This window comes from Lancefieldella parvula, assembly GCF_963547875.1.
Taxonomy (GTDB): Bacteria; Actinomycetota; Coriobacteriia; order Coriobacteriales; family Atopobiaceae; genus Lancefieldella; species Lancefieldella parvula_D.
Map to the genome: position 1 here is coordinate 1 of NZ_CAUUSI010000001.1, position 230686 is coordinate 230686.

General features: G+C 47.0%; 222 protein-coding genes and 11 tRNA genes (1 of these 233 cut by a window edge). 51 read left to right on the plus strand and 182 right to left on the minus strand.

All coding sequences use genetic code 11. From position 1 onward, the window contains the following. The coding region (locus RWJ96_RS00005; protein ID WP_314018229.1) for an FAD-dependent oxidoreductase at positions 1-540 on the plus strand (540 nt) is incomplete at its 5' end. A gap of 105 nt (positions 541-645) precedes the next feature. Here the strand turns inward: RWJ96_RS00005 and RWJ96_RS00010 are convergent. The 16 genes from RWJ96_RS00010 to RWJ96_RS00090 all read right to left on the minus strand — a co-directional run bounded on the left by RWJ96_RS00010 (position 646) and on the right by RWJ96_RS00090 (position 15335). Beyond that, positions 646-1230, minus strand: a complete 585-nt coding sequence (locus RWJ96_RS00010) for a DNA alkylation repair protein (RefSeq protein WP_314018568.1) — start codon at positions 1228-1230, stop codon at positions 646-648. Between the two features lie 174 nt (positions 1231-1404). Next, positions 1405-1932 (minus strand): GNAT family N-acetyltransferase, encoded by a 528-nt coding sequence (locus tag RWJ96_RS00020; protein ID WP_314018230.1) that lies wholly within the window; start codon positions 1930-1932, stop codon positions 1405-1407. A gap of 35 nt (positions 1933-1967) precedes the next feature. Continuing rightward, positions 1968-2810, minus strand: coding sequence for a class I SAM-dependent methyltransferase (locus tag RWJ96_RS00025; protein WP_314018231.1), 843 nt, complete (start codon positions 2808-2810; stop codon positions 1968-1970). A 77-nt stretch (positions 2811-2887) separates the two neighbouring features. Continuing rightward, a complete protein-coding gene (locus RWJ96_RS00030) occupies positions 2888-3484 on the minus strand; it encodes a class I SAM-dependent methyltransferase (RefSeq protein ID WP_314018232.1) in 597 nt (198 codons plus the stop codon). 28 nt (positions 3485-3512) lie between these two features. Continuing rightward, the gene (locus tag RWJ96_RS00035; protein WP_314018233.1) at positions 3513-3896 is read right to left on the minus strand and encodes a VOC family protein; all 384 of its coding nucleotides are present in this window, start codon (positions 3894-3896) and stop codon (positions 3513-3515) included. Positions 3897-4017: 121 nt separating this feature from the next. Then, the gene (locus RWJ96_RS00040; protein ID WP_314018234.1) at positions 4018-4779 is read right to left on the minus strand and encodes a class I SAM-dependent methyltransferase; all 762 of its coding nucleotides are present in this window, start codon (positions 4777-4779) and stop codon (positions 4018-4020) included. Positions 4780-5447: 668 nt separating this feature from the next. Then, positions 5448-7034 carry a ClC family H(+)/Cl(-) exchange transporter gene (locus tag RWJ96_RS00045; protein ID WP_314018235.1) on the minus strand — a complete coding sequence of 529 codons (1587 nt, stop codon included), beginning with the start codon at positions 7032-7034 and terminating at the stop codon, positions 5448-5450. Between the two features lie 136 nt (positions 7035-7170). Further along, complete coding sequence (locus RWJ96_RS00050) at positions 7171-8358, minus strand: NlpC/P60 family protein (protein WP_314018236.1); 1188 nt, start codon at positions 8356-8358, stop codon at positions 7171-7173. A 405-nt stretch (positions 8359-8763) separates the two neighbouring features. Next, the gene (locus tag RWJ96_RS00055) at positions 8764-9297 is read right to left on the minus strand and encodes an adenine phosphoribosyltransferase (RefSeq protein ID WP_035427597.1); all 534 of its coding nucleotides are present in this window, start codon (positions 9295-9297) and stop codon (positions 8764-8766) included. A gap of 51 nt (positions 9298-9348) precedes the next feature. After that, positions 9349-10212, minus strand: coding sequence for a MerR family transcriptional regulator (locus RWJ96_RS00060; protein WP_314018238.1), 864 nt, complete (start codon positions 10210-10212; stop codon positions 9349-9351). A 17-nt stretch (positions 10213-10229) separates the two neighbouring features. After that, a complete protein-coding gene (locus RWJ96_RS00065) occupies positions 10230-10646 on the minus strand; it encodes an FHA domain-containing protein (protein WP_035427594.1) in 417 nt (138 codons plus the stop codon). Positions 10647-10684: 38 nt separating this feature from the next. Further along, on the minus strand, positions 10685-11065 hold the full coding sequence (locus RWJ96_RS00070; RefSeq protein WP_035427592.1) for a Rid family detoxifying hydrolase: 381 nt from the start codon (positions 11063-11065) through the stop codon (positions 10685-10687). Continuing rightward, the gene (locus RWJ96_RS00075; protein ID WP_314018239.1) at positions 11062-11904 is read right to left on the minus strand and encodes an aminomethyl transferase family protein; all 843 of its coding nucleotides are present in this window, start codon (positions 11902-11904) and stop codon (positions 11062-11064) included. The genes RWJ96_RS00070 and RWJ96_RS00075 overlap by 4 nt, the downstream gene beginning before the upstream one ends. Further along, positions 11904-13127, minus strand: a complete 1224-nt coding sequence (locus RWJ96_RS00080; protein WP_314018241.1) for a D-alanyl-D-alanine carboxypeptidase family protein — start codon at positions 13125-13127, stop codon at positions 11904-11906. The genes RWJ96_RS00075 and RWJ96_RS00080 overlap by 1 nt, the downstream gene beginning before the upstream one ends. 12 nt (positions 13128-13139) lie before the next feature. Beyond that, positions 13140-13871: a CDP-alcohol phosphatidyltransferase family protein gene (locus RWJ96_RS00085; RefSeq protein ID WP_314018243.1), complete on the minus strand. Its 732-nt coding sequence runs from the start codon at positions 13869-13871 to the stop codon at positions 13140-13142. Positions 13872-13937: 66 nt separating this feature from the next. Next, positions 13938-15335: a M20/M25/M40 family metallo-hydrolase gene (locus RWJ96_RS00090; RefSeq protein ID WP_314018245.1), complete on the minus strand. Its 1398-nt coding sequence runs from the start codon at positions 15333-15335 to the stop codon at positions 13938-13940. A gap of 127 nt (positions 15336-15462) precedes the next feature. Here RWJ96_RS00090 and RWJ96_RS00095 point away from each other — a divergent pair, with 127 nt between their 5' ends. Then, on the plus strand, positions 15463-16353 hold the full coding sequence (locus tag RWJ96_RS00095; RefSeq protein WP_035427585.1) for an HAD family hydrolase: 891 nt from the start codon (positions 15463-15465) through the stop codon (positions 16351-16353). A gap of 2 nt (positions 16354-16355) precedes the next feature. On the opposite strand, the gene RWJ96_RS00100 is transcribed toward RWJ96_RS00095, so the two are convergent. Continuing rightward, complete coding sequence (locus RWJ96_RS00100; protein ID WP_314018247.1) at positions 16356-17120, minus strand: class I SAM-dependent methyltransferase; 765 nt, start codon at positions 17118-17120, stop codon at positions 16356-16358. Positions 17121-17444: 324 nt separating this feature from the next. After that, on the minus strand, positions 17445-19238 hold the full coding sequence (locus RWJ96_RS00105) for an oleate hydratase (RefSeq protein WP_314018249.1): 1794 nt from the start codon (positions 19236-19238) through the stop codon (positions 17445-17447). 268 nt (positions 19239-19506) lie between these two features. Between RWJ96_RS00105 and RWJ96_RS00110 the strand changes: the two genes are divergently transcribed. Beyond that, complete coding sequence (locus RWJ96_RS00110) at positions 19507-20253, plus strand: class I SAM-dependent methyltransferase (protein ID WP_314018251.1); 747 nt, start codon at positions 19507-19509, stop codon at positions 20251-20253. A 140-nt stretch (positions 20254-20393) separates the two neighbouring features. On the opposite strand, the gene RWJ96_RS00115 is transcribed toward RWJ96_RS00110, so the two are convergent. Beyond that, positions 20394-21737: an FAD-dependent oxidoreductase gene (locus RWJ96_RS00115; protein ID WP_314018252.1), complete on the minus strand. Its 1344-nt coding sequence runs from the start codon at positions 21735-21737 to the stop codon at positions 20394-20396. Positions 21738-21950: 213 nt separating this feature from the next. On the opposite strand from RWJ96_RS00115, the gene RWJ96_RS00120 reads away from it, so the two are divergent. After that, positions 21951-22982: an HNH endonuclease gene (locus tag RWJ96_RS00120; protein WP_051485226.1), complete on the plus strand. Its 1032-nt coding sequence runs from the start codon at positions 21951-21953 to the stop codon at positions 22980-22982. A 7-nt stretch (positions 22983-22989) separates the two neighbouring features. On the opposite strand, the gene RWJ96_RS00125 is transcribed toward RWJ96_RS00120, so the two are convergent. Together RWJ96_RS00125 and hcp are read right to left on the minus strand one after the other, a co-directional pair. Then, on the minus strand, positions 22990-23361 hold the full coding sequence (locus tag RWJ96_RS00125; RefSeq protein WP_035427579.1) for a hypothetical protein: 372 nt from the start codon (positions 23359-23361) through the stop codon (positions 22990-22992). 149 nt (positions 23362-23510) lie between these two features. Beyond that, entirely contained in the window at positions 23511-25103 is a 1593-nt protein-coding gene (gene hcp / locus RWJ96_RS00130) for a hydroxylamine reductase (RefSeq protein ID WP_314018256.1), read from the minus strand. Positions 25104-25236: 133 nt separating this feature from the next. Between hcp and RWJ96_RS00135 the strand changes: the two genes are divergently transcribed. The 3 genes from RWJ96_RS00135 to RWJ96_RS00145 are packed head-to-tail and all read left to right on the plus strand — an operon-like array spanning position 25237 to position 26869. Beyond that, positions 25237-25905 carry a Crp/Fnr family transcriptional regulator gene (locus RWJ96_RS00135; protein WP_314018258.1) on the plus strand — a complete coding sequence of 223 codons (669 nt, stop codon included), beginning with the start codon at positions 25237-25239 and terminating at the stop codon, positions 25903-25905. A gap of 26 nt (positions 25906-25931) precedes the next feature. After that, a complete protein-coding gene (gene msrA, locus RWJ96_RS00140; RefSeq protein WP_314018260.1) occupies positions 25932-26420 on the plus strand; it encodes a peptide-methionine (S)-S-oxide reductase MsrA in 489 nt (162 codons plus the stop codon). An 11-nt stretch (positions 26421-26431) separates the two neighbouring features. Then, positions 26432-26869, plus strand: coding sequence for a hypothetical protein (locus tag RWJ96_RS00145; RefSeq protein WP_314018261.1), 438 nt, complete (start codon positions 26432-26434; stop codon positions 26867-26869). A gap of 121 nt (positions 26870-26990) precedes the next feature. Here the strand turns inward: RWJ96_RS00145 and RWJ96_RS00150 are convergent, their stop codons facing one another. Beyond that, positions 26991-27563, minus strand: coding sequence for a hypothetical protein (locus RWJ96_RS00150; RefSeq protein WP_314018263.1), 573 nt, complete (start codon positions 27561-27563; stop codon positions 26991-26993). A 116-nt stretch (positions 27564-27679) separates the two neighbouring features. Next, complete coding sequence (locus tag RWJ96_RS00155; RefSeq protein WP_314018264.1) at positions 27680-27991, minus strand: MGMT family protein; 312 nt, start codon at positions 27989-27991, stop codon at positions 27680-27682. A gap of 79 nt (positions 27992-28070) precedes the next feature. Between RWJ96_RS00155 and RWJ96_RS00160 the strand changes: the two genes are divergently transcribed. Then, positions 28071-28147, plus strand: a tRNA-Pro gene (locus tag RWJ96_RS00160). Positions 28148-28301: 154 nt separating this feature from the next. Here the strand turns inward: RWJ96_RS00160 and RWJ96_RS00165 are convergent. The 55 genes from RWJ96_RS00165 to rpsP all read right to left on the minus strand — a co-directional run bounded on the left by RWJ96_RS00165 (position 28302) and on the right by rpsP (position 83769). After that, complete coding sequence (locus RWJ96_RS00165) at positions 28302-30146, minus strand: ABC transporter ATP-binding protein (protein ID WP_314018266.1); 1845 nt, start codon at positions 30144-30146, stop codon at positions 28302-28304. Next, positions 30146-31891, minus strand: a complete 1746-nt coding sequence (locus RWJ96_RS00170) for an ABC transporter ATP-binding protein (protein ID WP_314018268.1) — start codon at positions 31889-31891, stop codon at positions 30146-30148. Before RWJ96_RS00170 ends, RWJ96_RS00165 begins: the two co-directional genes overlap by 1 nt. Then, positions 31892-33784, minus strand: coding sequence for an ABC-F family ATP-binding cassette domain-containing protein (locus RWJ96_RS00175; protein WP_314018269.1), 1893 nt, complete (start codon positions 33782-33784; stop codon positions 31892-31894). After that, the gene (locus RWJ96_RS00180; RefSeq protein ID WP_314018270.1) at positions 33784-34635 is read right to left on the minus strand and encodes a deoxyribonuclease IV; all 852 of its coding nucleotides are present in this window, start codon (positions 34633-34635) and stop codon (positions 33784-33786) included. The genes RWJ96_RS00175 and RWJ96_RS00180 overlap by 1 nt, the downstream gene beginning before the upstream one ends. A gap of 1 nt (position 34636) precedes the next feature. Next, the gene (coaBC, locus tag RWJ96_RS00185; protein WP_314018271.1) at positions 34637-35863 is read right to left on the minus strand and encodes a bifunctional phosphopantothenoylcysteine decarboxylase/phosphopantothenate--cysteine ligase CoaBC; all 1227 of its coding nucleotides are present in this window, start codon (positions 35861-35863) and stop codon (positions 34637-34639) included. A gap of 14 nt (positions 35864-35877) precedes the next feature. Beyond that, positions 35878-36597 (minus strand): C4-type zinc ribbon domain-containing protein, encoded by a 720-nt coding sequence (locus RWJ96_RS00190; protein ID WP_314018273.1) that lies wholly within the window; start codon positions 36595-36597, stop codon positions 35878-35880. 97 nt (positions 36598-36694) lie between these two features. Then, positions 36695-37843 (minus strand): cysteine desulfurase family protein, encoded by a 1149-nt coding sequence (locus RWJ96_RS00195; protein ID WP_314018275.1) that lies wholly within the window; start codon positions 37841-37843, stop codon positions 36695-36697. A 61-nt stretch (positions 37844-37904) separates the two neighbouring features. Continuing rightward, positions 37905-38579, minus strand: coding sequence for a ribulose-phosphate 3-epimerase (rpe, locus tag RWJ96_RS00200; RefSeq protein WP_314018276.1), 675 nt, complete (start codon positions 38577-38579; stop codon positions 37905-37907). A gap of 9 nt (positions 38580-38588) precedes the next feature. Continuing rightward, positions 38589-39599: an NAD(P)H-dependent glycerol-3-phosphate dehydrogenase gene (locus tag RWJ96_RS00205; protein WP_314018277.1), complete on the minus strand. Its 1011-nt coding sequence runs from the start codon at positions 39597-39599 to the stop codon at positions 38589-38591. Between the two features lie 2 nt (positions 39600-39601). Further along, a complete protein-coding gene (gene plsY, locus RWJ96_RS00210; RefSeq protein ID WP_314018279.1) occupies positions 39602-40264 on the minus strand; it encodes a glycerol-3-phosphate 1-O-acyltransferase PlsY in 663 nt (220 codons plus the stop codon). Beyond that, on the minus strand, positions 40264-41589 hold the full coding sequence (der, locus tag RWJ96_RS00215; protein WP_314018280.1) for a ribosome biogenesis GTPase Der: 1326 nt from the start codon (positions 41587-41589) through the stop codon (positions 40264-40266). The genes plsY and der overlap by 1 nt, the downstream gene beginning before the upstream one ends. A 46-nt stretch (positions 41590-41635) precedes the next feature. Continuing rightward, complete coding sequence (locus tag RWJ96_RS00220) at positions 41636-43018, minus strand: DUF512 domain-containing protein (RefSeq protein ID WP_314018281.1); 1383 nt, start codon at positions 43016-43018, stop codon at positions 41636-41638. 1 nt (position 43019) lies between these two features. Further along, positions 43020-43874, minus strand: coding sequence for a 4-hydroxy-3-methylbut-2-enyl diphosphate reductase (ispH, locus tag RWJ96_RS00225; protein ID WP_314018282.1), 855 nt, complete (start codon positions 43872-43874; stop codon positions 43020-43022). A 3-nt stretch (positions 43875-43877) separates the two neighbouring features. Next, entirely contained in the window at positions 43878-45422 is a 1545-nt protein-coding gene (gene cmk, locus RWJ96_RS00230; protein WP_314018283.1) for a (d)CMP kinase, read from the minus strand. Next, on the minus strand, positions 45422-46132 hold the full coding sequence (locus RWJ96_RS00235) for a histidine phosphatase family protein (RefSeq protein ID WP_314018284.1): 711 nt from the start codon (positions 46130-46132) through the stop codon (positions 45422-45424). Before RWJ96_RS00235 ends, cmk begins: the two co-directional genes overlap by 1 nt. A gap of 64 nt (positions 46133-46196) precedes the next feature. Then, positions 46197-47036 (minus strand): pseudouridine synthase, encoded by an 840-nt coding sequence (locus RWJ96_RS00240; protein WP_314018285.1) that lies wholly within the window; start codon positions 47034-47036, stop codon positions 46197-46199. Between the two features lie 3 nt (positions 47037-47039). Then, on the minus strand, positions 47040-47714 hold the full coding sequence (gene scpB, locus RWJ96_RS00245) for an SMC-Scp complex subunit ScpB (protein ID WP_314018286.1): 675 nt from the start codon (positions 47712-47714) through the stop codon (positions 47040-47042). Positions 47715-47717: 3 nt separating this feature from the next. Further along, complete coding sequence (locus RWJ96_RS00250) at positions 47718-48647, minus strand: segregation/condensation protein A (RefSeq protein WP_314018287.1); 930 nt, start codon at positions 48645-48647, stop codon at positions 47718-47720. Continuing rightward, the gene (locus RWJ96_RS00255) at positions 48647-49327 is read right to left on the minus strand and encodes a site-2 protease family protein (protein WP_314018288.1); all 681 of its coding nucleotides are present in this window, start codon (positions 49325-49327) and stop codon (positions 48647-48649) included. Before RWJ96_RS00255 ends, RWJ96_RS00250 begins: the two co-directional genes overlap by 1 nt. A gap of 129 nt (positions 49328-49456) precedes the next feature. After that, the gene (locus RWJ96_RS00260; RefSeq protein ID WP_314018289.1) at positions 49457-51475 is read right to left on the minus strand and encodes an ABC-F family ATP-binding cassette domain-containing protein; all 2019 of its coding nucleotides are present in this window, start codon (positions 51473-51475) and stop codon (positions 49457-49459) included. Between the two features lie 94 nt (positions 51476-51569). Next, positions 51570-52508, minus strand: a complete 939-nt coding sequence (locus RWJ96_RS00265) for an LPXTG cell wall anchor domain-containing protein (RefSeq protein ID WP_314018290.1) — start codon at positions 52506-52508, stop codon at positions 51570-51572. Positions 52509-52762: 254 nt separating this feature from the next. Next, positions 52763-54193: a SpaA isopeptide-forming pilin-related protein gene (locus RWJ96_RS00270; RefSeq protein WP_314018291.1), complete on the minus strand. Its 1431-nt coding sequence runs from the start codon at positions 54191-54193 to the stop codon at positions 52763-52765. 240 nt (positions 54194-54433) lie between these two features. Further along, the gene (locus tag RWJ96_RS00275; RefSeq protein ID WP_314018292.1) at positions 54434-54826 is read right to left on the minus strand and encodes a VOC family protein; all 393 of its coding nucleotides are present in this window, start codon (positions 54824-54826) and stop codon (positions 54434-54436) included. Positions 54827-54957: 131 nt separating this feature from the next. After that, positions 54958-55032: transfer RNA gene (locus RWJ96_RS00280), tRNA-Val, on the minus strand. Positions 55033-55063: 31 nt separating this feature from the next. After that, the gene (locus RWJ96_RS00285) at positions 55064-55471 is read right to left on the minus strand and encodes a hypothetical protein (RefSeq protein ID WP_035427503.1); all 408 of its coding nucleotides are present in this window, start codon (positions 55469-55471) and stop codon (positions 55064-55066) included. Positions 55472-55553: 82 nt separating this feature from the next. Then, positions 55554-55931, minus strand: coding sequence for a hypothetical protein (locus tag RWJ96_RS00290; RefSeq protein ID WP_035427501.1), 378 nt, complete (start codon positions 55929-55931; stop codon positions 55554-55556). A 140-nt stretch (positions 55932-56071) separates the two neighbouring features. Beyond that, positions 56072-56147 (minus strand) — tRNA-Ile (locus RWJ96_RS00295). Between the two features lie 40 nt (positions 56148-56187). Next, positions 56188-56263 (minus strand) — tRNA-Ala (locus RWJ96_RS00300). 74 nt (positions 56264-56337) lie between these two features. Beyond that, positions 56338-58053: a proline--tRNA ligase gene (locus RWJ96_RS00305; protein WP_396427204.1), complete on the minus strand. Its 1716-nt coding sequence runs from the start codon at positions 58051-58053 to the stop codon at positions 56338-56340. 40 nt (positions 58054-58093) lie between these two features. After that, positions 58094-59167, minus strand: a complete 1074-nt coding sequence (gene ispG, locus RWJ96_RS00310; protein WP_314018293.1) for a flavodoxin-dependent (E)-4-hydroxy-3-methylbut-2-enyl-diphosphate synthase — start codon at positions 59165-59167, stop codon at positions 58094-58096. A gap of 8 nt (positions 59168-59175) precedes the next feature. Next, the gene (locus RWJ96_RS00315; RefSeq protein ID WP_314018294.1) at positions 59176-60540 is read right to left on the minus strand and encodes a site-2 protease family protein; all 1365 of its coding nucleotides are present in this window, start codon (positions 60538-60540) and stop codon (positions 59176-59178) included. Between the two features lie 7 nt (positions 60541-60547). Further along, positions 60548-61735, minus strand: a complete 1188-nt coding sequence (gene dxr, locus RWJ96_RS00320) for a 1-deoxy-D-xylulose-5-phosphate reductoisomerase (protein WP_314018295.1) — start codon at positions 61733-61735, stop codon at positions 60548-60550. Positions 61736-61738: 3 nt separating this feature from the next. After that, entirely contained in the window at positions 61739-62767 is a 1029-nt protein-coding gene (locus tag RWJ96_RS00325; protein WP_314018296.1) for a phosphatidate cytidylyltransferase, read from the minus strand. After that, positions 62767-63546 carry an isoprenyl transferase gene (locus RWJ96_RS00330; protein WP_314018297.1) on the minus strand — a complete coding sequence of 260 codons (780 nt, stop codon included), beginning with the start codon at positions 63544-63546 and terminating at the stop codon, positions 62767-62769. The genes RWJ96_RS00325 and RWJ96_RS00330 overlap by 1 nt, the downstream gene beginning before the upstream one ends. Beyond that, positions 63547-64092: a ribosome recycling factor gene (gene frr / locus RWJ96_RS00335; protein WP_035427490.1), complete on the minus strand. Its 546-nt coding sequence runs from the start codon at positions 64090-64092 to the stop codon at positions 63547-63549. After that, the gene (pyrH, locus tag RWJ96_RS00340) at positions 64092-64814 is read right to left on the minus strand and encodes a UMP kinase (RefSeq protein ID WP_035427712.1); all 723 of its coding nucleotides are present in this window, start codon (positions 64812-64814) and stop codon (positions 64092-64094) included. Before pyrH ends, frr begins: the two co-directional genes overlap by 1 nt. Before the next feature lie 131 nt (positions 64815-64945). Then, positions 64946-65818, minus strand: coding sequence for a translation elongation factor Ts (tsf, locus tag RWJ96_RS00345; protein WP_313995184.1), 873 nt, complete (start codon positions 65816-65818; stop codon positions 64946-64948). A gap of 55 nt (positions 65819-65873) precedes the next feature. Next, positions 65874-66614 (minus strand): 30S ribosomal protein S2, encoded by a 741-nt coding sequence (rpsB, locus tag RWJ96_RS00350; protein WP_314018298.1) that lies wholly within the window; start codon positions 66612-66614, stop codon positions 65874-65876. Positions 66615-66886: 272 nt separating this feature from the next. Beyond that, positions 66887-67804, minus strand: coding sequence for a site-specific tyrosine recombinase/integron integrase (xerA, locus tag RWJ96_RS00355; protein WP_314018299.1), 918 nt, complete (start codon positions 67802-67804; stop codon positions 66887-66889). Position 67805: 1 nt separating this feature from the next. Continuing rightward, positions 67806-69140, minus strand: coding sequence for a methylenetetrahydrofolate--tRNA-(uracil(54)-C(5))-methyltransferase (FADH(2)-oxidizing) TrmFO (gene trmFO / locus RWJ96_RS00360; protein ID WP_314018300.1), 1335 nt, complete (start codon positions 69138-69140; stop codon positions 67806-67808). 17 nt (positions 69141-69157) lie between these two features. Then, on the minus strand, positions 69158-70033 hold the full coding sequence (locus tag RWJ96_RS00365; RefSeq protein WP_314018301.1) for a DNA-processing protein DprA: 876 nt from the start codon (positions 70031-70033) through the stop codon (positions 69158-69160). Positions 70034-70035: 2 nt separating this feature from the next. Next, on the minus strand, positions 70036-71532 hold the full coding sequence (locus RWJ96_RS00370; RefSeq protein WP_314018302.1) for a YifB family Mg chelatase-like AAA ATPase: 1497 nt from the start codon (positions 71530-71532) through the stop codon (positions 70036-70038). Then, positions 71529-72047: a YraN family protein gene (locus RWJ96_RS00375; protein WP_314018303.1), complete on the minus strand. Its 519-nt coding sequence runs from the start codon at positions 72045-72047 to the stop codon at positions 71529-71531. The genes RWJ96_RS00370 and RWJ96_RS00375 overlap by 4 nt, the downstream gene beginning before the upstream one ends. Before the next feature lie 212 nt (positions 72048-72259). Further along, entirely contained in the window at positions 72260-73033 is a 774-nt protein-coding gene (locus tag RWJ96_RS00380; RefSeq protein WP_314018304.1) for a ribonuclease HII, read from the minus strand. A 74-nt stretch (positions 73034-73107) separates the two neighbouring features. Beyond that, on the minus strand, positions 73108-73449 hold the full coding sequence (gene rplS / locus RWJ96_RS00385) for a 50S ribosomal protein L19 (protein WP_314018305.1): 342 nt from the start codon (positions 73447-73449) through the stop codon (positions 73108-73110). 113 nt (positions 73450-73562) lie between these two features. After that, on the minus strand, positions 73563-74621 hold the full coding sequence (locus tag RWJ96_RS00390) for a deoxyguanosinetriphosphate triphosphohydrolase (protein WP_314018306.1): 1059 nt from the start codon (positions 74619-74621) through the stop codon (positions 73563-73565). 114 nt (positions 74622-74735) lie between these two features. Next, entirely contained in the window at positions 74736-77498 is a 2763-nt protein-coding gene (gene ppdK, locus RWJ96_RS00395) for a pyruvate, phosphate dikinase (protein WP_035436141.1), read from the minus strand. 281 nt (positions 77499-77779) lie between these two features. Continuing rightward, the gene (locus RWJ96_RS00400) at positions 77780-78175 is read right to left on the minus strand and encodes a kinase/pyrophosphorylase (protein ID WP_314007562.1); all 396 of its coding nucleotides are present in this window, start codon (positions 78173-78175) and stop codon (positions 77780-77782) included. 61 nt (positions 78176-78236) lie between these two features. After that, positions 78237-80324: a glycine--tRNA ligase subunit beta gene (gene glyS, locus RWJ96_RS00405; protein ID WP_314018307.1), complete on the minus strand. Its 2088-nt coding sequence runs from the start codon at positions 80322-80324 to the stop codon at positions 78237-78239. Next, the gene (locus RWJ96_RS00410; protein ID WP_313995218.1) at positions 80325-81239 is read right to left on the minus strand and encodes a glycine--tRNA ligase subunit alpha; all 915 of its coding nucleotides are present in this window, start codon (positions 81237-81239) and stop codon (positions 80325-80327) included. It abuts the gene before it with no gap. A gap of 33 nt (positions 81240-81272) precedes the next feature. After that, entirely contained in the window at positions 81273-81827 is a 555-nt protein-coding gene (gene lepB, locus RWJ96_RS00415) for a signal peptidase I (RefSeq protein WP_314007556.1), read from the minus strand. Next, positions 81820-82569 (minus strand): tRNA (guanosine(37)-N1)-methyltransferase TrmD, encoded by a 750-nt coding sequence (gene trmD / locus RWJ96_RS00420; RefSeq protein ID WP_314018308.1) that lies wholly within the window; start codon positions 82567-82569, stop codon positions 81820-81822. Before trmD ends, lepB begins: the two co-directional genes overlap by 8 nt. 1 nt (position 82570) lies before the next feature. Continuing rightward, the gene (locus tag RWJ96_RS00425) at positions 82571-83092 is read right to left on the minus strand and encodes a 16S rRNA-processing protein (RefSeq protein WP_313995226.1); all 522 of its coding nucleotides are present in this window, start codon (positions 83090-83092) and stop codon (positions 82571-82573) included. Positions 83093-83094: 2 nt separating this feature from the next. Continuing rightward, positions 83095-83340 carry a KH domain-containing protein gene (locus RWJ96_RS00430; RefSeq protein WP_081433531.1) on the minus strand — a complete coding sequence of 82 codons (246 nt, stop codon included), beginning with the start codon at positions 83338-83340 and terminating at the stop codon, positions 83095-83097. 60 nt (positions 83341-83400) lie between these two features. Continuing rightward, complete coding sequence (gene rpsP, locus RWJ96_RS00435) at positions 83401-83769, minus strand: 30S ribosomal protein S16 (protein ID WP_035427446.1); 369 nt, start codon at positions 83767-83769, stop codon at positions 83401-83403. A gap of 187 nt (positions 83770-83956) precedes the next feature. On the opposite strand from rpsP, the gene dinB reads away from it, so the two are divergent. Continuing rightward, positions 83957-85291 (plus strand): DNA polymerase IV, encoded by a 1335-nt coding sequence (dinB, locus tag RWJ96_RS00440; protein WP_314018309.1) that lies wholly within the window; start codon positions 83957-83959, stop codon positions 85289-85291. 10 nt (positions 85292-85301) lie between these two features. On the opposite strand, the gene rsfS is transcribed toward dinB, so the two are convergent. From rsfS to RWJ96_RS00550, 22 genes are all read right to left on the minus strand, one after another. Beyond that, complete coding sequence (gene rsfS, locus RWJ96_RS00445; protein ID WP_035436123.1) at positions 85302-85778, minus strand: ribosome silencing factor; 477 nt, start codon at positions 85776-85778, stop codon at positions 85302-85304. 29 nt (positions 85779-85807) lie between these two features. Next, a complete protein-coding gene (gene yqeK, locus RWJ96_RS00450) occupies positions 85808-86446 on the minus strand; it encodes a bis(5'-nucleosyl)-tetraphosphatase (symmetrical) YqeK (RefSeq protein WP_314018310.1) in 639 nt (212 codons plus the stop codon). A 104-nt stretch (positions 86447-86550) separates the two neighbouring features. Beyond that, positions 86551-87237 carry a nicotinate-nucleotide adenylyltransferase gene (gene nadD, locus RWJ96_RS00455; RefSeq protein ID WP_314018311.1) on the minus strand — a complete coding sequence of 229 codons (687 nt, stop codon included), beginning with the start codon at positions 87235-87237 and terminating at the stop codon, positions 86551-86553. Between the two features lie 3 nt (positions 87238-87240). Beyond that, the gene (obgE, locus tag RWJ96_RS00460) at positions 87241-88689 is read right to left on the minus strand and encodes a GTPase ObgE (RefSeq protein WP_314018312.1); all 1449 of its coding nucleotides are present in this window, start codon (positions 88687-88689) and stop codon (positions 87241-87243) included. 69 nt (positions 88690-88758) lie between these two features. Continuing rightward, positions 88759-89508, minus strand: coding sequence for an energy-coupling factor transporter transmembrane component T (locus RWJ96_RS00465; RefSeq protein WP_314018313.1), 750 nt, complete (start codon positions 89506-89508; stop codon positions 88759-88761). Then, positions 89501-91426, minus strand: coding sequence for an energy-coupling factor transporter ATPase (locus RWJ96_RS00470; protein WP_314018314.1), 1926 nt, complete (start codon positions 91424-91426; stop codon positions 89501-89503). The genes RWJ96_RS00465 and RWJ96_RS00470 overlap by 8 nt, the downstream gene beginning before the upstream one ends. Before the next feature lie 35 nt (positions 91427-91461). Continuing rightward, the gene (locus RWJ96_RS00475; protein WP_314018315.1) at positions 91462-92055 is read right to left on the minus strand and encodes a hypothetical protein; all 594 of its coding nucleotides are present in this window, start codon (positions 92053-92055) and stop codon (positions 91462-91464) included. A 394-nt stretch (positions 92056-92449) separates the two neighbouring features. Further along, on the minus strand, positions 92450-92704 hold the full coding sequence (rpmA, locus tag RWJ96_RS00480) for a 50S ribosomal protein L27 (protein WP_012808765.1): 255 nt from the start codon (positions 92702-92704) through the stop codon (positions 92450-92452). A gap of 38 nt (positions 92705-92742) precedes the next feature. Beyond that, entirely contained in the window at positions 92743-93093 is a 351-nt protein-coding gene (rplU, locus tag RWJ96_RS00485; protein ID WP_035427428.1) for a 50S ribosomal protein L21, read from the minus strand. 195 nt (positions 93094-93288) lie between these two features. Next, a complete protein-coding gene (locus RWJ96_RS00490; protein ID WP_314018316.1) occupies positions 93289-94110 on the minus strand; it encodes a TIGR03936 family radical SAM-associated protein in 822 nt (273 codons plus the stop codon). Then, positions 94107-95972 carry a TIGR03960 family B12-binding radical SAM protein gene (locus RWJ96_RS00495; RefSeq protein ID WP_314018317.1) on the minus strand — a complete coding sequence of 622 codons (1866 nt, stop codon included), beginning with the start codon at positions 95970-95972 and terminating at the stop codon, positions 94107-94109. Before RWJ96_RS00495 ends, RWJ96_RS00490 begins: the two co-directional genes overlap by 4 nt. 13 nt (positions 95973-95985) lie before the next feature. Continuing rightward, positions 95986-96978 (minus strand): hypothetical protein, encoded by a 993-nt coding sequence (locus tag RWJ96_RS00500; RefSeq protein ID WP_314018318.1) that lies wholly within the window; start codon positions 96976-96978, stop codon positions 95986-95988. Positions 96979-96981: 3 nt separating this feature from the next. Then, the gene (locus tag RWJ96_RS00505; protein ID WP_035427423.1) at positions 96982-98208 is read right to left on the minus strand and encodes an FtsW/RodA/SpoVE family cell cycle protein; all 1227 of its coding nucleotides are present in this window, start codon (positions 98206-98208) and stop codon (positions 96982-96984) included. A gap of 15 nt (positions 98209-98223) precedes the next feature. Next, positions 98224-100233 carry a penicillin-binding protein 2 gene (gene mrdA, locus RWJ96_RS00510; RefSeq protein WP_314018319.1) on the minus strand — a complete coding sequence of 670 codons (2010 nt, stop codon included), beginning with the start codon at positions 100231-100233 and terminating at the stop codon, positions 98224-98226. A 9-nt stretch (positions 100234-100242) separates the two neighbouring features. Beyond that, positions 100243-100803 carry a rod shape-determining protein MreD gene (mreD, locus tag RWJ96_RS00515; protein WP_314018320.1) on the minus strand — a complete coding sequence of 187 codons (561 nt, stop codon included), beginning with the start codon at positions 100801-100803 and terminating at the stop codon, positions 100243-100245. 9 nt (positions 100804-100812) lie between these two features. After that, the gene (mreC, locus tag RWJ96_RS00520; protein WP_314018321.1) at positions 100813-101904 is read right to left on the minus strand and encodes a rod shape-determining protein MreC; all 1092 of its coding nucleotides are present in this window, start codon (positions 101902-101904) and stop codon (positions 100813-100815) included. A 2-nt stretch (positions 101905-101906) separates the two neighbouring features. Then, the gene (locus RWJ96_RS00525; RefSeq protein WP_012808756.1) at positions 101907-102950 is read right to left on the minus strand and encodes a rod shape-determining protein; all 1044 of its coding nucleotides are present in this window, start codon (positions 102948-102950) and stop codon (positions 101907-101909) included. Between the two features lie 70 nt (positions 102951-103020). Further along, the gene (locus RWJ96_RS00530; protein ID WP_314018322.1) at positions 103021-104424 is read right to left on the minus strand and encodes a tetratricopeptide repeat protein; all 1404 of its coding nucleotides are present in this window, start codon (positions 104422-104424) and stop codon (positions 103021-103023) included. A gap of 31 nt (positions 104425-104455) precedes the next feature. Further along, entirely contained in the window at positions 104456-104995 is a 540-nt protein-coding gene (locus tag RWJ96_RS00535; protein ID WP_314018323.1) for a peptidylprolyl isomerase, read from the minus strand. Between the two features lie 137 nt (positions 104996-105132). Next, positions 105133-106254: a zinc ribbon domain-containing protein gene (locus RWJ96_RS00540; protein WP_314018324.1), complete on the minus strand. Its 1122-nt coding sequence runs from the start codon at positions 106252-106254 to the stop codon at positions 105133-105135. A 33-nt stretch (positions 106255-106287) separates the two neighbouring features. Further along, complete coding sequence (locus RWJ96_RS00545; protein ID WP_314018325.1) at positions 106288-108732, minus strand: HAD-IC family P-type ATPase; 2445 nt, start codon at positions 108730-108732, stop codon at positions 106288-106290. Positions 108733-108772: 40 nt separating this feature from the next. Further along, positions 108773-108849: transfer RNA gene (locus tag RWJ96_RS00550), tRNA-Arg, on the minus strand. Positions 108850-108960: 111 nt separating this feature from the next. Here RWJ96_RS00550 and aroB point away from each other — a divergent pair. Beyond that, complete coding sequence (aroB, locus tag RWJ96_RS00555) at positions 108961-110040, plus strand: 3-dehydroquinate synthase (protein ID WP_314018327.1); 1080 nt, start codon at positions 108961-108963, stop codon at positions 110038-110040. Here aroB and RWJ96_RS00560 read toward each other — a convergent pair. Next, positions 110037-110663 carry a bifunctional 4-hydroxy-2-oxoglutarate aldolase/2-dehydro-3-deoxy-phosphogluconate aldolase gene (locus RWJ96_RS00560; RefSeq protein ID WP_314007743.1) on the minus strand — a complete coding sequence of 209 codons (627 nt, stop codon included), beginning with the start codon at positions 110661-110663 and terminating at the stop codon, positions 110037-110039. The two genes, aroB and RWJ96_RS00560, sit on opposite strands and share 4 nt — an antisense overlap. A 101-nt stretch (positions 110664-110764) precedes the next feature. Here RWJ96_RS00560 and aroA point away from each other — a divergent pair, with 101 nt between their 5' ends. From aroA to RWJ96_RS00585, 5 genes are all read left to right on the plus strand, one after another. Beyond that, entirely contained in the window at positions 110765-112045 is a 1281-nt protein-coding gene (gene aroA / locus RWJ96_RS00565) for a 3-phosphoshikimate 1-carboxyvinyltransferase (protein ID WP_314018328.1), read from the plus strand. Next, positions 112046-113188: a chorismate synthase gene (gene aroC / locus RWJ96_RS00570; RefSeq protein ID WP_314018329.1), complete on the plus strand. Its 1143-nt coding sequence runs from the start codon at positions 112046-112048 to the stop codon at positions 113186-113188. After that, positions 113181-113453, plus strand: a complete 273-nt coding sequence (locus RWJ96_RS00575; RefSeq protein ID WP_314018330.1) for a chorismate mutase — start codon at positions 113181-113183, stop codon at positions 113451-113453. Before aroC ends, RWJ96_RS00575 begins: the two co-directional genes overlap by 8 nt. Beyond that, positions 113443-114753: a shikimate kinase gene (locus tag RWJ96_RS00580; protein WP_314018332.1), complete on the plus strand. Its 1311-nt coding sequence runs from the start codon at positions 113443-113445 to the stop codon at positions 114751-114753. Before RWJ96_RS00575 ends, RWJ96_RS00580 begins: the two co-directional genes overlap by 11 nt. 179 nt (positions 114754-114932) lie before the next feature. Further along, the gene (locus RWJ96_RS00585) at positions 114933-115823 is read left to right on the plus strand and encodes a type II 3-dehydroquinate dehydratase (RefSeq protein WP_314018334.1); all 891 of its coding nucleotides are present in this window, start codon (positions 114933-114935) and stop codon (positions 115821-115823) included. A 66-nt stretch (positions 115824-115889) separates the two neighbouring features. Here RWJ96_RS00585 and RWJ96_RS00590 read toward each other — a convergent pair whose 3' ends face one another. Continuing rightward, positions 115890-116471 (minus strand): 5-formyltetrahydrofolate cyclo-ligase, encoded by a 582-nt coding sequence (locus RWJ96_RS00590; protein ID WP_314018336.1) that lies wholly within the window; start codon positions 116469-116471, stop codon positions 115890-115892. Positions 116472-116844: 373 nt separating this feature from the next. On the opposite strand from RWJ96_RS00590, the gene pflB reads away from it, so the two are divergent. From pflB to RWJ96_RS00650, 12 genes are all read left to right on the plus strand, one after another. Continuing rightward, positions 116845-119001: a formate C-acetyltransferase gene (gene pflB / locus RWJ96_RS00595; protein WP_314018337.1), complete on the plus strand. Its 2157-nt coding sequence runs from the start codon at positions 116845-116847 to the stop codon at positions 118999-119001. Positions 119002-119066: 65 nt separating this feature from the next. Further along, positions 119067-119318, plus strand: a complete 252-nt coding sequence (gene grcA3 / locus RWJ96_RS00600; protein ID WP_035427399.1) for an autonomous glycyl radical cofactor GrcA3 — start codon at positions 119067-119069, stop codon at positions 119316-119318. Between the two features lie 13 nt (positions 119319-119331). Continuing rightward, positions 119332-120135, plus strand: a complete 804-nt coding sequence (gene pflA, locus RWJ96_RS00605; protein WP_314018338.1) for a pyruvate formate-lyase-activating protein — start codon at positions 119332-119334, stop codon at positions 120133-120135. A 119-nt stretch (positions 120136-120254) separates the two neighbouring features. After that, entirely contained in the window at positions 120255-121430 is a 1176-nt protein-coding gene (locus RWJ96_RS00610) for a hypothetical protein (RefSeq protein ID WP_314018339.1), read from the plus strand. Further along, positions 121403-122089: an ATP-binding cassette domain-containing protein gene (locus RWJ96_RS00615; RefSeq protein WP_314018340.1), complete on the plus strand. Its 687-nt coding sequence runs from the start codon at positions 121403-121405 to the stop codon at positions 122087-122089. The genes RWJ96_RS00610 and RWJ96_RS00615 overlap by 28 nt, the downstream gene beginning before the upstream one ends. Before the next feature lie 9 nt (positions 122090-122098). Beyond that, on the plus strand, positions 122099-123283 hold the full coding sequence (locus RWJ96_RS00620) for a hypothetical protein (protein WP_314018341.1): 1185 nt from the start codon (positions 122099-122101) through the stop codon (positions 123281-123283). A gap of 163 nt (positions 123284-123446) precedes the next feature. Continuing rightward, the gene (trpS, locus tag RWJ96_RS00625) at positions 123447-124496 is read left to right on the plus strand and encodes a tryptophan--tRNA ligase (RefSeq protein ID WP_314018342.1); all 1050 of its coding nucleotides are present in this window, start codon (positions 123447-123449) and stop codon (positions 124494-124496) included. Further along, positions 124497-125822 carry a 23S rRNA (uracil(1939)-C(5))-methyltransferase RlmD gene (gene rlmD / locus RWJ96_RS00630; protein ID WP_314018343.1) on the plus strand — a complete coding sequence of 442 codons (1326 nt, stop codon included), beginning with the start codon at positions 124497-124499 and terminating at the stop codon, positions 125820-125822. It begins immediately after the preceding gene. A gap of 22 nt (positions 125823-125844) precedes the next feature. Further along, a complete protein-coding gene (locus RWJ96_RS00635; protein WP_314018344.1) occupies positions 125845-126984 on the plus strand; it encodes a VanZ family protein in 1140 nt (379 codons plus the stop codon). Between the two features lie 9 nt (positions 126985-126993). Then, on the plus strand, positions 126994-127524 hold the full coding sequence (locus RWJ96_RS00640; RefSeq protein ID WP_314018345.1) for a GNAT family N-acetyltransferase: 531 nt from the start codon (positions 126994-126996) through the stop codon (positions 127522-127524). 238 nt (positions 127525-127762) lie between these two features. Next, positions 127763-127948 carry a ferredoxin gene (locus tag RWJ96_RS00645; protein WP_035433296.1) on the plus strand — a complete coding sequence of 62 codons (186 nt, stop codon included), beginning with the start codon at positions 127763-127765 and terminating at the stop codon, positions 127946-127948. A 109-nt stretch (positions 127949-128057) separates the two neighbouring features. Continuing rightward, a complete protein-coding gene (locus RWJ96_RS00650) occupies positions 128058-128720 on the plus strand; it encodes a Maf family protein (RefSeq protein WP_314018346.1) in 663 nt (220 codons plus the stop codon). A gap of 75 nt (positions 128721-128795) precedes the next feature. On the opposite strand, the gene RWJ96_RS00655 is transcribed toward RWJ96_RS00650, so the two are convergent. After that, a complete protein-coding gene (locus RWJ96_RS00655; protein ID WP_314007725.1) occupies positions 128796-129830 on the minus strand; it encodes a glycosyltransferase family 2 protein in 1035 nt (344 codons plus the stop codon). A gap of 9 nt (positions 129831-129839) precedes the next feature. Next, entirely contained in the window at positions 129840-131042 is a 1203-nt protein-coding gene (gene glf, locus RWJ96_RS00660; RefSeq protein ID WP_314007727.1) for a UDP-galactopyranose mutase, read from the minus strand. 238 nt (positions 131043-131280) lie between these two features. Between glf and pta the strand changes: the two genes are divergently transcribed. After that, positions 131281-132261 carry a phosphate acetyltransferase gene (gene pta, locus RWJ96_RS00665; protein ID WP_314018347.1) on the plus strand — a complete coding sequence of 327 codons (981 nt, stop codon included), beginning with the start codon at positions 131281-131283 and terminating at the stop codon, positions 132259-132261. 75 nt (positions 132262-132336) lie between these two features. Continuing rightward, positions 132337-133236 (plus strand): aldose 1-epimerase family protein, encoded by a 900-nt coding sequence (locus RWJ96_RS00670; RefSeq protein ID WP_314018348.1) that lies wholly within the window; start codon positions 132337-132339, stop codon positions 133234-133236. Positions 133237-133381: 145 nt separating this feature from the next. Here the strand turns inward: RWJ96_RS00670 and RWJ96_RS00675 are convergent, their stop codons facing one another. The 7 genes from RWJ96_RS00675 to rnd all read right to left on the minus strand — a co-directional run bounded on the left by RWJ96_RS00675 (position 133382) and on the right by rnd (position 140360). Then, on the minus strand, positions 133382-134932 hold the full coding sequence (locus tag RWJ96_RS00675) for a Cna B-type domain-containing protein (RefSeq protein ID WP_314018349.1): 1551 nt from the start codon (positions 134930-134932) through the stop codon (positions 133382-133384). A 204-nt stretch (positions 134933-135136) separates the two neighbouring features. After that, positions 135137-136306 (minus strand): acetate kinase, encoded by a 1170-nt coding sequence (locus tag RWJ96_RS00680; RefSeq protein ID WP_314018350.1) that lies wholly within the window; start codon positions 136304-136306, stop codon positions 135137-135139. 133 nt (positions 136307-136439) lie between these two features. Next, positions 136440-136784, minus strand: a complete 345-nt coding sequence (locus RWJ96_RS00685) for a histidine triad nucleotide-binding protein (RefSeq protein WP_035428759.1) — start codon at positions 136782-136784, stop codon at positions 136440-136442. A gap of 10 nt (positions 136785-136794) precedes the next feature. After that, a complete protein-coding gene (gene xseB / locus RWJ96_RS00690; RefSeq protein WP_035428758.1) occupies positions 136795-137058 on the minus strand; it encodes an exodeoxyribonuclease VII small subunit in 264 nt (87 codons plus the stop codon). 14 nt (positions 137059-137072) lie between these two features. Further along, complete coding sequence (gene xseA, locus RWJ96_RS00695; RefSeq protein ID WP_314018351.1) at positions 137073-138422, minus strand: exodeoxyribonuclease VII large subunit; 1350 nt, start codon at positions 138420-138422, stop codon at positions 137073-137075. 2 nt (positions 138423-138424) lie between these two features. Next, positions 138425-139111: a zinc metallopeptidase gene (locus RWJ96_RS00700; RefSeq protein WP_314007281.1), complete on the minus strand. Its 687-nt coding sequence runs from the start codon at positions 139109-139111 to the stop codon at positions 138425-138427. 109 nt (positions 139112-139220) lie between these two features. Beyond that, positions 139221-140360 carry a ribonuclease D gene (gene rnd / locus RWJ96_RS00705; RefSeq protein ID WP_314018352.1) on the minus strand — a complete coding sequence of 380 codons (1140 nt, stop codon included), beginning with the start codon at positions 140358-140360 and terminating at the stop codon, positions 139221-139223. An 89-nt stretch (positions 140361-140449) separates the two neighbouring features. On the opposite strand from rnd, the gene RWJ96_RS00710 reads away from it, so the two are divergent. From RWJ96_RS00710 to RWJ96_RS00745, 8 genes are all read left to right on the plus strand, one after another. Then, entirely contained in the window at positions 140450-141379 is a 930-nt protein-coding gene (locus RWJ96_RS00710) for a diacylglycerol kinase family protein (protein ID WP_035435013.1), read from the plus strand. Between the two features lie 177 nt (positions 141380-141556). Next, a complete protein-coding gene (locus RWJ96_RS00715; RefSeq protein WP_314018353.1) occupies positions 141557-142138 on the plus strand; it encodes an HD domain-containing protein in 582 nt (193 codons plus the stop codon). Positions 142139-142143: 5 nt separating this feature from the next. Next, positions 142144-142983, plus strand: a complete 840-nt coding sequence (locus tag RWJ96_RS00720) for a putative ABC transporter permease (protein ID WP_314018572.1) — start codon at positions 142144-142146, stop codon at positions 142981-142983. A 59-nt stretch (positions 142984-143042) separates the two neighbouring features. Then, entirely contained in the window at positions 143043-143759 is a 717-nt protein-coding gene (locus tag RWJ96_RS00725) for an acyl-ACP thioesterase domain-containing protein (RefSeq protein ID WP_314018354.1), read from the plus strand. A 1-nt stretch (position 143760) separates the two neighbouring features. Further along, positions 143761-144192, plus strand: a complete 432-nt coding sequence (locus RWJ96_RS00730; RefSeq protein WP_314007294.1) for a (deoxy)nucleoside triphosphate pyrophosphohydrolase — start codon at positions 143761-143763, stop codon at positions 144190-144192. Between the two features lie 185 nt (positions 144193-144377). Beyond that, complete coding sequence (locus RWJ96_RS00735; RefSeq protein WP_035431649.1) at positions 144378-144626, plus strand: hypothetical protein; 249 nt, start codon at positions 144378-144380, stop codon at positions 144624-144626. A 78-nt stretch (positions 144627-144704) separates the two neighbouring features. Next, positions 144705-145553 (plus strand): thymidylate synthase, encoded by an 849-nt coding sequence (gene thyA, locus RWJ96_RS00740; RefSeq protein ID WP_035431651.1) that lies wholly within the window; start codon positions 144705-144707, stop codon positions 145551-145553. Between the two features lie 196 nt (positions 145554-145749). Beyond that, the gene (locus RWJ96_RS00745) at positions 145750-146238 is read left to right on the plus strand and encodes a dihydrofolate reductase (RefSeq protein WP_314018355.1); all 489 of its coding nucleotides are present in this window, start codon (positions 145750-145752) and stop codon (positions 146236-146238) included. Positions 146239-146557: 319 nt separating this feature from the next. Here the strand turns inward: RWJ96_RS00745 and adhE are convergent, their stop codons facing one another. The 10 genes from adhE to RWJ96_RS00795 all read right to left on the minus strand — a co-directional run bounded on the left by adhE (position 146558) and on the right by RWJ96_RS00795 (position 160483). Continuing rightward, a complete protein-coding gene (adhE, locus tag RWJ96_RS00750) occupies positions 146558-149176 on the minus strand; it encodes a bifunctional acetaldehyde-CoA/alcohol dehydrogenase (protein WP_314018357.1) in 2619 nt (872 codons plus the stop codon). 67 nt (positions 149177-149243) lie between these two features. Then, entirely contained in the window at positions 149244-150026 is a 783-nt protein-coding gene (locus RWJ96_RS00755) for a PLP-dependent transferase (RefSeq protein ID WP_314018358.1), read from the minus strand. Between the two features lie 25 nt (positions 150027-150051). Next, a complete protein-coding gene (gene thrS / locus RWJ96_RS00760) occupies positions 150052-151818 on the minus strand; it encodes a threonine--tRNA ligase (RefSeq protein WP_314018359.1) in 1767 nt (588 codons plus the stop codon). A gap of 137 nt (positions 151819-151955) precedes the next feature. Next, positions 151956-152387: a zinc ribbon domain-containing protein gene (locus RWJ96_RS00765; protein WP_012808713.1), complete on the minus strand. Its 432-nt coding sequence runs from the start codon at positions 152385-152387 to the stop codon at positions 151956-151958. Positions 152388-152473: 86 nt separating this feature from the next. Next, the gene (locus RWJ96_RS00770; protein ID WP_314018360.1) at positions 152474-153898 is read right to left on the minus strand and encodes a glutamate ligase domain-containing protein; all 1425 of its coding nucleotides are present in this window, start codon (positions 153896-153898) and stop codon (positions 152474-152476) included. A gap of 14 nt (positions 153899-153912) precedes the next feature. Further along, positions 153913-154500: a GTP cyclohydrolase I FolE gene (gene folE / locus RWJ96_RS00775; protein ID WP_314018361.1), complete on the minus strand. Its 588-nt coding sequence runs from the start codon at positions 154498-154500 to the stop codon at positions 153913-153915. A 21-nt stretch (positions 154501-154521) separates the two neighbouring features. Then, entirely contained in the window at positions 154522-155391 is an 870-nt protein-coding gene (locus tag RWJ96_RS00780; RefSeq protein ID WP_314018363.1) for a bifunctional 5,10-methylenetetrahydrofolate dehydrogenase/5,10-methenyltetrahydrofolate cyclohydrolase, read from the minus strand. A 1-nt stretch (position 155392) separates the two neighbouring features. Next, positions 155393-156046 (minus strand): cyclodeaminase/cyclohydrolase family protein, encoded by a 654-nt coding sequence (locus RWJ96_RS00785; RefSeq protein WP_035428741.1) that lies wholly within the window; start codon positions 156044-156046, stop codon positions 155393-155395. Then, positions 156046-157719: a formate--tetrahydrofolate ligase gene (locus RWJ96_RS00790; protein WP_314018365.1), complete on the minus strand. Its 1674-nt coding sequence runs from the start codon at positions 157717-157719 to the stop codon at positions 156046-156048. Before RWJ96_RS00790 ends, RWJ96_RS00785 begins: the two co-directional genes overlap by 1 nt. A 76-nt stretch (positions 157720-157795) precedes the next feature. After that, positions 157796-160483 (minus strand): valine--tRNA ligase, encoded by a 2688-nt coding sequence (locus RWJ96_RS00795; RefSeq protein ID WP_314018367.1) that lies wholly within the window; start codon positions 160481-160483, stop codon positions 157796-157798. Positions 160484-160780: 297 nt separating this feature from the next. Between RWJ96_RS00795 and RWJ96_RS00800 the strand changes: the two genes are divergently transcribed. The 4 genes from RWJ96_RS00800 (at position 160781) to RWJ96_RS00815 (ending at position 165194) form a co-directional block, all read left to right on the plus strand. Continuing rightward, the gene (locus RWJ96_RS00800) at positions 160781-162499 is read left to right on the plus strand and encodes an ABC transporter ATP-binding protein (protein ID WP_314018368.1); all 1719 of its coding nucleotides are present in this window, start codon (positions 160781-160783) and stop codon (positions 162497-162499) included. 34 nt (positions 162500-162533) lie between these two features. Then, complete coding sequence (locus tag RWJ96_RS00805) at positions 162534-163268, plus strand: tRNA threonylcarbamoyladenosine dehydratase (protein ID WP_314018369.1); 735 nt, start codon at positions 162534-162536, stop codon at positions 163266-163268. Further along, the gene (locus RWJ96_RS00810; protein ID WP_314018370.1) at positions 163261-164031 is read left to right on the plus strand and encodes a TatD family hydrolase; all 771 of its coding nucleotides are present in this window, start codon (positions 163261-163263) and stop codon (positions 164029-164031) included. The genes RWJ96_RS00805 and RWJ96_RS00810 overlap by 8 nt, the downstream gene beginning before the upstream one ends. Before the next feature lie 86 nt (positions 164032-164117). Next, complete coding sequence (locus tag RWJ96_RS00815) at positions 164118-165194, plus strand: glycosyltransferase family 8 protein (RefSeq protein ID WP_035428735.1); 1077 nt, start codon at positions 164118-164120, stop codon at positions 165192-165194. Positions 165195-165238: 44 nt separating this feature from the next. Here RWJ96_RS00815 and clpX read toward each other — a convergent pair whose 3' ends face one another. From clpX to carA, 6 genes are all read right to left on the minus strand, one after another. Then, positions 165239-166537 (minus strand): ATP-dependent Clp protease ATP-binding subunit ClpX, encoded by a 1299-nt coding sequence (clpX, locus tag RWJ96_RS00820; RefSeq protein WP_314018372.1) that lies wholly within the window; start codon positions 166535-166537, stop codon positions 165239-165241. A 26-nt stretch (positions 166538-166563) separates the two neighbouring features. After that, positions 166564-167172, minus strand: a complete 609-nt coding sequence (locus RWJ96_RS00825; protein WP_035431672.1) for an ATP-dependent Clp protease proteolytic subunit — start codon at positions 167170-167172, stop codon at positions 166564-166566. A 131-nt stretch (positions 167173-167303) separates the two neighbouring features. Then, on the minus strand, positions 167304-168713 hold the full coding sequence (gene tig, locus RWJ96_RS00830) for a trigger factor (RefSeq protein WP_314018373.1): 1410 nt from the start codon (positions 168711-168713) through the stop codon (positions 167304-167306). 59 nt (positions 168714-168772) lie between these two features. Next, a tRNA-Leu gene (locus RWJ96_RS00835) sits at positions 168773-168858 on the minus strand. Between the two features lie 146 nt (positions 168859-169004). After that, positions 169005-172226 carry a carbamoyl-phosphate synthase large subunit gene (gene carB, locus RWJ96_RS00840; protein WP_314018374.1) on the minus strand — a complete coding sequence of 1074 codons (3222 nt, stop codon included), beginning with the start codon at positions 172224-172226 and terminating at the stop codon, positions 169005-169007. After that, a complete protein-coding gene (gene carA / locus RWJ96_RS00845) occupies positions 172226-173479 on the minus strand; it encodes a glutamine-hydrolyzing carbamoyl-phosphate synthase small subunit (protein WP_314018574.1) in 1254 nt (417 codons plus the stop codon). Before carA ends, carB begins: the two co-directional genes overlap by 1 nt. A gap of 165 nt (positions 173480-173644) precedes the next feature. On the opposite strand from carA, the gene RWJ96_RS00850 reads away from it, so the two are divergent. Then, complete coding sequence (locus tag RWJ96_RS00850; protein WP_314018375.1) at positions 173645-174331, plus strand: DNA-3-methyladenine glycosylase; 687 nt, start codon at positions 173645-173647, stop codon at positions 174329-174331. Positions 174332-174507: 176 nt separating this feature from the next. Here RWJ96_RS00850 and gdhA read toward each other — a convergent pair whose 3' ends face one another. Then, positions 174508-175839, minus strand: a complete 1332-nt coding sequence (gene gdhA, locus RWJ96_RS00855; protein ID WP_314018376.1) for an NADP-specific glutamate dehydrogenase — start codon at positions 175837-175839, stop codon at positions 174508-174510. Positions 175840-175995: 156 nt separating this feature from the next. Between gdhA and RWJ96_RS00860 the strand changes: the two genes are divergently transcribed. Together RWJ96_RS00860 and RWJ96_RS00865 are read left to right on the plus strand one after the other, a co-directional pair. Further along, a tRNA-Pro gene (locus tag RWJ96_RS00860) sits at positions 175996-176072 on the plus strand. 23 nt (positions 176073-176095) lie between these two features. Further along, positions 176096-176171, plus strand: a tRNA-Gly gene (locus RWJ96_RS00865). A gap of 563 nt (positions 176172-176734) precedes the next feature. Here the strand turns inward: RWJ96_RS00865 and RWJ96_RS00870 are convergent. The 7 genes from RWJ96_RS00870 to RWJ96_RS00900 form a co-directional block, all read right to left on the minus strand. Further along, complete coding sequence (locus RWJ96_RS00870) at positions 176735-178624, minus strand: SpaA isopeptide-forming pilin-related protein (protein ID WP_314018377.1); 1890 nt, start codon at positions 178622-178624, stop codon at positions 176735-176737. A gap of 224 nt (positions 178625-178848) precedes the next feature. Next, entirely contained in the window at positions 178849-181113 is a 2265-nt protein-coding gene (locus tag RWJ96_RS00875; RefSeq protein ID WP_314018379.1) for a glycogen/starch/alpha-glucan phosphorylase, read from the minus strand. After that, positions 181113-182606 (minus strand): 4-alpha-glucanotransferase, encoded by a 1494-nt coding sequence (malQ, locus tag RWJ96_RS00880; RefSeq protein ID WP_314018381.1) that lies wholly within the window; start codon positions 182604-182606, stop codon positions 181113-181115. Before malQ ends, RWJ96_RS00875 begins: the two co-directional genes overlap by 1 nt. Positions 182607-182667: 61 nt before the next feature. Continuing rightward, complete coding sequence (locus tag RWJ96_RS00885) at positions 182668-183861, minus strand: ABC transporter ATP-binding protein (protein ID WP_314018382.1); 1194 nt, start codon at positions 183859-183861, stop codon at positions 182668-182670. 49 nt (positions 183862-183910) lie between these two features. Further along, positions 183911-184750, minus strand: coding sequence for a carbohydrate ABC transporter permease (locus RWJ96_RS00890; protein ID WP_035431705.1), 840 nt, complete (start codon positions 184748-184750; stop codon positions 183911-183913). Further along, a complete protein-coding gene (locus RWJ96_RS00895) occupies positions 184750-185604 on the minus strand; it encodes a sugar ABC transporter permease (protein ID WP_314018383.1) in 855 nt (284 codons plus the stop codon). Before RWJ96_RS00895 ends, RWJ96_RS00890 begins: the two co-directional genes overlap by 1 nt. A gap of 83 nt (positions 185605-185687) precedes the next feature. Next, complete coding sequence (locus RWJ96_RS00900; protein ID WP_035435078.1) at positions 185688-186998, minus strand: ABC transporter substrate-binding protein; 1311 nt, start codon at positions 186996-186998, stop codon at positions 185688-185690. Between the two features lie 294 nt (positions 186999-187292). Here RWJ96_RS00900 and RWJ96_RS00905 point away from each other — a divergent pair, with 294 nt between their 5' ends. After that, positions 187293-188012, plus strand: coding sequence for a UTRA domain-containing protein (locus RWJ96_RS00905; RefSeq protein ID WP_314018384.1), 720 nt, complete (start codon positions 187293-187295; stop codon positions 188010-188012). Positions 188013-188019: 7 nt separating this feature from the next. On the opposite strand, the gene RWJ96_RS00910 is transcribed toward RWJ96_RS00905, so the two are convergent. Beyond that, positions 188020-188898, minus strand: a complete 879-nt coding sequence (locus tag RWJ96_RS00910) for an ABC transporter permease (protein ID WP_313996116.1) — start codon at positions 188896-188898, stop codon at positions 188020-188022. A 173-nt stretch (positions 188899-189071) separates the two neighbouring features. Between RWJ96_RS00910 and RWJ96_RS00915 the strand changes: the two genes are divergently transcribed. Next, entirely contained in the window at positions 189072-190001 is a 930-nt protein-coding gene (locus RWJ96_RS00915; protein ID WP_314008708.1) for a diacylglycerol kinase family lipid kinase, read from the plus strand. Between the two features lie 177 nt (positions 190002-190178). On the opposite strand, the gene ptsP is transcribed toward RWJ96_RS00915, so the two are convergent. The 5 genes from ptsP to RWJ96_RS00940 all read right to left on the minus strand — a co-directional run bounded on the left by ptsP (position 190179) and on the right by RWJ96_RS00940 (position 194937). Continuing rightward, positions 190179-191882, minus strand: coding sequence for a phosphoenolpyruvate--protein phosphotransferase (gene ptsP, locus RWJ96_RS00920; RefSeq protein ID WP_314018386.1), 1704 nt, complete (start codon positions 191880-191882; stop codon positions 190179-190181). 290 nt (positions 191883-192172) lie between these two features. After that, positions 192173-193186: a 1-phosphofructokinase family hexose kinase gene (locus tag RWJ96_RS00925; protein WP_035435088.1), complete on the minus strand. Its 1014-nt coding sequence runs from the start codon at positions 193184-193186 to the stop codon at positions 192173-192175. A gap of 130 nt (positions 193187-193316) precedes the next feature. Then, positions 193317-193392 (minus strand) — tRNA-Lys (locus tag RWJ96_RS00930). 15 nt (positions 193393-193407) lie between these two features. Then, positions 193408-193483, minus strand: a tRNA-His gene (locus RWJ96_RS00935). A 263-nt stretch (positions 193484-193746) separates the two neighbouring features. Beyond that, positions 193747-194937 (minus strand): MalY/PatB family protein, encoded by a 1191-nt coding sequence (locus RWJ96_RS00940; protein WP_314018388.1) that lies wholly within the window; start codon positions 194935-194937, stop codon positions 193747-193749. Between the two features lie 146 nt (positions 194938-195083). Between RWJ96_RS00940 and RWJ96_RS00945 the strand changes: the two genes are divergently transcribed. Next, positions 195084-195160, plus strand: a tRNA-Arg gene (locus tag RWJ96_RS00945). A 351-nt stretch (positions 195161-195511) separates the two neighbouring features. On the opposite strand, the gene RWJ96_RS00950 is transcribed toward RWJ96_RS00945, so the two are convergent. The 35 genes from RWJ96_RS00950 to RWJ96_RS01110 form a co-directional block, all read right to left on the minus strand. Then, positions 195512-196552 carry an N-acetylmuramoyl-L-alanine amidase family protein gene (locus tag RWJ96_RS00950; RefSeq protein ID WP_314018390.1) on the minus strand — a complete coding sequence of 347 codons (1041 nt, stop codon included), beginning with the start codon at positions 196550-196552 and terminating at the stop codon, positions 195512-195514. After that, positions 196552-196767: a holin gene (locus tag RWJ96_RS00955; RefSeq protein ID WP_314018392.1), complete on the minus strand. Its 216-nt coding sequence runs from the start codon at positions 196765-196767 to the stop codon at positions 196552-196554. The genes RWJ96_RS00950 and RWJ96_RS00955 overlap by 1 nt, the downstream gene beginning before the upstream one ends. 40 nt (positions 196768-196807) lie before the next feature. Then, positions 196808-197137: a hypothetical protein gene (locus RWJ96_RS00960; protein ID WP_314018393.1), complete on the minus strand. Its 330-nt coding sequence runs from the start codon at positions 197135-197137 to the stop codon at positions 196808-196810. 11 nt (positions 197138-197148) lie between these two features. After that, positions 197149-199365, minus strand: a complete 2217-nt coding sequence (locus RWJ96_RS00965) for a phage tail protein (RefSeq protein ID WP_314018394.1) — start codon at positions 199363-199365, stop codon at positions 197149-197151. After that, positions 199366-199827 carry a phage baseplate protein gene (locus RWJ96_RS00970; RefSeq protein ID WP_314018396.1) on the minus strand — a complete coding sequence of 154 codons (462 nt, stop codon included), beginning with the start codon at positions 199825-199827 and terminating at the stop codon, positions 199366-199368. Continuing rightward, on the minus strand, positions 199827-200681 hold the full coding sequence (locus RWJ96_RS00975) for a hypothetical protein (protein WP_314018398.1): 855 nt from the start codon (positions 200679-200681) through the stop codon (positions 199827-199829). The genes RWJ96_RS00970 and RWJ96_RS00975 overlap by 1 nt, the downstream gene beginning before the upstream one ends. Further along, entirely contained in the window at positions 200678-202858 is a 2181-nt protein-coding gene (locus RWJ96_RS00980; RefSeq protein WP_314018400.1) for a hypothetical protein, read from the minus strand. Before RWJ96_RS00980 ends, RWJ96_RS00975 begins: the two co-directional genes overlap by 4 nt. A 14-nt stretch (positions 202859-202872) precedes the next feature. After that, entirely contained in the window at positions 202873-203262 is a 390-nt protein-coding gene (locus RWJ96_RS00985; RefSeq protein ID WP_314018402.1) for a hypothetical protein, read from the minus strand. Between the two features lie 14 nt (positions 203263-203276). Further along, on the minus strand, positions 203277-203552 hold the full coding sequence (locus RWJ96_RS00990; protein WP_314018404.1) for a hypothetical protein: 276 nt from the start codon (positions 203550-203552) through the stop codon (positions 203277-203279). Further along, positions 203552-204133 carry a hypothetical protein gene (locus RWJ96_RS00995; RefSeq protein ID WP_314018406.1) on the minus strand — a complete coding sequence of 194 codons (582 nt, stop codon included), beginning with the start codon at positions 204131-204133 and terminating at the stop codon, positions 203552-203554. Before RWJ96_RS00995 ends, RWJ96_RS00990 begins: the two co-directional genes overlap by 1 nt. Positions 204134-204135: 2 nt before the next feature. Further along, positions 204136-204501 (minus strand): hypothetical protein, encoded by a 366-nt coding sequence (locus RWJ96_RS01000; protein WP_314018408.1) that lies wholly within the window; start codon positions 204499-204501, stop codon positions 204136-204138. Positions 204502-204503: 2 nt separating this feature from the next. Continuing rightward, positions 204504-204788 (minus strand): hypothetical protein, encoded by a 285-nt coding sequence (locus tag RWJ96_RS01005; RefSeq protein ID WP_314018410.1) that lies wholly within the window; start codon positions 204786-204788, stop codon positions 204504-204506. Then, positions 204781-205125 (minus strand): hypothetical protein, encoded by a 345-nt coding sequence (locus RWJ96_RS01010; RefSeq protein WP_314018412.1) that lies wholly within the window; start codon positions 205123-205125, stop codon positions 204781-204783. The genes RWJ96_RS01005 and RWJ96_RS01010 overlap by 8 nt, the downstream gene beginning before the upstream one ends. Further along, on the minus strand, positions 205125-205505 hold the full coding sequence (locus tag RWJ96_RS01015) for a hypothetical protein (protein ID WP_314018413.1): 381 nt from the start codon (positions 205503-205505) through the stop codon (positions 205125-205127). The genes RWJ96_RS01010 and RWJ96_RS01015 overlap by 1 nt, the downstream gene beginning before the upstream one ends. A gap of 2 nt (positions 205506-205507) precedes the next feature. Further along, positions 205508-206389, minus strand: coding sequence for a phage major capsid protein (locus RWJ96_RS01020; protein ID WP_314018415.1), 882 nt, complete (start codon positions 206387-206389; stop codon positions 205508-205510). Between the two features lie 14 nt (positions 206390-206403). Then, the gene (locus tag RWJ96_RS01025) at positions 206404-206850 is read right to left on the minus strand and encodes a hypothetical protein (RefSeq protein ID WP_314018416.1); all 447 of its coding nucleotides are present in this window, start codon (positions 206848-206850) and stop codon (positions 206404-206406) included. Between the two features lie 221 nt (positions 206851-207071). Continuing rightward, entirely contained in the window at positions 207072-208202 is a 1131-nt protein-coding gene (locus RWJ96_RS01030) for a hypothetical protein (protein WP_314018418.1), read from the minus strand. Positions 208203-208204: 2 nt separating this feature from the next. Beyond that, on the minus strand, positions 208205-209605 hold the full coding sequence (locus tag RWJ96_RS01035; RefSeq protein ID WP_314018420.1) for a phage portal protein: 1401 nt from the start codon (positions 209603-209605) through the stop codon (positions 208205-208207). After that, the gene (locus RWJ96_RS01040) at positions 209605-211020 is read right to left on the minus strand and encodes a hypothetical protein (protein ID WP_314018421.1); all 1416 of its coding nucleotides are present in this window, start codon (positions 211018-211020) and stop codon (positions 209605-209607) included. Before RWJ96_RS01040 ends, RWJ96_RS01035 begins: the two co-directional genes overlap by 1 nt. A gap of 46 nt (positions 211021-211066) precedes the next feature. Beyond that, positions 211067-211519: a hypothetical protein gene (locus RWJ96_RS01045; protein ID WP_314018423.1), complete on the minus strand. Its 453-nt coding sequence runs from the start codon at positions 211517-211519 to the stop codon at positions 211067-211069. Between the two features lie 127 nt (positions 211520-211646). Then, positions 211647-211997 carry an HNH endonuclease gene (locus RWJ96_RS01050; protein ID WP_314018425.1) on the minus strand — a complete coding sequence of 117 codons (351 nt, stop codon included), beginning with the start codon at positions 211995-211997 and terminating at the stop codon, positions 211647-211649. Between the two features lie 656 nt (positions 211998-212653). Next, positions 212654-213133 carry a hypothetical protein gene (locus RWJ96_RS01055; RefSeq protein WP_314018426.1) on the minus strand — a complete coding sequence of 160 codons (480 nt, stop codon included), beginning with the start codon at positions 213131-213133 and terminating at the stop codon, positions 212654-212656. Between the two features lie 451 nt (positions 213134-213584). Next, positions 213585-214007 carry a single-stranded DNA-binding protein gene (locus tag RWJ96_RS01060; RefSeq protein ID WP_314018427.1) on the minus strand — a complete coding sequence of 141 codons (423 nt, stop codon included), beginning with the start codon at positions 214005-214007 and terminating at the stop codon, positions 213585-213587. A 241-nt stretch (positions 214008-214248) separates the two neighbouring features. After that, positions 214249-214554 carry a hypothetical protein gene (locus RWJ96_RS01065; RefSeq protein ID WP_314018428.1) on the minus strand — a complete coding sequence of 102 codons (306 nt, stop codon included), beginning with the start codon at positions 214552-214554 and terminating at the stop codon, positions 214249-214251. 165 nt (positions 214555-214719) lie between these two features. Continuing rightward, complete coding sequence (locus RWJ96_RS01070) at positions 214720-215895, minus strand: tyrosine-type recombinase/integrase (protein ID WP_314018429.1); 1176 nt, start codon at positions 215893-215895, stop codon at positions 214720-214722. Continuing rightward, entirely contained in the window at positions 215895-216074 is a 180-nt protein-coding gene (locus tag RWJ96_RS01075) for a hypothetical protein (RefSeq protein ID WP_314018431.1), read from the minus strand. The genes RWJ96_RS01070 and RWJ96_RS01075 overlap by 1 nt, the downstream gene beginning before the upstream one ends. After that, positions 216074-217252, minus strand: coding sequence for an Ig-like domain-containing protein (locus tag RWJ96_RS01080; RefSeq protein WP_314018433.1), 1179 nt, complete (start codon positions 217250-217252; stop codon positions 216074-216076). The genes RWJ96_RS01075 and RWJ96_RS01080 overlap by 1 nt, the downstream gene beginning before the upstream one ends. A 39-nt stretch (positions 217253-217291) precedes the next feature. Then, positions 217292-217645: a hypothetical protein gene (locus RWJ96_RS01085; RefSeq protein ID WP_314018435.1), complete on the minus strand. Its 354-nt coding sequence runs from the start codon at positions 217643-217645 to the stop codon at positions 217292-217294. 125 nt (positions 217646-217770) lie between these two features. Beyond that, positions 217771-218235, minus strand: a complete 465-nt coding sequence (locus RWJ96_RS01090; protein WP_314018437.1) for a DUF4406 domain-containing protein — start codon at positions 218233-218235, stop codon at positions 217771-217773. Next, positions 218235-218525 carry a hypothetical protein gene (locus RWJ96_RS01095; protein ID WP_314018439.1) on the minus strand — a complete coding sequence of 97 codons (291 nt, stop codon included), beginning with the start codon at positions 218523-218525 and terminating at the stop codon, positions 218235-218237. Before RWJ96_RS01095 ends, RWJ96_RS01090 begins: the two co-directional genes overlap by 1 nt. Then, complete coding sequence (locus tag RWJ96_RS06855) at positions 218512-218823, minus strand: zinc-ribbon domain-containing protein (protein ID WP_396427205.1); 312 nt, start codon at positions 218821-218823, stop codon at positions 218512-218514. Before RWJ96_RS06855 ends, RWJ96_RS01095 begins: the two co-directional genes overlap by 14 nt. Further along, positions 218816-219310 carry a hypothetical protein gene (locus RWJ96_RS01100; protein WP_314018441.1) on the minus strand — a complete coding sequence of 165 codons (495 nt, stop codon included), beginning with the start codon at positions 219308-219310 and terminating at the stop codon, positions 218816-218818. The genes RWJ96_RS06855 and RWJ96_RS01100 overlap by 8 nt, the downstream gene beginning before the upstream one ends. Next, the gene (locus RWJ96_RS01105; RefSeq protein ID WP_314018443.1) at positions 219300-219494 is read right to left on the minus strand and encodes a hypothetical protein; all 195 of its coding nucleotides are present in this window, start codon (positions 219492-219494) and stop codon (positions 219300-219302) included. The genes RWJ96_RS01100 and RWJ96_RS01105 overlap by 11 nt, the downstream gene beginning before the upstream one ends. Positions 219495-219497: 3 nt before the next feature. Beyond that, positions 219498-219683, minus strand: coding sequence for a helix-turn-helix domain-containing protein (locus RWJ96_RS06860; RefSeq protein WP_081433511.1), 186 nt, complete (start codon positions 219681-219683; stop codon positions 219498-219500). Between the two features lie 5 nt (positions 219684-219688). Beyond that, a complete protein-coding gene (locus RWJ96_RS01110) occupies positions 219689-220495 on the minus strand; it encodes a BRO family protein (protein ID WP_314018445.1) in 807 nt (268 codons plus the stop codon). A 225-nt stretch (positions 220496-220720) separates the two neighbouring features. On the opposite strand from RWJ96_RS01110, the gene RWJ96_RS01115 reads away from it, so the two are divergent. Beyond that, the gene (locus RWJ96_RS01115) at positions 220721-221104 is read left to right on the plus strand and encodes a hypothetical protein (RefSeq protein ID WP_314018447.1); all 384 of its coding nucleotides are present in this window, start codon (positions 220721-220723) and stop codon (positions 221102-221104) included. Between the two features lie 13 nt (positions 221105-221117). Here the strand turns inward: RWJ96_RS01115 and RWJ96_RS01120 are convergent, their stop codons facing one another. Both RWJ96_RS01120 and RWJ96_RS06865 read right to left on the minus strand, forming a co-directional pair. Next, positions 221118-221372 (minus strand): hypothetical protein, encoded by a 255-nt coding sequence (locus tag RWJ96_RS01120; protein WP_314018449.1) that lies wholly within the window; start codon positions 221370-221372, stop codon positions 221118-221120. A 316-nt stretch (positions 221373-221688) separates the two neighbouring features. Then, positions 221689-221904 carry a helix-turn-helix domain-containing protein gene (locus RWJ96_RS06865; RefSeq protein ID WP_396427206.1) on the minus strand — a complete coding sequence of 72 codons (216 nt, stop codon included), beginning with the start codon at positions 221902-221904 and terminating at the stop codon, positions 221689-221691. A 139-nt stretch (positions 221905-222043) separates the two neighbouring features. Here RWJ96_RS06865 and RWJ96_RS01125 point away from each other — a divergent pair, with 139 nt between their 5' ends. Further along, on the plus strand, positions 222044-222676 hold the full coding sequence (locus RWJ96_RS01125; RefSeq protein WP_314018450.1) for an XRE family transcriptional regulator: 633 nt from the start codon (positions 222044-222046) through the stop codon (positions 222674-222676). Between the two features lie 108 nt (positions 222677-222784). Then, entirely contained in the window at positions 222785-223555 is a 771-nt protein-coding gene (locus tag RWJ96_RS01130) for a type I restriction enzyme HsdR N-terminal domain-containing protein (protein ID WP_314018451.1), read from the plus strand. 31 nt (positions 223556-223586) lie between these two features. Here RWJ96_RS01130 and RWJ96_RS01135 read toward each other — a convergent pair whose 3' ends face one another. From RWJ96_RS01135 to RWJ96_RS01150, 4 genes are all read right to left on the minus strand, one after another. Then, a complete protein-coding gene (locus tag RWJ96_RS01135; RefSeq protein ID WP_314018452.1) occupies positions 223587-224801 on the minus strand; it encodes a tyrosine-type recombinase/integrase in 1215 nt (404 codons plus the stop codon). Positions 224802-225543: 742 nt separating this feature from the next. Further along, positions 225544-226566 (minus strand): aspartate-semialdehyde dehydrogenase, encoded by a 1023-nt coding sequence (locus RWJ96_RS01140; RefSeq protein WP_314018453.1) that lies wholly within the window; start codon positions 226564-226566, stop codon positions 225544-225546. A gap of 2 nt (positions 226567-226568) precedes the next feature. Continuing rightward, the gene (locus tag RWJ96_RS01145) at positions 226569-227897 is read right to left on the minus strand and encodes an aspartate kinase (RefSeq protein WP_314018454.1); all 1329 of its coding nucleotides are present in this window, start codon (positions 227895-227897) and stop codon (positions 226569-226571) included. A 2-nt stretch (positions 227898-227899) separates the two neighbouring features. Further along, the gene (locus RWJ96_RS01150) at positions 227900-229039 is read right to left on the minus strand and encodes a homoserine dehydrogenase (RefSeq protein ID WP_314018455.1); all 1140 of its coding nucleotides are present in this window, start codon (positions 229037-229039) and stop codon (positions 227900-227902) included. Positions 229040-229351: 312 nt separating this feature from the next. Here RWJ96_RS01150 and thrC point away from each other — a divergent pair, with 312 nt between their 5' ends. Continuing rightward, positions 229352-230686: the 5' portion of a threonine synthase gene (gene thrC / locus RWJ96_RS01155; RefSeq protein WP_314018456.1), read on the plus strand. 210 nt of this gene lie beyond the right edge of the window; only the first 1335 of its 1545 coding nucleotides appear in the window; the start codon lies at positions 229352-229354; its stop codon lies off the right edge, out of view.

Genomic DNA, 230686 nt, shown 5'->3' on the forward strand with positions numbered 1-230686 from the left:
GCTACCTGCGATGGAATGTTCTATCGCGGTAAGCAGGTATTTGTTATCGGCGGCGGCAACACCGCTGTAGAGGAGTCTCAGTTCCTGGCTCGTTTTGCTGACAAAGTAACTCTTATTGTCCGCAAGGATCACCTAAGAGCTAACGCAACTGCAATTAAGCAGTTCGAGGAGAATCCTAAGACAGAGATTCGTTATCTGACCAGCATCACTGCAGTTGATGGCAATGATTTGCTTACCTCTATTACGTTCCGTAATAACCAGACGGGAGAAGAGCGCACAGAGACCTTTGATGAGGGCAGCTTTGGCGTCTTTGTCTTGGTAGGTCGCGTGCCTTCAACCGAGCTTCTAACAGACCTCGTAGACCTTGACGAGCAGGGATATGTCCTTGCTGACGAGCGTATGGCTACTAAGACACCTGGTCTCTTTACCGCAGGGGACCTTAATAAGAAGCCATTACGACAGATTATTACCGCAGCTGCAGACGGTGCCATTGCCGCAACTTCTGTAGCCTCATATCTTGGACAGCCTGTTGAAGGATAAATTCTTATTTCATATTTGATAGATATTTGATAGGGGATCGATCTATTCGATCCCCTAAATATTTAGATAGCCTACTAAAAAGCCATATCAGCTATTTTCAAAGTACTATTTCAAACTTCTAAGATAAGTTTTTTGTTCTTTGGTAATTCGATAACTTTCGCATGCTTTTTGAATCGTTTTATTAAATACCCACGTGTCCAGCTTTTTGGTTTCAAGATAGGGTAGTGTAGAATCCCACTGTTTGGCTAGAGCCGTTGCAAAGAACCAAGCAATCATCATGTTAACGTAGTATTCGTCTGAGTGAATTTGCGCAGGAATCTCAAGGTATTTTGAGTCAAAATCTTCATCAAGAAAATGGGTCATAAGCATCTCTATACCAAAGCGACAGGTATATACATGACTCGAAGATGCCCAGCTCGAAATTTCAGTTAAAAGGCGTGTACGATTCTTTTTGAAAACCCGCGGCGACAAGATGTCACACACGGCCCAGTTATCGACATAAGGAAGAAATGCATCAATCGCTAAGATACAGTCGTCAAAGTCTTTAATCTCGGAAACAAGTAGGCTATGCAGCATGTTTTCGTCGTAGTAGTCATGCGGGAGGGCGAGAAGAAACTCTTGAGCTTCTTTGCTTTTCCAAGTTTTTTTGCAAGCTTTCTGAGTTGAGGAACGCGCACGCCAATAATTGATTCTTTTGGAACAGTGGGCATGAGTTTACTTTGAAAAGAGGCATATTCTGTATCTTGAAGTGCAAAGAGCTCATCTTGAATCATTAGGCTATCCTTTGTTTCATATGGGAATATGAATATATAAATAAATCCATTTCAATGTATATCAAGCCTTGTAGACAAGTGAGAAGAACCTCTAAAGAGTAATCCAATATCTTTGGGTGAGAATACCATCCTCATCAAAGACTTCATTTTCTAAGATCCCACCGTTATTAATAATGGACTTTGCCGAGCCAATATTATCTTTACGGCAACACATTAAAACACGGTCAATTCCTAATTTTTTGCATTCTTTGAGCGCAAGAGCAATCATTGCCGTTGCATATCCTTTTCTTCTCTCACTTGGACGGATACCATCTCCAATGTGTCCACCACTTAAAAGAAGACCATCATTAAGATAATGACGGATATCAACTGCGCCAACAAAGATATTTCTGTCAAAGTCAAAACAAAAGAGGGTCGTACTAGGAACTCTTCCGTCTGAGGTTTTTTCTTTGGTTTCTAAGAAACCTAGATACTGTTCGAAATTATGATAGTCATACAGAAATATTCTTCGTGGAGAAGAGTTTGTATGGTTTGCCTCGATGTCTTGTGTCCATTCTTCAAGCATGTCAAAGAGCTGTGCTTTGGTTTTCTCGCTTGGTTTTATAAGGGCAATATTCATGTAACTCCCTGAGCCTGTTAAGCTTTTTAGTACTTTTAATACAGCAATTCTATCTTAACAATCTGCATGTGCATTATATTGTCTCCGATGTTTGCCAGAAGACGATGAATACCTTTGATACTTGGTAATTTCATATCGTAATAACCCAGCATGTATCCTTTGGATGAAACGGAAATCTTATCTGACCAGGAGGAGAGATCTTTTACTGAATTATTGGTGTAAAACAGATTGCCAAAATTATTCATTCCATGCTTTTTTAGGATGACTCTCATCATGAGTTTGTAGCCTAAAGTTCCAACCGTATCAAAGACGAGTCTACATCCAGGAAAAAGTTCAGTCATTTTTAAGACAATAGCTTTGACGTTTTCTTTTTTTAAATAGTGAAAGACGCCTGCTGCGTAAAAAACAGCGCCATTGCGTGCATCAACTTGATCCATCCAAGAGAGGTCCGTCAAGTCGGAGACAATGTTGGTTTCTCTTGGATTTGTGCCTGCCAGTTCTTCTCGCATGGCAATAACATCTGGAAAGTCCACATTGAATATTTTGTTTTGTTGGTTTCCACATCTCCTGCTGTCAAGATCGAGTCCACACCCAAGACATACGATTGAGGCATTTGGATGGTTTCTGAGGTAATCGTTTATTTCATACATTATGTCGAGCTGTCGCATGGCACCTTCAAGTGCGCCAAATTCATAGAACGTTGTGTCATATTTCTTATTGAGTTCTGAAAAATCATAATCTAATCTGTTACAAATTTCTGTTGCTGCAGGGTCTGCGTAGAGTTCAGGAAACTTGTCACCACATTTCTTTCGGGCATAAAGTGGGATAATAAGTGTTTCTTGTGCTGTTCCGGGCTGTATCTGTAGCTTGTCATCCACGGTGAATCCTTTTGAGAGAACATGCATTTGATTGATACAATTTATTAAAAGAATACATTATTTATAAGTGGTCTATATTATTTTTGACTGCATTCGACATAACATAGAGGGAGCCTAGCTACAATAGTTTTAGAAAATTCTATTTTCCATCCTTGTGATTCAAGATACTGAGGATAAGTATCTTCTGTCCAATGGTGCTCAAAACTAACACCGACGATTTTTAGAAAAGATTTCCAGAACGTATTAACTTCAGTATGATTGACAAAGTTTGGAGCAATTAGCATGCCTCCATTTTTTAAGACACGTCTTATCTCTTGTAAGGCTTTGTCCGAGTGTTCCATGATGTGCAGCGCATTTGCAATAACAACAACGTCAAAAGACTGATTTGCATAGGGGAGACAAGTAGCATCAGCAATTTCAAAGGTGAGGTTTTCTGGATATGTATCCTTTTGAGCCTCTTTAATCATATCAGCAGAATAATCTGTTGCAGTAATGCTCTTTGCTACAAAGGCAATATGTTTTGCTATAAGTCCTGGTCCAGTTGCAATTTCAAGAACAGTTTTGTCTTTTACAACGTGTGAGATACGATCGTACATCCATTGATATGCTTTTTTATCAGGAAGCATGGATTGGCGATAGAACGGGGCATACCAATCCCAAATTGTTTTCTTCATATCCGATATTATCCATTCAAATTTTTAGTTAAACCGTAATTTCAATTTGATTGTCTTCAAGGGCAATAATGCAACTTTCATAATAGCCATCTCCGGTTGTTCTTGGTCCGCTGATGACTTCATAGCCGTCTGCTTTCAACTCCGCAGTGAGGGTATCTACCTTTTCTTTACTTCCGATACTAAATGCAATATGAGCGTATCCCGTGCGGTTGATCGCTTTTGGTAAATCTGACATGTTAGGTTTGTTCATGATTTCAAGTCGTGCGCCTTTATCGAAGGAAAGGAAGTATGAGCGAAAATCCGTTTGAGGATTATGATAGCTGTCGTTAGATGTTGCCCCAAAGTACTTCACAAAAAACTGTTGGGCACCCTCTATATCGTTTACATACAATGCGATATGTTCAATTCTCATGGTTGTCTCCGAAAATCTATAGTTGCCTGATACTTTTTTGTAGCCCATCTTCTAAATACGTCGAGAAGAACAAATCAATACTGTCTCTAATTGGAATCATAGTGTCAATTGCGTTGATATATTACTTTTTCCTCGCCACAAAGTAGTATCGATGAATTTTTCCTTTGATTACGCCATCTTGTTCAATAATTTTCTGAGCTTTAAAGAGGTTCTCTTGGTATTTTTTGACTTCAAAGTATGGAAATTCCCAGTCAATGATTCTTGCAAACCAAACAAGAGCACCTACATCATAAAATTCTATTGGCCTATAGGCTTCAGCTTCCTCAATAATGTCAAATCCATTATTTATTAATTCTTGTCTGGCAATACTTAAATAAGCTTTAGGAAAGGGAAGTTCGATATCTCCTAGTAGAAGCTTTACAAGGTCCCTGTCATTCTCAGCGCCAACCTGTTGCGTAAGAAACATACCTCCACTTTTAAGAATTCTTCTTAGTTCTTGTATGTTGTATTTACCGTGTCTGTTGGTAACAAGATCAAAGTAATCATCTTCAAACGGAAGCTCATCTCCTCCGTCAGCTGCCTTAAAGTCTATCCCTAAAGGAAGGAGTCTCTCTTCACACAGTTTGATGTTTGGAGCATAACCTTCAATTGCTGCAGTCTGTTTAGGATTGGTGAGAAAAGACAAAAGAAATTCTCCACCACCCGTTTCCATATCTAATAGATAATCAGTATCGTGTAGATAGGATTTGATGATACTTCCAAAGTCCCATGGAAGATCATCCTCTTCTTTATATCTGTTCCTAATATGGGAGAAATCCCATCCCTTGATATGAGCAATTTCTTGTTCATGAAGCCATTGGGCGAGAAGTGCTTGTTTTTCCATAGTATGTTTCCTTAAGACCGTGATTTTCGGATGTACAATTATTATATATTGTTTGACTGTATAGAAGAATTTTTACCTAATCTACCTGCCTATTTATTATATTTATGCAGGTAGATTGCTTATTTGATATATAAAAGGGGAGTAAAAGGTCAAAAGCATACAATGAAGTATGATGCGGTGTAATTTTGTATCATCAATACATTGATTATATAAAGCTCTGTTATTAAATTATTCCAAGATGATTTATCAATATGTATAACTATAAAAACGTTCAGTTCTAAAAATTAGTTTTAGAGAGAGATACAAAGAAAGTCATTTTATAAATAAAAGATTCAGTATTGTTGCCACCTTATCAAATTGAAAAGTCATTAAATTTATTATGTCTTCAAACATAGCTTATAGAGCTATAGGTGTAATTACTCATAAGTAATTAATATCGTGGCTTAAAACGGCTCTCAGAGGCTCAAATTTTGAAGTAATGAGACGTAGGATATAAAAGCCGATGCAAGATAAAGTATTCTAGATATATAGACGTATAAGACCTCTAAATTCTGTTCTATTATATAAAAGTCTGATAATCGATATTATGTAAACTAATGAATTGAAGAATAAGGAGAAGGATTTTGAGGCCCTCTCCTTTGCTGTAATGTATGCGACAGCGATAAGTGCTATACCGATGAGTCGGTCATGACATTCAATTTAATCATGACATCGCTTTCATACATCTCATCAAAAATTACAAGAATCTTGTCGAGTGCCATCAATTCAGTTTGGCCGGTTGGAATAATCTCCAAGCCCGCACGATCGATAGTTACAACCCTCACTTTGTCAGGCCATGGGATATCTTGGAGCAATTTGCCCTCAATGGGGCTTCCTTGACCAATAGTGAACTCATGAAGGATTTTCTCGCCAGAATCAAGTGTTGGTTTAGGCTCCCCTTGCTGAGAAGCCAAAAATTCTGCAAGTAAGTGCTCGTAGAACGGGTCAACACGCAGGATATTTGCGGTTACGTAGGACACAATTGCAACTGCAGACATAGCCATAAGAGCCTCAAGAGAACCTGTGAGTTCAAATATAAGCACTACTCCGGTGACTGGCGCTCTTACTGCTCCGGCAAAAATGCCTGCAACGCCCATAGCAATAAAGTTTGGTGCATATGCCATAGGTATGCCAAAAACATGGGTTGCTACCAGGGCAAACAGTGTTCCAACAAGTGTTCCCATGACAACCATTGGAAAGAGAGTTCCGCCAGGCGTTCCAGCAGCAAAACATGTTGTGGTAAAGAAGTATTTACCCAGTAAAAGCGCTATAACCATGAGTTCAGTGAGCGTTGCTGGCTCTTTGATTTTCTCGATAATGGCATCGCCACCACAAAGAAGATCTGGCCAGGTAAAAGCCATAATTCCAGCTAGCATGAATGGAATAATGAGCCTCGAGAAAGGCGCAAACTTAGTTATCCTTTTGTACAGCCCCTGGGCAAAGAACATTCCTTTATTGTGGAGCGCTCCTAATAAACCGCAGGTAAAACCGACGATAAGAACAAATGCAAAGTCGACATGAGGTAATGGTGCCACGTATGGAAGCTGAAGGACAGGCTTCATGCCAAGGACGTTAGAAACCAGGAAGTCAGCGCCTACTGATGCGGTCATTGCCGAGATGATCAGTGGAGCATGAAACTCCTTTTGGATCTCTTCAATAGCAAAAAGTGTGCCCGTAAGAGGGGCATGAAAAGCGGCTGACATACCCGCAGCAGCGCCACAGGTTACCAGAAGACGTTCTTCTCCCCTTTTGCGTTTAAGGAATTTTGAGACCGCTTTACCAGAAACAGCGCCTAACTGGACTGCTGGGCCTTCTCGTCCCATAGAAAGGCCACCAAAGGCAACTAGAACGCCCTGGATAAACTTAACAGGAAGAACTCGATACCAAGGCATATCGGCAGATCCCATGACCTCAGCGTTGGTCTGAGGGATTCCAGAGCCAGCGGTGTAGGGTTCAAACTTCATGAGTAGACAAACGGCCGCCATAAGAATAATCAGAACACCAAACCAGAGAGCCATATACGGCCAATTACCTGCGATTGATTGAGTAATGGAGCGCATTTGAGCTTCTGCAAAAGAAAGACAAAGGCGATACAGTGTGACTACGCCACCACCCAGAAGGCCAACAAGCAGGCCTTCTCCAATAAGGGCTACCTGAAATCTACGAGAAAAGTGACGCTCAATAATGTTTGTTTTATGTTTGAGATGAAACGCCACAATCTCCCCTAGCAGTCTATGGCTAATAAAAAAGCACGTAAAGCGTACTTGGATATTGTACGACTTTACGTGCGTGAGTTAAAACTTTGTACAGAAATTGTACGTAGCGAGTGCACCTGGTGTCCCTGGCTATTGATTAGCCGGAGAATGGTCCTCCACCATAGCAAGCATAAACAGGACCCTCGATAACACCGACAGACTCGTTAGCTGCGTGAATCATGCGGCCACCGCCGATGTAGATTCCGACGTGCTCATAGCCTGCGCGGGTAAAGACAATATCGCCATAGTTGAGCTCGTCTAGGGAATCATGCCAGTTACCAGCAGCGCGAATAGCACGGCCAATGGTTCCTGCGGTACCTGCACGGTAGCCGAGGAAGCAGTAATAAATCAGGCCGCCGCAGTCAAAGCCTGTAGCAGGGGAAGCTCCTCCCCAAACGTATGGGTAGCCAATGCAAGCATAAGCTGTAGCAACGCCACCGCCTGCAGCTGGGTAGCCACCGCCACCGCCGGAGTATGATGACCCACCACCAGAATTAGAGCTGCTACTGGAGCTGCTAGAGCTGCTGGAGCTAGAAGAGCTAGAGGAGCTTGAACTTGAAGAGCTGGAGCTGGAATCGTTAGAGGAGCTGTCGTTAGACTCAGAGCTGTTAGAAGGAGTCTCACGAGTAACAGTCTCAATTGCATAAGCAACGTTGTTGTTAGCTGATGCAGCCTCTTGAGCAGCAAGCTGAGCTTTTACCTCTGCATCAAGGGAATCATAGTAAGCCTTAGCCTCTGCAACCTGGCTCTGAAGGCCATCTGCGGTGGTCTTCATCTCAGCGACCTGAGCCTGAAGGTTCTCCTGCTCAGCCTGAAGCTCAAGCTGCTGAGCCTGAAGCTGGTCACCAAGAGCCTTGACGGTATTGATGGAGTCAGCCTCCTGCTTGCTGGTGCGGTCCATATAGTAGACGCGGCTGACAAAGTCCTCTGGGCTAGATGCTCCAAGGAGGAAGTCCAAAGTCTCCTGTGGGCCTGCCTTATAAGCACTCTTCATTGCTGCAGAAAGGACAAGACGTTGCTTATTGAGCTGGTCTGTAGTCTCTGCAATCTGCTCCTGAACCTCACCAATCTTGTTGTTGGTAGCGTCAAGTGCATAGGTTTTCTCGTTAAGGTTATCCATGGCCTCTGCAAGAGCTGCACCAAGAGAGTCTAGCTGGGCAGATGCGGCCTCAAGATCGCTTTGTGGGTCTGCGAATAGCTTGGCTGGGGTAAGCAGCGTAGCAGCTACACCAAGACCTGCAAATAAGAGAGCGTCTCGTCTTGTGAAAGATCGGCGCTGTGACATATAAGCTCCTTCCGCAAAGCACGAAATCAATTGGGCAACGTGTTGCTTTGCTTTGCCATCTAGGATAGCTCATTTGATAAAAAATCAAAGTCAACTCGCCGATTTCTTAGCGAGAAACCCGTGTAAATAGGAAGCTACCCTATCGAGTATTTGAATAGTTTACCCCGAAAATGACATTTCATACAAATTTCAAAGACTATTTGTGCAGTTATATAGCATGGAGCGGGCAAATATCATTACATAAATTTATCTTTGACCTGCAATTATGGAGAAATTCTATGTATTGCAAACAAGTTTACTGTCATTAACAAAATGCTTATGTAAATAAGACAAATGGCCGACAAGCACGTAGTCTTGTCAGCCAACATTGTAAGGTTAAAGTAAGAATGATGTAAGTGATTCAGCTTATTGAACCTTAATAAGGGTGTAGACCTCTTGGTCAAAGCACTTGCCAATAATCTCCCTTGGGTGCAGATAGCAAAGCTCAAGCGCAAATGCAAAGCCAGCTACTTTTGCACCGGCCTTCTCGGCAAGTTGCGCACAAGCAACACAGGTGCCGCCAGTAGCAACCAGGTCATCAGCAATAAGAACAACGTCGTCTGGGGTAAGAGCATCGGTGTGAATCTGAAGCTCGCTGGTACCGTACTCCAGGTCATAAGCCTGTGCGTAGACCTCACGAGGCAGCTTGCCTGGCTTACGAGCAGGAACAAAGCCTGCGCCCAGTTTGTAGGCTACAGGGGTTCCAACAAGAAAACCACGAGCCTCAGCACCAATAACCTTGGTGATTCCCGCATCAGCAAAGTGCTCTGCAATGTCATCAACAACTGCGTGGAAGCACTCGGGATCTTTAAAAAGTGGAGTTACATCTTTAAAGATAACGCCAGGCTCTGGATAATCAGGAATGCTAATGATATGACTCTCATAATCATACGTAGACACAATGTCCTCACATTCAAAATCAAAATCAATGAATAGTTATATATACCTAGATTACTCGTCTAGATGCATATCCTTAAAAGATTCACGAACTAATTTAGTGATAAGTTCATTTCTAACCGCATTGGTAAGACCTAACATGCGGGTCAGAGCTGCCATAAACTTCTGACGAGTCTCGTCAGTATGGTCAACTTCAACTCCCCCACCTTTTTTAGCGTATACGACAAGCGACTTGGCAAACATGCTAGATTCTCGGTTTGCAGCCATAACGTATTGACGCAGGTTCTTGGGCTCAAAACCAAAGTGACGAAGCTCACTACACAGGCGAATCAGCGTAAGATCCTTGCCATCTACAAGGTCTCTACCATGTGGAGAGCGCTTTAACGTAATGACGCCTGCTTCGGAAAGCTGACGCACAAAGCCTACAGAACATCCCACAATCTCTGGAATGCGATCAATGGCGTGATATTTCTGAACAACCTCAGGGTCATCCACAGGTACCACAATAGCATCAGCATGCGTTGCGCCAAGAATTGCCTGAGACACTTGCTTTCCATCAAGCTGAGGTTGAGCCTGGTGAGAAGAACTTTGAGCTTCAGGTGCAGCCTGAGCCTCAGCTCCAGTTGCCTCGTCAGTCTGAGTTTTGACCTGTTGTTCAACTTCAGGGTTTTTATCTTGCCTATCAAGCTCTTCTCTAATAACTGAGAGTGGCATAAAACGGCTTTTCTGCAGATACAGAATAGTCTCAAGCCGCTTAACGTCTTTTTGGGAATACAGACGATAGCCACCAGCAGTTCTGGTAGGAGTAAGCAAACCTTCATCCTGCAGATATCTGACTTTAGAAACACTCAAGTCAGGATAGAGAGTCTGTAATTTCTTGACTACTTTACCAATGGTAAGAAAGCCTGAATCAGCCATAAAGCTATCCTTTAACCTTAAGCTGAAACTCTGCTGGTATGGAAGACCATGCGGAAGGTGCCAATCTGAATAGTTGAGCCATCACGCAGGGTAGCCTTGTTAATAATGGCACCATCAACCCAGGTACCATTGAGAGAATCAAGATCTTCAATAGTTGCATAACCAAGGGCAAGATTAGAGAGATCAATGGTGGCATGATTTCTGGAAACTGTCATGTCATTCAAGAAAACACTGCTCTTTGGGTCTCTACCAAGAGAAATCTGAGGTAAATTGAGCTCAAAAGTCTGACCAGTCTGTGGTCCCTTGACAATAGTAAGGACAGGGTGTGCTGGCTTTTGTTGAGCCATAAGGTCTGGAACCGTAGCGTCAGCTGATGGCATGCGGAAAATCTCTGTTGAGTCTGGTGACTGCTGTTTGATGTCGTCAGTTGACATGGTTTCTCCTTAATTTGGTTACAAGATAATAATAACGCTTAACGACACGCAATGCAGTCCATTTCGATGAGCGCACCAAGAGGCAACGCAGAAACCTCAACAACTGCCCTGCCAGGTGCAGGAAGAACAAAGTACTGCCTGTAAATCTCGTTTACCTTAGGCAAATCATTGATATCAGCAAGGTAGATAGTTGTCTGAGCTACATCAGAAAGGGTGCATCCTGCCTCTGCCAGAATTGACTGAGCAAGATGTATGACACGAGTAGTCTGCTCTTCAATTCCTCCGTCTATGAGCTCCTTTGGGTCTTCTGCAGAAACTGCAATTTGACCTGTGACAAATACCAATCTACCTGCAGTAGTACCCTGAGAGTATGGTCCCATAGGAGCAGGAACACCTACTGCATTAATTGCATATTTCATAGAAGATCACCCCTTGCACCAATGAAATCATCAGAGGCTCTGAGTAAACCCCAACCCTCAAGTTTATCTTTAGCTACTACTACTTTAGTGTTACTTGCAAGTTCTGAAAACCATGGAAGATAGGTCTTAAGGCCTTCAATGAGTTGCTTATGTCCAAGAGGATGGACTGTTTCAAAAGAAAGCAAGCTTCTAAAAAGAATTACCGTATGTACTGGTGGAACCATAACCAGATATGCAGGTACTTTCTTAGTTGAAACATTGGCTACAAGTACTGGGATTGTTTGGTCAAGCATAAGATTACAAAGTTTTGAGTCTTCTGGAAGCGTCTGTTCTCCCAGGTAGTCCATAAGGACCTTCTTGGTCTTTTTACCAGCAAGAAGAAGTGGAGTAAGCAGCGGAGTTGCATCTTCCAAAGACACTTCTGCATAAGGAGCTACACCGTTTTGCTCGACTGACGCAATGATAGAAAGCCACTCGTCTAGAACAAGAGAGCGCTCAGACGCATCAAGTACCACGTACTCGTTTTGACCAGAACGCGCGAGAAGACCGATTGAAGACAGAGATCCGTCTCCCGTAAGTGCACACTCAAATGAAGTCTCTCCTACCTCAAGCTGTTTACCTGCAAAGACAGCTTCCACAAAATTTTGAGCTGATGTACCACTCACCAGCGTGTAGCCGATACCACTCAGGTCAATAAGAGCACAATCTTTTAGAGCTTCCTCAAGGGGTTTCTCGCCATAGAAAGATTGGGCTAAGTTGAAGCCTTCAGTTGAGGTTGAGAATTGTGCGCCAAGATACTCAAGCTCGGTATGAAGGATAGAGCGTTTCTGCTCAGACATTAGTTTCTCCCAAAGAGATACGGAGCAACCGAATACAGGTCAAAGAGGTTATAGGCTGGAATAGTCCACAGCGTCAGATGTGCCTGCGTCATGGTAGTGCCTACCTGCGCGGAATCTTGGGACCAGTCAGTTGAAGAAATCAGCTGGTTGTTAGCTACTGGATAGTTGGGAGAAAGCATGGAGGTCTGATAGGTGAAGTCTTTAGAGCCAGGCCATGCCATATACGTGGTAGAAGTTGATGGTTTAACCACAGCAGAGAGCAAGAAATTGTCCTCGCTCGTACGAATCTGCACAATCTGGTCAGTTCGCTGGATGCTTACGCGATTGTAATTGCGATAAGCCCAGTTCATCAGAATGGCGGTATCGTCAAAACGACCTTGCGTAGTCTCGCAACCAAGCACACAGGTATAAAGCGTAATGTTCCCGCGCTTGGAAGCGCCCAAGAAGGCAGTACCAGAGTCTTCTGCACCTGTTTTAATGCCGAGAAGACCTCGGTAGGTGTCCATAAGATCATCGGTTGAGTGGAACGTGCGCTGCTCCCCTCCTACCGTAGTAGTGTATGACCTGGTATGCACAGCGCTTGCGATAAGTGGATAGTGCTCGCGCGCATAACGACCCATCAGAGCAAGATCGCGCGCGGTTGAATAGTGACCATCAGCATCGAGGCCGTGAGGATTCTGGAACTGCGTGTGAGTCATGCCAATTTCTACAGCCTTCTTGTTCATTTGATCGACAAAGGCCTGCTGAGAGCCAGATACGTTGACAGCAATGTTATAAGCTGCGTCATTAGCGGAATACACCAGCATCATCATGATCAGCTGTCTGAGTGTAGGCGTATCGTCCGAGGTCAAACCGGCAACTTGCGAACCTTCTTCAAGATCTGGAACTGTGATTTCACAAGGCTCATCAAGATTAACGCCAGAATCAAGCGCAACAATTGCAGTCATTACCTTGGTGATGGATGCCATAGGAAGCTCTTGATCTGGGTTTTTGCTCCAGAGGACGTTTCCTTGTGCATCGGTGACAATGGCAGTAGTTGCCTCAGTAAGTTTTGGCTCATCGGTTACAGAAGACTTGTTAGAAGAGGTGTTTTCTGCCAGAGCCGTAGTTGCAGGAGCAAAAGGAGCAGCTAGAACAAGTACAAGCAGCACGCTAACAAGAAAAGCCAGCGTCTTACGAGAGAGCTGGCGCAAAGATACATGGTTGTGCTGAAGGAAAGTCATAAACAACCTAACTTATGCTTGAGTGTTTTTACTATCTTTAACTATTTTAGCCGCTTCAACAGTATAAACAATGGCGGTAATTGCCGAGAAAACAATTCCTATATACACAAAGAAGATACCTAGAGCGCTGCTTTCAGAATTAAGTCCTGGAAGCCAGCTAACGTTTACCAGACCAAGCCCAGAGACTACTGGAATACCCAGAAGAAGCAAACTAAATCCAGTCATTAAAAATGCAGTTGCTGCTTTACCAACAAAGACAACATCAATAGGACGCCTGCGGAATTTACGAACTGCAAGAGCACCAAGAGTAAGGTAAACATCTCGTCCAATAACAAAGAGTGGAATCCAGAGAGGAAGCTCACCAATAATCAAGAGGCCAAGAACACCTGTGATAAGAAGCACTCGGTCCATGATAGGATCCATGATTTTGCCTAGCCAGCTGACAGTTTGCGTTCTACGAGCAACCTGACCGTCAAGAAAGTCGGTAACAGCTGCGGTTACATAACAGCCAAGCGCAACCCAACGATTTCCACCTGTTGAGAAAAGCACAAGAAAGATAATCGTAAGGATTAATCTGCAAAAGGTAATGACGTTTGCAACAGTAAAAATAGCGTTAGAAGGATTGTTGGAACTACCAACTGGATCAGTAATAGTTCCCTCTGCCTGCGCTTTTGCTGCATCGGCGTCTGCTGCTTCTTTAATTTGGGATGCTACTTGATTAGCTAGCTGCTGCCTAGTTTGCAACGTTTCACTCCCCTTTTTGTAGTACATAACATGTGTCTATTTTAACGTAAGTTGCGCAAGAGCAAATTATTGGCACATTTGTTTAACAAAGGACACAAGAACGCGAACACCCTGAGCATAGACGCGTTTCTCGATACGCTCATCAATGCCATGAACGCCATTAGCCTCATCTTCTGGTGTTGGCCTAAAAGGACAAATGCGCAGAATAGAATCGCAGATTCCCTCGTAGCGGACAGAATCGGTGCCACCACACACAAAGGACGGAACAAAGGTAACGCCTGGATGGTAGTGCTCCATAATGGCCTTGAGCTCATGATAGCCAGCACCAGTCGGAGAATCAATTCTTCCCGCAGGAGTGGAATGCAAAGCCTCAACCTTAATGGAAGGGTCAACCTGAGCTACCACCTGTGTAATGTGTTCAGCGGTTTTTTCAACACTCACACCAGGGAGCAGCCTTATGTTGATAGTTGCGCTGACATTACCAGGCATAACGTTAGCCGCACTACTTGAACCCTCAAGCATGTTGAAAGCGTACGTGGTGGTTACAAACGGATAAAGCTCTTTGATCTGAGCTGCGGCAAGAGCAATTTTATCTGCATTGGTATCTACGTCATGTACCAGCGAAGCAAAAGGCTCCTCGGTGATTTCTGACGCAAGAACCTTGAAGGTTTCTTTAACAATGTCATTAAGCTCAGGTTGAGGTTTAGCCTTAGAAAGAGCAGCAAGTGCACAGCTCAAATGCTCAAGTGAAGTTCCACCAAACGGATTAGAGGAATGTCCGCCGTGACCAGGCGCAGTAAGCTTAACGTTCAAGAAGCCCTTTTGCGAGATACAGATGTCGGCCACGGTAGCCTCTGGCGCACCGTAGGCGCTGCCATCAAAAAACGTAGTGGTGCCCTCGTCCAGAAGGCAAGCTGCACGCATTTCTCGCGAGGCCATGACTTCTGCAAGCCTAGTGGCACCGTGGCTCAAGACCTCTTCGTCTTCGCCAAATGCCAGGTAGATAGAGCGCCTTGGCGAGAAACCCTGTGAAAGCAGATACTCAAGTGCCTCAAGCTCGCCCATAAGCATGTCTTTGATATCAAGCGCACCACGTCCCCAAATGTAGGTGTCATCGACATCTCCACCAAAGGGTTCGTGCGTCCATGCGTCTTCTGTACCAGGAACAACAGGAACTACATCCTGGTGAGCAATAAGCATCAATGCAGGAAGCTTAGGGTTAGATCCCGGAATCTCAATGAGGAGCGAGTGGCCAACCACTTCAACGTTAGAGGCTGCGGTCATAACATACGGGAAGCTATCAACAATGTGCTGTTGAAGAGCATCAAACTGAGACCAATCGGTTGTCTCCGCGTCGGTATACACCGTCTTAAACGACAGCGCCTTTGCAAGTCTTTCAGACATTGCCTCTATGTTGAGCTCTGGATATTCATCCTCGTGAGCAAAGTGGTCGTAAATATTCATGGACCTCTACTAATCTCGTAGTTTTAAGTTAATAACGTAATAATAACGGCAATTTTTACGCGTTTCTCTACTCTTGCTGGTAGAATTAACAAAACACTCACTTAGCACACGTATCTTGGGAGCCCTGATGATTAAGCTTGTTCTTTCCGATATGGACCAAACGTTAAAACCCGCTGACACTCCGGCTATTTCAGAAAGAACTCATCAGGCAATTAATAATCTTAAAGCCGCAGGTATTGCGTTTGGACTTTCTACCGGAAGGCCAGTTTATGATGCACTTTCTTATCTAAAGTCTGACGTTTCCCTGACAGACACTGGCGTGTTTTCTAGTGGAAAGATTCTCTACTTTAATGGCAAGCTCATTTTCACCAAACAATTTACCTACGAGATGATGGAGAAGATCTACGAGGTTATTTCTCCAATGGATGATTGTTTGCTTACGTATTATCAAGAAGGTCCGCTTGAGCAGCCTTTAGATACGTCATTTACCTCTTGTTGGAAAATAGTTGATACCACTCAAGAGGTAGTAGATCATCTTGCAGCCTCGTTTAACACTTTTGTGCCAGGGCTTGGTCCGCAGTCCGTTCCAAAAGATATCCCTATGTATGCGGGAGGTCTTCTCTTACCCCAAGATGAAAAGCGCGCGCAAGAAATCTATGAGGCTGTTACCAGTGCAGTTCCAGAGGTTGAGTTGGTTTCTCCCTATATTGGTTGGTTTGACATCAATTATCGTGGTTGGAATAAGGCACAGGGATTCGAGAAGCTCATTGAGACTATAGGTCTTAAGCCAGAAGAAGTTATTGTGTGCGGCGATTCCGAAAACGATCTTGATCTTCTTAAGATTGCTCATCACTCATGCTGCATGGAAAACGGAACTGACGAGGCTAAGGCTGTCTCGAAGTATCTGTTGCCTAGCGTGTATGAGGAAGGCGTAGCTCAGCTCTTAGAGGCGCTTACAGAGGCTCAGGGAGACTTTGATTCTGACGTTGTCCAGGCTGTTCTGAAGAGAACTCTATAGGGTTAGAGCTTGATGCAGAGCGTGGCAATATAGTCATTCCCATACTGTGATAATCGATTCCTTTTATCACATGACTCATAAAAATCAATCATAGCAAGGCCATTTTTAAGTTGTCCTCTAATCTGAGCTTCTAAGGTATGGCTAAATTCATATCCATATGCTGGATCTATGGTTATTTTGCCTTGTTCTTCAAGCTTTCTTGAATTAAAGGGAATTGAAAACTTTAAAAGTAATTCCTCATCGGGGTGGTCCCATACAACGTCAGCATCATACATGTACGTCCAAGGATTCATGAAGCCGACCATTAATAGCCCACCCTTTTTCAATACGCGAGCTGCTTCTTTATACATGTTTTCTAAGTCTTCAATGTATACATTCGAAACTGGATTAAAAATAATATCGAAAGTTTCATCTTCAAAAGGAAATGGTTTTGTCATATCAGCTTGAACGGTATTGATTTTTAAGCCTTCTCTTTTAGCAACCATCTCATCTTTTTGTAATTGTGATGTAGAAAAATCCATTATGGTTACGTCATAGCCTTTAGCAGCAAAAACGGGACCCTGTTGTCCACCACCACAAGCCAAGCCTAATATCTTTTTTCCGCTGGTCTTTTCAAACCATTCTGTTGGAACTTTTTTCCCGACCGTTAATGCAACAGAAATTGGACTGTTTCTAGCTTCTTCTATTTCTTCATGCGTTAGTGGTTCGGTATAGTCATTTCTTACCTTATTCCATCTATCTTGATTTAATTTTAAGTAGTCATTCATCTTATAATCTCCTCAAAATAGTGTCGTATTTTGATTTAAGTCGCATGTAGAACCATTACATTTTTCTTGTCGCTACAAATTATAATTTGTTTTCTTGCTGTTCGTACCACATGCATTTTTAACTAATTGATACAGGTCTACAGAGCATGCAACCTAGTACAGATAGTCTTATCTCTAAGTGTTATATCTGAATCGTAAAAAAGTGGCTGCATTTGACGTGTCATCTGCAGCCACTTTTGTGTTTCTTGTACGTGTCTAATCGCGTGTAGTCAATCGTTTTGACTCTGCGGATTTCTCCGCGTCTCTGCGGGTTTCTCCGCGCCCCTACTTGATCAGTCCGCTGTTCCTGAGGAGTAGCTCAATATCAGTGCCCTTGACGACCTTGAGAGCTACCTTTAAGAGCATCTTCTCCTTAAACGAGAGCGGCGCCTTATCAAGCGTTTTCTTGTCCAGAGCATAATAGGTTGCCCTTAGAAGCTCTCTGATGTCGTACTGAGAACCCCAAACCTCTGGTACGCCCCTATCAACATCCATCAACGAGTAGACAGACTCCATACCAGTACGGATTGAGTATTCCGTAGTAAAGATGGTGTCGCGAGGAGTCTCGGCAAACTGTCCAATAAAGGCAAAGTTAACGGAACCCTCAGGGACAACTAGTGGCCTGTCCTCAGCCTTTCTTGGCTGGAAGAATGCGTTGATGTAAGGCATGAAGCACGTAGTGGTGTTGCAGCGGTTCTTTGCCCAGTCCTCAATCTTCTTGGTTGGAACACCAATGTGATAGAGCCACTCCTGACACACTTCCTCGCCGGTGCAGTTACGCATAGCCTTCTTAACAAAGTTACCAGGCTTGTTGGTGCTCAGCGCATAGACCCAGATAAGTACAGTGTCCTTGTCCTGTGCCCTGAACTGTGGCTGACGGTTGATGGTCCACGAGAGGTACCAGTTATCGGTACTATCCTTGACAGTTACAATACCGCCGGTTGTGACCTTACCTTCTCTTGGATCTCTCTTGCAGACGCCAATAATCTTCTTGATAATCTCTTCGTCTTTTGTCTGGATAGTAGCGCTCATCCAGTTGGTTGCCTCAAAGTCGCTGCAGAAATTATCGGGATTGCCGTACTCGCCATGCTTGGCCTGAGCGGCGATATTCTTCCACAGATCCCAGGACTCCCCTACGCCATTTCTGACGTTGCTAATGTCTGGAGCGGTATTTTGATCGCCATAGCAAGAGGTATCGGTGCAGCAGCCATTGGTGATAAACACCAAATCGTCTTCGGTTAGATCAATGGTTTGCTGTGAGCCGTTCTTCTCGTAAACAATTTGAGTGGCTACCTTTTTACCATTGGTGTCATTGATGATGACGTTCTTGACATCCATACCATAGTCAACGCTTACGCCGTGATTCTCAAGATACCTGACCAGTGGCAAAATCATGCTCTCATACTGGTTGTACTTGGTAAAACGCAGCGCAGTAAAGTCAGGAAGACCGTCAATATGGTGACAGAATCTGCAAAGATAGCGCTTCATCTCAAGAGCAGAAGACCATCTTTGGAACGCAAACATGGTCTGCCAATAAAGCCAGAAGTTAGTGTTCCAGAAAGAATCAGGAAGTACGTCACTAATCTTCTTGCCCTCAAGGTCCTTCTCGGGAGTCATAAACAGCTTGGCAAGCGCTAGTGAAGACTCTTTATCAAGCTTGAACTTCTTATCTGTGTGGGCATCTTTGCCGCACTTCTCGGAAGCTCTACAGAGCGAGTAGTTAGGATCGTGCTTGTTAAGCCAGTAGTACTCATCAAGTACGGAGACACCAGGTGTTTCAATAGATGGAATGTCTCTGAACATATCCCACATGCACTCAAAGTGGTTGTCCATCTCGCGGCCACCGCGCATGTAGAAACCCTTGCTTACATCTTTGCGGCCGTCGCAGCTTCCGCCTGCAAGCTCAAGCTTCTCGAGCAGGTGAATTCTTGTACCCTTTACTTGGCCATCGCGGACAAGATAAAACGCAGCAGCTAGACCTGCAAGTCCTGTTCCAATGATATAGGCTGATTTTTTGTCGGCATCTTTGGGCTTTTCTGGCTTAGCGAACGATTCATACGTTCCAGCAGAGTAATACATAACTTCCTCCTTAGTATTCCGCATCAATTACCTGCGAAAATTAGTAAGTCGCCCTTACCTTGCGTCCACTATAAACTTATAAACTGCTAAAGAAAATGCACAAAAAGAACGATTGGACATATAGGTTATTTTTTGTCGCAATCTACCTGCTAAATTGTTTCAAAAATAGCAATTAATTTGGCTTTTTTCGCAGGTAATGATGTGGTTAACTTGTATTAGTTAGATAAAGCTAACTTAATTTCTTTCATAGTATGAAGGGGGTCTTAGTATGGAAGTTGGTCACGAGTTTTTACTACGTATGGGTAAGACAAGACTGCGTCCTGGAGGTATTGAGGCAACCAATTGGTTGCTTAACTCAGTGGAGATTACGCCAGAAACTCAAATTCTTGAGGTGGCTTGCAATATTGGAACCACTACGGTTGAGCTAGTAAAGCGATTCCACTGCCATGTAACCGCAATTGACCTCAATACAGATGTGCTTCTTAAGACGAAAGAAAATATCGCGAGAAACAACATCGAGCAGTATGTAACAGTGGAACAAGGAGATGCTACAAATCTCTCCTACCCTGATAACAGCTTTGATGTCGTTATTAACGAGGCTATGCTCACTATGCTCTCTGACCAGCAGAAAGCGTCTGCGGTTAAAGAGTATGCACGAGTACTCAAGCCAGGCGGTGTGCTCCTTACCCATGACGTACTTTTGCTCAAAGAAGACGATGAGTTGGTCCACGAGCTCTCAAGAACTATCAACGTCAACGTAAAGCCTTTAACCCTTGCAGGTTGGAAGAATCTCTTTGAGTCAGCAGGTTTCTGCCCAGAAACAAAGAACGGCAAGATGACGCTTATGAATCCGGCAGGACTTATTGCCGATGAGGGTGCTGACGGAGCTCTGAGGGTAATTAGAAACGGTCTCAAACCCGAGAACACCAAGATGTTCACCAGCATGTTCACGTTCTTCAATGATCACGCGGATGACCTTAACTACATTGCCGTAGTGAGCAGAAAGCCAAGATAGGCACCGTATCAAGGCGACGCAGGATTAAGACGGAGCAAACACAAAACAGACATCAATCGAGCTAGACTCGGGCTCGATAGCAAAGAAGGAAGCCGGCATCTCTACCGACTTCCTTCCCTTTTGTGCATTATGTGCGGAGCTTACTTGGCCTTTGCGCAGGCAGCCATAGCAACGGAGCCAATGTAGTTGACTGGGTTGGTAAAGTTTGGCTGGAACAGAAGGTCAACTGCTGCAAGGTTGTCGATAGTCATTCCAGCGGCAATTGCAACGGACACAACGTTTGCTGCCTGAGCAACATCGTCATGTGTCGAGAAGAACTGTGCGCCCTTGATAAGGCGAGTCTCTGGATCCCAGACAAGCGTAGCGGTAACTGGCTCGGTGGTCAGCATGAACTCAGGACGGTAGTTCTCGGTGATGGAAACGGAATCATACTCATAGCCACGAACCTTGCCACCCTCAACGGTGAGACCTGCTGCAGCCATGGAGTAGTTGTAGAGCTGAACTGCGCTGGAAGCCTGAGTACCTGCGTATGCAGCAGTTGGCTCAAGCATGTTGGGACCAACGTGCAGACCCTGGCGGACAGCGTTGGTTGCCAGTGGAATGTAGTCCTCTTTACCAGTGACGTTGAAGATAATGGAAGCGGAGTCACCAGCTGCAAAAACGCCAGGCTCACTGGTGCTCATGTACTCATCAACCTTGATGGCGCCGTTAGGAAGCATATCAAGCTGGCCGTCAAAGAGGTCAGTACGAGGCAGGAAGCCAATGCCCAGAATTGCGTAATCTGCAGTGTAGGAGCCCTTATCGGTAACAACGGTGACGGAATCGCCATTGTCCTCAAAGCTCATGACCTTCTCGCCAAGTGCGAGGGTAACGCCGTGCTCTTTGTAAGCATCCTCAACCTGCTCGGTGATTGCCTTATCAAAGTTCTTTGCAAGAACGCGAGGAAGCATGTCAATGAGGGTAACAGCCTTCTGACGCTCGGAGAGCTGCTCTGCAAGCTCAGCGCCAATGTAGCCAGCACCGATGACAATAGCGGACTTGGAAGATGCCATGGTGTCATGAATGCGACGACCGTCAGCCCAGTTCTTGCACTGAAGAACACGAGGTCCGTCAATACCAGGAAGTGGAGGAACAATTGGCTTAGAGCCAGTGGTGACTACGAGGTAATCAAAGTCATCCTCAAAAGTCTCACCTGTCTTGAGGTCCTCCCAAGCAACATGCTTGGTCTTAACATCTGCGGAAGTGACGTTGGTGGTCATGTGAACGTAAGCGCCAGCCTCTGCAAGGGCTTCTGGAGAGCTGTAGAACATCTTGTTAGGATCGCTTACGTGGTCACCTACCCAAAGAGCAATACCGCAAGACAGGAAGGAAACCGTGTCATTGCGCTCAAAGACGTGAACCTCCCAATCTGGGTGTGCGCCCAGGATTGAAGAAGTGGCAAAAACGCCTGCGTGGGTACAACCGATAACTGCAACTTTAGCCATAGAAACCCCTCTGTTAAATGCTACTAATGACTAACATTAATTGTTACTTTGACAGTGGCATTATGCCACATTCTGTTATCGAGAAGAGCGTCATTCTTGAACGTTCTTTAATAAATCGAATATTTGGAGTTCGTGAAGCAATTTGATTAAAGATCTTTACACGTTGGCGAGAAAAACTTACTGTTTGTACAGGTTAATTGTGAGGAGACTGGGATGTTTGATCAGATCATTACAGAATGCACGATCTTTAATCCAACTCTTGAAAGAGCTTTTAAAGTTGCTCCAAAGGAATTTGTCTCCGCTTATCAGTGGTTTATCGATCATGAAAATAGTGAGATTGATAAACTCCCCCATCGTCTAGAAAAAGGATTTACCGTTGGTGGAATTCCTATTTCTAGGGATTCCGGAATCTATAGTCCGTCTAAAAGCAAAGTTTCTTATGGATTAAAGCAGTATGCTCTCTCGGTCCACACTTCAAATGGTAATGGTCTTTATGAAGATGGAGAGCCAATTTACTATTCTGATGGTACCTGGTCAATTGAGTACAGTGAGCATATTAAGACTCAAGGAAACCAAGTACAGTCAAAGTTGTACAACGCACTTTTAATGAATTGCCTAAATGACGGTCTCCCCATTGGTTTATTTATTAAGGATAAAAATAAGAAATATAAAGTGATGGGATTAGCGTTTGTAGAGCGTTATAACAGCGCTACTGGAATGTTTACTCTCCATGGACCGGTTAACGCCAAAACAGTTAATAATTCATCTTTTATTTCGGCAGGTTTTGATGAACTCAAGCCAGAGATTCAAAATCAGCTTGAGCAGATTGATGACACTGATGAGCGCATTAAGGAATTCAGAGAATCCGTGCGTAGGCAAGGACAAGCTCAGTTTAGAAATAATTTGCTAAAGGCCTATTCCAATAGATGTGCCATCTCTGGAAACGATGTTCCTCAGGTTTTACAAGCAGCTCATATTGGTCAATATCGTGGACCTAAAACTCAAATGGTTACCAATGGTATTCTTCTAAGGTCTGATCTACATCTTCTTTTTGATGCACATTTACTTTCAGTTGAGCCCGATAGTAAACGCATTAGATTATCGAGGCTTCTGGATAAAACCGAATATATTGACTTCAATAAAAAGCAGTTGCATATGCCTGTTTATCATGAAGCTTATCCAAATGAAAAGCAGCTAGAAAGGCATTTTGATCAATTTATGGCTGAAACGGAGATTTTGAGATAAGGCTTTATTACATGATTTCTAGTTCGATCCATGAGCAAAATTCGTGAGCAAAATATTGGTCAGATTTTAATAGATCAATATGAGCCAGAAGATCCTGCAGCGAAGGATCAAAATCATAGCCGTTTACATTTAAAAAAGAATATATAGCAATTGCGGCTAATAATTCATTTTGAGTTTTAAGAGGCCTTAGATTAACGATGTAGAAAGCATATGTAAAAGCATTCCAGCTAATAGATGGGCATTCAATTTCAGTTAAAGGCACCTTATCGTAGTTATCACAGATTTGAGCAAAACACTCAAACATAGTTTGATTATTTTGTATTTTTGGATCAATTAGTTTACTCAGATTCTTTAGGTCATTAACTGTTAGTCTTCTCATTTTTCCCTCCTTAACAAAAGGAAGAATATCGATCTTTATCTGAGTTTGGCGGTTTCCAAGTTAGATCCACAAAATCCACGATCAAAAAACGCCTCCCAGCGCGTAGCTAGGAGGCGTTTAAGGAAAGGATGAGAGGGGTTTCTCGCCAATTAGGCAAGCATCTGAGCAAGATCCTCGGAAGCATCGCCGATTGGGCCAATACCGTAGTTCTCAACAAGAATGTTAAGGACGTTAGGGCTGACAAATGCAGGAAGGGTTGGTCCAAGCTTGATGTTCTTGATGCCAAGGTGCAGCAGGGTTAGAAGGACACAAACTGCCTTCTGCTCGTACCAAGACAGGACAAAGCTCAGTGGCAGGTCGTTAACGCCGCAGTCAAATGCACTTGCAAGAGCAGTTGCAATCTGAACAGCGCCGTAAGCGTCATTGCACTGACCAACGTCAAGAATACGAGGGATGCCACCAATGGTGCCCAGGTCAAGGTCGTTGAAGCGGAACTTGCCGCAAGCAACGGTGAGGACAACAGAGTCTGCAGGAGTCTGCTCAACAAACTCGGTGTAGTAGTTACGACCAGGGCGAGCGCCGTCGCAGCCGCCAACAACAAAGAAGTGCTTGATAGCGCCCTGCTTAACAGCATCGATGATCTTATCGGCAATGCCAAGAACAGCACCGTGGCTAAAGCCGGTGGTTACCTTGTGGCCACCGTTGATGCCGGTGAGCTCCTGAGCCTCAGCGTATCCACCAAGCTCCTGAGCCTGCTTGATAACAGCGCTGAAGTCCTTCTTGCCGTTTGTGTCCTCGTCAATGTGGACGAGCTCTGGGAATGCAACAAGCTCAGTAGTGTAGACGCGGTCCTTGTAGCTAGGACGAGGTGGCATGAGGCAGTTAGTGGTAAAGACAACAGGAGCTGGGATGTCCTTGAACTCCTTCTGCTGGTTCTGCCATGCGGTGCCAAAGTTGCCCTTGAGTTGTGGATACTTCTTGAGCTCTGGATAACCGTGAGCTGGGAGCATCTCGCCGTGGGTGTAAACGTTGACGCCAGTGCCCTCGGTCTGCTCAAGGATCATCTTGAGGTCAAGAAGGTCGTGGCCGGAAACAACAATGAAGGGACCTGGCTCAATAGTCAGAGGAACCTCAGTTGGAACTGGGGTGCCATAAGCGCCGGTATTTGCGCTGTCCAGAAGAGCCATGCACTTGAGGTTGACCTCGCCTACCTCAAGGGTAAGAGGCAGCAAAACGTCAACGGAGGACTCGGTAGCAAGAGCTGCAAGAGCCTTTACAAAGAAAGCGTCAACTGCGTCATCAGTCTTGCCAAGAACGCGAGCGTGGTAAGCGTAAGCAGCCATACCACGGATACCAAACAGAATAAGGGACTTGAGGGATCTAATGTCCTCGTTGTCGGACCAAACGCCGCCAAGTGGAAGATCCTCAACAGGCTCTACGCCAGCCTCTGCAGCTAGACGGTTCTTCTCGTCACGAACCTGAGCGGTAATTGCGTCAACAGCACCCTTGTCAAAGTTGACGTTGGTGATGCAGGTAAACAGACCATCGACAATCAGCTGATCTGCGCGGTTAGAACGCTTGCCAGCAGCAAGCTCGGTGCGAGAAAGGCCAACCAGAGCGCCGGTAAGCTCGTCCTGAGCAAATGCGACGTCAAAAGGCTTGCCACAAACGCCAGCGGCGCCGGTACATGCAGTACAAGCAGCAGTCTGCTCGCATTGGAAACAGAACATCTTGTTATCCACTATTTTTCCTCTCCATAAAACCATATAGCGAGAAGAGATTTGCTCTTCTGGGTTTCATGATTACAGGAATGTGGAATAGTGTATGTTGTAATTACAACAAAACGATTTCTATCCAGGAATTTTTGGAGAGCATATGAACGTGCAAGACATCAAGCCCTCATTTTTGCTCAATACCGTGGTGTTCAAAGGGGTAAAGCCTGAGCAGCTTGAAGCTTTGCTGAAGCATCTACGTGCAGTGGTGCGTACCTATGAGCCTGGAGAGATTATCCTGTGCGCTGGTGATAAAGCCCATCAGTTTGGCATTGTTGTCTCCGGCGCTATTCATGTTGAGGGATCAGATGCTCAAGGCAACATTTCTGTGATGGGGGCCTTCCATACGGGGGAAACCTTTGGAGAGGCATATGCAGCTCTTGGAAACGTACCGCTTTTGACCTCGGTGGTTGCCACGGAGACGTCTGCGATTCTGCTGCTTGACCTGCGACAGATTACCACCAGAACGTGTGACATTTGCGGCGGCGTGGATATTATCACCAGAAACCTTATGGCTTCTATTGCGCAGAAAAACATCATGTTGAGCCGTCGTATTCAAGATGCTGCTCCAAAGAGTATACGTGGCAAATTGATGGCGTACCTGAACACTCGCTCGCAAGCTGCGGGTTCGTCGGAGTTTGATATCCCCTACAATCGCCAACAACTTGCTGATTATCTTGGTGTAGATAGAAGCGCCTTAAGCGCGGTAATATCTTCTTTGAGTAAAGAAGGCGTCTTTGAAGTAAAGCGAAGCCACTTCAAACTTTTATAACAGCATTTCAGCCTAAGGAGGCTTTTATGGCAGAGATTTATCTAGCAGGTGGATGTTTCTGGGGTCTTGAAGAGTACTTCTCTAGAATTAAGGGCGTTACTGCAACCACTGTTGGCTATGCAAATGGAAAGACCTTGGATACCAACTATCAGGAGGTCAAGGCTACAGATCATGCAGAAACAGTGCATGTAACCTATGATCAGAGCGTTGTAAGCCTCTATGACATCCTGCGCTATTACTTTAGGGTTATCGATCCCCTCTCGGTTAATAAGCAGGGCAACGATGTTGGTAGGCAGTATCGCACCGGCATCTATTACACAAACGACGCGGATTTGCCTGTTATTGAACGCATTGTGTCTGAACAGGAGTCGCTGTTTGGTCAGAAGCTTGCCGTTGAGGTGGAGCCACTGGACAATTACGTACTTGCTGAGGAATATCATCAGGACTACTTGAAGAAGAATCCTGGTGGCTATTGCCACATCAATGTTGATGACGCATATAAGCCGCTTGCGTAAGCCGCTTAGCTATGAAGATTTTATTAATTAAAAGCTACATCATTGGCATCAAAGCAACCCTCGGAAGGGTGCCTATCGCTTTAAGGCCCAGCCTGGTTTATATAATTCTTATGCTGGTGTCAACGATTCCGATGCGGGTGCTACATTTCCCTGCTAGATCGGTAGGAAGGATGATTCAGTTCGGGTTTCCTGTACTTATGTATTTCGTCCTAGCCCCGGTACTGGCAGCAATGAGCATCAGACAAGAAGAGTTATCAAGGGGGAACCTTCCTGCCTTGATTGTAGCTGGCGTGATGCTGTTTTTATGTATTCCAATCAGCCGATTAGCGTACTTCGCCTTTTGGGAGAACCAGTATTTCACTTTTTGGGCTATTTGTGTAACTGTAGTTCCTTTTGTTGTGACTGTTGTGGCGACCTTGATTAAAGTCGCCACAACAAAGGTGCAGTAGTTAGCGGCTAAAGATGAAGCTAGCTAGCGCTTTGCAGCAGGCGGTTATCACGTCTGAATCCGGAGCTTCAGATGCAAGCCAATGTTTGTTACAACAAAGCTAATAAGCAGTACAGTTCAAACTACTTTTTGACCTCGTAGTGGCTCTTGACAGTAAACGTAATAACGTAGGTCTTACGGTACGACTCTGGTGCAGAAGTGAGAATTGCGCAGTCAGTTAGGTTGTAGTTGGATGGGTGTGCAAGGGCCTGGTCTACTGTGTTGCCAATCTCTTCCGCAGACTCGAGTACCTGAGCTCTCTGAGCCGCATCGATAGTTGCTTTTCTCATCAAATCAAACTGATCTGCTGTACCCTCAATGCGAATAATGATTGGCCAGAGGCTATCCTTATCAATCTGCGTGGTGATTTGTAAGTCAGGATACAGGCTGTTATCAAAGCTAAATCCCTCAGGAATCTGATAGGTAGCATAACCAGTAGCGTTGGAATTGTTTGATGAAGAGCTAGAGGAGTTTGAAGAATCCTCTTTTTTCTGGTCCTTCTTATCTTCTTTTTGTTCTGACGTGGTGGATTTAGTCTGGTCTTGTTTGTTTTCGGTTTGTGAGCAGCCAGACAAAATGCCCACACTCAAGGCTGACGTTACCAGTAGTACAAAAATTGCAGTAAAGAACTTGCTCATGCTAGAGCTACGCGTCATTTGACCTCCATTAAACGGAACGTGCCAACTACCGGGAACTCACTGCGATTGTACCCAGCAAGCAGCGCTTCTTAGCTCGGAGAACATTTCACAAGATAAAATAATGTTTCATCTTTTTATGCTTCCCAGAGGAAGCATTTCATATCTACCTTGCCGTTTTCAAGAAACTGCACACCCTCTGCCTCAAGAAGCTCTCGCTGAGCGTCTGGTCCACCAAAAGCAAAGCCAGGAGCTAGCGAGCCGTCTTTAAAAACCACTCGGTGACATGGCACGCCTCCAGCAACGCCAGGACTTTGGTGCATAGCAAATCCTACATAGCGAGCCTTTCTTGGCTCCCCTATCATTCGAGCTATCTGCCCATACGTACTGACTCTGCCCTCGGGAATCTGCTTGACCACTAAAAATGCACGCTGAAAGAAGTTATCCATATCTAGCCCACTCTATCTTCACGGTTACCGGGAATTGCTTGCTCATTTTATGTTGGAATGCTATCGTATCAAAAGCAAACGGGTGGTGGCGCAGCTTGGTAGCGCACTTGACTGGGGGTCAAGGGGTCGCTGGTTCAAATCCAGTCCACCCGACCAGAATTTCTCGCCAGGAGTTTTCCTGGCTTTTTTATTACCTACATACCGCGAGAAACCCTATGTACAAGCGGCAAAATCAAACTGCAAAATCAAGCAGCAAAAAGTGACCAGCTGCTTTACAACAATCGACCGCGTATCTAAAGCGTGAGCCTTGCTAGGCGTTAGTGCCCTCAAATTGGCTCTCGTAGAGCTTGGCGTAGAAACCGCCTTGGGCCAAGAGCTCATCGTGGGTGCCTCGCTCAAGAATTGAGCCGTCCTTGAGGACAAGAATGCAATCGGCACCTTGGATGGTAGAGAGCCTGTGGGCAACAACCAGTGAAGTTCTACCGTTCATGATGGTGTCAAACGCCTTCTGTACCAGCTGTTCTGTTCGCGTATCAATACTTGACGTTGCCTCGTCCAGAAGCAGAATAGGTGGATTGGCAAGCATAACGCGAGCAATGCAGAGAAGCTGCTGCTGGCCCTGAGATAAAGATCCGCCAGACTCTCCTACCATGGTGTCGTAACCCTGAGAAAGCTGCTGGATAAACTCGTGTGCCTGAGCCTTTTGAGCTGCAGCAAAAATCTCTTCATCGGTGGCGTCTGGCTTTGCATAGCGGATGTTCTCTTTGATGGTTCCCTTAAAGAGCCACGTATCCTGCAGCACCATACCAAACTGCTCTCTCAGCGATGCACGGGTGAGTTTTTGCGTGTTATAACCGTCTACATAAATGGCACCAGAATCAATGCTATAGAACCTCAGCAGCAGGTTAATAAGGGTAGTCTTACCGCAGCCAGTTGGGCCGACAAGCGCAATCTTCTGGCCAGGCTCTGCCTTGAATGAAATGTGGCTAAGCAGCGGATGCTTTGCATCGTAGGAGAACGCCACGTCGTCAAATTCAATGGAGCCTTGTGGATTCTGGATGACTTCAGCGTCGGCTGGATCGGGCTTGATTTCTTTTGCGTCGAGAAGGTCAAACACGCGGCGAGCACTTGCATAGGCGGTCTGAACCTGCGTAACAACTGCAGAAATAGCGTTAAAAGGCTTCATGTACTGGTTGGCATACGAGAGGAAGCTCTGCACCTGACCAATGGTAAGCACAGAAGGAACTCCCGTTAAAACGCAAATGCAACCAAGAGCAGCCACCAGAGCGTAAATGAAGTTATTTACCAGACGCGTGGAGGGGTTAGAAAGCGATGAAGCAAACTGAGCGCGCTCTCCTACTACACGGAGTTTCTCGTTAATAGCTTCAAACTGCTCAATAATGGCATCTTTGTGGGCAAAAGCAGTAATGAGTTCCTGGTTGGAGACCATTTCTTCTGCGTATCCGCCTAGCTGGCCCTGATAGCCCTGCTGCTTGCCAAAAGACGAGCTAGCGTACTTAGTAATGGCGGAAGCAACAATAATAGAGAGCGGCGTAGCTAGAGCAACTACAAGGCCCATAGGGACCGACATATAAAACATGAAGCACAAGGTTCCAATAATGGTTACCACGCCCGTAAGGAACTGCGTGAGGCCCTGCTGAAGGCCATCACCAAGCTGATCCACATCGTTAACAACCCTAGAAAGCAAATCTCCCTGAGAATGCGTATCAATGTATGAGAGCGGCAAGTTTGCCACCTTAGCATGAGCTGCGTCTCTGAGGTCACGGGTGACCAGGTAGGTGAGCTTGTTGGTAGACCAAGAAGCAAGCCACTGCGTTGCGCTTGCAAGCAAAACTACCAGCGAGAGCTGAGCGAGCGTTGGTAGAAGTGCTGCCTCGCCACCCTGCACCAGTTTAATGAGCTGGTCAATAGCGGCGCCCACAATGATGGGTACCCAGAGCTGCAGAATAACGGTTGCAATAGATGACACAGCCGCCAGAACCAGAAAACCTCCGTGGGGAGAAATCCATGCAGTTAGGCGACGTGTCACTTCTGCTGCAGACATAGAAATGACGTCTGCTGAGCCACCCTTGCCATGCTCAGGCGCGCTTGATGCAATAGCGGAGGTGCTTCCGCCAGAATACATATCGGCCATTACTCCACCTCCTCAGGACGAAGCTGTGAGAGACAGATCTCTTTATAGAGCGGGCATGTGGCGAGAAGTTCTTTGTGTGTTCCCAGCCCAACCTGTTTACCGTGGTCAAGAACAAGGATTTTGTCTGCTTGCATTACCGCTGCTACACGCTGCGAAATAATAATGCTTGTAGTGGTTGCGCTGAGCTTGCGAAGGGCCGCGCGGAGGTGAGCATCCGTAGCAAAATCAAGAGCGGAAGCAGCGTCGTCCAAGATGACAATGCGTGGGCTTCCCACCAGCGCACGGGCGATGGTCAAGCGCTGACGCTGGCCTCCCGAGAAGTTCTTGCCGCCACGCTCGACAATGCTATAAAGCTGATCGGGTTTTTCGCGCACAAAGTCTGCTGCTTGAGCAACCTCAAGTGCTGCCCAAAGTTCCTCATCGGTAGCGTCTGGATTCTTCCAGCAGAGGTTAGTACGGATAGTACCGCTGACCAGCGAAGTGTTCTGTGGAACGTAGCCAATAAGGGCACGTAGTTGCTCAAAGGTATAGGTTTTGACGTCGTGACCAAAGACGCTTACAGAGCCAGTTTGAGTGTCAAAGAGTCGCGGGATGAGGGCGGCAAAACTAGACTTACCGGAGCCAGTACCACCGATAATTCCCAGTGTCTGACCTGCCTGAAGCGAGAGATTGATGTTAGAAAGAGCAGGCTCTCCTCCACCGTCGTAGACAAGCGAGGCGTCCTTGAACGCTACAGCAGTTCCGGTAAAGTCGGATTCAGCGAGGTTGATGTACTTGTTTCCTTTATCAGAGAGCGCTGGCCTAGTGTTGAGCACTTCCATCACGCGAGCCGCAGACGCAGCTCCTCGCGTAATAATAATAACCAGGTTAGCAACGTAGCTAATAGCTAAAAGTGCACTAGTCATATAGCTAACAAGTGCCACCACGGTACCTTGAGAGAGCGTGCCAGCAGTAATCTGGGGTGCTGCCAGCCAAAGCGTCACAGCAATTCCCAGATACATAACAAGGAAGGTTGCAGGGTTCAGAAGAGCTGAATAATTTGCAGCCTTAGTTGCTGTCTCCGTCTGAGCCAAAACTGCCTTGGAGAACTGTTCCTTCTCCTCTGCTTCATGTCTAAAAGCCCTAATAACACGAATACCAGAAAGCATTTGTCGCATATATAAAGAAACGGTATCAAGGCGCTTCTGCAGCTCAGTAAAAAGCGCGGTAGATTTACGTGCTACAAAAAAGAAAATAGCTGCAACCAGTACGGTTGCCAGCAAAAAGACCATACCAAGCTTAGCGTCAAGCATAAGAGTTGCAATAATGGAGCCAGCAGCAAGGATTGGCCATCTGATCAGCTGACGAATACCCAGAGCAACGGTCACCTGCACCTGATTAACATCGTTGATCAGGCGGGTTACCAGCGTGTCTGTTCCCAGCGCAGAAATATCAGCACTTGAGAGCTCTTGAATCTTCGTAAAAAGCTCATTGCGCAGATCGGTTCCTGTACGCTGAGACACAATTGAAGCAATTTTCTGACAGACAAGCGTAAAACTAAAGCCAACTATTGCAATAACTACCAGCAAAATTCCGTAGCGAATAATGTCGTACATGTTTGCCCCGTGAATACCCAGGTCAATCATGCGTGCAATAATCAACGGCGTAAGCAGGTCACCAACGACTTCAACTGCTTTGCAAAGTAAGGCGACAAAACTCTTGCGTCCGTATTTTGGCCATACAAACCTAGAGAGCAACTCTCCCATTTACGCTTCACCAAGTTTCTCTGCTAGCGTTAACCACTCGTCTTCCAACTCCATCAGCGCAGCTTCTGCGTCATTAAGCTGCTGCTGCAACTCCATCAAACGCTGCGCATCAGTTGCATCAGCAGAGCTCATCTGCTCCCTAATCTGCTCAGGCAGCTCCTGAGCCTTGCCCATACGGCGCTCAATCGAGTCAAAGCGCTTCTTGAGCTCGCGACGTTCAGCGTTGCTCAGTACCGTGCTCTCCTGGCTAGAAACCCCGTCTACCTGCGGCTCATTTGCACCTGAGGCTCCGCGTGCACCCGACAACTCCCCCGCTCTTCTCGCCGTCTGTTTTGCAGCATCAACAAGCTTGAGGTACTCGTCAACGCCGCCAGGGACGTGGCGAATGTGGCCGTCTATGAGGGCGTATTGGTCGTCAGTAACGCGCTCAATCAAGAAGCGATCATGACTTACAACCAAAAGCGTACCAGGCCACGAGTCCAGAAGGTCTTCTAGGACAGCCAGCATATCCGTGTCCAGATCGTTGCCAGGCTCGTCCAGTACCAGCACGTTTGGCTCTTCAAGAAGAACGCACAGAAGCGCTAGACGTCTGCGCTGGCCTCCGGAGAGGTCTTGCAAGCGATTGGTAAACTCTCGGCGATCAAAGCCCAAGCTTTCAAGCAGCTGCGTAGGACTTTGCATCTTACCGTTTACCAGGTAACTAGTCTTGTACTGGCTCAAAAGCTCAAGTACCGTCCAGGTCTCTTTAGTAGCAAACGTATCAATCTGCTGAGAAAGCCATCCAAATTTGACAGACTTTCCAACCTTAACCACGCCAGAGGTCGGCTGCAATTGCTGCGTCATCAGCTCAAGAAGTGTGGATTTACCAGCGCCATTCTCGCCCAAGATGCCATAGCGGTCGCCAGGACCAATGAGCCACTCGACGTTCTTGATGACCTCTGTCTGAGGTTTAGCAGCATCTGCCTGCGTGCTTTGATCTGCGCCTTCAGCTGTCGCGACATTCTTATAGGCAAACGAGACATCATGCATTTCAATAACTTGCTTGCCCAACCTAGAGACTGCCATGCGTTTGAGCTCAAGCGTATTTCTCAGTGGTGGATCTTCGGCTAGAAGCTCCATGGCAGCATCAATCCTAAACTTAGGCTTTGACGTGCGTGCCTTTGCACCATGAGCAAGCCAGTTGAGCTCTTTTCTCAGCGTATTCTGACGGCGCTCTTCCATCACTGCTGCCTGTCTATCACGCTCAACTCGAGCTTGAATGTAGGCAGAATAGCCGCCGTCAAACGGGTCAATTACTCCGTCATGGACTTCCCACATGTGGTCACAGACTTCGTCCAAAAACCAACGATCGTGGGTGACCAGAATGAGCGCGCCATTTCCTTCTGACCAGCGATTCTTTAGATGATTGGCAAGCCACTGAATGGCATGAAGGTCCAGGTGGTTGGTTGGCTCGTCAATAAGCATTAAGTCCCAGGTGCCTACCAGCAATCGAGCCAAATCGCAGCGTCTACGTTGACCTCCGGAGAGCTCTCCTACCAGGCCATTCCAGTCCAAGTCACCAATGAGCTCATCAATAATCTTACGAACGCGAGCATCAGATGCCCACTCGTACTCTGGCGTATCGCCTACAACAGCGCTACAAACGGTTTGTGTATCAGAAAGTGAATCACTTTGGCCCATATAGCCTACTTGGATACCACTTCTCCAAATTACGTTACCAGAATCAGGCTCAATTCTATGAGCAATAAGATCTAAGAGGGTTGATTTGCCGTCACCGTTTTTGCCGACAACACCAATACGGTCACCCTCATTAACGCCAATGGTTTGGTTGGTAAGAACCTTCTTACCAGGCCATTCCATAGAGATTTGTTCGCAACCTACCAGAATTCCCACTAGTTATCACCTAAAAAAGAACGAAGTAACGCAATTTCTTCTCCCCAACCAGAAAGCTCAGAATGAGGAGTTTCCAAAATCATAGGAAGCGTGTTGATGCGTGGATTAGTCACCACAGCACGGAAGGTTTCTAGACCAATAAAGCCCTTGCCAATCTGCTCGTGTCTATCTTTATGAGCTCCAAGAGGATTCTTTGAGTCATTAAGGTGTAAAGCTTTTAGTTTTTCTAAGCCAACTATCTGGTCAAAGGTATCTAGAACCTCATCAAGATTTTCTACAATTTCGTAACCGCCATCATGAACATGGCAGGTATCAAGACACACGCCCATAAGCTCGGGATGGTTTACCTTATCTAGAATTGCAGCAATCTCTTCAAACGTTTTGCCAACTTCAGTACCCTTACCAGCCATAGTTTCAAGAAGCACGGTTGTATGCTGACCTTCAAAAAGACAATCGTTAAGAGCTTCAGAAATCTGCTTAATTGCCACGTCAGAGCCTTGACCCACATGGCTACCGGGATGGAAGTTGTAATAATTGCCTGGTAGATACTCCATGCGCTCAAGATCTTCTGTAAGCGCACGACGAGCAAAATCCCTAGTCTCCTCTTTAGCCGAGCACAAATTCATGGTGTAAGGAGCATGTGCAACCAAAGGTCCAAAGTGATGGGTCTTCAGAAGCTCACGCAGCGTTGCAACATCAGCCTCATCTAAAGCCTTAGCGTTGCCGCCACGAGGATTTCTGGTAAAGAAAGCAAAGGTAGTTGCCCCAATAGAAAGAGCATCTTTACCCATTGCCTCCCAGCCCTTACCTGCCGAGAGATGGCATCCAATAAAAAGTTCTTCTGGTTTCACGCTATGCACGCTCCTCAAGCATCTTGGAAACACGATCCAAAAGCTCCGAAGCTACATCTGCCAGTGGCAAAGTCTCAAGCTGTTCTACACCTTGAGGAGTCACAAAAGCCACGCGGTCTGTATCTGAACCAAAGGTTGAATCTGGTCTAGAAACATCATTTGCCACAATCATGGAGCAACCTTTACGCTCAAGTTTAGCTTGAGCATGTTCCAAGACGTTATTTGTTTCGGCTGCAAAACCTACAACAACCTGGTCTTTCTTTGCCTTAGATAAGCTGGCGAGAATATCGGTGGTTTCTTTAAGTTCAATAGACTCAAGATGCTCTAATGATTTCTTGAGCTTATGATCTGCTGGATGAGCTGGTGTGTAGTCGGCAACAGCTGCCGTCAAAATAGCAGCATCAACGTTGTCAAAAGCGTCTACGCACGCCTTATACATATCCTCAGCAGATATTACCCTTTGCACGTTGACGCCTTGAGGAGCTTCCAAGTGCGTGGGTCCAGAGATTAGTGTGACGTCTGCTCCACGATGAGCGGCAACTTTGGCTACGGTATAGCCAAGTTTTCCTGTTGAACAGTTGGCAATAAAGCGAACTGGATCGATCTTCTCGTGAGTTGGTCCTGCGGTAATAAGAAGCTTTTTACCTGCAAGATCTTGCTTGGTTGACGTAGCATCTTTGCCGGAAAGGACCTTTAGTGCAGCATCAACAATCTGCTGTACCGGAGCAAGCTTTCCATCTCCGGTATAACCGCAGGCAAGGCGGCCTGACCCGGGCATAACCATCTGGATGCCGCGCTGACGCAGCAATTTCACGTTTGCCTGAGTGGCTGGATTTTCCCACATGTGCGTATTCATGGCAGGAGCCACAAGAACTGGTGTATGAGCAGCTAGAAGCGTTGTGCTTGCAGCGTCATCAGCTATACCATGAGCCATTTTTGCCATGATATTGGCAGTAGCTGGTACAACTACCATACAATCTGCCCAGTCAGCAAGGTCAACGTGAGCAACTGGAGTTTCGGCATTGTTGTAGAGCGACTGCACTACCTCATGATGCGTTAATGCTTCAAAGGTAGTCTTTCCTACAAACTGAGCTGCATCTTCTGTCATAACAACACGAACGTCGCAGTCAGCTTTCTGAAGGCCTCTGAGTACTTCGCAGGCTTTATATGCAGCAATTCCTCCGCACACCACAAGGCATACAGAGGACTGAGCGGTTTTATCCAACATAGCGATAAATTCCTTTATTCTTCAAACGCTGTAGATGTAATAAGCATCCTGTGACAATAAGGGCACTCAGCAATCTCAGAGCTATGCTGAAGATCGTGGAATGAACTTGGTTGCAGTTTAACGCGACAGACGCTTGGAACATTACCAACAAGGTGCTCAACTGCCAGGCCCTTAAAACGTTTACGTGCAGCCTCATAGCGCTCGAGCGTGTCAGAAGAAATCTGAGCTGCAAGCTCTTCTCGAGATTTAGAGAGCTCAACAATCTCTGCGCGAAGAGCCGCAGAATCAATCTCAAGGGACTGAGAAAGGCTCTCGCGCTCTTTCATAAGCTTTACCTGCAAGTCTTGAGCTGTCTGGTAAGCCTTCTTGCACTTCTCAAGCTCTTCTGTTTTTGCTGCAAGTTTAAAATCGCACTTCTCGATATTCTTTGCCAAAGAAGAAAGCTGCTGATCAAAGTCTCTAAGAGCACGATGATTAGTTGCAGTTTCTACAGCAGCAGAAACCTCATCTGTCTTAAGGACATAATGGGCGCGCTGCTCATTGAGGTCAGAAATATCAATTTCTACGTCTTTTTTAACGCCAAGCACCTGCTTAAGCTGAGAAGCAATCTTTTTCTCTGCAAGCTGGGCGTTTTTAATCTTTTGAACCTGGGGCATTGAGGCCAAGTTGGATGCGAGTTTAAGCAGCTGCAAATCAATATCCTGGAGCTGCATCAGATTAACAAACTCACTCATAGGGCCTCCTCATATACGGTTACTCATCTAGTCTACCGTAAATAAGGACGTATCAGACGCAGAACATAACTAATGCAGAGATTAGTATGTGAAAAATTTATCCAACAATCTGCAGCAAGGTTGCACAGAAGGCATCAAGATCAGCTTCAGAAACGCGCTCGTCAAAAGTAATGCGGAGGCTGCCCAGAGCCTCGTTTCTAGAGATACCCATAGCCGAGAGAACGTGGCTTGCGTCAAGAGAGCCTGAAGAACACGCAGAGCCAGCTGAGACTTCAAATCCCGCTTGATCAAGCTTTAAGATAAGCGTCTCAGAATCCATTGAGGGAACCATAATGCTTACCGTGCCAGGCATGTGATCTTTGCCAGCGTACGCCTCTGTGGTTGGCTTAATCTTAGGAGAAGCACAAAGAGTCTCATACACCTTATTAGCGCGCGCAGAAACGCTCTCTTGCGTTTGAGTAAGGTTATCCAGGCACCACTTGGCAGCTGCCGCAAAAGCGAGGGCACTACGAACGTCCTGGGTACCATGACGCCTACCAGCCTCTTGTCCCCCGCCGTAACTCTGAGCTTTAAACGGAACTTTGGAGCGCATAAGCACCGCAGCAATACCAAGAGGTCCACCAATTTTATGGGCAGCAATGGTCAGAGCATCTACGTCTGCTACCTCAAGAGGAATACGACCAAACGCCTGAACCGCGTCAGTGTGGAAAAGCGCACCCACCTTATGCGCAGCGCGCGCAAGGTCTACAACTGGTTGAATAACACCAGTCTCATTGTTGGCATACATCACAGAAACAAGAGCTACCGACTGGTCCAAAAGACCCTCAAGGGTTGAAGCCTCAATCTTTCCCTGACGGTTAGGCTGAGCAATTCGTACCTCAAAGCCCTTCTCGCGAAGAACCGGTGCTAGGTCCAAAACAGAATCATGTTCAATTGCCGAGAAAACCACCGTGTTGCGCTTGTGGTCTTTGTTGCGAATACCTTCTGCCATACCAAGAATTGAGAGGTTATTGCCCTCGGTACCGCCAGAGCAAAAGATCACGTCAGGAGCTCTAAACTTGCCGCCTACCGCACGTGCAATAACACCACGAGCACCATCAAGCTCTCGCGCTGCTTGACGACCAAGCGAGTGCAAAGAGTTTGGGTTCACCCCTGCAATAGGTGAAGCTTCATAGGTTTTCTCGGCATCAAGCGCCTCTTGGCGTATTGGCGCTGAAGCTGCATAGTCTAGGTAAACGTAATCCATAATGTGTTTCTGTTGTTTCAATCTTGGTGGTCTATGTGCAAATGACGCTAGAGAGTGCAGCCTAGCCCTGAACGGTAAGAGTGGACTCGCCAGCGTCGCGGATTGCCTGGATAGTTGCACTGCGATCTTCCTGGCCAAATACAGCGCTACCTGCAACAAGCATGTTGGCGCCGGCAGCTACAACATCAGCTGCGTTAGCTGCACTAATACCACCATCAACCTCAATCAGAGGATGAGCGTTGTGCTTACGGCAGAGCTCTTTAAGAGCCTTCAGCTTCTCAATTGAGTGAGGAATAAACTTTTGGCCACCAAAGCCAGGGTTAACGGTCATGATAAGCACCAGATCAAGGTCTTCGATAAGATCCTCAAGAACGCTTACAGGAGTTCCTGGGCAAAGTGAAATACCAGCTTTAGCACCGGAATCCTTGATAACGTGAACAAGACGATGAGCATGAACCTCGGCCTCGTAGTGGAAAGTGACAACGTCAGCACTACGGTCTAGGAATAGAGGCACGATCTCAGCTGGATTAGTAACCATCAGATGGACATCAATAGGCAGCTCAGAAGACTTTTTGCAGTACGAGAAAATATCTGGGCCAAATGAGATATTTGGAACAAAGTGACCATCCATCACGTCGTAATGGATATAGTCGGCGTTTGCAATTGAATCAAGCTCACTCTTAAGCTTGGAGAAATCTGCAGATAGAACAGATGGTGCTACCAGGACGTTATTCATCAAACTCTCCTATCGAGTCATTCCATAAAATTCTTCATTTGGAAGGCGGTTAGTAAGGCGAGAAGTAATTTCTTCTGGCGTAGCACCTTCGTAAAGTACAGCGTGAACAGCTGAAGTGATAGGCATCTCAACGCTCATCTGCTGACCAAGTTCATAAAGACCAATAACAGCCTGAGCACCCTCAACAACCATACCGGTTTCTTCTTGATAAGACTGAAGCGTCTTACCCTTGACCAAGGCTTCACCAAATGTTCTATTTCTAGAATGCTCGGAGGTACAGGTTGCTACCAGGTCTCCCATTCCTGCAAGACCCATGCAGGTGAGTGGGTCTCCGCCAATAGCGCATACTACGCGGCCAAGCTCTGCAAGACCGCGGGTCATTAGGGCTGCAAGAGCGTTATCACCGTTGCCCAGACCAACAGCAATACCACAAGCAATAGCAACAACGTTTTTAGCTGCAGCACAAGCCTCAACACCGCGTACATCAGAGCTAACGTAGGTCCTGAAGTATGGACGATAAAGTAGTGCCTGGAAGCGCTTTGCAACCTCAGCGTCCTCAGATGCTATAACGGCTGCAGAGATTCCCTGCTTAATGACCTCTTCTGCATGGTTAGGACCGGAAAGTACGGCGATTCTTGCAGGGTTTCCAAGCTCGTCAGCAGCCACCTCATGCATAAGCTTGTGAGATCCTGCCTCCATACCCTTGGATAGGATCAAAACATCAACCTCTGGATCAAGATATGGTGCGCAAGCAGCACAAACAGAGCGCAAAAACGCGGAAGGTGCTGCCATAACAACAGCATCTACACCGGTGAGAGCCTCAGCCTCACTAGTGGTAGACACAATATTGTGTGGAAGCTCAGAATCAGAAAGATGTCTGCAGTTGACGTGCTCGTTATTAATGGATTCGGTAACATCAGCCTCTCGAGACCAAATAATTACCTCATCAGAAGTTGAAGCAAGAAGTGTTGAAAGCGCGGTACCCCATGATCCCGAACCAATAACAGCAACTTTTTTCATGTTTAGTTGTCCTTTTTCTTTTCGCCGAAAGAGAATTTAGACTCACTACCAGCATTAAGACGATTGATATTCTCGCGATGAGCCCAAATAACTGCCGCTGCTACAACAAAGACAGGAATGGTTGCCACAGGATCCATACCAAATAGCAGGCAGAATAGTGGAATAGCAACGGCCGCACCGATGGAGCCAAGCGATACATACTTAGTTGGCACGGCAAGCGTAATAAACACCGCAAGAGCTACAAGAGCAGCAAGTGGATTTACTGCAAGGCCACCGCCAAATCCAACAGCGATTCCCTTACCGCCATGGAAATGAAGCCAAGGCGAGAAAATATGACCAAGAACGCAGCAAGCATACACAAAAGAAACGATAAGCTCTGCCTCTGCATGATCATTTCCCGAGACCAGAGGAGTAAATCCCTGGGCTCCCAAGAACCAACGAACCAGCATGACGCTGACAATGCCTTTGCCTGCATCGCAAAGAAGCGTAAGAATGCCTGCAGCTTTACCAGCATTTCTTGCAACATTGGTGGTGCCAATGTTTCCTGATCCAAGTTTGCGAATATCTTCATGAGCCAGAACGCTTGCAATAATCAGGCCAAATGGAATGCCACCAAGGCCAAATGCAATTAGTCCAAAAATCAGAGCAACAACAATTCCAGACATTAGTTAGATTCGACCTTCTTACGGAATTTCAATCGAATAGGTGTACCAATCAGAGAGAACTTCTCGCGAAGTCTATTCTCAATAAAGCGCTCGTAGTTGTCATCAACAAGGTCTGGAGCATTGCACCAGAACGAGATAACAGGAGGCTTAGAGCCCGTCTGAGTAGCATACTGAATCTTAAGGCGACGGCCTCGGTCAGAAACCGTGTGTCCGCCTTCTCTAATCTGGGCGAGAAGCTCGTTGAGCTCGGAAGTCTTAAGCTGAATTGCGCGGGATTCTGCAGCCGAAAGAGCAGCGGCAAGTACCTTATCAATAGCGCGGCCAGTAAGTGCAGAAACGTTGATGGAAGCAATCCAAGGCGCAAAGGCCAGGCGTTTTTCTACAGAGATTGCTACCTCATCGCGCTTTGCCTCAGAATCAATAAGATCCCACTTGTTAAGCAGGAGTACCAGCGCACATCCACGCTCTACAGCCATGTTTGCAAGCTTCTGATCCTGCTCGGTGACGCCAATGGAAGCGTCTACTACAAGGAGACAGACGTCTGCGCGGTCCATTGCCTGCAGGCCTCTGACCAGACTGTAGTACTCAACGTCCTCGTGTACCTGGCTCTTTTTGCGAATACCGGCGGTATCAACAAGACGAATGGGAGTTCCCTTCCATTCAATCATGGTGTCAATTGCATCACGTGTAGTACCAGCAACATCAGAAACAATGGAGCGTTTCTTGTTAGCCAGGCGGTTTGCCAGTGAAGATTTGCCTACATTTGGTCGGCCAATAATTGCCAAGTTCAGAATGCCGTCATCCTCTGGCTCTTCATTTACCTCTGGAAATGCGTTGACAATGTCATCCAACAAGTCACCAGTACCGTGACCATGAGAGGCAGACAGAGGCAGAGGCTCTCCACAACCAAGTGCATAGAAGTCCCAAAGACCATCCTGCTCTGTAGCAGGGTTATCTTTCTTATTGACAACCAAGAACACGGGCTTGGCGCTCTTGCGGACAATGCGTGCAACCTCTTCGTCTTCATCGGTAACGCCAGTAGATCCATCTACCACAAAAACGATGACATCTGCTTCTTCGCATGCAAGAAGAGCCTGCTCACGAATGTGTGGAGCAAAGCGATCTTGCGATTTAATTGACTCAATACCACCGGTATCAATGAGCTTAAACTCACGACCATTCCAGTCAGCATCGTGATATGAACGGTCTCGGGTTACCCCCCTAGACTCGTGCACGATTGCATCGCGTTTCTCGGCAATTCTATTTACCAGCGTGGACTTGCCAACATTTGGGCGTCCAACAATAGCAACAATGGGCTTAGCCATGTCTCACCTTTCATTCAGTTGGTTTAATAATACCAGCAATACGTGGCTAATCCCACTCTTTGAGCGCTTTAATGCACGACTTGGCAATGTTTGTGGGACCAGGAATTGACATAATGACTTTGGCGCCGCGCGCCTCTATCTGCGCGGTTAAATCTGCCAGTGACATGCCATCAAGGGTGACTTTATCAAAATTAAACATGACCTCAGGAAGCACTACCAGAACATCTGTGAGGTCTTCAGGCACCTGGGCGAGAAGATCAACGGCGCAGATAAGTCCTGTGACGTTAACGTCTCCACCAAAGAAATCGTTGCGCACGGCAAAAGTAGAAACGTTGCCGTCAGCTGACCAATCGTCACAGAAGGTCTGGATGGTTTGCTGAGCAGCTTCTCCTACAATCAGCAAAATCTTGCGAGAACGAGCAGAAAGATAGGTATCTGCCTCGTCAAGAGCGGTACGCATAGTGTTACAGACCTCTTCAGCCTCATCGAGGAAGCTTCTGAGCATACCAATGCCGTCATAAAATTGCGGATAACCGTCATAGGTATACGCAGGTGGAATAGGTAGCTGAGCATCTACGTAGAACTCGTCAGAGAGCTGGAAGCGCGTAATACCCAAAGAGGCACGCGCACGCTCCTGGTAGGGCTCAACAATTTTGACTACAGAGCGGGACAGCTCCACATCATCAGAATACGAATGCGTAAAGCGTTTGGAGTCTTTGGTATAGCCAAGCGGAACAATGGCCAGAGAGGTAATCTGCTGGTGAGCCTCCACCCAATCAAGCGTTTTATCAAGCTCTTCACCGTCATTGATGTTAGGGCACAAAACAATCTGGCCGTGGATCTCAATACCAGCGTCCATGAGTTTCTCGAGAACTTCAATACCCCTAGCAGCACGAGCACCAATCAGATTACGGCGAACATCAGGTGAGATTGCATGCAGCGAGACGTTCATAGGCTCAAGCTTGTGAGAAATAATGCGCTCAACGTCCTCATCGGTGAGGTTAGTGAGCGTAACAAAATTACCCTGCAAAAAGCTCAGGCGGTAATCGTCGTCTCTAATGGAAAGCGAGGGTCGCATGTCTTCTGGCAGCATAGCCATAAAGCAGAACTGGCACGCGTTTACGCAGGTCTTGATGCCATCAAAGAGCACATCAACAAAGTCAACGCCCCAATCTTCTCCAGACTCACGCTCAAGCACACACTCATAGAGCTCATCATCACCAGGAACAGAAACTTCAAGCTCACAGAGGGAGCCGTCGGCCTCCCAACGCCAATCAATCAGGTCTTTTGGCACTACGCCATTGACCTTCTCGATAATCATGCCGGGCTCAAGGCCAGCCTTCCACGCAGGACTACCCTCTTCAACGGACTCAATCAGTGCGCCAAGTCCACCAGATTTTGTATTTCCGTAGTCTGCGCGCTGTTCCATATTAGGCGCCTACGATTTGTTCAATAGCTGATTTAACTGCATTGATATGAGCTTCCGGCGTAGAAGCGCCGGCGGTAATACCAATATGCTCTGCTCCCTCAAACCAAGAAGCTTGCAGCTCATCAGCGCCTTCAATGTGATAGGTTGCGGGGCAATATAGCTTGGAAATCTCTGCTAAGCGAGTGGTATTTGCAGAAATTCTGCCGCCAATAATAATCATGACGTCGGACTCTTTTGCAAGTCTCATGCACGAGTCCTGATGGCCCGCAGTAGCCTCGCAGATAGTATTCATGACGCGAAGCTCGTCAACAAGCGGAAGCACCGCGTTAACTACTTCAGAGAGCTTAGCGGCGCTCATGGTGGTCTGTACTACCAGGCCAACCTTCTTTGCAGCTCTCATAGCGTCCGCCTGAGCGGCAACTTCTTCCACGGTGTCAATAGCCAAAGAACCTGGCACGTGAGCCAGCGTAGCTTCTACCTCAGGATGTCCAGACTCTCCTACCACGTACACGGCATAGCCCTGCTTGGCGAGAAGTTCTGCGGCTCCGTGAGCTTTCTTTACAAACGGACAGGTTGCATCAAGTACGTCAACACAGCCGTCTTTGGCAATCTGCTCCTCTTGAGGAGTTACACCATGTGTGCGCAACAATAGCGCACTTCCTGCAGCTTCAGAAGCGGAATCAACAACCTCTACGCCCTGGTCTTTAAGAGACGTAACAACGCGAGGATTATGAATAAGCGGACCAAGCGTGCGCACGGGCGCATGAGCATCTTTAACGGCCTGCTGGACCATCTGAAGAGCTCTTTCTACGCCGTAACAAGCACCTGCTTCATCGGCAATTTTAATAGTAGGCACGAACTAATTCCTTCCGGGATGCTCTTTGAGCATTGCATCTCTTAGCTCGTATACCCGCTCCATGGCCACTTCTTCCATCTCTTTTGCCTGATCTTTACGCTTTGTAGAGGTCAGATCATTAAAAGAAACCTTCTGACCTGCACGAAGATACACCTTTACAGGCTTAACCAGAGGAGAACCTTTTTTCTTAATATCAAGCGCACCAATAATAGCTAGTGGCTGAACATCTACCTTGGCAAGCTGGGCGATAAGCGCAAAGCCGCCGTGGGTTTCTCCACGTTCAGTGTTGCTCCTGACTCTGGTACCCTCAGGATAAATGAGAAGCATTTCTCCCCTAGAAAGTGCCGTAGTTGCACGACGAATTGCCTTCATATCGGCAGTTCCGCGATCTACTGGAATACCGCCAAGTCTAGAAAGCGCCCACTGAAGCGGTTTGAATTTGTTGAACTCACTCTTGTAGATGGTTCTCACGGGGATACCGTGAACAAGCAGGTGGACAACAGTAACAATAGGGTCCAAAAACGTTGGATGGTTCATGATAAGAACGCGAGGGGTCTTATCGCCAACAAAGAGTTGGTCATTGTCCCAACGCCATCTAAACCAGATTTTTGTAATCAGTCCCAGTACACTGACTGCCAGCCATTTAAAGAACTTGGCTGGAGCTGGAAAATCAGCAAGCGCGGTATCGTAATAATCGTCAAATGAGTTTCCGCCAAAAGGACGCAAACGCTTAGATGCCGCTGCTATAGAAGACTTTTTCTCGGAGCGCTTAGGCTCTTCCGTGTGAGACTTCCCGTCATCAGAAGAGCTGCTCTCTGATCCATTTCCCTGGTGAGGAGCCCTGTGGTTGCGGGCATCTCTTTTGCCGAGTCCTGGATGCAGGGCAATAATAGCCGCAATAACCTCTTCAACAGAAAGCGCAGAAGAGTCAATGTGATGAGCGTCTTCTGCAGCACGAAGTGGTGCTGCCTTACGCTCAGAATCAGCCTTATCGCGAGCCTTGATGTCTTCGAGGATCTTCTCCTCACTCTTGGCATCTACCTGGGCATCGTTTCCGGTGGCTGCATCTCCACCCTGGCGCTGAACGGCTCGGCGGTGAGCACGAGCAGCAGGGTCTGCGGTCAAGAAAACCTTTACATCAGCTTCGGGGAATACCACGGTGCCAATGTCACGACCCTCTGCAACTACATCGCCATTCTCGCCAGCGCGACGCTGAAGCGTGACCATAGCCTCACGGACCTCAGGGATGGCTGCAACAGTACTGACGTTTCTGTCTACCTCTGGGGTACGAATTTCTGCAGTGACATTTGCACCGTTAGCGAAGACGGTTTGACCATTAACAGAGTTTCCAAACGAGATGCTAATGCTGCGTGCTACCTGAATGATTTTCTCGGTATCAGACATATCAATGCCTTGACGCAGGCATTCTACGGTTACCGAGCGATACATTGCACCCGTATCAAGGAAAATCAAATCCAGGCGATCAGAAAGGGCGCGAGCTACCGTAGACTTTCCGGAGCCTGCTGGGCCGTCAATAGCAACAATCATTACTTATCCCCCTTGGTGACACCCCAAATGTCACGAAAATCGTAAAAACTTGGCTCAGTGGAACGACGAATAACTTCTTCTGGATCAAGATTAAATCCACCAAGCTTGAAATCAGAACTGCCTGTACTAGTAAAGAAGATTGAAGAGACATTTGCAAGATGCACATTCCAGCTTGAACTTCCTGGGATGCCAAAAATCTCTGCCATCATAGAGCGCAAATAGCCGCCGTGAGAAATACAAACAGTGCGTCCAGAAAGACTGGAAAGCTCGTTAAGAATAGTGCGACACCTGCTTCTTACCTGCTCGTATGACTCTGCTTCTGGAGCAGGTATGGAGTGGCCGTTTTTGTCTGAGGTCCAAGGAAACGTAAGGCCATAGGGCTTTAAAATCTCTTCTGCATCAGCAAAACGCTTACTCTCCAAAATGCCAAAATCCATCTCTGCAAGGTCATCTTTTACCTCACAAGGAATACCAAGCTTGGTGGCAGTCATCTGGGCCATGTCTTTGCAGCGAGATAAAGGAGAGGTCCAAATTCTATCTGGATGGAATGCAACAAGTGCACGAACAGCGTGCTCTCGCTGTTCAACGCCATGCTCGGTAAGCTCAACGTCTCTTCTGCCGCTGAAAAAGCGCTGTGTATTAGCTACACTCTCTGGGTGGCGCATAAACAAAATGCGATGAACCTGAGCTGGAACTTCAAATGGCTGCATTATGTCTCCTCTCTGGGCGTATTTAAGCTGTTTGACGTGCACTTAGTAATCGTGCGACTAGTAGTTATTTGCTGGCATGTAAAGGCATGATGGGAGAAGCGCCAGGTTCTCTGCCAATAGTGCGCTCCAGAGCGGAAACTTCCTCTTCTGTAAGTAGTCTCCACTCACCTTCTTTAACGCCGGTAAGGTGGAGCGGTCCAAACGTGTCTCTGTGGAGTGCAAGAACTCTATGGTGAATAGCAAGAAGCATCTTTTTGACCTGGTGCTTTCTGCCTTCTCTAATAGTTACGCTGACCAGGGAGTTTGGCTCTCCTCCACCAGTTTTTCCTAAACCCTGTGGGGCGAGAAGTGCCTTCATCTTGGCATCGTTGGAAACAATCTCAACTTCTGCAGGAGCTGCAGGGCCGTCTTCAAGCTCAATACCCTCGCGCAGGCGATTGAGCTGCTCTTCTGTAGGTGTACCTACTACATGAGCAACATAGTGCTTCCATACATGCTTAGAGGGATGCAAAAGCTCTTGTGCCATCTGACCATCGGTAGTAAAGAACAAAAGACCCGTGGTATCCATATCAAGACGTCCAACAGGGAAAAGTCCCGGGTATCTGTCAGTGGGAACCATGTCCACAATGGTTGGTCTACCCTGAGGGTCTTTCATAGTAGTCAGATACCCTGCAGGTTTGTTGAGCATCAAGTAGACGGGTTTCTCGGCAATTGAGCAGACAATGCCGTCAACTGCTACAACATCTACTAGCGGATCAACCTTACTGCCAAGCTCGGTGACTACCTGGCCGTTTACCGTAACGCGACCAGAGGTCATCAGGCGCTCGGAGCCACGGCGACTAGCTACTCCTGCGCGCGCCAAAAAGCGCTGCAGGCGCATGGGGACAATACGCTCTTCTGCCACGGCCTATGCATCCTCTTGCGTATCGTAGCTGTCTCCCAAAAGAGAGCGCTCATCGTCAATGTCTTCTGCGGCTTCTTCAAGCGTTGAAGTGAAGCTTCTGCCAGAGAGTCTCTCGCGAATAAACTGCTTGGACTCCTCATCAGGGGCAAAGTCTTCCAGCGGCGGCAACTCTCGCAAAGATTTGAGGCCAAAGCGCTCTAAGAAAAGGGCTGTTGTGCCATAGAGAATGGCTTGTCCCCTATCTGCCTCTTTGCCCACTTCACGCACAAGGTTTTTCTCGCGAAGTGAAGAGATAACACCATCAGAGTTAACACCACGAATAGCTCGGACGCCCTCACGAGTAACGGGCTGGTGATAAGCAATAACCGCCAGCGTCTCAAGCGCTGCCTGAGAAAGGCGGCGCGTATCCCAGGAGAGCACAAAATCGCTGACCAGCTGATGGTGAGCTGGGTGCGTAAAGAGACGCCAACCGCCGGCTACCTCTCTGAGCTGAAAACCCCTGTTGCAGCGCGTATACTCCTCTGCAAGCTCTTTGAGCGCTTGGGCAACCTCGGCAGGAGCTGCATTGGTGACCTTGGAAAAGTCGGCCGTAGTGATTGCATCTGTTGCAACCAAAAGCAGTGATTCTAGTGCGCCTTTGAGTGACCCGGAATCTAAATAGGTAAGCTCTTCTGCCATAAGTTATTCCGCCTCTTTCTGTGCTTCATCGGGCGTTTGAGTTAACGATACTAGCGTTTGCTGGACGTCTTGGAGCGCATTTTGCGACAAGTTAAATCCATCAAGGTCTGGCTCATCACCAGATAGTTCTTCTAGTTCCAAAAGAACCGACTCATCAAGCTGGTATGAATCTGCGCCCTCTATGTGCTCAATCTCAATCTCGCCAAAGATGACATCCTGCTGAACACGAACAAGACCGCGCTTAAATAGCTCAAGCACTGCCAAGAAGTTTGCAACCACAATTTCTGGCGTATCTTGACCGTCTAAGAGCTCAGAGAACGTCACTTTGCCCTTAGAGCGCGTGAGTCGGTCCACAGAAGCTACCGTCAGGGCCACTGGGAGCCTTTTTGGCGCCACATGTTCTGCTTCAAGCAAGAATGTCTCACGTTTTGAGTCAATGTCCGCACAGATGACAGCAAGGCTTCTGAGGGTAATGCCCTCAAGATAGTCTGGCATGAGATTCAAGAAATCAGGATCTGGGCCCACTGAGCGTGGGAACATGTACGATTCTGCTTCCATACGACTACCTAGCGCAGCACCCGCATTTCTGAACTGCTTATAGGCAATAAGGCGAGCAATCAGTACTTCTCGCGCCTCGTCAGGAGAAAGTCCGTCAAGCTCGTCATCATACTTGTCTTCATCGTATGAATTTTTGAGCGAAACATCTTGAGGCACCAAGGCATGAGCCTTCATGTCTAAAAGTGTTGAGGCAACTAACACGAAGTCACTGGCAACGTCTAGGTCAAGCTCTTCCATGGCGTCAACTTCTGCTAAGTACTGATCAGCAACCTCAGAGATAGAAATAGAGCCGATGGCAACTTTTTGCCTACTTACTAGCTGAAGCAGCAGGTCAAACGGACCAGAATATGTTGCAGTATTTACTTTGTACGACATTAGATGATTCTCGCAAGCAGGCTCAAAATGACGTTAGAAATGCCCCCAATAATTGACGAGAAAAAGCCAGGCGCAAAGAACATGAGTCCCACAACAGCAATCATACAGTAAGGCTCAATGGCGTAGAACTTTTGACGGTTTTTCTCGCCAAGAAAATACAACAGCAGCTTAGAGCCGTCCAAAGGTGGAATTGGCAGCATGTTAAAGACTGCCAGGCTTACGTTGATCTGAATGTAGAAGATTACCAGCGAAGAAACGTAGTACATTACCAGCGGATTATACGCCGCACCAAATGCAACAGCTAATGCGTTGAGCAAACGCAACAACAGCGCGCCGAGAAACGCCTGCAAAATGTTAGACGTTGGACCTGCGAGTGCTACAAGAATCTCGTCACGGCGACGATCTTTGAGGTAGTTGGGGTTATAGGGAACAGGCTTTGCGTAACCAAAGCTAGGACCACCCATCAATACCAACATAAATGGCAAAAGAACCGTACCAAACAGGTCAATGTGTGCCAGTGGATTTAGTGTCAAACGACCAGACATTTTAGCGGTAGGGTCTCCACACTTGTATGCCACAAAGCCATGCGCAACCTCGTGAACCACAATGGCAAAGATTACCAGTGCAAATTCAGCAAGCGTTGTCAAAAGCGATGGAACTGATGTTAAAGCAGTTGGCACAACAATCCTTATCTCAACATCTGCAAAAACCGTGCAGACAGGCACGTACAAACAAAGACTCTCAAGAACATGACGTTAGTTACAAGACAATAGGTACAAGACAATTTTACCCAAGATTGGCAAAACTACCTACTCATCAATATCTGCTTCCATCTTTTCTGAAAGCTCCAACCACTCAGCCTCAAGAGCAGGAATCTTCTTGGAGAGCGCCTGGTATTCAGCCATGCACTCATCAAACTTTTGAGGATCGTTATAAAGAGCCTCGTCAGCCATAAGCGTCATGAGCTCATCGTAACGTTTGTGTGCAGGAGTTAGCGCTGCCTCAACCTCATCTAGACGCTTTTTGGTCTCCCTAAGTGCGCGGCTTCTACGATTGCGCTCCTCCGCCTCAGCTCTTCTCTGCTCCTTAGTCTTCACATTGCGAGAAGATCCTGCAGCTTGACCTGCCTCTGGACCAGCACTCTTAACCGCTCTTGCACCCGAAGTTCCATACGAGGACACGGTCTTGCTCGACGTCTCCCCCTGAGCTGCTGCTTGAAGCTCTGCCAGCTTAAAGAGGAAGTAATCGTAGTCACCGTCATAGACTGTAACCTTGTGGTCGCGAACGTCCACAACCTTATTAGCAACAGCTCTGACCAGGTGCTCATCGTGACTGATCAAAATGATAGTTCCGGGGAAGTCAACAAGTGCTTTCTCCAGAACGTCAACAGAGTCAATGTCCAAGTGGTTAGTTGGCTCGTCTAGAAGCAACAGTGGATCTGGAGAAACCAGCATCTTAGCAAGTGCGAGACGGGCGCGCTCGCCGCCAGATAGCACATTTACGCGTTTCTCAACGTCATCGCCATGGAAAAGGAAGGCTCCAAGCAATCTACGCTCTTCAGAAGTAGTCCAGCCCGCAGCAACGGTATCAAGCTCTGCAAGTACCGTATTTGCAGGATTGAGCTCTTCAAGCTGGTGCTGTGCATAGTAAGCTTCAGTGACGTTTTGGCCCAGGCTAATCTGTCCCGCATCTGGCTTAAGCTTACCAGCAATAAGCTTCATAAGAGTAGATTTACCAGCACCGTTAGGGCCAACAAGCGCAACGTGATCTCTTCGATACAGCTTAAGGTCAACGTTATCGTAGACAAAGTTATCCTCATACGATTTAGCCACGCCCTCAAGAGAGATGACGGTATCTCCGGTACGAGGAGGTTCTGGAAACCTAAAATGCATGTGATGAGATTGCTCTGGAAGAACTACCAGCTCTTCACGGATCTTCTCGACCTTTGCCACGCGCTCTTGAACCTGTTTTGCCTTGGTAGGCTTATACCTAAATCGCTCAATGAAGGTCTCCATGTGAGCAATGTCGCGCTCTTGAGCTGCACGTTTAGCACGAAGCTGCTCAAGATTTTCTTCTCGCTGATGCAGATAACCAGAATAGTTTCCGGTATACGTGACAAGCATACGATTCTCAAGCGCCGCCACGTGCGTTACGCATGCATCCATGAACGAGCGATCGTGACTTACCAGCAAAACCGTACCGTCATATGACGATAAGAACCTCTCAAGCCACTGAACAGATTCCAAGTCCAAGTGGTTAGTAGGCTCGTCCAAGAGCAAAACATCAGGACGACGTAACAGGAGTTTTGACAAAGAGATACGCATCTGCCAGCCGCCCGAAAACTCTTTAGCTGGCTTATCGAAGTCTTCAACGGGAAAACCCAGTCCCGCAAGAATCTGGCGAGCTCTACTCTCTAGTTCATAGCCACCAAGACGCTCGAAACGCTCCATAGCATGAGCGTAGTCTTCAAGATACTTATTGAGCGTTGCACCTTCGGGAGTTTCGGCAATTTTGATTGAAAGGTCGTTAACCTTTCTTTCCCACTGTTTAATCTCATGGGCAGATTCGATAACCTCGTTGAGGGCAGTTCTATCTCCCATGAGCTCTGTCTCTTGCTCAAGGTATCCAAGAGTAGCGTCTTTTGCAAAGGTAACAGTTCCCTCATCAGCAGACTCTAGGCCCATGATGATCTTTAGAAGCGTAGTCTTACCCGCACCATTAGGACCAACTAAAGCCCAACGCTCACCTGCATTGAGCTGAAGTGTTGCGTTTGAATAAAGGACTCTGCCGCCAAATGACTTAGAAATCTTATCCGCAAGAGCAATCAAGTGAACTCCTCATACATATCTGAACTGGATAAGTATAAGTCATTCACTTGATTTACGTGGTGAATTATGTAAATGAAACCAGGCTTATGAAGATTTATTGACGCTTCTTATGAAGGAAAAGAGCAGCACCAGCAACAACAACAGTTGCACCAGCAACGCCAATAATCAAAGGTAGCGTAAGCGCATTATCACCGGTATTTGGAAGAACGGACTTCTTAACCTTCTTAGCCTTTGGGGTCTCTGGCTGAGGCTCTGGTGCTGGAGTTGGCTCAGGCTGTGGCTCTGGAGCAGGTGTTGGATCTGGTGCAGGCGTTGGAGCAGGAATACGAGGATCAACAAAAGTTACTGTGGCAGTAGTATTTGTACCAGTGATCTGACCAACACGAACCGTAGTATCAATCTGGTAACCATCAATGGTGGTGAGCTGTGTGATGGTAGTGGAAGTGTTACCCATAAGGTTAGGAATTACAACAGAGCCATCTGCACCAGTTGTAAGAGAGTAGCTTCCGTCAGCCTCCATGGTGAGAATACCGGTCTGAGTAAATGGAGGTGTTGGGATACGAGGTCCAGCAACGTTTGCGGCAGTAGCCTTAAGAGTTGCACCGGCAATAGGATTGCCATCTGTGTCAACGACTTTAACAATAATATTGCCTAAAATTGGCTGGTTCTCCAGTTCAGCAACGACCACCTCACCTAAACCATATGTAGCGTCTTGAAAAACGTAAGAAACAGAGTCGACCTGAGGAACATAGCCTTCTTTATAAGTGGTTTGTTCAACTCTATAAGCACCGTCAGGAAGAGGAAGATAAGGTCTAAAGTAACCATCAGCGTCTGTGTCTCCCTCGGCCACGATGGTAGAACCACCTTGATAAATTACAACATGTACGCCCTCAATTGGTTCACGTGTGTATTTATCAACAGCAAGAGCACTAATCTCATTAGAGTCTGCAAGAGCAATTCTTGGAGTAATAACTGACACAACAAGCGTCAACGCAACAAGAATAGCAAGAACAATGTTTTTATATCGTTTCAATTCAATTCCTTAAAACCGAACCGTACTAGTAAATACTTCTATCTATAGTAAGGGAATTAGACATTAAATTAAAGATAATATCCAAGACTAAACACAATTATTTCAAATTTTTAACTGGCAAAACTGAGGAAATCTGTACTCACCTTATAAAAATCAAGTGAACTCCCCATACATTTACAAATTACTAAATGCACAGGTTGTTCACTTGATAGACATAAACAAATTTTGAAACAGATTCAATAAATCCTGTAGTCTTAGAAACGTTTCTTGCTCAGATACATTGAGACACCAGCAAGAGAGCTTAATGTACCTGTAATTCCAACAATTAAAGAAGAGATACCAGAAATGTCAGAAGTGTCTGGAAGAACAGCCTTCTTTTTCTTTGGAGTCTTAGGCTTTTCCGGAGTCTGTGGTTGAGGCTCAGGAGTTGGCTCAGGCTGAGGTTCTGGCTGAGGTTCTGGCTGAGGTTCTGGCTGAGGTTCTGGCTGAGGTTCTGGCTGTGGCTCTGGAGCAGGTGGCTCTGGCCTACGATTTACAAACGTAACCGTAGTTGTTTCGTTAGAGCCAGTAATCTCACCAACCTGTGGATTAGGATCATCAATGGTATAGCCATCAAGGGTGGTCAACTGAGTAATGGTAGATGGTCTCTCAACAAGATAATCAGGAATAATTACAGTGCCATCAGGACCAGTTGTGAGCAGATAATTACCGTCATTATCCCTATCCAACTCACCTGTCTGTGTATAAGGGACACCAGGATTTGGTGCATCCTGAGTCATAGCACGAGGTGCACTAGTACCAGTTAAATAAGCTGGATCTGGGGTATTAAATCCACCCATAGAAGGAGGGCAAGCTGGTGATGGGATTCCAGCAGGAGGAGCATAGGAAGGAGTTGCTTTTAGAGTAGCTCCAGCAATGGGGTTTCCGTATTGGTCAACAACTCTCACGATAATGTTTCCACGTCTTATTGGTAATTTAATTGTTGCTCGAGTTGTTTCTTCAAAGAGGTAAGTATCTGAATCATAAGGGAATGTTACTGCATGAAGAGGAACCATGCCATTGATGCTACCTGGAGTGCACGCAAAGACAGAATCAATCATTACAGCATCGGAATTATAAGCGAGGTCAGTAGGATAATTTTTTGGTGTAACCGTGTAACTTCCTGTTACTGGTACGGTAACGCTTTGTCCACCTGGAACATTTGAGGCAATTCTATTTCCAAATTCATCATCAATGTCAAATTGAATATTATTAATAGTACTAGAGGTTTGGATATCTTCAGCACCAACATAAAGCTGACCCATAATATGGACATTTTCAAAGTTAATGGTCTGAGGATCGCCATCACTACCAGCAGGAGCGGAGAAAGTCACGTTTTTAGCTGTGTGATCAATAACATATCCAGCTTTAAACGTTGTCTGCTCAACCTTATAACTTCCGTTAGCAAGGCTAGTCTGGGCTCTACCGTTTTGGTTAGTAATCATAGTTGCAGCGTTGGTACCGGTAACTGTATTAGTCACTGTAATTGTTACACCATCAACAGGTTGACCATAATAGTCATCAGTAACATTAACCGTGAGCTGATTTTGACCTGCTACTGCAAGCGCAACCTTTGGAGCTCCGATAACAATTACGCAGCATAGCGCAACAAGAATTAACGCTGCTACACACTTGAACTTTTTCACTTCAAACCTTCCAAATCCATAAAGGATTACAAATATCCAAATCAAATGATAAAAGAAAATATCATTAAAATGAATATAAACTGCATTCTAAATTGCAATTTATTAAATTTTCATATCGTCAACAATAAGAATTAGCTATAAACAGCTATTCCCTATCCATTCACACACAAAATGCGAGAAGACCCCTCTACTTGAAAGATCTTCTCGCCAAAAAATCGTCAATAAGATTGATGGAATAGCCTAATTATCCATGGTGAGATGAATAGCAAAGCCAGCAATCTCGTCTTTGAAATAGACCAAAAATGTACTGCCATCTGGATTAAGCCTTCTAGATGACTCATCGATTTCAAAGCCACGACCTGTAAAGTATTTCTCGGCAGCTGGGATGTTGTTAACGTGGAAGCCAATATGACCCTTTGTGCCTCGGCCATTTTGTTTCATGACCTCTACCAGGGTCCCTGCAAAAAATGAGGGTGGCTGCTCAATAGTTGGAAGTCCCATAAGAGCGGTAAACAGGTTGGCAATCTTTTCTGCCTCGTCCGCATTGCTTGCGTTAATGCCAACGTGAGCAACATACATATCAAACTGCTCGACTGGATTAAGAGTGCTGGAATTGTTAGTTGAATCTGTCATACATCTCCCCTTTCCTAGAGCTCAAGTATATAAGGGAAGCTCTAATATGTGTGCTTGGCAATAAATATTAGTCATTACTGTAACTAAGTACTAACAAAAAAGGCCCAGTTACCTAGGCCTTTAAATTTTTATGGTGGGCGATGCTGGATTTGAACCAGCGACCCCTTCCGTGTGAAGGAAGTGCTCTACCCCTGAGCCAATCGCCCGAACGACTAGCAATAATAACAAACAATGACACTAATTTCTAGCTTTTGACTTTTTTGAAGGTGAATACGTAGACACAGCTTTATTCATCTGGACAAGAATAATTCCCAGGAAGATAAGCTGAAGAATCATTGGCGTAATTACCATAGGCTGAGATGAAAGCTGCGAGACAAAAACCCATTCAATGGTAAAGAGAATGAGCTCAATACCAGCAACAAGACGGACAATGCCGTGGGTTTTCTCAAAGTCTTTAGCCAAGCTGATGCATTTCTGAAGAATATAGCAGCAATAAACTGCCATTAAGCTGCACAGCAGAAGCACAATCATGCTTGAAGAGAAACGACCATAGCCAACTGAGAAGGCAAAGATGACAATTCCAGCAACGCCAAGCGCACCAAGCATAGAGGAAAGCGCCATCATCAACTTAGTTCCACGATCCATACAAACCCCCAACAAGTCAGTTCACAAAGAAAAACGTACACAAGAGGAGCTAGAACAAATAAAACGACGTCAACAAAATAACTTACTTGGCTTCAAGAGACTTTTTAACTTTATGAGATCCTCGGGCAATAGCGCTGGCCATTGCCAAAAGTGCAAACAGCTCAATAAACTGCAAGGTAACAGATGGTTTAAGCACCAACTGTCCAACAACAATAGCAGCTAATACAACGCATGATCCAAAAATCATGGGATAAGCAGCAACAGCTCTATTAGGTACATTAGCCTCTCTAGCTGCATAACCACCAGTTAGAAGCGAGATCATACTTGCAAGCAAAAGAAGAGCGGAATCAATTGATGGACCAGCACCAATTACAAGAACCGCAACATTAACAAGACCTAAAAGTCCGCCAATCAAAAGCGCCAGACTGAAGAGCTTCATTTTACGAGTCTCAGGAGTCATATATCCCCTATCTATCAAATATCACTTTGGCTATTGTACCCGTCTTTTATATAAATTAAGTAATCGAATCATTGAACGGTAGAGTGTTTCGGTAAAAGAAATGGCGAGAAAACCAAGGGGTTTCTCGCCACATGTGTATTTGGTGGGCCCAGAGGGATTTGAACCCCCAACCCAGGGATTATGAGTCCCCTGCGCTAACCGTTGCGCCATGAGCCCGTAAGAAAAAAGCGGCGACAGATGCCGCCGCCAGAATGCGTGGTGGAGAATAGGGGGATCGAACCCCTGACCTCATGACTGCCAGTCATGCGCTCTCCCAGCTGAGCTAATTCCCCGAACGTGGTGCGGGAAATACTATAGCAAACCAAAGCTCTGTTTTTCTCGACAATTTTGTAATTGGTTGTATATTTTAAAGCTCGCGCTCTGGAAGGATCTTCTCTGCCAACCAAGAAGCAACCTCATCAAGGGCAACCTCAAAGCGCTCACCGGTAGCACGCTCTTTGACTTCTGCGATGCCGTTTGCAACACCCTTCTTGCCCACAATGACCTGCCATGGGAAGCCAATAAGATCTGCATCTGCAAACTTAACGCCAGGACGCTCTGCGCGATCATCAACAACCGTCTCAAGACCAGCTGCAACACAGGCGTCAGCTACTGCACCTGCAGCATCCCAAATCTCTGGGTCTTTGTCAGAGAGACAAAGAACAGAAACCTCATAAGGAGCAACAGAGACTGGCCACTTGATGCCCTTCTCGTCATTGTATTGCTCAACAACAGCAGCAAGCAGCCTGGAAACACCAATGCCGTAGCAGCCCATAACCAGAGGCTTATCCTCGCCGTTTTCGTCGGTGAAAGTGGCGTTAAGGGCCGCAGAGTACTTGGTGCCAAGCTGGAAGACCTGGCCAACCTCAATACCGCGAGCAGCATGCAGAGGAAGACCACACTCAGGACAAATATCGCCCTCCTGAGAAGTGACAAGGTCTTTCCACTCGTTAATCTCAAAGTCGCGACCAAGCTCAACGTGATCAAGGTGGTAGTCTGCCTTATTGGCGCCACAGAGCCACCACTGAGTATCCTCAAGAGAGAGATCTCCAATAACGCGAATGCCCTCAGGCAGACCAACAGGTCCAATGAAGCCCTTAATGAGGCCATACTCTTCAAGCTCTTCATCGGTCATCATGTGATAGTCACCAAAGACGTGCTCAGCTTTGACCTCATTGAGCTCATGTGTGCCTGGAACAAAGCACACAACTGGCTTACCGTTTCCGTCAACAAGAGCTAGAGCCTTACGAGTTGCTGCAGGTGAAACGTGAAGGAACTCAGCTACATCATCAATGGAGCCAATACCAGGGGTGTGAATCTCACACATCTTGCCAGACTCACGCTCTTCTACGTTAATCTTTGCAGCTGCTGCCTCAGTATCTGCAGCATAGCCACAATCGCAATAGACCAGGCTTGCCTCGCCAGCCTCTGCCAGCGCCATAAACTCAACAGAGGTGTCTCCACCAATCTGACCAGAGTCTGCAACTACCTGCAGAGCCTTAAGACGCGTGCGATCACAAACGTTCTGGTAAGCAACCTTCTCCTGGTCATAGCATTCTTGCAGCGACTCTTGATTTGCCGAGAAGGAATATCCGTCTTTCATAATGAACTCACGGCCACGCATAAGACCAAAGCGTGGACGACGCTCGTCACGGAACTTATCCTGAATCTGATAGAGCGTTACAGGAAGCTGCTTATAGCTCTTGAGCTCGTTTCTTATAAGGTCTGTGAAGGTTTCCTCGTGAGTTGGGCCAAGAGCAAACTGACGATCATGACGGTCGTGCATACGCATGAGCTCATCACCATAGACATCCCAACGACCAGACTCTTCCCAGAGCTCAGCAGGGGTCATAATAGGAACAAGAATCTCCTGAGCACCAATACCGTCCATCTCATCACGAATGATGGCCTCAATCTTTAAAAGAGAGCGCCATGCAAGTGGTAGATAAGAGTAAAGACCTGCAGCGGTCTTTCTGATCATGCCAGCACGAAGGAGCAGGCGGTGACTTGCAAGTACAGCCTCAGCTGGATCTTCTTTGAGTGTTGGTGCATACAAAGAAGACATGCGCATCCAGTGCTTCAAGATAGTTTCCTTTCAATATGAAGTAATACGTATAGTTTACTTATTTTTTGCCAAAACGATTCTCTATTTCGGCGAATAGCTCATCAACAATTTTATCTTCAGGAACTTTTCTAATAGGATTGCCGTTTTCAAACAACACTGCCTGGCCTTTGCCACAGGCTACACCAAGGTCAACGCCCCTAGCCTCACCAGGACCGTTAACAACGCATCCCATGACTGCTACAGAAATTGGAGCACGAACGCCATCCAGACGTCTGGTAACTTCTTCTGCAATAGGAATCATGTCAACGCCACACCTGCCGCAGGTAGGGCAGCTCACCAGCTCCGGCTTAATACGACGCATACCAAGAGCCGCAAGAAGCTCCCATGCTACGTGGACTTCTTCTACGGGATCGGCCGTTAGAGAGAGACGCATGGTATCGCCAATACCGCTCTCAAGCAAAATGCCCACCGCAGCAGAATTCTTTACCGTTCCCTGCCTTAACGCACCGGCTTCTGTAACGCCTACATGCAGAGGAATCTGTGGAAGCTCCTTGGAAAGCGCTCGATATACCGCAAGTGTAGTGGGAACATCGTGAGCTTTTGCAGACAAGACAATGTCGTCAAAACCGCGAGAAGAAAAGTGCTCAACAAAAGACTTTGACGATGCCACGAGTTTCTCGACAAGGGTCATATCCTGTCTTGTATCAAATTCTTTAGCAAGAGAACCAGCGTTAACGCCAATTCTGATAGGAATATTCGCCTCTTTAGCTGCCTCAATAACAGCATCAACGCGCTCCATAGAGCCAATGTTACCCGGATTAATACGAAGCGCAGCAGCACCTCGCTTTGAAGCTTCAAGCGCCAGCTTATAGTCAAAGTGAATATCGGCAACAACAGGAAGTGGCGAGTATTTGCAAATCTCTTCAAAGCCATCGAGGGCCTTTGCGTCTGGAATTGCCACGCGAATAATCTCGCACCCTGCCTCGGCAAGCCCCTTGATCTGAAGGAGCGTTGCATCTGGATCATCTGTTTTAGTGGTGCACATAGACTGAACGGAAACGGGAGCGCCGCCACCAACCTGGACAGATCCAACCATGACGGGATGAGTTTTTGTGCGAGCAATCTCAGACATAAAATCAGCTACCTAAAAAGTAAATGAAGAATATCGTTTCTCAGTGCAACAACAAAGACAAACAGGAAAAACGCCAGTCCAATATAAGACAAAATGTTTTGAACCTTGATAGACAGAGGCTTTCTAATTATCACCTGAATTACCTCAATCAGAATCTTTCCACCGTCAAGAGGTGGAATAGGTAAAAGATTCATGAATCCAAGTGACATGGAAATAGCTGCTACCAGCATAATAAGAGTCGAAAAACCCTCTGCAGCAGCTTCTGATGCCATTACAGAAATTCCAACAACGGAAGACGACTGATTGAGAACTTCCATGGTCTGCGTTGGGATGAGCAGTCTGAGCGCAAACTGACCAACCTGCGCGGCATACGATACAGCTGCAGCTGATGCCTCAATAAACGAGAAGTGATAGGTGGTCATGACAGGTGTCACGCCGATGATTTTATCATCAGGGCGCAAAACCGGCTTAATGGTAGTTTCAAGCTGAATGCCATTGCGCTCATACGTGACTGGGATATCCTTGCCTCCATTGGACATTGCATCTTTGATAGCAGCAGTAAGGTCTTCCCAGGTATGTACCTCTACCTTGTTAAAGGTAAGAATAGTGTCTCCGGCAGTAAGGCCTGAAATAGCAGCAAGAGAGCCAGATTCAACGGATCCAAGCTGAGCCTTATTTTGAGCAGCAGGAATACCAACAAACATCAAAGAGCCAACAACCAGCACAAAGGCCAGCGCAATGTTGACCAAAGGTCCACCCAAGATCATGAGCAAACGTTTGGGAACATTTACACCAACATACGTATGGGCCTTTTCTTGAGCAAAGAAATCATCAGCGGACATCTGTGGAACACGAGGCTCCCCTGCTGCTGTAGAGCCTTCAAGATCAAAGTTGTGACCGCGATCATACTCACAGCGAAGTTCAGCATCTCTCGCAAGCGTCTGAAACGTGGCGTGCGCTAGCTCATCTGACTCTTTGACAAGCTCAATGGAGCCCCAATCTGCAAGGGTGTACAGCAGATTGTAGGCGCGCTCATCCTCACAGTTAAGTTTTGCTGCAAGAGAACCAACCTCAAGTGAGCCCGCCTCTTGAACGCTCATCAGAGCTTGTGGAAGCAGCTCATCAAGCTCGCCTTCCATACCGCAGATGCGCGTATAGCCGCCAAAAAGAAGTGGCGTTACACCAACCTCAGTACCGTATTTTTTGCTCTTATGAGAAAGCTTGTACTTGAACGGCATGCCCAAGAAGAACTCAGTAACACGGACGCCACACAGGCGAGCCATACCGTAATGACCAGCCTCGTGAACAAATACAAGGAGCGAGAGGACCAAGAGTCCCCAAAAAATTGGTGAAAGAATAGCTATCAAATTCACAAAATTCCTATCCCACAAAAGAACGGGCTAAAGCTCGTGCCTCTGCGTCTACAAGCGTCAATTGTTGAAGGTCTTCTACCCTTTGAACTTCAGAGGCATTCATAGTCTCAGCAACAATGCGCTCAATATCAAGAAATGAACATCTTCCTCGTCTAAATGCATGGTTAGCAACTTCATTAGCTGCATTCATAATGCAAGGAAGCGTTCCTCCAACAGTTCCTGCATGACGAGCAAGAGCTAGGCATCCAAAGGTCTTCTCGTCAGCATAATCGCCTGTGAGAGGAGTGGTTTCTTGCCACTTAACCGGCTTTGCAATTGCAGGCCAACGATGTGGATAGCTCAGCGCAAACTGGATAGGCAGCCTCATATCAGAGGCTCCGAGCTGCGCTTTAACAGAGCCGTCAACAAACTCAACCATAGAGTGAATGCGACTCTGACGATGTACCAGCACCTCTAGCTTGTCCATTGGAGTATCAAAGAGATGGTGAGCTTCAATGAGCTCAAGGCCCTTGTTCATGAGCGTGGCACAGTCGATGGTAATCTTGGCACCCATCTTCCAGGTTGGATGCGCCAAAGCGTCGTCGGCCGAGACGTGCTTAAGCTGCTCACGAGAATATCCGAAGAACGGACCGCCAGAACAGGTAAGCCAAATCCTCTGGATGTCAGCGGGATTCTCGCCAATAAGGCACTGGAAGATGGCACTGTGCTCGGAGTCAACAGGAATGAGCTGGCCAGGCTTAACCAGCGGCATCAGAAGGTCTCCACCAACAACAATGGACTCCTTGTTGGCGTATGCCAGCACCTTGCCAGCCTTTACAGCGGCAAGACCAGCGTAAATGCCAGCCTCTCCCACCACTGCGTTGACCACGCAGTCAACCTCATCCAGCACAGCGAGCGCCTGAACAGCCTCAGGACCAAAGCTTGCCTTGCAGTCTTGAGGCAGTGCGTCGAGAAGAACGTTGCCCTTGACACTTGCATCGGCAAAAGCAACATATTTGCAGTTGAACTCATTTGCTGCCTTCACGGCAAACTCAGCCGACGACCTCACCGCAAGGGCTGCAACCTCCACCTTTTGCGGGAAATGACGGCATACATCAAGCGTCTGCATACCCACAGAACCCGAAGCTCCAAGGACAGCAACACGCAGAGGCTCATGCCTTACAGCACGAGGCGCGGTATCTTCAAAAATGCTCAAAACCTATACTCCAAACGGCAGCGCAATAGGTAGCTTGACCTGGCTAAAGAGCACGGCAAGCTGGAAGAGAAGAAACGCCGCCATAGTTCCAAAAATCATCGAATCGGTTCTATCAAGTAGGCCACCATGACCAGGCATAATTGAACCAGAATCCTTGAGGCCCACTCCTCGCTTAATGCGAGACTCAAAGAGGTCTCCAACAACAGAGAAGATGCCTTCTGTTACACCAAAGAGCAGCGCAAACAGTGGATTCATATTAATTGCACCAAAAACTGCCATCAAGAACCACACAAGCATTGAACCTAAAAGACCACCGTAGAAGCCCTCCCAACTCTTATTTGGAGAAATCCTCGGCGCCAGTTTATGCTTGCCAAATTTAGATCCAAACAAATACGCAAATGAATCGTTAGCCCACACAGAGAGCATGACAGCAAGCGTAATCCAAGGAATAGAAAAGCTGGGCTCTGTGGACCTCAGAAGCACTACCGTTGAAAGTGAAAGCGAGGTATACAGTGGTCCAAAAGCTGTAACTGCCACGTCTGCAAGGTTAGCTCGTGGTGTAAAAACATACCAAAGTCCGCAAAGGATAATCAAAAGCAGGGAGAATGCCAGCGGAAAGACATGACCAAAATACGCAATTATGGGGAAAATAAGCGAGAAAACAAGGCCAAGAGGCTCGTTTGGCATACGTCCGCCCATGCGACAGATGTGGAAAAACTCAGAGCAGCACAGCCATCCCATACCAGCAATCAAAACAATGGTGGCTTCTTTGCCCACAAACAGAGCAGCAAGCACAATAGCTGCATAGACTACGCCAGACAGAGTTCTGGTCAAAAGCTTTTCGGTAACGCCACGGACTCGCTGGCCCATAAGGTTACCAGCAGATCGTTGCAGCTCTTTAAGTGAGCGACGAATCTCCAGCTTTTCTATCTGTCTATCAATTCCAACACTACCTGTTTCTTCAGGATTTAGCTGAGAGTCAGTATCAATCCTGGAAGTAGGCTTTTTGGAATCGCGCGTATTGTCCACCACTATTTCACTCCTCCGAATCGCCTCTCGCGACTCTGATAGTCCTTAATGGCGCGCAAAAAATCCCACTTAGAGAAGTCAGGCCAGTAAGTTTGCGTAACATACAGCTCCGAGTAAGCCAGCTGCCACAACAAATAGTTAGAAAGCCTCAGCTCTCCTGACGTGCGAATCAAAAGGTCTGGATCAGAAAGTCCTGCTGTATAGAGGTTCTTCTCAAGGTCTGCTGGAGTCACCGAATCAGCAGACACACTACCCTCAGCAATTTGGTTGGCGAGAAGAACAGCTGCTCTGGTTAGCTCCGCGCGGGAGCCATAATTGACCGCAAGCGCAAACGTCATACCAGTATTTTGTGCGGTCTCATCAACTCCGCGCTGGAAGGTCTTGCGGGTCTTCTCTGGCAAAGCCTCAAGGTCACCAAAGAAACGCAGCTTAACGTTTTCTTGGTGGAACAGTGGGAGCTCTTTAAGAAGCGTCTCTGCAAACAGACGCATGAGCAAGTCAACCTCACGCTGAGGACGTTTCCAGTTTTCTGTGGAGAACGCGTAAACTGACAAAACATCCAATCCAAGGCGCACACTTGTAGTAACAGCCTCACGCAAAGAAAGAACACCGGCCTTATGACCTTCGGTTCTGTCAAGTCCACGAGCCGTAGCCCATCTACCGTTTCCATCCATAATGATGGAAACGTGAGACGGAATAGTTTCTAAATTGATATCAGCAAGACTGATATCTTCTGGTGCGTCAGAGAAATACTGGACGAGCTTGTCTGTATCAAACTGCACTTAAATCTCCATGATTTCTGAAGTCTTGGTCTTAAGAAGAGACTCAATCTGTGCAATATAGGTATCGGTCAACTTCTGAATACCGTTCTTCTCGCGCTTCTGATCGTCCTCAGACAGCTCCTCATCGCGCTCAATCTTGCCATTAACGTCACGACGGACGTTACGTACAGCTACGCGAGCCTCCTCAGCAATCTGAGAGCACTCTTTAGCAAGCTCACGACGGCGCTCCTCGGTTGGCATTGGGAAAGGAAGTCTGATTGCGGAGCCATCATTAGATGGAGTAATACCAAGGTCAGAAGTCTCAATGGCCTTCTCGATGCTCTTTAGAGCAGTCTTATCCCATGGCTCAACAAGCAGCATAGATGCCTCAGGAACCTTGATAGCTGCAAGCTGAGAAATTGGGGTTGGCTGACCATAGTAGTCTACCTTGATGTGATCAAGCGCATGTGGATTTGCACGACCAGTACGAACACGACCAAAGTTATTCTTAAGTGCCTCGATGCACTTCTCCATAGACTGCTTAGCTTTATCAGAATGAACGCTCATTAGTCCTCCTCAACGACAGTAGTACCGACTTCTTCTCCGGAAATTGCTTTCATGAAAACGCCTTCAGACTGCATGTCAAATACAAGAATTGGCATCTTATTATCTTTGCACAGCGCAATTGCTGCAGCGTCCATAACCTTAAGTTCTTTGGCGAGAACATCTTTGTAGGTGACAGTGTCAAACTTAACTGCATCTGCGTGGGTAACAGGATCGCAGTCGTAAATACCATCTACCTTTGTGGCCTTCATCAGAGCCTCTGCGCCAATCTCGCAAGCGCGAAGAGCTGCAGCAGTATCAGTGGTGAAGTAAGGGTTACCGGTACCTGCAGCAAAGATGACAATACGGCCCTTCTCAAGGTGCCTAATAGCACGACGGCGAATATAAGGCTCTGCAACCTGAGCCATGGAAATTGCACTCATAACACGGCAATCCATGCCATTGCGCTCAAAACAATCTTGGAGTGAGAGAGCGTTGATTACTGTTGCAAGCATGCCCATGTTATCGCCTTGAGCACGATCCATGCCAGCAGCTGCCTGAGAAACGCCTCTAAAGATGTTTCCGCCGCCAACAACAATGGCAACCTGAACGCCAGACTCCCAGACAGGCTTAATTTCTTTAGCAAGCATTTCTGGAATTGAAGGGTCAATGCCAAAGGATTGCTCACCCATCAATGCTTCACCAGAAAGCTTTAAAAGTACTCTTTTGTATTTAGCTGAAGACAAAGCTTCCTCGCTCTCTCCGTTTGCCATAGTTGTAATAATTTTAACAAACGACACCGTAAGTTTTGCAGGAATCGCGGTAAAAAAAGAGCCGGATGAAGACAACCGGCTCAAAATAATTGAAGTAAAAAGTCTTACTCTTCACCAAAAGCAAAACGTACGAAGCTGACAATCTTAACCTCGTCGTCAACCTTTTTGGAGAGCAGCTTTGCGTACTCAGAAATGGTCATATCTGGGTCCTTAACAAATGCCTGCTCAGTAAGGACATACTCCTTGTAGTACTTCTCGAGACGACCATAAGCCATCTTCTCCTGAATAGCCTCAGGCTTGCCGGACTCAGCAGCCTGTGCCTTGTAAATGGAGAGCTCGTGATCAACGATGTCCTGTGGAACATCCTCACGGCGAGCAGCAACTGGAGCAGCTGCAGCTACCTGCATTGCAACGTCGTGTGCAAAGTTCTTGAAGTCCTGAGACTCAGCAGTCTCTGGCTTGTTGAACTCAAAGGTAACAATGTCAGCAAGCTTGCCACCAAGGTGGATATAGCTAGCAAGAGCGCCGTTTGCAGCCTCAACACGCTGGAAACGAAGAACACGCATGTTCTCGCCGATGTTGTGAATCTTATCGGTGATTGCCTCGTCGACGGTCTCGTCGCCAAGCTTAGCAGCCTTGAGTTCCTCAACGTCAGCTGGGTTGCTCTCAACGACAACTGCAGCAAGATCGCCAGCAAAGCCGGTGAACTGTGGGTTAGTACCAACAAAGTCGGTCTCGCAGGAGAGCTCGAGAATTGCGCCAGTCTTGCCGTCTGGGCTGATGAAAGTAGCAATGGTGCCCTCGTTGGTGTCACGGCCAGCACGCTTAACTGCCTTAGCAACGCCCATAGTACGAAGGATGTCTACTGCCTTTTCAATATCGCCCTCAGCCTCGACGAGTGCCTTCTTGCACTCCATCATAGGAGAGCTGGTCATATCACGAAGCTGCTTAACAAGTGCTGCGGTAATCTCTGCCATGTTTTCCTCCCAAAAATCTACTGAATAATTAAATTATTTGACCCGTTGCTAAGAGTTACTCAGCAGCTGGGGTCTCGGACTCAGCGCCCATCTCTTCAGCAGAAATCTGCTCCTTGCCGCTACCTGCAAGAATTGCGTCTGCAGCAAGCTGGCACATAAGAGAAATGGAACGAATAGCATCGTCATTTGCAGGAATGCCGTAATCAACAACATCTGGATCAGAGTTGGTGTCAAGCAGAGAGACTACTGGAATGTGAAGACGGTTTGCCTCACGAATTGCGTTCTCCTCACGCTTGGAGTCAACAACGAAGAGAGCCTGTGGAAGAGAAGTCATATCACGGACGCCACCGAGGTTAAGCTGAAGCTTCAGAAGCTCCTTGTTCTTAAGAGCCTGCTCCTTCTTAGGAAGAGCTGCCATACGGCCGTCCTCTACCATTGCCTCAAGCTCCTCAAGGCGCTTAATGCGGGAACGCATGGTGACAAAGTTGGTAAGCATACCGCCAAGCCAACGCTGGTTGATGTAAGGCATGTTTGCACGAGCTGCCTCAGTAGCGATTGGCTCCTGAGCCTGCTTCTTGGTGCCGACGAAGAGAACGCGGCCACCCTTAGATGCAACATTCTTCAGGAAAGTGTAAGCAGCGTCTGCGCCAAGCATGGTCTGCTTAAGGTCAAGAATGTAAATGCCGTTGCGCTCACCAAAGATGTATGGCTTCATCTTAGGGTTCCAACGACGAGTCTGGTGACCATAGTGGCAACCAGCATCCAGAAGAGTCTGAATAGTAATCTTTGCAGCCATTTTTTACCTCCATTGGTTGTTCCTCCGTACGAGTTCAAACCTTGTTAAAACCACCCAACACCTGGCTTAGCGTTAGGCACCACGGCAAACAAGTAGTCGTACGTGCGATTTTGTGCTGTTTGGTAACAGCATGTTGTGCTTCTACACAACTTTTGAAAGTATAACAGGAAAACAAGGGCTGCGTCTATAAAGAATTTAGACCATAACCTCTACAAATACTGCACAAATACATCCAGCTTCCAAGTGCAAGATCTTCCGTAACAAAGCACGGTTTATTTTGATCTTGGATGAGCTGCCTTTGCCGCTTCTTTAAGCCTATCAACTGACAAATGCGTATACACCTGCGTAGTTGAGAGTGACTCATGACCTAAAAGTTCCTGGACAATACGCAAGTCTGCTCCACCACCAAGAAGCTCCGTAGCGTACGTATGCCTCATTGCGTGTGGAGAAAGTGAGCTGTCAAGTCCTGCAGCCACTAAATACGACGAGAAAACCTTGCGCAAAGAATCAGCGCTCATGTCATTTCCTCTGACAGAAATAAAGAGAGCTGAGTGTGCACGCCCTGTTTTGTCTTTTAACAAGAGCGTAGGACGAGAAGACCTAAGGTACTTCTTAAGCCACTCAACTGCGGACTCATATAACGGAACAATTCTCTCTTTAGAGCCTTTACCAAAGAGGCGTACTGTTCCATTTTGCAAATCAACCTGCTCACGCTTGAGCGTTGCTACCTCAGAAATACGGGCACCTGTTGCATACAAAAACTCAAGAAATGCTCTATCTCTCAGACCTACTGCTGTTGAGGTATCACATGATTCCAAAAGCCTATTTACATCAGAGTCAGTCATGGTATGTGGAAGATTACGTGGCGCTCGAGGATTACTAAGTGCAAGAGCGGGATCAGTTGCAATCAGTTTTTCTCGCTGCATCCACTTGTAAAAACCACGTAATGCAGACAGGTGTCTGTTAAGCGTTTTAGCTGAATATTGAGCTTGTTTGAGGTAAGCCAAATACAAACGAAGGTTTCTGTGATCAACCTTAGTAACCTCAACGCCTTCCCTGCTGCACCACTGCTCAAATGCTAAAAGATCAGTTTGATATGACCTCAGAGTATTCTCGGAAAGATTCCTGACCTTACTTAGATACTCAATAAATTGTTCAACGAGACTTCCTCGCACTTTAGAAATGCCCACATTAATCACGCTTTACGCAATCAAAGAGTTCATGGCAAGAGGCAAGATACTCATCAAAATCTTTATGAGCGCGCTCCGCCATCTTCTGACGGCGATCGTCTTTTCTTTTGACATGCTCATCCAATGGCTCAAAAATTCCAAAATTAACATGCATAGGCTGGTAATCTTTGGTATTTGGATTTGTTGCATATCCCACAAGAGAGCCAAACGAGGTTGTTAAAGGAAGCCTGACTTCCTCTTTGCCTAACAGACGAGCATACATGTTGAGCGCTGCAAGCAAACCTGAAGCAATCGCCTCAACATAGCCTTCTGTACCTGTAATTTGACCTGCGAGAATAGTAGAAGTGCCAGGAATTCCAAATGATCTATCAAGCGCATGAGGGGAATCAACAAAAGAGTTTCTATGCATGACGCCGTAGCGAACAAACTCAGCATTCTCCAAGCCTGGGATGAGCGTAAATACGCGTTTTTGCTCTCCCCAGGTAAGGTTTGTCTGAAAACCTACCAGGTTAAATGCTGTTTTAGCTGTATTTTCTGCACGAAGCTGAACTGCCGCCCAGGGACGTTTACCTGTTCTAGGATCAATAAGTCCAACAGGTTTTAGCGCTCCAAACCTAATGGAATCATGTCCTGTTCTTGCCACTTCCTCAATAGGCTGACAAGCTTGGAATAAATCAGACTGCTCAAAATCATGTCCAATAACACGTTTAGCAGCCAGCAACTCCTCTACAAATGTGTCGTATTCCTCTTTATTCATAGGGCAATTAAGGTAATCGCCAATTCCCAAATCCTCATAACGAGATTGGGAGAATGCAATTGAGCGATCGATTGACTCTTCAGACACAATTGGTGCCGCAGCATCAAAAAACGACATTCTGTCAGTTCCCACACGCTTAGAAATGGCTTGATATAAGCTATCAGAGCACAGAGGACCTGCAGCGATAACTGTTGGCTCATCAGTAAGCTCTGTAACCTCTGCATGAGTCACAAAGATGTTGGGGTGATTTTTAATCTGCTCAGTTACAGCTTTTGAAAACTCTTCCCTATTTACCGCAAGTGCGCCACCTGCAGGAACAGAGTTTTCTTCTGCTATACGAAGCAGAAAACTATCCATCTTCTTAAGCTCAGACTTTAAAATTCCAGCTGCAGAGTCTTCTTTAGTAGATTTCAAAGAGTTGGAACATACCAGTTCAGCAAACATGTCTGTGTGATGTGCTGGAGAAGACACAACAGGACGCTGCTCAATGAGCTCTACATAAATACCACGAGAAGCAAGCTGTAAGGCACATTCACTTCCAGCTAAACCTGCGCCTACTACCGTAACTTTTTGCGTCATTTTTCACCTATCACACACTACGAGTCCAAATAAAAGTCTTTAGAAGGAGTATACCTTCCATCCGGTAATCTTTTTACCATTCCACGAGCTTCATAATCAGTCAGGGAATTAAGCACAGTAAGAACGTTTTCTGATAGCCTCCATGCAAGTTCTTCGGGTCTTGAAGGAGAAGCAATAAGTGCAGATAAAAGTGGTGTTAAATTCTTATCATGCTTCATTTGTTCCTGAACTAGGCAATCAAAATCTAAAGATATTGCAAGGCCCAACGAAGTCTCGTCAGGAATGATTTGGGCACCTTCAGCAATTAGTCTATTAGTGCCAGCAGAAGCTGGAGAAAAGATAGACCCAGGTATTGCATAAATAGTTTTACCAAGTGAGTTAGCAAATTCGGCAGTGCTCATGGTGCCCGAGCAAAGTCCTGCCTCCGTTACCAAAAGCACTTTTCCTAATGCTGCAATTACTGCATTTCTCCTGGGAAACGCAAAGCGTCTAGGTGGTGTTCCCCACCTATCTAAAGATATAACCGCTCCCCTTCCTTCTCGTGCCGCTTCAAAAAGATCTAGTGATGTGGTTGGATACGTCACATCAGCGCCACAACCTGCTACGACAACGGTTTTTCCGCCAGCACTAAGCGAAGCCATGCCCGCCGTATAGTCGCAGCCAAGCGCTCCCCCAGATACCACCACAATATTGTTATCGGCGGCACTTCTACCAGCCATTTCTGCAATTGCCATTCCATATGGAGTGGCTCTACGGGCCCCAATTATCGACATACAAGGTGCTTGCAAAACACTTCTATCTCCCATTCCGTATATCACTTCGGGCGGATGATTGAGCAGTAGCAACTCTTTTGGATAATCCTCATCTTCTGATGAAATCTCCCATCTCTCCATTGCTACTCCAAAGAACGAGACCTATAAGCCACAGCCTCAGATACGTCGTCTTTTGTCACTTTTTCATGGTGAGCAATATCTGCGATTGTCCGTGCAACTCTGCAAGTACGCGTTATTGCTCTACCTCCTAAATGAAGTCCTCGAGCAAATCTATGCAATAGTTGCAACGCTGCTTCATCAAAACTCTCCACGTACTTTTGGCGAGAAGTACTTTCCACTTCACGGGTTTCTCGCCAAGAGGCAAAATCTCTACCAGAGATAACAAGAGAACGCATACCTGCCGAAGTAAGTCCTAGCTCTCCTAAAATAACTCGATCAGAAGAAGGACGAGCTACATCACACACAATATCTATTCGATCCATCAAAGGACCTCCAATTTTTGACTGATAGGTAGAAATCTTTCCTGGAGAGCACTTACAAGTATGTGTTTTGTCTCCAAAGTAACCACAGGGGCAAGGATTAGCTGCAGCAATAAGCTGGAACTGAGAAGGAAACTTATAGATGCCATCAACTCTCGCAAGACGAACGTATCCATCTTCAATAGGCTGACGTAATACTTGCAACGTATTAGAAGCAAACTCAGGCAACTCATCTAGAAAGAGCACACCTTTATGAGCAAGGGAAATCTCACCTGGAATAACAGGTCTACCTCCACCAATCATGCCTGCTACAGAAGCCGAGTGATGTGGAGATCTAAAGGGCCTTACTCCTGCCTGAATAGAATCTGTCTCACAGCCTGCTACAGAATGAATTAACAGCACCTCATCTCGTTCTTCTTTAGAGAGCTCTGGGAGGATAGTTGGAATTCTTTTAGCAAGCATAGTTTTGCCTGCGCCAGGCGGACCAATCATGAGCATGCCTAGGTTTCCCGTAGCTGCAATTATGATTGCTCGTTTTACTAATTCTTGATCAATAACCTCTTCAAAATCTAAGTTATCGCTCAGAGCTGTATTGTCTACCTTGTGCTGGCGCTGAGCTAAAGGCTTGCAAAATGACGGATCCTTTAAGCTCAGATTAAGCAGCGATTGAATTCCAATAACATGATTCCAGTCAGAGCCAAACAAATTGCAGTCCGAAGAAGAAATAAGCTTCATCCCTAGTTTCTTAGCAAGCATTGCATACGCTGCCATACCTCTGACAGAAGAGATCTTTCCGTTTAATGAAAGCTCTCCAACAAACAACCTGTTGTGTACAATCTCTTGAGGGATCTGTCCAGTAGCTGCAAGAATGGCAACGGCTATAGGCAAATCAAATCCAGTGCCAGTCTTCTTTATATCTGCAGGTGTCAAATTGATTGTTACCAGCAATCGAGGAATGGTAAATCCGGCAGCTTTTAGTGAGCATCGCACACGAGAGCGAGATTCCATAATGGAGCTGTCGGGCATGCCTACGATAGTAATTCCAGGTATGCCACCTGAAATGCCCACTTCAACATCTACAGGAATTGCCTCAATCCCTCTTAGAGTTGCTGTATGAACGCAAATGGTTGCTTGGCTCATTGCTCATCCCAGCTAAAAGCCCCAATTAAATGCCTCAAGCTTGCCGTACTTGGAGCTACCAAATTGATGGCAACAACATCAAATCTAATTGAGGTGAGCGCTGGATGAAGTGCTGCATACATAAGCGCAAGCGTCCTGTATTTTTCCTGCTTTGCTTTATTTACCGCAAGTTCAGGCATGATGCTATCGTCTTTGTTCAAGATACGTCTTGTCTTTACCTCAACAAGCACAACGTTATCGCCATCTTGAGCAACAATATCAACCTCACCAATCTGACACGTCCAGTTAGTTTGGATAATTTTGTATCCTCTTTTGATGAGGTATTTTGCAGCGATCTCTTCGCCTTTCTCGCCAATTTGACGAGAAGACATCTCTTCTAGCGGAATTCTGCTCTCTTGTTCGTCATCCTCTTGAGGGCTCTTATCCTGAGTCTTTGGATCTTCCTGTGGTACAGGCTTCTCCTCCACCTCGTTAGCTGTTGCGCCTTCATGCTTACTTGCTTCTTTCTTGCTCATAACTCTCCTTTCGTTGTGGGAGAGTTCAGTTTGCAGGAGCACTTTGACACTAACTTGGCCACTGTCTGTCCAAGCAGCGTAATGATTCTGTCGGAACTAAAAAATTTGATGTAATTAATTTGCGCCTCTAGAAAAAGCCCGTTCAATCCTCTTGGAATGAACGGGCTTGAATTTATATCTGAATGTTAATCTGATTGCTCAAATTGGCTGTATTAAAACAGTCTTTGCGTCTTAACAAAGTTTCCACAAAACGAAGCTCTATGTATGGGAGAAAGTCCCCTCTCACCAATAGCTTCAATGTGTTCAGCAGAAGCATATCCTTTGCATTCTGCCAGGTGATAGCCGGGGTACTCCTCATCGTAGGCCACCATTAAAGCATCTCGTGTTACCTTTGCCACAATTGAGGCTGCAGCAATAGATGCAATGCGTGCGTCACCCTTAACAAGAGTCTTCTCTTTAGGATGGATGTGCATGGGATTTCCATCAATCAAGACGCAGTCAGGCTCAATACCTGTGTTTTTAACAGCTTGTAGCATAGCGTCTCTTAGACACTGTGCCATACCAACTTCATCAATTCTATGAGGCGCAATGTGAGCAATGCCAATTGCTGTAGCAATTTCTTGAATCTGTGCCGCTAGAATCTCTCGCTTTGTGGCGGTTAATTTTTTAGAGTCGTTTAGTCCATAGATGATCGGGTCTTCAGGTAAACACACCGCACAAACCGTTAAAGGACCAGCTACAGAACCTCTGCCCACCTCATCAACACCAACAACAAGTCCGCCCCCAGAAAGCTCCTTCTGAAAGCGATACATTTCTTCTACACGGGCCTTCTCGACGTGTTCTTTTTCAATACGCTTTTTAGCTGATTCCAACGCTTTGATAACTTGTTTACGAGGATCTTCGCTATAACGAGCTATAAGTTCGTATACCTCAGACTCTGGAGCGTCGCTTAAACGAGCAATTATGTCTTTAGCAGAATCAGCCATGTTTTCTCCAAACCACATGACTATGGTACTAAAAAAGCCGCCCGAAGGCGGCTTTAAAGAGCATATGAAGTTGATTAGCGCTTCTCGCGAAGACGAGCAGCCTTACCAACACGATCGCGCAGGAAGTAGAGCTTAGCGCGGTGAACAACACCGTGGCGAAGAACCTCAAGTTTAGCAATCTTTGGTGAGTGAAGTGGGAAAGTACGCTCAACACCAATGCCGAAACTGATCTTACGAACGGTAAAAGTCTCACGAGAACCCTCGCCGGAAAGACGAATGACGTCACCCTGGAAGACCTGCTCACGAGTACGGTCACCCTCGACAATACGATAGTGAACCTTTACGTTGTCACCAACGCGGACCTCAGGAATGTCCTCGCGGATCTGCTGACGCTCAATAGCGCGAATGTAGTCCATTGTTTCCTCATCTCTAGAGGTGCCGACGCCCTTGCGAACGACACATAGTTAACACACAGACGGAAAGTATACGTGAATACTTTCCACTGTACAAGGGTTAGTTTGGATAAAACTTACTTTACATATCTCCTTTTACCCCAGGAACGAGGCAAGCGAAGATCTTCAAACACTCTGGTTGCATATCTATCGGTCATACCAGACACGTAATCTGCTACTTGGATCTCCGGATGATCAAAATCATGACACTTATATTCTGCAGGAACCTCATCTAAATGGTTAACAAAGTAATCAAACAGCTCGATGATGAGGTCATATGCCTTGGGTTCTTCATATTTTGCGTCTCCTGATGCGTACAGATTAGCAAACAGGAATGCTCTCATGGTCATCATGGCACCCCACATAGAGTCGGTCATTTTAATGTCGCCTACGCGAGAGCTCTCAGAGACAATATCGTGAACCATGTTTTCAATGCGCTCAGGTGAGCTATTTCCAAGAACCTCACGAGCCTCAGTTGGGAGATACTCCTCCGAGAGAAGTCCTGCTCGTTTTGCGTCATCAATATCGTGTGTTACATAGGCAATACGGTCCGATATGGCAACAATTCTTCCTTCTGCTGTTTCTGCGCGTAGATTGCCTGAGTGACATCTAATACCATCAATGACCTCATGAGAAAGATTAAGACCCTGTCCGTCTTTCTCCAGATACTCAACAATACGAGCACTTTGCTGGTTATGGGCAAAAATACGCTCATTTTCTGAGGCTTCAGGATCCATTCCCCTATACAGACTAATAGCGTGCGAAAGCGCTTTCTCGCCAATATGACCAAACGGCGTATGACCTAAGTCATGTCCAAGCGCAATTGCCTCAGTAAGGTCTTCGTTTAAGCCCAAAGGCCTTGCGATTGAGCGTGCAATCTGCGAAACCTCAAGCGTATGGATAAGACGGGTTCTATAGTGATCCCCTTCTGGGGCGAGAAAAACCTGTGTCTTGTGAGCAAGTCTTCTAAAACTCTTGCTATGCAGAATGCGGTCTCTATCACACTGATAACACGTGCGGTACTGGTCAGGTTCTTCTGCTATCGCGCGACCTTTACTTTGATCAGAAAAAGCCGCCTCAGGAGATAAGATTTGATGCTCACGAGCTTCAAGATCTTCTCGTTGAATGGATAACATAGACCCTCCTTGTACCTGCATATTTACCACATAATAGCAGGATATTACTGTCTAGCAAAAGAGGGCGACCGAAGCCGCCCTCTAGAGTTTGTTGCAGTGTGTCTAGAAGAAAACCTACTTAGTAGCAATCTTCTGAGGACCACCGTTAGCCTGAATCTTAGCCTGTGCTGCAGCAAGACGTGCAATTGGTACACGGTATGGTGAGCAGGAGACATAGTCAAGACCAAGGTTGTAGTACATGTGGATGGACTCTGGATCGCCACCGGTCTCACCGCAGACACCAATGGTGAGGTTAGGATTACCCTTACGGCCACCCTCAACGCCCATGCGGACAAGCTCTGCGACACCCTTATCAAGGGTTGCAAATGGATTGGTCTTAACAATCTTGCGCTCAAGATAGAGAGGCATGAATGCGGACTCAACGTCGTCACGAGAGAAGCCAAGGCAAGTCTGGGTGAGGTCGTTAGTACCGAAGGAGAAGAAGTCTGCGTGCTTAGCAATCTCCTCAGACATGATAGCTGCACGTGGGAGCTCGATCATGGTACCAACTGGGATGTTGAGCTCAACACCGTACTCGTCAGCAACCTGCTTGATGGTCTGCTCAACCTCTTCACGGACCTGGATGAGCTCCTCTTCGAAGCCAACCAGAGGAACCATGATCTCTGGGCGAGGGTCAAGACCAACGCGCTTGAGCTCTGCAGCTGCGCTTGCAATAGCGCGAACCTGCATAACATTGAGCTCTGGATAGACAAGACCAAGGCGGCAGCCACGGAGGCCGAGCATTGGGTTTGCCTCCTGGAAGGCATCAAACTTAGCGAGAAGAGCACGCTTTGCAGCGGTGTCCTTACCCTGCTCCTCATCGCGAGCAATCTCAACGTCAAGCTCACGTGGGGAATCAAGGAACTCATGCAGTGGTGGGTCAAGAAGACGGACAACAACGTCTTTGCCGTCCATTACCTTGAACATACCAAGGAAGTCACCCTTCTGAGCACGGCCAAGCTGCTCGATAGCAAGCTGCTTAACGTCCTCAGAGTCTGCAAGGATGAAGTCCTGAATGAGGTGCTTACGCTCACCAAGGAACATGTGCTCAGTACGGTCAAGACCAATTGCCTCAGCGCCGTTATCAACGGAAGTCTGAGCATCTGCTGGGTTATCAGCGTTTGCACGTACGCCAATGACGCGACCACGGGACTCGTCAAGGCGGACCTCATCTGCCCATGCAAGGATGGTCTGGAGGTCACCAGAGAGCTCTGGCTGAACAAGCTCAACAGCACCAAGGATGACGTCACCAGTGGTACCGTCGATGGAGATAACATCGCCCTCGTTAACAACAAGGCCGGAATCAGCAACGGTGAAGCGCTTGTTAGCAGCGTCAATGCGAAGTGTATCAACACCGCAGACGCAAGGAGCGCCCATACCGCGAGCAATAACAGCTGCGTGGCTGGTCTTGCCGCCGTGAGAAGTTAGGATACCCTCTGCAGCAACCATGCCGTGGAGATCATCTGGAGTGGTCTCCCAACGGACAAGAATACAAGGCTTGCCTGCCTCTGCAAAAGCCTCGGCGTCTGCAGAAGAGAAGACTGCAGCACCAACAGCTGCACCAGGAGAAGCGTTAAGACCCTTAGCAATGGTCTCATACTCAGCGTTAGGATCAAACTGTGGGTGCAGAAGCTGATCGAGCTGCTCAGGAGCAACGCGAGAAACAGCCTGCTCCTTAGTAATACGACCCTCTTCGTACATCTGAATTGCAACCTTAAGTGCAGAGAGAGCAGTACGCTTACCAACACGAGTCTGGAGCATCCAGAGCTTACCATTCTCAATGGTGAACTCGATGTCCATCATGTCTGCGTAGTGATCCTCAAGAATCTCAAAGACGTGGAAGAGCTCCTCGCCTGCCTCCTTGAGTGCAGGAACCTTAACGAGGTCTGCAATAGGCTCAGTGTTACGAATACCAGCAACAACGTCCTCGCCCTGAGCGTTGATCAGGAAGTCGCCGTAGCGCTCGTTAGTACCATCTGCAGGGTTACGAGTAAATGCAACGCCAGTTGCAGAAGTCTCACCCTTGTTACCAAAGACCATGACCTGAACGTTAACTGCAGTACCAAGCTCATCAGGAATCTTGTTCTGCTTGCGGTAAAGGATTGCGCGGTCGTTCATCCAAGAACCAAAGACTGCCTGCTCAGCAAGGCGGAGCTGGAGGTAAGGATCAGATGGGAAGACAGCGTAGCCGTTCTTGGAGACCTCTGGGTGCTCCTTAACGTCAACGTTTGCAGCAAAGATTCCCTTGAACCAAGTTACAAGGTCACGAAGGTCATTTGCGTCCAGCTCTGTATCAAGCTTAACGCCCTTCTCGGCCTTCTTAGCAGCAATTGCATCCTCAAAGAGCTGTCCAGAGACGCCCATAACAACGCCAGAGAACATCTGAACAAAACGACGGTAAGAGTCCCAAGCAAAGCGCTCGTTACCAGTCTGCTTAATGAGGCCCTGAACGGACTCATCGTTAAGACCAAGGTTAAGAACAGTGTCCATCATGCCAGGCATGGAGAATGGTGCACCAGAACGGACGGAGACAAGCAGTGGATCTTCTGCATCGCCGAGCTTCTTGCCCATGCGCTCCTCAAGGGTAGCCATAGCTGCGTCAATCTCATCAGTGACGCCCTCAGGCCAGACGTTGCCGTTGTTGGAATAAGCAACGCAAGTTTGGCAAGTAATTGAGAATCCTGGAGGTACAGGCAGGCCAATCTTAGACATCTCTGCAAGGTTTGCGCCCTTGCCACCAACAATCCACTTTGCCTCTTCTACGGATGCGCCAGCGACCTCAGTAACATCGTTACCGGCGTGGTCCTTTCCGAAGCTGTAAACGTGCTTCTCGGACATAACACTCCAAACTCTCAAACTGTCACACGCAAAGCGTGCACCAACACGATTGAACGTAAAGACATCAAACCAAACAAAGTAGGTTCTGTCCTCACATTCATAGTATGTTACCAACCTACGCGATTCATCTGAACAAAATAACGGTGAGCGGTCAATATCGACCGTTCACAGAATTATTTGTAAACTTATGGTTGCAAATTGTGAAATTCTCCATAAAGAAAATGAGCACCCAAAATGGATGCTCATTTAACTTTTTGATATTTTGAGGCGTCAGCACTCTCTTAGCGAGTAACTCCCTCAAAGAAGGCGCCAATTGCGTGGCTTGGCTCTTCGCCAGTAAGCGTAGAAATAACGTTTACCGCTGGTCCCAGAAGATCGATTGATGGGATGAGGCGCTGATCAAGCTCACGACGAATCTCTCTTCTGAGAGAGCCATCTGCAAAGGTGTGGAAGACTGCACGAGGGCGATTCTCATCTTCATGCTCGTTGAAGTATGCACGAACATCATCAACGCTATGAATGTTTGGAACCCTTACAATCTCTACGGATTCATCGCCAAACTGAGCAGCAGCAGCCTTAACTACTGCGGCACCGGTCTCTCCACGAGAGTCTGACAAAACGTAGACGATAGGCAGACCATCACCAAGAGAGTTGTTATCAATGTCAAGTGCGCTCATGCTGTAACCCTTTCAGTCAAGTATTCAGAAAGATACAAACATTTATCAATCTAAGCGTACTCTACTTTTTGCGAGAAAGCACACTAATATCGGCGACATTACTAAATACCTGGGCAAACTTGTTCAAAAGACGCAAACGATTTCGGCGAACGGTATCATTTTCATCCATGACAAGTACTTTGTCGAAGAAAATATCAATTGGCTCACGCAGCTGAGACAGTGCAGAAACAGCAGCAGCATAATCTGCACCAGCAAGAGCAGCAGCCACTTGCTTCTGGCCCTCTTCGCAAGCAGCGAGCAATGACATCTCTGGCTCAGTGAGAAGCTCTGTATCAACTTCTACGCCAAGAGAAGCATCACTGAGGTGAGCTGCACGTGCATAAGCAGTAGCAAGATCCTCAAAGAGCTCAGGCTCGTTCTGACGCGCCTCATCAAGTGCGCGAGCACGCTGAAGGAACTCATCAGGATTGATAACGCCAATTGCACTGACAGCCTCAATAGCATCTGCAGAGATCTTCTCGTCCTTAGCAATAGATGCAAGGCGGCCAATAAAGTACTGCTCAACCTGAGACTGAACGGACTCGTCAACAGCAAGACCTTGCTGACGGTAGAGCTCCAGAGAGCTTGCAATGAGCTTCTTGAGGTCAAGGTTGGAGGTAGAACGGACCAGCGCAATGACACCAATTGCTGCACGACGAACAGCGTAAGGATCGGAAGAGCCAGTTGGTGGCTCGTTGATAGCAAAGATGCCGCAGATGGTATCAAGCTTGTCAGCAATAGCTACAAAGCGACCAATCTGGCCACTTGGGAGCTCGTCGCCGGCAAAGCGAGGACGATAGTGCTCGCGAATAGCTGCAGCTACATCGCTCTTCTCGCCAGCAGCCTCTGCGTAGTAACCACCCATGACGCCCTGCTGGCTAGTGAACTCGACAACTGCCTGGCTGACAAGGTCTGCCTTAGCAAGATGAGCGGCGCGAGCAGCAAGCTCTGCCTCTTCCGTGCTGGAAGTCTCGTCGAGCGCAATCTCTGCAGCAAGAGCCTCCATACGCTGGGTCTTCTGCAGAACGGTTCCGAGCTTCTCCTGGAAGACAACGGTCTCAAGGCGCTGAGCAAACTCATCAAGCGTGTGCTTCAAGTCCTCCTCAAAGAAAAACTTAGCGTCGTCGAGGCGAGCACGAACAACGCGCTCGTTGCCGTCAATGACGCGTTCGGCACAAGATGGATCTGCGTTAGAAACCACAATAAACTCGCGAGTCAGCTTACCCTCAGCGTCATAGATTGGGAAATAGCGCTGGTTGGAAAGCATGGACTCAGTAATAATCTCTGAAGGAACGTTAAGGAATTCTTCGTCAAAGGTACCCACAAGAACCTGAGGCCACTCAGTTAGGTTAATGACCTCCTCAAAGACCTTCTCTGGCATATCAACGTGAGAGCCCGGACGAGCAGCCTCTACCTCTTTAATGCCGGCGAGAATAACGTCTTTTCTCTGCTCCTGAAGCAGAACACCAGCATCTTTAAGTACCTGCTCATAGTTTGCAGGAGTTGCAACCTCATGGTAGCCAGGCCCAAGAACGCGGTGGCCCTGGGTGGTGTTTGAGCTAGTTACATCAGCGTACGTAACAGGAACAATCTCTGAACCAAAAAGGGCGCACAGCCAGCGAACAGGACGAACATAGCGCTCATGGAAAGAACCCCAGCGCTGACTACGAGGCCAATCAAGTGCAGAAATCCAAGAAGTTGCCAGCTCAGAGAGAATCTTTGCGGCAGGAACTGAAGGAATATTGAGCTCTGCAAAGACGTACTCGTGACCATCGGTATCCACACGACGAGTCAATGCATCAGCGCTCACGCCGCACTTACGAGCAAATCCCTCAGCAGCCTTAGTTGGGTTGCCCTCTGCATCAAAAGCAATCTCTGCCTTAGGGCCACGCTTGACCTCGGAAATCTCTTCTGTAGCCTCAGCAACGTCCTTTACATAGGCAGTTAAACGACGAGGTGTCGAGAGGATCTTAACCTCTCCAAATGACAAACCAGAGTCTTTAAGTCCGGAAACTACAAGCTTATTGAACTGAGCAATAGCTTTCTGCAATGGAGCAGAAGGCATCTCTTCAGAACCAATCTCAAAAAGGAAGTCTCTAACCTCAGCCATTTAAGCCACCTCCTCCTGAGTAGTTGCTGCAGGTGCTTTCTTAGAAGCAACCTCCTCCAAATACGATTCGCAGCATGCCTTAGCAACGGTGCGAACGCGAAGAATATAGTTAGCTCTCTCAACAGCAGAAAGAGCACCACGAGAGTCAAGTAGGTTGAATGCATGGCTGCACTTCATAACGCAGTCATACGCAGGTAGTGGAAGCTTGCGCTCAAGGCAGCTGTGGCACTCCGCCTCATACTCATCGAACTTCTCGCGCATAAGCTCAATGTTGGCTACCTCAAAGTTATAAGTTGAGAACTCACGCTCGTTCTCCAAAAATACCTGGCCGTACGTCATTGGCGTGCCATCTGGCAGGTAACTCCATACCAGGTCATAGACGGAATCTACACCCTGAGCATACATAGCAATACGCTCAAGACCATAGGTAATCTCAACAGGAACTGGGTCTACCTCAATACCGCCTACCTGCTGGAAGTACGTGAACTGAGTAACCTCCATACCGTTGAGCCAGACCTCCCAGCCAAGACCCCAAGCACCAAGCGTTGGGCTCTCCCAGTCGTCCTCAACAAAGCGAACGTCGTGATCTTTTGGATCAAGGCCAATAGCGGCAAGTGAACCAAGATAGAGATCTTGAGAGTCTGCAGGAGATGGCTTGAGCAAGACCTGGAACTGATAGTAATGCTGCAAGCGGTTGGGATTCTCGCCATAGCGTCCATCAGCAGGACGACGACAAGGCTGTGGATAGCAGGTACGCCAGGCATCGGGGCCAAGTGAGCGCAGGATAGTTGCAGTGTGGAAGGTACCGGCACCTACCTCAGAGTCATATGGCTGCATGACCGTGCAGCCTTTTTCTGCCCAATAGTGTTCAAGGGTCAAAATCATATCTTGAAACGTAAGTGGTGTTGCGCCCATGATGTTCTTTCTCTCAAATGTCCGACGTAAGTACTATAGCCCGCGAGCATGGTCAAAGGGCCAGAAAATAAACATTGCCTTAGAGGTCACGGTAGAAACCGCAACAGCTCCAAAATATCTGGAATCCAGCGAGTTTGTTCTGTTGTCCCCCATAACAAAAATATGACCTGCAGGAACAGTATACGGATAATTCTGAATTACGGCACCGTTGCGATCCGCAAGAGAATAGGTTGGCTTGCCTTCAGTGTAAGGCTCGTCCATAAGCTGACCGTCAACATACACAGCACCGTCGCGCAAATCTACCGTTTGACCTGCTGTAGCAATGACGCGCTTAACTAAAAGCGTATCGGGATTCTGAGGACTGGTGAAGGTAACCACATCACCTGCTTGCGGAGTACCGCCAAATCGATAGGTAAGTTTCTCTCCTACCAAACGATCCCCCAGCTGGATGGTATTGAGCATGGACCCTGTTGGAACCTCATATACCTCAGCGACAAACGTTCTAATAAAAAACGCCAGCGCAACAGCAACTGCAACAATTACCAGGTATTCAAAAATTTCAAGTACTTTGGAATGTCCACTACTCATCGTCATCACCAGATTGCTGATCAAGTTCTGCTAAATACGCTCTGTCCTTCTCAGTGAGCTGAGCGCTCTCTAAGAGGTCTGGGCGCCACGCACGAGTGCGAGTAAGTGCAGATTGTCGTCTCCAGACTGCTACCGCTCCGTGGTCTCCTGAAAGAAGCACAGACGGAACTTCTCGCCCCTCAAAGTTTGCTGGACGCGTGTACTGAGCATACTCAAGAAGGCCATCGTCGGAGAATGACTCATCCTGTGAGCTCATCTCATCGCCAAGCGCACCAGGAAGTAAGCGAACAACCGAGTCAATCACGGTAAGCGCAGGAAGCTCTCCACCCGTCAGCACGTAATCTCCCATAGAAATAACGTCATCTGCCAGCTCGTAGACGCGCTCGTCCATGCCCTCATAGCGACCACAAACAAACAGAATGCGCTCCTTTTGAGCAAACTCTTGGGCGATAGCTTGAGAATACGGCCTACCAACTGGCGAGAAAAACACCACGTGGGGCTTAGGTTCCGCTTGATCAGTAATCTCACGAACTGCCTCAAAGATGGGAGCTGGCTTCATAAGCATGCCTTGTCCACCACCAAAAGGAGCATCATCTACCGTACGATGCCTATCATGCGTCCAGTCACGCAAGTCATGTGCATAGAACTCAAAAATATTTGCCTTTTGAGCTCTGCCCATAATAGAAGCATTTAAATAGGGCGAGAAAACCTCAGGAAATACTGAGAGCGTTTCTAGACGCATGCTACTCACCTAACCTAAGAAGGCCCTGAGGAATTGAGACGGTAATGGAGCCCTCGGCTGGGGCCTCTTTGATAAATTCATCCACGGCAGGCATCAGCACCTGTCCAAAAGGCCCCTCAATGACCCACACATTTTGTGTAGGTCCAACAAGAACCTCTGTAATTTCACCCAGAGAACCATGTTCTGTATCACGTACTTCTCTACCCACAAGTAGAGAAACATTTACCAGACCAAAGTTTTCTGGAAGACAATCTTCTTCTACCAGAAGCGTTTTACCCACAAGCTCTTCTGCATCAGAGATGGTAGTTACATCTTCAAAAGTAACAAGACTACCTTCTCTATCATCTGACTCAACAGAGATAACTGAGAACTTCCTTGGTCCTTTAAGCGCAGGCGGAACAGGAACAACTGTCATGCCTTCAGCTATAAGAGAAGGAAGGCTGTGAACGGGAACCGTCACAACCTCCCCTCTTTTACCATGCGTTTTAACAATTTGAGCAATTGCTCGCCAGTGTTTACGCAAAATTAGCCTACAACCTCGACATCAACAGAGGTGCCAACACGCTGGCCAAGAGCACGAGCCAAAGTACGAATAGCCTTAATGGTTCTACCCTTGCGGCCGATGACACGTCCAGCGTCTTCCTCAGAGCAAGAAACCTCAATCAAGGCTCCATCCTCGCGATCGGTGACGTCGAGTGCAACAGCATCTTCATTATCGACAAGACCACAGACGATGTACTCGACAAGATCAGCAACCTTGTCAGAAGGCATCTCCTGAATGTCTTGATCGACAGCGTCTACCTCAGTGGGCTCTGTGAATTCAGACACGATTTACTCAGCCTCTGGAGCCTCGGACTCCTCAGCAGCTGCGGCAGCAGCCTCAGCAGCAGCCTCTGCAGCTGCAGCAGCCTTTGCCTGTGCCTTCTTGGAGAGCTTGGTCTTCTTCTCTGCAACTGGAGCACCAGTACGAGCGATCTCAATGAGGTGAGAAACTGCGCTTGTTGGCTGAGCGCCCTTTGCTACCCACTCGTCAACCTTCTCGAGGTTGATATCAATCGTCTTAGGGCTAGTCAGTGGGTTATAACGACCGACTTCTTCAATGTAACGACCATCGCGAGGCATACGACCATCAGCGACAACTACGCGATAGTACGGACGCTTCTTGGCACCGTGACGGGCCAGACGAATCTTAACTGCCAATGAAAACTCCTCCATACGAGCGGTGCCTCGGATGTTAGATGGGCTGCACCGCAAAGCCACAAATCGGGTTACAAGTGTACAACAACGCATTAACCTCGAAAAGTATAAATTTGCTCTCTTCAAAAAGTACTCGTAATTTATTTATGAAACACTTGTTCTATTTGTACAAAAAGTATATACTATTTCTATGGAAACATCAAAGGACATATCAGATAAAAACGCACGTAAATCGTGTGATTTTGAGTGGCATGGTAAAGCTATTGGGCTTCTTGACCTTGATGCGTTCTTTGCGTCTGTAGAACAACTTGATCATCCTGAGTGGCGTGGAAAACCAGTAATTGTAGGAGGTTCTCCTCACAAACGGGGCGTTGTTTCAACCGCCTCATATGAAGCAAGGAAGTTTGGCGTTCATTCTGCCATGCCTTCAGCTACTGCAGTAAGGCTCTGTCCGCAAGCAATTTGGACTTCAGGACGTTATGACAGATACTCAGAAATGAGTGCTCTTGTAATGGGTTTTCTTAAAGATGAGACTCCCCTTGTTGAGCAGGTTTCTATTGATGAGGCATTTTTTGACATCACTCCGGGCAGATTCTCTAAAGAAAATCCTTTGGAGATCTGTAAGCGCATACAAAAGAAAGTTGCTGCGCTAGGCGTTACCTGTTCCATTGGTCTAGGAACAAATAAAACGATTGCCAAGATTGCTTCTGAACAAGAAAAACCTCGTGGTCTTACTGCAGTCTTTCCTGGTACAGAAGGTCGCTTTCTGGCGCCACTGCCCATTGAAGCAATGAGCGGCATTGGTCCTGCGATGGCAAAGACACTTCATCAACAGGGAATCAAAACGCTTGGAGAGCTCTCAAGAGCAGATGCATCGTACCTAACTTCCCTTGTTGGCAATACAGCTTCAAAGATGATTTTGCGCGCGCAAGGAAAAGAAGTTTCAGAAGTTCATGAAGCTGCCCAGCCTCGTGACGTTAAGTCTGTTTCTAACGAGAGAACCTTTGAAACAGATTTGTTTGAGAAACAAGAAATTGAAGAAGCCATCAGACACATCTCTGGTGTTGTAGGCAGACGTCTTCGCAGAAAACAGTTACAAGGTTATACCGTAACGCTTAAGGTAAAAGCCTCTGCAACAGAGTCCCATACCGCTCAAAAAAGAATGTCTACTCCAACTGATGATGAGCATCTCTTTGCAGAGATTGCCGTTGGCCTTCTTTCAACCATTTGGAAAGAAGGCCAACCAGTAAGACTTCTTGGTGTTGGCATTAGTTCATTTACAGATGAGACACAGAGTAAGCCTGTTCAAACGTCTCTTTTTGATCAATTTGAAGACACGTTTGATGTGGCAGCCTCTGGACCCGCAACAAAAAAGAAACCTCGGAGTGACTTACGTCATCTCTCCGAGGTAACCGATAAACTCAAAGATAAATTTGGCGCAGATGCTGTGCAGTATGGTAGAGACCTACGCTTTGAGCATCGCGTTTCAGACACCATGCCTACAGGCAAAAACGAGCAGATCTAGGACGCTCAACCTACTCAGTAGGATCAGCAGATTCTGGAAGATTGTCTACCAGGTCATCCTCGGAAAGCTCAAAGGCTGGAGCCAAAGCATCCTCTGGAAGATCGGCATAAGGAATCTCAGAAGTCATAGCGCCCTCAATATCTAGCTCTACACGAGGAGCGTCCGCCCAAAGTCGCTCAAGACGATAGTAGGACCTTACCTCAGGCTGGAATACGTGAACAACAACTGAACCGTAATCAATAAGAATCCAATTGAGACCGTCGCGACCCTCAGTAGAAATTGGACGAATGCCGCAGTTTGCCGTGACCTTCTCGCGAACTTCATCAACAATAGCGTCAGCCAAACGAGCATTTCCACCAGTGCAGATAACAAAGTAATCGCAAACATCACTGAGACCAGTTAGATCTAGTACCAGAATATCTTCAGCTTTCTTTTGATCTGCTGCAATTGCAGCAGTCTTTGCAAGCTCAAGTGAAGTTACAGCCATGAATTTCTCCGTTTTCTCATGTAGCCAGGCTACTTAGATGTCTTCTCAATCATCTCATTGTATAGGGCAATTGAGTTTGGATACAAATAACTCCTTGATGAAATCACATACATCATAACGCTACAAAACGCCGTCTCATAAAGCTCATCGAGAGAACCGCCACGTAAATATACGTTTCTTGCTTCTTCGACCGATGTAAAGTTTGGACGCAGAGGCTCAATAAAATCAGCTACATACAAGATTTTGTCTAGCTTGCTCATCTGACGGTCACCCGCAGTGTGCTTCTGAATGGCGCTGAGAATCTGCTCAGAAAGCCAAGGATAGATGGCTGGTAGCGTTTTTGCGGCGAGAGGACCATGTAAGAGCCCTACGATTTTTTGATAAGGAGCTTCTGTCTGGATACGAAAGCGCTCTGCCAGTTCAATAGTTTCTGCATCAGGAAGAAGTTTCTCCCAATCATGCAAAATACCTGCAACGCGAGCGCTCAACATATCTGCACCATAAGCCTGCGCAAGCGTTTCTGCACAATGTCCCACAGAGATAGAATGCGCAAAACGCTTAGGGTTCTTGTGATACATATGACTCTTCAAATCAGACTCAAGCTGATCAATAAGCGCCTGTTGTTCTGCGGTGTAGACAATATCTTTTGCTATAAGTGTTCTTTCCATTATGTCCTACAAATTGTTGAGTCAAACCTGATCTCCACCTGTTTGACACTGCCCCGATACGAACGTATGTCACTCTGAGCAGCGGGTCGCTTTGGCTTGACCACTTAATTGAGTGGTGTTGTGTCGGCGCCATAAAGCCCATGCTTGTGAATGTAACCTGTTACAGAATCGGGAGTTAGATATCTGAGGCTCTGACCATTTTGAACTCTACTACGCAAGTAGCTTGATGAGATTGCTAGTGCGGGAACCTCAAGATAGGTTACCTTGAAGTCATAAGGTGAGTCTGCAATAACCTTTTGAGCACGACTCAGCTCATAACCAGGACGCGTTGCAGCAACAAAGTGAGCAAGCTCAGCTACGGTCTGTGCATCTTTCCAGGTGACAATATCAGCAATTGCATCTGCACCAGTAATAAAGAAAAATTCAACGTTAGAGGGATATACCTTACGCAATCTTCTGAGCGTATCAGCGGTGTAGGTGATGCCCTCATAATCCACCTCAAAACGAGAAGCAACAAAATGAGGATTATCTGAGGTTGCCAGAAGCGTCATTGAGTAACGGTCTTCTCCCCTGGTAACTCCCTTATTTTGTTTGAACGCAGGGCGTCCAGCAGGCATAAAGACAACCACATCAAGATCAAGGTCATCATATGCCTGCTCAGCGGCTACCAAGTGACCGTTATGTATGGGGTCAAAGGTTCCACCCATGATTCCCAGACGATAGGTGCGGTTTTTATCCTGTCCCAAACGAGGCAGGCCAGGGTGCATGTTATTTAAGACGTCCGCTGCCATACTCTACTCAGTTTCTGAAGAAGTCTCAGCTACATGAGACGCATCAGATGGAGCCTCTTCAAACTCAACATCTTCAAATTGCTGATCTGAGACGTCCTCATCAGGAATCTCTATACCATCTGTATTTGGTTTATTTGGATCCTCATAGGTAAAGGTGAGCTCAAGAATGCGAATCTCATCGCCGTCAACTGCACCAGCCTTTGCCAGCTGTACTTCAAGACCCATACGATCAAGACGACGCTGTAGATATGCCACAGCCTCATCATTGTCCCAATCGGTCTGAATAACCATACGCTCAATCTGACCGCCGGAGACACGCCACGCATGACGCTCTTCTCGCTCAATGCGAAGCTTGTTATCACGACGAAGTCGCTGATGCTCCCAAGCCTCACTGCGGTCAACCGTTGGCGTAGTAATGGCAATTTCTTTGCGGAGCTCTGCCACTTCTGCAGCACAGGTAGTAACAAAATCATCAAGATTTAAACCTGTTACGGTAGAGATGGCAAAGAAAGTCCTACCATCAGCTTCTGCAGCCTTTCTGAGAGCCTCAATAGCATCTTCTGTACCAGGCATATCGCATTTATTTGCTACTACAATCTGAGGGCGGTCAGCCAGCTTTGAAGCGTACGCTTTAAGCTCCTCGTTAATAGCGTGGTAGTCCTCTACAGGATCTCTACCTTCATAGCCACCGGTAACATCTACCATATGGACAATAAGCGCTGTGCGCTCAATATGGCGAAGGAACTGATGACCAAGACCCTTACCCTCAGAGGCACCCTCGATAAGACCAGGGACGTCCGCGCAGACAAACGACTGACCGTTCTGTGCACGAACAACGCCCAAGTTTGGAACAAGGGTGGTAAAAGGATAGTCAGCAATCTTTGGACGAGCTGCACTGATGCGTGCGATAAGAGAGCTCTTACCAACAGAAGGCATGCCTACTAAGGCCACGTCTGCCATGAGCTTCATCTCAAGCTCAATCCAGTGCTCTTGGGCTGGCTCGCCCTTCTCGGCAAACGCAGGCGCGCGCCTTACTGAGGTAACAAAGTGAATGTTACCGCGGCCGCCATTACCACCAGGAGCAACAACTACCTGCTCGCCTGGAGTAGTAAGATCGGCAATCTCGTAGAGTGGCTCTTGCGTTTCTGGATCAAGCTCGCGCACAACGGTTCCCAGAGGCACCTTGAGCAGCAAATCCTGTCCGTCAGAGCCATGACGACGAGCACCCTTACCGTGAGTGCCGCGCTCAGCCTTAAAGTGATGCTTGTAGCGGTAATCAATCAGGGACGAAAGCTGCGCATCTGCAACAATGACAACATTGCCGCCGTGACCACCGTCTCCACCGTCAGGACCGCCTTTTGGAACATATGCTTCTCGGCGGAAAGACATGCAGCCTGCGCCGCCGTCTCCACCTTTAACGTTGATATGACAAAGATCAGTGAAAGTTTCCACGTGTCCTCCTTCTAATACCTTAATGTTACGGCATTTACCAGCGAAGCACAGTGAAAACGCGAGAAGTTCTTATGAGAACACGAGGATAACAACAATTACTGCAACACCAAAAATCATCAAAGCAAAGTCTGATGGAGCCAAAGGATAGCGTTTAAATGCAGATGAAGCGTTCCTTAAATAGAAACCTCGCTGCTCAGCCGCAAGTGCCGAAGCATCAGCTTTTTTAACGGAACTTACCAGCAAAGGAACAATCAAAGGCATGGTGAGCTGGAGCTTCTTAATTGGATTTTTGGTATCAAACTCAACGCCACGAGCCATCTGAGCCTCCATAATATGGTTCATCTCGGAAGCAAAGACAGGCACAAAGCGCAAAACAGTTGCAATGGTAAACGCATAAGGATAAGGAACATGCGCGACTTCTACCAGCGCATTCATGAGGTCTTCTACGCGCATAAGCGAGAGCATAGAAAGCAGCGGCAGTGCCAGCGCAATTGTTTTTAGGGCAACGTTAAAGCCGCGCTCCAAACCACCTACCGTGATGAATAAAAAGAGCGTTTGACCAGCAGGGGCAACAAGCGTCTGTACAACACACAAGATAAGACCTAAGACAGCAAAGCCAAATACCAGCTTAAAAGTCTTCTGAGCATTCTGTGAGACAACTCCCACGCAAATAGTGAGCGCGAGCACTGCAAGCACCTCAAGCGTTCCTTGGGCGGCAAAGGCGGCCACAAAGAGCTCAAGCGCAAACACAAGCTTGGCCACAGGATTTGCCTTATGAAGGAAGCTTGTTCCTTCGGTGTAATCAATAACACTACCCACGAGGAGCCTCCTTACCATTAAGCGTTGCTGCAATACGAGCAATCTCAAACTGATGCTGCAATGCCCCAAGCACCTCTGAAGCACTGCTAAGCCCAGTAAATGATGAATCCACATGCGCTCCAGCAAGCTTTGACAGTTGAATCATCTGAGGGGCTTCAACGTATGCTTCCTTCAAAACCTCATCTGTCGAGAAGATCTGTGTAACTTCCCCATCATCTAACACGCTACCATGAGCCATAACGACAATTCTTGTGGCAAAGTCCAGCACAACCTCCATGTCATGACAGACCATAAGAACTGCACAGCCCTTCTCGCACAGTGATTTGACCATATTCATGACCTGCATACACTCTTTGTAATCCAGACCAGATGTGGGCTCGTCAAGCACAAGAATATCTGGCTCGCAGGCAACCACAGAAGCAAGTGCTACCATCTGACGCTGACCGCGAGAAAGCATAAACGGCGACGCATCTGCATCAAGCCCCATGCGCTCAATTACTTCAAGCGCCTTCTTGCGCGCATCCTCTGCAGACACAGCCTTGAGCTCAAGACCAAACGCAATCTCCTCAAGAACGCTCTCTTTACAGATCTGATAATCGGGATTTTGGAACAGCGTAGAGACGTGCTGAGCAATCTGCGACGTCTTCCAATCCTTGCATGAAGAACCCTTAATATGAATGTCTCCCGATCGAGGACGCAACAGGCCATTTACCAGCTTAGTTAAAGTTGTTTTACCTGCGCCGTTTTGACCGACAAGTGCCACAAGCTCGCCAGGATGCAAACTGAGGGAGACGCGCTCAACACCATCAGTACTCCCCTGATATTTAAAAGTGGCGTCGATAACGTCAAGAACAGATTGAACGCTTGGCTGCTCTGCGTCTTGAAGAACACCAATCCTGTCAAATGGTCCGCTCGATTCAGCAACCACAGGACCATCTATTTTTGGAAGATACGTCTCCCCTGCTAATTCAACTGCATCAGTAGCTGGTAATTCAGCACTCTCTGTAAGAGAAATACTACGATGCTGCAACGCCCCAACACAACACGCAAGCTGCTTGGCAGCTGACTGAACCGAGAGTGCAGTTTCATCGCAGACAGCCTGATTAGCCTCGCTGAGTAGATGAGCATACTCAGACTGATGAGAGAACTCATGGACACCCTTTGAGACACGCACGCAACGAGGGACGTCAACACCAACCTCTTGCAGCAAATCTACCTGTGAAAACACTTCCTCTCCGCTGCCAAAAGCGCAGATGGTTCCCTTGTCCATAACAGCAATCTTTGAGCAATACTTGGCGAGAAGGCCAACTTTTTGCTCAATTACCACAACCGTAATACCTTTGGTTTTGTTGAGCTCTGAAAGCGTCTGGAAGATTAACTCGGACGACGTTGGATCTAAGGCTGCTGTTGGCTCATCAAGCACCATAACTTGTGGCTGAAGCGCCAAAAGTGCTGCTATAGCAACCTTTTGCTTCTGTCCACCAGAAAGAGAAGCAATCGCTCTAAAGCGAAGGTTGGCAATGCCAACTGTTTCTAGCGCATAGGTAATGCGCTCTGGAATCTCTGCATGAGGAACTGCAAAGTTCTCAAGGCCAAAGAGAAGTTCATCCTCAACAATTGAAGCAACCATCTGCGCGTTGATATCCTGGGTTACAGAACCCACAATTTTAGAGATATCAGTCAGCGCAACTGTGCAGGTATCCATTCCAGCAACAAGAATCTTTCCAAAGAAACTTCCTCTGAAGTGATGAGGAATAGCGCCGGAAAGCGCAAGAGCAAGCGTGGACTTGCCTGCGCCAGAAGGACCAACAATACCTACAAAGTCACCCTCCTGAACGCTCAGTGACAGCTCATTCAGAGCATGCACTGAGCTATCAGGATAGCTATATGACACAGATTGAACTTCAATAATAGACACAGTGTTCTCCAGGAAATAAGTGCGTATCTAAGAACTTATCGACCCAAAACCTTCTTAAGAGGAGCCGCAAGAACCTGAACAACAATAGCATTAAAAAATGCGGTTCCCACGATGACAGGAAGCATTACGTAGAAAAGCTCAATTGTTGCACCCTTGGCTGGAATAGCGATAGCAGCAAAGATCAGGCCAGAAATTAGAGTGGTTACAAAAGAACCAATTGCAGGCATTATTGGCTTATCTGCAAGAGCGGACTTTGTGAAAGCAAACATAACAAGTGAAGCAGCGCCCTCTGCAACAAAATCAGCACCAGGGACAGAGGTGGTCAGCTGAATAACGGTAGCTGCGATAAGACCAATAACCAGACTCTGGACAGCGTTTGGCTTAAGCAAAAGAATAGCCAGGCAGAACGAAGAAATAATAAACTCTGGACCAATTCCAATAGCACTAATTGCCTTACCAACGGTCAGGTTAAGAATAAAACCAGCAGCAATAAGGACGGCAACAAGGACTAGAGAAGTAACGTCCAATACTCCTGCATTTTTTGAAACAGCAACAACACGTGGTGCCTGCTCTGCAGATCTTGTCTCTGTGCCTGCGGTGTTAACCTCATTGAGATTTTCTGTAGACATACAAACTCCTTTAACACAAAACTAAAACGTACAAACAAAACTTTTAACAACACGGGTTTCTCGCCATCCGGATTTAGCAAGAAACGTACACACAAAAAAAGCTCTCGGTCACCCGAGAGCCTCTAAATGCGTATGCAGAAGCAACTCATCGCTGACCGGAGAAAGACAAGTTGTTCCACCACCACTGCTGAGTGCATGTAGCGCGCATGATATGTCCTCCTCCCAAGAGCGTAAATTGCAATGTAAGAAGAATACCATTACTTTGCTAGATTGTGTCAAGAAATACATTAAGAAACAAATTAGAAACTGTGAACGGTACGCGTAAGATACCGCGAGAAACAAAAAAAGGGGTCCCGAAGGACCCCTTGAATGAACTGCGAATGTTCAAGAAAACTTATGCCTCAGCAGCAACGACGTTAACGACGTGCTTAGCACCCTTCTTGAACTCAACAACGCCATCGCAAAGTGCAAAGAGAGTGTCATCCTTGCCGCGACCAACGTTTACGCCAGGAGTGATGTGCGTACCACGCTGACGGATGATAATCTGGCCAGCCTTGATTGCCTGACCACCGTAAATTTTAACGCCAAGGCGCTGTGCTTGTGAGTCACGACCGTTGCGGGAAGAGCCGAGACCTTTCTTGTGTGCCATAAATGCTACCTGCCTATCTCAATATCAGAAGTGACCAATTACTCTGCAGACTCGTCGGATGCCTTAGCAGCAGCCTTACGAGCGGTAGGGAGCGCGGTAACCTTCAGCTTAGTAAGGTTCTGACGGTGACCGTTGGCGCGGTGATAGCGCTTACGCTTGTGGAACTTGAAGACGAGGACCTTCTTGTCCTTGTACTGCTCAAGAACCTCACAGGTAACCTTCTTAGAGGAAAGAGTGGCAGCGTCAGCAACAACCTTCTTGCCGTCGTTAAGCATAAGAACATCAAGCTTTACCTTATCGCCAGGCTGCGCATCAAGCTTCTCGACGCTGATTACGTCGCCCTTGGCAACCTTATACTGCTTGCCACCAGTTGCTACGATTGCGTACATGTGTGTAACCCTTCATTGCTGATTCTTGCAACGATTAATACTATCTTTGTATTTCTGAAGATCCGAGCAAAGATCTTCGCCGCCGTGACCTGTGGCATCCGCGGGAAACTGTCGGTGTCCCATGTCCCTCGGCGAGAAACACAACTCGAAATAGTCTACTGCATATTTCAGAAAATTCCAAGACAAAACTACATGTTATAGAGGCTTCACAAGGAGTCCATTTTCTGAAAGATGTGCTTGCGAGACGCGACATACCTTCAACGAGTCAATACCTTGTAAGCCATCTACTCCAGCCTGAGCTGCAATTCTTTGAGCCTCGTAAATCAAAACTGCAGGTCTAAGCGCCGCTCGAGGGTCTTGGAGCGTATCAAGCTCAAATGAAATGCACGTTTCAGATGAGCTCTCAGAAATCTTATAACCCGCAAACGTTGTCTCTAAATTGACCACTTTTTGTTTGTCTCCACGCATGTATGTCAGCTCTTTTTTGGCGAGAAGATCCTCAAACCCCCAACGCAACGCGTCTGACCTAAGACCTTCTCCCAAAATGTCACATCTCCAATGAGCGGCATTCAACCATGCTTCAAGCGCTGGCAGCGACCGATCAACGTAGCTGGCAGCAAACGGAGCAAGCGCGGGAGGCGTAGCCGACAACAACCTCTCTAACGCTTCATCCGGGTCCACGTATTCTGTGAGCTTCAAGTCAAAGTACTCCGCCTCAGACGAAGCGCCAACGGGAAGCGCCTGAGAGAACTGCACGCCCATGCGTTTTGCAAAGCCGTTACCTACCCTAAATGGCAGCTGAGCTCGGCGAACACAGCGCTCAATGGTACCAATAAGCTCAAGATGTCCCAGAAACGCAAGGCGGTCATCTTTCTTGTAAGCCACGCGAAGTCTAAAAATCTCTGCTCCACGCTCCGTCATAATCTCTGGCTGAATCTGCGGCCTACCAGCGCGCCAGTCTTTCTTCGCCGGTTCAACCACCTCAGGAGCTACGCTCTCTATCTGCGTATCCGTCATGAGCGCACCCCCATCAAAACGTTGTCAACTTTCAAGGTTTGGCATACCGCACATCCCGTACAAGAGGTAAACGTGCAGTCAGGTGTAGTAACTTCATCCAGTGCTCGACGATATTCTCGCTGTAAATAGCCCTTGGAGACGCCAGGAGACGTATGGTCCCACGGAAGTTTTGCCTGGATATCAAAGGTTTCTGTTGCAATATCAGAGAGCGAGAAACCCAGACTTTCTGCAGCTGTATTCCAAGCATCAAGGTTAAATTCGCTGGTCCATGCATCAAACTTACAACCATTTTTCCAAGCCCGGTAAATCAAATCAAAACCGTCGCGGCCCATCTTTGAAAGCGCACCTTCTACCAAGGACGTTCCAGAATCGTGGTAGGCAATCTTGAGTCCCCTATCGTGATTTGACGACAAGAGCAACTGCTGTCTACGCTGGGCTTCCTCACGAGAAATCTGGCCAACCCACTGGAATGGCGTGTAGGACTTGGGCACAAATACGGCAACAGAAGCAGAAACCGTAACGCCCTTGCCGCCAATTTCTCGACCGATATCTAAAATACGTTTTGCAACTGCGGGAATGGCTTGAATGTCTTCATCGGTTTCTGTTGGAAGGCCCATCATAAAGTAGAGCTTCATGCGGCGCCAGCCGTTTTCAAACGCATTTCTAGCTGCCGATTCAAGATCATCCTCAGTGACATTTTTGTTGATGACGTCACGCATGCGCTGAGAACCTGCTTCTGGAGCAAACGTCAGTCCGCCACGCCTTGAAGTAGAAACGGCGTCTGCCATCTCCGCGCCAAACGCGTCCATACGCTGGGAAGGAATGGAGATTCGCACGCCGCGCTTACGCAAATCAGAGTTCATACGGCGCAAAATGTAGCCGCACTGAGAGTGATCCGTTGTAGAGAGCGACGTGAGCGAAACCTCATCATAGCCGCTCTTCAAAAGGCCTTCCTCGCCTGCTTTCACAATCTGCTGAGCTGGACGCTCGCGAACAGGACGATACGTCATACCAGCCTGACAGAACCTACAGCCGCGAGCACAGCCACGCTGAATCTCTAGAGCCAGCCTGTCCTGAACAATCTCGGTATACGGAACAATGCGCTGCGCAACAGGGTCTGTTACTGAAAGATCTGGCAGGCAACGTTTATAAACCACGCTTGGTGCACTACTTCCCTCTTTAGGAACCGCATATCCCCAGCGTGTTGAGGTATTGTCGTGCACAATCTGATAAAGGGACGGCACGTAGACACCTTGTATCTCAGACAACCTCTGCAAAATCTCTTGGCGAGAAACTCCTTCAAGCTTGGAAGTTCTCACGCACTCGCACATCTCTACCAGCGCTTCTTCGCCGTCGCCTAATAGAATTGCATCTAAGAGCGGGGCCACTGGCTCTGAGTTCCAAACAGAAGGACCGCCACCAAAAATAAGTGGATCCTCATCATCACGTTCTTCGGAAAGCTTTGGAATGCCTGCTAAATCAAGCGTTTCTATAATGTTGGTAGCAATCATTTCATGTGCAAGCGTAAAGCCAACCACATCAAAAGACGCTAGGGGTGCAGCGCCCTCCAAAGAAAGCAGAGGCACGTTACGTTTACGCATAAGCGCTGCCATATCAGTCCATGGCAGATAGGCTCGCTCACAAGAAATATGAGGTGCCTTATTGAGAGCGTTGTACAAAATGGCAATACCAAGATTAGGCTGACCAACCTCGTACACATCAGCATAGACCATGCAAACGTGAAAAGGGCCTTCTTGCTCCTCTACGGCTCCCCACTCATGATTCAAGTACCTTGAGGGTTTCTCGACATGTGGAAGCATGGGCTCAATGAGATGGAAGAGATTTTCTCGTTTAACACGCACGATAGTCTACTTTCTATCTTTTGGCGAGGGACTGTATGGTTGCTATCTCCACGGTATTTGATTGTGAATTTGTATCTGCTGTTGCGCTTGCGCCTGTAGAAGCACTCGAAGTGCCGGTTTTGGTAGAAGAATCAGCTGCTACCCCATCGCGTTTCTCGGCAATTTTGCGAGCGTACGCGTGAATGACGCGAGCAGTAGTGTGAGTTCCTGCGTATCCCATGCCAGCCTTAAGCGCCCAGCCAAATCCTGGAACTGTGCCTGCGACCGTGCGTGCAACCGTACGGTATCCAAAGCCCGCGCCCACAACGCCGAGAAGTTCGGCGATGGTTTCAACACTCATATTGATGTTATAGGCGGCAGTAATATCAAGTGCCAGCCTAATCTGGCGCGCTGTCATCAGCGGCATATCAGAGCCAGGAACAATCGCCACAGCACCAATAGCAGCATTTTCTTTAGCGCAAGCAGCAGTTATCTGTTTGACCACTTGAGTTCTACAAAGAGGATACGCTGCCGCAAAAGAGACTGATTTTTCTGTTGACGTTGCAATCCATGAAGAGAGTCGATCAAAGAGCACTTCTTCAGTGGTACCCGCAACAATGCTAATAAGCCCCGTGTTGTAGAGCGTATCAGCAATTTGTTGTGCTTCAACTGCAGACTCTACAACCACCGCACAAGGAATTGAATGACTTACCAACATGGTAAGGGCGTCCTCGTACTGTGATGTTGGCGTAGGAATAATCACCGCCATATCAGGAATAGCAGCATTCTTTCCCGTGCGACCAATGCCTCCAGAAACAAACGAAACACCGTCGGCAAGCTTAGAGACGCGCACCGTTGCATCTGTTCTCTCTGGCATAAAATACGAATGTACAGCCAGGATTACCTCTTCAGAAGCAAGGGAATCAACGTAGATATGCGTATAAGTTGGCTCTAGAGATGAAAGCGACCCGCGGAATTCTTGTAATACAGAGGTGGCAAGTTTGCCCAAGCTGTTTCTTTTTGCCATGGCTTATGCCGCCTTTGTTCTATGTCTGTAAACAGACTGGACGATTCCTACAGAAACGAGCTGGGCAATCATCGATGTTGATCCAAAGCTGATAAAAGGCAATGGAATACCGGTAATAGGCATGATACCAATACACATGCCAACATTCTGTAAAACCTGGAACGACCACATGGCTGCACAACCAACAAGTACCAGCTTAGAGAAGGTATTCTCGGTCTTCATGGCAAACAGAATGGTTGCAAAAATCATCCATGCAAAAAGTGAAAGCATAACGAATGCACCAAGGAAGCCAAACTCTTCCGAGAAGAGTGCAAAAACAAAGTCTGTGTGTGCCTCTGGTAAGAATCGTCCACTTGCCTGCGTAGCGTTACCTGGTCCTTTTCCAATAAAGCCACCAGAACCTACGGCAATCTTTGCCTGTTGGAGGTTATAGCCGTCTCCCGACGGATCAACGGAAGGATCCAAGAAGACGGTAAGACGCTTCATCTGGTACTCCTTAAGAATGTGAGGAATACCAGGAATCATAGAAGTCACAACAACAAGAGCAACAACAGCAATGAGCAAAAGAACGGTCACAAGAATCCAAGAACGTTTTGCACCAGAGCAAATGATGATGGTGGCTCCGATAACCAAAATAATCAGGCCAGTTCCCAGGTCAGGCAAAAGCATAATGGAGCCGAATGGAACCATCAATGTTCCACAAAGCTTTACATAGTCTCTGAGCGTTTCTACCTTACCGTTATACTGAGCACACACCGAAGCCATAAGGAAGATTGTGACAATCTTTCCCAGCTCAGACGGCTGAAATCTAAAGCCAACAAGTGGGATATTAACCCAACCAGTCATACCCTTAACCGAAACGCCAAAGCCTGGAATCTTAGGCAAAATCATCAACACAACTACGCCGACAAGCAGTACATTTGTCATATTTGAAAGTGCTCTGTAGTCATAGCGCCACATAAGTGTGGCAAAAACAAGGCCCAAACCAATACCCAGAAGGTGCCTAGGAAAACTAGCTTCGGCAATGTTCATCGATGCGGTCCAGATAACCACAATACCGATGAGGACGAGAAGTGCCGCGGGAACAAGCTGTGCTAGATAGAGATTACTCAAGATATTCTTACCAGTAAGCTTCTCTTTCTTGGCAAGACCGCCTGAAGGAATACCTCCACGTCTCCTAAAAGGTGAGTTCATTCTCTGTTTTGTAACTGCAGATGAATCAAGTGCCATGGGTTTCTCGCCTCCTTACCTACCAACATTGTCTGGCTGATTATAAATTGCGCCAAAGACGTCTCGAACAATATACATACCAGAGCTAGCACCAGCAGGTGCACAATCAAGGTTTGCAGCAATAACATACTGAGGCTTATCTGCAGGTGCATAGCCAACAAACCAACCAACGGGCTCGCCAATAGACTGCTGCTCAGCAGTACCCGTCTTACCACAAACAGTAACATCCAGATTAGTCCAGTGGATAGTCTGAGTAGCTGACTCCTCGTAGACAACGCCATACAGGCCGCGAGCAACAATGTCTCGGTGCTCATCTTTTTCTTCTGGCGTCAGAATGACCTCGTTTTTATACTCAATAACAGAGCCATTGCCATTTCTGGCGTTAATACTCTTCAAAACATGTGGTTTATAAATTGGACCTCGATTTGCAATGCCACAATACGCATTTGCCATCTGAAGGCAGGTTACCAAAAGATCGCCCTGTCCAATTGCAAGGTTACAGTTGTCGCCACCCTGCCACTTACGAGCATCATCAGGCGAGCTGGTAAAGTAATTCCACTTCCACTCTGCATCAGGAACGCGGCCAGATGCCTCTTCTGGAAGGTCAATACCAGAAAGCGCACCAAGTCCAAAGGCACGGAATGTCTCTTGCATGCCCTCTGGATGATCGTTGTTATAGAAGAAGCCCTTACCAATCTCATAAAAAACAATGTCGCAAGAGTTGGTAATACCGGTAATCAGATTAACGGTGCCATGACCAGAAAGAAGCCAACAGTGCATGCCGTACTGCTCGCCAAATCCTGTCCAAAAACCTGTGCAATACCAGCTGGAGTTTCCATCACAAATGCCGTACTTAAGTCCAGCAAAGGTAGTAAGCGCCTTGATGGTAGAACCAGATGGATACTGGCCAGCAATAGCGCGGTTCATCAGCGGGTAGTTTGCCTCTTCAGAAGAAAGCGTATCCCAGTCAGAGCTGGCAATACCACCAACAAACATTGAAGGAGAATACGTTGGATAGCTTGCCATAGCAATAACTTCACCGTTAGTACAATCAAGCGCAACCACGCTTGCACTACGGCCCTGGAAGTCTTGGGACCTAACCGTATTGATAACACTGACAAGCGATGCTTCTGCAGCTTTTTGAATGTTAGCGTCAATGGTTAAGACAACGTCTGAGCCACTCTGGGGAGCAATGGACGTTGAGTGCGACAATACGTTACCTGCAGCGTCAACGTACACCGTCTGCTCTCCACGAACGCCCTGAAGTGCAGACTCGTACTGATACTCAACACCCGTTTGACCCACGATATCGCCGTGGGCATACACAAAGCCGCCATCTGCAGTTTTACTGCTTTCAAGCTGCTCTTGCGTAACGGTGCCGGTATAGCCAACAACATGAGCTGCAAGGGAACCGTTTGGATAGGCGCGCTGCGTACGTTCCTCAATTGAAACGCCGTCTAGCAAAGCGCCGTGAGCGTAAATGTAGGCAACTACGCGCCTGGATACGTCTACCGAAACAGTGCGAAGCGCCTGAGCGCCATCGGAAGTATCCATAATTTTTCTGCGTACCGCCAGCATGGGCATGCCCAAAAGGTTGGCAAGAATCTGCAGTTTAACGTAGTCTTCTGCAACATCTGCTCGAGCTACTACCGTTGGACTTGGCCTGTTGGTAACAATCTCCACGCCGTTTCTGTCCAGAATACGGCCACGAGGTGCTGCGGTGGTAACGGTGCGCGTACGGTTACGCTCTGCTTGCTCAGTATAGTCAGCTGACGATAAGAGCTGCATAGTCCAAAGACGACCAATAAGCACGGCAAACATACCACCGACGGCAATTGCAAAACCGATAAGTCTGGACGAGAGGGTCTTCTCGGCAGAGCCATCAGAACCGCCAGAAGCCTTAGGCGCGCCACCACCAATATCAAAGGTAAATGGCGAGTCTTTTCTACCAAAGGTTAGGTATATGATGATCAAACCAATTGCTGCGACAGCGCAACAAGCAAGGATAACAAGGGTGAAATTCATACTATCCCCTTATTTAAGGCGCTGTGGAGCTCGGTGAGATCCGCGATAGAGCGTTGTTCCACCCAAAGAAGAGTGAGATCTTTGGGAATGCGAAAGCACATAGAAAACAGGCAGAGCAGCCAAAATAGTGAACAACATGGTAGGGAAAGACTTAAACAGCAGCCCCTCAAAGAAGTTGCCACCAGAGCCAATCAAAGAGTTAATAAGCTGATACATAAAGGTAACGCCAAAGGTCTGAAGCGCCACAAAACCCATAGAGGTACCAAAATTGCCTGAAATTCTGTCTCTAACCTCTTGGCCCATGAAATAAGAGCTCACCACAAGTAAGAGTGCCATGAGGCCAATGGGATTGGCAGAAGTCAGATCATAGATTAGACCTGCAATAAAGCCGCTTACTACGCCAGTTTTGCCACCATACCTTAGGGCAATAGCTGCCGAGAAAATCAGTGCAAAATTGATAACTCCCCCACCAAAAGAAACCTGTGGTGTAAGCATAATTTGCAGAATGAAGCAAACAACAGCAAGAATGGTGATGCTGCGTGTGTTTTTATTTCTATCAGAAACCTGCATACATCCCCCTTAATCTGTTCTTCCGCTGTTATGTTGTGTATTACCCGTTGGAGCAGCAACTGTTGCATTCTGCTGGGAATTTGTTGTGCTGTTTGTAGAACCACTGCCAGAAGAGTTGCTTGAAGAAGATCCCGAAGATCCGTCTTTGGAGTCTTTATCCTTACTGTCAGAATTAGTTGCTGTTGGAGTATTTTGCTTATCTGCCTCTGCAATATCATCTGCGGTAGCCTTTTGCTCCTCAGAAAGAGACGTGATAACCATTACCTCTTCGTTAGTACTGACATTTCCAAAAGGCTCAATAACAATGGTGTAATAAAGCGATCCTGGCGCTGCTTCGACACTGGTAACCTTACCCAAAGGAAGGCCCTTAGGGAACACGCCACCAAGACCACTGGTAACTACCGTATCGCCTACAGCAACCTTCTGGTTGGTGTTGATCAGGTTAAGGGTAATCTGCCTTGAAGCGGAACCCATAAGCATGCCCTGAGCTCGGCTGCTTTGGACCATTGCAGCCACACCGCTCTTCTCGTCAGTAATAAGACGAACAGTAGAAGTTGTAGGACCGCACTCAATAATCTGGCCAATAACGCCGCCGCTATCAACAACTGGCATGCCAACAGCCAGTCCCGACGAAGTTCCCTTGTCAATCACAATGGTGTTATTGAACGAGTCAGTAGAGCCAGAGATGACACGAGCGCCTGTAGACTGCAGGTTATAAGTATTTTTAAGGTCGAGAAGACCCTGCAGGCGCTGCGTAGACTGGTTTGTCTCTTCGAGCTCTGCGTTTCTTGAGCGCAGTTGCTCGTTTTCTGCCTTAAGGTCAGAAAGCGTTTGCTGGTCTGCTGTTAAGTTACTAAAAATGTTACCAATGCCCTGGAAAGGCATAGCAATAGCAGAACCTGCCATTCTAAAAGGCATGGTAATAGTAGAGAAGCCGCCTCGAACCATCTCGAGCGGTCCCCCTGCACCCATACGAGCGCTAACCGTCAATAACACAATTGAAAGCAGCGAAAGAATAATAAAACTACGGCCGCCCGTATGCTTATTATTGTTAGATCCAAGGCCTGATGAAGCGCCCTGGATCTGATTAGACAATGGCATATTTATTGGCCTGCACTCTGAACAAATCCACCGGACAACGCGTTAGCCTCAAGAACCTTTGCACAACCGGTAACAACATTTTCTAGAGCGGTTGGGCTTACGTTAACAGGCACGCCAGTCTCTTCACGAAGTCTCTGGTCAAGACCACGAAGCATTCCGCCACCACCAGTAAGCAAAATACCGTAGTACATAAGGTCAGAAGCAAGATCTGGTGGAGTTACATCAAGCGCATCTTTAACAGCCTTGGTAACCTCATCAAGAGGACGATCAAGGGCACGACGAATCTCTTCTGATTCAATACGAACTGTCTTTGGAAGACCGCTCATGACGTCACGACCATTTACCTCAACGTCAAGCTCTTCTGCAAGAGGAGCAGCTGAGCCAACTTTGATCTTGATATCTTCTGCGGTGCGCTCACCAATAGAGAGGTTATACGCATCACGAACATGCTCAAGAATAGTCTGGTCAAACTCGTCACCTGCAGTTCTGATGGACTGCGAGACAACAATGCCGCCCATGGAAATAACGGCGACCTCAGTAGTACCGCCACCGATGTCTACAACCATGGAACCTGTAGGATCCTCAATTGGAAGGTCTGCGCCAATAGCTGCTGCCATAGGCTCTTCAATCAAGAATGCCTGACGGGCACCTGCCTGAATAGTTGCCTCAAAAACAGCGCGTTTCTCGACAGATGTAACGCCAGAAGGAACGCAAACAACTACACGTGGACGTGGTGACCAAGGATATTTACGCTCACGTGCCTTCTCGATGAAGTAACGAAGCATGACCTCAGTAACATCAAAGTCTGCAATGACGCCGTCTTTAAGAGGGCGCTCAGCAATGATGGAGCCAGGAGTACGACCGATCATGCGCTTTGCATCAGCGCCAACGGCCAAAACGCGGCTCTCACTTTTATCGATTGCAACAACCGATGGCTCATTGATGACAATACCCTGACCACGAACTGCAACAAGGGTGTTTGCAGTTCCCAAATCGATGGCTAGGTCTCCGCCATATTCTCCGAAGAGCGAATCGAAGATAGACATGATATCCAATCAAACGTGCTACGCATGTGCGTAATTATCCTGCAGAAAGAACGGTTAAAACAGTTTAGTACTAGTTACCAGACTTTGAAGAGCTGGAGGAACTATTAGAGGAATTTGAGGAGTTAGATCCATTAGTTCCAGAGGTAGTTCCCGAATTAGAGCCGTTAGTACCAGAAGTTGTGCCGGAGTTCTGGTTATTCTGGCTTACGTACGAAGTGGTAACGCTTGCAACCTTCCAGCCAATACCATCACGGACAAGCTCAATGGTGTAGTCAACGTTGCCGCCATTAGAAAGACTGACAGAAGCATTAACTGTAGAGTGAGTCATGCTCTGGTCAACACCGTTGATGGTAACAGTGGAACTTGTTGGCAGGCTGTTGGAAATCTGCTGAAGCGTTGTACTAGAGACAGAACTAGAGACATAGCGACCAATATCGGTGCCCTGTGCCTTAGCGTTGAAAATATCCTGAACAACAGACTGCTGGGTTGGCCATCCATAGCCACGATAGTAAGCATAACCAGCGCCACCAACAGCCAAGATAAGCAAAATAAGAATAGTGATGAAGACCTTAAGACCGGTATGGCGATGCTTACGCCTAATCTTCTTGTCCTTCTTATCCTGCTCAATAATCTCCTGCTCAGTAATCTGGAAGAAGCCAGTGTCTTCTGCAGAAGGGATGAGCTCGCCGGACATACCTGTAGGATCAAGTGGATCATAGGCACCATAGCCAGCTGCCTGAAGGAAGGCATCAGTCTCAGATGGCTTGCCAGAAGCCATTGCAGTAATAGCCTTACGAGCAGCATCAAAAGCAGACTGCTGCTGATTAGACAGGACAAAGCTGCCATCTGCGGTTGCGTGAGTAAAAGCGTCAACTGCCTCAGACATGCGATTTGCTGCAACGTATGCAAGACCAAGATCTGCATAAATCTTATTGGAATTATCCAGAGGATTAGCAAAATCAAGAGCGGTACGATATGCCTCAACAGCATCAACAGGCCTGTTCAGACCCATGAAGCATGCGCCTAGGCTGCAAAGTGCTGATGAAGGATTAGGGTTCTTCTCGTCAACTGCAGCGTTTCTGTAAGCAATGCCGGCGTTGCGAATATCACCGATCTTCTCGTATGCAGAACCAAGAGCAAGCTGTGCCTTATAAGGAGTTGCGTAAGAGGCGTCCTGGACAGCGTTAGTAAGGGCAGCAATAGCCTCCTGTACCCTACCAGCAGCCAGAAGAGCGCGACCCTGATTAGTAGAGAGAGCGCCAACCTTGCCGTAGGAAGCGTCAGCAAGAGCGGACTTGTAAGCAGAAGCTGCGGAATCAAACTGTCCAAGCTTCATATAAGCGTTTCCAAGAAGGTGGTCAATCTGACCGTTTACCTCGCCTGGCTCTTTAACCACATCAAACTGACTGATAGCTACAAACCAGTCGCCCTGATCATATGCAGATTTACCTAACTCAAATGCCTGATGATTCACAATATCCTCCAAGAGTCTGTGCGACTTGGCTTTAAGCGTTTTCAATTCTAATGGAATTGACGATATCGCCAACCTTTAACTGGGAAATGACATCCATTCCCTCGATAGTTGTGCCAAATACGGTGTATCCAGAATCCAAGCCATGCTGTGGACCAAGACAGAAATAGAACTGAGAACCTGCGGAGTTTGGATCTTGAGAACGAGCCATAGCAAGGGCACCGTCAACGTGGGAGTTGTTAGGATTTGTGCTGAACTCCTCTTTGATGCGATAACCAGGACCACCAGTACCAGGAATTCCGTCAGGACCAGGGTTTCCAAAGACAACATCCTCAACACTCATCTCGCGAGTGTTTGGGTCTCCGCCCTGAAGAACAAAGCCAGGAACAAGACGGTGGAACTTGGTATCGTCATAGAAGCCAGACTCTGCAAGCTCGCAGAAGTTTGCCACATGAATAGGTGCGCCCTTACCGTCAAGCTGAACCTTAATGATTCCCTTGTTGGTATCTAAGACGGCGACCTCAGTACCAGTAACCTGGCGCGCTGGTGTATACAATGGATCAAGTCCAAACATAATTCCTCCAAGCTTCTTTACATCTAAGAGAAGAAAAAACGCGAGAAACCCTTAGTAATAAAGAACTTCTTTTCTAACCTAATTATTTTACCAGTATGATGAGATTTTTGAAATTAAAGCAGCTGAACGGTAGAGATTTACTGCTTTTGTGGCTTCCAATTCACGTAATTTTCATCAAAAAGTTTCTGGTATGAGCTGGAGCCGCTGGAGTCTCTGATGTTATCAACTGGCGCCAAGATGTTGTCTTTGTCCTGAGAAGGATTGTTAGAAGCAACTGAGCGCTTCCATCCCTCACTCAAAGCATCGGAGCGATTACGAAGCCAGTTACCCAGTTTGGTGAGATTTTCAATAGTCTGACGATAGTTTCCGTTGGAGTCATCAAGACTAGATAGGTCAGAGATGACGTTACTAATATCCAGCGAAATCTGCTCTGCTTCCTGTTGAGCATCAGCGCGCTCCTGATCAGAGCCAGTAATGGAAAGCTGATCAAAGGTCTTCTCGTTATCATCAAGACGCTTTGAGAGGTCTCCAAGCTTCTGATAATCACTATCAAGTGCGTCAAAAACAGCATCCGAACTTGTATTTTGCTGAGTTGCACTGGTATCTTGACCCGTAAGGTGAGCAACAGGAGTGGTGGTAGGAGTAGATGAGACTGGCGCTTCAACCTTTGCGCGATTGTCGGTTGCCTGAGGGTCCCACGGGTGCGTGATGACAAAGATTGCAGCCACTACCAGCGAGGTAACAAGAAGTGCTGAGAGCAGAATAACGCGCGTACGAGGGATTCCTTCAGCTTCAGGGAGGTTCTCTTTTGAAGGCTCGGAAGGGATTGCAGACTCAAAGCGAGGAGCTGGCCTGCGACTTACCGAGGCAAACGCGCTGGTAGTGTCTGGGTCAGCGTTGTCGGCTGGCATTTGTTGCAAAACAGTAGAATCTGCTGCGACAGAAGAGGATGCATCATACTCTGCGTCTACGAGCGGATCGGTCTTCTCGCCAGGTGCTGAAGCGGTATCAATCTCTGGAAGCTTGATGTTACGTGTGGGCCTGATGGCTCGAGCTGGACGAGAAGCAGGCACTGCCTGTGGCAAAGGAAGGCCACACTTGGGGCAGCTTTCTGCAGCAGCGCCAACTAAGGCGCCACAATGAGGGCACCACTCAGCTTGAGTAACAGGAATCCTTTGAGTCAAACTTAGATCAATCTGACAATGAGGGCAGGTTAAAGCCCCTTCATCGACCTCAGATCCACAGTTTGGACAACGCATACACCCTCCACAACTCTTTGCTTGTGCTTCAGTTTAATCGTTTATATCAGCAGAAGAGCTATAAGTTGACTTTCCTCCCATTAATCTCACAACCAGGTCAAAGAATCGATCCTTTGTATAGTTGTGAATGTAACGCTCGGAAATTCTGTTGAAGATAATAACGGAAATCACCAAACAAATTGCCAAGTACGGCAAGATGCGTGGGGTGAGAGGTGCAATACGGAAGAAGTCCTGCGCTACCGTGCATCCGCCAACCACAATGGCAATGCATACAACAAGAAGCGCAACGCGGAGCTTGGTGAGCGGCAAAGAAATCCTTCTAAGCAGCGCAAAACTAACTGTTGCGGTGGTGATAAGCGCCATCGTAGACACCTGAGACAGGTTCAACTTAAACAGATGACCTGCGGTCATAAGAAGCGCAAGCGTGATAGTTACTGCAATAGAAGCAGGTAGTGACTTGCGCAAAATGTTGACCAGGAAGTTGCCCTTTACGCGATCGTGATTTGGCTCAAGCGCCAACACAAACGATGGCAGGCCAACGGTTGCAAATGAAAGCAGCGACATCTGAACAGGAATAAAGGGGTATGGTGGCGCAATAATGCAATAGAGCGCTAAAGCCGCAGTATAAACCGTCTTTACGAGAATGAGCGCAGCAGATCGCTGAAGGTTATTGATAGAGCGCCTACCTTCGGCAACAACTTCTGGCATGTGCGCAAAGTCGTTATCTGCCAGAACAATCTCTGCAACGTTTCTAGCTGCAGCAGAACCAGAAGCAACAGAAATAGAACAGTCCGACTGCCTCAGCGCCAAGATATCATTGACGCCGTCGCCGGTCATGGCAACGGTGTGACCATGATTCTGGAGTGCAATAACAAGCTCGCGCTTCTGTTCTGGCGTAACGCGACCAAATACGTGGTACTTCTCAACAGCTGCAGCAATATCTGCCTCTGTGTGTAGCGTAGTTGCATCTACCCAGCCGTTGGCATGAGGGACACCCGCTCGCTCAGCAATAGCCGAGACGGTACGAGGGTCATCGCCCGAAATAACGCGCAGGTCAACGCCTTGGTCGAGGAAGTATGCAATGGTTTGTGGAGCGGTCTCTCTAATCTGATCCCTAAGCACTACGTAACCTAGGAGCTGAGGAGTTCCCTGGAAAGTATCATTCTGGTCAAATCCATCAACGGTACAGGCAACCAGCACGCGTTCAATGGACGCAAATGCATCGGACGATGCGATAACGTCTGCCGCCTCGGGACCAAGCACAAACTGAGCTGCACCGATAACAAATGCCTGTCCGTCCTCAGTGACGCAGCCGGAGTACTTTCTCTTGGAAGAAAACGCCACAACGCGAGAAGGACGTTTGCTTTGAATCCCCTGCTTGGATGCGTACGCAAGGATTGCCGTAGCTGTATCGTTAGCGTCATCTTTGTTTGCGCCGACAACGTTTACAGCTGCTTGCAAAGCACCCGCAGCCTCAGTAATTGGCGTAAACGAAGCATCCAAAACACGAGCAACTTCCATGTTTCCCGTGGTGATAGTGCCCGTCTTGTCCAAACAAAGGGTATCTACGCGTGCCAGCGTTTCAATGCAGTATTGCTGCTGAACCAAAACATTTTTCTGGCCAAGTCTAATGGTTGCAATAGCAAGAACCGAGCTGGTGAGAAGAACGAGTCCTTGAGGAATCATGCCAATAACGGCAGCAATCATCGAAAGAAGCGCTTCATTTAAATCGGCGTTACCTATGAAATAGGTGCGAACAAAAAGACCTATACCCAGCGGAATCAATGCAATGGAACCTGCGCGAATAATCGACTTAATGGTGGTAAGAATCTCTGAATTGATCTCTTTTACAAACTTAGCTTCTGCGTTAATACGCGCAGCATAACCTTCCTGGCCTACACGGCATACCCTACCAACAAGACTGCCCCTCTCGACAAAACTACCAGAAAGAAGCTCGTCTCCCGTGGTCTTTTGCACGGGCTCTGCCTCACCAGTTAGAAGGCTTTCGTCAACGCTTACGTGCTCTGACACAAGAATACTGTCAGCAGGAATTTGATCGCCCGTCTTCAAGCGCACAAGATCATCGATGACAAGCTCGTCTGGTTTGATAAAGGTATCTTTTCCGTCACGAATTACACAAACACTCTGAGCTGTCATAAGAGACAGGCGGTCAACCATGCGTTTTGCACGAATCTCTTGCACAATACCAATGACCAAGTTTGCAAGAACTACGCTCATGAACAGTGCATTTCTGTACTGTCCCGTTACAACAACAAGCAGCGCCATCAAAACATTAACTATGTTAAAGAGCGTAAAGCTGTGCTCTGCAATAATCTGAGCAATAGATTTGGTTTTGACGTCTGTATTAGTATTGACTTTACCCGCAGATACTCTCTCTGCAACTTCTTTTGACGTCAGACCTTCATACGTTTCTTCAAAACGTTTGCTGCTCTTACCTGCAGTATCTTGCAATGACATATAAACAATCTCCAGTCAGTGATGGCCGGTTTTTTGCACGTGGTGACCCCGGTGGGTTTCGAACCCACGACCTTTTGCTCCGGAGGCAAACGCTCTAATCCACTGAGCTACGGAGTCATGGTGCATAAGTATACCCCAGCCTACTTACTGCCTTTTGTAACGGTTTGCGTAATTTTCTTCTGGTATTTTCCCATGCTAAAATGAATACAACCAGCAAATGAGGAGCTCATGAATACTATTTCTGTTGACCTAACATCCGACTCATATCAAATTCATGTAGGACATCACCTGCTTGCGCAGGCCGGCAACCTTATTCATTCCTGCACCTCGGGTTCAAAGATTCTTGTAGTCACTCATCCAGATTTAAACAAGCTCTTTGGCGCAGAACTTCTCGCCTCGTTAGAGTCAGCTGGCTTTTCTGTCACAACTGCCGAAGTTCCCACAGGTGAGCATGCAAAATCTTTTGAGTCATATCAAAAGCTGGTAAGCGTCCTTGCAGAAAACCGTTTTACGCGAGAAGACATTGTCGTGGCGTTTGGCGGAGGCGTTATTGGCGATCTTGCGGGATTTGCTGCAGCTACCTACATGCGCGGCTGCGCGCTCATCCACGTTCCCACCTCGCTTTTGGCAATGATTGATTCCTCGATTGGCGGAAAGACGGCCATTGACCTGCCGTTTGGAAAAAATCTGGTTGGAGCCTTCTATAACCCCAAGGCCGTTATTGTTGACCTTGAGCTGCTGAATTCTATCCCTGCACCACTTTTGCAGGATAGCTGCGGAGAGCTCATTAAATACGGTGTACTTTCGGGATATGAGCTCTTCAATAAAATCTCTTTGGCGAGAAACCCCGTGCAGGTCATCGATGTATCGTGTAGACAAGAGCTTATTCAAGCGTGCATTGAAATAAAGAAATCGGTTGTTGAAGCAGACTTCAAAGAAGCAGGATCAAGAAAACTGCTCAACCTTGGGCATACACTTGGCCATGCTATTGAGACGCTTAGCAACTTTGAGCTTGGACACGGTTCCTGTGTTGCTGCTGGAATGGCCATGATGGCAAAAGCCTGTTCCAAGCTTGGTCTTTGTTCTGTTGAAGACGCAGAGAGCATCACCATGCTCTCACAAGCTTATGAGCTTCCTACCAGCACGTCATTTGATGTAGAAGAGCTTTATTCTGCTGCACTTCATGACAAGAAAAGCCATGCGGATTCTATTGATGTGGCACTTATCTACGGTATTGGTGATGTACGCATTGAACGCAAGTCATTTGCAGAGCTTAAACAACTTATTGAGTTGGCAAAAGAAGACTAACGTCCTAGACGCTCTAGCTCTTCTGCAAGCTTGCGTACTGACTGTTTTAGAGCGGTTTTATCTTCAGCTAAGATGTCATTTTTGTTGAAGATGCCATTAGCAGTTCCTACATAGGAGTATCCACCAGCAAATACTTCAGCAATATTGTCTGTTGTAACGCCGCCAACTGCCATAAGAGGCAAGTTTCCTAGAGGCTCACATACCTTCTTAGCATACCCATAGCTAACCTCATTTGCTGGGAATACTTTGACAATGTCAGCACCAAGGGCAAATGCATGAGCAATCTCTGTTGGCGTAAACGCTCCCGGAACGCTCAAGATCTCATGCTCTTTGCAGTAGTCAAACATCTCTTCAGTGAGCAGCGTTGGTGCTAAAACAAACGTAGCGCCCGCTTTATGGGCTGTCCGCAAATCTTCAAAAGTAAGCACCGTACCAGCGCCAATATTGATATCAGAACCATATTCACTTGATAGTTTCTGAATCAACACAGCAGCTTCTGGCGTGTTCATAGTTACTTCAACGTTGTGTACAGGAGAATCAACAAGAACCTCAACTACAGCTTTAACCTGATTGTATGTATAACCACGTAAAACCTGAGTTACAGCACTAAAAGGCTTATTCACTTGTTTCCTCCTTTAATCTTCAAACATTTTAACCATATCCTTCTCTGACACTCAACTGCGGTATTCTTACATCAAGCAAGTAGATACGGAGCGTACACAGTATGGATGTTTCAATAACTCCTCATGATTTATTTGGAACGGTAGAGGCAATCCCGTCCAAATCATGCGCTCATCGCGCGCTTATCTGCGCTTCATTTGCAAACGGTATTACTAACATTACCTGTCCTTACATCTCAGAGGACATTCAAGTAACCGTTGATTGTCTTAAAGCTTTGGGTACAACCATTGCTAGAACCAAACAGGGATTTAGAGTTGTTCCTGCAAAGGGTCAGAATCGTCCCCAAAGTGTAAAGCTCAACTGTAAAGAATCTGGCACCACGCTCAGGTTTTTACTCCCCCTTCTGGGCGCGCTGAACATAAACGCCACAATTTCTGCAGAAGGAAGACTCTTCTCACGACCTCTTGATCCGCTTATATCAGAGCTTTCTGCTCATGGCATGTCTTTTACCTGGCAGGGCGAGAAGTTCCTTGAGGTTTCAGGTCAGCTTACGAGTGGTTCGTTTGAGCTACCAGGAGATATTTCTTCTCAATTTATTTCTGGACTTTTGCTGTCTTTACCTTTGTTGAGCAGCTCTTCGACTATTCAGATTACAGGACTTATCCAGTCAAAAGACTATTTGGCTATAACCGAACAAGTCATGCAAGATTTTGGCATTACCACCACGTTTGACGCCTCAAGTACCACCTATACCATTGAACCGCAACACTACGTTTGTCCAGGCGTTTATTCAATTGAGGGAGATTGGTCAAACGCCGCTCCGTGGCTTGCTGCAGGCGCCATCGGTCAAGGCATAGAGGTCACAGGACTCTCGATGCAAAGTGTCCAGGGAGACAGAGCTATCTTGGCTGCGTTATCGCTTGTGGGTGCTCGAGTTTCTCGCCAGCAAAAAGGCGCAGCATGTATGATGGATCACCTGCGTCCGTTTACTATTTCTGTATCCGAAGTGTGTGACCTTGCTCCCGTACTTGCTGCACTATCTGCGTTTATTCCTGGGACTAGCAAGCTTACCGATATTCAACGCTTACGCCTTAAAGAGTCCGACCGCGTCCAAAGCATCTGCAGCACTCTGAGAGCATTTGGTGTGGACGCAGCCCTTTCTGAAGATCAAACAGCGCTGGTCATCACCGGAGGAAAACAGCCCGCTAGCTGCATTGTAGACTCGTGCAATGATCATCGCATTGTGATGATGGCAACTATTTTGGCTTCGTATGCAACGGGTCCTGTTGTCATCACCCGCGCCGAAGCAATCAATAAGTCGTATCCGCTTTTCTTTGAGCACTTTAAGCAGCTTGGTGGCGTCTGCCACAGTATGGAGTCATAAATGATGACCTCAACTTTTGGAACAACAGTAAAAGTGTCTATTTTTGGCGAATCCCATGCTCCAAAAATCGGCTGCACCATTGAAGGCCTACCTGCTGGTTTTGTGGTTGACTTAGCAGCCCTCAAAACATTCCTTCAAAGAAGATCTCCATCGCATCCTTGGGATACCCCGCGTAAAGAGACTGACGACCCGCAGTTTATCTCCGGAATTTCAGCAGAGGGCATCCTAGATGGCTCCCCACTCACAGTGGAGCTGCCTAACACAAACGTTCGACCACAAGATTACGCAGCTACAAAGCTTGTCCCACGACCAGGACATGCTGATTTTTCTGCCTGGGCAAAATGGGGGGACTCCTACAAACAAACGGGTGGAGGACATTTTTCTGCTCGCCTAACAGCCCCTCTTTGCATTGCAGGAGGCATAGCGCTCCAGATTTTACGTGCTCAAGGTATCTCCATTGCGGCTCATGTTCTCAAAATAAAGGACATCAACGATACTCCCCTTGAGCTTGTAGACAACTCTCTTGAGGCCAATAAACAGCTTGCTCTCCAAATGGGTCAACTGCTACAAGCTGATCCTCAAGAGCTTCCTTTCCTTGATGCTCAAGCTGGCGAGAAAACCCGTGTACTCCTCACTGAATTGCGCTCTGAGAAAAATACCGTTGGCGGCATCATAGAATGCGTGGCAACGGGCGTTCCTGCAGGTATTGGATGCCCTCATTTCCATGGGCTTGAAAATACTATCTCCGCTGCAGTTTTTGGTGTTCCTGCTGTTAAAGCCATAGAATTTGGTAGCGGTATGGATGTTGCCAATTTACTTGGCTCTGAGAATAACGATGCCTACGAAGTGCGTAACGGCTTCGTAGTACCAACCACCAATCATGCTGGAGGCATTCTGGGCGGCATTTCAACTGGAGCTCCTATCTGGTTTAAATGCGCACTAAAACCTATCTCGAGCATTGGGCTTCCACAACATTCAGTTAATCTTCAGACTATGGAACCAGAGCAGCTTGTGGTTCAAGGCAGACATGATGTAACTGCAGTTTTACGCGCCGTTCCCTGCATTGAAAGCGCGTTTGCCCTAGCTCTTCTCGATACTTTGTATTCCTGGCCCTCCGAGCAGAACGGATATCACAATGACTAATCAGTTAGAGACACTACGCCAGGAAATAGATTCGATTGATGCACAGATCTTTGACCTGTTTGAGCAAAGACTTGCAGTTGCCAAACAGATTGGTGCTTACAAAAAAGAACATGGACTCTCTGTTCTAGATTCCTCACGAGAAGATGCTAAAAAAGAGCAGGTTAAAATCTCTGTTTCACCAGAACTTACACCGTATGCTTTAGAGTTACTTGAGGTTTTGATGAAGGCTGCAAAAGCAGTTCAGGAGTCATCTCATGAGCTCTAAAACTGAGCAACAAGCCTCAAGTAACCCTACAGCTCCCTTTGCTCCTTTTGGGCTTATTGGCGAGAAACTCTCTCATAGCTGGTCGGCAGAAATTCATGAAAAGTTAGGGTCGTTTCCCTACCAGCTTCATGAGCTTTCTGCTTCGGAGCTAAAAGACTTCCTCAAAAACCAATCTTGGCATGGTTTGAACGTTACCATCCCTTACAAAAAGAATGCCTGCGCTCTTGCGGACTCAGTTTCTGAGGATGCTCAAGCTATTGGAGCGGCAAATACGCTGGTAAAAGATGCAAGTGGACTCATAGCAGCAGACAATACAGATGTGTATGGCTTTGAGTATCTAGTTAAAAGTCTCAAGGTCAGCTTGAACCAAAAGAAGGCAATAGTTTTGGGAGCCTTTGGTGGTGCTGGCCAGGCAGTTTGCTATGCACTTAAAAAAAGTGGCTCGTATATTGTGGGAGTCTCCAGAAACCCTCAAGTAAGCTCTTCATTTGTTGACTGCGCAATTACGTATGACCGGCTTCAATCCCACTATGACGCTGATCTTCTTGTCAATGCAACGCCAGTAGGAATGTCTCCTCACGCTGGCATCTCCCCTCTTGCCAAAGAGGAACTAGCTTCATTTACGTCCCTGCAATGCGTGATTGATCTTATCTATAATCCGCTACGCTCTCAGCTTCTTTTAGATGCAGAAAGTCTGGGGCTGCAAAACGCAAACGGTTTAAAAATGCTGGTGGCTCAAGCGGTCAAGGCCAGCTCACTCTTTTTAAGCCAAGAAGCATCAGACGCTCAGATAGAAAATATCTCTCGTGGCCTCCATGCTTCAAAAGAAAACATTGTGCTTATTGGCATGCCTGGTGTAGGAAAAACCTCTACGGGAGAAGCTCTAGCAAAGCTTCTGAATCGTCTCTGGATAGACACAGACCTTCTCATCAAACAAAAAGCTCATTGTGACGCGGCAGCCTACCTACAAACACACGGAGAAGCAGCTTTTAGACGTCTAGAGCATGAAGTAATTCAAGAGATTTCTGGCATGAGCGGTGCAGTAATCTCTTGCGGAGGCGGCGTAGTTGTCACCCCTTCAAACTACCAACTTCTTCGTCAAAACGGAAAGTTTGTCTATCTGACTCGTCCCCTTGATCAATTGGCTCTTGCGGGAAGACCACTCTCACAAAGCATTGGCATACAAGAGCTTGCTGCAAAGCGACTACCTCTCTATGAAGCATGGGCAGACGTAACTTTTTCTTGTCTTGGCAGTCCAGAAGCTGATGCCAAAGGCCTTCTCGCCACGGCATTTAAATAACAGAAAACGTTTACAGTTATTTTTCAACCGTTCACCGGACGGACAAGAGGTGTGTTATTTTGGCACGTTGAAGCCCCTATACTTAATCCTCGTAGGTTTGTATTCAAAAACTTCAAGGATGCTACGTCCAATCAAACAGTTAAGTGTTTGATATTTGGTCGTATTTGGGGAGATATCCGATGGACAGCAATGCTATTGCTCACGAGATTCTTAATGCAATAGGCGGCTCAAAAAACTTAACTCACAACGAAGTGTGCATGACACGACTTCGTCTTTCTATCAACGATATGACGCTTATAGACCATGAACAGCTGGCCACAGCCACTGGTGTTCTTGGTATTGTAGGAAAAGGTGCCAACGGACTTGAGGTAGTCTTTGGCCCCAATCTTGTGTGTCAAGTAAACGATGCCCTTAGTCACATTTTGGGTGAGCCAGAAAAGACTTTTTGTTCGTTAGATGAGAAGCGAGTAGATCTTCCCACTCATCACAACGAAGAGGTGGATGAGCTAATCTCTTTGCTTACTCAAAAAAATACCCTTGATCAAGACGAAGAAGACTTTGACAGCCTTGCCTCTGACTTAGACGCAGAAGACTTTGAAGACAACTATGAGGATGACCTCGACGCTCCTCGCCTACTCATAATCAACGGCCCAAACATCAACATGCTGGGCATTCGTGAGCCAGAGGTTTATGGAAAAGCTGACTACAAAACTCTTATAGAGACTTGTAAGGAAGAAGCCCTCTCTCAAGGTTTCTCTGATTGTGTGTGTTATCAATCAAACCATGAGGGTGATCTAGTTGATGCGATCCAGGACGCGCTGGGCAGCTACGATGGCATTATTATCAATCCTGCCGCCTATACGCACACCTCAGTTGCTCTGCTCGACGCGGCACTTGCGGTGCAAATTCCTATGATTGAGGTGCATCTTACTGACATCTCTACCAGAGAAGACTTTAGACACATTTCTTATATAAAAGACGCATGCTTTGCTACAGTTGCTGGTAAAGGAATTGACAGCTATAGAGAAGCAATCCAACTGATGGCGGTTCATCTCAAAGATGAAGCATAACCAATTGCTTATAGCCATTTGGCGAGAAACACAAACCTGCTGTAATGCTAAATTGCAGCAGGTTTTTTATGAACACGTAAGTACATCTGACTCGGTTATCACCACATCTACGGCAACATCAGATGCTGTATGAGGAAGCATCGTCTGGCTCAAATTTTGCTGGTAAGCAAGACAAATTTTCTTGCCAGGGTACGTAGACAAGAACCGATCATAAAAACCAGCACCATAACCCAAGCGATACCCCTTTGTATCAACAAGAAGCGCTGGAACAATGCAGATTGAAGCGTCCATCTGCTCTTCTGTTAAAGCCGGTAATTCTTTTGGCGGTTCAAGTAGACCAAAAGGAGCAGCAATAAGTTGATCTAAAGAAGTAATAGCTACGAACTCTAAACAATGTCCAGGTAGACAACGAGGTACCGCCACCGTTTTCCCATCGCGTAGAGCGCTCTCAATAATCATCCTGGTAGAAACTTCAGATGAAACAGAAACATACGTTAAAACAGTAGTTGCTTCTACATATTCAGAGGTTGCAAGAAGTTTCTGAGTAATGCGATCATCAAGCACGGACCTCTCTTGCTCAGAAAGAGCTTCTCTTGCTGCTAGACGTTCTTCTCGCAAACGTTGTTTTTCTAATGCCGCAGTATCCATAAAGCCTCCCCTCTAGCTAAGAATAACAACATTTTTGTGGACATTTGGAGAAGAAACAGACACCTGTCGCAATAAATGTGACTAATTCTCAACAATTTTTATATAGCTTTCTTTTTAGCAAATTCCTGACCTGCGCAAATGTAAACCGTTTCTAACTTGTCAAAATATTGCGTATTTGTCACTTGTCTAGCACTACATATTGAGTAAAGTTAGAGGTCGCAACTAATATTTGACGTCATTTGTCCAAAGACATACCTGCTGTCAAAATTAGTCTCAAGATTGCTATTTGTAAACTGCTGAGCGGCCATGCTCCACTCAACACGCTCAGCATGAACGCGGATATATACATTGTCCGTGTAAAAAGGAGTGTGTTATGCAGGAAACACCAGCACAGGAGGCTTGGAACGGCTTTGTCGGTGGCAACTGGCAAAGAGCTGTTGATGTCCGAGACTTCATTCAGAAGAATTACACCCCTTATGACGGTGATGATTCCTTCCTCGCTGGTCCAACTGAGGCTACTACAAAGCTTTGGGCGGATGTTATGGATCTCTTTGCACAAGAGACCGCAAACGGTGGCGTACTTGATATGGACACCAAAAAGGTTTCCACTATCACCTCCCACGAGGCTGGCTACATTGACAAACCACTTGAGCAGATTGTTGGTCTCCAGACTGACAAACCCCTCAAGCGCGCTCTGATGGTAGACGGCGGCGTTCGTATGGCAATGGCTGCATGCAAGGCCTACGGTTATGAAGTTGACCCAGAGATTGTTGACTTCTACACCTATCGTCGCAAGACTCACAACGCTGGTGTTTTTGATGTCTACACCGAGGACATGCGCAAATGCCGTCACTCCCATATCATTACCGGTCTGCCTGACGCATACGGCCGTGGCCGCATCATCGGCGATTATCGTCGTGTTGCTCTCTATGGTGTTGACGCTCTTATCACTGATAAGACAAATCAGAAAAACGGCACCAGTTCCATCATGGACGAGAAGACCATTCGTCATCGCGAGGAGCTCTCCGAGCAGATTCGCGCTCTCAAAGAGCTTAAGCAGCTTGGCGAGATTTATGGTTTTGATTTGAGCCGTCCTGCAGAGAACTTCAAAGAGGCTGTTCAGTGGCTCTACCTGGGCTACCTAGCAGCTGTAAAAGAGCAGAATGGCGCTGCAATGTCCATTGGTCGTAACACCACCTTCCTGGACATCTATGCAGAGCGCGATCTTGCTCGTGGCACCTTCACTGAGTCAGAGATTCAGGAGATTGTTGACCACCTGGTTATGAAGCTTCGCATGGTCAAGTTTGCTCGCACTCCTGAGTACAACGAGCTCTTCTCCGGAGACCCTCAGTGGGTCACTGAGTCCATTGGTGGTATTGGCGTTGATGGCCGCTCCATGGTTACCAAGTCCAGCTTCCGCTGGCTCCACACCCTTGAGAACATGGGTACCAGCCCAGAGCCTAACCTGACCGTTCTGTGGTCTACCAAGCTTCCAGAGGGCTTTAAGCGCTACTGTGCAAAAATCTCTATTACCACCAGCTCCATTCAGTACGAGAACGACGATCTTATGCGTGTCTATCATGGCGATGACTACGCAATTGCTTGCTGCGTCAGCTCCATGCGCGTTGGTAAAGAGATGCAGTTCTTTGGCGCTCGTGCCAACCTTGCTAAATGCCTGCTTTACGCAATCAATGGCGGCCGTGACGAGAAGACCGGCGAGCAGATTGGTCCTAAGTACCGTGCCGTTGAAGGCGAGTACCTTGATTACGACGATGTCTTCTCCAAGTACTTGGATATGATGCGCTGGCTTGCAGGCGTTTATGTCAACGCTCTTAATGCAATCCACTACATGCACGATAAGTACAGCTACGAGCGCATCCAGATGGCTCTGCACGATGAGCATGTTCACCGTTGGTTTGCAACAGGCATCGCAGGCCTTTCTGTTGTTGCCGACTCCCTCTCTGCAATCAAGTATGCAAAGGTAAGGGTTGTCCGCGATGAGACCGGCCTTGTTACCGATTACGTCACTGAGGGCGACTTCCCTAAGTATGGTAATGATGACGACCGCGTTGACACCATTGCTCATGACATCGTTGAGATTTTCATGAACATGATTCGTCAGAACCACACCTACCGTGATTCTGTTCCAACAACTTCTATCCTGACCATTACCTCAAACGTTGTATATGGTAAGGCTACTGGCAACACCCCTGACGGCCGCCGCGCGGGCGTTCCTTTTGCTCCTGGCGCTAACCCAATGCACCACCGCGATACCCACGGTGCTGTTGCGTCTCTAGCCTCCGTTGCTAAGCTTCCATTTAACGACGCACAGGACGGTATTTCCAATACCTTCTCAATCATTCCTAATGCTCTTGGTAAGGGCTCTGACGTCTACTTCCATGGCAGTGAGCTTGACCTTGAGCACATCGACTTCTCTGATATGAATCTTGATATTCAGATTGAGAACAAGATTGATTGCGCCTGTGAGGCAAACCCATCCGCAGCTGAAGGTGCTGAGGATCGTAAATAACAAGCCCTGGCGAGAAGATCTATCTACACGTTTCTTCTCGCCAACAAACTCGTAAGGAGAAACACATGCAGTCCAACGAAGTAGCTTCCGAGCAGATTGACAACCTTGTAAACATGATTGATGGCTATGCCGAGAAGGGCGGTCATCACCTCAACGTTAACGTATTTACTAAGGACACTCTTCTTGATGCTCAGGCACACCCAGAGAAGTATCCTCAGCTGACCATTCGCGTTTCTGGTTACGCTGTTAAGTTCAACTCCCTTACCAAAGAGCAGCAGGACGACGTTATTTCTCGTACCTTCCACGACGCTCTCTAAGGATTTCTTGTCCATGTCTTGTTCTGATACTCACATGGATCTCAATGACCCGCTCACAGTTTGTGGGCGGGTCCACTCTATTGAGACCTTTGGTACTGTAGATGGTCCTGGAACTCGCCTGGTTGTATTTACCCAGGGATGTCCCATGCGCTGTGCCTATTGTCACAATCCAGATACCTGGCAATTTGGTATTGGAACAGAAAAATCGGTAAAAGAAATTCTTGCCACCTTTAACCGTAATAGAGCTTTTTATAGAAACGGCGGAATTACAGCCACTGGCGGCGAACCACTCGCTCAGCCTGAGTTTATCGGTGCTCTGTTTGAGGCGGCTCATAATGACCCGCAAGGACGCATTCATACCTGTCTTGACTCTTCTGGCGTTGCGTATAATCCAGAAACTCCAGAAAAATTTGAGCGCGTTCTAAATAACACTGATTTAGTGCTCCTTGATATCAAGCACTCTGATCCAAAGGGCCACATTAGTCTTTGCGAAGTTGGATCAGAAAGACCACTTGCGTTTGGCAATGAGCTTAACCGTAGGGGTATTAAAGTTCTTATCAGACATGTTGTAGTGCCTGGAATTACTGATTCACCAGAAGAACTTGCTGGCGTTGGTAGAATCATTGCTCACTGGGATAACGTTATTGGATTAGATCTACTTCCCTATCACGTGATGGGCGTAAAAAAGTATGAAGAGCTAGGTATCCCCTACAAACTTGCTGGCACTCCTGCCATGGATGGCAAAAAGATTCCTGAGCTGCGCAAGCAAATCCTTATTGCTCGTGCCCTTGAACGCAAACAGCTTGGAAAACAGTAGATGTTATATACATTTACTTAGATAATCTTTTACCGAAATACTATATATTGTAAAAAATTACAAATAAGAGTAAAGTTCTTACAAAGTAGCACTTATCTTTTCTCATCTGAGGAGGAGATATGTGGTATTGCAAGAGTCTTATCAAAACGGCTATAAGGCAACCTTCATTGTGGCTTGCTACCTGTGTTTTTGCGGCTCTTTTACTAATTCCGGTTTTTACAAATCTAGATACATACAGCATAAATTTTGCTCGAAATGGTGTCGTAAGTAATGAATATGACTATCTTGTCAAACAAGCGGAAAGTTATGGCTCTGATCAGCGCTCATCGGAAAGTTTTAAAGCTCTTGAAAAGCAACTAGAGCTGCTAGGAAACGTTAGGCTTGCCACAACAAGCGAGCAATTCTATCAAGCAAGCTTAACCTACTATTCATTTGTGTTATCAAACAATTTAGCTCTTAGACTCTACGATAATGACTTTTATTATTTAGCTCAGAAAGCATTTTCTCAAAAGATGCAGCAAGTTCCATTAAGTAATCAATATGAGACTGAGAGTAAATTACCAGCTATACACTCAATTTCATACTCAATAAATAGATTGCCTGTTGTTTTGAGATTTCTGCCAGCAATTGGAACCTTCATTGCTTTAGCACAAATCACTTCTCGAGAAAAACTTCTAGGAAAAGATCAAATACCTTACCTGCAGCGTCTTTCTGGATGTATTGGCGCGTCTACGATTATTGCTGCCGGCATTTGTTTCTGTTCGTATATTCCCTTGTTTACCATTGAATTGATACGTAACGGAATTGGATTAACTTCTTACCCTGTTGTTCTAGTTCAGGCAGGAACTATATACACTTCAAATGCTCTCCAGTGTGCCGTATGGTCTGTTACATATACCGCGGTAACTAACATGTTTGTCTCCTTAGTTTTAATCTGTGCTTTCTCTATTACCCGTAAGTTTCTTATATCTCTAGTGCTCTACTTTCTTGTAATTTGTTCATCTATCTTTGCAATGAGTCTTTCTTCACCTCAGCTGCTTTTAGGGTGGATAGAGTACCTCCCCATTGGTTATTTGGACATTGGCGCAATAATTGGTTTCGTTGGAGATACTCAGTTTTTCACAAACAAGATTGACTATGCACAACCTCAACCTTTATATGGACTGCTCATATTCATGCTGTGGGCTGTTTTAATTATTTTTATAACTATCGGAATCAATAAACTCAGGAAATTATTGCAAGCAGACTTAGTGGGTGTAATAAAAAAATGCTTAAGCTCAATGATGTCTCAATAGGCTATAAAGACAAGGCCGTCTTAAACAATGTTACATTCTCATTCAGTCCAGGAGGAGTCTACGGACTTATGGCTCCAAATGGCTTTGGAAAGAGCACCTTGCTGAAAACTCTAAATGGAGATATCAGTTTATTAAAATCAGGATTAATAACTTGCGATGATATCTCAATTATCGATTCGGATATTTATGCTCAAGAGGTCTATTACTCACCTGAAGATAATTCAATTTTATATACAACAATGAATGGGAAATTCCACTTGGAACTTGTCAAAAAGATATGGAGATCAGAAGCTAATATTGATACTCCTCTCAAAATGCTCGACGCATTAAATCTAAAATCTCAAAAAATTAGCAAGTTCTCACAGGGAATGAAAATGCAGCTACAGCTTGCCATGGCTTTTGTTTCGCAATCGCCTTACATTCTTTTAGATGAACCGCTCAACGCACTTGATATACAACACGCAGAGTATAGTTCGCATCTGATTAAAACACTGGCAGAACATGGTGCATGCGTCATTATCTCCTCTCATTTACCAGAAGAATTAGATAGAGTATGTACCTCTTTTATATTCATTAAAAACAAAACCCTACAGCAAGTTGATGCATGCAAAGAATCGAGGTCTTTATATCACAAGTTGTTTGACTGCTCAGCTGAATAAGGAGCTTATATGTGGCATCTAATATCTAATATAAAGCTATTGTTGAAACACCCTTTCACATGGCTAGTAATATGTGTCTTAACAGTTTATTTTTCTTCTATTCTTATTCAACCATCTGTGTCTAACTGGTTTTTAGACTGGAATTCGCGTGAGGTTTTTAATGAAACTTATTTAAATTACAAGAGAGAATACGAGAGCGGGATAGAACAACAGATTTCTGATGATGATTTAATTCAATTAACTAAAAAACTCTCAATAACCTATGCTCTGGCAAACAGTCAGGATAGTTTAGATTTTGTACAAAGATACTTAGATTTCTTAAATAACCAACTAGAAGACGCGCAAAGTGGGCGTCAAACTGCGGAATCTATCTACGACTTACAGGCCAAGCAACTATATTATGAGCATCTTTCGCGATTGGGAAATAGCGCACTCTACAAAGACGTACAACAATACCCTTTGATTGAAATGATGGCGTCTCTGTTTTTAAATAGAACACCATTAGCAATCTATGCAGCTATCGGTATATTTTCATTCATCGCCGCAAAAAATAGTCATAGAAATAAGCTATTGGGAAATAGGCAACTAACCTTTGTACGATTTCATATATCAAAATGCCTATCTATTCTTTTTACAGGAATAATCTCGTTCGCTATTTCTATTACGCCATTACTCTTATATGCACTGATCCGTAATGGTTTAGGACGACCAGATTACCCTGTAGTATTTAGAAGAGGTGGCGAAATTATCTATTCGTCTGCGCTTCAATTAATCACATCACAGCTCATACTTATTATTTTGTTTTCAATTCTAGTCATCACCTTCTATGAATTGCTATTGACTATTTCTAAAGAGCCAACTATTTCTCTTCTTATAGTCATCATCCTGTTATGCATCCCGTTTTATCCTAAATATTTCTTAACACGAGACTTTCAACAGTCAATTATCAAATGGATACCACTCACGTATTTGGATTCTAAGTCAATAGTGGGAGCCTTAGAAATCTTCCCTACCACGGATGTATTTAAGTCTGGAAGAATTTCGTATTTTGAAGTTTGTCTCGAAACGCTTCTATGGACCTTCATCTTGATACTTATGACTGTAACTATTGCTTTGATTAATAAAGCAGTTGTAAGAAGCAAATTGATAACACAAGGATGCTGTCAAACGAAAGGGGCTAGTAATGAAGGTTGATAAACAACTAAAACGTAGGCTTTTCAATTGAAGCATTCTTGTTAGATACGCCGACGAAAGTCGGCGTATCGTTTTCAGCGATTAGCAACTCATTATTTAAACCATAGCTTGGAATGCGGTAAACTTACTAAGTTCACGCATTAATTTACTTCAAGGAGTCACTATGCCAAATGAAGGCAGTTATGAAGCAGCTGTTCGCCGTTCTGATGAAATCCAGGCTGATCTAGCCGAGCATGCAGGAAAGTACAACATGCTTACAGGGGATCGTCCCACTGGAAGACTTCACCTTGGCCATTACTTTGGCACTATTGTTGAGCGCGTAAGACTCCAAAATCTTGGTGTTCATACCAATATTATTATTGCTGACTACCAAGTCATTACAGACAGAGACACCACTGAGCATATTGCAGACAATGTCTACAATATGGTTATTGATTATCTGGCCTGCGGAATTGATCCAGAGAAAACCATGATTTTCACGCATTCTGCAGTCCCAGCTCTCAATCAGCTTATGTTGCCGTTCCTCTCGCTTGTTACCGAGTCTGAGCTTCATAGAAATCCAACTGTTAAGGCGGAGCAGGAAGCATCTGGACATGCTCTCACCGGTCTTCTCCTCACCTATCCTGTCCATCAGGCATGCGACATTCTTTTCTGCAAAGGAAATATTGTTCCTGTTGGTCGCGATCAGCTACCTCACATCGAGATTACTTCTAAGATTGCCCGTCGCTTTAATGAGCGCTACGGCAAGGTGTTCCCAGAGGTTTCTGGCCTTCTCACCTCTACCCCATTGATTCCAGGTCTTGATGGACGCAAGATGAGCAAGTCTTACGGCAATGCTATCTCGCTTTCTATGACAGCCGAAGAGACTGCCAAGCTTATCAAGAAGTCCAAGACTGATTCCGAGCGCATGATTACCTTTGACCCGGAAAACCGTCCTGGCGTCTCTGCGCTGCTTACTACTGCTGGCATTTGTACTGGTCGTGATCCAAAAGAGATTGCTGATGAGATTGGCATGGGTGGTGGCGGAGCTCTCAAGGCTTACGTCATTGATGCTGTTAACACCTACTTTGAGCCAATTCGTCAGAGGCGTGCAGAGTTTGCAGCTCAGCCAGACCTTATTCGCGACATCATCCACGACGGAAACGCTCGAGCAAACGTTATTGCTAACGCCACGCTTGACGAGGTTCGCGAGGCAATGGGAATGGTCTACTAAGTGTCTGAGCTCACCTTACATGTTGAACGTATGAGCTATGGTCCAGACGCTATTGCCCATACATCAGAAGGTAAAACGGTCTTCATCTCTGGAGGCGCCGTCCCTGGAGATACCGTCAGTGTACAGATTACCGAGGACTCAGACAGGTTTTCTCGCGGTCAGCTTGTAAAGGTCTTGGAAGCATCTGCGTTCAGAGAGCCTAGCTCCAATCCCTTTGTGGCGCTCACGGGAGCTACTCCTTGGGGCAACATTATCTACGAGCAGCAACTTGTCGAGAAACGCAACGGCGTGATATCTGCTCTTGAACGCATTGGGCGTTTTTCACACGACGATGTTTCTGAACTGGTAAAAGACATTGTTTCCCCTGGCGAACCATGGGGCTATCGCAATAAAATTGAACTGGCGTTTAAACGCAATGGCAATAAAACGCTGGTAGGTATGTATGCACCTAACGGACAGGACATTGTTCGCGTTAAAGACTGTCCACTCTTAGATAAGAGCAACCAGAAGGCTGTTGGTGCCGTAAGCGGCGCCCTCTCCTACCTCTCGGGCTCTCACGAGCTTGATATAGAGCGTATTGGCATCAGAGTGTCTAGACGCACTAAAGAGCTTGAGGTGGCGCTCTGGACCGCTCCGAGCGGCTTCCCACGCACACAAGTGGCCCGCGTTTTGAGTGACGCAGTAAAAGCAACAAGTGTTGTCCGCGTTATGACCAAAGGTCCAAGTAAGGCACGCCGTGTTGTAGGCGTAGAGCGTCTAAGCGGCTCCGGCTCATGGAGCGAGCTTATCGATGGTCAGAAGATGCAGCTTTCTGCACCTTCTTTTTTCCAGGTCAACACTAAAGGTGCCGAGAAACTCGTTGAACTTGTACTTTCTGGTTTGGACGTTCAGCCAGACGATGAGGCTATGGACCTCTACTGTGGAGCAGGAACTTTTACGCTTCCTCTCGCAAAACGTGCAGGATTTGTTTCTGCTGTTGAAGCTTATGGTCCAGCAGTTAGAGATTTGCGCCGCAATCTTGAGCTAGCCAGGCTTGATAACGTTGACGCAGTAGGTGGAGACGCAGGTAGAGAATTCCCTGACACGGATGCTGATGTGATTATTGTTGATCCACCTCGTGCAGGACTTGCTCCTGAGGTTATTCAGCAGCTTTCTAAACAGCCTGCACGTGCTATTGCATACGTTTCATGTGACCCCGCAACGCTTGCCCGTGACCTTAAGCGCTTTGTTGAGATTGGCTCATATAAGCCTGTAAGTGTGACCCCGGTAGATCTATTCCCACAGACCTTCCATGTGGAAAACATTTGCCTGCTTAAGCGGATTTAAATAGGGTTATTCAGGAGATGCAATGGGATATATAAATTCCATCAAAATTGCCATGCTTGTCTTTCCTGTTTTGGCATTTTTCATTACCCTGCCCTATATGATTATCAACTATCGCAAATACGGGTCTATCAATAAGCTTAGGACTTTGATTTTATATTCCTTTGTCTTGTATTTACTTACCATGTACTTCCTGGTAATTCTGCCCCTGCCAGATCCAGATACCGTGCATACCACCTACACACAAATGCTTAATCTGGTTCCCTTTTCCTTTGTTTTTGATTTCTTAAAAGAAAGTCCTTTTGAGATTTCTGAGCCTGCAACCTGGGCTCTTTCAATTAAGGATCCAACGTTTTACGTTCCTGCTTTTAACGTTTTGATGCTCATACCTTTTGGTATGTACCTTCGATATTATTTCAAATGCAGCTTTAAAAAGACGCTTTTGCTTACTGCGCTTCTCAGTCTGTTCTTTGAACTAACTCAGCTCTCTGGTCTTTATTGCTTATATCCAGGACCGTATCGCCTTGCCGATATTGACGATATTATTCAAAACACTACAGGTGGTTGCATTGGATATGCTCTTGGAGCGTTAGCCGTGTGGCTACTTCCTTCTAGAGATAAAATTGATGAAGAAGCACTTGAGGCAGGCTTACAGGTTTCTCAAATCCGTGTTGGCCTATCATTGCTCATCGATACATTTATTGTGGCCATCCCTTACAATCTCTCAAACACCACAATCCCTTTTTCGCTCTTTATTGCTCTCTACTTTGCTGTAATCCCACTTTTTAATGGCAAAACGCTTGGTAGCGCTTTATTGCGTTTTAAGCTCTCATACGAGAAACAAAGAATTTCTCGCACTATGCTAAGAGGATTACTTATCACAATCTATTTCCATCTGATTCCTGACGGCCTATTGTTATTGACTAATGATTTTAATAAGACTCCAGACTCGATGCTATTCCTTGCGCTATTTCCCATTATGTTTGCGGCTTTAATTCTTTTATTTATCATTACCGTTGTACTGATGCTGATGAACAAACGATTCTTGTTTGATCGACTATCTAGCACCTACTACACAAGCACAGTGCAAAATGAACAGCCCACTGAAATTGATACGGTGGAAACTCAAGCGGAGACTCAAGCAGAGGCTGAAAAAGACATTTAAGAGCATCAAATGTGGTTCCAAAAACAGACAAGAAAAGGACGCGTGAACCTACTGATGAAAGAAGAAAGAGAAAGCCCCATTACCCTTTATACACCGTCATTAGAAGATCTTTGGTTTCGTCAAAAGATGATGGCAGATGAAGAAACAATGTCATATAACCATGCATGGGGAGGTACAATTCCTTTCCCAAAAGAGACTTGGCATGGCTGGTATGATTTTTGGATTGTAAAGCATGAGAATAAACGTTATTACAGGTATTTAAAGGATAGCGGCGGTCATTTTATTGGAGAGGTCGCCTATCACTTTGATAGCGATAAGAATATTTATCTTGCAGACGTCATAGTCTACGCACCATATAGAAAAATGGGCTACGGCAGTATTGGATTAAATTTGCTCTGTGATGCGGCTAAACAGAACGGTATTAAGCAGCTCTATGATGATATCGCCATAGACAATCCATCAGTCACGATGTTTTTAAAGAATGGATTTGTTGAAGAGTACAGAACTAGCGAAATTATCATGCTCAAAAAAGAGCTATAAAGGTGCTTCAACAAGACAGTTGTACTAAATGAAGCGGTTGTTCTAAAAAATTAAACCTTTTATATATGCAGGTCAGATGTACACTTACTACTTCAAGTAATGTTCTTTCAATTATCTGCGCCTTTGTTGTTGCATAACAGCAAAGAAACGTGTAAAAAATACATTGCAATCAAGTACTCTTGAATGCAAGATAAGTATTACTCGAGTAAGGGGCTCGAGATACGGAGAGGAATGTATTATGAAGGCAACAGTTAATGAGGATTGCATCGGTTGCGGTCTCTGCGAGAGCACTGCTCCTGAGGTATTCGAGATCGGCGACGACGGTCTTGCTCACGCTATTGAGGAAGAGGTTCCTGAGGCTGCAGAGGACGCAGCACAGGAGGCTTGCGACGGCTGCCCAGTCACCGCTATTGAGCTTGACTAGTTTTTAGCTTAGCTTTTCTTTCTTAGTATGTAAGCCTGATGGGTTTCTCGCCTATCAGGCTTCTTTTTTGGGTACAGTATCAGCATAAGCACAACTGATAGGAACGCATATGATTCTTGCATCACAATCCCCTAGGCGTCTTGAGCTTATGCAGTCTATGGGAATAGATCCGCAGATTATGCCTGCTGATATTGATGAAGCTCAAAAAGTTGACGAGAAACCCCTTGCGCTGGTAAAGCGCCTGGCTCAAGAAAAAGCCATTGCGGTGTGTTATAAGCTCATGGAGCAGCCTAACTTTGAGCAGCTCAACAACGAGATTGTCCTCGCGGCAGATACCATTGTTTGGACAGACGACGGCCAGGTTTTTGGCAAGCCTGTAGACGCTGAAGACGCCAAACGCATGCTTTCTAAGCTTTCAGGCCAGACTCACCACGTATCCACCGGTGTTGCTCTGCGACGCTTTAAGGCTTTCAAGTCCCCTTCTCCTGACGGAGCACCATCTGTTGTTGCCGTAACGTTTGTGGAGAATACTGACGTCACGTTTTTCGAACTCTCCGAAGACGAGATTGCTGCCTATGTTGCCTCGGGCGAGCCAATGGACAAGGCTGGCGCCTACGGCATTCAGGGAAATGGTCGCTATCTGGTTCAGAGTATTCAGGGAGATTACGAGAATGTCGTGGGACTCCCCGTCTCTTTGCTTTCTCGCGAGCTAGTTAAATTTACCGGTAATCATGACTATCTTGAGCACGCTCTTGCGGGTCGTAAGCACTAAAGCTGCTTCTATAGATAACAAAACCCTCGTATCATCATAGATACGAGGGTTTTGCTTTTAGATTTGAAAGAACGTTTAGTTGAACTTAACAACTTTCTGAGCTACGCGATAGCCACCAATAGTGACCGTCTTACCAATCTTGCCAGGAAGGTTTGTAGCAGTGCCTACAAGACCGTAGCGAGCCTTGCGGTACATCTTCTTGTCATAAGCGCGAAGCTCATCCCAGAGCTCCTCAAGCTGGTCCATAGCGTCCTCACGGTCGCTCATCTTAGAGAAAACTGAGCAGATAGCCATGATGATAGTGAAGTAACTCATCATGTACGTCTGAAGACGTGGAGAAGAGATATCGTCGTAGATGTGATATGCGTGCATCATATTGCGCGCTACGCGCCAGTAGTGATCAACGCGGCTTGTTAAGACCTTCTCGTTAACTGATTGATCGTCTCGGCCAATGAAGTAACGATACAGGTCAACGTCAACGTAGTAGATGGTCTTTACCTTAGGGAATGGAACGTAGGCGTAAACATTATCTACATAGAAAGTGTGCTCAGGCATCTGAATGTTTGCAGAGCGCAGAACCTCAACGCGGTACGTAATTGCGTGCATCAGAAGGTACTGAGACAGCTTGAAGCGGCCAATCTCTTCCCAGCCAATAATCTTGTTAGTAGGAACCGCGTCGCGATAGTCTACAAAGTTTTGGGTATTATCCTCAACGTGCTCGTAGACGTAGTTTGAGAGTACCAGGTCAACAGGGTTATCGGAGGCAATAAAAGTACGAAGTTGCTGAAGGAAGGTCTTCAGAGCATCACCATCTACCCAGTCATCTGAGTCAATGTTTTTGAAGTACACGCCATCAGCATGAGAAACAGCCTTCATAACAGCAATGCCGTGGCCGCCGTTTTCCTGATGGACTGCCTTAATGATGTTTGGATAACGCTCCTGCCATGCATCAGCCTTAGCAGCAGTGTCATCTTTTACAGAACCGTCGTCAACAATAACAATCTGCACGTCATCGGCATAATCAGAGCCCTCAAGAATAGACTCAATACAGTGATCCATGTACTCCGAAGAGTTGTAGCATGGAATACCAAAAGTGATTGTCTTTTTCATGCAAGCTCCCTATGCCTGATGAGCAATAAGCTCGTCAGAGAGTTCCAGTGCAGAAGCAACAACGCCATCCATATCGTAGTAACGATACTCAGCAAGGCGACCAACTGCGTGGAAGTTCAGAATGCCAGAGGTGCGCTCCTTGTAAGAGCGATAGAGCTCCTGATTTTCTGGCTCGAGAATAGCGTAATAAGGAGTCTGACCACTCTCTGGAACATATGCGTGTGAGTACTCACGCATGATGGTAGTTTTACCAGGAAGAACCTGACCAGTCATGTTCTTAAACTCAGTGATACGAGTAAAGTCCTCGCTGGTAGTGTAATTGACGGTACCAACAGGCTGGAACTGGTCCTGATCAAGCGTCTCAAACTGCATATCAAGCGTACGATAAGGCAGAGCACCCTGATCAAGGTTGAAGAGCTCATCCAGAGGTCCGGTGTAGATTACCTCACCTGCAAATGGTTTCTCGCAAACAGACACGTTAGAAGCGCTGAGCTTCATGATGTCACGAACATCAACATCCAAAAAGACGTCAATCAAGTCATGGTCAAGCATGTTTTCAAAGAGCTTGGTGTAGCCCTCTTTTGGCATGCCCTGATAGGTTGCACCTGGGAAGTAACGGTCATCATCGCCGACAAAAATTGGAACGCGACCTGTGATGGACTTGTCAATCTGGTCTGGAGTCTTACCCCACTGCTTCATGGTGTAGTGCAGAAAAACGTTCTCGTAAACGTAGTCAGCAATCTCTTCCAGATCTGGATCGTTCTTCTCGCGAAGCTCCATGATAGGAACTTTAACGTTCTCACCAAACGTAAGAACCAGCTTCTGATAGAGTTTCTCGCCACGCTCTTCTCCAAAGGCAAGCTTCAAAGACTGGTGGTTAAAAGGAACAGGCATCAGCTGGCCGTTAATGTTTGCTAGAACTTTGTGCTGGTAGTTAGTCCACTCAGTAAAGCGCGAGAGGAACTGGTGAACGCGGTCACTCATGGTGTGATAGATGTGTGGACCGTACTCGTGAACAAGAACGCCCGCGTCATCAAGGCGATCGTAAGCGTTGCCGGCAATGTGATTTCTGCGCTCAAAGATTGCCACCTTTGAATTGCAGTTTTCTGCCATACGACGAGCAACAACTGCGCCTGCATAGCCAGCTCCAACAACAATAACATCGTAGTTGTCGGGGTTAAAACCGGCAGGAAGACCATGATTGATAGACATGTAAACCTCCGTGTGCGCCTAAGTGCGCAGGATTTGTATGTGAAACTTCACTCATTTTAACACGCGTCTATAAAGTGAGCCACGCGGGGCGCAAAGCTCTGCCGTTAGGCGTAAAATATGCAACTGGTATGAAAATGCATTTCTTGGCTTTTTGTGTCTAGCTTTTATACAAACTACAAGCTGAGAAGTGCAAAATTCAACGAGGCACAGATGTCAAAGTATGATTGGAGCACGACACATGAGCAAGTTTCTTGACCGTATGAAAGAAACCGCTAAGTCCGACGTAAAGACTATTGTTCTTCCAGAGGGCGAGGACCAGCGTACCATCGATGCAGCTAAGAAGATTGTTGCAGAAGGTATTGCAAAGGTCATTATTCTGGGCAATCCTGAGCAGATTGATGTTCCAGGAGCAACTGTGGTAGATCCTGCTACTGACGAGCGCCATGAGGTATATGCTCAGAAGTTTGCTGAACTTCGTGCTCGCAAGGGCGTCACCATTGAGGAAGCTCGCAAGCAGATGAACGACGCCACCTACTTTGCAACCATGATGGTTAAGATGGGCGACGCTGACGGCCTGGTTTCTGGCGCTTGCCACTCTACCGCAAACACCCTAAGGCCTGCTCTGCAGATCATCAAGACTGCTCCTGGTACCAAGCTTGTTTCTGCATTCTTTATCATGAGCACCACTACTGACTTTGGTGAGGACGGCACCCTGCTCTTTGCTGACTGCGGCCTCAACATTGACCCATCTGCAGAGGAGCTCTCCGAGATTGCTCTTGCTTCCGCTGATTCTTGGCGCGCATTTATGAGCGAGGAGCCTCGCGTTGCCATGCTCTCCTACTCCACTATGGGCTCTGCTGGCGGCGCAACTGCCGAGAAGGTCCAGGAGGCCACAAAGCTTGCTCACGAGAAGAACGCTGAGCTTGCACTCGACGGCGATCTTCAGCTTGATGCAGCTCTTGTTCCTGAGGTTGGCAAGCTCAAGGCTCCATTCTCTAAGGTTGCAGGAAACGCAAACATCCTGGTCTTCCCTAACCTTGAGGCTGGCAACATTGGCTACAAGCTTGTTCAGCGCTTCAGTGGCGCTGAGGCATACGGTCCAATCCTTCAGGGCATTGCTCGTCCTGTCAACGACCTTTCCCGTGGTTGCTCCGCTGACGATATTGTTGGTGTTGTTGCAATTACTGCTGTTCAAGCTCAGATGGCAGACAACAACTAGTCTTTCTGCTCTTCTAACTTGGTATACTAAGCCAGTCTCAAAAGAGGCTGGCTTATTCTTTAGCTGGAGGCATCTATGTCTGAAATTATTTCTATTTCTAACGGCTCTCTTACCGCTTCAATTGACACCATGGGCGCGCAGCTCATGAGCTTACGCAAAGGTGAGTCCGAATACCTCTGGCAGGGAGATTCCAACTGGTGGCCAAGGCGTGCTCCCATTCTCTTCCCCATTGTTGGTGTACTTAAAGGCGGCAAGGCAGAGTCCGCGGAAGGCACCGTATCTCTTGCCCGTCACGGTCTTGCCCGACTCAACCAATTTGAGATTGTCGAGCAGAGTACCTCTTCTGTAACGCTCCAGCTAAAAAGTACCGAAGAGACTCTCAAGGCCTACCCCTATGACTTTGAACTTAAGCTGATTTTCTCGGTAGATGGCGATACGCTGACGCAAACGTATGAGGTCAACAATCCTGCAAACGTTGTACTGCCGTTTACCCTTGGCGCACACCCGGCATTCAACATTCCGATCCCTGGTGTTGAGGCAGCCTCTTTGGACCAGTATCACCTCTTATTTACGCACTCCTGGACCAGCTACGGCCCTTCTATTACCGACGATGGACTTTGTGACTACGCAACGCCACAAAGGCTTATCGTGGACTCTGACACGCTTTCCCTGTCTTGGGAACTTATTGATCGCGAGAAGACCATCACACTTGAAGACGTTCCTGATAGACGCATTACACTTGCGACTAGCACAGAAGCTCCTTCTGAGGCCCATGGTATTCAAATGGATTTTGAAGGCTTTGATTATCTGGGCATTTGGAGCGCTGCTCCTGGTTGTCCATTTGTTGCTCTTGAGCCATGGTGTGGCATTGCAGATACCGTTGATTGTGACGGCATCTTTGAGCACAAACCGGGCATCATAAGCCTTGAGCCTGGCCAAAGTATTGCTAAAACATTGAATATTAAGGTCTTCTAGCAAACTAGTTGGACACGATGCGACGCCTCGTAATGCATTTCATTTTGTAACCCTATAGACAGCGAGAATGCTTTGAACAAGAAAAGAGCCTGTGAATTAATCTCACAGGCTCTTTTACGTTTAACTTACGTTGTTGTAACGTGCGTTACTGAGCGCGCTTCTTACCAAGAACACCAGCTGCAATAAGAACAGAAGATGCAGCTGCTACGGATACTGCAGCAAAGGAAGCATCACCAGTTGAAGGAAGCTTAGGCTCCTTCTTCTTTGGCTGCTTTGGCTTCTTAGGAGTCTCTGAAGGTGGAGTGGTTGGAGTTGGAGGAATGTGAGTATTAGTAATAGTAAAGCCACTGGTAACATCACCTGTTACCTCAGCGGTATAACCTTCAACCTCGTCCTCAACAACGGTGTACGTAATAGCTGTTGTAGTGCCAGCCTGATTCTTATCGAGGTTGCTAAATGTTGCAGTCCAGCCATTTGCGTCAGAAAGAACCTCGCTCTTACCAGTGTCTACGCCGTCTGCATAAAGGTGTACGGTAACTGAAGTAGGACGAGTACCGTCAGCGTTATTTTGATCTTCCCAAACCTTGGATACAGAAACGCTTACCTGCTGCTCGCCAGTTGCAGTACCGGCACCGCGAGGGTTAATCCACCAACCTTCACGAGTGAAGTTATCGGTGTTGCCATCAAAATCAAGAGTTGCTCTATTGTCTACCTGGGTAACGTTGGCTGGAACAATGGTCTTGTACTCAAGCCAGCAATCCTGGATAAGTGGTTGGAAACCAGCAAAGTTAACCTGATTATTGAGTCGAGCAAAATCAAGAGTGTAACCATTAGGAGTAAAGGTAATTGCAGGAAGAATCTGATCTGCAGAAAGAGTCTGAACAGCACCGTTAACAAGGTGGAGAACAAAAGAGTGCTTAAGATATGGACCAGCAAGCTCATCTGAAGGATTAACGCCAGTACCAGTAAGCTTTGATGCATCAACGGTATAAGGATTTACAATCTGATCCTTAACAGTGGCATTAAGCAGACCAACCTGGGTAATATCAGATGGAGTTAGGTTAACAACCCAGCTGGTAACGTAATAATCATTTCCAGTTGTAATAGTTGCACCAGAAGGAAGCGTATAGGTTGTCTCTGCAGTTGCACCAGTTCTGTTGTACTTAGTAATTGCAGTATCCATTGCAGCAATAGAACCGCCATACGTCATGTTAAGACTGGTGTTACCAATATTGAGCGTAGTGCTGCCATTGCCTCTCTGTGCAATTGCGCTTGACCAATTGAGCGAGAAAGACATCTGGCCATGAACGTTAAGAAGACCCGCAATATTGTTATTGAAGGTAACAGTCATGGTATTAGGGTTACTGGTAGGAGTTGCCGTACCAACAGAAATACTATTTCCGTTTGCATCTACACCCATAACCTCAAAAGGAGCTGGAGTATTATTCTCTAGCTCTGGAGGAAGCATAATAGTAAAGGTATCACCTGGTTGTGCAGGGGCACCATTGTTGAGCGCATAATCAAAATTTACACGCACGTTACTACCAACTAATGTTGTATAGCTAGCATTTGAAATAGTTGGTGTGTACTCAACAGCTTGTGCCTTTGTGTTGAATACAGTGAGCGCAGCAAATACAGTGAGCACAAACATAACTGCAAAGCTCAAAGACCTGCTAACTAAACCCTTAGACTGCATGATGCTCCTCACAGCTAGTTCAAAGATTTATTTATCTGCACACAAATAGCTGTACAAAACAATAAGATTTCTTTGAAACTCTAACTTATTATTTAAAAATATAAAGTTCTAAAGTACTCATGTCAAAGAACTATCTATATCTCCATAAAAAAACTCCCACACGAAGTGCGGGAGTTAATATTTTTTTTGGATTGTAAGGAAAGCCTACTTACCCAGAAGCTCCTGAACGTCAAGAGCAATCATGTATTCCTCGTTGGTAGGTACAACCAGGACGCGTACCTTTGAATCTGGAGCAGAGATGTCACGGATTTCACCGGAGCGAACCTTGTTCTTCTCCTCATCAATCTTGACACCCATCCACTCAAGCTCTCTGACAACGCCAAGACGCATCTCGTCGGAGTTCTCACCAATACCAGCAGAGAATGCCATGGTATCAAAGCCGTGCATAGCCTGAGCCATCTCCATGATGAGCTGAGACGTACGATAATAGAACATATCAAGTGCAAGCAGGCAGTCCTTATCGCCAGCGTGAGCGCCATCCTCAATATCACGAGAATCGGAATGACCAGACAGAGCGAGAAGGCCAGACTGCTTGTTCATCATAGTGTCAATCTCATCGATGGAGTAACCACCAACGCGAGAAAGATAGAAGACAGTAGCTGGGTCAATAGTGCCGCAACGAGTGCCCATGATAAGGCCATCAAGTGGAGTAAGGCCCATGGTGGTCTCAAGATCGCGACCATCCTCAATAGCGGAAAGAGAAGCACCAGAACCAAGGTGGCAGCTAACCAGCTTGTGAGTCTGACCGTTGGTAAACTCATTGGTTGCACGCCAAATGTAGCGGTGAGAAGTACCATGAGCGCCATACTTACGGACGTGGTACTTATCAACAACATCGCGAGGAAGAGCATAGCGATGTGCCTTTTCTGGCATATTGAAGTGGAAAGAAGTATCGCAAACGATTACATTACCGACCTCTGGGAAGAGTTCGCGGCAAATCTCAATAACATCAGCCTCAGCATAGTTATGAAGAGGAGCAAGTGGAGCAACCTCACGGACCTGAGCCAAGACCTTATCGTCTACAACAGCAGACTCTGGGAAGTACCAACCACCCTGAACAACACGGTGACCAATGCCATCGATTGGCTTATCAATAGTCTTAAGGATGTCAAAGACATGCTTAATAGCAGTCTTGTGATCAGGAAGAGCAACCTCAAGCTTCTGCTTCTCTCCACCAAGCTCCTCGTGACCAACAAAAGAACCTTCGATACCGATACGCTCGCAGTTTCCTTTTGCGTAAACCTCGCGGGTGTCAACGTCAAGAAGCTGATACTTAAGAGATGAGCTACCTGCGTTGATAACCAGTACGTTCATGTGACTCCTCTTTCCGTGAAGCAGTGCAGACTATTAGGTCTTACTCTCCTACTTCAAATAAACATAACCGCATGACATCATAAACCCCAAGATACCCCGGAGTTAAATAGACGAGCAAAAAACTTGAATATTTTTATTTTCCGCCCATAGAATCATTCAACTGCTTGCCACCTAAAACGTGGAAGTGGACGTGATTGACTGACTGGCCACCATGCTTTCCGGTATTGGTAACAACGCGGAATCCAGTCTCCTTAATTCCTGTCTTTTCTACTACCGCAGCTATAGCCTTAGTAACACTCTCAAGGGTTGCAGCAGGAATACCATCAATGATGTTGTCGTAGTGGTTCTTTGGTACAACAAGAACGTGAACAGGAGTAATAGGATTTAGGTCATTAAAAGCTACAACGTTTTCATCCTCATAGAGAAACTCTGTAGGGATTTCTTTGTTAGCAAGCTTACAAAAAATACAATCAGACATAACCTCTCCTTTACTCGTCTAAATATGCAGTAGAAGGCGCTGCGGTTGTATCAGTAATTGCAGCTCCTGCCTGGGACTCATCAAGCAGAACCTTAACCTTCTGCTCTGCAGTATCAAGCCTTCCACGAAGATCCTTTACCAGCTCAACGCCACGAGCATACAGAGCCAAAGACTCCTCGAGCTCCAAATCTGTGCCCTCAAGCTTACGAACAATCTGCTCAAGCTCAATAGAAGCATCTTTGAAAGTCAGCTCTTCAGTCTTCTTAGTATCCATGTTGTTCCCCTTATCTATGAAAGCTCAATATCAGAAACAGTTGCCTTAATTGTTCCATCCGTCATTTTGACAAGCAAAGAGTCTCCAACCGAGGCATCTTTGGCCGTTTTAATGACAGACCCCTTTTCATCTTGGACATACGCATATCCCCTTGTAAGAACCTTTAGAGGAGAAAGTGCATCTAATTTTCCTGCAAGCGAAGACAGCAAAGCCTCATGTGGATGGAGCATGGCAGCACTAGCTCTGGTTAGCCTTTGTGACTCAACAGAAAGCGTCTCTTTCTTTCTTGCAAGAAGCGCTGGCAGAGCGTCCATAAGCCTTTGCTCAGTCTGATTAAGGTCTTCTGTTCTTGTTGAAATAATATAAGCAGGGTCTTTCAAACAAGGACGATCTGATAGCTTCTCTATCTGGTACTGTTTACTTGCTAGAGCATTTTTTATTGCCAAGTTAGAGCGTTGCTCAACAGTTGTAAGTCCCGTTTTATAGAACTGCAAAATCTTTCTTGTAGCATTTCCAAGGCGAGAAATTCTGTTGTTAAACGTAGTTTGTAACTCACTAATAGCGGGAGCCACAGACTCTGCAGCAGCTGTTGGCGTTGAGGTCCTTCTATCAGAAACCATATCTGCAATGGTGGTATCGGGCTCATGACCAATGCCCGTGATAACAGGAACTGGACATGCAGCAATAGCGCGAGCTACTCCCTCATCATTGAAGCACATAAGATCTTCGAATGAGCCACCACCACGCACCAGCAAGATTGCATCTGGCCGTGTAGTTGCAGCAACCTGGAGAGCTCTCATAATAGTTGCAGGTGCATGAGTACCTTGAACAGCACAGCCAGATACCTCAAGCTCTACAAGAGGGTTTCTGCGCGCAAGCGTACGCTTAACATCGTCAATGACGCTGCCAGAAAGTGAAGTAACTACACCAATGCGTGTACAAAACTCTGGAATGTAGCGCTTTCTGGAAATGTCTGTAAGGCCTTCTTTTTCTAGCTTTTTAGCAAGCTGTGCCACCTTTTGGCGAAGGTCTCCTTCTCCAGCGATCTGAATAGTACGCGCATGAAAAGAAAGCTTGCCGCTTGAAGCGTAAATATCAAACTTTCCTGTCATCTGGATTTTCATGCCGTCTTGCAACGTAATGCCACTAGCAGCATAAATCTTTGACCAAACAATGACTGCCATAGAACTAACAGGGTCTTTTACGTCAAAGTAACAATGCCCAGACTTATAGTTTGGACCCCTAAATCCAGAAACTTCACCAACCACCGTCATAGATGGCATTGAGGCAACTTCATTTTTTGCAAAGAGCACCGCATCAGATACCGAAAGAACAGAATCTTCTTTCTCTTGAATCTGATCCATTACTAGTTCCTGCTTCTGGAAGAACCAAGCAGATATAGAAGCTGGAGTGCAGAAACCATTGCAGCGGCTACGTAAGTAAGAGCAGCGGCAATCAGTACCTTTTTAGCGCCATTGTAGTCAAAGCCCGCAGGAGCATTTGCCTTCAAAAAGGCCAATCCACGCCTTGAAGCATCAATCTCTACAGGAAGCGTAACTATATGGAATAAGAAGGTAAATGCATACAGCCAAATTGCTAGCACGGTCATGCCTGAAACATTTAGCAAGACACCAGCAATAAAGACATAGATCCATGCAGCGGATGCTAAATTAACAACAGGAACAAGAGCGGAACGAACGCGAGATGGCATGTACAGCTTAGCGGTCTGAACAGCATGACCTGCTTCATGGCAAGAAACAGCAACTGAAGCTACGCTACCCTCAGAGAAGTTTGCATCAGAGAGGTGCAGGCAATTGTCACGTGGATCAAAGTTATCGGTGAGCTCACCAGAAATTCTCTTAATGCCAACATTAGCTGCTCCGTTAGTGTCCATCATGGTACGAGCAACTGAAGCGCCAGTGGCATTAAACCCAGAGGGAACTAAAGAATACTTTTTAAATTCATGCTTGATGTACCACTGAGTACCCAATCCGAGCACCAACGAGGCAACTACTAGAACAACGTATGGGATAAACGCACCTGAGTAATACATATTTTTCTCCTATCTATGTATAGAGATGAGTATACCCAACTCACCGGACAAAAAGTCAGGTTTGCAAGAGTAATCGGTAGCCACTTGTTCTTAAGCTTAGGAGCAGCTTTTACAGTAGCTCTACTCGACCGTTTTTAACTGTTAGTCCTACCTCGCCATTGAGCAGTCCAACAAGCTGCTTACCTACTAATTGATAGCGCCATCCGGTTTTAAGTCTTGCGTCAGACCTATCCAAAAGCAGATCAGTAAGATCATCTTTATTGGCAATTAACGGAGATGCAATTCCCTCTTTTTCTGAAACAATCCTGATAAGAGCATACATAAGCTCAACAACACCTTCAGAACCAGCTGAGGGATGAGCGTGATGCTCGATTTTTGGACACTGATCTGCAGGTGTCTTTTGTCCACGCTTAATTGCATCTAGTAGATGCACTACCCCACCTTGAGAGATTTGCTCAGTGCCGCGAATTTTGCGCAGTCTATCTGGTGTTGTAGGAACACGACGACAAATCTCAATAATGAGTTCGTCAGAAAGCACCCACTTGCGTGGAACATCTCTTTTAGCAGCAGTTTCTTCTCGCCAGGCGCACACCTCTCGAGCAATAGCAAGTTGTCTGCGCGTAAGCGAGCCAGAACGTTTCAAACGGAGATATGCCTGATAGGGGTCTCGGCGATACTGCTCAATATTAGTATGCTGGTCCATCTCTGGCTTTACCCAGCTCAGACGATCAAGCTTGATGAGCTTCTCGACCATTTGATTGTAGATTGCGGGAAGATATCTCACGTCATCCTCGGCATATACCAGCTGCTCTTTATCAAGAGGTCGCTTTGACCAGTCTGTTAAAGACTCAGCCTTAGCAAGCTTGACGTTAGCAAAATTTTCTACCAGACCGGCGTAGCTCACCTGCTGACGCAGGCCCAAAAATGCAGCTGCTACCTGCGTATCAAATACAGGAGCGCACGCGCAATCCATTTTTTCTAGTAAAACTTCAAGGTCTTGTGAGCACGCGTGGAAAATTTTGACAATCTGCGGATTTTCCAAGAGCTCTTTAAGCGGAGTTAGGTCATCAATAAGCAAGGGATCAAGCGCAGCAATCTCTGAACCTGTGGAAACCTGCACCAGGCAAAGCTTGGGAAAGTAGGTTTTCTCGCGAAGAAACTCCGTATCAACTGCAAGGATATGCGAAGTCTTTGCTCGCTCACAAAATGCGGAAAGTTCTTCTGAGGTTGCTATATACAATGCGTCCATCCAATTGCCGATTAAGTATCTAACGTAAAGCGATACACTCATACGTATCAAAATGATATACCAGCTTGTCGCAAATCTTCGGAGGATATATGAGAACCCTCATCATTCACAATCCTTGCTCGGGTTTTAGCTCTGACGCAATCTTTGAATTTGAGCGCGCTCTTTTGAAAAGCGGCGACGAATGCCTGGTAAAGCTAGTTGAAAGCCATTGGCGCACAGATGAGGTTCTGAGTTCTGTTCAGCCTGAAGATTTTGACGTAGTGGTGCTCTCGGGCGGAGATGGAACCGTATCTAGCCTGCTCTACGGCCTTAGAGGATGCCAGACACCTATTCTTGTCTTTCCTTCTGGAACCGCTAATCTTCTAGCTGCAAATATTGGAAACGCTCCTGAACCTAACGCACTGGCGCTGGCCTGCAGAAACCTTCAGACCGCACAGCTTGATCTGGGTGAGATTACCTGGACCACAGTGTCGGGAGAAACCCATGTAGCTGGAGTTCCTTTAATGGCCGGTACAGGCCTTGACGCAGAAATTATGCGTTCAGCTATCCCCCACAAACAAACCTTTGGAGAAGCCGCATACTTTACTGCGGCCCTAGCCAACCTTATGCCGCCAGTTCACGACTTCAAAATTACCGTTGACGGCAAAGTACATGAGCTTCAGGGCATTGGCTGCCTTATTGCAAACAGCTCCATGATGCAAGCAGGAATTGAATTAGCCCCTGGTAATCGTATGAATGACGGTTTGCTTGAGGTTATTGTCATTGAGACTCACATGACTGCAAAACTGGTACGCCCACTGCTTTCTGGTTTCTTTGATCGCACGGGAGACTCGCTTGGTAGGCCCTACCTCAATAGCTTTAGCGGCAAAGAAATTACCGTTGAATCAACAGCACCTATGCCACTGGAAGTAAATGGCGAGGTCACCTGCCACGACATCTACGCCTATTCTGCTAGGTGTCTTCCTGGCGCAGTAAACGTAGTAGTGGACTACATGAGCCCCTACAGTAAGAAAGCATAAGAGCAGTTAAACAGCACAATAAGCACCGCCAAAGCTTGCGTTTTCTTTTCTTTCGTTTTCGTAACATTCAGCCAAAAAGATTGCACGTAACCGTCAGATTAACTAATCTTTTATAGATACATTGCTAAGGTACGCTCACGATTTTCTAATGTGTGCGCACAGTTGATGGGATATTTTTTGGTTGACGTTTCTAAAATTCGCGAGAGGTTCGATGAGCTTTCGACTCCTATTCTGAAGTCTGGAAGACTCTATCAGCTTGCAACTTTTACACAACATGGAACTACCAGCACGCTCGACCACGTTATTGCGGTTGCTTATAGCAGCCTTGCATTTGCCATGAACGCTGGCATCAAAGTTGACGAGCATGCCCTTGTACGTGGCGCGCTTCTGCATGACTACTACCTCTATGATTGGCACGATCACGAGGCCGCGCCAGACAACTGGCACGGATTTACGCACCCTCGCCATGCACTTGATAATGCTCGCGAGGATTTCCCTGATTTAACCCCTGTTGAGGAAGACATCATCTTGCATCACATGTTTCCTCTAGTTCCTATTCCACCTCATACCAAAGAGGCTTGGATTGTAACAACTTGCGATAAAGCTTGTTCAACTGCAGAAACACTAACAGGCAATCCATACAAAAAAGATGGTTTCCGCCCAACGGGTTTCTCGACACCTGAAAGCGATTTTCAGGGCACAACAAACAGTGAGTCAGGTGGGTTTAACGACTACATGGATTACGGAAACCTCTCGTGAGCACCATGACTGAGACACTGCGTACACTCTTTGCACTCGATAAGAATATTGAGATCTTTGTGCAGCATCTGCCTCAAATGGTCATAATTTTTGCGCTGATTTCTTTTGGTGGTTGGGTATACGAGACCATTTATTGCTCCGTTGTTGAGGGAGAATTTACCAAGCGCGGTTTTCTTTTTGGTCCTACCTGCCCTATTTATGGCATTGGAGCGATTGCAGAATGGCTGGTACTAGGCCAGATTTCTAATCCAATTATTGTCTTTATCATTGGTGCAGTTTTAGCCACAGTTATTGAGTACTCGACCGGCCTCTTTTTGGAGCGTCGCTTTAAAAAGAAGTGGTGGGACTACTCCATGTTTAAGTTTAACTTGCATGGTCGAATTTGTCCCCAGGCCAGCGCGGTGTTTGGCGCGTTTTCTGTTACCTCAGTTTTTGTGCTCGTTCCAACAATGCTTGATGTTTTGATGATTTTCTCCAAGCACACTGTCTCGGTTGTGGCGTTTATTGTGGTTACGCTTTATTTTTTGGACACGGTTGCCAGCCTTCTTTGGAATGGACCTACTACCCATCACAAAGTTGAAGCCGCAGCTCAAGATGCATCAATGAAGGTTGAAGAAGCCGCACAGAATGCGTCACAGAAAGTAAGCGCTGCAGCGCAAAACGCATCGCAGAAAGCAAACGCAGCAGCTCAAAAGGCAAATGCGGCGGCCCAGAATGCAACTCTTATTGCTACCCAAAAGGCTCAACAGGTTTCACAAAAAGTCCAGGTAACTAAGCAGAAACTTGACGATACCACGCAAAAAGTCAGAGACCACTTGCCGGGTTCGTTCCCATGGGACAACTAGACGGGTTTCTCGACATAGTGTAATACCTCAGCAAACGCTGATTTCGAGTTTGGATGTGTATGTACACCATTGAAAGTAGAGTTAGATATAGCGAGTGTGATGAGACCGGAAAGCTTTCCCTGGTAGGCGTTATGAACTATCTGCAGGACTGCTCGACGTTCCACTCAGAAGATATTGGCCGCGGCTTTAAGCAACTGACCAGCGAGGGATACGCATGGGTTCTGGCAACGTGGCAAATCCAAGTTGACCGTCTTCCCCAGTTTGGCGAGAAGATCTACGTAGGTACCTGGTCGTATCAGATGAAGGGTCTTCAAGCATCTAGGTCGTTTGTTATTAATGATGCAGACGGCGCAACCATCGTAAAAGCGGACTCTACCTGGTATTTGATGGATATCAATGAAGGCAAGGCTGCTCGTGTTCCAGAAAGCGAAAACGTCTACATTACTGGCGAGCCTCGCGTAGATTTGCCACCAACTCCTCGAAAAATTGCACTTGATGGAAATGCTGTTGATGGTCCAGCCATTCATGTTTCTCAGCAGCACCTGGATACAAACAAGCACGTCAACAATGCTCAGTACGTGCTCATGGCTGTTGACACGCTTGTGGCCCTTGGCTATTCTCACAAGCTGCGTCGCATTGTGGTGCAGTACAGGAGCCAGGCGCACTTGGGCGACACCATTACTCCCCAGGTATACGCCGATGAGACGGGTTTCTCGGTAGTGCTCAAAGATGCCGAGAGTTCCACCGTCTTTGCAACAGTCAGGCTGGAGGGATAACATGACCGAGGCTAAAATAGTCAATGTAGCTGCAGCTATCTTCTATAAAGACAACAAAATTCTTGCCGCGTGTAGAGCTGATGCGGATAATGCTGGCTTCTGGGAGTTTCCTGGCGGAAAAGTTGAGGCTGGAGAAACCTCAGAGCAGGCGCTGCGTCGAGAAATTCAGGAAGAGCTGCACTGTAGCGTGCAGGCAGCGTTTTTCTATGACACGGTAGCTTACTCCTACCCCACCTTTGACCTGCATATGGATTGTTATATCTGCACGCTGGGTGAGTCTGAAGAGCCTGTCGCGGACCCAGAGATTCACTCTGAGCTTCGTTGGCTTTCCCAAAACGAGCTGCTCGACGTGCAGTGGCTTCCTGCGGACATTGAGCTCATCAAGCAGCTTGGCACGTTCTGGAACGACATCTTTGCGTCGCAGCACCTGTAGGAGCTACCTGCGCGTGAACCGCGGGCGCGAGCGCTGTGGGTGTAAGCGAGCCGCAGGCGCGAACAAGTCGTCGTGTACAAAATACTTTGCAGAGAATGTGGAGTGACAAAAAGAGGGGTTTCTCGCCATGAAATCCTTGGGCGACGACGGGTATCATCAAAGTGTAAGCGTTTGATTGAGGATTGATGGCAAAGAAAGACGACAACCAAGATACCAGGGACAACAGGCATGAATTTGGCGGCGAGGGCCCTGACTTTGACCCAAACGATCCGTCGCAGATGCCTGACGGCTCTCCTTTCCCTGCAGGCTTGCTATTTTTTATAGTTATTATGCTGCTCTCGGGACTGGGACGTTCTTGTGTTTCGAGCAATCAGACTTCCTCAAGTCCGCTTTTTGGAGACCCCTACAGCGCTTATACTGACAGCAACTGGTAATGTACTTGGAAAAGACTTGCTATACGTACAACTAGCAGGTGTTTATTCCATTTTGTACGATATTTTGAAGGATTGAATATGAGCAAAGCAGATCGCATTTTTATTGATATGTGCTCCGACATTATTGAAAACGGCACCACCACCGAGGGCGAGAAGGTCCGTCCTACCTGGGAAGATGGTACCTCCGCATACACAATCAAGAAGTTTGGCGTCTGTAATCGCTATGATTTGCGCGAGGAGTTTCCAGCGCTGACGCTTCGTCGCACTGCGCTCAAGAGCGCTATGGACGAGATTCTGTGGATTTACCAGAAGAAGTCCAACAACGTTAACGATCTTAACTCACACATCTGGGATTCATGGGCTGACGAGTCTGGCTCCATTGGCAAAGCCTACGGTTATCAGGTTGGACAGGTTTCTCACTACTCCGATGGCGATTATGACCAGATGGATCGTGTACTCAAGGACCTCAAAGAGAATCCGTTCAGCCGTCGTATTATGACTAACCTGTATACCTTTGCCGATCTTTCTGAGATGAACCTCTACCCTTGCGCATTCAACGCAATTTACAACGTTACTCAGGAGCCAGGTAAGGATAAACCTACGCTCAACCTGCTGCTTGTTCAGCGTAGCCAGGACATTCTTGCAGCTAACAACTGGAATGTTTGCCAGTACGCTATCTTGCTCATGATGGTTGCGCAGGTCAGCGGCATGGAGGCTGGTGAGCTGGTTCACATGATTGCCGACGCTCACATTTATGATCGCCACGTTGACATTGTTAAAGAATTGATTTCTCGCCCCACCTTTGATGCGCCAAAGGTGAGCCTGAACCCTAACATCACCAACTTCTACGACTTCACTACTGACGACCTCATTGTCGAGGATTATCAGCACGGTCCGCAGATCAAGAACATTCCGATTGCGGTTTAGGCGCAGTTGCTGCAGACGCGGCTGGCGCTGCAGGCACGCCTGAACGGACCGGCTGGCGTTGCAGGCACGCCTAAGCAGACGCGGCTGGCGCTGCAGCGCACCCGAGCGAATGCGGCTGGCGTTGCAGGCACGCACGAGCAGATGCTCAAGCTAAGATCATCATTTCATTTAAGACAATACTTGCCAGGAGAACCACATGAACGCAATTGTTTCTGTAACACGCGATTGGGGCATCGGATGCGACGGAGATCTTCTCATCCCCAACAAGGCCGACATGAAGTATTTTGTTGAGCACACGCGCGGTTGCACGGTTGTCATGGGCAGAAAGACGCTGGAGAGTTTCCCTGGTGGACCGCTTAAAGGTCGCCGCAACATTGTCATTTCTAGAAATGCCGATTACCAGGTCGAAGGCGTTGAGGTGGTGTCGTCGGCAGAGGAAGCGCTTCGTTTAGTTGAGGATGAAGCTCCCGAGAAGGTCTGGCTTCTTGGTGGAGCTTCAATTTACCGCGCTCTTCTCGACAAGTGCTCTTACGCGTACGTCACGAAGCACGACACCGTGGTTGATGCGGATACGTACTTCCCCAACCTGGACGAAGATCCTGCCTGGGAAGTTTGCAACGAGGAAGATGGCGGCGTGACTCCAGAAGGTATCGCTTTCAAGTTTGTGACCTATCGACACGTTTAGGCGTTGTGGGGGCCTACCAAGAGCGTTTTTGTTGTTGCGCGCTAAACACGCATTATTGAAGCAATGTATAGCCTTTTTTGACAGATTAAGTGACATAGATGTGTTTTGTGAATCTGTAGCAACAGTTTCAATCGAATTTGCACATCAGGCGATCAGGCAGAAAGTTCAGAAGACAAGAAAAAGAGCCGGTTACCTAGGGTTTAGGTAACCGGCTCTTGTTTTGTGCTTTACGCGCTACGAGTCGGAAGCGGTGAATGCGCGACGCAATGGATGCGCTACGTAGCGGCCGTGGCGGTTGCGACTGTGACGCACGCGAGAGTTAGTCCTCGTAGAAGCCTGGCTCGCGACCGTAGTAAGCATCCAGGTAGAGCTCGCGGAGCTCGGAGACAAGTGGGTAGCGTGGGTTTGCGCCAGTGCACTGGTCATCGAATGCCTGCTCAGACATCTCGTCAAGGGTATCGAGGAAGTACTTCTCATCTACGCCGTAGTCCTTGATGGTCTCCTTGACGCCGATGTATGCCTTGAGCTCCTCAATCTTCTTGACGAAGTTCTCAAAGACCTCGAGGTCATCCTTGCCGGTAACGCCGCAGAAACGACCTGCCTCAGCATAACGTGCGAGGGTGTGTGGGTGATCGTATTGTGGGAAGGTACCCATCTTTGTTGGACGCTCAGCTGCGTTGTAGCGCATAACGCGAGTAAGGATAACTGCGTTTGCCCAACCGTGTGGAATGTGGTGGAAAGCGCCCAGTTTGTGAGCCATAGAGTGGTTGATACCGAGGAATGCATTAGCAAATGCAAGACCACCCAGGCAGGAAGCATTTGCCATGTGATCGCGTGCCTCAACATCGTTTGGATTGTCATAAGCACGTGGCAAGTACTCAAAGACAAGTTTCATGCCGCGAAGAGCCATGCCATCTGTGTAGTCAGATGCCATCATAGAGACAAATGCCTCGAGGCAGTGAGTAAGGACGTCAATACCAGAAGCGGAGGTCAGGCCCTTAGGCTGGCTCATCATGTTGTCGGTATCAACAATTGCCATGTTAGGCAGCAACTCGTAGTCTGCAAGTGGGTACTTAACGCCGTTGTCAGCATCAGTGATGATGGCAAATGGAGTTACCTCGGAACCAGTACCAGAAGAAGTTGGAATAGCAACGAAGAATGCCTTGTTGCCCATCTTAGGATAGTTGTAGACACGCTTGCGGATATCCAAGAAGTCCGCTGCCATGTCCTCAAACTTCTCCTCTGGGTTCTCGTACATGGACCACATAATCTTACCTGCGTCCATAGCAGAACCGCCGCCGATTGCGATGATGCAGTCTGGCTCGAAGGAGCGAATGCGAGCTACACCCTCAAGAGCGCACTGAAGTGTTGGGTCTGGAGCAACATCCCAGAATGAAGAGTGGACGATGCCCAGGGAATCCAGAGTCTCCTCGATGGTCTTGGTGAAGCCACTCTTGTATAGGAACTGGTCTGTGACAATGAAGACGCGCTTCTTGTTATAGACCTCTTTGAGCTCACGGAGAGCAAGAGGCATGCAGCCCCTCTTGAAGTAGACCTTCTCAGGTACACGAAGCCAAAGCATATTCTCTTGCCTCTCTGCAACAGACTTGTAGTTAAGCAGGTGCTGTGGGCCAACGTTGCCGGAGACGGAGTTGCCGCCCCAGGTGCCGCAGCCAAGGGTTAGGGATGGAGCCATCTTGAAGTTGTAGAGGTCTCCAATACCACCCTGAGAGGAAGGAGTATTAATCAGGATACGGCAGGTCTTCATTGCCTCCTGATGCTTAGCAATCTTCTCTTTCTCGTTGATGTTGACGTAAAGAGAGCTGGTGTGACCGTAGCCACCATCAGCAACAAGACGCTCAGCCTTAGCAATAGCCTCGTCAAAAGTCTTTGCACGATACATGCCAAGAACTGGAGAAAGCTTCTCGTGAGCCATCTCTTCTGAAGGCTCAACAGAGGTTACCTCGCCGATAAGAACCTTGGTCTTCTCTGGAACATCAACACCAGCGGTCTTTGCAATGAAGTGAGCAGACTTACCAACAATACCTGCGTTAACAGCGCCGTTAACAATGACGGTCTTACGGACAGCGTCAAGCTCTTTGCCCTGGAGGAAGTAGCAGCCGCGATCAGCAAACTCCTTCTTAACCTGGTCATATACGCTGTCAAGAACGGTAACGGACTGCTCGGAAGCGCAAATCATACCGTTATCGAACGTCTTGGAGTGGATGATGGAGCTAACTGCAAGCTTGATGTCTGCAGTATCGTCGATGATAACAGGAGTGTTACCAGGACCAACGCCCAGAGCTGGCTTACCAGAAGAGTAAGCTGCGTTAACCATACCTGGACCACCAGTTGCCAGGATGATATCAGCGTTGCTCATGACTGCTGCGGTCATATCAATGGTAGGAGCTGGTACCCAGTCGATAATACCCTTGGGGCAGCCGGCCTTCTCGGCAGCATCGCGAACAATACGAGCGGCAGCAATGGTGCACTCTTTAGCGCGTGGGTGTGGGGAAATGATAATGGCGTTTCTTGTCTTCAGAGCAAGAAGTGTCTTGAAAATTGCGGTAGAAGTTGGGTTAGTAGTTGGAATAACTGCAGCTACGATACCCATTGGCTCGGCTACAACTCGATAACCTGCAGCTGGATCATCCTCTACAACGCCACAGGTCTTCATGTCCTTGTACTTGTTGTAAATGTACTCTGCTGCGTAATGGTTCTTGATAACCTTGTCTTCCATTACACCCATGCCAGTTTCTTCAACTGCCATGCGAGCAAGAGGGATACGATTTTTCTCGGCCGCAAGAGCAGCTTCATAGAAAATCTTATCGACCTGCTCCTGAGTGAATGTTGCAAACTCTGCCTGTGCCTCACGCATCTCTTCGAGGCGCTTGAGCAAAGTATCAACATCCTCAATTTGAGTAGCCTTCTTTGCCATAAAATCCCCTTCTGTTTAGGAACATTAATTCAAATTATACCAAGGTCTGCTAAACAAGTGCTTACCGTTAACCGAGTCTCTCAAAATTTATAATCTGCGTTCTGGCGTCTTCATCCGTTGCTACAAATCTATGCCATTCACCTGGCGATTCTTTCCACATGTAATCCACGTACGGGCCAAATCCGCCCACCAGCTGAGACGTTGCGCGCGCAAAGCTCGGATCCGCTTTGAGACCCGGATAGCGCACCGCCTCGACGCGCGGATGGCACGCCAGATACGCGGCAACCACCTGCGCCGCGTCGCTCGCCGCGTGGCGAGAAACCCGTGCACTCGCCTGCTCTTCCGCTCCCGTGGCAGCTACCGTCACGTCCTCTGTAGAGCTCGCCTTAGCTTCAACCGCCTCTGCTACCCACGGTATGCAGCACTTCCGCATGCACACGACAACATAACCCGGCACCCGAGCGTCCTCGGCTACTGCGATCTCTGCTCCCAGACGACATGCCGGGCTGAACTCGGCTCCAATCGTACGCACATCCGCCACAAGCAGCTCCCCTGCCGCAGCTCTGCCTTTGATGTCGCACACCTCAACGGGCACGCCAGCAAGCGGCTCCACGACGGTTACACCGCCCGAAACCAGTGTGGCGAGAAGTTCGTCTACATAGGAAACAGGGACAAGCCGCGCACGGCCTGCCCCTGTCATTTTTACGTATTCAGCTACAACATTGGTTGCGGTTTGCGTGACAACGTCGGTTACGGTTTGCGCGACAACGTCAGTTACGGTTTGCTTGACGCCGTCGATTGCACCGACACTCTTCGTGCCGCCTGCGCCATCCTGCGCGGTGCCACCCATAACCTGCACTTTGTCTGAAGCCTGTTTAACCAACGCGCTCAGCATTCTCTTTGACAACCTGAGCAATAAACTCGTCAAGCTCTGCCGTGTGAGTCTCGTTGGAGCGGTCGCGGACAGAAATGTTTCCTGCCTCAACCTCCTGCTCACCAAGGATGAGCATGTAAGGAACGCGATCAAGGGATCGAGCCTCACGAATCTTATAGCCGATCTTCTCGTCACGGTCGTCAACCTTAACGCGAATACCAGCAGCTGCGAGCTTCTCGGTAACCTCATGAGCATAAGGGCGAGACTTCTCAGAAACAGGAAGAACCTTGACCTGGCATGGGCTCAGCCAGACAGGGAACTTGCCTTCGTAGTTCTCGGTCAGAATACCAATGAAGCGCTCGAAGGAACCAAAGCCAGCGCGGTGAATCATAATTGGCTGCTTCTTGGTACCGTCGGAGTCAATGTACTCAAGCTGGAAGTTGTGAGGCAACTGGAAGTCAAGCTGGATGGTGCCGCACTGCCAAGAACGACCAAGGCAATCGGTCAGATGGAAGTCAATCTTAGGACCATAGAACGCACCGTCGCCTTCGTTGACAACGTACTCAATGCCCATAGACTCAAGTGCATCGCGCAAACCCTGCTCAGCGCGCTCCCAATCCTCATCAGAACCCATAGAATCCTCTGGGCGCGTAGAAAGCTCAACGCGGTATGGGAAGCCAAACTGTGCATAGTATGCGGTAATGAGGTGAGACGCATCCGTGACCTGCTCAGTAATCTGATCAGGGCGGATAAAGAGGTGTGCATCGTCCTGAGTAAACTCACGGACACGGAACAGACCGTGCAGAGCGCCCTTCATTTCATAACGGTGATCAAGACCAGCTTCAGCCAGCTTCATAGGAAGATCCCTATAAGAACGTGGCTTGGACTTGTAAATCAAGCATGCACCAGGGCAGTTCATAGGCTTAATTGCAAAGTCCTCTTCATCTACCGTGGTGGTATACATATTCTCTTTGTAGTGATCCCAGTGACCAGAAGTCTCCCAAAGGGAACGTGAGAGGATCAGTGGGGTCTGAACCTCCTGGTAACCAAAGCGAGCCTGCATCTCATGCCAGTAATCGGTCAGAGCGTTGCGCAGGGCCATGCCGTTTGGAAGCCAGAATGGAGAGCCTGGGCCAAAGTCGGACATCATGAAGAGCTCCATCTCGCGACCAATCTTCCTGTGGTCGCGCTTCTCGGCCTCTTCAATCATCTTGAGGTACTGAGCAAGCTCCTCTTTGGAACCAAATGCCACACCATAAATTCTGGTGAGCATTTTGTTGTTCTTATCGGCCTTCCAATAAGCGCCAGAGATGCTGGTCAGCTTGAAGGCCTTAACACCCTTGGTGTAAAGCATGTGAGGGCCAACGCACATGTCAACGTATTCGCCCTGCTTGTAGAAGGTGATGTGTGCGTCAGGAGCAAGATCGCCAATGTGCTCAACCTTGTAAGACTCGCCACGCTCCTTCATGTAGGCAATAGCCTCGTCGCGAGGAAGTTCAAACGTTTCAATCTTGAGGTTCTCTTTGGCAATCTTCTTCATCTCAGCTTCGATAGCTGGGAAATCGTCCTCGTTAACCTTGGTGTCTCCAAGATCAACGTCATAGTAGAAACCATTTTCGGTTGCTGGACCATAGGCAAACTGTGCGTGTGGATACAGACGCTTCAAAGCCTGAGCAAGCAGGTGAGCTGCATCGTGACGAATAACCTCAAGCTCTTCAGCTGGATTGTTAATCTCGCCCACATGGCCGTCGTTATATAAAACCTTCATGTAAAACCCCTCAGAGGTAGCTACTCATAGAAACAGGCACGGCGCCTACTCTGCTCACGTGGGAGCTTAGGAGCAGACGCCTACATAGTCTCTGTTGTAAAACACCTGATTGCCATCATAAAGAACAAAACCAAACGTTATTGAATGCGAGTACGGCAGTAAGGGCAAACCTTCCAGTCTGCATTCAGTGGACGATGGCATGTTGGGCAAACGTTTCTAACCTGCGTATTGCAGATTGGGCACACGATAAAATCGCGGTCAATTGGAGCGGAGCACTTAGGGCAGATGCCGTAGTGAGAAAGCTGGTGCTCACGAAGGGCAATATCAAGGTCCTGCTCCTCGCGGTCAATGAGGTAGCTGCTTGGACGCAAAATAACGTATGCAAGCAGACCAACAACAGGAACAACAGAAATGACTGCCCACATCCACCAAGGCTCTGCGCCGCGACGCTGAGCATCGCGAATAACGTAGATGATGGAAAGGATATAAAGCATTACGACGCAAATGACCATGAGGTAAATAACCATACGTACCTCAGGTGTAATAATCTGATCAAGAATCTCCTGCATCTGACAGCCCCTTCTGCTGGCTTTTTGTTCTCTCCTAAATCGTACGACAAACCGCACCAAAATGGAGCGAAATGTCGCAGATAAATTTATTTTACCAAAGCATCACTAAATTGTGCAGCAACCTCGCCAGCAAGTGAAATTGTTCCACATGCTACAAAGCCCTTCTCGCGCAATGCGTCCACTGCTTCGGGAACGCTTCTGTACACAGCTACCACGTTAGCGCCGCAGGCTTTGTACAGCTCAGCAAGCTCATCTGCATCCATGGCGCGCTCGTTATCCGTCTGGGTTACCGCCACCTCAGGGAACTCTTTGGCGAGAAGTTCTGCGATGCCCTTGACATCTTTATCTGCAAACACCGCAGTCAAAAGCATAGGACGGTTGGTAACTTCTGGCTCAATTGAGCGGATAGCAGTTAAGAATGTCTCAATTGACTGGGGGTTGTGAGCCGCGTCGATAAGCACTAAAGGCTTTGGCTGAAGCAACTGGAATCTACCTGGTGTAGGGCACCTGGTTGTGGAGAAAAACGCTTTCTCCGCATCAAGCGGACGTCCAAGAAAATCCTCGGCCAAGCAGGTTGCCAGAGCAATGTTTGCTGCCTGATAGCTTGGCTTCAGTGCGGCAAGATCTTCGTAGGTTGCACGCGGTGTTACAACCGTAAGCTCAAGAGGAAAACCAATGCTCTTAGGCTTTTTGGTAATAAAGAAATGTGCGTGAGGTAGCTCTGGATGGTCAGTAGCCTTACCAGCAGAAACCTCTCCCTCAACATCTTCAGGCTTGTCAGCTACAAGAAGAGTTGGGACAACGCCTGCAGAAGCCGCCTGGGACAAGAATACGTCCTGGACGCTCTGAGGAGTTGTCGTTCCCACGCCAAGAACGCAGGTACGACCAGGTTTGATGATGGCGGCCTTCTCGCCAGCAATAGCCTCGAGGGTATCGCCTAGGATGCGCGTGTGATCCAGGCCAACGCCCGTGATGGCAACGGAGGTGATGTTTTGAGCAGCGCTTGTTGCGTCCCACCTGCCGCCCATGCCACACTCAAGCACGCAGGCATCAACCTCTTCCTCCGCAAAGACAACCAAAGCTGCAACGGTCAAGAGATCAAACTCGGTGATGTCATAAGGACGCTCGCCCAAGGCGGTTCGCTGAGCATTGACGCGCTCCCCTGCCACCTGAGCTGCAGATACGCCGTGCGCAAAAGCTTCCTCAGAAACAGGTGTACCGTTGATCTCCATACGCTCGGTATAGCTGATGAGCTCAGGAGAGGTATAGAGAGCGGTATTGAGACCTTCCCCTTTAAGCAGAGCTGCAGTGTATCTGGAGGTAGACGTTTTGCCGTTAGTGCCTGCAATCTGGACACTCTTAAAGCAGAGATCAGGGTTGCCCAGCTCTTTGAGCATGTCTTCCACACTCTCTAGCAAGGGCTGAATGCCAAACTTTTTTGTATCGTGTAGCACCTTTAGCGACTGCTCATAGCTCAGCTCAGGTACAGAAAAGGGAACAGAATAACTCATAGCACACGTACCTCTTATAGACAAAGCAGACGCATAGCCTCTGCACGGGTTTTCTCGTTAGTTTTAAAAATGCCACGAACCGCAGACGTGGTGGTCAAAGCACCCGATGCCCTAATGCCGCGCATGCTCATGCACGTATGCTCGGCCTCCATAACCACCAAAACGCCCAGGGGATCCAACTCTTCTACCATAGCGTCTGCAATCTGGCCCGTTAAACGCTCTTGTACCTGCAGACGGCGAGAATATCCGCTGACGCAGCGAGCAATCTTGGAAAGGCCGGTAATGCGACCATTTTGTGGAATGTAGCAGACATGCGCCTTGCCCACGAATGGCAGAATGTGATGCTCGCAGGTAGACGAGAAAGGAATGTCGCGGACGATAACCATCTCTTTATTGCCCTCTTCATGGAACTGCTTACGCAGGTGAGCTGCAGGGTTTTCCTGCATGCCACCAAAGAGCTCCACACAAGCGCGCGCAACACGGTCTGGTGTATCAAGCAGACCTTCTCGCTCTGGATCCTCACCAATAGCAAGCAAAAACTCCTTGACCGCGGCTTTTACGCGCTCTTGGTCAAGCTCTTTATAGTTATTCTCTGCTGCCATGAGGCAACCTACCTTTCACTCTTATGCAAGCGTTCTTTGAGCTGCGGCAACAACATGGCGAGCAAGAATTGCGGTAGTCACGCTACCTACACCGCCAGGAACAGGAGTATAAGCACTTACCAGAGGAGCTACCTGCTCTGTGTTGACGTCGCCAACAAGTTTCTGAGCTGCTTCATCCCAGTTAATGCCCACGTCAATGATGATTTGTCCTGCTCTTACGCAGTCAGCTCCAATAAGGTGCGCACGACCTGCAGCCACAACTACAATCTCTGTCTGCTTAAGCGTAGCAGCAAGGTCCTTGGTCTTGCTGTGACACACCGTCACTGTAGCGTTTCTTGCACTTAAAAGCGCAGCCACCGGACGACCAATAACATTTGAGCGACCAACAACTGCAACAGACGCTCCCTCAAGGGGTACCTGGTAAAAATCGAGAAGCGCCAGAACTGCCTCTGCAGTACAAGGTCCCAGAGCACCAGGAGTTCCACAAAGTGTTGCCAGCAGCATGGAATCAGTTGCGCAATCAACATCTTTTTCTGGGACTAGATGCTGAAGCGCTTCATGCTCGTCAATTCCAGCAGGAAAAGGACGCATGGGCAGACAACCATGCACCAATACATCGGCGGAAACCTGATCAAACGTAGTATTTACCTGCTCTTGTGTGACGTCTTCTGGAAGCTCAATGGTCTCAACTTCAAAGCCTACCTTCTCTGCACGCGTATAAGCCGCGCGCTCATAGGTAAGGTCATCACTTTTCTGTCCAATGCGAACAATAACCAGCTTAGGAGTTACGCCTTGTGCGCGAAGTTCCTTGACCTGAGCGGCAAGTTTTTCAGTTATTGCTTTAGCAACAGGAGCGCCACGAAGCTCCTGCGACAGAGTCTCTGAGCTCATGTTATGCCTCCTGTCTCAGCTGTGCGCTCACCGCATCACTTACGGCGTCAGCTCGTGATACATAGGTGTCCAGAAGCTTATCTGCCTCATCAAGCAATGTTTGAGCATAGGCCGTATCATGCATGGAGCGCGTGTTTACAAACAACGTGTGAGAAGCTGCAATCAAAGCACCGCGCGCAAGAGCAGCACCGCAACCTACGTCGGATAAAAGCATACGAGACCCCTTGATAAGCATCTCTTCGAGAAGTTCAATGGACTCGCACACTTTTCTCATAACCTTCAGCGGAGGTTGAGCTGCTTCTTTAAGAGCATCCTCGACAATCTCTACGCGCTTTGGATCATCTTTAGACACGCTAAACGCGCTGGAAACCAGCAAAAACTGGCGAGAGTCCTCATCCATAAGCTCCATGAAGTCTTGGCGAAGAGCTCCAGCTCGGGCGATGTATTTTGCAAGATCATCTTCATGCTGAGCATAGGCAGGTTTTCCTTGTGCGTACACACCAGCCATTGAAGCCAAAGATACTGCGAGGGCGCCTACATAGGCAGCGGCACTACCACCACCAGGAATAGGCTCTTTAGCAGCAAGATGCTGGGCATACGAGTCTGCGCTATAGGTTGTAAACGCAACTTCTTCTGGTGAAGAGGGATAAGACATTAGAAAAGACCCACAATTCTTCCATCATCAAGAACATCAATATGCTCTGCAGCAGGAACCTTTGGAAGTCCCGGCATGGTCATAATGGAACCCGTAAGGCAGACCACAAAGCCAGCACCTGCAGAAACACGAATTTCTCGCACGGTAATCTTAAAGTTTTCTGGAGCGCCCAATTTAGTCTGATCGTCAGTAAAAGAGTACTGAGTTTTTGCCATACAAATAGGAAGCTCGCCAAAGCCAAGCTCTTCAAGCTGCTGAAGCTGCTTGGCGGCACTTGGAGCAAATTCAACACCATCGGCGTGGTAAATCTTGGTAGCAATGTCAGTAATTTTCTGCTTCAAAGACTCTTTGACATCGTAAGCAAAAGTGAGCTTAGACTCAGTCTGGCAGAGGCGCATAACCTCTTCTGCCAAAGCCTGGCCACCTTTTCCGCCCTTTGCCCAAACCTCAGACAGCACTACATTTACGCCACGCTTCTTGCACTCCTCCTCTACCAGAGCAAGCTCTTCAGCGGTATCGGTTGGGAATGCATTGATGGCAACGACTACAGGAAGACCATAGACCGTCTGGATGTTGTCAACGTGGCGAAGCAGGTTAGGAATGCCCTCTTTAAGCGCCTCAACGTTTTGCTGGTTAAGGTCTGCTTTGGCAACGCCTCCATTGTACTTAAGTGCACGAACGGTTGCTACCAGAACAACAGCCGATGGAGCAAGGCCAGTAGCTCTGCACTTAATGTCCAAGAACTTCTCGGCACCAAGGTCTGCGCCAAAGCCAGCCTCGGTAACAACGTAATCTGCAAGACGCAGAGCAGTCTTTGTTGCCTCAACGGTATTGCAGCCGTGAGCAATGTTGGCAAAAGGTCCACCGTGGACAAGCGCAGGCGTGTGCTCAAGCGTCTGGACCAAGTTAGGCTGAATAGCATCTTTGAGCAGCGCTGTCATAGCGCCCTCGGCATGGATATCGCTGACGGTGACAGGCTTGCGGTCATAGGTGTAGGCAATAACCATTCTGCCCAGGCGCTCTTTAAGATCTTTGATGCCGGAAGCAAGGCAGAATACAGCCATGACCTCGGAAGCAACGGTAATATCAAAGCCGTCTTGTCTTGGCATGCCGTCTGCAATGCCGCCAAGTCCGTCAACAACGTTTCTGAGCTGGCGATCATTCATGTCTACGCAGCGCTTCCACACAACACGACGTGGATCAATGTTGAGACTGTTGCCCTGCTTGATATGGTTATCCAGCATGGCTGCGCAGAGGTTGTTTGCAGCGCCAATAGCGTGGAAGTCACCAGTGAAGTGAAGGTTAATGTCCTCCATAGGAACTACCTGGGCATATCCACCGCCCGCAGCACCACCCTTAACACCAAAGACGGGACCCAAAGAAGGCTCTCTAAGGGCCAACATGGCAGACTGTCCCAAGCTGGTCAAAGCATCTGCCAGACCAACTGAGGTAGTAGTCTTTCCCTCGCCCGCCGGCGTTGGGTTAATAGCGGTAACCAGCACAAGCTTTCCGCGAAGAGGCTTATCTGCCAGAGCACGTGCATCAAGCTTTGCCTTATAGCGGCCATAAGGCTCCAGAAGATCCTCTGGAATACCCGCACGCTTTGCCACCTCAAAGATGGGAAGCATCTCGGATGATTGAGCAATCTCGATATCGGATGTAACCTCAGACATGTTGTTCCTAACCTAAAGTGGACTGCATGCACGTACTAAACACAAGATGCGGCTGTTACACCGCATCAAGTTTTACCTATGAGAAGTCAGCAATCTGCTGTTCTAGCTGAGCAACAAGCGTAGTAAGTTCTTCTGCGCGTGCACGTTTCTTCTCGATAACTTCAGGCGCTGCCTTAGCAACAAAGCCCTGGTTAGCAAGGGTGCGCTCCACGCCAGAGAGTTCCTTCTTTGCAGACTCAAGGTCTTTCTGAAGACGCTTGGCCTCAGCAGCAAGGTCAACAAGCTCGCCAAGAACAACGTACATTTCAAGGCCAGCATCGGTGACAGAAACAGAACCAGCAGGCTTCTGAGGCGCCTCAGCAACCTCAAATGAGCTTACGCGACCAACGTTCTGAATGAATGCTGCTTGCTCCTTCAACGCTGCAACATCCTGTGCTGGAGCTTTAACCACAACAGCAAGGTCTGTCTTTGGCGACAGCCTATAACGTGCGCGAGAAGAACGAACAGCAGAAACAACAATCTTAGCAAGCGAGAAGTTATGCTCAGCTGCCTCGTCAACAAAGTTAGCAAGCTTCTCTGGATTTGGCCACTCAGAGACCATCAAGAACTCTGCGTCATGACTCAAAAGACCAGATGCAGGAAGGGCATCCCAAACGCTCTCGGTAACAAATGGCATGGCTGGATGCAAAAGCCTCATGCTGACATCCAGGACAAAGACAAGGTTGCGCTGAACCTGCAGGCGCTGATCAGGAGTTCCATCCAGAAGGCGACCCTTGCAGAGCTCAATATACCAGTCGCAAACATCATTCCAGAAGAAGGACTGAATGTTGCGGGCATACTCACCAAAGCCATAGGTCTCAAGCTGCTCAGTTGTCTCTGCAACAACCTTTGCAAGGCGCGAGAACATCCATGCATCTTCTGGTGTCTCTGCCTTTGGCATGCCGGCTGTGTAGCCGTCGAGGTTCATCTGAACAAAGCGGCTTGCATTCCAAATCTTAGTAACAAAAGAACGTGCCTGATCAGTTCTTGGAGACTCAATAAGCTCACGAGTCTTCTTATCAAGAACAGCATCAAACTTGACGTCCTGGTTGTTAGTAATAAGCGTAAGCAGGTTATAACGCATTGCGTCTGCGCCATATTTAGCAATCAGGTCCATAGGATCTACGCCATTACCCTTTGACTTGGACATGCGGCTGCCGTCCTTAGCCAAAATGGTTGCGTAGATGTAGACATCGTGGAATGGAATCTCTTTGGTAAAGTAGAGCGAGCTCATAATCATGCGAGCAACCCAAAGAGCAATGATGTCTCGAGCGGTTACCAGAACCTGTGTTGGGTGGTGACCCTCAAGCTGCTCAGGATGGTCTGGCCAACCCTGTGTAGCAAAAGTCCACAGCTGAGAAGAGAACCAGGTATCCAGAACGTCCTCATCCTGATGAACGTGATGACCGCCGCACTTTGGACAGACATCGGTGTCTTCCATAAGAGCATCCTGCCAGCCACAATCATCGCAGTAGAACACAGGAATGCGGTGTCCCCACCAAAGTTGCCTGGAGATATTCCAGTCGCGGAGATTCTCCATCCACGTGAGGTAGGTCTGAGTCCAACGCTCTGGGTGGAAGGTAACCTGACCGTCTTTAACTACCTGTGCTGCAGGCTCTTTGAGCCTATCGACAGCAACAAACCACTGCTCAGAGAGCCATGGCTCAAGAGTTGTGCCGCAGCGGTAGCAATGCATAACGGAGTGATCAAGGTCTTCAACATGATCAAGCAGGCCGTGCTCTTCAAACCAAGCAACAATAGCCTCACGAGCCTGATCTCTATCAAGACCAGAAAACTCACCGTAGCCGTCAACAACAACAGCGTGCTCATCAAAGATGTTGATCTGCTCAAGGTTATGAGTCTGACCCATAGCAAAGTCATTAGGGTCATGAGCTGGAGTTACCTTAACAAAACCGGTACCAAAGCCTGCATCAACGTGCCAGTCAGAGAAAATTGGAATCTCTCGGTCAACAATAGGCAGAATAACGGTCTTTCCAACAAGATCTGCCTTTTCTGGATCCTGAGGAGAAACAGCCACGCCCGTATCGCCCAGCATAGTCTCTGGACGAGTAGTTGCTACGGTAATGTACTCAACGCCATTAATAGGCTCTTTGAGCGGGTAACGCAGGTACCAAAGATGGCCCTTCTCGTCAGCGTACTCTGCCTCATCGTCAGAGATAGAAGTCTCGCAATGAGGACACCAGTTTACGATGCGCTTTCCGCGATAAATGAGCTGGTCATGATACCAGTCAACAAAGACCTTACGAACAGCCTGAGTGTACTCAGGAGACATAGTGAACTTCTCGTCATTAAAATCAATGGAGCAGCCCATGCGCTTAATCTGAGAAACAATGGTTCCGCCGTACTCGCGCGTCCAATCCCAGCAAGCATCCAGGAATTTCTCGCGACCAATTTCAAGACGAGAAATACCCTCTGACTTAAGCTTCTTATCAACCTTAGTCTGGGTTGCAATGCCTGCGTGGTCAGTTCCTAGAATCCAACGAGTTGAGTAACCACGCATGCGAGAATAACGAATGTAGGTGTCCTGGATGGTGTCATCCATGGCATGGCCCATGTGAAGGATGCCGGTAACGTTTGGTGGAGGGATAACTACCGTACGGTCTTCAGTTCCCTTACTACGACCATAGCAATCTGCCTTTATCCACTTTTCAATGAGCTCAGGTTCAGCTGCCTGAGGATCATAATTCTTGGGCATTTCTTCCACAGTAATCTTGCCTTTCATATGCTTTTAGCAGTATTCCTATTAACCATTTGAACAGTATAATGCATTAAAACAGATGTGGTTTAGGGGAATATATTAATGTAATTTTAATATTACATATAAAAAATTACACTTTGTATAAAAAGTAGTAGTATTGATTTGTCACAACATTCAATTCAAAGTTTTAGCTGAAAGAAGCCATAACAAACATATCAAACACTAAAATTGATTGAAAAAATCAACAACATTTAAATCAAAAGTATAGTCAACAACTTTTTCTACAGGTTAAGAAGGTTTGACATGAAAAGCACTGTTAAAGAAATTCAAAACGACCTTAAACGGAGTCTTTTTTGGAGTAATAAAAAGTTATTACTCGGCTCCTTTTTCTTTACAACTTCTTTAGAACTAGTTACGGTATGTTCACCCTACATAACTTCAATTCTCATGAATTCCGCTGTGTCAGGATCATTTAATGATTTTCTACAAGGTTGTCTATTTGCCGCCATATTAACAATCTCAGCAATTACAAATAAATTAGTGGTTCGTTATTTTGTTCCTAATTATCTCTATCATGCTGCTAACTCTTATCGCAACACCGCATTTAAATACATGCTGAAAAAAGGTATAAACTCGTTTGAAGCAAGTGGTAGTTCTGTTTATGTATCTGCACTTACTAATGATTTAAATACTATAGAGACTACATATCTTGAACAGATGTTTTCTTTGGTAAGCGATAGTATATCTTTCATTGTGGCCCTCATAATGCTAATGGTTCAAAGCATTCCATTAACTATGGTAGCTATTGCCGCTTCAATTCTTCCTCTAATTATCGGTGTAAAACTTGGCGGCACGCTTGGTAAAATTCAAAAAGAATCTTCTGCGAAAACTAGTCAATTCATTGCCCAAATCACTGATCTGGTAAAAGGCTTTCCTTTGATAAAAGCTTACGGAGCAACAGGGGCAGCCGTAAGACTATTTGAAAAAGATAATGATGCTCTTGAAAAATCAAAAAAAGAGAGTAGAAAGACTACTCGGTTCATTAATACTCTGAGTTGGAGTGCTTTCGGATTATCTCAATGGGCTGTCTTAATTGCTGGTACATATCTTTGTATCTCAAATCAAGGAGTTACCCCTGGTGTAATTCTTATGGCTACGTTACTAATGAATTACATCAGCCTCCCTTTACAAACAATTCCACCGCTACTCGCAGCACGTAAGGCTTCAAATGATTTGATTTTAAAATTTTCTGAGACTCTCGCTGACAGTAAGGAAGAAGAAGGACAACAAGTATTAGATAAAGTTACAAAAGGAATAGTCATCAACAATCTTTCATTTGGCTATGAACAAAATAAAGCTGTGCTGAAAAATTTATCAATCAAACTTCTACCTAATAAAAGTTATGCAATTGTTGGAATATCAGGATCTGGAAAATCTACTTTATTTAATCTGCTCATGGGTGGCAATTTAAGTTATCAAGGAAATATATTTTACGATAGCTTAGAGTTAAGAACTATTGATAAAAAGAGTCTCTATCAAAATGTTTCACTCGTACAACAAGAGAATTTCTTATTCAATGCATCCATTGAAGACAACATTACTATGTTCGAAAGTCACTCAAAAGATGCTATTTCTCAAGCATGTGAAAAGGCTGGGCTTACAGAGTTCATTAAACAAAATAAACTGAGCTATCAATGTGGTGAAGCAGGTTCAAACCTTTCTGGTGGCGAACGTCAAAGAATCTGTATTGCTAGAAGTTTGTTAAAGGGTTCTAACGTTCTGTTTTTCGATGAAGCTACATCAGCGCTTGACCATTCAACTACTGACCAAATTATAAATTCAATAACAAATCTCACAGGAACACTACGCCTAGTTATTACACACAACTTAGAGGAAGCTCAGCTGAAAAAATTTGACGAAATTATTGTAATGAAGGAAGGTAGTATTATCGAAATGGGTTCGTTTGAGGAACTTATGCAACAAAATCATTACTTTAAGGCCCTCTATACTCTTGAACAATAAATACTATCTGCAGATACTTTTTATGAGGAGCTCTATGTCTGCCACAATTCCTGAAGCCACTGCTCGACTTGAACTTGTTCTAGGAAAAGACCGCCTTGGACAGATTCAAAATTCCTGCGTCATGGTCTTAGGTCTTGGTGGCGTTGGTTCAAACTGTGTTCAGGCGCTGGCCAGAGGCGGTGTAGGCTCGTTTGTTTTAGTGGATGCCGATGCAGTAGAAGCATCCAACCTAAACAGGCAGGCTATTGCCTATGTGAGCACCATTGGAAAAAGAAAAGTTGACGTTACCAAAGAGATGATTCTGGACATTAATCCAGACGCTCACGTGGTCACACTTGACGCTTTTTTGCTTAAAGACAACGTTGACGAGCAGCTCTCTGCTCTTCCAAAACCAGATGTTGTAGTTGATGCCATCGATACCATTTCTGCCAAATTAGCTGTTGTGGCATGGTGTCAGAAAAACGATATCTACCTCATCTCCAGCATGGGCGGCGGCAATAAGATCCACCCAGAACTTCTGGAGATTACTACGCTTTCAAAAACGCATACCGATGCTCTTGCAAGGGTAATGAGAAAAGAGTCCAAGAAGCGTGGACTTGCCGACTTCCGTGTGCTCTACTCCCCTGAGCCAGCGCGACCAGTTTTTGCACCAGAGAGTGCAACGGGAAAATCTGCCAAGCTAGGAACTATGTCCTACTACCCTCCTATTATGGGTCAGATGATTGCGTCAGACGTCATTCTGCATCTGTCGGGGCTTGATCATGAATAACCTCACGTATTTTGATGCGCACGTCCATGCCAACCTTATGGACTCTCCACTCAATGTAGCGAGAAGTTCCCATGACGCCGGATTAGGTTTCTTTACCTGCGGTGTTACTCCTCACGACTACCTAGAACTTGCTCCTCAGCTTACGCAAGCCAACATCCGCGTGGGACTAGGAGCACATCCCTGGTATATCTCTGATGGGCGCGTTACTCAAAAAGATATAGAGCTCCTGCTAGAACTTATGGAGCAGACGCCTTACATTGGCGAGATTGGACTAGATTTTTCTTCTCGCTATTGTGTTGATGGGTTGCAAGATTTGCAGGTTAAGGCCTTTACGAAGATTTGCAAACGTGCAGCAGAGCTTTCAAGCAACGACCAGCCACGAGTGCTCTCGATGCACACCGTTAGAAGTGTTGATACGGTGCTAGATATTCTTGAACAGACAGGAGCTGCTCAAGCATGCATTCCTATCATCCACTGGTTTAGCGGTAGCTCAGAAGAGCTCCAGAGAGCCATTAAGCTTGGCTGTTGGTTCTCTGTTGGCGAGATGAGCCTTAAGACTAAGCGTGGCCGTGAATACGCTAAGGTCTACCCAAAAGATAAACTTTTTACCGAGACTGACCTTCCCTCCAGTGATCACACAGATATTGACTCGGCGTACATTGTGAACAGCCTTAAGCGAGCACTTCTCGGGCTCAGTGAGGCCCGTGGATACTCTGTGCAAAGTGAAGTAATGGCAAACGCAGCAGGCGTTTTTGGCGTCTAAGTGTTAAAGTCTTACGTATGAGAAGATTACGTAAAATACCCACACAACGCCTTGTTGGAACAGGCAGGGCACAGCTTTCTGGAGCAATGCTTGCAAGCTCATCCGATGAGCTGGGTCTTGCTCTTAATGATGTTGTGCTTGTTTTTGCCTGCAGCGATAACTTTGTGCCGTATTTATCTGTAGCAATTCAATCCATCATTGAGAATGTCAATCCAGAGCGTCGTTACGACATCATTGTTTTGACGCGTGACCTTACTCCTACCAGCATGATTACGCTTACTCGTCAGGCTCAGCTTGTTGATAACGTCCATGTTGGCTTCTTAGATGTTGACGCTGCCCTTGGTGATATTGAGCTTCCTCATCATGGTCACTTTAGACCAGAAACTTACTACAGGCTGCTTGCTCCCTCGCTGCTTCCTAACGTCAATAAAGCCATCTACCTTGACTCTGACCTGGTAGTTAATACCGATATTGCAGAGCTCTATGATATCGATGTCACAGGATACTTGGTAGGCGCTACGCGCGACGCAGATACTATTGGACAGATTGATGGCTATGACGCCACAGTTGGCCCCTACCTCAAAAATGAGCTGGGTATGGATGATCCTCACGATTACTTCCAGGCAGGCGTCATTTTGATGAACCTGGAAGAGATTAGAAAGCAGATTTCTCCTGAGGAGTTTCTAAAGGTATCAACCATGCGTGCATGGCGCTGGCTTGATCAAGATGTTCTTAACAGGTTTGTAAACGGCCATTATCTTCGTATTAATATGAAATGGAATTACCTGGTAGACTGGCAATTCCTTCGCCGTGATCACATTGTTGCTCAGGCACCAAAAGACGTGCGAGAAGAATACGAAGAGGCTCGTAAGAATATCTGTATTGCTCATTTTGCAGGACCAGACAACAGGCCTTGGCTCTATCCAAACTCAGATCTAGCAGGCCTTTTCTGGTTCTATGCTCGTCGCTCCCCTTATCTTGAGGAGCTTCGTTCACAGCTTGAAGAGTCAAGACGTACGGTAAGAGGTCTTTCTCACCGCGTGCAAAGTGGTGTTCTTTTCCGCGGCTTGATGCCTTTGTTTGATACCGTTTTTCCACCAGGCACTAAAACCCGTACCCAACTTATTACGTCATACAACAAACTTGGTGGCGGCAACCTATAACGCAAAAGGAGGTCTTTCGACCTCCTTTTTTATTACTAAGCGAGTTATTTCTTTTTGCCCCTAATGATTTCTGGAGCATTGTCTCCACCAACGCTTTCTGGAGTAACCACAACCTTTGTGATATCCAAATCTGATGGCAGGTCAAACATGGTCTCTTGTAGCGTAGACTCACAGATTGCACGAAGACCACGAGCACCGGTGCCGCGAGCTAAAGCCTTCTTAGCAATCTCTCTGAGTGAATCCTCAGTAAACTCCAAATCTACGCCCTCAAGCTCAAACATGCGCTTGTACTGCTTGGTAAGAGCATTCTTTGGATCTGTGAGGATGCTCATCAGATCCTCCTCACCAAGCTCACGAGTAGAAGTAATAACAGGAATACGTCCCAGAAGCTCTGGAATCATACCAAATCTGTGCAAGTCCTGAGGCATTACCTTTGCAATAAGCTCAGACTCACCTTCTTTGACATTCTTAGCAACGTCAGAGTTAAAACCAATTCCCTTTTTACCAATACGGTCAGCAACAATCTTATCCAGGCCAACAAAAGCGCCACCACAAATGAACAAGATATTGGTGGTATCAATGTGAATAAGCTCCTGCTGAGGATGCTTACGTCCACCTGTTGGCGGAACACTTGCAACCGTACCCTCAAGAATCTTCAAGAGTGCCTGCTGGACGCCTTCACCAGAAACATCACGAGTAATAGAGAGGTTCTCAGCTTTGCGAGCAATCTTATCAATCTCATCGATGTAGACAATACCTACCTGAGCACGCTCAACATCGCCATCGGCGGCAGTGATGAGCTTAAGCAGGATATTCTCGACATCTTCACCAACGTAACCAGCCTCAGTAAGGGTTGTTGCGTCAGCAATAGCAAACGGCACTTCAAGAAAACGAGCAAGCGTCTGAGCAAGCAGCGTTTTACCAGTACCAGTCGGACCTAACAGTAAGATGTTGGACTTTGCAATCTCAACGTCCTCCTGGCCCTCCTGAGGATCATCGTTGCCTGAAAGAATACGACGATAGTGGTTATACACCGCAACCGACATAGCACGCTTAGCGTCTTCCTGACCCATTACGTACTGAGACAGCTCATCGTAAATCTCATGCGGAGTTGGCAAGTCTTTGATGACAGGTTCATCAGAGTGAGTCTCAATCTCTGACTCTTCATCAAAGCCAAGGGACTCATCAATCATATCTGAGCAGGTAGAGACACACTCATCGCAAATGCAGACGCCACCTGGGCCCTGAATAAGCTTATTTACCTGCGACCTACTCTTTCCGCAGAAAGAACAGTGCATCTCATCTAATCCGCCAAAAGGCGAGAAGTCCTGGTCTTTAGCCATAACTTAAACCCTCGATACAAGAACAATTATTGGTCGTTACGAGAAGAAATAACGCGGTCTACCAGACCGTAATCACAGGCCTCCTGTGCACGAAGATAATTATCGCGCTCGGTATCTGCATTGACCTTCTCGATAGGCTGTCCAGTATAATCCGAAAGCAACTCGTTGATGCGCTGGCGAATCCACTTTGTCTCATCTGCAACAATCTGGATATCGGTCTGCTGACCCTGAACGCCACTTGATGGCTGGTGAATCATAACCATAGAGTTAGGAAGCGCAAGACGCTTACCCTTTGCACCAGCTGCAAGAAGAACAGCGCCCATAGAAGCTGCCATACCAACGCAGATGGTAGACACGTCAGGCTTAATGAAGTTCATGGTATCAAGAATGCCCAGACCTGCATAAACGTCTCCACCAGGAGAGTCAATGTAGAGAGAAATATCCTTGTCTGGGTCCTGGCTCTCAAGGTGCAAAAGCTGCGCAATAACAAGATTTGCAGAATCGCGCGTTACCGGCTCACCCAAGAAAACAATACGATCGTTGAGCAGTCTAGAGTAGATGTCATAGCTACGCTCACCACGAGGAGTCTGCTCAATAACATACGGAATAGTTGGAATGTTTGTTGGATAATGCATAATCCTCCTTCAAAGGTCTTTCCTTAGAAACATACCCCGGGAAGCGTGTCTCTAACCCGGGGTATGAAAAATTCAAAGTAACTGCAACTTTTGGCGCAGTCTTTCTGGCGAGAAACCCAACCAGCTGCGGACTACTCAGCGTCCTTCTCTGCGTCCTCGTCCTTCTTAGCTGCCTTCTTCTTAGCAGGAGCCTTCTTAGCAGGCTTCTTCTCTGCCTTCTGCTCTTCCTTAGCAGCCTCAGCAATCTCGTCGACAACGGTGACGGTTGCGTTATCGCGCAGCCAATCAAGAGCCTTGGAACGACGGATGGACTCACGGATTGCAGGAAGACGGCCAGCCTTGCGCCACTCCTCAATTGCAGACTCAACGTTTGGAACACCAGCGCGCTCAAACTCTGCGCGGATGTCCTCCTCAGTTGCCTCAAGCTTGAGCTCAGCTGCCAATGCGTCAAGAGCCAGGGACTGACGTGCGCGCTCCTCAGCCTGAACACGAAGATCAGAGATGAAGTCATCGGTCTTAATGCCACGTGCAGCCAGGAACATATCAAGGCTCATACCCTGCTGCTGAAGACCATTCAAGAACTCCTGAGCAATCTCGTTGAAGACCTCATTCTTGTACTCCTCTGGAACCTCCTCAAGCTGAAGACGCTTGCCCAGAGCCTCTACAACACGGTCCTCTTTAAGAGTTGGAAGAGAATTCTTCTTGTCAGACTCAATCTCAGACTTAACAGCCTCGCGGAGTTTCTCGACCGTGTCATAACCAAAGGTGTTCTTTGCAAGCTCGTCAGTCAGCTCTGGAGTGACGGACTTCTTGTGAGCAACAACCTTGACGTTGATATCGTAATCGTGGGAGTGAACCTCATCGCCGTGAGTGTGGCTGTGAGTCCATTTGACCTCTTTCTCCTCACCTGGCTTCATGCCGATGAGTGCCTCCTCAAGCTCCTTTGGAGCCTGGGTGCCATTAAGGGTAAGAACGCGGTCCTCGCCCTCCATGTGAGCAGCACCCTCAATGTTCTTGATGTCTACACCAATGGTGTCGCCCTCTTTGACAGCGCGCTTCTCCTTGGTGTTCTCAAATTTAGCCTGGTAAGACAGAAGCTGCTTGATTTGGTGATCAACCTCAGCCTCAGTTGCCTCATTTGGTGGCATGTTGATTGCAGGAGCATCGTAAGAATCAAGCTTAGCCTCAGGACGAACGTTGAAGACTACCTCGTAGGAGTAATCCTGGCCCTCAACAGGAAGGTCTGCATCCTGGTTGTAATCACCACGGCCAACAGGAACAAGGTCAAGCTCCTCAAGAAGCTGTGGCTCTGCTGCGCCGAGAAGATCGTTGGTTGCCTGAGCAAGGACTGCCTCGCGGCCAACAATGCCGTCAATGACAGGACGAGGTGCGCGGCCCTTGCGGAAACCCTGGAAGGAATACTTGTTTGCAATGTCCTTGTAAGCCTGCTTAATTGCAGCGTCTACCTCTGCAGCAGGAACTGTAACCTTGACGGTGAGTTTCTCGTCAACTGGCTTATCTGCGGTAACGGTGATGTTCAACGTTCCTCCAGTGTCTCGTAAAAAATGCTGGCGTACCAGCTCTTAACCAAATTTCTGCATGGTGCGGGCGGAGGGAATCGAACCCCCACGGACTTAGTCCACTAGAACCTAAATCTAGCGCGTCTGCCAGTTCCGCCACGCCCGCATATTTATGCAGCCTTGCAATAATAACAAACTTTTGCGCTCTTCACTAGGAGAACTTCGTATTCTAAACACTTCCCTCACGAAAAAAGACCGGCCTTTTTCAAGACCGGTCTTGTTCAATTGAAAAGCTCATTCTCCAAGCACGTTTTAAAGATCTTGTAGTGCAAAGGTCTCGGGCTCACTCTTTCTTGCCGCAGCAAGTGCCTGAATAAGAGCGGTAGCAGCAGACATTGCGGTGACGCAGGTAATGCCCTGGCTGACAGCTTCTGCGCGCATCTTGGTGCCATCGCTATGAGCCTCGTGACCGTGAGGCGTATTGATGATGAAGCTGACGGTCTTATCGCGCATAAGGTCAACAACGTTTGGATGACCATCGGAAATACGATTGACGGTGGTGCAGTCAATTCCAGCCGCACGCAGCGTCTTTGCGGTACCGCCCGTGGTGTAGATGCCATAGCCAAGGTTCTCCAGAGCCATAGCAACAGGAGCAATGGCGCGCTTATCGCGGTCGCACACACTGATAAAGACGGAGCCCTGCTCAGGTAGCTTGTTCTCAACTGCCTCACGAGTCTTTGCGTACGCTGCTGGGAAGGTGCGGGCAATGCCCATGACCTCGCCGGTAGACTTCATCTCTGGGCCAAGGATTGAGTCAGCACCAGGGAATCTAGACCAAGGCATGACCGCCTCTTTGACCGCGTAGTAATCGACGGTGCGATTCTCGTCTGGAAGCAGGCCTTGTGCTCTGAGCTCACTGATCTTCTCGCCAGCCATGATGCGAGACGCGTACTTAGCCAGGGAGACAACCGTTGCCTTTGACGAGAATGGCACGGTTCTAGAAGCGCGAGGATTGAGCTCGATGACAAAGACGTGCTCGTCACGGACGGCGTACTGGATGTTCAGGAGGCCTCGGATACCGCAAGCAAGCGCCAGCTTTTTGGTGATGGTCCTAATCTGGTCAACAATCTTTTCAGAGAGCGAGAAGGGCGGCCAGCAGCAAGCAGAATCGCCGGAGTGAATACCGCACTCCTCGATGTGCTCCAGGACGGAGCCTACGTAGCACTCCTCGGTGTCACAGAGCGCGTCAACGTCCAGCTCAATGGCATCCTCAAGGAAGGCATCCAGGTAGACAGGACGGTCTGGTGTGACGTGTGTAGCGGACTCCATGTAGGTGATCAGGTCGGAATCGTCGTAGACAATGGCCATGCCGCGACCACCAAGAACGTAGCTTGGGCGAACAATCAGTGGGTAACCAATGCGACGAGCGGCGTCGCGAGCCTCGTCCATGGTAGAAGCAACTGCCGAAGGTGGGCAGGCGATGTTCAGGCGGTCAAGAAGGGCTGCGAAGCGGTCACGGTCCTCTGCCAGGTCAATTGCCTCTGGCTGAGTGCCCATGATAGGAACGCCAGCGTCCTTAAGAGCGCGAGCAAGCTTGATTGGAGTCTGGCCACCAAGGGTAACAATGACGCCTTCTGGCTTCTCAACCTCAATGACATCCATGACGTCTTCAAAGGTCAGAGGCTGGAAATACAGACGGTCAGAGGTGTCGTAGTCCGTAGAGACGGTCTCTGGGTTGCAGTTGACCATGACGGTCTCATAGCCCTGCTCGCGAAGAGCGTAGGCAGCATGTACGCAGCAGTAGTCAAACTCAATGCCCTGGCCAATACGGTTAGGACCTGCAGAGAGAATCATAACGCGTGGCTTTTGTGCCTCGACGTACTCTGTGGCATTGCCCTTCTCGTATGTGACGTAGTGGTACTGCGTAGTTGCACCAAACTCACCTGCGCAGGTATCAACTGTCTTGACCTGCGGACGGACACCCAGCACTTCCCTCACAGCGCGGACAACGTCTGTCTTAGTGCCGGTAAGGTGTGCGAGCTGCTCATCCGAGAAGCCCAGCTGCTTGGCAGCAAGCATGTTATCAGTGGTAAGACCAGAAAGACCCAGCTCCTTGATGCGTTTCTCGGCGTTGATGATGCCTGCCATACGGTGCAGATACCAAGGATCGATGCCAGTCATATCGTGGATGCGCTCAACGCTCCAGTTTCTGCGCAGAGCCTCAGCAACGTAGAAAATACGCTCTGGCGTTGGCTTGCTGACCAGCTCGTCAAAGTTCTTCTCGTCAAAGACATCGTGGCCGTCTGCGCCCAGACCAGCGCGATCTTGCTCCAGGGAACGAAGTGCCTTCTGCAGAGCTTCCTCAAAGGTTCTGCCCATAGCCATAGCCTCGCCGACCGACTTCATACGGGTGGTCAGAACGCGGCTGGTGCCCTTGAACTTGACAAAGGCAAAACGAGGAACCTTGACCACACAGTAGTCGATAGAAGGCTCAAAGGCAGCAGGAGTTGCCTTGGTGATGTCGTTGGTAATCTCGTCAAGCGTGTAACCAACAGAAAGGAGCGCAGCCATCTTTGCAATGGGGAATCCGGTTGCCTTGGAAGCAAGCGCGGAAGAACGACTGACGCGAGGATTCATCTCAATGACAATGACGCGGCCGTTAGTTGGGTTGACCGCAAACTGAACGTTAGAGCCGCCGCAGGCAACACCTACACGCTCGAGAATAGCGATGGAGTAGTCGCGGAGGTTCTGGAGCTCTTCATCGGTAAGCGTCTGAGCTGGCGCAACGGTGATGGAGTCTCCCGTGTGGACGCCCATTGGATCGAGGTTCTCGATGGAGCAGACAACAATGCCGTTACCTGCGGTATCGCGCATGACCTCCATCTCAATCTCTTTCCAGCCCTCGATGGACTCCTCTACCAGTACCTCGTGCTCTGGAGAAAGCAAGAGTCCCTGCTCCACAATCTCTACGAGCTCTTCTGGGGTGTGCGCAATACCGCCGCCTGCGCCACCAAGGGTGAAGCTTGGACGAATGACCACAGGGTATCCCAGCTCAGCAACGATGCGCTGAGCGTCTTCCATGGAGTGAGCGATGTCTGCGCGAGCAACCTCCAGACCAATGTCTTGGACTGCCTCGCTGAAGAGCTCACGGTCCTCACCGGTACGAATGGACTCCAGGTTACAGCCAATGACCTCAATGTTGTACTTGTCAAGAACGCCAGCCTCGCCAAGGCCGATAGTACAGTTCAGAGCAGTCTGACCGCCCATGTTTGGCAGGAGCGCATCAGGGCGCTCGCGCTCAATGACGCGGGTCACCGACTCAACGGTGATCGGCTCAACGTAGGTTCTATCTGCAGTTTCTGGATCTGTCATGATGGTTGCTGGGTTTGAATTGACCAGAACAACCTCAAAGCCCTCTTTGCGAAGGGCGCGGCATGCTTGAGTGCCAGAATAGTCAAACTCGCAAGCCTGGCCAATAACAATTGGGCCAGAGCCGATGACTAGGATCTTCTTTATATCAGTACGCTTTGGCATTAGAAGCGCCTCCCCTCACGAACGTCGATGGCAAGATAGTCAGACTGTCCCTCCATCAAACGCGCAAACGCCTTGAACAAGTAGGATGAATCGTGAGGTCCTGGGCTTGCTTCAGGGTGATACTGGACGGAAAACGCTGGAATATCCAGGAACTGAATGCCCTCTGGAGTGCCGTCGTTAAGGTTTACGTGGGTGAGCCTGACGCGGCCGAACTCTTTTGTCTGGACAACAGGAGCAATGCGCCTTGCGGACCACTCACAGAGGTTGTCAAAGTGCTCGGAGATTCCACCAGACTCCTCTGCAATAAGCTTGCCCAAGCTTGGGAAAACCAGACCGTAATTGTGGTTCTGGGCAGTAATTTCTACCTTGCCGGTCAGAAGATTCATGACTGGTTCGTTGCCGCCATGGTGGCCAAATTTGAGTTTCTCGATATCTGCACCGGCAACAATGGAGAGCATCTGGTTGCCCAGGCAGATACCAAAGACGGGGACCTTGCCCAAAACGCCGCGAGCGGCCTCCTGCGTAGCGTCAACCTGCTCTGGGTCACCAGGGCCGTTGGAGAAGAAGATGCCGTCTGGGTTGTAGGCTAAGGCGTCCTTTGCAGGTGTGTTCCACGGTACAACCGTGACCTCGCAGCCGTTTGCCGCAAGGCCCTGGAGAATGCCGTTCTTCTCGCCACAGTCGTACGCGACAACGTTAAAGCGCTTCTTGGACGTAGCGGTAACCATGTGAGGCGCGTCAACGGAGACATCGGGGACAAAGTTGTGCTCGGAGATGCTGGGCGACGCCTGGACGCGCGCGAGCAGATGGGCGGGATCCAGGTCCTCGGTGGAGATGGCCGCCTTCTGTGCGCCATGGTCGCGCAAGTGCATGGTCAGCGCGCGGGTATCGATGCCCTCGATGGCAACAACGCCGTTTTCCTGCAGAAACTCCGGCAGGCTCTGCTTGGACGTCCAGTTGCTTGGCTCGTAGCACATGTCGTGGACGACAAAACCACGCAGGTGCAAAACGTCTCGCTGCATGACTGCAGGATCGATGCCGTAGTTGCCTACCTGCGGATAGGTCAGCGTGACAATCTGGCCGGCGTAACTTGGATCGGAGATAATCTCCTGGTAGCCGGTCATAGACGTGTTAAAAACAATCTCGCCGAAGGTCTCTCCACTCGCACCACAGCACCTCCCCTCGAAGGTTGTTCCGTCTTCGAGAACAAGCAGCGCGCGAGGCTGCGAGGTGGCACTTGCCAGTGGATTCATATACTCTCCGATCTGCGTAGGAGCATGCCGAGCCATAAAAAAAGAGCGCTCCTTGTGGAGGCTCAACAGCGAACATGCGCACTCAACGCTATGGGCCTTGCCGGTGTCTCGCACCGTCCTTAAAGGTTGGTAGTATTGTAGCGCATAACCAATAAAGGAGATGGCATGTTTCCAGATTTTCTAGAGAATCCCTCAGATGTGGCCGCGCCGCTGCTGCTGGGATGCACTCTGACAAGGACAATTACGCTTAATGGCGAGAAACACAAACTAGTTGCAAGAATTGTGGAGACCGAAGCGTACGACCAAGACGATCCGGCGAGTCATGCGTTTGGCGGTCCTAGCGAGCGCAATGCAGCCATGTTTGGACCTGCAGGTCATCTGTACGTTTATGTTTCGTATGGTATGCATCACTGCTGCAATGTGGTGTGCGGTCCTGAGGGCTTTGGCAGCGGATGCTTGGTGCGCGCGGTTGAGCCTCTTGAGGGTGTAGAGGTGATGCGCGAGCTCCGTGAAGCAGGACGCGCGCGCAAGGGACTGCAGGCAGCAAGCGCAGGCGTCGGCTGCAAGGAAGCACAGGCGGGACGTGCTGGCAAAGCGCAAGCGGAACGCGCGCGTAAGCACCCGCTCAAGCTGCGCGACCTCACCAACGGGCCAGGTAAAGTGTGTGCGGCGCTTGGCATTGACAAGGAGCTCTACGGACATGATCTAAAAGTTGAGCCGCTTGTGCTGAAATTTGCTCCCCTGCTACCAGGTGAAACGATTGGGTGCTCACCCCGCGTGGGAATTAGCAAAAACACTGATGCTCCAAAGCGCTTTTTCATCGAAGGAAACGAGTTTGTTTCACGGGCGTAGAGTGTGGGCGTACAGGGCACGTCAGGCGTGCGAACAAGACATGCGATCATGACATGCGATCAAAAAGGACCTTGGGAGACCAAGGTCCTTTTAAATCTTACGTTAAAGCCAAGCCGGCAGTGAAGATAGACGATCAAATGCCGCTACATCGGTTTTCTCGCCAAATGCGATGCAATCTAGCAGACACCCTGCGCCATCATTGCGTTTGCAACCTTGAGGAAGCCTGCGATGTTTGCGCCAAAGACCAGGTTGCCGGGGTGGCCATACGTTGCTGCGGCCTCTGAAGCAGCAGTGTAGATGCTCTCCATGATTCCCTGCAACTTTGAGTCTACCTCCTCAAACGTCCAGGAAAGGTGCTCGGCGTTCTGGGACATCTCAAGACCGGAAACTGCTACGCCGCCTGCATTTGCAGCCTTACCAGGTGCGAAGAAGACGCCATTCTCGATGAGGTAATTGGTTGCCTCGAGGGTGGTAGGCATGTTAGCACCCTCGACAACGTACTTGGTGCCATTAGCAACAAGTTTCTGCACGTCGGCGAGCTCAAGCTCGTTTTGAGTTGCGCATGGCATAGCGATGTCGCACTTCTGGCTCCAAGGGCGCTCGCCTGGGAAGAAAGTTGCGGAAGAACGTGCGTCGGCGTACTCCTTGATGCGTGCGCGACGGACCTCCTTGACGTCTTTCAGCAGCTCAACGTCGATGCCCTCTGGGTCATAGACATAACCTGAGGAGTCAGAAACGGTTACTACGGTTGCTCCCAGCTGCTGTGCCTTCTGGGCAGCGTAGGTAGCAACGTTTCCGGAGCCGGAGATGCAGACCGTTTTACCTGCGAGCGCATCGTTCTTCTCGGCAAGCATGTGAGTGAGGAAGTAAACCGCGCCGTAGCCGGTAGCCTCGGTGCGAGCAAGGGAGCCGCCGAAGGAGAGGCCTTTGCCGGTCAGGACGCCGGTCCACTCGTTGCGGAGGCGCTTATACTGGCCAAACATGTAGCCAATCTCACGTGCGCCGGTACCGATGTCACCAGCTGGGACGTCGGTGTTTGGACCAATGTGACGAGCAAGCTCGGTCATGAAGGACTGGCAGAACGCCATAATCTCGCGGTCGGACTTGCCCTTTGGATCGAAGTCGGAGCCACCCTTGCCGCCGCCCATTGGAAGTGTGGTCAGGGAGTTCTTGAAGATCTGCTCGAAACCGAGGAACTTCAGAATAGAAAGATTAACGGTTGGATGGAGACGGAGGCCGCCTTTGTAAGGTCCAATTGCGGAGTTGAACTCGATGCGGTATCCGCGATTGACCTGGACGTTGCCGGCATCATCAATCCATGGGACGCGGAACATAACAATGCGCTCTGGCTCAACAAGACGCTCGAGCAATGCGACTTTCTCGAACTCTGGATGAGCATCAAGTGCAGGCTGGATGGTGGTAAGAACTTCTTTTGCTGCCTGGATAAACTCAGGCTGATCTGCGTAACGCTCTTCAAGCTGTGCGATTACCTTAGATGAATAGCTCATGAAACCCCTTTCGAAGTGGTTACGAATAGCATAGTCATCCAATGTTTCGATTACATAACAAAATAAAAAAAATCTGATAGACAAAAATTAGTTCAAAAAAGATTGCAATTTATTCTTGCTCTTGGGCGATTTGTCACCTATACTTTTCTCTCGGCTCGGGGTGTAGCGCAGCTTGGTAGCGCAACTGCTTTGGGAGCAGTGGGTCGCTGGTTCGAATCCAGTCACCCCGACCATTTTTTCTTTTTGCTTTACCCTTGCGGCGGTAGTTCAATTGGTAGAGCATCAGCCTTCCAAGCTGACTGTTGCGGGTTCGAGTCCCGTCCGCCGCTCCATAAAATTTCCTATTTTAAATTATCCCCTGTTCAAGGCATAATTCTGAATATTTATCCCGTCTCTTGTTTCTTCATGGGTGCTGGTGGTTTTAGATGAGTTAGCGATTTTTCCACGGTTATCTCTGTTTTCACAGACATCTTATTAGCAATTTTCCTCTTTGCTTGTCATGATCAACTTTTGATTTATTAATTTGAATATTCATGCAATAAAATTCATTTCCATGAATACGTAATTTTTGCGCTCAAAATTATGTGCCGAAAAAGGTAAAAAACGCGTTTAGTTGGAAATGAAAATTAAAAAATAGACGTTTTATCTCCAACTAAGACGATTTTTTACCGCCTCAAAAACTTTTATCTGGACAAACGTTGTATGCAGAAAAATGTAATCTCCAACTAAACGCATTTTTTACCGCTTGAGGATATGTTTTGACTCAAACAGTGTTGATTGCACAGACTGCACAGGCCAACGTCCAACTAAGCATCTACCTTGCTCTACTTTACCAGCAAAAAAGAAGGCTGTGCGAAGCATAGCCTTCTTTGCACTTGTGATCTATACGCCAAAACTAACGGCGAGCCTTTACAGAGTACGCAAGACCGGAAGCAATAATACCTGCAGCAGCAAGTGCGCTTGCAATGGACATTGCTTCGCCAGTATCTGGCAGGTTAGACCTCTTCTTCTTAGGAGTCTTAGGCTTTGGCTCTGGATTAGGATCCGGCGTTGGGGTTGGTGTAGGAGTTATTGGCTTATCGGCTGTAGCAACTTCCGCAGGAACAATGGTCTGGTCTGCAGCATTGAATGTTGCAGGAGCTACCGTAAATGGAATCTGATTTGCATTGAGTTCATAACCCTCTGGAGATGCAGTTTCAACCAGGTAATAATTGCCTGGCGTCAGATAGAACTTATCTCCATCCTGATAGATACCCTTAGTCAGCAAATCTGCAGTTGCAGCAGTGTTCTGAACCAGCGTAGTCAACTCAGTCTTTGTAAGAACATCTCCGGATGTAAAGGTACCGTCTGCACCAGTAGTAAGCCCCTCTTTAACCAGTGTGCCATCAGCCTTGTATAGGCTATAAGTTGCACCAGCAACAGGCTTGGAAGCATCATCAGAGTCAGTCTTCACAAGCTTCAAAGGAGAAGGAACTGCACGATACGTGAGGTAATACTGCCTGGTACGGTTTACAGAACCGTCTGCGTTGAAGCCAGGGGCCAAAACAGAATTGTCACGAGGACCAGAGTTATACGTACCAATTGCAAGAGATGTTCCCTCTGGGACATCGATATCGTTTGCAATGTAGACGTAAGAATCACCAGGTCCCGCAGACTTAATCTCGTCAACCGACTTGCGAACAGTGGTCAGCAACAGATTGGTTGAAGGATCAGTCTCGAACTTATTACCGCCGGCAACAGAGTCATCTGCAGCAACGCCAGCATACTCGGGCATGTACACAACATGACCCTTTGTGTTGTAACGCGCAGACACCTGACGATCCTCAAATGCTGCGGAGGTTGTATATGTAGCAGCCAGATCATCAAGACCAAGAACACTTACTGCACCGTTACCATAAATAGGAAGGCCAGCATTTCTTTGCGCAATAGGATCACTTAGACCAAGGCCATTAAGCTGCCTGTATGCAAGATCGTCGACATAGTGATACACAGCCGTTGCTGTATCAATGACACGCGCAGGATAACGTTTGGTGTATGCGTGAGTGCCTCCCCAAGATTTCTTAATGCCACCCTGAATTCCCAGTTGATATGACCTATCAGAAATGTTCAGTGGTGCGGAGAACTCAATGTACTGACGAGCTGTGACTGGTGCAGTAAATACAGCAGCAGGCTCTTCATAAGAAGTGCCACCCATAATAGACTGACCATTGACCTTGACGGTAAACATCAAATTAGTCTTTGGACCACCGCCGGACAAAGCACCTGTTGCATCCATAGGTTTGTAAGTATCAACGCCAGAATGAACCGAAACAGCCACCTTACGTAGACCGTAGCCATTTGGATCGTTTTGCGGGAAGTTAATCAAATTCTCTGCATCGCCGAGAAGAACGTAGTAAGCACGAATTTCTCCACCCTCAGCAATCATCTGCGCAACGGAATATTTAGTTGGATCCATGTCCAGCTTAAGCGCAGTGCCATCTGGCTTCACCCAGTAATAACGAGCGATGACACCCGTGCGATCTTCTCGCGGTTTAGCCGCCTGAGCTGTAATCTCAGCCTGAATCTCCGCATCAGAAATGAAATCTGGGAACGGATTTGCAACGGTCTGAGTTCCGTCAAGTGGCGCGCCATCCACGTCATCGGAAAAAATTGCTGGATCGTCAGCAAATGCCGTGTGTGGAAAAGCAAACGCCAAAATCGCGCCCACAAAAAGCATAAGAATTGCTAAAACCGTAAAGCGAGAAAATCGAGTGCTTCTAACGCTTCTAACAGAAGTGCTGTTCATACATCCTTCTTCCCTCGTGAAGGGTGAATATTTATATATATATACCATAGCTCATTTCTTGTCATTTATGCAGATGAGACCAAAACAGATGATATTTTTGCTAATAAAATTGGTAAAGAAACACATCAAGCGGTCTAGACTACTTGACTAGACCGCTTGTTTAGAATGCTTGTTTAACAGCCACTGGTTAAAACAACTGACTCGCTGGTTTGTACTGCGTGTCTTTACTTATCAGGAGTAAGGTGCCAAATCTCATTGTTATATTCGGCAATAGTTCTATCAGATGAGAACGTTCCTGCCATAGCAATATTTACAAGAGACTTCTGGAGCCACGCTCTCCTATCCTCATAATCATCGAACACGTGCTCTTTTGTTGAAATGTATGCTTCCAAATCAAGCAGCGTCATAAACCAGTCTTTTGAGCACAAGTTTTTGTGGAGACGCTCCAGGCGCTCCTCATTTCCAAGAGAAATAAACTCTGGGCTAATTAAGAAATCAACGAGTGGTTTAATCTGGGGTTTCTTATAAAACTCTTTTGCTTTGTAACCTTTGTGCTCATAAAGGCTTACAACCTCATCACTTGAAGCACCAAACGCGTAGATATTCTCCTTGCTTACCAAGTCGGCAATTTCTACATTTGCACCATCAACTGTGCAAACGGTAACAGCGCCGTTAAGCATGAACTTCATGTTGGAAGTTCCAGAAGCCTCCTTGGAAGCCAGTGAAATCTGCTCAGAGATATCTGCTGCTGGAATAACGTGCTCAGCGGCAGTAACGTTGTAATTCTCGATCATTATCACCTGAAGATATGGTGAAACATCTGCATCGTTTGCAATCAAAGACGAGAGAACAAGAATTGCATGAATGATATCTTGAGCAGCCACGTATGCTGGTGCAGCCTTACCACCAAAAATGACAGTAATAGGATGCTTTGGAAGGTGTCCAGACTTAATATCAAAATATTTCCAAATCAAATAAAGCAATAGCATTTGCTGACGCTTATATTCGTGGAAACGCTTCACCTGGACATCAATAATGGAGTCGGCATTAACTTTTGTATCTTGATTGTCCAGCAAAAACTTGCTCATTCTATCTTTGGCTATATGCTTTATCTCTTGCAGCCTATTAAGAACTTCATCGTTATTCTGATACTCTAAAAGTCCCTCGAGATTACCAGTTGTTCTCCAGCTATCTCCTATCAACGCATCAAGATACTCGGCAAGCTCGGGATTACAACCCATGAGCCAGCGACGGAAAGTGATTCCATTAGTTTTGTTAGAGAATTTCTCTGGGTACAAATCAAAGAATGGCTTGAGCTCTGTCTCTTCCAAAATCTTAGTATGAAGCGCTGCAACACCATTGATACTAAAGCCGTAATGAATGGCAAGGTTAGCCATGTGAACTTTCTTATCAATGATGACTTGTACACTTGGATCTGCAACGGTACTACGGATGTGTTCGTCAAGCTTTTTGATAATCGAAGCAATCTTTGGAGAAACTTCCTCGATAAATTTAAGAGGCCATTTCTCAAGAGCTTCTGCCAAAATTGTATGATTTGTATATGCGACAAGTGAAGAAACAATGGCTACAGACTCTTCAAACGAGATATCGTATTTCTCAGTCAAGATACGAATAAGCTCTGGAATTACCATTGTGGGGTGCGTATCGTTAATCTGAATCACAACATAGTCAGCGAGGTCATGAACATTACTGCCGCGCTTAACCGCCTCTTTAACAATCAGCTGTGCAGCATTTGAAACCATAAAATATTGCTGATACACACGAAGAAGCTGACCGTCTTCGTCCGAATCGTCGGGATACAAAAAGAGTGTTAGATTCTTTTTTAAAGCAGTCTTATCAAAATCAATAGCGTCATCAGAAACTAATGATTCGTCGATACTTTGCAGGTCAAACAAACGAAGTCTGTTTTTCTTTGTTCGGCCATATCCCAAAACATCAATTGAATAGAGCTCAGACGTCACCGAGAAATCTCTAAATTCCACGGTAAATGATGTCTTCTCGTCTTCAAGCCACCTATCATCAGCAAGCCAAGCATCTGGAACGGCAGTTTGCTGTCTATCTAAAAACTGCTGATGAAAGAGGCCAAAATGATACTTAAGACCTACACCATCGCCTGGCAGACCAAGTGTTGACATGGAGTCGATAAAGCATGCTGCCAATCGACCAAGACCACCGTTACCAAGTGAAGGCTCAACTTCAATCTCTTCGATGTCTTCGAGCGAATGGCCTGCTTTAGAAAGCTGCGATTTTACTTCGTTATAAATTCCCAGATTGATGAGGTTATTTGAAAGCAGCTTGCCAATCAGAAACTCTGCGGAGATGTAATAGAGCCTCTTCTTACCATTATTTAACGGAAGAGCTTCCGACTTACTCTTAACCACTTGAAGCAGTAATTCAAAAACCTGCCTGTCAGTAATTTCAGACAGGGGTTGGTTAAATTGTTGAAGAGATAAAGTGTCTAAGTTCATTACTTCTCCTCTTTGTACACTCTGAAGTACATCTCAGTAATAGTTCTTAAAAAATCTTCTATGTGACGCGTAATGGCTCCTTGCTTCATACGCCAACACCAGTTACCTCCAACAGTGGCTGGAACATTCATGCGTGCAGAATCATCTAAGCCAAGAAGATCTTGCATGGTATGAATACAAGTGTCACTCACAGAAGCTGCAATTCCACGTGAAAGCGCCTCACCAATTGGCTCATCTTTTGAGCGATGCAGGTAAATATCTGCCTGTTCACGCTCTCTATCAGTAGCCTGAGTCTCATACCAACCACGAGCAGTTGGATTATCATGCGTTCCCACATAAGCAATGGTATTTGCAGTGTAATTGTGAGGAAGATCTCTTGAATCATGCTTTCCATCAAATCCGTACTGCAAGATTTTCATTCCTGGGAAACCAGTTTTATCTCGCATGGCGATAAGCTCTGGTGTAATTAAGCCAAGGTCTTCCGCAATGATTGGAAGCTTACCCAGCTGCTTTTCCAGTTCCTTAAACAGCTCCAAATCTGGCCCTTTAGTCCATTTGCCTTCTGTAGCATTTGCAGCTCCGTAAGGAATCTCCCAATAGGCTTCAAAACCTCTAAAATGATCAATTCTAAGCACATCAAACATCTCAAGATTTGTCTGTACACGCCAAACCCACCATGAATAGTGCGATTTCTTCATATACTCCCAGTTATAAATGGGATTTCCCCAATATTGTCCAGTTGAAGAAAATTGATCTGGAGGAGTGCCCGCAACCGTAATAGGCCGTCCTGTTTCATCCGTTTTAAACAGTTCTGGCTGTGCCCACATCTCAACAGAATCGCGCGAGACATAAATGGGAAGATCACCAATTATAAGTACTCCCCTTTTATTGGCATAAGTCTTAACCTTTGCCCATTGAGTAAAGAAGAAATACTGAGTCATCTTGTGATACAAAACTGACTTTTGCAGTTTCTTAATTTCTTCTGCAGTAGTCTCGTTTCTGTGCTGATAAAGTTTTGGCCACTCCCAGTAAGCTCTATGTCCAAATTCTTCCTTTAGGGACATGAACTCTGCATAAGGATCAAGCCACTCTGCATGATCATGACAGAACTTCTCAAAATCAGCAGGAACATCTTGCATAAACCTATCAAAGGCACGGTTAAGTAAACGACGATGATTTACAAAAAGCGCACCATAATCAACACAAGTATTGCTAGTCCCAAAAGAAATATCTTCAAAGTCATCTGACTTTAAATAGCCAAGTTTCTCAAGATCTTTTAAATCTATATAGTAAGGACTTCCCGCTGCAGCAGAAAAAGACTGATAAGGAGAGTCACCATAACTAGTGGTGGTAAGAGGCAAAACTTGCCAATATCTTTGTTTTGTTCTGACGAGAAAATCAATAAAATCGTAGGCTTCTTTGCCAAACGTGCCAATCCCATATGAATTTGGAAGAGAAGAAACGGCCATAAGTACTCCGCTTGCTCGTCCCATAGTTGCCTCTTTCACAAAAAGAGTACTGGCTTATCTTTTCAAGATAAGCCAGTACAAAGGTTTAATACTTAACTAGATTATCTTGCGTATTCTTATCAAAGAGATGAACAGCATTGTCTTCGAATTTAAACCACACTTCATCACCAATTTTGAGATCTCGTTTTGCAAGTTCAGTTGCTGGAACAATAAGGACAAAATTACCGTCTTCAGTATGAACATGAAGGTGAACAGTAGAGCCCATAAGCTCACTTACCTCAAGATTGCCCTTGAAAGCGCCAATTCCATTTGGCTCAGTCAAATAAATTTGCTCGGGCCTAATGCCGACAATGACATCTGTTGCTGGCGCAGCGACCCAAGACTGTGCTAACAGATTAGCCATCTCAGGAGAAATTTCAAATGACATGTTATCTGTCTCCACATGGAACTCATTGTCCACGCGAATAAGATGTGCGTTAAAGAAATTCATTTGAGGCATGCCAATGAAACCAGCAACAAAGAGATTAGCCGGTCTATTAAACACTTCTTGTGGTGTTCCAATTTGCTGAACAAAGCCATCCTTCATAATGACAATGCGGTCGCCCAAGGTCATTGCCTCTGTTTGGTCGTGTGTAACATAGACAAAGGTTCCATCAACCTTCTGACGAAGCTTAATAATCTCTGTACGCATCTGATTTCTCAGCTTTGCGTCAAGGTTTGAAAGTGGCTCATCCATCAAGAAGACTTTTGGATCGCGGACAATTGCACGACCAATTGCAACACGCTGACGCTGACCACCAGAAAGTGCCTTTGGCTTACGATCAAGATATGCCGTGATGCCTAATGTTTCTGCAGCTGCACGGACTTTTTGATCAATTACTTGTGGGTCAACCTTCTTAAGCTTAAGGGTGAACGCCATGTTGTCATAAACGGTCATATTTGGATACAGCGCATAGCTTTGGAAGACCATTGCGATGTCTCGATCTTTTGGTGCAACATCATTGACAAGCTTTCCATCAATATAAAGCTCGCCAGCAGAAATATCTTCTAGGCCTGCAATCATGCGAAGCGTAGTAGATTTGCCGCAGCCCGAAGGACCAACAAGCACCACAAACTCGTGCTCCTTGATAGTGAGATTGAAGTCTTGAACAGCGACAACACCCTCTTCAGTCACCTCAAGGTTGCTCTTTTTCTGCTCAGTTTTCTTACCAAAGAGAGACTTGTTCTTCTTCTCATTTGGGTAAATCTTTTTTATATTCTTTAAAACGATTTCTGCCATGATAAAAACCTTTCAGAAATGCCTATAGCTTGCTGCAATACATTGAGATTTAGCCTTTTACCGCGCCAGAAATGACACCATTGATGATGTAGCGCTGGCACAGCAAATACATAATGACAATTGGGACAATAACCATCATGATGCAGGCAAACATTGGACCCATCTCTACGCGTCCATATCCACCTCTAAAGTACTGAATCAGAATTGGGATAGTTTGGTATTTGGTTCTATCCAGTACGAGGTATGGAAGCAAATAGTCATTCCAGACCCACATGGTTTCGAGAATACCAACAGAAATATACGTTGGCTTCATAATAGGTAAAACAACATGGAAGAATGTCTGAAGTGGGTTGCAACCATCAATAGTTGCAGCTTCCTCAATCTCAAGAGGAATGGTCTTAACAAATCCAGCAAACATGAATACTGCTAATCCAGCGCCAAAGCCCAAGTAAATGAAGCAAATATTGAAAGGAGTATTAAATCCAAGCGTGTTTGCCATATTGGACAGCGTGAACATAAGCATCTGGAAAGGCACTACCATCGAGAAGACAAACAGGTAGTACAAAATGTTGCTAATGCGATTTTTTACACGAACAATAAACCATGCACACATTGAGCAGCAAACCAAGATCAGTGCTACAGATGTGATGGTAATTACTAGAGAATATCCAAAGGCTGCTAAGAAACCTTGCTTCTCTAAAGCGGCAATGTAGTTAGCAAAGCCTGCAGAGTTCTCTGATGTAACAAAATCAAACGCCGTGGATGTGGTAATAGTTGTTTCTTCTTTGAATGAATTCATCAAGATCATAACCATTGGATAAATCCATGCAAGAGAAAGGATAGTAAAGAATACAGCTAAAATTTTGTTAATGATCTTATCGCGCTTCATTATTGCTGCACCTCCCTCGACCTGGTGGCTCTTAGCTGAATCATGACAATACAAATAACTAAAATGCAGAAAATAACAGCTTTAGCCTGGCCGATACCCATCCACTTTGCTCCCTGTCGAGCGTAGAAGGTGTTGTAGATATTAAGAGCAAGCATTTCGGTTGCGTGCTTAGGCTCACCTGCAGTAAGTGCTAAGTTCTGATCAAATAATTTAAAGCCATTTGTTACCGTCAAGAAAAGACAAATAGTAATGGTAGACATAAGGTTTGGAATTTTTACCTTCCAAAGTGTCTGCCAAGCATTTGCTCCATCGACTCGTGCTGCTTCAAGATAATCACTTGGAATAGATTGCAGGCCAGCAATATAAATGATCATCATGTAACCAACTTGCTGCCAAAGAGTAAGAAGAATCATTCCCCAGAATCCAGCAGTGCTATTAAGCGCAAGAAGCTGCTCGCCCACAATAGAAAGCGCGCAGTTAATCAAAATATTCCAGATGTATCCCAGAACAATGCCGCCAATAAGATTAGGCATAAAAAAGACAGTTCTAAATGAATTGGTACCCTTAAGGTCTTTTCTAGTTAAGGCAAGCGCAATTGCAAGCGCTAATACATTAATAAGAACTGTTGAGACTAATGCAAATAATGCGGTATACCAAAAAGCATGAGCAAACTGTGGGTCAGAGAAAGCTGCTACATAGTTATCTAGACCAACTGGTTTAGCATCGCTAATGGTAATAAATTTACAAAACGAAAGATAAAATCCCTGCACAAACGGAATCATAAAGCCAAACAAAAAAGATAGCGCAGTAGGCAGAACAAATAATGGCCACCACCGCTTCAACATCTTAGCCATAGAGATACCCTCCAATAACAAGAGACGAGAAGAGAGATCTCTCTTCTCGTCTCTCACCAATCAAAGCATTACTAGAAGGGCTACTATGCGTTAGCCTCTTTTTCAGTCTTCCAACCGTCAACAAATGCAGACTTAACAGCATCCCAGTCCTCTGTTCCTGCTGCGTAGCCCTTAAGTGCACTGGAGAGATTGTTCTTCCACTCCTGAGAAGGAATGTAAATGAAGTCCCAAGCAACAGACTCATTGCCCTTCTTTGCATACTCAGCTGCAATGTTTGCAAGAGCATTCTTAGTTGCCTTTGCGTTCTTGAATGGAATGGTGAAGCCCATTTCCTCAGCAATTGCAGTGGTAGCTGTATCAGAAGTCACGCACCAATAGATAAAGTCAAGTGTTGCCTTCTGGGAAGCGTCGTCTGCCTTGGAACTTACGCACCAATAGTTCTCGCCGCCGGAGCACATACCCTGCTTCTCTTCACCCTTAACACCAATATAAATTGGAATCATACCAAGAGCATCGTCACCAAGCTTCTTGATGTCATTGTATGCCCAGGTACCGTTCTGGTAGAAGACTGCGTCGCCGTTAACAAACTCTGCCACAGCGTCATCACCAGTCTTGCCAGAAAGCTCTGTTGGGCTGCATGTGGCATTGTTGATATAGAGATCAAAAATCTGCTTGTAGTTAGGGAGATACGTTCCCTTAATTTCTTTAGCCTCAGGATTACCAGTATCCTTGAACTCATAGTACAGAGGAAGATTTGCAAGGTGTGTGGTAAAACGCCAGTCAGAACTGGAATCAAGGCCAGCACTGGTAAATGCGCCCTTTACGCCAAGCTCTGCTTTGCGAGCCTGAATATCCTCAACGACCTTCTTCAGTGAGGCAAAGTCCTTGATGTCGTCTCCCTTATAGCCAGCCTTCTCAAGCAGCTTCTTGTTGTAGATAATGCCGTAGTCTTCCTCTACATAGTCAACACCGTAGACAACGCCATCCTCCTGAAGTTTAAGAGCGTCATTGGTGAGCTCATCCAGGATCTTGGCACCCTTAAGGTCAATGCAGTAGTCCTTTACGCCAATAAGACCAGAAGGACCATTTGTCTGGAACAGTGTTGGTGCTACAGAAGCATCCTTGTTAATCTCAGACTGGAATGTCTGTGCATAAGTATCAGAAGCAGCAGTTACTACCTTTACAGGAACCTTTGTTTCCTCAGTATACTTAGCTGCAAGATCTTTCCACTGCTGATCAGCCTCAGGCTTGAAGTTCAGGAAATAAACTGAACCGTTTGCAGAATCAGACCCTCCCTGCTTTTTGTCGTTATTTCCTCCACAAGCAACAAGACCCAGTGAGCAAAGAGCTGATGCACTTAAGGTGACAAACTGCCTACGATTGATACCGGACATAAGACTCCTCCTTAGAGAGTGCTCCTAACCCTTTGCTAGGTTGCATCTCTTCTCATGATTTTCATAAGCTATGCTTTGATACACGTTCAAAACAATTTTGCTTATGTCTACAAAATAAAAGTATATTAGTATTAACGAGTTGTTTAAACAACTCACTTCCGAGCGGTATGAAATTATCGGTAAATGGTATGAAAGGAATCATTTTATGTAACTTTCATTTTATAAAGCTACTATCTAATCAAGAGCAACTTGAACATGCAACTCCAACCTTCAACAGCACGTTAAGGAAAAAATATGCCAAGCGCACGGTTTAATACGATTTATCATGATTTAAAAAATAAGATCTTAGACGGGACATATGCGTATGAGTCCTATTTACCAACCGAGATGGAGCTTACTAAGATATATTCCTGCTCCAGAAACACCGTTCGACGTGCGCTCACACTTCTGTCCGATGAAGCTTTTCTTCAGCCTATTCACGGTAGAGGCGTACGCGTTATTTGGCAGAAAAAGCCAAGTGAGGTTATTGGCTCATTAGAAGGACTTGAGTCCTTTCAAGAATATGCCCACAGAAACAATCTTGTACCTGAAACAAATGTCATTGTCTTTGAGCACGTTCCTTGCACAGACAGTATTTCTCATCAAACTGGTTTTAAAACAGGAGAAGAACTTATCCACATTGTTCGAATCCGTAAACTCGACGGATCTTCTCGCCAGATAGACAACGACTACCTTTTAGCATCTGCCGTTGGAAATCTAACCATTGCTGATGCATCAACGTCTATTTATGCATACCTAGAAAACACGCTTCATATGAAAATTCTAAAGAGCAAAAGAACAATCAGTGTTGAACTGGCAACTGAACAAGACCAGCAACATTTAGAGCTTGGAGATTTTAACTGCGTTGCAGTGGTGGAAAGCCATTCATTCAACTCAAAAGGCGTTATGTTTGGCTTCACACAAACTCGTAGTCATCCAGAAACGTTCTGCTACAAGGTTATTTCAAAAAGATAATCTGCGGTTAAATGTGCAGAATAAATTTCTTCTCTAGTTTGTGGAAAACGGTATAGCCAATTACGAGAGCAAGAACTGCAGAAACAAGGCAGCCTAAAATGGTGCTTGTTGCAGGAAACTTCTGGAAAAGAAGGCAATCTCTAATAAATGTTACAAAGTGGAACATTGGATTAAAGCGCTCAATCTGAAGCATCCAAGGCGACATGATATTAACGGAGTAAAAGAGCGGTGTACCATACATCCAAGCAGTGGTTACAACGCTCCACAGGTGGATAACGTCTCTAAAGAAGACTGCAAGGGCCGAGAGAAGCATTGCAAGACCGATGCAAAAACAAGCCAGAAGAAGCAAAGCAACAGGTGTGAGCAATGAATAAATTGTCAGCGGAATGCGGAAGACAAGCATAACAATGCCAACAGCAATGAGCGAGAAAAGATAGTTTACAACCGCAAAAAGCACCTTCTGAACAGGGAAAACAACACGATTGATGCGAACCTTCTTAAGCAAGCTAGATGCATCAATAATTGAACGCATTCCCATAGTGGTTGCATCGTTCATCAGCTGAAACGCTGTGTTACCAAGAATAAGATACAGAGGATAGTTCACAACATCCTCGGCGCGGTTGCCTAAAAACGTAGAAAAGACAACTGCCATAACGGTCATCATCAAAAGTGGGTTCAAAACTGACCACACAACGCCCAAAATGGAACGGCGATATTTGAGCTTAAAGTCTTTACTTACCAGCTGACGCAAAATGAACTGGTCACGCTGATGTGTTGGATACCATGCATCTCGAGCAGAAACAGCAACAAGACTTGCACTATTAGTATTGGCAGAAACTACGCTTGTGTCCTGCGCATTATTAGTTTGTGTTGAAGACTCGCTCACGCGCTATCCTTTTCTACCGATTTCTGTATGGTTTATCCTAGCACAGACAGACAAAGCCGTTTAAACTTGAAACGTTGTTGAACTGTTTTCTCCACTATTTTATTTTGATATGTGGTGACAAGACTATTTAGTAACAGCGCGCTCAACAGTAGCGCTTGTAGAAATGGTGCAATATGTCTCAATCCCCTCTTGGACGCACGCTTATCATTGCTAATCCGGCTGCTCATAGCGGTAAAGGTGCTGCTGGTGCAGAGTTTGCTCGCCACTTTTTAACCAGCTATTCTGCTGCAACAGACGGATACGAGCTCAAGCTCACCACAGCTATGGGAGATGCGCGTGTCATGGCCGCAGAAGCTGCGGACTTTGATACGGTTGTCGCACTTGGCGGAGATGGCGTCATCCACGAGGTGGTCAACGGCCTCATGACCTTATCGCCAGAGGTTCGTCCAGCGCTTGGCATTATCCCTATGGGTTCGGGAAACGACTATGCACGCACTCTGGGTATGAAAATTAACGACCCCGAAGGCGCGTTTGCACAGCTGGTTCGCGGCAAGGTTAAGCAGCTAGAGATTGGTCGCATCAACGACGTCTACTTCATGGAGACCATGTCGTTTGGACTTGATGCAGCTATTGCAGCCGACACCACAAAGCGCCGAGCGAACAACTCCTCTACCGAGGGCGAGGCGCTCTTCTTAACCTCGGGTCTCAAGTTTATGGCTGCAGGTAGCAAGGGTTACCCTTGCACCGTTTCGTTTGATGGCGAGAAGGACATTGATCTTCAAGCGCTTATCATGGCCTTCCAGATTGGCCCTACGTATGGCGGTGGCTTTAAGGTCTGTCCGCATGCGCAGCCTGACGATGGCCTTCTTACCGTCTGCTACAACACTAAAGTACCTATCATTCCTCACCTGTTGGCTCTGTTTGGCCTGGCTAGGGCTGGCAAACACGTCAACTCCCGCATCATTGAGGAGCGCCACCTCAAGCAAGCAGTGGTAACTTTCCACAAGCCTGTCCCAATTCAGGTAGACGGAGAAGAGCTTCCCTTTGCAGAGCAGTTTGTCATTGAAGTTATTCCCGCTGCACTTTCCGTGATTGTTCCCTAGCGCACAGAGCGACTCCTGCGCCGTAGGTCGCGCTTCGCGGCTCGGGCTTTGCTGGTTGCGCATTGCGAGAAGATCGATCTTCTCGCCAAAAGGTTTAACGTTAAAGAAACAGGGGCACCTGCCAGCGCAGATGCCCCTGAATTTGTATCGTGTAGGCTAAGACTTTACGACTAGAACTTAGCGAGCTTCACGCTCAAGCAGAGCCTTAACCTCAGCTGCGGTATCAAGCTCCATAACGCGAGCGGTAAGCTCGTCTGCCTCAGCCTTTGTCCAAGCAGCAATGGTCTTGCGGGTGCGCAGGACAGATGGTGCAGAAACGGAGAACTCGTCCAGACCAAAGGAAAGCAGGACTGGAATGAGCAGTGGGTCTGCAGCTGCCTCGCCGCACATACCAACCATGATCTTCTCCTTGTTGCCCTCGCCGATGAGGAACTTGAGGGAACGGAGAACGGATGGCTGGTAGACCTCGTAGAGGTAGGCAACGCGATCATTGCCGCGGTCAGCGCACATGGTGTAACCGATGAGATCGTTGGTACCAATAGAGAAGAAGTCGCACTCACGAGCCAGCTTATCTGCAATCAGAGATGCAGATGGAGTCTCAATCATGGTGCCAACCTCAATGTCCTTGTTGTAAGCTACGCCCTCAGCGTCAAGCTCACGCTTGCACTCCTCAACAAGAGCCTTTGCCTCACGGACCTCGTCAACAGTAGTAACAAGAGGAAGCATAATCTTGATATCGCCAAATGCGGATGCGCGGAGAAGAGCGCGGAGCTGAACCTTGTACTGCTCAGCATTGTTGAGGCAGTAACGGATAGCGCGGAAGCCCATGAATGGGTTCTCCTCGGCCTTCATGTTGAGATAAGGAATCTCCTTATCACCGCCGACATCAAGGGTACGGATGATGACAGGCTTATCCTTCATGCGCAGAGCAACCTTCTGGTAAGCAGCAAACTGCTCCTCCTCGCTTGGAAGCTCCTTTGCGTCCATGAACAGGAACTCGGAGCGGAACAGACCAATGCCTTCAGCGTCAGCGTCAACTGCGCCGTTAGCGTCATCTGGGTTGCCGATATTAGCAACAAGCAGAACCTGGATGCCGTCAGCAGTTACGGTCTCCTTGCCACGGTAAGCCTCAAGAGCGGCCTTCTCTGCAGCATAAGCCTCAGCCTGAGTCTTGTACTCAGCAAGCTCAGCCTCAGAAGGATTAACAACAACCTTGCCGTTAGTGCCGTCGACAACAATAGCGTTGCCAGTTGCAACCTCAGAAGTGATATTAGGAACAGAAAGAACTGCAGGAATCTCAAGAGCGCGAGCAATGATTGCGGAGTGAGAAGTACGACCACCAGTCTCGGTAACAATACCTGCAACGTGGTCCTTATCAATGTCTGCAGTCATAGAAGGAGTCAGCTCATGGCAGACAATGACGGAGTTCTCTGGAAGTGTGGAGAGGTCAACAACCTCTTTGCCAAGCAGGTCAGCGAGAAGACCGGTCTTGACGTCAGCAACGTCTGCTGCGCGCTCACGGAAGAGCTCATCCTCCATGCCAAGGAACATGTTGTAGTACATGTCGTAGGCGTCGCTTACAGCCTGCTCAACGCAGGTGCCGCCATCAATAGCACCGTTAACAGCCTCTTTGATGCCCTCATCCTCAGCAAACTCAATGTGAGCACCCATAATAGCAGCGGCTTCCTCGCCCACTGTCTTGGTCATGCGCTCAATCTGTGCGTTAGTCTGTGCAATAAACTTAGTTACTGCCTCTGCGTAACGAACCTTCTCTGCAGCAGTGTCCTCAACAGTGTGCGGAGTAAAAGTGAGGTCTGGATCTACGGCAACCTGAGCAGTACCGATGCCGATTCCGTTGGATGCATTGACTCCCTCAAACATACATGCTCCTATCATTGTCCGTTTAGCGGTGTATAACGTTCTGCAAGCCTATCAACACAGGACAATAGTCGCAGAAACTAACCTGTCTTTTTACAGGGTAACATTTTTTTGACCTGTTACGTTGTGAGTATCTTTAAATAAATTTCAATAAAAAACACTTGGCGAGAAAATCCTTCTTGCCAAGTGTTTGTACGTTAACAATAGTCAAAACGCTCAGTATTTCTTACGCGGCGAAAGTGCACCGTCTGAGGGTTTCTCGCCAAAAGAACTACGTGTTCTAGCTGCGATTACTACTCAGAATCTGCAAGCCAAGAAGACTTACCCTCGCGGCTCTCTTCTTTCTGGCGAGCAAGCTGAATCTCTTCTGCGATAGAAGCAGGCATTTCTCGGCCCATCTTCTTGTAGAGAGCGGTGACAACACGATCGATGGTTGCGCGCTTTGCGATTCCTCGGCTTGCTGCAGTTGCCGTTCCGCAAGCAGAAGCGTAGATAAGCGCAGTGTCGTAATCATAGCCAGCGGTGGTCTTTGCCAAAAAGCCTGCAACCATGGAGTCACCAGCGCCAGTTGCGTTAACAAGGCGAATCTTTGCAGTTGGGACAATGTGCTCAGTACCGTACTCGTCCAGGAGCAGCGAACCTGCACCGCCGCAAGAGACGATAACGTTGCGAGCGCCGCCGTCCTGGAGCTTCTTTGCAAATGGAATGCACTCTTCTGGAGTCTCTGGACTTGCACCAAAGATACGGCCAACCTCGTGGTTGTTAGGCTTGATCAGGAATGGTTGAGCCTTAATAGCCTCCATAAGCAGCTGACCAGGAGCGTCAACAACAAACTGAATACCGCGACCAGCAAGCTGAGCCATAAGGCGAGTGTAGATATCCTCTGGAAGCGAGCTTGGAATAGAACCGGTAAGAACCAGGGTGTCACCTGCGCCAACAACATCCATGCGCTCCAGCAGCTCATCAACCTTTTTCTCCGGAATGCGTGGACCATTGCCGTTGACCATAGTCATAACAATGCCGTTAAGCTTGACATTAATGCGGGTAAAGCCTGAATCCAGCTTGACAAAGTTACTTGGAATACCCTGACGCTGAAGATCACTCAGCAGGTATTCACCGGTAAACCCACCGACAATGCCCATAGCAACGGTGACTTTATCAAGCTCATTTAAGAGTGTGGAGACGTTAATACCATTACCACCGCAGTGCAACTCTTCTGAGGAGGAACGGTTAGTAAAGCCCATGTCCAATGTGTTTGGGTGCATGACATAGTCAAGCGCGGGATTAAGCGTCATTGTGTAAATCACGGCGAGTCCTCCGAACTACAATAAAATCATGGAGACTTCAGTATGACGCAATCCCTCGCAACAAACAATTAGAAACTAGTGACTCACAAAAAATAAAAACCCCGACGCATGCCGGGGTTTGAAATTCAAATGGTGGATCGTCAGGGGTTCGAACCCTGGACCTTGGGATTAAGAGTCCCCTGCTCTACCAGCTGAGCTAACGATCCAATTAACGTTTCGAATGGGGTGGGAAAAGGGGCTCGAACCCTCGACCTACGGAGCCACAGTCCGTCGCTCTGCCAACTGAGCTACTCCCACCATTTGGCCACCTCATGAAACGCAGCTAAATCATTATTACAGAATCAGAAAAAGATGCAAGCGAGAAACGCAGTTTTTTCAAACTCTTTTTTGATTTTCTTAGAAATCTGCCGGTGCAACGGGTTTCTCACCAAACAAAATGCGGAGAAGAACGAGCTTCTCCGCAGGTGATTTCATGCACTATACGAGCAGGTATATGGTGGTATGGCAGTGGTGCGGTGTCAAGAAACCGCAATCAGTCCGCTTAAAGCCGCAGACTGTGTCTAGAAACCGTGAGCCGTAAGTGCTGCATCCAGACGATTCAACGCTTCCTCAATCTCGACGCGAGGGGCTGCCAAATTCCAACGCTTGAAACCCTGGGCAGCCTCGCCAAAGAAGACTCCGTCGGTGAAGAAAATCTGAGCCTCAAACTGCAACAGGTGGTCAAGCTCTTCTGGAGTAAGGCCAAGGTTCCTGAAGTCGAGCCACTGGAGGTAGGTTCCCGTGATTGGTGCAAGCTTCACCCGAGGGTGCTTGGTGGCGAAGAAGTCCAGGACCAACTTCTGGTTATCGTCAACAGCCTTGATGCATGCGTCAAGCCATGCCCCACCCTTGCTATAAGCCAGCTCACAGGCCTTGAAGCTGATTGGATTGCATGAGGTGGTCTCTCGGGTCTCCAGGCGCTTCTCGAGGCGGCTACGCAGTTCTGGATTGCTCACGATGATGTTGCTGAACTGTGTGCCAGCCAGGTTGAAACTCTTTGAAGCGCTTGTGCAGGTAATGGTACGCGCTGCGACTTCATCAGAAATTGTTTCAAAGACGGTATGCGTAGAGCCTGGCATGATGAGGTCGTGATGGAGCTCGTCAACGACCACGATGAGGTTGTGCTTAACCGCAATCTCTGCGATGCGCGTGAGCTCTTCTTTGGTCCACACGCGACCGCTTGGATTATGGGGTGAACACAGGATGACCATGGTGTTCTTTGGCTCTGCAGCAAGCTTCTCAAGCAGGTCAAAGTCAATGTCGTAGTGAGGACCTTCTGACAGGACAAGCGGGCACTCTACCAGCGCACGGTTATTCTCCTCAACTGCCATGTAGAACGGATGGTAGACAGGGGTAAACAGGATGACACCTTCGTCTGGCTGGGTGAACTCGGCAACAGATGCAAAGAGCGCGGGCACCACACCTGAAGAGTTGAGCAGCCACTCTGGTTTTACATCCCAGTTGTGGCGGGTCTTCATCCACTTGCACACAGCCTGCTTCATCTGATTGGTTGGCACGGAATAGCCAAGGATTGCGTCATTGATGTATTCCTTGAGGCCCTCGACAATCTCTGGGGCTGTGTGATACTCCATATCAGCAACAGAAAAAGGTGGAATACCAGGAGCTACATCAGGATTCACCTCATACATGACGTTCCATTTTCTAGAACCAGTACCAGCACGATCAACGCGTGATTCAAAATCGTAAGACATAGTGTCTCCATTCACGTAAGCCTGTAATCAGTGTAGCTGCTTTTAGTGTAGCTACTTTTCTTTTCCTTTGTCATTCTTCTGATAAGAAAATCTTTGATGGCGCGACGTATTTGCAATCCTTATTGCTATAATGAACGACGCTATATGTCTCCTTAGCTCAGCTGGATAGAGCGTCGGTCTTCTAAACCGCAGGTCGCGCGTTCGAATCGCGCAGGAGGCACCAAAAACCCAAGGTAGATGGCTTGCTGTCTACCTTTTTTGTTAAATTTTTTATCAGCTGCCTCCATTTTGCCTCCAAACTGTATGGCTACTGTAAAAGTAGAATACCTGTTCGAATAAAAGTTTTAACTATTTAGATAGTCGATTTACCTCGATATATTCAAAAGAAGAGAATTGAAGGGGAAACATTGTTGTTAACCGTATTGAAACAATCAATAAAGAAAAGCGAGTAAATTTACCTTTACAAATTCCCAGTTAAACGGCTTGCTGTAAGGCATTTTAAGACACGTAAATTATGAGTTGGAGTATTTACCCATGAAAAAAGCCCCTCTCGTCAAAACGAGAGGGGTAAATATTACTTAATTCCAGCGATGTATCCATCATCATTGGTCGTGACTGTGATGTCGCCTGTGAGAAGCTTTCCTTCCTTATCGAAGGCGCAGATGTTGTCTGCTCCAACCTCATAAAGGCAATCTTCAACTCGTGAGCCATCGGAGCGTAGATAGAACCAGTCATCGTTGAGGTTAAGCCAGCCAGTAATCATGCGGCCAGTTTCGTCGAGGTAATAATGGTTTCCGTCGCGCTCCTGCCAACCTGTGACCATGCGCCCGTCAGAGCCTAGCAAATACCAGCTTCCGTTGTACTCAAGCCAATCTCCCGATTCAAGTGCGCCAGTCTCGCCGAAGTGCCACCAGAACTTCTCAGAGCCTTCCCAAGAAGCGTGAACCCAGCCGGTGAGCATCCAGCCTTTCTCGTTGAAGTAATACCACTTATCGCCGACCTTATACCAACCAATAGCGTACTCACTCGATGACTCGCCTGTTTGGTACCACCAGCTGCCCTTGCCGTCTGTGTGCCAGCCAACCTCAGAGCTTGAGCGTGCACCAGTCATGACCTCATACCAGTAGCAAACACGCTCCATAAAGTGCGCATTCTGAGAGCCGGCAAGCTCGCCAGGGCAAGCGGTTGCCACGATCTGCGAATGTGGACGGACGTTACCACCCCAACGTGGATATCCTAAGCCGTACTTAATAAGAAGAGCGGCCACGAGGTGTGCGCCGCTCTCTAGGGTAGCTTCAGAGACAGTCCATGGCGAAGTGGAATTATTAGCGTGCTCGATGCTAATACTCTCGCAGTTAGCAACCCAGCGGCCACACGCCCATGCGGTGTTGCTCTCCAGTACGTGCTGGGTGATAGTACCTGCTCCATCCACAGAATAGTGCGCGGATTGTGCCTGCATTCTGTCCCACATGGCTGTAATGGCTGCACCGTCTAAGCCTGTGGCAGCTTCGTGATGCACCACGATATACTGCACGGAATGACCGTCTCGCCCAGCTGAATATGCTGACGTTGGAATATACGCATCCGCGGTAATTTCACCCGAAAAATCAGCCATTATCTGCCCTCCAGTGGAGACTTTCCCTCGCGTACCTCCGGAATACCTGCAATGGAGGTAAGCAGGGACACAACGGCTGCGAGAGCTGCCGCAGAAGCAACGGCCACCCAATCAACGCCTGTGATGCCGATTGCGTTTGTGCCGATAAGAGCCACTGCGGTTTGTGCCGCCGTCTTGATTGCTCGTACCAATGCTGCCTTGATCCACTCGTTCATAGTGTTTCCTTTCAAACGATTTTAAGTTGTCGATAATTACCTAGTGTGTACGCGCCTGTTCTAGGCGTTCCAGCCGTCCCGCCTGATTACGGGTCACATCCTCAACCACAGCGAGACGCGTATCGTGTACAGAGAGCACATCGCGAATATTCGTAATAGTTTCATCAGTGCGCGCCATGTAAGCCGTGAAGGCTTTCTGCGTGTCGTCTAAGTCACTCTTGAGCTGCTTCACGCCTTCTTCGATACGCACCAAACGCATCGCGTCTTCCTGGCTTGCGCGGTTCATTGCCTTAGCGCCATTGATGAGCGTGAGCACCATTCCAAGAAACGACACGGCGGCGACAATCTGCTCGAATGTTAGTGGGTTCATAACGTCACCTCCTACTCGAGACTCTTAGGAAGAATCGGAATAATTCCCGTAGCGTAACCGCTCGACCAGTTATAAAAGTACACATGACCGTCACCGCCACCCGCTGCACCGACCCAAATTTTTGCCGTATTATTAGCGGTCTGAGTGCCAAGCGGGTAATATCCATTGATTGCGGGTAGTACCTCATCGGGTAATTGCGCTGTGGTTGTATACGTCGAATAGCCCGCTGCGAGGTAACAATCTAGGTACGCCATTCCACCACGAAAACAGTAGCGTACACGGCATGCGCCGTTGTCCATTAGTGTTATCCACGGGGTGAACTTTAGCAACTTAATAAGCTGCTCAAACGTAATATTTACTTTCTGAGCATTGTTGTTAGTTGATACGCTCAGACTGCTAACGTTTGCACTAATGGCGGTAGTGTTCATTCTATCGCTGCTTGTTAGGCGGTTAGCCATGTACACCGCTTCTGTTTCAAGCCCGTTAGTAGGCTTAATAAGCAGATTAGAGGTCATCAACGCCGTAGCCCTGCTATCGTCTCTACCGTTGCTATAGCCCGCTACGATGTTTAGGGCTGTTCCTCCAAGGGTGACAATACCGGCGCTAAAAGACGCTAATTCCTTTTGATTGTTCAGTAGCTTCATTCCTTGAGCGTCAATAGTAGTGTGCATACCTGCCTTATCGCCAACGTGTGCGCCATCTACATCGTGTGAGAACGTGTTGGTTAGATTTGCAACCGCACTCTTGACTTCATTAGCATCACTCTGCGCTTTCGTCGCCATGGTCTTCGCCTCCTTTGCTGCATCTTTGGCGTTCTTTGCATCTGTTGCTACGTGGCTCACTTCCTCCGCCGCCTTCTCAGCTTTAGCCGCGACAGTCTCAACTTTCTCGGCTGCCGCTGTGGCCGTGGTTGCAACGTCTGCAATCTTCTCCGTGGCTGCGTCAGCTTTCTTCTCAACCGCTACCGCTTTCTCCTCAACTGCTGCAACTTTGATGGTTGTTGTCGCTGCGTCTTTTGCGATATTTCTTGTTGCGTTAGAGAGAGAAGTGACACGCTTGGCAATGCTTTCCTGGGCTGACTCTTGTGAGCTCGTGCCACCTCTTGTCAGCGTTGCAGTTATTGCGCCAAGCTTAAACTGAGTAGCAGCTGGGTTAGTTAGGTTGATTGTGCGACCTGAACAGATCATGTAACGCTCAATACCGTGTGGCTCACTCTTAACGAATACACGGTCTAAGAAGTCGATTGGCAACGTCTGCTCATTAAGGTTGTGCAAGTCAAATGCTGACACCTCGATAGAGTCATCTAGCTTGCCTGCTGCGAGGTCAGCAACAGCCTTGTCAGCAAGTGCTTGAGGAGTATCCAAGTCATAGGACATCGTCTTCTCGATGAGTCCATACTTCTCAACCGCTGTCATATCGACAACTGCATCGCCCTGGATTGCATAGCCAAAGGGAACGTAAGCAGTCTCAGCTGACACGTTGACTTTATGCTCATCTTCGCCTTTGCCAGTCTTTCCGACTGGAACAATAGCCGTGTAGATGTCTTTTCCGTCAACCTGTGTGTCGAGGTCTAAGAGGTTGCTGCCTAGCTCTACTCTCTGAGTTGCTTCTGCTGCGCCTGTATCTGGCAGCCAGTCGATAATAGATCCTGTTGCGTCATACCTCACACGCAACCAACCGCCGCACGCTTTCTCAAGCTTGTCGCGCATCTCTTTGAGTGTTGCGGGTCTAGTACCTGTACCGCGTTGCAGCTTGCCATAATTTGCGCCAGCATTAACGCCAATTATGAACTTCTCGCATGCGTTCATGACGTGTGAATTATGCTGTTCAATGAACCACTCAAATAGCTTATTAGCTTCAGCAGGTGCGTTGATGTCGCACTCAATCTCATCAGTGTCATAGGTCTTGTAAGGTCTAACAGTGGTGTCATTGAGGTATGCCATCGCACCCTCGCATGTCAGCTTCTTACTACCGTCAAACTCCATAGAGATTGCTCTAACACGGCCACGGAAGAGCACAAGACCAGTCTCAACCTCAAACAACTCAACCTCTCTGTTTGGAAGCATCACCGTGTCACGGGTAAAGCTATCCCAGAGCGGGTGCGTCGGCTGGATAGTAAGAGAAAGAGTCGAGGACTGTCCCGACTCTTCCTTTAAGGTACCTGCTGAGATTTGAACGTCTGTACGTGGGTCATGAAGCACACTACCTGCATACTTCAAGATGTACATTTAAGCCACCCTCTCCCACATATAGACTGCGCGATATGGTGGCATGTTGTTGTGAGGTTGACCGCCGCCGACCGCGTCAACCTGGAAGCGATAGTTAGTGTAGGTGTCTGCGGAGCGTGCAGTCCACTGGCTGCCACCGCCATTATCCGTGCCGTAGTGCATGCTAGTATCGTGGCTGTGGCTTGGCATCTCATTGATTGTCAGCGTGTGTGTATCCTCGCCGCCTGTTGAGCCAGCTGGAAACTTCTGCGACTGAGCCAAGAGAAATACACCGTTTAATGCTTGCCACGTACCGCCAAGAAACGTAGATGGGTCAGTTGGCTTAGTGCTCTGATAGATTGCTCCTACTGGAAACATTGCGTCCAGCAGGTCGAAGTTCTTTGCCAAGTCCTTAATAGTCTGTGTAACATCATCTGTCACATCTGGCTTAGTGAGTCCAAGCCTTGCTGTTTTAGTACTCATTAAATGTCCTTCCACTCGAACTTGAGTGATACGTCATTGCCTGGATGATTCTCGTTGTCTCCAACGTACATGTTGTTTTGCCACGCGCCGCGAACGCTCTCCCACGTCTTACCTGTGTAAGCTTGCCATTTAAGGCTCTTGAGCCTGTTCTGTCCTGCTCTTGCAAGGTAGCTAAGCGTGAGCCCGTCAAAGCGATTCCACTTATCGCCGGTATAATCACGCCACAGGGCTGTGCCATAGTCAGGCGTGGTGTTTACCGTGATTGTATTCTTGCCATTGTGGAGACGTGCAGCATCGCTCGACCATACGCCAGGACTTAAGAAGAAGCTCGTACCATTGATGTTTACGATTGCATTTGCCTGTGTGGTAATGACCGCCAAAACGTCATGCGCAGGACCGTCAACAACATAAGACTTGCCAAGTTCTCCATTAAGCAGATACTCGACAATTCCTTTGCTCTTATAAGGCTCACAAACAACCTTTACTTTGAGTGCCATGCCTTGCATGAACATCTTCTGAGTGTCGACTTCAAAGCGTCCATGATATGTATAACCTTCATCCCAGGACAGCTTGAAGTCGTACGCTCTGCCATGCAATAAGTTACGCAGCTTAGTAAGAGACTGCTCAATCTCTGGCCAATCAAGAGCGGCATTTGGATAGCAGGTAAACTCGATTGTGCGCTTACCAAAGAGCGGGCGGTGAGCAAACCACTCAGAGAGGTCTAGAACGCCATCAGCTCCAGGAATTGTGACTTGCATTGTCTTTGGTGCAGGTGGTGTATCAACGTAGTCTGTCATGATCATGTTGAATGTCTCGCAAAGCGGTGTGCCATCTACATATATCTCGAGGTTCATCGACTTGCCACCACCTTGTAAGCACCCAGGTTAGCGTCAACGTATGGAGATACGACACTGCCAACAAGTCTTGCATCCATATAGAGCTTCATGTTCTTAAGGTCCTCGCGCATGTTCCTAATCTCAGCAACGACAGCGCTTTCGTAGTTAGACTCATTCATTGCGTCAACCATGTAACCTTTGATGTTGTCGATTGGAAGAATCGCTTCTGGACCTGCTTCACCGCCAACCATAGGGCGTGAGCCATTCATACCAAACATCGTTGGCTTGGTAAGAATGCCGCCCTCTGCGTACCATTCAATACTGAAATGCGGAACAGAAGGTGGAACAATCGAAAAACCGCCGGAGATGTGGAGATAAGGAAGCTTGATGTGTGGTAACTGGATAACAAGACCAGCAAAGAAGCTCTTAATCTTACCAGGAATGCCAGAAATAAAGCTAACCATGTTATTGAAGTTGCTCTTGATACCGTCACCAATCGAGTAACAGAAGTTCTTCCATGCAAGGAATGCGGCTGTGCCAAGTGACAACGCAGCTGCAATACCACTCATACCATTGTGAACAACTGTTGCTAGTCCCTCGATAACGGGTCTAAGACCTCCGCAAATCTCACGAACTGTAACGCCAAAATTGGCTGCGTCACTACCAGCGTTGGACATATCGTCACCCATGTCTTTAAAGAGAGGGGTAACAGACTGAATGCAAGCTGTGAGGTCCTTGGATATTTGGTCAATGAGTGGCTGTAGAGCATAAAAGACACCGTTAACGGTATCAATCAAGAAGCTAAGAACACCGTTCAAGCCTTCCATCGCACCGCGAACAAGCGGCAGCACGCTAACACCAAGCTCCATGAGCGGTTCAATAAATGGAGTGAGTACGTTCAAAATGTTTGAGAGCAAGTCCATAAAGAACTCTAAAGCTAGTGACACTTGCTCCATGTTAGCCTTGAAGATACCGTTGACTTCATCCAGGGCATTTGTATTCTCAATAATGTTGTTAAAGGAATCGCCAATACCCTTAGCAAAGTCTTCAATTGAGCTTATAAGCCCCTCAAGAGAATCAGCAACACCATAGACATCAAAGCCTGTTGTGTCGATAAAGTCGCCGATTGCAACTTGGTTGTCAGACAAGAAAGACTCAATAGATCCTGTCAACTTCTCTGCGACGCTGGCCCCAAGGTCTTTAAGGTCTGTTGCCTTTGCTGCGCTCGTAAACGATGAGAACATACCAGACGCGATTGACTTAAAGTCCAAGCTCTCAACAACAGCAGCAAGCATGTTGCCAAGTTCCTCACCAATGCCCTTTGCAACATCTGGCAGCGCCTTAAAAAGTCCTTTGGTAATACGGACGATTGTTGGAATGAGGTTCTTAACGACTGTTCCAATAGACTTTAGAAGCTTCTCAGACATGCCTTCAATGTCACCATTTGGGTCAGCAATAGCCGTGAGCCAGTTCTCCCAGGAAGCTTGCATCATTTGAATAGAGCCTTGGATAGTCTCTGCTGCTTCTTCAGCAGAGTTACCCATAATGCCTTGCTGCTCCTGGATGTCGTGGATTGCCTGGACGATGTCGCCATACTTCTCGATGGTTAAGTCACCAGCGCGTCCTTGTGCCTTTTCAAAAGCGTTAGCGTCTGCAATTAGACGCTCCATCTCTTGCTTTGTACCACCATATCCGAGCTTCAAGTTGTCAAGCATCGTGTAGTTCTGCTTAGCAAAGCCTTGATATGCGTTCTGAATATCTTGGAGATTAGAGCCGAAGATTGATGCGTTATCAGCCATGTCGGTAATTGCCATGTTGCCCGCACGAGCCGCCGCAACCACATCACCGCCAAAAGACTGCTTGAGAGCTGCACCCATGCTGTTGAGCTGATCCATGTACTGGTTCATTGAGACACCAGCGATAGCATAAGCTGCCTGTGCATTAGCCATGACTTGGCTTGACGCTTCGCCAAAAATTTTCTCAACGCCGCCAGAAAGCTGCTCAAAGTTTGCGTATGCGTCAAGTGACTGCTTACCGATGGCAATCATAGTTGCACCAATAGCAGCAACTGCCGCTGTAACTCCGAGAGCTGCCGTCTTCATGCCGTCAAACGCTGCTGTTGCTACACCTTCATTGAAGCCTTTAGTCGAGGGAATGACAGAGACGTAAGCAGAACCCACTTCTGCGTTAGCCATATTCACCTCCTAATTTAGTGTGAGTCCCACCAGTCATTAAATTGACTAATTGGGATTGGGTCCTTGCCATAGACTTCCTCTTTGGCACTCTCAACGCCTGGGCGTGTGAGTGGCTTAGGCTTAGGCTGCTTCTTGGTTGTGTTAGCAGAGGAATACATCCATGTAAGCTGACTTAGCTGGTCTGAGAGCCTTGCAAGAAGCTGTGGAACAATCTCTTGCGACTCCCAGAGTGCATAGTCAATATCATTGGGATGTGTTGCCTTCCAAAGCGCAGAAGTCTTAGGCAAGTTTTGGATAAAAGAAAAGAGCGCCCTATAACTAAGGCGCTCTCCAAGGTCATCTAATGTGAAGCCTGTGAGTGTCATAAGGTCGTATTCAAGCTCTCCAGTATGCTTAAGAATCACCTGCGAGAGCCAAACTATTCCCCCGCTTCAACCTCACCGGCTTCACTACGCATCTTATTCCACTCAGACATGATGGAAGATAGATCGTCAATACTAAGCTTCTCAACCTCAACAACATAAGGCTTCAAGAAGCTCACGAACCACTTCACTGCTTCCATGCTAGAAGCTTCAGCATTCTCAAGAATGCCAACGCGTTCAATGTCTGCGAGAGTTAGCTGGAGAGGGATATGACACTCTGCACCGTCAACGGTAATATCAAGCGTCTTATGGGAGGTTGAGAAGTTAAGCATTATCGAGTCACTACTCCATCATCAGTAAGAATATAGATACTGTTACCCTGTGCATCTGGCTGGCACTTCAGCTCGACTGGAAGTGTTACAGCTTCAGCGGACTGGAAGTTCATCTCAGAAGGTGGAATAGCCTGGCCACGAGGAACGATAATCATCATCTTCGCAGCGCCATCCTTCAGTTTGAATACCCACTCGCGAACCTCTGGAAGTCTTGCGCCGATTGCAATCTTCATCTGTGTGCCACGGGTAGAAGTTGCAGCGGTAACGGTTACTGCATCCTTACCAAACGCACGAGTCGCTGCACGCTCGGACATCTCAAGCTCAGTGAACTTGACCGTACCATCGAACTTCTCCAGGAGCTGACGAACATTAGCGCCGTTTGCTTCTGTAATGTCCTTGGTAGAGTAGTCGGTAGATAGAGCGATACCGTCACTGGAGATATAGCCAGAGTCCTTAAATGCAGCATTAAGAGCAGAGTTCAAGTCTGTTGGGATAGGAGTTCCAACTGGAGCGTCCAGGACAGCGCCAGTAGTAGCCTGGTCTAGTGCGCCAACAAGTACTTTGGAAGCGTCAACTGCCATAGTTAATTCCTTTCATCTTTAATATTGACTGACATAGAGAATGCGACCTGCCACACGACAAAGTCGCCTTCCTGCTTGCCATAGCTAAATACATTCGGCGGGAAGACGGCATTAATGTTTCTATCGGTTGGTGGGGTCACTTTAAGAGCAATGGCAAGCTCATGAGCAACCTGCTCAGAGCGTGCACTGCTCCTCGTCCAAATTGATATGGTGTACTCAGGGGAATCATGCGGATAGTCCATCTCGCCGCCTGTGCGGTCGACAAGAAGGAACTCATCTGGAGTGTTTTTCTGAACTTCGGTTGAACAAGGTAGACCGATTGTGGTATGTGCCCACTTAATGACGTGCTCCATTGAGCTGAATATCATGATTACCCCCTTGCTGCCTTCTGCAGCGTGTTATGCAGAGCGTTAGAGTTGATTGCGTGTACGCTTGCTGTGTGAACAACCGCATGAGCACGATTCTTACCGACTGTGACCTTCACGCCATAGTCTTTAGCACCATACATCGAAGCGGCACGAGCTCGTATCTTCTCTGCACTCTTACGTAAGACTTCCTGCGTCTTAGCACCAGTTAAGATTGATGTCAGCTTGTTAGCTTTATAGATCATCTTGACTGTGCCGCCTGCATTGGAAGCCGTGAACTGCCTAGCCATCAACAGCTCCAAGCGGTACTAAGCAGCTCCATTTCCAACCCTTCGGAATCATCTGCTCTGGGAAATCGACTGGAGCGCCAACAACATTGAACCAACGTTTACCGTCTGGACTGACTTGAGCACGTCTAAGACGCTCAGCCCAGCCGCGAGGAAAGTAAGCGGTTGCTGTGACTTCAACGCCTTCAGGTCTGCTCACCTCTAAGTCCTTTGGTTGGAATGGCGCAAATAGACATCCAGGAACGCTTATTGGCTCTGAGTATGTGAATGACTCATTGCCAAATCGGTCGGCACCAGATGACGTGCGCTCCTTCACAAAGAGCGTCATTGTTGGCTTCATTAGTCCTCCTTTGGCAGAGGGTTCGCAAATATCGCGTACCCTTCATCGACACCAAGAAGTGACTTCTCAAATGATGTGAAGTAGATGTCTCCTGTTGGGTTTGAATAGGATACAGAGCCGCCAAAAGGTGATGCAGTCCAGGACTCCGACTGCACTCCAATTGGTGTCTCTGAGCCAGCTTGAAGCACTCTAATTGCCACTTGGCAAACGACAAGCTTCAGAACAGCTGGGTCCTTAGACTCAACGTCACAAAGAGAGCCAACAGCAGCAGAGATAAGGGAGAGCAGGTTCTCCGCTCTCCCTTCATCTGTTGCTTCTAAGGTCGGAAACATTGCTTTTAAGTCGCTCAGAGTTGCGAAGGGCTTAACCTGCCCTGCCATGATTAAGCGCTCTTAAGAACTGCAAAACCCTTAGGGTCGATGACTGCGTAAGAGTAAACAACCTCTGCGCGGTAAGCAACCTGGCCAAGACGCTTAAGGTCGCCAAGTCCGTCTGGGTCACCAGTCTCAATGGTCTCGATGTTGATGTCGCGGACAATGCCCCACTTGATGAGGTTGAAGTCGCCCATAACGGCAAGAACCTTAGTAGCAGTCTTAGCAAGAGCACCGGAGACAGTGTTGGAAGTTGCAGCTGCAAGGCCATCGACTACACCAGTGTTAAGGTTGATTGGAATCTCAGGGAACATACGCAGGCCAGTGTTCTTGACACGAACCTTACGCAGGCTGGAAGCGTAAGCCTTAGAAAGACCGATACCAGAGATGGAGTAGCCTGGGTCAACTGCGTCAGCGAGTGCATCGAGGTCAGCAGCTGGGTCAGTGGTTGCGGTGACAGCGGTTGCACCGGCAGTCAGAGCAGTCAGACCAGTTGCAGGCATACCGGTTGCAGGGTTAAGAGCGTGGAAGACAAGATAGTCAAGACCACGGCCAAGAGCAGCAGCGGACTTGTCAACGATTGCGTCAACAATCTGAAGCTGGCTGTCCTCATCTGCCCACTGAACCTCATTAGAGAAGCGGACAGTGACAGAGAGCTTCTTGATGGTGTGATCTACTGGCTTCAGACCGACAGTCTGAGAAGAGTGCTGTGCGGACTCTCCGACAATCTCAGCTTCTGGGTCCTGAGTGAACAGGATGGAAGCGCGGTTAGCAAAGATTGCTGGAGAAGAAGCAGACAGAGTCTGAATGACGGAAGTGTCTGCAACCTTGGAGACAAGGTCCTTTGCAATCTCAACAGGAAGCTTAATGTTAGTAGTGTTTGTTGCTGGCATTGTTAAATCCTTTCTTAGTTACCAAATAATTGACGTGCAAGCTCAACCTTTGCGGAGTTATCTCCTGCTTCTGTGGTGAACTTGCCAGGGTGTGGAGCTTTTACTCCTGCTTTGGGCTTTAGGTGCTTGACGAGTACTTCTGCAAACTGGCGCATATCCTCTTCTGTGGAACCCACAACAAGCTCTTCTGGCACATTGAACTCAGACGCAATCTTTCTCTTCATTGAGGCTTGTTCCTCACGGGTCTTATAACCCTTTATTGCGTCTTCAGCTTCCTGTGCGCGCTTCTGAGCATCTGCGAGCTCTTCTGTGGCTTTGGAATTCTCCTTGGAACGTTTCTCCCATTTGCGTGCTTGAGCTTTCCAGTAGTCAACAGTGTCAGTCTCATCAAGCTGTGCAGCTTCTTCTTTGACTTCCTCTGTTGTCTCTTGTACTTGCTCCTGCTCAGTAGTGTCTGGCATCTTGTGCCCCTTTCTTTCTGTCCGTGCGGACCTTAATAAAAAACCAGCCGTGCGGCTGGTTGATTACACAATGGATTTAATGGCTTCCCGCCTACGAATCGAACGTAGATCTAAAGAACCAGAATCTTTTGTTTTTTCCGTTAAACTAGCGGGAAATGTGGTATATTTAACTTGCAATCGCCCTCGCTATCACAATTTATGGGATGACCGGGGCGATTTTTTTATCTGACAAAATGTATCTTCATGTCATGTCCTAAATAATAGATACGACCAGCTTTAAATCTCTTGCTTTTTAATATATTTTCTTCAAGCTGAACATCTGTCATATCTGGATTAATTGAATTATCAAAAACAACCCAAGTGCAGTCCTCTTTCCTACTCGTATTTTTTAAATACCCATCAATCGTGTTGAATGAAGATGTATTTTTTAAAACTTTAAGCTCAAGACCTTTAGTAAAATCAGCTTTTCCAACTCGTTTCTCTTCTTTCCCATCACGATAAGTCCTAAAATCCTGCTGGAAACAACACGGCATGCCAACTTTAATCATTCTCTGAGCTGATTCGTACTCGTCTTTGTGGTTTGTTAAAATATCGTCTCTGACAGCTTTGCTTGTAAAGGAAACCCTAGGCTCTCTTCCGTTAAGCCAGTTAGAATCTCTTCTAGCACATTCTTTTAAGATTGCTTTTTTGTCTTTAGCATTATTTACATCTAATCCTATTGAATCAGCAACCTCTTTAAATCTACTCCTGATTAACTCTGGTTGATAGCCACCGACTTTAGTTCCAGGTTTTCCAGCAACAACCTTGCATCTGCAATGATCATGATAATGAGAATTTGCGCCTTTTTCTGTGTAATGGAAGCCAAAAGAAGCAAGCCAAGCGCAGAATGGACACTCGCCACCTTGTGGTACGCGAGCAAATTTCATTCCGTTCCTTGCACCAGCTTTGCTTATTGTCCGATTTGCTTGCTGCAGAACCTCACTTGCAACAAGATTGCCGCAAATCTCTTTGAAGTCCCCACTTTTAATCTCGTTATTTTGAGCATATTGATTGATGCGCTCCCTTATTTTGTCATTTACGAAATAAGGGAGTTTAACAAGGTCTGTATTTTTTGACGGAATTCCTATTGCGTCATCAAAAAAATCAAGTGCGACAGTTCCTGCTGCATCACCAAAAGAAAGCGTTGTGCTAATCATTGAATTCTCAACGAGTTTAAGAAACTCGCCATCATCCATGTTTGGGTTAGCTTTTAGACCAGCTTCAACAAGACGACTAAAAGTAGACTTAGACCTTTCTTGAATTTGAGATAGTAGTCGATGGTACGACTCCATCTCCTTTTTTGAAATGTCCATAACTACTCACTTTGTGCAGCAGTTCTAACCAGCTCCTGTGCCGCAAAACGGCGGCGGTCAGCTTGAAGCTCTGTGAGAACATCATCCTTATAACCAAGAGCTCGCAGTGGGACATCAGAGCTTGCAAGCCACGGGAAGGTAGATACCTGCTTTGTGATGGCATCAGACATTGAGACGGGTGATGGTGTCTCCGGGTTAGCAAAGACAGCCGTTGTCTCGTTGTCTCGCATGGCGCTGTAGAAGTCTAAATCATGCTTTACCGCGAGAGCCATAGCTGAGACATTGACAAGAGATCTCTTGCAAGAAGCGATGTAGCTTGTAATGTCGATAATCGCGTCTTCCTGGTTAGCAATGATTGCATCTGCTGAAGTTGGATTAGCGGATGTGAAGCTAAGCGAGGAAAGTGGAACATTCGTTGCGTCTGAGAACATGGAAGCAAGCAGCTTCATATAGTCACTGTGTGGCTGCATAGTAAGCTGTGGAAGCTGTCCATAGTTCGGAATCTGCTTGTTCTTGTTCGATGTTGCAATGAACGTTGAGCCAATGAACGCGCCAAAAGGTGAGTCAGCAATCTTCTGAGCAACGCTTGCATCAGCGCCAAGCAGATACTTCTGTGGAGCAGAAGCAAATGCAGCGGTTGCGCTCATGTTGAGAATCTCACGCTGCGCATCATCAACAAGACTCATAACCGTGCGGCTAATACGTGAGGTGCCAAATGGTCGCTCAAGTGTTGAATGATACGCAACGGGCTCAACGGGAACTCTGCCCATTGAGTGCGATTCTTCAGTTGCAAACCATCTACCATTGAGCAGACTGAGTGTAATAAACGTGTCATCTGTGAAGACGTAAACAAGCGTTGGGGTCTTGATTGATTGTGTTCTGTTCCACTCAGCGTCAACCACTACAAGAGCAGCTTCAATGCGCTTCTTAGCGTCTGACCAAATAGCAGATGCAGCCGTTGCAGGATATCCGGAGATAACAACATCCGGCTCATTAAACTCTGGGTTGCCCTGGGTAACACTAATGAACGCAACTGAGTGTCTAAGTGAACTCATGACAACCTTGCGCACCAAGTTCTCTAAGTCATTCTCGCGAGAAATGGCTCGAAGTTCCTCTTTAACAGCCGTGTCAGTCGCATTGAAGTTCTGGAACTGCACACGATCAGCCCACCAGTTAACGCACTTTGCCGCCCAGTCAATCTTGGCATCAATCTTAGAAGCTAACTGAGGAAGCACGGAAACGCCTAAATCCTTAACCTTGACATTGCCGTTATAGTAACGGTCTCTGAGAACATTCCTGGTATAGTGTTTGCGCCACACTGAAACAAGCTGAGAGACAACCTCTCTGTTCTCATCTGATAGACCAATGGCAGCAGCCATGGAAGCATCGAGTCCTCTATCCATTAGAAGAATACCTCGCCTTCATCTTCATCATCTTCGTATTGCTTTGCTGCCCAAGCAGCTAATGTTGCAGCTTCAACAACCGCTGCTCTTTCACCATCAAAGCCCCAGCCACCTGTGCGGCCGATAGGGCGCTTGTAGGACTCAGTAACTGCCTTTGTCAGCTCATCTTCTTCTGAGTCATCTAAGGAATCAGGCTTAAACCATGTAATTGAGCCTTCATTGACTGCATCGACAAAGTCAACGTTGGCCGTGACTAAGTCAGCAGCCGCTGGAATTACCACATTGTCTTCTGGAACAAAATCGATAACTCGCCTATAGAGAGACTCAGCGCCCGCCTTGCCGTCAATGATGACTGGCGCCGTTTGAGCACGCTTAGTCACAAATTCTGCAAGCGCCTGCTTGCCGCCGATAGTAGCTCTCTTGTCCACGAGCTCAACGTGTGTGCTGTCACCGTCTTTTATCGCAACGCATACAGCGAAGTAGACTCCATCAACTGAGAACTTCACCGCATAGGCAGAAGGTGTGCCTTGAGGTGGCGTAGCTGTTGCACATCTTTGCCAAGTCTCTTTGTCAATGAGTGGTGCTCCTGCACCTCCTGCAAGCTCCTGTGGAGTAAGCCATACTCCTAGACACTCTTGAGCAAACTGCAAACTATCCATTTGAGTTCTAAGAGCTCGCAAAGCCGTAATGTTAGTAATACCTTCGACAAGTGATGGCGCTGCTTGGTACCAGCGTTCTTCATCTGTAACATCACCGACTTCTTCGAGTCCGTATTCAATCCAGGATGTCTCAATCTCGCCATTGTTGTTAATTGCATCTGAGCGCATCTTGTCGAACTTATCAGCAGGAGAACCAGCACGTCTTGGAGTTCCCATGTAAATGAATTGCGGGTTCTTATTAGGACCACTCGAGGTAGTTGGCAACAAGGCTTGAACGTGCTCTGGTAAAAGCTCCTGAGCCTCATCGACCACAATCAAGTCGAAGGTGTTACCAAGGTTTGCCGTCTTAGTTCTTGTAGAGAATGCTATAAAGCCTTCTCCTTTGCCTTCCATTTGCGACTTAAAAGTGAAGCTTTCTTGTGCGGTCTTTGATGAGACTCTTAAGAGCGAATCATTGAAGTACTTGATACCTCGCACCTCATCGTTTGGCTTTGCGCCTAAGATGTTGCGGAAGTCCTCGAGCGTCTTCATTGTCGTGTTGTAGTTGTGCGCGGTCCATAGAACACGGTAACCAAGCATCATCGCAAGTGTGATGATGTACCACTCAACAATGGTTGTTTTGCCATTCTGCCTTGGTACCGATAAACCAAAGATGCGCTGAATGAATTGAAGGTCAGTATCAACCGCTGCAAGAATCTCTAGCGCCTTGATTTGCCACTGTGCAAATTCAAAGCCGCCTTCTTTAGCAAGTGCCACTACAAGCGGTGCCAGGGATTTAGTGTATGGCCTGTAAATGCAATACCTAGGCTCCAACGACGAACTTGAGGGCTTGTGCGACTGCGTCGTCGTGCTTTGTCTCAACGACATCTGTTGCATCAGCTCCCTCCAGCTCAGCAATCTGCGTGACCGCTGCTCGATACTCTTTTGAAATTGCGGAAATGTTGCGTGGATCAGCAACGAGCATTTGCTCTCTGAGCAAATTGCGAAGCTCCTTTAGGCGCTCAATTGTGTTCTGTTGTTTGCGCTCTCTGAATGGCAGCGTGTGAGTCAGCGTCTCTTTATCTGGAAGCTTTTCCATCGCTGTCTTTGCTGCATTGTTTTTCTGTTGATACAGGCTGTAGTACTTCTGCACCACACGCACAGAACGGCCAATGGTATCTGCAATAACCTTGTTTGGAACGCCCTGGTCTTTAGCTTTTAGAATGTAGTTAATTTCAGTCTGCGAGAGTGTTGCTCCATGCTTACTGTTCACCATGCACGCTCCTTCCGTTCACGTGTGCATTCTCATTCGTAGCCATCAATATTGCCCCATCTGAAAAAATGGCTCTGTGCCGCCGAGATAGCCGCTGCTTATAGGGGGTGAGTGTCACCCCGCCCCATCTTTACCACTGTCTGCTTCTGAATATCTTCCCTTGGCTCACATCACAAGGAATCTTGTTGCTCTTCTCACGATTGCAGTGTCTGTGAGTAGCTTGTACGTTGTCCTGGCTGAGCGCCGCCGCTTGCCCAGACTCAAAAGGACCAGCCCAGCAATGACGCTGAGCGTTGTAAAGTCTGAGCCAGTACCTCGATACGGGAACAACTTCATCCACTTCAAATGCATCTGGATGTCCAGCAGGTAGCGCATAGTTAATTGGCTTGCCACAAATGGCGCACGGTAGTCCTTGAGCCATAAGCCAGGCTCTCAGCTTCCGTCTAGCATTGCCATTTCCCTGGCGAACATTCTTTGCCACTAGATCACCTTGCTAAACAAAAAAGCGCCCTGGCTTGTACCAGAACGCTTATTAGGTCCTTTGATGCGTAAATCGCTACTGTACATAATATCACAAAACACCGCGCAAGAGTGCGCAAGAGTATGCAGAACTTATTTTCTCGAGTTCTCCATATCTTTACGAATCAGGTCTTTAATATAGCTCGAGCGGTTCATCTTTGATTCTAGAAACTCTAACAAGTCCTTATCGCTTGGGTACAGGTTAAACATAATCGCCTTAACGTTGTTTTTGCGATACTTAGCACTTGCCCGCTTTTGAGCTTCACTAGTGGCCATTATCGACTTTCCTTCTTGCGAATGGTCTTGTAGAGAATGTGCGTTACTGCAACAGTAACTAATATGAGTAATACGTTTTCCATTTTGTGCTCCTTTATGCTAATCTTAGAGCCTAGGAGATACCAGCTGCAACTGATATCCCCTTTGGCTTTAAGTCCTTACTCTTCGTCGGGGTGGGACTTTTTTAGTTTCTCTGCAATCTTTTCAACTGTGACAGTAGCTACTGCTGTGAAGATTGCGAGAAATAATTGCCATATCTTTTCTTCCATCTCTCACCTCCTTTCTTGTTGTATATAGTATATAACTACTATCTATATATTACAAGCAAAAAGGCAAAAAAGATTATTTATTTTTCAAGAATTTTTCAATATAATTCTCTTCGTCAATTGTCTCAAAGACTTCACGTTCTAACTGTTGTAGTGTTCGCACAGGAGTAAGAAGTCTTTCAGACACATCACTCCACGTCAGGCATTGAAGATAGCGCCATTGAAGCAAATCCGCATAAATAGAGCTGCTCATTAATTGACATATGCCGCCGTCTCCGAGTTGGCTCACACCGTACAGAAGCGTGTAAGCGTCATTGATATAGTCATAATTGTCATTCATTCTTTTAGACAACAATGCTTCTAGATCTATGCGCTTATCAACTTTTGCCATCGTATCTTTATTTGAGCCCTTGCTCCCACCAGCTGAATACGATTGAGCTTTTGCTCCTTCGGTCTCTTGAAGGCTCATAATCTGTTGCAATGCTCTTGTATTCTCTCTTGATGCTTCTGCTACACCATGAAAGAACTCTGATGCAGTTAAACCACTGTAATCCATAATTCTCCAAACGTAGATACGTTTAGTTATAGTAGTTATTTAAATTATATGATTTAGCTGGCTTGATAGAGAGTTTTCAACATTATGTCTACAAGTTTTCTACAACTTATAAACATTATTGTATTGTTGGGCGGAATAACCTCTAATTTTTTATAGGAGGGTGCGCAACCGGTACGCTTGCGAGCCTTTCTCCGCCGCTTTGCGAAATTGCTTTGCGTGCAATTCGCAAGCTGCTTTCTGCTATACCGTTACGCTTTTAGATAGAAAAGCGAAGCAAGTATAGCACATCGAAATTCGCATAATGAGCGTATCGAGCGTAACGAACTTTAATGAGCGCAACCAACAAAATCTACATAATTTTTAGCCTAGTTTTCTTAATTTAGGGGTCTCAGATGACTCCAAGACCCCTTTGCGAAGGCTCTACCTAACTAATAAATAATTTAATTATTCTTTAGAACGGAATGTCAGAATCGTAAAGCTCTACTTCCGGTGCCTGTGGTGCTGTGAATGAAGGTTGGCCCTGCGCTGTGGCAGCTGTTGTTTGAGGCTTTGAAAGAAACTCAATCTCCTCTACAACAACTTCAAGCTTGCTGCGACGCTGGCCGTCCTTAGTTTCCCACGAGCTGTAGTGTAGTTTTCCGTCAATAGAGACCTTTGCACCCTTGGAGATAAAACGTGAAAGAGCTTCAGCACGCTGACCGAAAACAATGCAATCAATGAAATTAGGGACATCTTGCCATTTGCCCGTTTGCGGATTCTTGCGTCGGTCATTAACAGCTACACCAAACGAAAGGATATTTGTTCCTCCTGCAGTAGAGCGGAGCTCCGGGTCTCTTGTAAGGTTTCCGGAGATATTAACGTGATTAATTGACATGTCGAACTCCTAAAAATACTTATCGATGATTTTTTCAACGTCCATTACACGAGGTGAATATGAGTAATTAGACATTTCCCAAACAAGGAACTTATGCGGGAAGCCTCTAATATCGTCACCATATAGAACTGAAACCCAGTTACCACGAGACTTAAAATAAATGTGCTCAACACAAGCGTTGCTGCGGTCAGTCCACGTCTTCCCATAAAGCTCTAGAGCGTCACACAACTCTTGGCAGTATTTACTTCGCTCCATGTCTACCAAGCACCTCCAGAATCTCTTCTGGTGTCTTAGGCATTCCCGCTTCAGACGAATAATCATCTATCGAATGAATAATAGAAACCTCAAGCTTTAACGGAAATCCTCTTGTGACACCATACTCAATGCCACTTGGCGTTACGTAATAAGAGCACAAACAACAAAGTACAGACCCATCATCTAATGGAATCCAAGTTCGCTCAGTAGTAAATCCAGAATGGTCTTCCCAAGGAATATTTTGAGCGTCAAGCAATCTGCGTAGATCCTTTGTAACTTTAGAAATAGCCATGCTGTTGTCTACCTTTCTTTAATTGTCTGATAATTACTTCTTATCTAGCACTCACTAAAGGGGGAAAAGAAATTCCAAGTTGAATGAACGCTTTTTGTAGAATTCAACTTGATTGAAAATTGCTGATTGCAACAAATTGCAACAAGCCTTTAAAACATGGAGCGATTAGAGTTCTCTTTGCTCAATGGTTCTCAGAGCGTCTCCAAACGCTTCTGCCGCTCCCCTGTCACGTCCAGGAAGCAAATGGGAATAGATTCTCAATGTCGTTGCTGGGTCAGCGTGGCCAAGACGCTCTGAAAGAGTCTTTAAATCGACACCACTTGCTAAACACCAAGACGCGTGAGTATGTCTGAGTGAATGGAATGTGATTCCTTGAGGTAGCTGGAGAATGCGTCTCATACGTGTAAAGGACCTCGAGACGCTCGTAGGGCGCATGTATGAGCCATCAAGACTAATTAGTGGTGTAGAAGACTCTACAAAGGCAATATGAGCTTTCTGAAGCTTCATGTAATCGCTAATGAAGCTAATGTCTGAGTCAGTAATGGCTATGTTTCTTGATCTCTTACCCTTAGTAGACTCTCGTCTATATGGCTTTCTGTAAGACTCTTCAATGACAGTACCAGATACGTGAACGTGCTTATATAGCATGTTTACATCACTGTATCTGACAGCACAAACTTCACCGCAGCGCATTCCCGTGACTAACGAAAGCCATGCAGCAAATGCGCAAACAACACGTGAATTAAACTCATTCTCTTGAATGGCTGTAGTAATTCTGGAATTAATAAGAGTACTTATTCCAGCGAAACCCCATTCTTCAATGGAGACAGCTTCATGGACTTCCCTAGACGGCTTGGCTACATTAATAAGCGGGTTATAGTCGCATATGCCAGCAGAAACAAAGTAATTGTATGCACCTCTTAAGAATTGATGCAGGTTAATTACGCTGTTTCGAGACAGCCCTTTCTTCAATAGATCCTGCTCAAAAGAAGTAAGTAAAGAGGACGTAATACTCCTTACATCCTCTTTACCAAGCCGCCCGTTGATATGGTTTCTAATAAAGCCTTCATGCTGCCTTGTGGTATTAGGGCTCGCGCCATTTCTTCGCTTAATTGACACATATTCAAGAAGCAAGTCAGTGAGCTGAGTACTTTTTACTTTGCCGTCTGACGTAATATGTGAAGCCCACATAGTGGCCAGCTCTTCAGCTTCTTTTTGCGTTTTTGCTGCAGGAAAGCTTGCATAAGGCTGGATGATTTTGCCGTTAAGATTCCTTCCCAAGTAAAGTCGACAGCACCAAATGCCGTTCGAATTTTTCCTGACTTTTATGGTGCGGTTCATTAGTAACGCTCCATGTAGCAGCCTTTAAAGCGTCTCCATTCAAGAATCAAGCCAATCGCATTCGCTTTTCTTGAGCCGTCATATCCGAGAGCGATGCCCTCGTCCTTTGCGATTGCCTTGATTTCCTTCATCGTCATCTTTTCAAGACGCTCTCTGTCTTCTGCTTCTTTAGGGTTCATTAGTCTCTCCTTAGTGGCATACTCATCACCAGTGCAACAATAATTGCGATAACTCCAATACCAGCAACAACTGCAACGTTTTGGGTATCGCCAGTTGAAGGCAGAACAGCCTTCTTTACCTTCTTCACTGGCTTTGCTGGCTCAGGCTTAGGCTGTGGTTCTGGGTCTACGTCCTGTGGAGTAGGCTGTGGCTGTGGTCCTGGATTAGGCTCTTGAGTAGGTGGAGTCTCCGGCTCAGTTGGCTGTGGTCGATTATCGCCGTTGCCGTTGCCGCCGCTTTCCTGGTTGACGAATTGATAACGTGAGCCCTGCGTTGTCTCGCGGCTCTTTAGCTGGATTGCGTTCGAGGTTGTCCCTGTTCCCTCGGTTTCGTAATACATGAAGTACTGGTTGCCTTGGAAGTCAACGCTGGACAAGTCCCACGTGAAGCCGCTACCGTTGATTACTGGCTCGGGAACACTTACACGCACCCAGCTTGATGGGTCAATGTTGCTGTATGCGTCCATGTGGACACGGTACAAACGGAATGAGCCGGGAATAATGCGTGTACCTTCTTGCGCTGTGTCCTCTAGTACAACGTTAGTAAGGTTATCCGCTGCGTGGTTGAGTCTAACTGACCACTCTACCGTGCCGTGGTCGGTCTTGACGCCCCATTTGGCGATGACCTCGTGCTGGATAGTGCCATAATGTCGTGTCTCGAAGCTAGTCTCGACAACCTGTCCTGTGACTTCATCAATGAGCCTTAGCGTGGTTGTGCCTGCCGCTGCGTCAGCCTTGACATGAGCCGCCAGCCATAGCGTACCCTGCACGCGGTCTTTGCCTTCGACCCATGACGTGTATGTGATCGTGACGCGTCCGGGTGTTACTTGCGCCGTTGCCATAACTTCGCCGTCCGGGGCGTAGATGTTAAAACTTGCTGCGTTCATTGCTGGAAAGTCGAGAATGTCCGGAATACCAAGCGAGAATGTGTCGCCCTCGTGAACCTCGCCCGTTGCACTCCACGAAGCGGTTAAATAGATGTCTTGGTTCGTGAATGCAGAGGTTAAGCCCTGCCTGTTCTTATCGGTAACTCTAAAGTTGGTGATTGTGGTTGGTACGGTTTGAGCTTGTGCGAGAGCTGGAACAAATACCAGCGCAGCAAACACGCAAACAGCCAGCCATTGAAGAACCTTCTTCATGGTAAAAAGCCTTTCTATTAGGTTGTGATAAATGGGGAATTATTTAATTGACTCAATAATTTCTCGTAGGAACATGCCTTGTGGTGCGCTTGACCAGTTGAAATAACTCACAAGAGTTAAAGTGCCAGGAATAACAACGCTTGCAAAAATAACCGCGAACAAAAACCCAATAAAAGCTTTGGCTTCTGGTTCTATGGAGCTGTTTCGCCACATCACAAAGTAATAGATGATAACGGTTAAGAGAGCCGCGCAGAAAAGCACGACTGAATATATAAGACTTTCTGTCGCTTTCGTCTGCGCATACTGTGCTACAGCATCCGAAAATACAGAATATCCGACGCCTAATCGACTGGATATTTCCGTGATAACGCGATTGGCAATATCAGTATCCATGGAATACCTTTCTATTCGATTTTAGAAAATGAGGAATTTAGTCGCTAAAAGCAAAAGCAATACCAGCGAGAATACAGAAAACTAGAACAACAATATCTGCGGCACCCATATGAGCCTCCTTTCTATTAATAAGATGACTTACAAGAGTCTTTCAAGAGTCTTTCAAGAGTCTTTTTGAGTGCGTCATAAAGGACATAAATAATCTTGTTTTCACCGAAATCAACAACACGCATTCCACATGCAAGCGCAACATCACGCTCAAGTTTTGCACCACGAGAAACATTCCAGCCGGGCAGCATTACTACTGTGTCGTAATTAGTAATTTCTGAAAGGCATCGATGCATTGCCTGTTCCCAGCTAGAACTTGAAGGAATCTCTGCGGCAGGGTTATAGATCTGTTTAGCTTGACCATAACCAACAAGCTCTTCAGTAAACATAAACAAACCTTTATAGTTCTTTGTGTTAGTAATCGGTCCTGATAAGTACACTCGCTTGCCATTTATGTCACTACCGAGAGTTTCACCATTACTCAAATATGCCAGTAAGGCATAACGCTCGATGAGGTCAACAGCTTTCTCAACAGGATCCATTACTGACCCTCTTCACTTAACTTAATGCACGCTTCCTTCTCAAATTCTTCAACAGAGCAGATTACAGGGTCGAAATAATACGTTGGTACTAGGTACAATTTGAGAAGAACTCCGCAATGAGGACAAATACCGTAATCACAATCGCCGTCTTGCATATCAACAACTTCAATGTTCGACGTCTTGAATGAAACAGCACAATTTGGACAGAGCTCATAATCTCCCGTGCTTGTATCTGGGTCATATACATAGCTCTTTAACTCTTTAATGTCTCGATAATCACGCTTTGTCATTACGACGCACCACCCTTGCACCGCAGCGGACGCAATACAAGTCATCGTCATATAAGTCAGCTCCGCACTCGGAGCAGACGATGTTGTTGCTAGCTTCAACTTGCTTGCATGTAGTGTCGATAAGGTCGGCTAGACGGCTAAATACATCACTGTAAGAATTGTTATCACGTATTCCAGCAGATTCCAAAAGCTCCCAAAGTGTTATACATGCTGTACCCGTAAGACTTATCGGAGGTTCTTTGTCTAACCTCTCGCCGACTTTTCGCCACCTCTTCGCTACCTCTTCACGGTTAGTCATCGCTATCACCTAGCCTATTGAACACTTCGGCTAGCTTTTTCATTGCCTCAACGCATTTATTCATTGACGCTTCGACATATTGAGCGGTTACTTTGACGGCTTTATTGAACTCTTCAATATTCTCTTCAATAGTTGTAACTTTGTGAGTGAGTTCGTCTGGGCGAAACGTGGAATAGTCATCATCGGTACGAGCATAAATACAAGCACCATCGAACGGGAATCTAAATTCTCTAACTTCCCATTCCATTCCAGTGTTGTCATACACAACATCGTGAATACGGATAACCTCACCGTCTTTATCACGTGGCAGCTCAATCATGTTTGATGTGTCGCATAGGTCGACAATGCGGTCTAAGAGCTCTTCATCATTCCTCCAACAAGAAACACCCAAAAGAACGTATGAATATTGGTCCCAGTTAAGCTCTTCTTCTTTCTTACATGCTTTGGCTCTCTCTGCAATCTCTTGACACTCCTGTCTAGTCAGCATTGCAAACCTCTTTCTCTTTGTCTTTAAGCCATACGGCTAAAGCTCCAACAAGGCCATATGCGATTAGGGCATACCTGAAAGCCATCAGATATGCCACATTGTGCGGCTCAAAAATGCCCAAGCAGTCAGCTGTGAAGTAGACCAGCAAGGGCAGCAAAGCCACAAGAAATATTCTTTTTTTCATTTGTTATTCCTTAGAATGCAAGCCATAAAGGCTCAAGAGAATCCGTTTGTTAATGAGCCATCGTTTACCGGCTTTCTTGGCATACACCTCCCCTCGAGCGCACATCTTGCGCATCGTGGAAACTGGTATGCCTAATAGTTGAGAAGCCTGTTCAACGGTAATAAGCTCAGTGTTTCGCAAGCTCTCCATAAGAGCTAATCAACGAGTGGAACTGTACAGTAAGCGGTAACGCACCAGTCAAAGCCTTTTTGCGTCATCCTGGCATAAGGCTCATTTGATTTGCCGTCTCGACGGGTACTCATGATCTGCACGAATCTGCCTGTCTCAATTCCTCGCTTAGTAGGAGCGTTACTCCCCTGGCAAATCATGCCATCAGCGCGGAGAAGGGCAAAAAGACGTTTTCGGTTCATGAGAGGGTCGTATTGTGCAAGATATCGCGCGGCGTCTGTAATTGTCATCGTGCCTTTGACACTAATAACCGTGTCATACACTCCCGCCTTCGGTGCGAGCTCGTCAATTCTGACACCTTGCTCGATGATGGTCGTATCCTTCTCATAGAGCTGACGCTGCTGCTCTTTAAGCTGTGCATCCTTACGCTGGATAGCTTCATTTGCCACTAGAACCGCACGAGCGAGAAGGTCTTCATTACTCTCTGAGCCATCTGTGGCGATGTAGCCTCCAGAACGTCGAATTGATGGAAGTACTTCATGAGTAACCCAGCGCTTAAACTCTCGAGCTTCTGGCTTACGAGAAGAAAGTACAAGGCTGTAGAAACCAGCCTCATTGACAATGGAAACGCTTTGCCTTCCTCCAGGGGTGTCATTTAAAATGACACCCTTTTCATCGTCGTCAAGACGACTTAGAGCTTGTCTACTATTTCCAACTCCAAGAATCTCACAGACATCTTTAGCTACGAACCAAGGTTCTCCATCAGATCCTTTAAGAGCTCTTAGCTCTCCAAACTGTTGAGAGCTAAAAACTTGTATACTTGTATTGTCCATTTAATCAGCCTTTCTACTGTTTTTGGACACGCTCTCCCACGTTGCCCCGTGAGGAGGGCACTTTTATCTTGTTAATAAATAAGACCTGCAAAACAAAGAGCAAACACTGCAACACATAAGCCAACGACGCTTGCTGTCTTTGAGCAAGCAAAAATGCAGTAAACTGAAAAAATAAGTGATAGAACCGAAACCAAGCATGAAAGCATACGGATTGGATGTTTTCTAATGGATAACTTAAGCTCCATACAAAAGGAAGCTATTAAAGTTGCTAAATCTTTAAGATTTCCCAAGGTTCACACCCCCTTTGAAGATATTCCGAATATTGACGAGGTGTTAAAACAAAAACAGGACGACATGCAAGCCCGCGCTCAAGATCTATCTACATTTAGAGTTGCTGACACTGTTAAGCTAACCCCACTTGATGAGCAATTGAGAATTAACGAATTGCTGGATGTCTTAAAAGAACAAGCCCGTGTTTTAAATGCTCAAAATGAGGCATTTAAGGGATACGTAAAAGATGCAAGAAAAGAAACTTGGTTCTCACGACGTGTCTCAATCGCCTCTGTTGTTATCGCTCTAGTGTCTTTGCTTGTAGCGATTTTCAAGTAAGCGGCTGTTTTTTCTAATGGCATTTTGCCCATCTTTTAAAAGCTCCACTTGCTTCTTGAGCTGTTTCAAAACTACCAAGAAACCACAGGTTCCCACCATCTTCACTGGCGTAATAAGCATCGTTAAAACAACTCTTTATAAGTGATGCTCCCTTAATGTGAGATATTGTGGTGTGTGGTGCCTTGGCTTTTTCTGGTTCGAGCTTATGCTCGATTTTAGGCTCCCAGTGATATGACCAAGCCGAGCCAGTATTTTGAGGTATTGGCATTTTTCTCAGATCTCCATAGAGATTAAAGCTCTTTGTTTTAACAACTAAGAGCGAAACTTCTGCAGAACTTTACATAGAATCAAAGCGTCTATGCCCGCTCTATACGTCTGAAGTCCCTTGACGTAGCGAGTCACAAGACTCTACATGGTTAACGTGATGACCATGCAACGTTTTTACCGCTACTATTCACGGCTAAGCTTTATTTCTCCAGGTACTCGTAAAACTCAAAGAACAAGCAAGCTTTTGTAAGTTTCCCTGGGACGATTTGCGTCTATTCCTTTTACAAAGAACGTGATTCTAAGAAGTGCTTATTCGCTTAACATGTGATTCGTGTTCTGAAATTACCCACACCGAGTAAGTAATCAGGTGTGCAGTTATAAAGCCTCGCAAGTTTCATAAGGTTTTCTGAAAGAGGGGTATTCTCACCAGATTCCCAGCGTAAAAGAGTGTTTGTTGAGACGCCGATTCTTTTGGCGGCCTCACTTGCAGATAGACCGCATCTTGCTCTTTCAGCCTTCATATTCATTCTCATCTTTAGCACCTCCTTTCAAATACACAAATTCTGTGTGTTATCGATGTAGATAATACACACAAAAAGTGTTTGATACAACACAAAAAGTGTGTAATTATTATGAAGACAATACAATGCGTGTAACTGAAGGTGAGCGGTAATGAAATACCAAATTGCTGAAGCACGTAAGCTTAGAAATATTACACAAGCTGAACTAGCCGAGAAAATGAGGACTACTCAGCAAACAATCCAAAGATATGAGACTAATCAAGTTAATATCCGCATGGATAAGATGATTGAAATGTCTGAGATTTTGAATGTAAGTTTGGCGTATCTTCTTGGAATGTCTAGTAAACCAGAATTATCAGAAGCTTCTGATATGGTTCCAGTCCCGCTCTTAGACTCAATCGCTGCAGGCACTTCCATTGAAATGATTGACGTCGATAAGACATACGATATCCCGGCAGAGATTCATAATAAATATCCACAGGCTTTTCTTTTAAAAGTTGCTGATGACTCTATGAACCGTGTGCTGCCAAATGGATGCTACGCACTTATCAATCCTTGCAGGGAAGCAACTGAGCCTATGAAGGCTTATGCAGTGTGTGTAAATGGCTTTAATGCAACCATTCAACGCGTAAAGACATTATCAAACGGCTATGAGCTCATCCCAGACAGCATAGATCCTACATTTAGGTCACAAATATTCGACTTTAACGAGATTGGCACACAATCAGTTTCGATTATTGGTGAAGTTGTATGGTACTTGGTCCCATTCGGATTTGAAATCTAAAGACATGTTTAATTCTCAAAGAACATGCGTTTCAATTTAGTCGTAACACCGGACAAAAACTAAGTCCGATATATAAAAGTTTGAAGGAATTGTGAAAGGGTTTAAGAAATGGCTGTTTACCAAGACAAGGCAAGAGACCGCATTAAAAAGGGTTTAAGGCGCATGACTACGATTGTTGAGAAGGGACGCGCTGAAGACTTCAAAGAAGCTGACACTCGCAAGATTGTCTCAGACATTCTGTGTGAGTATCTTGGTTGGGATAGATTTGACAATGTCACAGCAGAGCAAATGATTGGCTCCCGCTTTGCAGATTATGTTGTTCGCACATCCGATGAAGAGGTATTTGTTGTTGAGGTTAAGCAGATTGGGCTTAAGCTCAAGGAAACACACCTTAATCAAGCGCGTCAATATGCTGTTGACGAAGGCATTGACTGGATTATTCTTACGAATGGTGATGATTGGCAGGTCTACCGCACTAAACTCGAAGGCAAAATCCCTGTCACAAAGCTAGTATTCAGAGTCACTATCTCCGACAAAGAAACAGCCCCAGCGCAGAAAACAGAGCTGCTTTACCTGCTCTCTGAAGAAGCACATCGTAAGAATGAGATTGACGACTATTATCAGAGACGCATTGCCCTCTCTGGAGAGAATCTTGCGGACCATATCATCTCAACTGAGGTCATTAATAAGCTGCGAGTTGCTATCAAGAACACCACAGGTCAGAACCTTAAAAATTCAGAAATTGCAGAAGCCCTAATCTCGCGCCTATTCTTGCCCGAAAAGGTAACAGATGACAGCCGTAAGGCAATTGCAAAAATGAAAAAAGACGAGCGTAAGAAGCCTGTTACAAAATCGAAAGCTGCATCTGAAGAAGAGTAAAACAAAAAAGAGGAGCGCAAAGCTCCTCTTTTTATACCGCTCGGCGTAGCTGTAATATTTCTGCACCGTCTTTGTTGGCATCATTAAGAGCTTCTCCGATAGCTCTGCCAGCTCTCTGAAGCTGTTCCATGTCTGTATCTGCATAGCGCATTGTCATATTAATATCGCTGTGGCCAAGAATATCTTGCGCACTCTTGATGTCCATGGTCCTAACCGCAATTGTGGCATACGTATGACGCAGATCATGAAAGACTGGCCGTCTCCCCTGCGTTCCTAAAAGCCCCCATTCTTCCGAGTGTCTCTTCCACCATGCTGTGACTCGCTCTGGTCTGAGATACTCGCCTGAGAAGTCTCCAAGGACATACATCTCTTCATTAAACGCAATCCCCATCAACATACAGTCTTCAATGTACTTGGTGCGCCATTGCTTAAGAATGTCCACAAGCGGAGCTGGTACGGGCACGGTTCTAGTTTTGCCATTCTTTAAGCCTTTGATGTATGTCTTACCGCCATCATACGAAATAGCGCGGCATAGGTGTGCTGTGACGTCCTCAGCTTTGAGCTTTATATCCTTCCACTGAAGCCCGCAGCACTCCTCGCGCCTCATGCCAGTAAAATATGCCAAATACGTTGCAATGACCATTGGAGACAGCTCAAGAGCGGCAAGCATAACTTGAAGCTTTCTGCGGGAAGGCTCATCTAGTGGATTTGGCGGTGCAAGTTGGCCCCTAGGAGCCTTGATTGACGCGCAAGGGTCATATTGCAGATCTCTAATCGCTACAGCATGGCGTGTACATTGACGTAATCCATTGAAAGCCTTCTTGATGGTATTTGCTGAGTAGTTGGAGTCGTAAAGCCAGGACACATACATCTCAACGTCTGTAATAGTAATGTCCTGTAATCGTTTCTCACCAAAGAAGAGATCTATATAGCGAATACTATTCTTGTAAGACGTATAAGTACGACGTTCTATTTGTTGCGTGGCCACGAGGCTCTTAAAGTAATTGAGACAGTATGTGTACGCTGAGCAATCAAGTCTTGTTGCCTGACTCTGTTCAACAATCTCAACAAACCCTGCATCCTTAACCCACTTCTCAGCCTCAAGCATGGCAGTCTTTTTGCCTCGACCAGTCTTATCTGATGGAGCACTCAAAGAATGATGCTTCTCATGAATAAGTCCATCTGCTCCACGGAACCTCACCCTTGCTTGCCAAACCTTGCCACGTAATCTGACTGAGATATTCATGCCATTTCTCCTTAACGTGCAACAAGTTAGTTGAAGGCGCTGCCTCCAAACTGCCTCCAAACTGTATGAATTGTTTTACTATACACACCGGACAAAAATTTGTTTTTGCAGGTCGTAACGGCATTTATCGAGCGTAACGAAACATAATGAGCGGTAGAAAACATAACTTCTAAACCGCAGGTCGCGCGTTCGAATCGCGCAGGAGGCACCAGAAACCCAAGGTAGGCGGCTTGCCGCCTACCTTTTTTGTTAAAATTTTTTACAAGCGCACCCTTTTTGCACCCAAACTGTATGGCTACTGTAAAAGTAGAATACCTGTTCGAATAAAAGTTTTAACTATTTAGATAGGTGATTTTTGCATAAACAATGGCTGATATGCAGGAAAACTAATCAAGAAATTGATGTATTAAATTAGAGGTGCTGTTTTGGGTAAAAAATCCGTTTAGTTGGAGTTTATTTTTGGACTTCAAAATTTTGTCACTTACGTTTACCCAGCTCAGAAATTTTGTACTAATTTCCACAATTTTGTCCACGTAAAATTGCTGGTAGATGGTTTGCATAGAAACTAAGCATTTTTGGATACTCCAACTAAACGCATTTTTTACCACTTTGCTGCCGAATGGCACTCTATCGCTGAAAAATTTGACTCGGACGCACAAAAATACCCGTTCGATTCCACGAAATAGAATCGAACGGGTACTTGGTCAACGAAAATGATGTGAGCGTGGCTGCACGCCAGATATTACAGCAGGTACTCTGCAATCTGGACAGCGTTTGTTGCGGCACCCTTCCTAATCTGGTCGCCACAGCAGAAGAACGTAAGTGCGTTAGTATCTTTATCAGCGGAAAGATCCTCGCGAATACGACCAACATAGATAAGGTCCTGGTCAGAAGTATCAAGAGGCATTGGGTACTGAAGCTCTGCTGGGTTGTCCACAACCTTGATTCCTGGAGCATCCTCAAGAATTGCACGAGCCTCATCTGGGCTCAAAGGACGCTCGAACTCAACAGTGATGGACTCAGAGTGAGAGCGCATCGTTGGGACGCGAACACAGGTGCAGTTAACGCGCAGCTCAGGAAGGTGCATGATCTTGCGACCCTCGTTTTGCATCTTCATTTCCTCGGAAGTGTAGCCAACCTCATCAAAGCCGCCAATCTGTGGGATCAGGTTGACTGCCAGCTGGTATGCAAAAGGAGCGGTCTCGGTTACTTCCCTACCTGCAACAACGTCAGCCATCTGATTCTTCAGGCTGGTGAGGCCAGGAAGGCCAGCGCCTGATGCAGCCTGATAGGTTGACGCAATAATACGCTTTGCACCTGCTGCCTTATGTAGAGGATACAGAGGTACCAAGCCAATAATGGTTGCACAGTTTGGATTAGAGATGATGCCGTTATGGTTCTTGATATCCTCGGCGTTAATCTCTGGGATTACCAGCGGAACGTTTGGGTCCATTCTAAATGCATGGGAGTTATCAACGCAGACGCATCCACGCTTAACCGCTTCAGGGAGCAGCTCTTTTGCCTGCTCGTCGCCAGCTGCGCCAAGGACAATATCTACACCCTCAAAAGCCTCTGGTGTTGCTTCGCGGATTACAATCTGCTGGCCAGCAAATTCGATAGTTTTACCAGCGCTTCGAGCGGATGCCAGAAGCACCAGCTCCTTGATAGGAAAATTACGCTCTTCAAGGCACTGCATCATCTGGGCACCAACAACGCCGGTAGCACCAAGAATTGCAACAACCTTACCGTTTGGATCAAAAGCCATAGTTACCTCGAAACCATTTCGTCACGAACAAATCCGTTATAAATGACGCCAATTGTGCGATCAAAGTCGGCATTATCGACGCCCACAATAATACTAATCTCTTCCGAGCTCTGCGTAATCATGCGAATGTTGACGCCCGCATTGCCCAGCGCGCCAAAAATCTTACCAGAGGTGCCGGAACGCCTAGACATATTACGACCAACAACAGAAACAAGAGCTAAGCGGTCTACCATCGTAATGTCATCAGGCTCAATCTCGCGACGAATATCGCTGATGATGGAATAAACCGTATCCTTTACGTCGGAGGCATTTACCACAATACCAAAAGAATCAACGCCTGTTGGGATGTGTTCAACAGAGACGCCGTAACGCTCAACAATATTGAGAGCGCGGCTGATGACGCCAACCTCGTTGGACATGTGAGCCTTCTTGACATGAATAGCTAAGAAGTCTTTCTTGCCTGCAATACCTGTAATCAAGTGCTCGTTTGTATCGCCATCTGCAGTCTCACGGATAACCGTGCCCGTGTCTTCTGGACGGTTTGTGTTCTTGATCTGAATTGGAATGTTTGCCTCACGAACAGGGAAAATTGCCTCTTCCTGAAGAACGGAAGCGCCCATGTAAGAAAGCTCGCGCATCTCGTCAAAAGTAATGCGGCCAATAGCGCGTGGATTCTGAACAATGCGAGGATCCGCAGAAAGGAAGCCAGACACGTCAGTCCAGTTCTCATACAAGTCAGCGTCTAGGCAGCGAGCGACAATGGCGCCGGTAATATCGCCACCACCGCGCTGGAACAACTTAATTGCACCGTCAACGGTAGCACCGTAGAAGCCAGGCAGCACAAACGAGCCGCTGCGAGCAACAACTTCTTTGAGTCTAGAAGCAGTGCGCTCCATATCAATGGTGCCATCATGATGGAACAGCATAACGTCTGCCGCATCAACGAATGGCAGGCCAAGGTACTCAGCAAGGATCTGGCAGGTGAACCATTCACCCCTACTTACTACATACTCTGGCGAGAAGGACTTAATGTTTGAAGCAAACTTCTCAAACTCCTCGGCGACAGGCCATGCAACTCCCAGTTCATCAGCAATCTCCACAAAGCGAGCCTCGATGTCTGCAAGCAAAGAGGTGCAATCAACGTGATACTCAATGTGGGCATTTACCAGCAGCAAAAGATCCGTAATCTTGTTATCGGTTGAGTGGCGCTTTCCTGCTGCAGACGAAACAATAAAGCGTCTATCAGGGTCAGCTTCAACAATAGCTTTAACTTTTTTGAACTGCTCTGCAGAAGCAACACTTGAGCCGCCAAATTTTGCAATTTTGATCATTTCTAATTCCTCTTTTCAAGTGCAGCCATAAAGGTTGTAGGATCTTGTGAAAGTGCGCTGGTAAGAAGATTACGGGCCTTCTCGGCACTTAGATTTTTAACCAACTGAGCACCTGGCTCCCAGAACGAGCCACCCGGAACATCCGCTTGCGTCCTAAATACGTAATCAGAAACAAGCAGCTCAGGATTATACGAAAGATCTGACGAGAAGGTCTGCTGACCCCCAGCAGGAGCCGCAGCACAGTCAATAATATCCTGCACGACGGCGTTTGCCGTTGGGTCGCCACCGGCACCCTGACCGTAAAACTTGAGCTCGCCAATGGTATTTCCCACGGCAGTTGCAACGTTAAAGTTAGTTGGAACGTTAGCCTCTATGGTTGAGAGCGAAACCGCAACTGGCTCAACAGCTACCGCATACGATGAACCGTCAGAAACACCACGACCAAAGAGTTTGATTGTCATATCGTGACTGCCAAACATGGCAAGGTCACGCTTAGTTAAGTTTCTGATGCCAGACATAGGAATCTGGTCTGTGCAAATAACATCAAAGGCAATGGACGCAGAAATCATAGTCTTAGAGCGAACATCAATGCCGTCGATATCGCTTGACGGGTCTCGCTCCGCGTAACCCAGCTCCTGAGCCTTGCTCAGAACCTCAGCAAAGTCCGTTCCGTCTTTGAGCATGGAATAGACAATGTAGTTGGTGGTTCCATTCATGATTCCCCAGAACGCAGAAATCTCGTCAATACGACGAACTTTCTGAATTCCTGCTATCCAAGGAATGCCACCGCACACGCATGCTTCAATCTTAAAGTTGACGCCCGCTTCAGCGGCAAGTGTCATAAACTCCTCAAAATGAGCAGATACCACGGCTTTATTTGAGGTGACTACATTTTTCTTAGCAGTCAGCGCAGCTTTGATGTACTCATAGGCTGGCGTGAGGCCACCCATGCACTCAACAACGGTATCGAGCGCAGGGTCAGACAAGAGCGCATCAAAATCAGATGTTGCCCGAGGGTCAACGTGCTCTTTACCAGCTCTAACCAAGATGGACGTCAGGTTAACGTCAGAAACGCGCTCATCAAGAATGCGCGCAACTGAAGCACCAACCGTTCCAAATCCAAGTAGGGCAACGTTTTGCATATAACTCCAAATCTATCAGTCATTTTGCGAGAAAACCGATTGCCTGCAAGGCTAATTGCAGAGCAAGGATAACCGCACGCAAAGGTGACTGCACTGATAACAATCTCATAGACAAAAACTACCAAAAACCTAGACAGAATCTAATCGATAGTTTTTCTCGTCTTCATAATGCTATGAACAATTCTATGTTACAAGCGACTTTTACTTCTCACTGTTAAAATAATAGAAACGCAACACGCGAGACGTGCAATTTGCACGCGCACAACACGCGAGACGCACTACACGCGACACGTTCTAAAGATTGGTGGTTTCATGGCCGTCGCATATCACAGCACAAGAAGCTCTGACCATACCGTTTTGGCTAAACAAGCCATTTTGCAGGGAATTGCTCCCGACGGCGGCCTTTATATCCAAGATTCAATTGGCGAGAAACCCCTCGATCTTGCAAAGGTTTGTTCTCAGGGCTTTAAAGCTACTGCTTTCGATGTGCTTTCTGCTCTGCTGGACGACTACTCTGCTGAAGAGCTGACTCGCTGTATTGAGGGCGCGTATGGCTCTCAGTGGGACACCCAGGCTATCACACCTGTTTCTGCTATCGGAGAAGACTGGCTGCTTGAGCTCTTCCATGGTCCAACGTCGGCCTTTAAGGATGTTGCACTTCAGATGCTCCCCCGCCTGATGAGTGTTGCTCGCGAGGATGCGGACGTAGCTGGCGCTGTCGACGCTGAAGGTACTACGGGCGTGGCTGCCACCGCCGGCAAGAGCATCATGATTGTCACCGCAACTTCTGGCGACACTGGTAAAGCTGCACTTGAGGGTTTCAAGGATGTGCCTGGTATGGGCATCACCGTCTTTTATCCAGAAGGCAAGGTTTCTGATATTCAACGCCTGCAGATGGTGACTCAAAAAGGCTCTAACGTAGCTGTTTGCGCTGTTAAGGGAAACTTTGACGATGCTCAAAACGCCGCTAAAGCGATCTTTGCTAACAAGGAGTTGGCGCATGAGTTGGCCGGTAAGGACACAGTACTTTCCAGCGCAAACTCCATCAATATTGGTCGTTTGGCCCCACAGGTAACCTACTACTTTGACGCATATGCCCAGCTTGTTGCCAAGGATGCCATCGCCCAGGGTCAAAAAGTTACTTTCTGCGTACCAACCGGCAACTTTGGCGACGTCCTCGCAGGTTACTTTGCAAAAGAAATGGGACTTCCTGTTGATCGCCTTATTGTGGCCTCTAACAGCAATAAGGTGCTCACTGATTTCTTGGCAACAGGTGTGTATGACCGTAGGCGTGCATTTGAAAAGACCATCTCTCCATCAATGGACATTCTGGTTTCATCAAACCTTGAACGACTCCTCTATCTTGCATCCGGTAAGGATACTGAGCTTGTCAGTTACCTGATGAAACAGCTGGTAACTGAGGGTGTCTACACGGTTCCTACTCAGGTCATGGATACCATCCGTGAAACCTTTGATGCTGGCTTTGCCACCGACGACCAGACGCGTGAGACTATCCGTTCTACCTGGGAGAATTGTCGTGTGCTGATTGACCCTCACACAGCCGTCGCAAAGCACGTGCTTGACAGGGTTTCTCGCCAGGCGGACGACGTGCGCGTTTGTCTGTCTACTGCTTGCCCGTATAAGTTC

Bases quoted from the DNA above. Each gene is read 5' to 3' on its own strand.
- thrS (WP_314018359.1), bottom strand. From the start codon at position 151,818: ATGAAGGTTTTATATAACGACGGCCATGTGGGCGAGATTAACAATCCA.
- RWJ96_RS01145 (WP_314018454.1), bottom strand. From the start codon at position 227,897: ATGATCAAAATTGCAAAATTTGGCGGCTCAAGTGTTGCTTCTGCAGAG.
- RWJ96_RS00970 (WP_314018396.1), bottom strand. From the start codon at position 199,827: ATGAGTACTAAAACAGCAAGGCTTGGACTCACTAAGCCAGATGTGACA.
- RWJ96_RS01065 (WP_314018428.1), bottom strand. From the start codon at position 214,554: ATGGCTATTTCTAAAGTTACAAAGGATCTACGCAGATTGCTTGACGCT.
- RWJ96_RS00290 (WP_035427501.1), bottom strand. From the start codon at position 55,931: ATGACTCCTGAGACTCGTAAAATGAAGCTCTTCAGTCTGGCGCTTTTG.
- RWJ96_RS00150 (WP_314018263.1), bottom strand. From the start codon at position 27,563: ATGACGCGTAGCTCTAGCATGAGCAAGTTCTTTACTGCAATTTTTGTA.
- RWJ96_RS01095 (WP_314018439.1), bottom strand. From the start codon at position 218,525: ATGACAAAGCGTGATTATCGAGACATTAAAGAGTTAAAGAGCTATGTA.
- ppdK (WP_035436141.1), bottom strand. From the start codon at position 77,498: ATGTCCGAGAAGCACGTTTACAGCTTCGGAAAGGACCACGCCGGTAAC.
- RWJ96_RS00980 (WP_314018400.1), bottom strand. From the start codon at position 202,858: ATGGCTAACGCAGAAGTGGGTTCTGCTTACGTCTCTGTCATTCCCTCG.
- pflB (WP_314018337.1), top strand. From the start codon at position 116,845: ATGCAGGAAACACCAGCACAGGAGGCTTGGAACGGCTTTGTCGGTGGC.
- RWJ96_RS00780 (WP_314018363.1), bottom strand. From the start codon at position 155,391: ATGAGCTCAGAGACTCTGTCGCAGGAGCTTCGTGGCGCTCCTGTTGCT.
- RWJ96_RS00080 (WP_314018241.1), bottom strand. From the start codon at position 13,127: ATGACTTTCCTTCAGCACAACCATGTATCTTTGCGCCAGCTCTCTCGT.
- RWJ96_RS00145 (WP_314018261.1), top strand. From the start codon at position 26,432: ATGAAGATTTTATTAATTAAAAGCTACATCATTGGCATCAAAGCAACC.
- mreC (WP_314018321.1), bottom strand. From the start codon at position 101,904: ATGCCATTGTCTAATCAGATCCAGGGCGCTTCATCAGGCCTTGGATCT.
- glf (WP_314007727.1), bottom strand. From the start codon at position 131,042: ATGTCTATCAATCATGGTCTTCCTGCCGGTTTTAACCCCGACAACTAC.
- rsfS (WP_035436123.1), bottom strand. From the start codon at position 85,778: ATGGCTGTAACTTCACTTGAGCTTGCAAAGACTGCTGCAATTGCAGCA.
- RWJ96_RS00640 (WP_314018345.1), top strand. From the start codon at position 126,994: ATGTGGTTCCAAAAACAGACAAGAAAAGGACGCGTGAACCTACTGATG.
- RWJ96_RS00575 (WP_314018330.1), top strand. From the start codon at position 113,181: ATGACTAATCAGTTAGAGACACTACGCCAGGAAATAGATTCGATTGAT.
- RWJ96_RS01150 (WP_314018455.1), bottom strand. From the start codon at position 229,039: ATGCAAAACGTTGCCCTACTTGGATTTGGAACGGTTGGTGCTTCAGTT.
- malQ (WP_314018381.1), bottom strand. From the start codon at position 182,606: ATGGGACGAGCAAGCGGAGTACTTATGGCCGTTTCTTCTCTTCCAAAT.
- RWJ96_RS00770 (WP_314018360.1), bottom strand. From the start codon at position 153,898: ATGAGTTATTCTGTTCCCTTTTCTGTACCTGAGCTGAGCTATGAGCAG.
- RWJ96_RS01090 (WP_314018437.1), bottom strand. From the start codon at position 218,235: ATGGATCCTGTTGAGAAAGCTGTTGACCTCATCGAGCGTTATGCCTTA.
- RWJ96_RS00875 (WP_314018379.1), bottom strand. From the start codon at position 181,113: ATGAACTTAGACACTTTATCTCTTCAACAATTTAACCAACCCCTGTCT.
- RWJ96_RS00815 (WP_035428735.1), top strand. From the start codon at position 164,118: ATGCTTGCAAGCTCATCCGATGAGCTGGGTCTTGCTCTTAATGATGTT.
- RWJ96_RS01015 (WP_314018413.1), bottom strand. From the start codon at position 205,505: ATGGCAGGGCAGGTTAAGCCCTTCGCAACTCTGAGCGACTTAAAAGCA.
- cmk (WP_314018283.1), bottom strand. From the start codon at position 45,422: ATGATTGTTGCTATTGACGGCCCAGCAGGCTCCGGAAAGTCTACGGTA.
- scpB (WP_314018286.1), bottom strand. From the start codon at position 47,714: ATGGCAGAAGAGCTTACCTATTTAGATTCCGGGTCACTCAAAGGCGCA.
- RWJ96_RS01135 (WP_314018452.1), bottom strand. From the start codon at position 224,801: ATGAATATCTCAGTCAGATTACGTGGCAAGGTTTGGCAAGCAAGGGTG.
- RWJ96_RS00035 (WP_314018233.1), bottom strand. From the start codon at position 3,896: ATGAGAATTGAACATATCGCATTGTATGTAAACGATATAGAGGGTGCC.
- RWJ96_RS00170 (WP_314018268.1), bottom strand. From the start codon at position 31,891: ATGGGAGAGTTGCTCTCTAGGTTTGTATGGCCAAAATACGGACGCAAG.
- RWJ96_RS00610 (WP_314018339.1), top strand. From the start codon at position 120,255: ATGTGGTATTGCAAGAGTCTTATCAAAACGGCTATAAGGCAACCTTCA.
- rpsB (WP_314018298.1), bottom strand. From the start codon at position 66,614: ATGGCTGCAAAGATTACTATTCAGACTCTTCTGGATGCTGGTTGCCAC.
- RWJ96_RS00205 (WP_314018277.1), bottom strand. From the start codon at position 39,599: ATGAAAAAAGTTGCTGTTATTGGTTCGGGATCATGGGGTACCGCGCTT.
- RWJ96_RS00905 (WP_314018384.1), top strand. From the start codon at position 187,293: ATGCCAAGCGCACGGTTTAATACGATTTATCATGATTTAAAAAATAAG.
- RWJ96_RS00590 (WP_314018336.1), bottom strand. From the start codon at position 116,471: ATGGATACTGCGGCATTAGAAAAACAACGTTTGCGAGAAGAACGTCTA.
- xseB (WP_035428758.1), bottom strand. From the start codon at position 137,058: ATGGATACTAAGAAGACTGAAGAGCTGACTTTCAAAGATGCTTCTATT.
- RWJ96_RS00095 (WP_035427585.1), top strand. From the start codon at position 15,463: ATGATTAAGCTTGTTCTTTCCGATATGGACCAAACGTTAAAACCCGCT.
- clpX (WP_314018372.1), bottom strand. From the start codon at position 166,537: ATGGCTAAAGACCAGGACTTCTCGCCTTTTGGCGGATTAGATGAGATG.
- RWJ96_RS00955 (WP_314018392.1), bottom strand. From the start codon at position 196,767: ATGAACGAGTGGATCAAGGCAGCATTGGTACGAGCAATCAAGACGGCG.
- RWJ96_RS00635 (WP_314018344.1), top strand. From the start codon at position 125,845: ATGGGATATATAAATTCCATCAAAATTGCCATGCTTGTCTTTCCTGTT.
- RWJ96_RS00060 (WP_314018238.1), bottom strand. From the start codon at position 10,212: ATGGCTGATTCAGGCTTTCTTACCATTGGTAAAGTAGTCAAGAAATTA.
- trmFO (WP_314018300.1), bottom strand. From the start codon at position 69,140: ATGACGCAAAAAGTTACGGTAGTAGGCGCAGGTTTAGCTGGAAGTGAA.
- RWJ96_RS00585 (WP_314018334.1), top strand. From the start codon at position 114,933: ATGGACAGCAATGCTATTGCTCACGAGATTCTTAATGCAATAGGCGGC.
- der (WP_314018280.1), bottom strand. From the start codon at position 41,589: ATGGCTAAGCCCATTGTTGCTATTGTTGGACGCCCAAATGTTGGCAAG.
- RWJ96_RS00135 (WP_314018258.1), top strand. From the start codon at position 25,237: ATGAACGTGCAAGACATCAAGCCCTCATTTTTGCTCAATACCGTGGTG.
- RWJ96_RS00065 (WP_035427594.1), bottom strand. From the start codon at position 10,646: ATGTCAACTGACGACATCAAACAGCAGTCACCAGACTCAACAGAGATT.
- RWJ96_RS00655 (WP_314007725.1), bottom strand. From the start codon at position 129,830: ATGAAAAAGACAATCACTTTTGGTATTCCATGCTACAACTCTTCGGAG.
- aroA (WP_314018328.1), top strand. From the start codon at position 110,765: ATGGATGTTTCAATAACTCCTCATGATTTATTTGGAACGGTAGAGGCA.
- lepB (WP_314007556.1), bottom strand. From the start codon at position 81,827: ATGAGTAGTGGACATTCCAAAGTACTTGAAATTTTTGAATACCTGGTA.
- RWJ96_RS00735 (WP_035431649.1), top strand. From the start codon at position 144,378: ATGGCAAAGAAAGACGACAACCAAGATACCAGGGACAACAGGCATGAA.
- RWJ96_RS00890 (WP_035431705.1), bottom strand. From the start codon at position 184,750: ATGAAGCGCGATAAGATCATTAACAAAATTTTAGCTGTATTCTTTACT.
- xseA (WP_314018351.1), bottom strand. From the start codon at position 138,422: ATGGATCAGATTCAAGAGAAAGAAGATTCTGTTCTTTCGGTATCTGAT.
- RWJ96_RS00020 (WP_314018230.1), bottom strand. From the start codon at position 1,932: ATGAATATTGCCCTTATAAAACCAAGCGAGAAAACCAAAGCACAGCTC.
- RWJ96_RS01005 (WP_314018410.1), bottom strand. From the start codon at position 204,788: ATGGCTAGGCAGTTCACGGCTTCCAATGCAGGCGGCACAGTCAAGATG.
- RWJ96_RS01120 (WP_314018449.1), bottom strand. From the start codon at position 221,372: ATGCCAATACCTCAAAATACTGGCTCGGCTTGGTCATATCACTGGGAG.
- RWJ96_RS06860 (WP_081433511.1), bottom strand. From the start codon at position 219,683: ATGGAGAGCTTGCGAAACACTGAGCTTATTACCGTTGAACAGGCTTCT.
- RWJ96_RS00365 (WP_314018301.1), bottom strand. From the start codon at position 70,033: ATGGAGAGATGGGAGATTTCATCAGAAGATGAGGATTATCCAAAAGAG.
- RWJ96_RS00525 (WP_012808756.1), bottom strand. From the start codon at position 102,950: ATGTCTATCTTCGATTCGCTCTTCGGAGAATATGGCGGAGACCTAGCC.
- RWJ96_RS01000 (WP_314018408.1), bottom strand. From the start codon at position 204,501: ATGATATTCAGCTCAATGGAGCACGTCATTAAGTGGGCACATACCACA.
- adhE (WP_314018357.1), bottom strand. From the start codon at position 149,176: ATGGCAAAGAAGGCTACTCAAATTGAGGATGTTGATACTTTGCTCAAG.
- RWJ96_RS00375 (WP_314018303.1), bottom strand. From the start codon at position 72,047: ATGAGCAAGAAAGAAGCAAGTAAGCATGAAGGCGCAACAGCTAACGAG.
- dinB (WP_314018309.1), top strand. From the start codon at position 83,957: ATGGAAACATCAAAGGACATATCAGATAAAAACGCACGTAAATCGTGT.
- carA (WP_314018574.1), bottom strand. From the start codon at position 173,479: ATGAATCCACTGGCAAGTGCCACCTCGCAGCCTCGCGCGCTGCTTGTT.
- RWJ96_RS01125 (WP_314018450.1), top strand. From the start codon at position 222,044: ATGAAATACCAAATTGCTGAAGCACGTAAGCTTAGAAATATTACACAA.
- rpe (WP_314018276.1), bottom strand. From the start codon at position 38,579: ATGAATAACGTCCTGGTAGCACCATCTGTTCTATCTGCAGATTTCTCC.
- RWJ96_RS00090 (WP_314018245.1), bottom strand. From the start codon at position 15,335: ATGAATATTTACGACCACTTTGCTCACGAGGATGAATATCCAGAGCTC.
- RWJ96_RS00050 (WP_314018236.1), bottom strand. From the start codon at position 8,358: ATGTCACAGCGCCGATCTTTCACAAGACGAGACGCTCTCTTATTTGCA.
- RWJ96_RS00965 (WP_314018394.1), bottom strand. From the start codon at position 199,365: ATGTACATCTTGAAGTATGCAGGTAGTGTGCTTCATGACCCACGTACA.
- RWJ96_RS00105 (WP_314018249.1), bottom strand. From the start codon at position 19,238: ATGTATTACTCTGCTGGAACGTATGAATCGTTCGCTAAGCCAGAAAAG.
- gdhA (WP_314018376.1), bottom strand. From the start codon at position 175,839: ATGAGCTATTCATCTAAGGTAATCGCACAGCTTGAAGAGCGTTACGCA.
- RWJ96_RS00540 (WP_314018324.1), bottom strand. From the start codon at position 106,254: ATGCGTTGTCCAAACTGTGGATCTGAGGTCGATGAAGGGGCTTTAACC.
- RWJ96_RS00995 (WP_314018406.1), bottom strand. From the start codon at position 204,133: ATGGCAGTTGACGCTTCCAAAGTACTTGTTGGCGCACTAGACCAGGCT.
- RWJ96_RS00895 (WP_314018383.1), bottom strand. From the start codon at position 185,604: ATGGCTAAGATGTTGAAGCGGTGGTGGCCATTATTTGTTCTGCCTACT.
- RWJ96_RS01080 (WP_314018433.1), bottom strand. From the start codon at position 217,252: ATGAAGAAGGTTCTTCAATGGCTGGCTGTTTGCGTGTTTGCTGCGCTG.
- RWJ96_RS00670 (WP_314018348.1), top strand. From the start codon at position 132,337: ATGTCTGAAATTATTTCTATTTCTAACGGCTCTCTTACCGCTTCAATT.
- RWJ96_RS01055 (WP_314018426.1), bottom strand. From the start codon at position 213,133: ATGGATTACAGTGGTTTAACTGCATCAGAGTTCTTTCATGGTGTAGCA.
- RWJ96_RS00390 (WP_314018306.1), bottom strand. From the start codon at position 74,621: ATGTTATCCATTCAACGAGAAGATCTTGAAGCTCGTGAGCATCAAATC.
- RWJ96_RS01140 (WP_314018453.1), bottom strand. From the start codon at position 226,566: ATGGCTTTTGATCCAAACGGTAAGGTTGTTGCAATTCTTGGTGCTACC.
- RWJ96_RS00680 (WP_314018350.1), bottom strand. From the start codon at position 136,306: ATGAACGTACTGGTTATCAACGCAGGTAGCTCATCTCTTAAGTATCAG.
- RWJ96_RS00885 (WP_314018382.1), bottom strand. From the start codon at position 183,861: ATGGCAGAAATCGTTTTAAAGAATATAAAAAAGATTTACCCAAATGAG.
- RWJ96_RS01020 (WP_314018415.1), bottom strand. From the start codon at position 206,389: ATGCCAGCAACAAACACTACTAACATTAAGCTTCCTGTTGAGATTGCA.
- RWJ96_RS00710 (WP_035435013.1), top strand. From the start codon at position 140,450: ATGAGAACCCTCATCATTCACAATCCTTGCTCGGGTTTTAGCTCTGAC.
- RWJ96_RS00070 (WP_035427592.1), bottom strand. From the start codon at position 11,065: ATGAAATATGCAATTAATGCAGTAGGTGTTCCTGCTCCTATGGGACCA.
- RWJ96_RS00475 (WP_314018315.1), bottom strand. From the start codon at position 92,055: ATGTCTACAGAAAATCTCAATGAGGTTAACACCGCAGGCACAGAGACA.
- RWJ96_RS00220 (WP_314018281.1), bottom strand. From the start codon at position 43,018: ATGGAACAGCGCGCAGACTACGGAAATACAAAATCTGGTGGACTTGGC.
- RWJ96_RS00410 (WP_313995218.1), bottom strand. From the start codon at position 81,239: ATGGGCGCAACACCACTTACGTTTCAAGATATGATTTTGACCCTTGAA.
- RWJ96_RS01105 (WP_314018443.1), bottom strand. From the start codon at position 219,494: ATGAAAAAAAGAATATTTCTTGTGGCTTTGCTGCCCTTGCTGGTCTAC.
- RWJ96_RS00975 (WP_314018398.1), bottom strand. From the start codon at position 200,681: ATGAACCTCGAGATATATGTAGATGGCACACCGCTTTGCGAGACATTC.
- RWJ96_RS06855 (WP_396427205.1), bottom strand. From the start codon at position 218,823: ATGACTAACCGTGAAGAGGTAGCGAAGAGGTGGCGAAAAGTCGGCGAG.
- RWJ96_RS00490 (WP_314018316.1), bottom strand. From the start codon at position 94,110: ATGACGGATACGCAGATAGAGAGCGTAGCTCCTGAGGTGGTTGAACCG.
- RWJ96_RS00620 (WP_314018341.1), top strand. From the start codon at position 122,099: ATGTGGCATCTAATATCTAATATAAAGCTATTGTTGAAACACCCTTTC.
- RWJ96_RS00675 (WP_314018349.1), bottom strand. From the start codon at position 134,932: ATGCAGTCTAAGGGTTTAGTTAGCAGGTCTTTGAGCTTTGCAGTTATG.
- pta (WP_314018347.1), top strand. From the start codon at position 131,281: ATGAGCAAGTTTCTTGACCGTATGAAAGAAACCGCTAAGTCCGACGTA.
- RWJ96_RS00915 (WP_314008708.1), top strand. From the start codon at position 189,072: ATGTCTCAATCCCCTCTTGGACGCACGCTTATCATTGCTAATCCGGCT.
- RWJ96_RS00545 (WP_314018325.1), bottom strand. From the start codon at position 108,732: ATGTCATTGCAAGATACTGCAGGTAAGAGCAGCAAACGTTTTGAAGAA.
- RWJ96_RS00380 (WP_314018304.1), bottom strand. From the start codon at position 73,033: ATGGCTGATTCTGCTAAAGACATAATTGCTCGTTTAAGCGACGCTCCA.
- RWJ96_RS00500 (WP_314018318.1), bottom strand. From the start codon at position 96,978: ATGGCAAAAAGAAACAGCTTGGGCAAACTTGCCACCTCTGTATTACAA.
- tsf (WP_313995184.1), bottom strand. From the start codon at position 65,818: ATGGCAGAGATTACCGCAGCACTTGTTAAGCAGCTTCGTGATATGACC.
- rnd (WP_314018352.1), bottom strand. From the start codon at position 140,360: ATGGACGCATTGTATATAGCAACCTCAGAAGAACTTTCCGCATTTTGT.
- RWJ96_RS00725 (WP_314018354.1), top strand. From the start codon at position 143,043: ATGTACACCATTGAAAGTAGAGTTAGATATAGCGAGTGTGATGAGACC.
- RWJ96_RS00765 (WP_012808713.1), bottom strand. From the start codon at position 152,387: ATGCAGGAGATTCTTGATCAGATTATTACACCTGAGGTACGTATGGTT.
- RWJ96_RS00125 (WP_035427579.1), bottom strand. From the start codon at position 23,361: ATGAGAAGACTAACAGTTAATGACCTAAAGAATCTGAGTAAACTAATT.
- rplU (WP_035427428.1), bottom strand. From the start codon at position 93,093: ATGTACGCAATCGTAGCAACTGGTGGCAAGCAGTATAAGGTTGCCAAG.
- RWJ96_RS01070 (WP_314018429.1), bottom strand. From the start codon at position 215,895: ATGAACCGCACCATAAAAGTCAGGAAAAATTCGAACGGCATTTGGTGC.
- RWJ96_RS00850 (WP_314018375.1), top strand. From the start codon at position 173,645: ATGTTTCCAGATTTTCTAGAGAATCCCTCAGATGTGGCCGCGCCGCTG.
- RWJ96_RS01010 (WP_314018412.1), bottom strand. From the start codon at position 205,125: ATGAAGCCAACAATGACGCTCTTTGTGAAGGAGCGCACGTCATCTGGT.
- RWJ96_RS01075 (WP_314018431.1), bottom strand. From the start codon at position 216,074: ATGAACCCTAAAGAAGCAGAAGACAGAGAGCGTCTTGAAAAGATGACG.
- RWJ96_RS00580 (WP_314018332.1), top strand. From the start codon at position 113,443: ATGAGCTCTAAAACTGAGCAACAAGCCTCAAGTAACCCTACAGCTCCC.
- RWJ96_RS00700 (WP_314007281.1), bottom strand. From the start codon at position 139,111: ATGTATTACTCAGGTGCGTTTATCCCATACGTTGTTCTAGTAGTTGCC.
- RWJ96_RS00110 (WP_314018251.1), top strand. From the start codon at position 19,507: ATGGAAGTTGGTCACGAGTTTTTACTACGTATGGGTAAGACAAGACTG.
- RWJ96_RS01115 (WP_314018447.1), top strand. From the start codon at position 220,721: ATGGATAACTTAAGCTCCATACAAAAGGAAGCTATTAAAGTTGCTAAA.
- RWJ96_RS00990 (WP_314018404.1), bottom strand. From the start codon at position 203,552: ATGCTTAACTTCTCAACCTCCCATAAGACGCTTGATATTACCGTTGAC.
- ispG (WP_314018293.1), bottom strand. From the start codon at position 59,167: ATGTCTGAGATTGCTCGCACAAAAACTCATCCCGTCATGGTTGGATCT.
- rplS (WP_314018305.1), bottom strand. From the start codon at position 73,449: ATGGACTACATTCGCGCTATTGAGCGTCAGCAGATCCGCGAGGACATT.
- RWJ96_RS01060 (WP_314018427.1), bottom strand. From the start codon at position 214,007: ATGTCAATTAATCACGTTAATATCTCCGGAAACCTTACAAGAGACCCG.
- RWJ96_RS00755 (WP_314018358.1), bottom strand. From the start codon at position 150,026: ATGGGTGGCACCGCGCAGGATGGCGCAGGCGGCACGAAGAGTGTCGGT.
- aroB (WP_314018327.1), top strand. From the start codon at position 108,961: ATGAATACTATTTCTGTTGACCTAACATCCGACTCATATCAAATTCAT.
- RWJ96_RS00040 (WP_314018234.1), bottom strand. From the start codon at position 4,779: ATGGAAAAACAAGCACTTCTCGCCCAATGGCTTCATGAACAAGAAATT.
- RWJ96_RS01100 (WP_314018441.1), bottom strand. From the start codon at position 219,310: ATGCTGACTAGACAGGAGTGTCAAGAGATTGCAGAGAGAGCCAAAGCA.
- RWJ96_RS00430 (WP_081433531.1), bottom strand. From the start codon at position 83,340: ATGCCTTCTGACAAGGTTGCTGATCTTGTCGAGTACATCGTCTGTGGT.
- RWJ96_RS06865 (WP_396427206.1), bottom strand. From the start codon at position 221,904: ATGAGAATGAATATGAAGGCTGAAAGAGCAAGATGCGGTCTATCTGCA.
- RWJ96_RS00370 (WP_314018302.1), bottom strand. From the start codon at position 71,532: ATGAGCCAAGCAACCATTTGCGTTCATACAGCAACTCTAAGAGGGATT.
- RWJ96_RS00505 (WP_035427423.1), bottom strand. From the start codon at position 98,208: ATGGCACTTGATTCATCTGCAGTTACAAAACAGAGAATGAACTCACCT.
- nadD (WP_314018311.1), bottom strand. From the start codon at position 87,237: ATGGCAGCGGACGTCTTAAATAACATGCACCCTGGCCTGCCTCGTTTG.
- trmD (WP_314018308.1), bottom strand. From the start codon at position 82,569: ATGCGTCTAGAAACGCTCTCAGTATTTCCTGAGGTTTTCTCGCCCTAT.
- RWJ96_RS00615 (WP_314018340.1), top strand. From the start codon at position 121,403: ATGCTTAAGCTCAATGATGTCTCAATAGGCTATAAAGACAAGGCCGTC.
- RWJ96_RS01110 (WP_314018445.1), bottom strand. From the start codon at position 220,495: ATGGACAATACAAGTATACAAGTTTTTAGCTCTCAACAGTTTGGAGAG.
- aroC (WP_314018329.1), top strand. From the start codon at position 112,046: ATGATGACCTCAACTTTTGGAACAACAGTAAAAGTGTCTATTTTTGGC.
- RWJ96_RS00120 (WP_051485226.1), top strand. From the start codon at position 21,951: ATGTTTGATCAGATCATTACAGAATGCACGATCTTTAATCCAACTCTT.
- coaBC (WP_314018271.1), bottom strand. From the start codon at position 35,863: ATGTTGGATAAAACCGCTCAGTCCTCTGTATGCCTTGTGGTGTGCGGA.
- RWJ96_RS00030 (WP_314018232.1), bottom strand. From the start codon at position 3,484: ATGAAGAAAACAATTTGGGATTGGTATGCCCCGTTCTATCGCCAATCC.
- msrA (WP_314018260.1), top strand. From the start codon at position 25,932: ATGGCAGAGATTTATCTAGCAGGTGGATGTTTCTGGGGTCTTGAAGAG.
- RWJ96_RS00190 (WP_314018273.1), bottom strand. From the start codon at position 36,597: ATGAGTGAGTTTGTTAATCTGATGCAGCTCCAGGATATTGATTTGCAG.
- RWJ96_RS01130 (WP_314018451.1), top strand. From the start codon at position 222,785: ATGGCTGTTTACCAAGACAAGGCAAGAGACCGCATTAAAAAGGGTTTA.
- RWJ96_RS00155 (WP_314018264.1), bottom strand. From the start codon at position 27,991: ATGGATAACTTCTTTCAGCGTGCATTTTTAGTGGTCAAGCAGATTCCC.
- RWJ96_RS01030 (WP_314018418.1), bottom strand. From the start codon at position 208,202: ATGGACATTTCAAAAAAGGAGATGGAGTCGTACCATCGACTACTATCT.
- RWJ96_RS00165 (WP_314018266.1), bottom strand. From the start codon at position 30,146: ATGGCCGATATGTATTCTGGCGGAAGCACCTCCGCTATTGCATCAAGC.
- RWJ96_RS00745 (WP_314018355.1), top strand. From the start codon at position 145,750: ATGAACGCAATTGTTTCTGTAACACGCGATTGGGGCATCGGATGCGAC.
- RWJ96_RS00235 (WP_314018284.1), bottom strand. From the start codon at position 46,132: ATGCAGCCATTTGAAGTTCCAGCTCAGGTTCATCGCATTTTGTTTATG.
- RWJ96_RS00800 (WP_314018368.1), top strand. From the start codon at position 160,781: ATGAAAAGCACTGTTAAAGAAATTCAAAACGACCTTAAACGGAGTCTT.
- RWJ96_RS01035 (WP_314018420.1), bottom strand. From the start codon at position 209,605: ATGGATAGAGGACTCGATGCTTCCATGGCTGCTGCCATTGGTCTATCA.
- RWJ96_RS01085 (WP_314018435.1), bottom strand. From the start codon at position 217,645: ATGGATACTGATATTGCCAATCGCGTTATCACGGAAATATCCAGTCGA.
- RWJ96_RS00720 (WP_314018572.1), top strand. From the start codon at position 142,144: ATGACTGAGACACTGCGTACACTCTTTGCACTCGATAAGAATATTGAG.
- thyA (WP_035431651.1), top strand. From the start codon at position 144,705: ATGAGCAAAGCAGATCGCATTTTTATTGATATGTGCTCCGACATTATT.
- yqeK (WP_314018310.1), bottom strand. From the start codon at position 86,446: ATGGAAAGAACACTTATAGCAAAAGATATTGTCTACACCGCAGAACAA.
- RWJ96_RS00685 (WP_035428759.1), bottom strand. From the start codon at position 136,784: ATGTCTGATTGTATTTTTTGTAAGCTTGCTAACAAAGAAATCCCTACA.
- RWJ96_RS00825 (WP_035431672.1), bottom strand. From the start codon at position 167,172: ATGCATTATCCAACAAACATTCCAACTATTCCGTATGTTATTGAGCAG.
- RWJ96_RS00275 (WP_314018292.1), bottom strand. From the start codon at position 54,826: ATGACAGATTCAACTAACAATTCCAGCACTCTTAATCCAGTCGAGCAG.
- grcA3 (WP_035427399.1), top strand. From the start codon at position 119,067: ATGCAGTCCAACGAAGTAGCTTCCGAGCAGATTGACAACCTTGTAAAC.
- glyS (WP_314018307.1), bottom strand. From the start codon at position 80,324: ATGGCTGAGGTTAGAGACTTCCTTTTTGAGATTGGTTCTGAAGAGATG.
- RWJ96_RS00115 (WP_314018252.1), bottom strand. From the start codon at position 21,737: ATGGCTAAAGTTGCAGTTATCGGTTGTACCCACGCAGGCGTTTTTGCC.
- RWJ96_RS00960 (WP_314018393.1), bottom strand. From the start codon at position 197,137: ATGAACCCACTAACATTCGAGCAGATTGTCGCCGCCGTGTCGTTTCTT.
- trpS (WP_314018342.1), top strand. From the start codon at position 123,447: ATGCCAAATGAAGGCAGTTATGAAGCAGCTGTTCGCCGTTCTGATGAA.
- RWJ96_RS00195 (WP_314018275.1), bottom strand. From the start codon at position 37,843: ATGGATTACGTTTACCTAGACTATGCAGCTTCAGCGCCAATACGCCAA.
- frr (WP_035427490.1), bottom strand. From the start codon at position 64,092: ATGAGCGTTCATTCTGATAAAGCTAAGCAGTCTATGGAGAAGTGCATC.
- RWJ96_RS00730 (WP_314007294.1), top strand. From the start codon at position 143,761: ATGACCGAGGCTAAAATAGTCAATGTAGCTGCAGCTATCTTCTATAAA.
- carB (WP_314018374.1), bottom strand. From the start codon at position 172,226: ATGCCAAAGCGTACTGATATAAAGAAGATCCTAGTCATCGGCTCTGGC.
- RWJ96_RS00650 (WP_314018346.1), top strand. From the start codon at position 128,058: ATGATTCTTGCATCACAATCCCCTAGGCGTCTTGAGCTTATGCAGTCT.
- mrdA (WP_314018319.1), bottom strand. From the start codon at position 100,233: ATGAATTTCACCCTTGTTATCCTTGCTTGTTGCGCTGTCGCAGCAATT.
- RWJ96_RS00535 (WP_314018323.1), bottom strand. From the start codon at position 104,995: ATGTTTGGACTTGATCCATTGTATACACCAGCGCGCCAGGTTACTGGT.
- RWJ96_RS00805 (WP_314018369.1), top strand. From the start codon at position 162,534: ATGTCTGCCACAATTCCTGAAGCCACTGCTCGACTTGAACTTGTTCTA.
- RWJ96_RS00645 (WP_035433296.1), top strand. From the start codon at position 127,763: ATGAAGGCAACAGTTAATGAGGATTGCATCGGTTGCGGTCTCTGCGAG.
- RWJ96_RS00075 (WP_314018239.1), bottom strand. From the start codon at position 11,904: ATGTCTGAGCAGAAACGCTCTATCCTTCATACCGAGCTTGAGTATCTT.
- RWJ96_RS00785 (WP_035428741.1), bottom strand. From the start codon at position 156,046: ATGTCTTATCCCTCTTCACCAGAAGAAGTTGCGTTTACAACCTATAGC.
- RWJ96_RS00810 (WP_314018370.1), top strand. From the start codon at position 163,261: ATGAATAACCTCACGTATTTTGATGCGCACGTCCATGCCAACCTTATG.
- RWJ96_RS00950 (WP_314018390.1), bottom strand. From the start codon at position 196,552: ATGGCTGATTTTTCGGGTGAAATTACCGCGGATGCGTATATTCCAACG.
- ptsP (WP_314018386.1), bottom strand. From the start codon at position 191,882: ATGTTTGAGGGAGTCAATGCATCCAACGGAATCGGCATCGGTACTGCT.
- pflA (WP_314018338.1), top strand. From the start codon at position 119,332: ATGTCTTGTTCTGATACTCACATGGATCTCAATGACCCGCTCACAGTT.
- folE (WP_314018361.1), bottom strand. From the start codon at position 154,500: ATGGCAGCAGAGAATAACTATAAAGAGCTTGACCAAGAGCGCGTAAAA.
- RWJ96_RS00900 (WP_035435078.1), bottom strand. From the start codon at position 186,998: ATGTCCGGTATCAATCGTAGGCAGTTTGTCACCTTAAGTGCATCAGCT.
- plsY (WP_314018279.1), bottom strand. From the start codon at position 40,264: ATGTCTGGAATTGTTGTTGCTCTGATTTTTGGACTAATTGCATTTGGC.
- RWJ96_RS01045 (WP_314018423.1), bottom strand. From the start codon at position 211,519: ATGGTGAACAGTAAGCATGGAGCAACACTCTCGCAGACTGAAATTAAC.
- RWJ96_RS01025 (WP_314018416.1), bottom strand. From the start codon at position 206,850: ATGCCAGACACTACTGAGCAGGAGCAAGTACAAGAGACAACAGAGGAA.
- RWJ96_RS00400 (WP_314007562.1), bottom strand. From the start codon at position 78,175: ATGAGCGCACTTGACATTGATAACAACTCTCTTGGTGATGGTCTGCCT.
- RWJ96_RS00285 (WP_035427503.1), bottom strand. From the start codon at position 55,471: ATGGATCGTGGAACTAAGTTGATGATGGCGCTTTCCTCTATGCTTGGT.
- RWJ96_RS00250 (WP_314018287.1), bottom strand. From the start codon at position 48,647: ATGTCGTACAAAGTAAATACTGCAACATATTCTGGTCCGTTTGACCTG.
- mreD (WP_314018320.1), bottom strand. From the start codon at position 100,803: ATGCAGGTTTCTGATAGAAATAAAAACACACGCAGCATCACCATTCTT.
- RWJ96_RS00870 (WP_314018377.1), bottom strand. From the start codon at position 178,624: ATGAACAGCACTTCTGTTAGAAGCGTTAGAAGCACTCGATTTTCTCGC.
- RWJ96_RS00940 (WP_314018388.1), bottom strand. From the start codon at position 194,937: ATGTCTTACGATTTTGAATCACGCGTTGATCGTGCTGGTACTGGTTCT.
- RWJ96_RS00790 (WP_314018365.1), bottom strand. From the start codon at position 157,719: ATGTCTGAGGTTACATCCGATATCGAGATTGCTCAATCATCCGAGATG.
- rpmA (WP_012808765.1), bottom strand. From the start codon at position 92,704: ATGGCACACAAGAAAGGTCTCGGCTCTTCCCGCAACGGTCGTGACTCA.
- RWJ96_RS00100 (WP_314018247.1), bottom strand. From the start codon at position 17,120: ATGAATGACTACTTAAAATTAAATCAAGATAGATGGAATAAGGTAAGA.